Annotated in this window: 194 protein-coding genes (2 of these 194 cut by a window edge); 156 read left to right on the top strand and 38 right to left on the bottom strand. The window is 52.0% G+C overall.

Annotated elements, in window-relative coordinates:
- From DFP95_RS10470 to DFP95_RS10440, 7 genes are all read left to right on the top strand, one after another.
- A protein-coding gene (locus DFP95_RS10470) for an extracellular solute-binding protein (RefSeq protein WP_115992557.1) crosses the window boundary here: on the top strand, nt 1–185 show its 3' end. The gene continues 1,321 nt to the left of window position 1, outside the view; only the last 185 of its 1,506 coding nucleotides appear in the window; the start codon falls outside the window, past its left edge; its stop codon occupies nt 183–185.
- Nucleotides 178–1,881, top strand: coding sequence for a sensor histidine kinase (locus tag DFP95_RS10465; protein ID WP_115992556.1), 1,704 nt, complete (start codon nt 178–180; stop codon nt 1,879–1,881). Before DFP95_RS10470 ends, DFP95_RS10465 begins: the two co-directional genes overlap by 8 nt.
- A gap of 27 nt (nt 1,882–1,908) precedes the next feature.
- Nucleotides 1,909–3,534, top strand: a complete 1,626-nt coding sequence (locus tag DFP95_RS10460; protein WP_181907346.1) for a response regulator transcription factor — start codon at nt 1,909–1,911, stop codon at nt 3,532–3,534.
- Nucleotides 3,535–3,736: 202 nt separating this feature from the next.
- Nucleotides 3,737–4,312 (top strand): RNA polymerase sigma factor, encoded by a 576-nt coding sequence (locus DFP95_RS10455; RefSeq protein ID WP_245987523.1) that lies wholly within the window; start codon nt 3,737–3,739, stop codon nt 4,310–4,312.
- Nucleotides 4,273–5,244 (top strand): hypothetical protein, encoded by a 972-nt coding sequence (locus DFP95_RS10450; RefSeq protein WP_115992553.1) that lies wholly within the window; start codon nt 4,273–4,275, stop codon nt 5,242–5,244. The genes DFP95_RS10455 and DFP95_RS10450 overlap by 40 nt, the downstream gene beginning before the upstream one ends.
- 628 nt (nt 5,245–5,872) lie before the next feature.
- Nucleotides 5,873–7,180, top strand: coding sequence for a hemolysin family protein (locus tag DFP95_RS10445; protein WP_245987522.1), 1,308 nt, complete (start codon nt 5,873–5,875; stop codon nt 7,178–7,180).
- 198 nt (nt 7,181–7,378) lie between these two features.
- The gene (locus DFP95_RS10440) at nt 7,379–9,067 is read left to right on the top strand and encodes a methyl-accepting chemotaxis protein (RefSeq protein ID WP_115992552.1); all 1,689 of its coding nucleotides are present in this window, start codon (nt 7,379–7,381) and stop codon (nt 9,065–9,067) included.
- Nucleotides 9,068–9,177: 110 nt separating this feature from the next.
- On the opposite strand, the gene DFP95_RS10435 is transcribed toward DFP95_RS10440, so the two are convergent.
- Nucleotides 9,178–9,579 (bottom strand): VOC family protein, encoded by a 402-nt coding sequence (locus DFP95_RS10435; protein ID WP_115992551.1) that lies wholly within the window; start codon nt 9,577–9,579, stop codon nt 9,178–9,180.
- A gap of 109 nt (nt 9,580–9,688) precedes the next feature.
- The gene (locus tag DFP95_RS10430) at nt 9,689–11,716 is read right to left on the bottom strand and encodes a Na+/H+ antiporter (RefSeq protein ID WP_115992550.1); all 2,028 of its coding nucleotides are present in this window, start codon (nt 11,714–11,716) and stop codon (nt 9,689–9,691) included.
- A gap of 296 nt (nt 11,717–12,012) precedes the next feature.
- Here DFP95_RS10430 and nikB point away from each other — a divergent pair, with 296 nt between their 5' ends.
- From nikB to DFP95_RS10340, 18 genes are all read left to right on the top strand, one after another.
- Nucleotides 12,013–12,951, top strand: a complete 939-nt coding sequence (gene nikB / locus DFP95_RS10425) for a nickel ABC transporter permease (protein ID WP_115992549.1) — start codon at nt 12,013–12,015, stop codon at nt 12,949–12,951.
- A 13-nt stretch (nt 12,952–12,964) separates the two neighbouring features.
- Nucleotides 12,965–13,786 carry a nickel transporter permease gene (gene nikC, locus DFP95_RS10420; RefSeq protein ID WP_115992548.1) on the top strand — a complete coding sequence of 274 codons (822 nt, stop codon included), beginning with the start codon at nt 12,965–12,967 and terminating at the stop codon, nt 13,784–13,786.
- 22 nt (nt 13,787–13,808) lie between these two features.
- Nucleotides 13,809–14,714 carry an ABC transporter ATP-binding protein gene (locus DFP95_RS10415; RefSeq protein ID WP_115992547.1) on the top strand — a complete coding sequence of 302 codons (906 nt, stop codon included), beginning with the start codon at nt 13,809–13,811 and terminating at the stop codon, nt 14,712–14,714.
- Nucleotides 14,647–15,450, top strand: a complete 804-nt coding sequence (locus tag DFP95_RS10410; protein ID WP_115992546.1) for an ABC transporter ATP-binding protein — start codon at nt 14,647–14,649, stop codon at nt 15,448–15,450. Before DFP95_RS10415 ends, DFP95_RS10410 begins: the two co-directional genes overlap by 68 nt.
- Nucleotides 15,451–15,468: 18 nt before the next feature.
- Entirely contained in the window at nt 15,469–17,127 is a 1,659-nt protein-coding gene (locus DFP95_RS10405) for a nickel ABC transporter substrate-binding protein (RefSeq protein WP_245987520.1), read from the top strand.
- Between the two features lie 29 nt (nt 17,128–17,156).
- The gene (locus DFP95_RS10400; protein WP_115992545.1) at nt 17,157–17,930 is read left to right on the top strand and encodes a class I SAM-dependent methyltransferase; all 774 of its coding nucleotides are present in this window, start codon (nt 17,157–17,159) and stop codon (nt 17,928–17,930) included.
- A gap of 111 nt (nt 17,931–18,041) precedes the next feature.
- A complete protein-coding gene (locus DFP95_RS10395; protein ID WP_115992544.1) occupies nt 18,042–19,196 on the top strand; it encodes a substrate-binding domain-containing protein in 1,155 nt (384 codons plus the stop codon).
- Between the two features lie 699 nt (nt 19,197–19,895).
- Entirely contained in the window at nt 19,896–21,395 is a 1,500-nt protein-coding gene (locus tag DFP95_RS10390; protein ID WP_115992543.1) for a Vps62-related protein, read from the top strand.
- A gap of 35 nt (nt 21,396–21,430) precedes the next feature.
- Nucleotides 21,431–23,413: an ABC transporter substrate-binding protein gene (locus DFP95_RS10385; RefSeq protein ID WP_245987518.1), complete on the top strand. Its 1,983-nt coding sequence runs from the start codon at nt 21,431–21,433 to the stop codon at nt 23,411–23,413.
- Between the two features lie 68 nt (nt 23,414–23,481).
- Nucleotides 23,482–24,477, top strand: coding sequence for an ABC transporter permease (locus DFP95_RS10380; protein ID WP_115992542.1), 996 nt, complete (start codon nt 23,482–23,484; stop codon nt 24,475–24,477).
- A 3-nt stretch (nt 24,478–24,480) separates the two neighbouring features.
- On the top strand, nt 24,481–25,638 hold the full coding sequence (locus DFP95_RS10375) for an ABC transporter permease (protein WP_115992541.1): 1,158 nt from the start codon (nt 24,481–24,483) through the stop codon (nt 25,636–25,638).
- A 34-nt stretch (nt 25,639–25,672) separates the two neighbouring features.
- Entirely contained in the window at nt 25,673–26,701 is a 1,029-nt protein-coding gene (locus DFP95_RS10370) for an ABC transporter ATP-binding protein (protein WP_115992540.1), read from the top strand.
- On the top strand, nt 26,698–27,726 hold the full coding sequence (locus DFP95_RS10365) for an ABC transporter ATP-binding protein (RefSeq protein WP_115992539.1): 1,029 nt from the start codon (nt 26,698–26,700) through the stop codon (nt 27,724–27,726). Before DFP95_RS10370 ends, DFP95_RS10365 begins: the two co-directional genes overlap by 4 nt.
- Before the next feature lie 142 nt (nt 27,727–27,868).
- Entirely contained in the window at nt 27,869–29,656 is a 1,788-nt protein-coding gene (locus tag DFP95_RS10360) for a sensor histidine kinase (protein WP_115992538.1), read from the top strand.
- A complete protein-coding gene (locus DFP95_RS10355; RefSeq protein ID WP_115992537.1) occupies nt 29,649–31,064 on the top strand; it encodes a response regulator transcription factor in 1,416 nt (471 codons plus the stop codon). Before DFP95_RS10360 ends, DFP95_RS10355 begins: the two co-directional genes overlap by 8 nt.
- A 189-nt stretch (nt 31,065–31,253) precedes the next feature.
- A complete protein-coding gene (locus DFP95_RS10350) occupies nt 31,254–32,174 on the top strand; it encodes an ABC transporter permease (protein ID WP_115992536.1) in 921 nt (306 codons plus the stop codon).
- Nucleotides 32,174–33,103 (top strand): carbohydrate ABC transporter permease, encoded by a 930-nt coding sequence (locus DFP95_RS10345; RefSeq protein ID WP_115992535.1) that lies wholly within the window; start codon nt 32,174–32,176, stop codon nt 33,101–33,103. Before DFP95_RS10350 ends, DFP95_RS10345 begins: the two co-directional genes overlap by 1 nt.
- A 52-nt stretch (nt 33,104–33,155) precedes the next feature.
- Complete coding sequence (locus DFP95_RS10340; RefSeq protein WP_115992534.1) at nt 33,156–34,823, top strand: type 2 periplasmic-binding domain-containing protein; 1,668 nt, start codon at nt 33,156–33,158, stop codon at nt 34,821–34,823.
- A 1,084-nt stretch (nt 34,824–35,907) separates the two neighbouring features.
- Here the strand turns inward: DFP95_RS10340 and DFP95_RS10335 are convergent.
- Nucleotides 35,908–36,579, bottom strand: coding sequence for a hypothetical protein (locus DFP95_RS10335; protein ID WP_245987516.1), 672 nt, complete (start codon nt 36,577–36,579; stop codon nt 35,908–35,910).
- A 154-nt stretch (nt 36,580–36,733) separates the two neighbouring features.
- Here DFP95_RS10335 and iolD point away from each other — a divergent pair, with 154 nt between their 5' ends.
- The 21 genes from iolD to DFP95_RS10230 all read left to right on the top strand — a co-directional run bounded on the left by iolD (nt 36,734) and on the right by DFP95_RS10230 (nt 62,232).
- Complete coding sequence (gene iolD, locus DFP95_RS10330; RefSeq protein WP_115992533.1) at nt 36,734–38,599, top strand: 3D-(3,5/4)-trihydroxycyclohexane-1,2-dione acylhydrolase (decyclizing); 1,866 nt, start codon at nt 36,734–36,736, stop codon at nt 38,597–38,599.
- 12 nt (nt 38,600–38,611) lie between these two features.
- Nucleotides 38,612–39,529: a myo-inosose-2 dehydratase gene (gene iolE / locus DFP95_RS10325; protein WP_115992532.1), complete on the top strand. Its 918-nt coding sequence runs from the start codon at nt 38,612–38,614 to the stop codon at nt 39,527–39,529.
- Complete coding sequence (gene iolC / locus DFP95_RS10320) at nt 39,526–40,536, top strand: 5-dehydro-2-deoxygluconokinase (protein WP_115992531.1); 1,011 nt, start codon at nt 39,526–39,528, stop codon at nt 40,534–40,536. The genes iolE and iolC overlap by 4 nt, the downstream gene beginning before the upstream one ends.
- Nucleotides 40,537–40,557: 21 nt before the next feature.
- Nucleotides 40,558–42,003: a CoA-acylating methylmalonate-semialdehyde dehydrogenase gene (locus DFP95_RS10315; RefSeq protein WP_115992530.1), complete on the top strand. Its 1,446-nt coding sequence runs from the start codon at nt 40,558–40,560 to the stop codon at nt 42,001–42,003.
- Nucleotides 42,004–42,024: 21 nt separating this feature from the next.
- Nucleotides 42,025–43,059 carry an inositol 2-dehydrogenase gene (iolG, locus tag DFP95_RS10310; RefSeq protein WP_115992529.1) on the top strand — a complete coding sequence of 345 codons (1,035 nt, stop codon included), beginning with the start codon at nt 42,025–42,027 and terminating at the stop codon, nt 43,057–43,059.
- Between the two features lie 5 nt (nt 43,060–43,064).
- Complete coding sequence (iolB, locus tag DFP95_RS10305; RefSeq protein ID WP_115992528.1) at nt 43,065–43,883, top strand: 5-deoxy-glucuronate isomerase; 819 nt, start codon at nt 43,065–43,067, stop codon at nt 43,881–43,883.
- Nucleotides 43,884–43,993: 110 nt separating this feature from the next.
- On the top strand, nt 43,994–45,001 hold the full coding sequence (locus DFP95_RS10300; RefSeq protein ID WP_115992527.1) for a LacI family DNA-binding transcriptional regulator: 1,008 nt from the start codon (nt 43,994–43,996) through the stop codon (nt 44,999–45,001).
- A 65-nt stretch (nt 45,002–45,066) separates the two neighbouring features.
- The gene (locus DFP95_RS10295; RefSeq protein WP_115992526.1) at nt 45,067–45,606 is read left to right on the top strand and encodes an HAD family hydrolase; all 540 of its coding nucleotides are present in this window, start codon (nt 45,067–45,069) and stop codon (nt 45,604–45,606) included.
- Between the two features lie 215 nt (nt 45,607–45,821).
- Nucleotides 45,822–46,172, top strand: a complete 351-nt coding sequence (locus DFP95_RS10290) for a VOC family protein (RefSeq protein ID WP_115992525.1) — start codon at nt 45,822–45,824, stop codon at nt 46,170–46,172.
- A gap of 93 nt (nt 46,173–46,265) precedes the next feature.
- The gene (locus tag DFP95_RS10285) at nt 46,266–47,417 is read left to right on the top strand and encodes a DUF2264 domain-containing protein (RefSeq protein WP_115992524.1); all 1,152 of its coding nucleotides are present in this window, start codon (nt 46,266–46,268) and stop codon (nt 47,415–47,417) included.
- Between the two features lie 98 nt (nt 47,418–47,515).
- Nucleotides 47,516–48,217 (top strand): tyrosine-protein phosphatase, encoded by a 702-nt coding sequence (locus DFP95_RS10280; RefSeq protein ID WP_147304156.1) that lies wholly within the window; start codon nt 47,516–47,518, stop codon nt 48,215–48,217.
- Between the two features lie 230 nt (nt 48,218–48,447).
- Nucleotides 48,448–51,102 carry an NPCBM/NEW2 domain-containing protein gene (locus tag DFP95_RS10275; RefSeq protein ID WP_115992522.1) on the top strand — a complete coding sequence of 885 codons (2,655 nt, stop codon included), beginning with the start codon at nt 48,448–48,450 and terminating at the stop codon, nt 51,100–51,102.
- Between the two features lie 117 nt (nt 51,103–51,219).
- Nucleotides 51,220–51,774, top strand: a complete 555-nt coding sequence (locus DFP95_RS10270) for a QcrA and Rieske domain-containing protein (RefSeq protein ID WP_115992521.1) — start codon at nt 51,220–51,222, stop codon at nt 51,772–51,774.
- A 593-nt stretch (nt 51,775–52,367) separates the two neighbouring features.
- The gene (locus DFP95_RS10265) at nt 52,368–53,045 is read left to right on the top strand and encodes a response regulator transcription factor (protein ID WP_115992520.1); all 678 of its coding nucleotides are present in this window, start codon (nt 52,368–52,370) and stop codon (nt 53,043–53,045) included.
- A complete protein-coding gene (locus DFP95_RS10260; RefSeq protein WP_115992519.1) occupies nt 53,045–54,349 on the top strand; it encodes a sensor histidine kinase in 1,305 nt (434 codons plus the stop codon). Before DFP95_RS10265 ends, DFP95_RS10260 begins: the two co-directional genes overlap by 1 nt.
- A gap of 465 nt (nt 54,350–54,814) precedes the next feature.
- Nucleotides 54,815–56,290, top strand: coding sequence for an ABC transporter substrate-binding protein (locus tag DFP95_RS10255; protein WP_115992518.1), 1,476 nt, complete (start codon nt 54,815–54,817; stop codon nt 56,288–56,290).
- On the top strand, nt 56,290–56,982 hold the full coding sequence (locus DFP95_RS10250; RefSeq protein ID WP_115992517.1) for an ABC transporter ATP-binding protein: 693 nt from the start codon (nt 56,290–56,292) through the stop codon (nt 56,980–56,982). The genes DFP95_RS10255 and DFP95_RS10250 overlap by 1 nt, the downstream gene beginning before the upstream one ends.
- The gene (locus DFP95_RS10245; RefSeq protein WP_115992516.1) at nt 56,939–57,994 is read left to right on the top strand and encodes an efflux RND transporter periplasmic adaptor subunit; all 1,056 of its coding nucleotides are present in this window, start codon (nt 56,939–56,941) and stop codon (nt 57,992–57,994) included. Before DFP95_RS10250 ends, DFP95_RS10245 begins: the two co-directional genes overlap by 44 nt.
- On the top strand, nt 57,994–60,777 hold the full coding sequence (locus tag DFP95_RS10240; protein ID WP_115992515.1) for an ABC transporter permease: 2,784 nt from the start codon (nt 57,994–57,996) through the stop codon (nt 60,775–60,777). Before DFP95_RS10245 ends, DFP95_RS10240 begins: the two co-directional genes overlap by 1 nt.
- A 29-nt stretch (nt 60,778–60,806) precedes the next feature.
- Nucleotides 60,807–61,769 (top strand): ABC transporter ATP-binding protein, encoded by a 963-nt coding sequence (locus DFP95_RS10235; protein ID WP_115992514.1) that lies wholly within the window; start codon nt 60,807–60,809, stop codon nt 61,767–61,769.
- Nucleotides 61,741–62,232 (top strand): RNA polymerase sigma factor, encoded by a 492-nt coding sequence (locus DFP95_RS10230; protein WP_115992513.1) that lies wholly within the window; start codon nt 61,741–61,743, stop codon nt 62,230–62,232. The genes DFP95_RS10235 and DFP95_RS10230 overlap by 29 nt, the downstream gene beginning before the upstream one ends.
- A 44-nt stretch (nt 62,233–62,276) precedes the next feature.
- On the opposite strand, the gene DFP95_RS10225 is transcribed toward DFP95_RS10230, so the two are convergent.
- The 5 genes from DFP95_RS10225 to vanG all read right to left on the bottom strand — a co-directional run bounded on the left by DFP95_RS10225 (nt 62,277) and on the right by vanG (nt 66,950).
- The gene (locus tag DFP95_RS10225; RefSeq protein ID WP_181907345.1) at nt 62,277–62,858 is read right to left on the bottom strand and encodes an RNA polymerase sigma factor; all 582 of its coding nucleotides are present in this window, start codon (nt 62,856–62,858) and stop codon (nt 62,277–62,279) included.
- A gap of 33 nt (nt 62,859–62,891) precedes the next feature.
- On the bottom strand, nt 62,892–63,749 hold the full coding sequence (locus DFP95_RS10220; protein WP_115992511.1) for a polysaccharide deacetylase family protein: 858 nt from the start codon (nt 63,747–63,749) through the stop codon (nt 62,892–62,894).
- Nucleotides 63,750–63,851: 102 nt separating this feature from the next.
- On the bottom strand, nt 63,852–65,057 hold the full coding sequence (gene vanT / locus DFP95_RS10215; RefSeq protein WP_115992510.1) for a serine racemase VanT catalytic subunit: 1,206 nt from the start codon (nt 65,055–65,057) through the stop codon (nt 63,852–63,854).
- Nucleotides 65,050–65,898 carry a D-alanyl-D-alanine carboxypeptidase family protein gene (locus DFP95_RS10210; RefSeq protein WP_115992509.1) on the bottom strand — a complete coding sequence of 283 codons (849 nt, stop codon included), beginning with the start codon at nt 65,896–65,898 and terminating at the stop codon, nt 65,050–65,052. The genes vanT and DFP95_RS10210 overlap by 8 nt, the downstream gene beginning before the upstream one ends.
- On the bottom strand, nt 65,895–66,950 hold the full coding sequence (gene vanG, locus DFP95_RS10205; RefSeq protein ID WP_115992508.1) for a D-alanine--D-serine ligase VanG: 1,056 nt from the start codon (nt 66,948–66,950) through the stop codon (nt 65,895–65,897). The genes DFP95_RS10210 and vanG overlap by 4 nt, the downstream gene beginning before the upstream one ends.
- Nucleotides 66,951–67,077: 127 nt before the next feature.
- On the opposite strand from vanG, the gene DFP95_RS10200 reads away from it, so the two are divergent.
- Together DFP95_RS10200 and DFP95_RS10195 are read left to right on the top strand one after the other, a co-directional pair.
- Nucleotides 67,078–67,911, top strand: a complete 834-nt coding sequence (locus DFP95_RS10200) for a helix-turn-helix transcriptional regulator (RefSeq protein WP_115992507.1) — start codon at nt 67,078–67,080, stop codon at nt 67,909–67,911.
- A gap of 103 nt (nt 67,912–68,014) precedes the next feature.
- A complete protein-coding gene (locus DFP95_RS10195) occupies nt 68,015–68,437 on the top strand; it encodes a VOC family protein (RefSeq protein ID WP_115992614.1) in 423 nt (140 codons plus the stop codon).
- A gap of 459 nt (nt 68,438–68,896) precedes the next feature.
- Here DFP95_RS10195 and DFP95_RS10190 read toward each other — a convergent pair whose 3' ends face one another.
- A complete protein-coding gene (locus DFP95_RS10190; protein ID WP_115992506.1) occupies nt 68,897–69,910 on the bottom strand; it encodes a stalk domain-containing protein in 1,014 nt (337 codons plus the stop codon).
- A 221-nt stretch (nt 69,911–70,131) separates the two neighbouring features.
- On the opposite strand from DFP95_RS10190, the gene DFP95_RS10185 reads away from it, so the two are divergent.
- The 6 genes from DFP95_RS10185 to DFP95_RS10160 all read left to right on the top strand — a co-directional run bounded on the left by DFP95_RS10185 (nt 70,132) and on the right by DFP95_RS10160 (nt 78,941).
- Complete coding sequence (locus DFP95_RS10185) at nt 70,132–71,067, top strand: carbohydrate ABC transporter permease (protein WP_115992505.1); 936 nt, start codon at nt 70,132–70,134, stop codon at nt 71,065–71,067.
- A 22-nt stretch (nt 71,068–71,089) separates the two neighbouring features.
- The gene (locus DFP95_RS10180) at nt 71,090–71,932 is read left to right on the top strand and encodes a carbohydrate ABC transporter permease (RefSeq protein ID WP_115992504.1); all 843 of its coding nucleotides are present in this window, start codon (nt 71,090–71,092) and stop codon (nt 71,930–71,932) included.
- A 135-nt stretch (nt 71,933–72,067) separates the two neighbouring features.
- The gene (locus DFP95_RS10175) at nt 72,068–73,489 is read left to right on the top strand and encodes an ABC transporter substrate-binding protein (RefSeq protein WP_115992503.1); all 1,422 of its coding nucleotides are present in this window, start codon (nt 72,068–72,070) and stop codon (nt 73,487–73,489) included.
- 169 nt (nt 73,490–73,658) lie between these two features.
- Nucleotides 73,659–75,506 (top strand): sensor histidine kinase, encoded by a 1,848-nt coding sequence (locus DFP95_RS10170; protein WP_115992502.1) that lies wholly within the window; start codon nt 73,659–73,661, stop codon nt 75,504–75,506.
- Nucleotides 75,499–77,097, top strand: coding sequence for a response regulator transcription factor (locus DFP95_RS10165; protein ID WP_115992501.1), 1,599 nt, complete (start codon nt 75,499–75,501; stop codon nt 77,095–77,097). The genes DFP95_RS10170 and DFP95_RS10165 overlap by 8 nt, the downstream gene beginning before the upstream one ends.
- A 14-nt stretch (nt 77,098–77,111) precedes the next feature.
- The gene (locus DFP95_RS10160) at nt 77,112–78,941 is read left to right on the top strand and encodes a heparinase II/III family protein (protein ID WP_115992613.1); all 1,830 of its coding nucleotides are present in this window, start codon (nt 77,112–77,114) and stop codon (nt 78,939–78,941) included.
- A gap of 49 nt (nt 78,942–78,990) precedes the next feature.
- Here the strand turns inward: DFP95_RS10160 and DFP95_RS10155 are convergent, their stop codons facing one another.
- Complete coding sequence (locus tag DFP95_RS10155) at nt 78,991–79,797, bottom strand: AraC family transcriptional regulator (RefSeq protein ID WP_181907344.1); 807 nt, start codon at nt 79,795–79,797, stop codon at nt 78,991–78,993.
- Nucleotides 79,798–79,961: 164 nt separating this feature from the next.
- Here DFP95_RS10155 and DFP95_RS10150 point away from each other — a divergent pair, with 164 nt between their 5' ends.
- The 4 genes from DFP95_RS10150 to DFP95_RS10135 all read left to right on the top strand — a co-directional run bounded on the left by DFP95_RS10150 (nt 79,962) and on the right by DFP95_RS10135 (nt 84,141).
- On the top strand, nt 79,962–81,314 hold the full coding sequence (locus DFP95_RS10150; protein ID WP_115992499.1) for a glycoside hydrolase family 30 protein: 1,353 nt from the start codon (nt 79,962–79,964) through the stop codon (nt 81,312–81,314).
- A 534-nt stretch (nt 81,315–81,848) separates the two neighbouring features.
- The gene (locus DFP95_RS28870; RefSeq protein ID WP_181907343.1) at nt 81,849–82,124 is read left to right on the top strand and encodes a hypothetical protein; all 276 of its coding nucleotides are present in this window, start codon (nt 81,849–81,851) and stop codon (nt 82,122–82,124) included.
- 158 nt (nt 82,125–82,282) lie between these two features.
- Nucleotides 82,283–83,275, top strand: a complete 993-nt coding sequence (locus tag DFP95_RS10140; RefSeq protein WP_115992498.1) for a Gfo/Idh/MocA family protein — start codon at nt 82,283–82,285, stop codon at nt 83,273–83,275.
- Nucleotides 83,272–84,141 carry a sugar phosphate isomerase/epimerase family protein gene (locus DFP95_RS10135; protein WP_115992497.1) on the top strand — a complete coding sequence of 290 codons (870 nt, stop codon included), beginning with the start codon at nt 83,272–83,274 and terminating at the stop codon, nt 84,139–84,141. Before DFP95_RS10140 ends, DFP95_RS10135 begins: the two co-directional genes overlap by 4 nt.
- Before the next feature lie 123 nt (nt 84,142–84,264).
- On the opposite strand, the gene DFP95_RS10130 is transcribed toward DFP95_RS10135, so the two are convergent.
- From DFP95_RS10130 to DFP95_RS10110, 5 genes are all read right to left on the bottom strand, one after another.
- The gene (locus tag DFP95_RS10130; RefSeq protein ID WP_115992496.1) at nt 84,265–84,687 is read right to left on the bottom strand and encodes an OsmC family protein; all 423 of its coding nucleotides are present in this window, start codon (nt 84,685–84,687) and stop codon (nt 84,265–84,267) included.
- A gap of 42 nt (nt 84,688–84,729) precedes the next feature.
- The gene (locus DFP95_RS10125) at nt 84,730–85,476 is read right to left on the bottom strand and encodes an amino acid ABC transporter ATP-binding protein (RefSeq protein ID WP_115992495.1); all 747 of its coding nucleotides are present in this window, start codon (nt 85,474–85,476) and stop codon (nt 84,730–84,732) included.
- Nucleotides 85,477–85,497: 21 nt separating this feature from the next.
- The gene (locus DFP95_RS10120) at nt 85,498–86,142 is read right to left on the bottom strand and encodes an amino acid ABC transporter permease (RefSeq protein WP_115992494.1); all 645 of its coding nucleotides are present in this window, start codon (nt 86,140–86,142) and stop codon (nt 85,498–85,500) included.
- 2 nt (nt 86,143–86,144) lie between these two features.
- Nucleotides 86,145–87,038 carry a substrate-binding periplasmic protein gene (locus tag DFP95_RS10115; RefSeq protein WP_115992493.1) on the bottom strand — a complete coding sequence of 298 codons (894 nt, stop codon included), beginning with the start codon at nt 87,036–87,038 and terminating at the stop codon, nt 86,145–86,147.
- Between the two features lie 65 nt (nt 87,039–87,103).
- Nucleotides 87,104–87,685: a TetR/AcrR family transcriptional regulator gene (locus tag DFP95_RS10110; RefSeq protein ID WP_115992492.1), complete on the bottom strand. Its 582-nt coding sequence runs from the start codon at nt 87,683–87,685 to the stop codon at nt 87,104–87,106.
- 293 nt (nt 87,686–87,978) lie between these two features.
- Between DFP95_RS10110 and DFP95_RS10105 the strand changes: the two genes are divergently transcribed.
- The 16 genes from DFP95_RS10105 (at nt 87,979) to DFP95_RS10020 (ending at nt 117,607) form a co-directional block, all read left to right on the top strand.
- The gene (locus DFP95_RS10105; protein WP_245987514.1) at nt 87,979–88,632 is read left to right on the top strand and encodes a GntR family transcriptional regulator; all 654 of its coding nucleotides are present in this window, start codon (nt 87,979–87,981) and stop codon (nt 88,630–88,632) included.
- A gap of 482 nt (nt 88,633–89,114) precedes the next feature.
- Entirely contained in the window at nt 89,115–89,882 is a 768-nt protein-coding gene (locus DFP95_RS10095; RefSeq protein WP_115992490.1) for an SDR family NAD(P)-dependent oxidoreductase, read from the top strand.
- 38 nt (nt 89,883–89,920) lie between these two features.
- A complete protein-coding gene (locus DFP95_RS10090; RefSeq protein ID WP_115992489.1) occupies nt 89,921–91,018 on the top strand; it encodes a mandelate racemase/muconate lactonizing enzyme family protein in 1,098 nt (365 codons plus the stop codon).
- A 1,038-nt stretch (nt 91,019–92,056) separates the two neighbouring features.
- Complete coding sequence (locus DFP95_RS10080) at nt 92,057–94,363, top strand: glycoside hydrolase family 95 protein (RefSeq protein ID WP_115992487.1); 2,307 nt, start codon at nt 92,057–92,059, stop codon at nt 94,361–94,363.
- 155 nt (nt 94,364–94,518) lie between these two features.
- Entirely contained in the window at nt 94,519–96,819 is a 2,301-nt protein-coding gene (locus DFP95_RS10075) for a helix-turn-helix domain-containing protein (RefSeq protein WP_115992486.1), read from the top strand.
- Nucleotides 96,820–96,834: 15 nt separating this feature from the next.
- Entirely contained in the window at nt 96,835–98,472 is a 1,638-nt protein-coding gene (locus DFP95_RS10070; RefSeq protein WP_115992485.1) for an extracellular solute-binding protein, read from the top strand.
- A gap of 389 nt (nt 98,473–98,861) precedes the next feature.
- Entirely contained in the window at nt 98,862–99,770 is a 909-nt protein-coding gene (locus tag DFP95_RS10065; RefSeq protein WP_115992612.1) for an ABC transporter permease, read from the top strand.
- A gap of 14 nt (nt 99,771–99,784) precedes the next feature.
- Nucleotides 99,785–100,690, top strand: a complete 906-nt coding sequence (locus DFP95_RS10060; protein WP_115992484.1) for a carbohydrate ABC transporter permease — start codon at nt 99,785–99,787, stop codon at nt 100,688–100,690.
- A 113-nt stretch (nt 100,691–100,803) separates the two neighbouring features.
- Complete coding sequence (locus DFP95_RS10055) at nt 100,804–102,486, top strand: extracellular solute-binding protein (protein WP_115992483.1); 1,683 nt, start codon at nt 100,804–100,806, stop codon at nt 102,484–102,486.
- Nucleotides 102,487–102,751: 265 nt separating this feature from the next.
- On the top strand, nt 102,752–108,019 hold the full coding sequence (locus tag DFP95_RS10050) for a X2-like carbohydrate binding domain-containing protein (protein WP_245987513.1): 5,268 nt from the start codon (nt 102,752–102,754) through the stop codon (nt 108,017–108,019).
- A 105-nt stretch (nt 108,020–108,124) separates the two neighbouring features.
- Nucleotides 108,125–110,509, top strand: a complete 2,385-nt coding sequence (locus tag DFP95_RS10045) for a glycosyl hydrolase family 95 catalytic domain-containing protein (RefSeq protein WP_181907342.1) — start codon at nt 108,125–108,127, stop codon at nt 110,507–110,509.
- Nucleotides 110,510–110,521: 12 nt separating this feature from the next.
- The gene (locus DFP95_RS10040; RefSeq protein ID WP_245987511.1) at nt 110,522–112,972 is read left to right on the top strand and encodes a glycoside hydrolase family 27 protein; all 2,451 of its coding nucleotides are present in this window, start codon (nt 110,522–110,524) and stop codon (nt 112,970–112,972) included.
- Nucleotides 112,973–113,076: 104 nt separating this feature from the next.
- The gene (locus DFP95_RS10035) at nt 113,077–114,192 is read left to right on the top strand and encodes an SGNH/GDSL hydrolase family protein (RefSeq protein ID WP_115992480.1); all 1,116 of its coding nucleotides are present in this window, start codon (nt 113,077–113,079) and stop codon (nt 114,190–114,192) included.
- A gap of 141 nt (nt 114,193–114,333) precedes the next feature.
- Entirely contained in the window at nt 114,334–115,293 is a 960-nt protein-coding gene (locus DFP95_RS10030) for an acetylxylan esterase (RefSeq protein WP_115992479.1), read from the top strand.
- 49 nt (nt 115,294–115,342) lie between these two features.
- On the top strand, nt 115,343–115,822 hold the full coding sequence (locus DFP95_RS10025) for a DinB family protein (protein WP_115992478.1): 480 nt from the start codon (nt 115,343–115,345) through the stop codon (nt 115,820–115,822).
- A gap of 228 nt (nt 115,823–116,050) precedes the next feature.
- The gene (locus tag DFP95_RS10020; RefSeq protein ID WP_115992477.1) at nt 116,051–117,607 is read left to right on the top strand and encodes an SAM-dependent methyltransferase; all 1,557 of its coding nucleotides are present in this window, start codon (nt 116,051–116,053) and stop codon (nt 117,605–117,607) included.
- Nucleotides 117,608–117,695: 88 nt separating this feature from the next.
- Here the strand turns inward: DFP95_RS10020 and DFP95_RS10015 are convergent, their stop codons facing one another.
- On the bottom strand, nt 117,696–117,953 hold the full coding sequence (locus tag DFP95_RS10015; RefSeq protein ID WP_115992476.1) for a hypothetical protein: 258 nt from the start codon (nt 117,951–117,953) through the stop codon (nt 117,696–117,698).
- Between the two features lie 139 nt (nt 117,954–118,092).
- Between DFP95_RS10015 and DFP95_RS28865 the strand changes: the two genes are divergently transcribed.
- The 11 genes from DFP95_RS28865 (at nt 118,093) to DFP95_RS09960 (ending at nt 135,248) form a co-directional block, all read left to right on the top strand.
- Nucleotides 118,093–118,266 (top strand): hypothetical protein, encoded by a 174-nt coding sequence (locus DFP95_RS28865; protein WP_181907341.1) that lies wholly within the window; start codon nt 118,093–118,095, stop codon nt 118,264–118,266.
- A 66-nt stretch (nt 118,267–118,332) separates the two neighbouring features.
- The gene (locus DFP95_RS10010; RefSeq protein WP_115992475.1) at nt 118,333–119,604 is read left to right on the top strand and encodes an alpha-L-fucosidase; all 1,272 of its coding nucleotides are present in this window, start codon (nt 118,333–118,335) and stop codon (nt 119,602–119,604) included.
- Nucleotides 119,605–119,751: 147 nt separating this feature from the next.
- A complete protein-coding gene (locus tag DFP95_RS10005) occupies nt 119,752–121,575 on the top strand; it encodes a sensor histidine kinase (protein WP_115992474.1) in 1,824 nt (607 codons plus the stop codon).
- Complete coding sequence (locus DFP95_RS10000; RefSeq protein WP_115992473.1) at nt 121,538–122,308, top strand: response regulator transcription factor; 771 nt, start codon at nt 121,538–121,540, stop codon at nt 122,306–122,308. Before DFP95_RS10005 ends, DFP95_RS10000 begins: the two co-directional genes overlap by 38 nt.
- 119 nt (nt 122,309–122,427) lie before the next feature.
- Entirely contained in the window at nt 122,428–123,729 is a 1,302-nt protein-coding gene (locus tag DFP95_RS09995) for an ABC transporter substrate-binding protein (RefSeq protein WP_115992472.1), read from the top strand.
- 91 nt (nt 123,730–123,820) lie between these two features.
- On the top strand, nt 123,821–124,705 hold the full coding sequence (locus tag DFP95_RS09990; RefSeq protein WP_181907340.1) for a carbohydrate ABC transporter permease: 885 nt from the start codon (nt 123,821–123,823) through the stop codon (nt 124,703–124,705).
- Between the two features lie 16 nt (nt 124,706–124,721).
- Nucleotides 124,722–125,543 (top strand): carbohydrate ABC transporter permease, encoded by an 822-nt coding sequence (locus tag DFP95_RS09985; RefSeq protein ID WP_115992471.1) that lies wholly within the window; start codon nt 124,722–124,724, stop codon nt 125,541–125,543.
- 16 nt (nt 125,544–125,559) lie between these two features.
- Nucleotides 125,560–127,809: an FAD-dependent oxidoreductase gene (locus tag DFP95_RS09980; RefSeq protein WP_115992470.1), complete on the top strand. Its 2,250-nt coding sequence runs from the start codon at nt 125,560–125,562 to the stop codon at nt 127,807–127,809.
- A 579-nt stretch (nt 127,810–128,388) separates the two neighbouring features.
- Nucleotides 128,389–132,993: a glutamate synthase large subunit gene (gltB, locus tag DFP95_RS09970; RefSeq protein WP_115992468.1), complete on the top strand. Its 4,605-nt coding sequence runs from the start codon at nt 128,389–128,391 to the stop codon at nt 132,991–132,993.
- A gap of 27 nt (nt 132,994–133,020) precedes the next feature.
- Entirely contained in the window at nt 133,021–134,505 is a 1,485-nt protein-coding gene (locus DFP95_RS09965) for a glutamate synthase subunit beta (RefSeq protein ID WP_115992467.1), read from the top strand.
- A 236-nt stretch (nt 134,506–134,741) separates the two neighbouring features.
- Nucleotides 134,742–135,248 carry a C40 family peptidase gene (locus tag DFP95_RS09960; RefSeq protein ID WP_115992466.1) on the top strand — a complete coding sequence of 169 codons (507 nt, stop codon included), beginning with the start codon at nt 134,742–134,744 and terminating at the stop codon, nt 135,246–135,248.
- 75 nt (nt 135,249–135,323) lie between these two features.
- Here the strand turns inward: DFP95_RS09960 and DFP95_RS09955 are convergent, their stop codons facing one another.
- Nucleotides 135,324–135,845, bottom strand: coding sequence for an SRPBCC domain-containing protein (locus DFP95_RS09955; protein WP_115992465.1), 522 nt, complete (start codon nt 135,843–135,845; stop codon nt 135,324–135,326).
- Nucleotides 135,846–136,058: 213 nt separating this feature from the next.
- Entirely contained in the window at nt 136,059–136,571 is a 513-nt protein-coding gene (locus tag DFP95_RS09950; RefSeq protein WP_115992464.1) for a general stress protein, read from the bottom strand.
- A 190-nt stretch (nt 136,572–136,761) separates the two neighbouring features.
- On the opposite strand from DFP95_RS09950, the gene DFP95_RS09945 reads away from it, so the two are divergent.
- Entirely contained in the window at nt 136,762–137,562 is an 801-nt protein-coding gene (locus DFP95_RS09945; RefSeq protein ID WP_115992463.1) for a hypothetical protein, read from the top strand.
- Between the two features lie 28 nt (nt 137,563–137,590).
- Nucleotides 137,591–138,814, top strand: a complete 1,224-nt coding sequence (locus DFP95_RS09940; protein ID WP_115992462.1) for an MDR family MFS transporter — start codon at nt 137,591–137,593, stop codon at nt 138,812–138,814.
- Between the two features lie 363 nt (nt 138,815–139,177).
- Here DFP95_RS09940 and DFP95_RS09935 read toward each other — a convergent pair whose 3' ends face one another.
- Nucleotides 139,178–140,020, bottom strand: a complete 843-nt coding sequence (locus tag DFP95_RS09935; protein ID WP_115992461.1) for a sugar phosphate isomerase/epimerase family protein — start codon at nt 140,018–140,020, stop codon at nt 139,178–139,180.
- Nucleotides 140,021–140,022: 2 nt separating this feature from the next.
- Nucleotides 140,023–140,826, bottom strand: coding sequence for a PPK2 family polyphosphate kinase (locus DFP95_RS09930; RefSeq protein ID WP_115992460.1), 804 nt, complete (start codon nt 140,824–140,826; stop codon nt 140,023–140,025).
- Between the two features lie 170 nt (nt 140,827–140,996).
- On the opposite strand from DFP95_RS09930, the gene DFP95_RS09925 reads away from it, so the two are divergent.
- From DFP95_RS09925 to DFP95_RS09800, 26 genes are all read left to right on the top strand, one after another.
- Nucleotides 140,997–141,950, top strand: a complete 954-nt coding sequence (locus DFP95_RS09925; RefSeq protein ID WP_115992459.1) for a TRM11 family SAM-dependent methyltransferase — start codon at nt 140,997–140,999, stop codon at nt 141,948–141,950.
- Nucleotides 141,951–142,046: 96 nt separating this feature from the next.
- Complete coding sequence (gene thrC / locus DFP95_RS09920; protein ID WP_115992458.1) at nt 142,047–143,450, top strand: threonine synthase; 1,404 nt, start codon at nt 142,047–142,049, stop codon at nt 143,448–143,450.
- 47 nt (nt 143,451–143,497) lie between these two features.
- Nucleotides 143,498–144,400, top strand: a complete 903-nt coding sequence (locus tag DFP95_RS09915; RefSeq protein WP_181907339.1) for an ROK family protein — start codon at nt 143,498–143,500, stop codon at nt 144,398–144,400.
- An 887-nt stretch (nt 144,401–145,287) separates the two neighbouring features.
- Nucleotides 145,288–146,370, top strand: coding sequence for a cation diffusion facilitator family transporter (locus DFP95_RS09910; protein WP_115992456.1), 1,083 nt, complete (start codon nt 145,288–145,290; stop codon nt 146,368–146,370).
- A gap of 77 nt (nt 146,371–146,447) precedes the next feature.
- The gene (locus DFP95_RS09905; protein ID WP_115992455.1) at nt 146,448–147,248 is read left to right on the top strand and encodes an ABC transporter permease; all 801 of its coding nucleotides are present in this window, start codon (nt 146,448–146,450) and stop codon (nt 147,246–147,248) included.
- 6 nt (nt 147,249–147,254) lie between these two features.
- Nucleotides 147,255–148,055 carry an ABC transporter permease gene (locus DFP95_RS09900; protein WP_115992454.1) on the top strand — a complete coding sequence of 267 codons (801 nt, stop codon included), beginning with the start codon at nt 147,255–147,257 and terminating at the stop codon, nt 148,053–148,055.
- A 1-nt stretch (nt 148,056) separates the two neighbouring features.
- Nucleotides 148,057–149,037, top strand: a complete 981-nt coding sequence (locus DFP95_RS09895; protein WP_115992453.1) for an ABC transporter ATP-binding protein — start codon at nt 148,057–148,059, stop codon at nt 149,035–149,037.
- A gap of 200 nt (nt 149,038–149,237) precedes the next feature.
- Nucleotides 149,238–149,714: a C40 family peptidase gene (locus DFP95_RS09890; RefSeq protein ID WP_115992452.1), complete on the top strand. Its 477-nt coding sequence runs from the start codon at nt 149,238–149,240 to the stop codon at nt 149,712–149,714.
- A 337-nt stretch (nt 149,715–150,051) separates the two neighbouring features.
- Complete coding sequence (locus DFP95_RS09885; protein WP_115992609.1) at nt 150,052–150,639, top strand: TerD family protein; 588 nt, start codon at nt 150,052–150,054, stop codon at nt 150,637–150,639.
- 51 nt (nt 150,640–150,690) lie between these two features.
- Complete coding sequence (locus DFP95_RS09880; protein ID WP_115992451.1) at nt 150,691–151,266, top strand: TerD family protein; 576 nt, start codon at nt 150,691–150,693, stop codon at nt 151,264–151,266.
- An 80-nt stretch (nt 151,267–151,346) separates the two neighbouring features.
- Nucleotides 151,347–151,925, top strand: coding sequence for a TerD family protein (locus DFP95_RS09875; protein ID WP_115992450.1), 579 nt, complete (start codon nt 151,347–151,349; stop codon nt 151,923–151,925).
- A gap of 15 nt (nt 151,926–151,940) precedes the next feature.
- Nucleotides 151,941–152,522 (top strand): TerD family protein, encoded by a 582-nt coding sequence (locus DFP95_RS09870; RefSeq protein ID WP_115992449.1) that lies wholly within the window; start codon nt 151,941–151,943, stop codon nt 152,520–152,522.
- A gap of 23 nt (nt 152,523–152,545) precedes the next feature.
- A complete protein-coding gene (locus DFP95_RS09865; RefSeq protein ID WP_115992448.1) occupies nt 152,546–153,853 on the top strand; it encodes a TerD family protein in 1,308 nt (435 codons plus the stop codon).
- Between the two features lie 44 nt (nt 153,854–153,897).
- Nucleotides 153,898–154,710, top strand: coding sequence for a TerC family protein (locus tag DFP95_RS09860; protein ID WP_181907350.1), 813 nt, complete (start codon nt 153,898–153,900; stop codon nt 154,708–154,710).
- Nucleotides 154,711–154,794: 84 nt separating this feature from the next.
- Entirely contained in the window at nt 154,795–156,003 is a 1,209-nt protein-coding gene (locus tag DFP95_RS09855; protein WP_115992446.1) for an HpcH/HpaI aldolase/citrate lyase family protein, read from the top strand.
- On the top strand, nt 155,942–157,327 hold the full coding sequence (locus DFP95_RS09850) for a phosphoribosyltransferase family protein (protein ID WP_115992445.1): 1,386 nt from the start codon (nt 155,942–155,944) through the stop codon (nt 157,325–157,327). Before DFP95_RS09855 ends, DFP95_RS09850 begins: the two co-directional genes overlap by 62 nt.
- Nucleotides 157,328–157,351: 24 nt before the next feature.
- Nucleotides 157,352–158,491, top strand: a complete 1,140-nt coding sequence (locus tag DFP95_RS09845; RefSeq protein WP_115992444.1) for a cysteine protease StiP family protein — start codon at nt 157,352–157,354, stop codon at nt 158,489–158,491.
- Complete coding sequence (locus DFP95_RS09840) at nt 158,492–159,298, top strand: hydrolase (RefSeq protein ID WP_115992443.1); 807 nt, start codon at nt 158,492–158,494, stop codon at nt 159,296–159,298.
- Nucleotides 159,295–160,317: an ATP-grasp domain-containing protein gene (locus tag DFP95_RS09835; protein WP_115992442.1), complete on the top strand. Its 1,023-nt coding sequence runs from the start codon at nt 159,295–159,297 to the stop codon at nt 160,315–160,317. Before DFP95_RS09840 ends, DFP95_RS09835 begins: the two co-directional genes overlap by 4 nt.
- An 85-nt stretch (nt 160,318–160,402) precedes the next feature.
- Complete coding sequence (locus DFP95_RS09830; protein WP_115992441.1) at nt 160,403–161,125, top strand: hypothetical protein; 723 nt, start codon at nt 160,403–160,405, stop codon at nt 161,123–161,125.
- 21 nt (nt 161,126–161,146) lie between these two features.
- Nucleotides 161,147–162,247 carry a toxic anion resistance protein gene (locus DFP95_RS09825; protein ID WP_115992440.1) on the top strand — a complete coding sequence of 367 codons (1,101 nt, stop codon included), beginning with the start codon at nt 161,147–161,149 and terminating at the stop codon, nt 162,245–162,247.
- A gap of 141 nt (nt 162,248–162,388) precedes the next feature.
- Entirely contained in the window at nt 162,389–164,143 is a 1,755-nt protein-coding gene (locus DFP95_RS09820) for an ABC transporter ATP-binding protein (protein WP_115992439.1), read from the top strand.
- On the top strand, nt 164,127–165,971 hold the full coding sequence (locus DFP95_RS09815; protein ID WP_115992438.1) for an ABC transporter ATP-binding protein: 1,845 nt from the start codon (nt 164,127–164,129) through the stop codon (nt 165,969–165,971). The genes DFP95_RS09820 and DFP95_RS09815 overlap by 17 nt, the downstream gene beginning before the upstream one ends.
- Nucleotides 165,972–166,313: 342 nt before the next feature.
- Nucleotides 166,314–166,913 (top strand): hypothetical protein, encoded by a 600-nt coding sequence (locus DFP95_RS09810; protein WP_115992437.1) that lies wholly within the window; start codon nt 166,314–166,316, stop codon nt 166,911–166,913.
- Between the two features lie 71 nt (nt 166,914–166,984).
- A complete protein-coding gene (locus tag DFP95_RS09805; RefSeq protein ID WP_115992436.1) occupies nt 166,985–167,665 on the top strand; it encodes a TIGR00266 family protein in 681 nt (226 codons plus the stop codon).
- A 98-nt stretch (nt 167,666–167,763) separates the two neighbouring features.
- On the top strand, nt 167,764–168,306 hold the full coding sequence (locus tag DFP95_RS09800) for an RNA polymerase sigma factor (RefSeq protein ID WP_115992435.1): 543 nt from the start codon (nt 167,764–167,766) through the stop codon (nt 168,304–168,306).
- 52 nt (nt 168,307–168,358) lie between these two features.
- Here DFP95_RS09800 and chrA read toward each other — a convergent pair whose 3' ends face one another.
- The 6 genes from chrA to DFP95_RS09770 all read right to left on the bottom strand — a co-directional run bounded on the left by chrA (nt 168,359) and on the right by DFP95_RS09770 (nt 176,651).
- Nucleotides 168,359–168,904: a chromate efflux transporter ChrA gene (gene chrA, locus DFP95_RS09795; protein WP_115992434.1), complete on the bottom strand. Its 546-nt coding sequence runs from the start codon at nt 168,902–168,904 to the stop codon at nt 168,359–168,361.
- Nucleotides 168,904–169,509: a chromate efflux transporter ChrB gene (chrB, locus tag DFP95_RS09790; RefSeq protein ID WP_115992433.1), complete on the bottom strand. Its 606-nt coding sequence runs from the start codon at nt 169,507–169,509 to the stop codon at nt 168,904–168,906. The genes chrA and chrB overlap by 1 nt, the downstream gene beginning before the upstream one ends.
- A gap of 3 nt (nt 169,510–169,512) precedes the next feature.
- Nucleotides 169,513–169,965, bottom strand: a complete 453-nt coding sequence (gene chrS / locus DFP95_RS09785) for a chromate efflux transcriptional regulator ChrS (RefSeq protein ID WP_115992432.1) — start codon at nt 169,963–169,965, stop codon at nt 169,513–169,515.
- Nucleotides 169,966–170,792: 827 nt separating this feature from the next.
- On the bottom strand, nt 170,793–174,128 hold the full coding sequence (locus DFP95_RS09780) for a DEAD/DEAH box helicase (RefSeq protein WP_115992431.1): 3,336 nt from the start codon (nt 174,126–174,128) through the stop codon (nt 170,793–170,795).
- Nucleotides 174,129–174,443: 315 nt separating this feature from the next.
- Nucleotides 174,444–174,764, bottom strand: coding sequence for an ArsR/SmtB family transcription factor (locus tag DFP95_RS09775; RefSeq protein WP_115992430.1), 321 nt, complete (start codon nt 174,762–174,764; stop codon nt 174,444–174,446).
- A gap of 726 nt (nt 174,765–175,490) precedes the next feature.
- On the bottom strand, nt 175,491–176,651 hold the full coding sequence (locus DFP95_RS09770; protein WP_115992429.1) for an ROK family transcriptional regulator: 1,161 nt from the start codon (nt 176,649–176,651) through the stop codon (nt 175,491–175,493).
- A 153-nt stretch (nt 176,652–176,804) separates the two neighbouring features.
- Here DFP95_RS09770 and xylA point away from each other — a divergent pair, with 153 nt between their 5' ends.
- From xylA to DFP95_RS09755, 3 genes are all read left to right on the top strand, one after another.
- Entirely contained in the window at nt 176,805–178,121 is a 1,317-nt protein-coding gene (gene xylA / locus DFP95_RS09765) for a xylose isomerase (RefSeq protein WP_115992428.1), read from the top strand.
- 98 nt (nt 178,122–178,219) lie between these two features.
- Nucleotides 178,220–179,716 carry a xylulokinase gene (xylB, locus tag DFP95_RS09760; RefSeq protein ID WP_115992427.1) on the top strand — a complete coding sequence of 499 codons (1,497 nt, stop codon included), beginning with the start codon at nt 178,220–178,222 and terminating at the stop codon, nt 179,714–179,716.
- 191 nt (nt 179,717–179,907) lie between these two features.
- Nucleotides 179,908–180,282 carry a hypothetical protein gene (locus tag DFP95_RS09755; RefSeq protein WP_245987509.1) on the top strand — a complete coding sequence of 125 codons (375 nt, stop codon included), beginning with the start codon at nt 179,908–179,910 and terminating at the stop codon, nt 180,280–180,282.
- Between the two features lie 38 nt (nt 180,283–180,320).
- On the opposite strand, the gene DFP95_RS09750 is transcribed toward DFP95_RS09755, so the two are convergent.
- Nucleotides 180,321–181,580, bottom strand: a complete 1,260-nt coding sequence (locus DFP95_RS09750; protein WP_115992425.1) for a BaiN/RdsA family NAD(P)/FAD-dependent oxidoreductase — start codon at nt 181,578–181,580, stop codon at nt 180,321–180,323.
- Nucleotides 181,581–181,827: 247 nt separating this feature from the next.
- Here DFP95_RS09750 and DFP95_RS09745 point away from each other — a divergent pair, with 247 nt between their 5' ends.
- The 9 genes from DFP95_RS09745 (at nt 181,828) to DFP95_RS09710 (ending at nt 188,859) form a co-directional block, all read left to right on the top strand.
- Nucleotides 181,828–183,486, top strand: coding sequence for an ATP-binding protein (locus DFP95_RS09745; RefSeq protein WP_115992424.1), 1,659 nt, complete (start codon nt 181,828–181,830; stop codon nt 183,484–183,486).
- Between the two features lie 95 nt (nt 183,487–183,581).
- Complete coding sequence (locus tag DFP95_RS29300; RefSeq protein ID WP_245987542.1) at nt 183,582–183,707, top strand: spore protein; 126 nt, start codon at nt 183,582–183,584, stop codon at nt 183,705–183,707.
- A complete protein-coding gene (locus DFP95_RS29295; RefSeq protein ID WP_342768202.1) occupies nt 183,656–184,135 on the top strand; it encodes a DUF3905 domain-containing protein in 480 nt (159 codons plus the stop codon). The genes DFP95_RS29300 and DFP95_RS29295 overlap by 52 nt, the downstream gene beginning before the upstream one ends.
- Before the next feature lie 147 nt (nt 184,136–184,282).
- Nucleotides 184,283–184,717 (top strand): BrxA/BrxB family bacilliredoxin, encoded by a 435-nt coding sequence (locus DFP95_RS09735; protein WP_115992422.1) that lies wholly within the window; start codon nt 184,283–184,285, stop codon nt 184,715–184,717.
- A 76-nt stretch (nt 184,718–184,793) separates the two neighbouring features.
- The gene (gene nadE / locus DFP95_RS09730) at nt 184,794–185,603 is read left to right on the top strand and encodes an ammonia-dependent NAD(+) synthetase (protein WP_115992421.1); all 810 of its coding nucleotides are present in this window, start codon (nt 184,794–184,796) and stop codon (nt 185,601–185,603) included.
- An 8-nt stretch (nt 185,604–185,611) separates the two neighbouring features.
- Nucleotides 185,612–186,001: a holo-ACP synthase gene (gene acpS / locus DFP95_RS09725; RefSeq protein WP_115992420.1), complete on the top strand. Its 390-nt coding sequence runs from the start codon at nt 185,612–185,614 to the stop codon at nt 185,999–186,001.
- A gap of 154 nt (nt 186,002–186,155) precedes the next feature.
- Nucleotides 186,156–187,037, top strand: coding sequence for an AraC family transcriptional regulator (locus DFP95_RS09720; protein ID WP_115992419.1), 882 nt, complete (start codon nt 186,156–186,158; stop codon nt 187,035–187,037).
- 2 nt (nt 187,038–187,039) lie between these two features.
- Entirely contained in the window at nt 187,040–188,158 is a 1,119-nt protein-coding gene (mutY, locus tag DFP95_RS09715; protein ID WP_115992608.1) for an A/G-specific adenine glycosylase, read from the top strand.
- Between the two features lie 248 nt (nt 188,159–188,406).
- A complete protein-coding gene (locus DFP95_RS09710; protein WP_115992418.1) occupies nt 188,407–188,859 on the top strand; it encodes a hypothetical protein in 453 nt (150 codons plus the stop codon).
- Nucleotides 188,860–188,951: 92 nt separating this feature from the next.
- Here the strand turns inward: DFP95_RS09710 and DFP95_RS09705 are convergent, their stop codons facing one another.
- On the bottom strand, nt 188,952–189,563 hold the full coding sequence (locus DFP95_RS09705) for a superoxide dismutase (RefSeq protein WP_115992417.1): 612 nt from the start codon (nt 189,561–189,563) through the stop codon (nt 188,952–188,954).
- Between the two features lie 396 nt (nt 189,564–189,959).
- On the opposite strand from DFP95_RS09705, the gene DFP95_RS09700 reads away from it, so the two are divergent.
- From DFP95_RS09700 to DFP95_RS09665, 8 genes are all read left to right on the top strand, one after another.
- The gene (locus DFP95_RS09700) at nt 189,960–190,382 is read left to right on the top strand and encodes a GNAT family N-acetyltransferase (protein WP_115992416.1); all 423 of its coding nucleotides are present in this window, start codon (nt 189,960–189,962) and stop codon (nt 190,380–190,382) included.
- A gap of 142 nt (nt 190,383–190,524) precedes the next feature.
- Nucleotides 190,525–191,106, top strand: a complete 582-nt coding sequence (locus DFP95_RS09695; protein ID WP_115992415.1) for a DUF402 domain-containing protein — start codon at nt 190,525–190,527, stop codon at nt 191,104–191,106.
- Nucleotides 191,103–191,696, top strand: coding sequence for a signal peptidase I (lepB, locus tag DFP95_RS09690; protein WP_115992414.1), 594 nt, complete (start codon nt 191,103–191,105; stop codon nt 191,694–191,696). The genes DFP95_RS09695 and lepB overlap by 4 nt, the downstream gene beginning before the upstream one ends.
- Before the next feature lie 11 nt (nt 191,697–191,707).
- A complete protein-coding gene (gene queG / locus DFP95_RS09685; RefSeq protein ID WP_115992607.1) occupies nt 191,708–192,859 on the top strand; it encodes a tRNA epoxyqueuosine(34) reductase QueG in 1,152 nt (383 codons plus the stop codon).
- A 120-nt stretch (nt 192,860–192,979) separates the two neighbouring features.
- Complete coding sequence (locus DFP95_RS09680; RefSeq protein WP_115992413.1) at nt 192,980–194,005, top strand: HD-GYP domain-containing protein; 1,026 nt, start codon at nt 192,980–192,982, stop codon at nt 194,003–194,005.
- Between the two features lie 119 nt (nt 194,006–194,124).
- Complete coding sequence (locus tag DFP95_RS09675; RefSeq protein WP_115992412.1) at nt 194,125–194,397, top strand: YneF family protein; 273 nt, start codon at nt 194,125–194,127, stop codon at nt 194,395–194,397.
- 14 nt (nt 194,398–194,411) lie between these two features.
- Nucleotides 194,412–195,005: a GTP cyclohydrolase I FolE gene (folE, locus tag DFP95_RS09670; RefSeq protein ID WP_115992411.1), complete on the top strand. Its 594-nt coding sequence runs from the start codon at nt 194,412–194,414 to the stop codon at nt 195,003–195,005.
- Nucleotides 195,006–195,490: 485 nt separating this feature from the next.
- Entirely contained in the window at nt 195,491–196,567 is a 1,077-nt protein-coding gene (locus tag DFP95_RS09665) for a Gfo/Idh/MocA family protein (RefSeq protein WP_115992606.1), read from the top strand.
- 102 nt (nt 196,568–196,669) lie between these two features.
- Here the strand turns inward: DFP95_RS09665 and DFP95_RS09660 are convergent, their stop codons facing one another.
- Both DFP95_RS09660 and DFP95_RS09655 read right to left on the bottom strand, forming a co-directional pair.
- Nucleotides 196,670–197,908, bottom strand: coding sequence for a Fe-Mn family superoxide dismutase (locus tag DFP95_RS09660; RefSeq protein ID WP_115992410.1), 1,239 nt, complete (start codon nt 197,906–197,908; stop codon nt 196,670–196,672).
- An 82-nt stretch (nt 197,909–197,990) separates the two neighbouring features.
- Nucleotides 197,991–199,028, bottom strand: coding sequence for an alpha/beta hydrolase (locus DFP95_RS09655; RefSeq protein ID WP_245987507.1), 1,038 nt, complete (start codon nt 199,026–199,028; stop codon nt 197,991–197,993).
- Between the two features lie 218 nt (nt 199,029–199,246).
- Between DFP95_RS09655 and DFP95_RS09650 the strand changes: the two genes are divergently transcribed.
- Entirely contained in the window at nt 199,247–199,990 is a 744-nt protein-coding gene (locus tag DFP95_RS09650) for an IclR family transcriptional regulator (RefSeq protein WP_115992409.1), read from the top strand.
- A gap of 77 nt (nt 199,991–200,067) precedes the next feature.
- Here the strand turns inward: DFP95_RS09650 and DFP95_RS09645 are convergent, their stop codons facing one another.
- Nucleotides 200,068–200,934, bottom strand: coding sequence for a helix-turn-helix domain-containing protein (locus tag DFP95_RS09645; protein ID WP_115992408.1), 867 nt, complete (start codon nt 200,932–200,934; stop codon nt 200,068–200,070).
- A gap of 144 nt (nt 200,935–201,078) precedes the next feature.
- Between DFP95_RS09645 and DFP95_RS09640 the strand changes: the two genes are divergently transcribed.
- The gene (locus DFP95_RS09640; RefSeq protein ID WP_115992407.1) at nt 201,079–202,158 is read left to right on the top strand and encodes a glycoside hydrolase family 172 protein; all 1,080 of its coding nucleotides are present in this window, start codon (nt 201,079–201,081) and stop codon (nt 202,156–202,158) included.
- Between the two features lie 85 nt (nt 202,159–202,243).
- On the opposite strand, the gene DFP95_RS09635 is transcribed toward DFP95_RS09640, so the two are convergent.
- A complete protein-coding gene (locus DFP95_RS09635) occupies nt 202,244–203,308 on the bottom strand; it encodes a YlbL family protein (protein ID WP_115992406.1) in 1,065 nt (354 codons plus the stop codon).
- 178 nt (nt 203,309–203,486) lie between these two features.
- Entirely contained in the window at nt 203,487–206,195 is a 2,709-nt protein-coding gene (acnA, locus tag DFP95_RS09630; protein WP_115992405.1) for an aconitate hydratase AcnA, read from the bottom strand.
- A gap of 369 nt (nt 206,196–206,564) precedes the next feature.
- Between acnA and DFP95_RS09625 the strand changes: the two genes are divergently transcribed.
- Together DFP95_RS09625 and DFP95_RS09620 are read left to right on the top strand one after the other, a co-directional pair.
- Entirely contained in the window at nt 206,565–207,659 is a 1,095-nt protein-coding gene (locus tag DFP95_RS09625; protein ID WP_115992404.1) for an amidase domain-containing protein, read from the top strand.
- Nucleotides 207,660–207,789: 130 nt separating this feature from the next.
- Nucleotides 207,790–208,968, top strand: coding sequence for a D-alanine--D-alanine ligase (locus tag DFP95_RS09620; protein WP_115992403.1), 1,179 nt, complete (start codon nt 207,790–207,792; stop codon nt 208,966–208,968).
- A 499-nt stretch (nt 208,969–209,467) separates the two neighbouring features.
- Here DFP95_RS09620 and DFP95_RS09610 read toward each other — a convergent pair whose 3' ends face one another.
- Nucleotides 209,468–210,133, bottom strand: coding sequence for a DNA-binding response regulator (locus DFP95_RS09610; RefSeq protein WP_115992401.1), 666 nt, complete (start codon nt 210,131–210,133; stop codon nt 209,468–209,470).
- Nucleotides 210,134–210,532: 399 nt separating this feature from the next.
- Between DFP95_RS09610 and DFP95_RS09605 the strand changes: the two genes are divergently transcribed.
- The 5 genes from DFP95_RS09605 to DFP95_RS09585 all read left to right on the top strand — a co-directional run bounded on the left by DFP95_RS09605 (nt 210,533) and on the right by DFP95_RS09585 (nt 214,134).
- Entirely contained in the window at nt 210,533–210,850 is a 318-nt protein-coding gene (locus tag DFP95_RS09605; RefSeq protein WP_115992400.1) for a hypothetical protein, read from the top strand.
- Nucleotides 210,851–210,886: 36 nt separating this feature from the next.
- Nucleotides 210,887–211,897, top strand: a complete 1,011-nt coding sequence (gene uvsE, locus DFP95_RS09600) for a UV DNA damage repair endonuclease UvsE (protein WP_115992399.1) — start codon at nt 210,887–210,889, stop codon at nt 211,895–211,897.
- 144 nt (nt 211,898–212,041) lie between these two features.
- Nucleotides 212,042–212,812, top strand: a complete 771-nt coding sequence (fabI, locus tag DFP95_RS09595) for an enoyl-ACP reductase FabI (protein WP_115992398.1) — start codon at nt 212,042–212,044, stop codon at nt 212,810–212,812.
- A gap of 176 nt (nt 212,813–212,988) precedes the next feature.
- Nucleotides 212,989–213,840, top strand: a complete 852-nt coding sequence (locus DFP95_RS09590) for an inositol monophosphatase family protein (protein WP_115992397.1) — start codon at nt 212,989–212,991, stop codon at nt 213,838–213,840.
- A gap of 45 nt (nt 213,841–213,885) precedes the next feature.
- Nucleotides 213,886–214,134, top strand: coding sequence for a hypothetical protein (locus tag DFP95_RS09585; protein WP_115992396.1), 249 nt, complete (start codon nt 213,886–213,888; stop codon nt 214,132–214,134).
- A gap of 69 nt (nt 214,135–214,203) precedes the next feature.
- Here DFP95_RS09585 and DFP95_RS09580 read toward each other — a convergent pair whose 3' ends face one another.
- A complete protein-coding gene (locus DFP95_RS09580) occupies nt 214,204–215,283 on the bottom strand; it encodes a sulfate ABC transporter substrate-binding protein (protein ID WP_115992395.1) in 1,080 nt (359 codons plus the stop codon).
- Between the two features lie 291 nt (nt 215,284–215,574).
- Between DFP95_RS09580 and DFP95_RS09575 the strand changes: the two genes are divergently transcribed.
- From DFP95_RS09575 to DFP95_RS09540, 8 genes are all read left to right on the top strand, one after another.
- Nucleotides 215,575–216,597, top strand: a complete 1,023-nt coding sequence (locus tag DFP95_RS09575) for a sulfate ABC transporter substrate-binding protein (protein ID WP_115992394.1) — start codon at nt 215,575–215,577, stop codon at nt 216,595–216,597.
- A gap of 48 nt (nt 216,598–216,645) precedes the next feature.
- Nucleotides 216,646–218,025, top strand: a complete 1,380-nt coding sequence (locus DFP95_RS09570) for a WG repeat-containing protein (protein ID WP_115992393.1) — start codon at nt 216,646–216,648, stop codon at nt 218,023–218,025.
- A 730-nt stretch (nt 218,026–218,755) separates the two neighbouring features.
- Nucleotides 218,756–219,463 carry a metal ABC transporter ATP-binding protein gene (locus DFP95_RS09565; RefSeq protein ID WP_115992392.1) on the top strand — a complete coding sequence of 236 codons (708 nt, stop codon included), beginning with the start codon at nt 218,756–218,758 and terminating at the stop codon, nt 219,461–219,463.
- The gene (locus DFP95_RS09560; RefSeq protein WP_115992391.1) at nt 219,409–220,314 is read left to right on the top strand and encodes a metal ABC transporter permease; all 906 of its coding nucleotides are present in this window, start codon (nt 219,409–219,411) and stop codon (nt 220,312–220,314) included. The genes DFP95_RS09565 and DFP95_RS09560 overlap by 55 nt, the downstream gene beginning before the upstream one ends.
- A gap of 44 nt (nt 220,315–220,358) precedes the next feature.
- Nucleotides 220,359–221,306 carry a metal ABC transporter substrate-binding protein gene (locus DFP95_RS09555; RefSeq protein ID WP_115992390.1) on the top strand — a complete coding sequence of 316 codons (948 nt, stop codon included), beginning with the start codon at nt 220,359–220,361 and terminating at the stop codon, nt 221,304–221,306.
- A gap of 22 nt (nt 221,307–221,328) precedes the next feature.
- On the top strand, nt 221,329–222,552 hold the full coding sequence (locus DFP95_RS09550; RefSeq protein ID WP_115992389.1) for a GTP-binding protein: 1,224 nt from the start codon (nt 221,329–221,331) through the stop codon (nt 222,550–222,552).
- A gap of 37 nt (nt 222,553–222,589) precedes the next feature.
- A complete protein-coding gene (gene rpmG, locus DFP95_RS09545; RefSeq protein WP_115992388.1) occupies nt 222,590–222,739 on the top strand; it encodes a 50S ribosomal protein L33 in 150 nt (49 codons plus the stop codon).
- 7 nt (nt 222,740–222,746) lie between these two features.
- The gene (locus DFP95_RS09540) at nt 222,747–222,947 is read left to right on the top strand and encodes a hypothetical protein (protein ID WP_115992387.1); all 201 of its coding nucleotides are present in this window, start codon (nt 222,747–222,749) and stop codon (nt 222,945–222,947) included.
- Between the two features lie 8 nt (nt 222,948–222,955).
- Here DFP95_RS09540 and DFP95_RS09535 read toward each other — a convergent pair whose 3' ends face one another.
- The gene (locus DFP95_RS09535; RefSeq protein WP_115992386.1) at nt 222,956–224,269 is read right to left on the bottom strand and encodes a glutamate-1-semialdehyde 2,1-aminomutase; all 1,314 of its coding nucleotides are present in this window, start codon (nt 224,267–224,269) and stop codon (nt 222,956–222,958) included.
- A gap of 43 nt (nt 224,270–224,312) precedes the next feature.
- Nucleotides 224,313–225,326, bottom strand: coding sequence for an LCP family protein (locus DFP95_RS09530; protein ID WP_115992385.1), 1,014 nt, complete (start codon nt 225,324–225,326; stop codon nt 224,313–224,315).
- A 124-nt stretch (nt 225,327–225,450) separates the two neighbouring features.
- On the opposite strand from DFP95_RS09530, the gene DFP95_RS09525 reads away from it, so the two are divergent.
- From DFP95_RS09525 to DFP95_RS09515, 3 genes are read left to right on the top strand one after another with little or no spacing between them, the layout of a single operon-like run.
- Nucleotides 225,451–226,539, top strand: a complete 1,089-nt coding sequence (locus tag DFP95_RS09525) for an ABC transporter ATP-binding protein (RefSeq protein WP_115992384.1) — start codon at nt 225,451–225,453, stop codon at nt 226,537–226,539.
- Complete coding sequence (locus tag DFP95_RS09520; RefSeq protein WP_115992383.1) at nt 226,536–227,330, top strand: ABC transporter permease; 795 nt, start codon at nt 226,536–226,538, stop codon at nt 227,328–227,330. The genes DFP95_RS09525 and DFP95_RS09520 overlap by 4 nt, the downstream gene beginning before the upstream one ends.
- 4 nt (nt 227,331–227,334) lie before the next feature.
- Complete coding sequence (locus DFP95_RS09515; RefSeq protein ID WP_115992382.1) at nt 227,335–228,132, top strand: ABC transporter permease; 798 nt, start codon at nt 227,335–227,337, stop codon at nt 228,130–228,132.
- 199 nt (nt 228,133–228,331) lie between these two features.
- Here DFP95_RS09515 and DFP95_RS09510 read toward each other — a convergent pair whose 3' ends face one another.
- Nucleotides 228,332–229,009 (bottom strand): MarR family transcriptional regulator, encoded by a 678-nt coding sequence (locus tag DFP95_RS09510; RefSeq protein WP_115992381.1) that lies wholly within the window; start codon nt 229,007–229,009, stop codon nt 228,332–228,334.
- Nucleotides 229,010–229,182: 173 nt separating this feature from the next.
- Here DFP95_RS09510 and bcp point away from each other — a divergent pair, with 173 nt between their 5' ends.
- The 3 genes from bcp to DFP95_RS09495 all read left to right on the top strand — a co-directional run.
- Entirely contained in the window at nt 229,183–229,650 is a 468-nt protein-coding gene (gene bcp / locus DFP95_RS09505; protein ID WP_115992380.1) for a thioredoxin-dependent thiol peroxidase, read from the top strand.
- Nucleotides 229,651–229,777: 127 nt separating this feature from the next.
- Nucleotides 229,778–230,521 carry a FadR/GntR family transcriptional regulator gene (locus DFP95_RS09500; protein WP_115992379.1) on the top strand — a complete coding sequence of 248 codons (744 nt, stop codon included), beginning with the start codon at nt 229,778–229,780 and terminating at the stop codon, nt 230,519–230,521.
- Between the two features lie 80 nt (nt 230,522–230,601).
- A protein-coding gene (locus tag DFP95_RS09495) for an MFS transporter (protein ID WP_115992378.1) crosses the window boundary here: on the top strand, nt 230,602–230,686 show its 5' end (the start). The gene runs 1,127 nt beyond the window's last position; 85 of the gene's 1,212 nt are visible here — the first part of the coding sequence; it begins with the start codon at nt 230,602–230,604; the stop codon falls past the right edge of the window.

The following is a 230,686-nucleotide window of genomic DNA, read 5'->3' as shown; positions in this document are numbered from 1 at the left end:
TGGCAAAGGTATTAACCGTTTATAAAGAAAAGTTCGAACCTATCAATTTCGGACTCGTCGGCTATGACGAAGGGTACGCGGATGCTATTCATTCCTTAAAGAAAGCAGGTCTTGATCGGGTTTACGAAGAAGTACGGAGTCAGTACGAGGCTTTCCGCAAGAAAACGAGGGACGAGCATGAATAATTTCGGCATATTCGCGAAGGTGACATCGACGCTATTTATATTGCTAACTCCGATTCTGATTTTGTACGCGATATCCAACAGGACAAGCGTGGGCTTACTGAAGGATGAAATTATGAAGGTCAAGCAAAACCAGATCGAGACGTTCGCGAGCCAGCTGGATCATACGTTGTTTCAACTGGATACTTATCAGAAAATGCTTTACGAGAGTACGGACGTTCGTAATTTGGCGTATCCGGATCTACTCGGCGATGTTCTGCAGAAGTACAGAACCGTTCGAACGGTATCCGAGGAGATCAATCGCCTTGCCGGGTATGGGGATTGGAAAGCCGTCATTGCCGTCTCTTATCCGAAGGCGGGAAACGTGATTAAAAGCAATTCGAGCCTGAACGCTTTGCCGTCGCGCCTGCCCGGCGGGGATATGTTATGGCAATATTTCGAGGATCCGGCCGGGTCGTATTTTATGGAAGTATTATCCTATCCGCGAAGCTCCGGCTCGCAAGACGATTCCGATATGCGGGTAATCGTAAAAATGGACGTGGCGGAAATCAAAAGCGCCTTATCCGATTTCAAAACTAACGGCTCCGGCGATCCGTTTCTGTACCAGCCAGGCAGAGCTCCGATTTACAATTATTCTTCGGATCGAAAGTTAATAGACGAACTGCTAGCCGGATTCAAACCTGAATTACCTATGGATGATGGATATTTTCTAAGCAAGGCAGGCCATTTAAGTTATCAAATCCACTATGAAAAGGTAGACTCGCTCGGTTGGTACGTCGTTGATTATGTTCCGATCTCGCAAATCATGGCACCGATCGAACGCAATCGTACGATGTTTTACGCCATTAGTTCAATGATGCTGTTCATGGCTATGTTTCTCGCATTCGTTGTATATCGTAACGTAAAGATTCCATTCCGCAAACTCATGCAAAGCATGAACCTGATCGAGAAAGGCATCTACTCCATCCGGATGAAAGACAGGCCGAAAGGAGAATTTCGATTTTTGTACGATCGCTTTAACTCGATGGCATCGCGGATCGAAGCATTGATCGAAGACGTCTTCAAGGAGCAGTTGCGCTCCAAGGAAGCCACGCTCAAGCAGCTTCAGTCGCAAATTAATCCGCACTTCCTATACAACACGCTCGCCTATATTAAGAGCATGATCGAACTGGACGAGAAGGAAGCGGCGATCGCGATGACGATGAACTTGAGCAAGTATTACCGCTACACGACGAAGACCGGGAAGAAGCTGGCCACGCTCGAGGAAGAATTGGACATGGTGTCCCATTATTTAGAAATCAATTGTTCGCTAATGGACGGTTTCGAGTACGAGGTTGAAGTCGAGCCCGACATGCTGCTGATGAGAGTTCCGCGTTTGATCTTGCAGCCGATCGTGGAAAACGTGATTTTGCATGGCTTCAAAAATCAAAGCGGATTCGGAATGATCCGCATCAAGGGAACAATGAATGGTCTTCACGCGCGATTAACGGTCGAAGATAGCGGCGTCGGGATTGAACAGTCCGCCATGGAGGCGATGAACGTTCGCATTCGGTCGGCTAACAACGAGGAAATCGAATCCGGCATGCAAAACGTGCATCAACGGATGAAGCTGATGTACGGCGATGGTTCGGGGCTTGTTCTTCGGGAATCGTCGCTTGGCGGCGTAAGCGCGGAGTTATCTTGGAATTGTGAGGAATAGGAAAGCGGACGGAAGGAGGGGATGTCTATGTACGAAATCTTGCTTGTGGATGATCACACGCATTTGGTCGATAGTCTGGCGATAGCTCTTCCATGGGAGCAAATGGGGATTACCGCGGTGCACAAGGCGTACTCCGGGGAGGAAGCACTGGAACTGCTAGTCTATCATTCCATTGATATTATCGTAACCGACATCCAAATGAACGGAATGAGCGGACTTGAACTCATCTCCAGCATCAACGAAAAGCGCCGCAATTTAAAGACGGTCATCCTGACCGGTCACGACGAATTTCAATACGCGAAAGAGGCGCTTCAGAATCGCGTTTCCGACTATTTACTCAAGCCCGTGCCTAATGACGAGCTTGAACTAACGTTGCGAAGACTCATCTCCGAGATCGAACAGGAAGGCAAACAGCTCGTCGATCAACAGAAAAGCGCCAATATGTTTCGCGAGAGCTTGCCAAGACTTCGCGAATCGTTATTACTGGACTTGCTCGCAGGGAAAACCTTTCCCGCGCCTTCCTTAAAGGAGAAAATTCGCCTGTACGATCTGAACTTCGAATTGGACGAATCCGCCGCCTTGCTCTGCATCAGGGTCGAAGAAGATTATTCGAATACCGACTTGTATAGCGTCTCTCTTCTGGAATACGCCTTGTGCAACATTACGGAAGAGGTGTTTGCCGAACATTATCGCATTTGGCAATGCAAGGATCCCTACGATTACTTCATCATGCTTGTTCAACCTCTGGAAGGCGCAAAGGGGGGCGATCCGGAAAACGTCATGCCCCTCGAAGATCTTGCCAGACACGTGCAACATCAAATTAAGCTCTACTTGAAAATGAAAGTGTCGATCGTCGTAAGCCATCACGGAAAGATCGTTCGCGATTTGGTCGGGATGTACCGCGCGACGTTATCTACGTATTCGGACTTTATCGGGTATCAGACGGAAAGCTACCTGAACGTAATCGAAGACCAGACGATGATCGAGCTTCGGCCTTTGTCTTCTCTGTACGCAACGCCCACGCTTATGCAGTTGATCGATGTCGAGCGATGGAGCGCGTTCGAACAAAAGCTAACGGAGATCTTCGACGAACTCGACAATCAAGCAGGCAACGCGAACGAATACGGATTCGAAATCTATACGGCCTTGCTCCAAACCTTCACTTATTACGTTCATAAAAAAGGGAAACGGTTTTTCGAGGTGTTCGGAAGGGATATCGACATGCTGCTGAAAGCGGATGCCAGTTGGAGCGCGGTGCCGTTGCGCGAGTGGGCATTGGTCAGTTTTAACCTGCTTAAAGCCTATAGCAACAATCGTTCCGACAATCTGCGGTCGGAACTAATGGACCGGGTATATCGTTTCGTGGCGGAGCGCTTAAGCGAAGTGACGTTGCAGTCGGTGGCCGATTACGTGCATTTGCATCCCGTTTACGTATCCAACCTGTTCAAGCAGGAAAGCGGCGAAAACTTCTCTACTTTCGTTCTGAGGTTACGAATGGATAAAGCCGTGCAGCTCCTTAAGAGCAAGGATCTTAAAGTGAGTCAAATCGCATTAGAGGTAGGGTATCAGAAGCCCCAATATTTCATCAAGTTATTTAAGAACCACTTCGGAATGACGCCTCAGGATTTCAAGAACAAGAATAGCGAAATTTAGTCAAGTTCCCTAACTGGGAATGATAGTTTGATAAAGACGTGGCGGCCGATAATCGGCTGCCTTTTCCAATGTAATGGGCTGATTAATACTATAATCGGTTTTGACGATCATGGGGATGGGAACTTTTTTTAGGCACTGTGTGTTATAGAGTATAAAACAAGTTAAGGAGGTGGCAGCTACGTCACAGGAGCATGAAAACGAAATGAAACGCATAGAGACGCTAATCCTCAGCGTGCAGAATGGGGAGCGGGAGAAGTTTGCGCTAATCGTCCAGAACTTTCAGCAGCATATTTTCCGCTACTGCTACCGGTTGCTCGGGAATAAGCAGGATGCCGAGGATGCAGTGCAAGATATTTTGGTTAAAGCATACGAGTCCATTCACCGGTACAAGCCTGCCGCAAGCTTTTCGTCTTGGCTATATCGCATCGCGGGAAACCATTGTCTCAATATGTTGCGCAGACGCCGAATACATCGGTTGGCAATGCGTATTCTTAGGCCTGGGTCAGATGCTGCAGGAGCTGAGCAGGAATACGAAGAGCGGCTGTACAGCTACCCGTTGGCCGAAGCTCTGTCGAGACTGCCGCCGGAGGACCGCAATTTGCTAGTTCTGCGGGTATTCGAGCAGCGCACTTTTGTGGAAATGAGTAGCATTTTAGGCATCAGCCCCAATGCCCTGCATAAGCGCATGGAGAAAATCAAATCGAAAGTTCGGGAAACGATGACAAAGGAGGGGTTTTCGTGCAACGATCCGGAATCCGAAATGATTACGAAGATCTGATCAAGGCTGCCGCCAGCGATGAAAGGCTACCAGTTATCGACGTCAAAGACCGGGTGATGGAGCGGATCAGCATCGGAAGGCGAAGCAGAGGCGGTTCCGGGCTTGGGTTTAGGCTCATGAGCCGAGCGGGAGCACTGACGATGCTGCTTGCGGCGCTGCTTGTTTCCGCGTCGGCTTACGCCGCTTCGGAGTGGATCCAGATTCGCAATGCGGCAGGCGTGGTCAAAGTCCAATACGAGCCGGATAACACTGCTCCGAAACCGGTGGCTCAGTGGAATCCTTATCAATGGAAAGCACTCAATTCAGCGAAGCCGGGCGAGATGGTCGCTTATTATGTAAATGGCCTGAACGACGAAGACGCTTCAAACGTCAATGATCCGATGAATTACGCATATAAGCTACGGCGGTTTACGTCCTACTCGGATTTTGTAAAGGAGATGCGCCGGACCTCGGTGCCGATACTACCAGAGAAAACCGGAGGATATACATTAAAATACGGCGACGTGACTCCCCGATATCCCTTGGCAGGTTCGGCTGTTTACAGGCAAACGCTTGGCGAACTGATGAATCAGGCGAACAATGCGGAGTCAGGGCAACGTTTCTTCGCGAAGTCGCTTCCGTGGACGGAAGCTGGCACTGTAGGTGCTACATATGCCAATGGACGCGCTTACGTCAGCTTCCAGATGATACTACTGCAGGGAGGTAATATGAAGGTAGAGCAAGGACCGGAAAACCAAACAGATAAGTTTACAATTGCAGGCAGGGCCGCCGTCTACAACGATGTAAAGAAAGAAAAAGGTAGCTATCACTATCTCAACTGGTACGACGAGAAGAGGGATGCATACTATACGCTTACGACATACGGGGAACACATACTAAGCCGGGAAAATCTGATTCTGCTGGCGGAAGAGTTAATCGAAAATGGGGTATGACCCAGTTTAATCTGGTAGCTCTATACAAACGGTTATTACCGTCCAAGGACGCGGAGCCGTTTACTTGTAAACGAGCAGACCTAGATGCCGCTTACCGTCCCAATGCCGGCGAGACCATTAACTGCTGTGATCAGAAGTTAATACTTAGGTAGGTAGCAGGAGTGAGATGGGGACTGAGTCATCCCTATCAAATACGATGGTTTTCAGTGTATTTTTGAAGCTCGTTCAAAAATAAAGCTGGATAAAGATGCTTTTTATTCCTATTGGTCTCCGTTTGTTCTATTTCCTTCATAAATTCGATCTATAGCGATGTTCTTCATCCTACTTTGATTGAAAAAGCGCTTGATAACTCCAATAGTGATGATTACCATTCTACTTTTGATCAAGTCTTACTGGAAGTATGCTTTAATCTCGAAGTGATGGACGGCGAAGCCGTTTTACTTGCCGCTTGTTTGTTGTTTATCAAAAATGTAACTTCAGGTTAATTTGCTAAAATCCGTTTATCAATCGATTGGCGTGTTTATAGTTTAGATAGATGCATGAGTTCCAATTAGCCGGTGCATCGCATCGATTCCCAAAATAAATGAATACAATCGCATGTTTCATACGTATTAAGAGGTTACAAACAATGATGAAGGGAAAGACGGCAGCCTTGTTACTTAATTTGTTTTTAGTCGCTATTTTAATTGTATTGACTGCTTTCTTCGTAGCAACGGAGTTTGCCATTATCAAGCTGCGTTCCAGCCGAGTCGATCAGATGGTGAATGAAGGTAAGAAAAACGCCATTGCGGTGAAGACGGTAACCAGTAATTTGGACGGCTATTTGTCCGCATGTCAGCTCGGTATTACGATTACCGCTTTAGGACTTGGATGGTTGGGGGAACCCACGGTAGAGAAGATCCTATATCCCTTATTCGAACAATTCGGAGTAGGAGATAACGCCGGCCACATTCTTTCATTCGTTATTGCATTCGTGTCGATTACCTTCTTACATGTGGTGCTAGGCGAGTTGGCACCCAAAACGGTCGCGATTCACAAGGCGGAGCAAATATCGCTCGTTACGGCGCCGCTTATCATTATTTTCTATAAAGTCATGTATCCCTTTATATGGGTTCTGAACGGTTCGGCAAACGCTTTAGTAAAAGTATTCGGGATGAAGCCGGCAAGCGAGCATGAGAATGCGCACTCGGAAGAAGAAATTCAGATTATTTTATCGGAGAGTTACGAGAGCGGGAAAATCAATAAGACGGAATATGGTTACGTTAGCCGGATATTTAAGTTTGATGAACTGCTGGCCAGAGAAATCATGGTACCTCGTACGGATATCGTTTGTTTATATGAAGACATGACCCTCGAAGAAAATATAGCAATTATTAAAAAAGAGCAATACACCCGTTTCCTGGTCGCAAAGGAAAGCAAAGACCATATCGTAGGGTTTATGAATACGAAACAGTTCTTCTTGAACTACGATAATAATCCTAACTTCGATTTCAAGTCGCTTATACAGCCGGTAATGTCGGTCCCGGATGTACTACCAGTCAAATCTCTGTTACTTAACATGCAGCAGGAACATGTTCATATTGCATTATTGCTTGATGAATATGGCGGGACATCGGGGTTAATTACTATCGAAGATATTTTGGAAGAAATCGTCGGAGAGATTCGCGATGAATTCGATAACGACGAGAAGAAGCCTATCGAATCGCTAGGGAATAATCGTTATTTAGTGGAAGGGGTAACATCTATCGACGATATTAACTTACAACTAGGCACTAATCTCGAACACGACGGCGTTGATTCGATCGGAGGCTGGTTATATAACAGAAAGCCGGATCTCGAGACGGGGATCGAGTGGCGTCACGAATCGTTTTCTTTCATTATTCGAGAAAAAGATAAGTACCGCATACGCAAAATGGAAATTATTAAATATAATTAATCAAATTAACAAACCAGCCTCCCTTACCAACGATTCCGTTGGGGGAGGCTGGTTTTGTTTAGGAGAACGATTAGGATAATTCCCATCTCGCCTTATTGTTTATTCAATCGCTGTCGATATATATAAAGCTTAATCGAGATCACGTAGTTTAATTGATTGTTGCAAATCGTTTTTCACATCTGAGAGGAGTAAATAAGCATGAGGAATTGGAGTTTCGGGACCAAAATCAGTCTAATTGTGATTGGGATATTGCTGGCATTTTCGACGGTTATCGCGTACGTCGCGATCGGTCAAATGCAGAACGGGATTAAAGCTTTCGCCGTCGAGAAGGCCAGAAGCGACTTGGAACTGGTTAACGAGCTTCTAATTTACAAATATCCGGGTGATTGGGAGATCAAGGGTGGTTCCCTATTCAAAGGCGACACGAAGATGAATGGAAATTCTGATATCGTTGACGGGATCGGAAACATAACGGGAGATACGGTAACGATTTTCCAAGCGGATATACGAGTGGCTACGAATGTCATGAAGGAGGGTCAAAGAGCAGTCGGAACCGCGGTCTCCGAGCAGATCAACGATGCGGTGTTAAAGAAAGGCGAAAATTTCTACGGCGAGGCTAATGTCGTAGGGCAAATCTATCAGGCGGCCTATCAACCGATCAGAAACGCGGATGGCGAGATCATAGGCATTCTTTACATCGGTGCTCCGCAAAATGTGATTAATGGCATTATTTCTTCTTTCATCAAGAACTTTACCTATGTTATTGGAGCGGCAATCATCGTCTCTATTTTATTAATCTTATGGTACATAAGAAGGATGAAGAAGAGAATCGGACTGATCTCCAATGCGATGGAGAACGCGGGTTTAGGTAATTTTACAACAATCATTAAGGATAAAACCGGCGATGAGATCGGCAAGCTAGGCACGAGTTTTAATGCATTCAGCCCTTGCTGGATCAACTCCCGCAGACTTGTTCTCATATCATCGGAGAAGGTCGTTGCTTCATCTAAGCAGCTTAAGACGATCGGGGAGCAGACAACCAAAGAATCCAAACAAATTATCGCATCCATCGAGCAAGTAGCGGCAGGTGCAGAGATTCAGACCAGCAGTACGGAAGAAAACTTGAAAGCGATGGAAGAAGTTTCGATCGGCATACAGAGAATCGCCGAGAATGCCTCCAGCATTTCGGAGTCTGCGCTAATTTCTAAGGTCCAGGCGGAGACAGGCGGAGAATATGTTCATAAAACGGTCCAGCAGATGAACGCCATTAATCACTCCGTTCAAGAAACCGATAACTTAATCAAATTACTTGACGATAAATCGAGAGCGATTGCCGAAATCCTTCAAAACATTAGAGCCATCTCAGGGCAAACGAACATATTGGCCCTGAATGCCGCCATTGAAGCGGTCAGAGCGGGCGAGCAAGGCAGAGGATTCGCGATTGTCTCTCAAGAAGTTAGAAAGCTGGCGGAGCAATCCGGACTCTCGTCAGACCGTATTGCGGATTTAATCCAAGAAATGACAAGTGACATGAAGCGCTCTATCGACGCCATGGCCCAAGTGATCCGCGAAGTTCGGACCGGAATTGATTTTGCTCATGAACTTGATCGTAATTTCAACCAAATTGTGCATTCAAACGTTCGCATCTCATCTCAAATCGAAGAGATGGCAGGAACGGCTGAACAAATCTCGGCGGGCGTTCAAGAAATAACGGCTTCGGTCTCCGAAATTGCACGAATTGCCAATGTTACAAGTTCCAGCTCCCATCGGGTGGTTGCTTCATCGACAGAGCAGTTGGGAGCGATTGAACAGATTGGCTCTTCATCGGCATCATTGTCCGAGGTTTCGAACGAGCTGCAGAAGTCGCTTGCCAAGTTCAAGATATAGTTGATTTTACCGGTGAAAATCAATTTTCAGAGCAATTAAACCAAAACAACCTCCTTACCGACGATTTCGTCGGGGGAGGCTGTTTTAGTTTAGGAGTACAAATTAGGATTCTACCACTTCGGCGCGGCGGTAATCATCCAATGGATACCGAATTTATCGGTCAGTTCGCCGAAGAACAAGCCGAACGGCTGCAATCCTATCGGATATTTTACGTTGCCGCCAACCGCAAGCTTCGCGAACGCCTCGCTGGCTTCGGTTTCCGTCGGGAGTTCCAAGGCCAGCGAGATGCCTGTTCCCGGAGTAAACGGTTCGATCGCATCCGCCATGAAGATGGCATTCCCTCCGGCAACAAGCACGCACATATGCATGACTTTGTCCTTGAATTCATTTTGCGCTCCCATCAGATCGCCATGAGTACTAATGGACGCAATCTCGCCGCCAAGCGATTGAAGGTAGAACTCCGCTTGCGATCTAGCATCCTCCGAGGTAATGAAAGGCTTCAAATTCCCCATTTTCAAACATCCTTTCAATGAAAGTCGTTAGAATCGTATATGCATAATGTACCATAATGGCAATTGTCGCGTTTCTTATCGATTGCTATACGTTAGGCTTATGAAACAATTATTCCTGCTCCAGAATGAATGCCTCCCGGTCCCGGATCGTCCTTCGGAGTCCATTGGCGATGTCCCGGGTGATTTCTCCTACCTCGTATAGCCTTTGAACCGTATCTCTCTCCGCCTGGATAGCTATCCAATGCAAATCTCTTTTGACTTCATCGTTTCCTTCGTTATATCCTTGCAACGCCGGATAAGGCTTGGATAACTTATCTTTGATTAGCTTGTAATGCTTAAGAATATCCGTAGCCTCGTTCTTATCGGGGCCTCTGCATAATTCCTCGTAGGAATCCACGACCGCGCAGCTTGTCCGGAACTTAATCGTTCTAAGCGCTTCCCGATCGGCTCTCGACAGCTTGGCCGCGAGCCTCGAATCCTCCTTGTACAGCATTCCCTTGATCGCCCTGACCGTGGATCTTAGGATGACGTACCAGAGATGCGACGACCTGGACAAGGCCATCTCCAACTGCTCCAATCCTCTTAAGAACATAGCGGCGTGCTCCTTGCTTATTTCGCCGTTTGCGAGCAAGCTACGCGTTTCTTCGCGTTCTATGGCCAGAGCGCCGAGACGCAATCCTTCCTCTTTGCCGGGCATGAGACGATATCCGTAATTAGGCGCTCCGGGCTTAAACTCTCTGATCCACCGGCTATAATCGGTGAGGACGGCCGAAGATTCAGCTTCGTTCGTTTCGTCCCTAGCCTGCTTGACCGCCAGAATGGCGGCGCTCATCATCTTAATCTGCCCGTGGCGCTCCATTTGTTCGCGCTCGGCTTCATCGTTAATTCCGTCTTGCTTGGCTAACAGCGGGAGAGCGATACTCGCGGTAATCAACGAGAACAGAATGATGACCGCCGCCAGGAAAATGACCAAGCTCCGCTGCGGAAAAGGAGCGCCGGTTTCCACGATCAGGGGGATCGAGAAGGCGCCCGCCAGCGTTATGGCTCCCCTGACGCCGGATATTGAAGTCATGGCCAGGATTTTGAAGGAAAACTTCTCTTGGCCGATGGAGCCTCCGACGATTTTGCCGCCTTGCGAGAACGCCCATGTCCATAGAAACCGAAGCACGATCAGCATGGCGAAGATGATCAAGGCATAACCGACGACCTCGTAATTGTTGAAATCGGGACTCGAAAATATCGTATTGAATACGTCGGGAATTTGTAAGCCTAAAATAACGAATACGAGCCCGTTCAATAGGAACAGAATAACCGACCAAGTGTTGTCCGACAGCTCGTTCGCGCGCGGTTTGGCCTTGTTGGACCGGTCGCGTTCGACCGCATGCATGACGCCCCCGGCAACCGCGGCCAATATACCCGACAAGCCTAGTTCCTCGGCGGTTAAATACAGGGCGAACGGAGTTAATATATGAATGAGCATGTGCATCGTCTCGTCTTCAAGACCCGAACGGCGCAGCAAGTAGCGTATTCCGGTGATGGAGGAGGCTAATAGGGCACCGACGACTAAGCCTCCGATGGCGATTATGACAAAGCTTAAGCTAGCTTTGGGTAACGAGAACACGCCGGTTACCGCGGCCGCCGTCGCGAATTTGAAGGCGACGAGGCCGGAGGCGTCGTTCATCAGGGCTTCCCCTTCGAGCAAGTGCATCAGGCTCTTGGGCAAATGGATTCTGCCCGCCAACGCGTTAACGGATACAGCATCCGTCGGGGACAAAATGGCGGCAAGCCCGAATGCGACGGGGAGCGGAATAGAGGGAATCATCCAATGGATGCCGTATCCAATAACGAATACCGTCGTGAAGACAAGGCCAACTGCGAGTAGGAGAATGGGAGCGCGAAGACGCCAAAGCTCGCTGCGGGGCGTTTTCTTGCCGTCGTTATACAGAAGCGGAGCGATGAACAGCAGGAAGAAAAGCTCCGGTTCGAGCGGCATGTGAACGCCGGACGGGAGGAAGGTTACGGCGCTCCCGAGCGCGATCTGAATAAGGGGCACGGGCAGGTACGGAAGCTGACGATTAATGACGTTGGATATTCCGATGAGAGCAAGGAGAACCAGTATCGCTATGAAGAGTTCCATCTAGAGGTTGTTTCTCCTTTCAAGAAGGGGCGTGACGGATTTCAGTCCGGCAGACCCCTTATGTTACCCGTTAAAAGCGCATTCTCTCAAGGATCGAATAGTTTGCGGACTTTTGTATAATTGCCATGCGAGAATTAAACCATACAATATTCAGCGAACAAGTGTTGACACATTTAAACGTAATAATTACAATTAACAAACGAGGATTTACTGTAGCGGCAATCGTTCGGTCCATTCGATGACCTCACATGAATTATAATCGTAATTATTACATTTTAGTATAAGAGGGCTGATATATGCTTAAGTTTGTTTTGCGTCGATTGTTACATACCGTTCCGGTTTTGTTCGGCATTTCGATCCTTTCATTCGGATTATTGAGCATCGCGCCGGGCGACCCTGCGGAAATCTTGCTCCGCTCCGGCGGCATACAGCCTTCGGAGGAAGAGATCGTCGCGGTGCGGGCGGAGATGGGTCTCGATAAGCCTATCTACGTGCAATACGGACTATGGCTATGGCGATTGCTTCATTTGGATTTGGGGATCTCTTATAGCAGCGGCAGACCCGTGATAAGCGAATTGCTTGACAGATTCCCGGCTACGATTGCTCTTGCGGCTTCGGCCGTTACGATTTTGTTGATAATCGCTTTGCCGTTAGGTGTGGCATCGGCGAAATATCCGGGGAGCTGGATCGATATATTCGGGAGAATTCTAACGCTGATTAGCGCTTCGATGCCTGGCTTCTGGATAGGATTACTGTTTATTTATTACGGAGCCGTACGGTTGAAGCTGTTCCCGGTGACCGGAATGGACGGATTCTCAAGCGTTTGGTTGCCCGCGCTTACGCTTGGTTTCGGAATGTGCGGAACGTATATCCGGCTAATCCGGGCAGGAATGCTAGAAGCCCTGCGACAAAGCTATGTACGATCGGTGAGGGCAAGAGGTATAAAAGAGAGCGTTATCGTCGGATCCCATGCGTTACGTAATGCGTTTCTTCCGGTATTGACTCTGTTCGGCGTTCAGTGCGGTCATTTGCTTGGCGGATCGGTTGTCGTAGAGACGATCTTCGCTTGGCCGGGCATCGGCAAGTATGCCATAGACGCTATATTTATGAAAGATTACATCGTTATTCAAGGCTATGTTCTATTAATGGCGCTAATCGTCGTCGCCGTTAATTTCTTGGTGGATATCGGATATACGCTATTGGATCCGAGAATTCGTCTGGGCAAATCACTTTAAGGAGCATGGCAAAATGAAACGGAAAACCATTTCATGGAGAGCGGTATCCTTATGGACCGGTGGAAGCCTCGTTGCATTAGCCGTGTGCGTGGGCATCTTCGCGCCTTACCTTACGCCATCGGATCCGCTGCTTATTAATCTGGATATCAGATTAAGCCCGCCTTCTTTGCATTATCCGCTCGGTACCGATCAAATGGGACGTTGCGTTTTGTCCAGATTGATTATGGGCACGCGGACGTCGTTGTTTTATTCCATGCTCGCGTTGGGAGCCGCTCTATCCATCAGCGTGCCGTTAGGATTGCTTGCGGGGTTCGCCGGCGGCAGGACGGATCGTTTCATAATGAGAACGATCGATATGCTGCTCGCGTTCCCGAGCCTGATTTTGTCGATAGCGATTACCGGATTATTGGGGCCAAGCTTGGCTAACCTGCTTCTGGCTTTCGTTCTGGTGTGGTGGGCCGGCTATGCCAGAATCGTTCGCGGCATCGTCATGCAGATCAAAGAGAAGGATTTCATTATGGCCGCGCGGTCCTCCGGCGGTTCGCCGACACAGATCGTACTGCGCCATATTCTCCCGAACGCGGCCAGGCCGATGCTCGTGCTTGCTTCGCTCGAAATCGGTACGATCATGCTCTCGATTTCGGGATTATCTTTTCTGGGCTTAGGGTCTCAGCCTCCGACGCCGGAATGGGGAGTCATGCTGAACGACAGTCGACCTTACATGCAGACGATTCCTCGGCTGATGCTGTATCCGGGTCTCGCGATCATGACGGTGACGATCGGATTTAACTTGCTTGGCGAGGGACTGCGGAAGAGAGACCGGATCGAAACATAGAAAAAACGAAGGAGAGAAAAGAATGCACTCAGGGAATACATTGCTGAGCGTAAGGCAGCTAAGCATCGAGTTCGATCGGGGCGATCGTACCTTCGAAGCGGTACGAGGAATCAGTCTGGACGTAAAGGCCGGATCTATCGTCGCGTTGATCGGGGAGAGCGGCAGCGGGAAGTCCGTTACGGCGCAAGCCGTTTTCGGTTTGCTCGAGCGGTCCGGAAGAGTAACTGCCGGCGAGGCATGGCTTGGAGACGTAGATTTATTAACGCGAAAGCCGGGGGAGCTTCGCCGAATTCGAGGGAGAGACATGGCGATGATCTTCCAGAACCCGGCGAGTTGCCTGAATCCGGCGTTCACGATAGGTCATCAAATGATTGAAACGATTGTCCATCATCGACGAGTCTCCCGAAGGGAAGCGAGAGATATCGCTCTCGTTCAGCTCGAGCAAGTCGGGCTGGCGGAGCCGGAGCGGCTGTTGAGGCGTTATTCGTTCCAGATTAGCGGCGGTATGTGCCAGCGGGTGATGATTGCTCTGGCTCTAGTCTCCGGAGCGCGCCTGCTTATAGCGGATGAACCGACTACTGCGCTGGACGTCACCATACAAGCGCAAATATTGGATGAGCTGGACAGGCTTCGACGGGAGAGAGGGATCGGCATCCTTCTGATTACCCATGATCTGGGGGTCGTCGCGGAGTTGGCCGATTTCGTATACGTGATGAAAGAAGGCGAGATCGTCGAATCCGGCGACGTTTACGATATCTTTGAGCAGCCGAAGCATCCTTATACACGCGAATTGCTGGACAGTCGTTTCCTATATGAGAGATCGATGGAAGAGTCCCCGTCTTCGGATAGGAGGGGAAACCATGCTGCTCGAAACCGCAGATTTATCCAAGATTTACGAACATCGAAGGAGGTGGTTAACCAAAGCTGAGAAAGTAGTAGCCGTCGATCGCGTTTCGTTGCAGATCAAGCAAGGAATGACGCTTGGTCTTGTCGGGGAAAGCGGCTGCGGCAAAACCACCCTCTCCAAGCTCTTGCTCGGCTTGGAGCCGGCAACGTCCGGAAGGGTGACGTTCGACGGAATCGACATTACCGGTTGGAGCGCCGGGAGGATGAGACCTTTGCGATCGCGGATGCAGCTTGTGTTCCAGAATAGCGTCGCCACGTTCGACCCGCTATTTACGATTGAACGGATCGTGGCCGAACCTCTCGATAATAACGGAAGATTGTCCGTCCGGGAGAGAAGGAGGGCGGTGATCGAATGGCTTAGCCTGGTGGACTTGGACGGGCAAGTTCTGAACCGTTACCCTCATGAACTGAGCGGGGGACAGCAGCAGCGGGTCGGGATTGCCCGGGCTCTGGCGTCGCGGCCGGAATTGCTCGTCTGCGACGAGCCTTTCTCGAGCCAGGATTTCATGCATCGAAAGACGATGCTGCAGCTTCTTCTCAGGTTGAAACGGCAATTGAATCTTACGTATTTATTTATTACCCACGATTTGTCCCTCGTTCCGGAGCTGTGCGACGAAGTATCCGTCATGCATCGCGGCAAAGTGCTCGAAACCGTTAAGGGAGATCGGATCGCTGCGGATTGCAACCATCCTTACACCCGCGAATTATGGAATGCCGTACCGGCATTAAATCCTCGCGACAGAAAAATCAGGTTTTAGCAGAAGGAGATATTCCCATTGAAGAAGAGATCAAGAATGTTTCGAATACAAATCGGTTGGCTTACGGCAGCCTTGGCGACGATCGTGTTATTGTCGGGCTGCGGGTCGAATGAAACGGCCGCTAATGCACCCTCATCCTCGTTGCCGTCGCAGGATGCGAAAACGGATGTCGACAAGCAGGTAACGGTGGCGGTGGCTGCGGATCCGGCCTTAGATCAATTGGATGCCGGAGCCTATAAAGGAGCTATCGAGGTGCATCCGATGGTATACGATAGCTTGGTAGAGTACGGCGAGAAAGGAAGCATCGTTCCATCGCTCGCGGAGTCCTGGGACATTTCCGAAGACGGAAAAACGTATACGTTCCATTTGAGGCAGGGAGTCGTCTTCTCCGATGGTACGGCGTTTAACGCGGATGCGGTGAAGTTCTCCTTTGATCGCTGGATTGGCGATCCGGCCAATTCATCGTTAAACGTGTCCAAAGGGCTGAAGGAAATCAAAGTGATAGACGAGGCGACGATTCGATTCGAGTTCGGCGAAGCCTACTATCCCCTATTGACCGAATTGACGTTTGCCCGTCCGGTTCGAATCATTAGCCCTACCGCCGTCGAACCGGCAGGCGATCCGAAGGGGAAATTCGCGAAACCGATCGGAACGGGCGCCTGGGTCGTCGATAGCTACGAGAAGGATCAGGAAGCCGTGTTGGTCCGCAATCCGAATTACTGGGGCGAAGCGCCTCGTCTATCAAAGATTATTCTGAAGGTTATACCGGATGCGCAGGCTCGGGTTCTCGCGCTGCAGAGCGGCTCGGTCGATATTGCCGGCGGCCAATCGGGCAAGATTCCCGCCGAAAATCTCGAGCTCTTGAAATCGGACGACAAGCTGTCCATTCAACGGTCAGCGGGGACGAGCTCGCATTTTCTAATCTACAATTACGATCGTGCCTCTCTTCAGGACGTCAATGTGCGTCAAGCTATCAACCTAGCAATCGACAAGAAGGGCATTGTCGACAAGCTGCTCGAGGGAGCGGGTTCCGAAGCGCATGGCTTATTTCCGTTGACGGTTCCTTACGTGACGGAGAGCAATAACGAATGGTACGGATACGACGAAGATCGGGCGAGGCAACTTCTGCGGGAAGCAGGCTATGCGGATTCCGACGGGGACGGGATCATGGACAAGGACGGCAAACCGTTGGAGCTAAGCTTAGTGCTGCAACAAACCGAATATCCCGAATGGAAACCGATCGCGGAATACGTTCAAGCCCAACTGCTGAAGGCGGGCATTCGAATTCGGCTGCGCATGCTCGAATCGAATGCTTATTACGATGCGCTATGGACCAGCAGGGAGTATGATCTGATCATTTACCGAACGTATTCCGATGCGTACAATCCGCATGCTTTCCTCCTATCCTTGTTTCATTCGACGGGCGATACGCCGGCGGTTGCCTGGTCCGATTCGCTGTTGGAATCGCTTATAGATGAAGCGGTGGCCTCAACCGACATCCGACAAAGGCAGGCGAAGTACGATGCCTGGTTTAAGCGGGCAAGGGAACAAGCCATCTATGCGCCGTTATATTATCCCGACGACATCTACGCGGTGAATAAGCGAGTCAAGAATTTCAAGCTCGGCTACGCGTCTTTCTCCCCGATTGTTTGGAACGAGCTTGATGTTTCGAAATAAAACGACTATTCAAGAGGGTGGTGACGGAAATGCCGCTAAAGGACATATCCGATTATTGGACCTCCGGAGCCGCAAGTTACGATAAGGTCGTAAAATCGCAGCTACATAATCGACGATCGGTGCGGATTTGGAGAGAGCTTCTGCAGGAAGGGTTGGGATTGCATAAAGACCGGCGCGTGCTGGATGCGGGAACCGGACCCGGATTTTTCTCCTTGCTGCTGACTGAAATGGGGCACCGGCCTACGGCGGTCGATGCCTCGCCCGGCATGGTCGAGACGGCAGCCCGCAACTTTCGGGAAGCGGGAATCGACGTGCCGGTCTATGAAGGGGATACCTCGGATTTGTATCGCGAGAGCGACGATTCCTACGATGCCGTCGTTTGCCGGGACGTCGTATGGACTTTGCCGGACCCGGCTGGCGCCTATGCCGAATGGCATCGCATTCTGAAGCCGGGTGGAAGGTTGGTCGTGTTCGACGGCAATTATTTATTCGATGAGCGGAAAGATTTAAAATATAGGCTATGGTTTGCGTTGTCTTGGGTTCTCATCTTGTTGACGGAGCGAAGAATGGGTAGACGGACCAGAAAAGATCGGTCGTCGTTAGACCGACTGCCTTTCACGCAGGTGTTACGTCCCGAAGCGGACGAGACAGCGCTCGAGAAGCTGGGATTCATCCTCGAGACGAGCAGGCGCGATTATTTTCCGGGATACAGACGGTCCTTGCAATATCTGAAATACGGATATCAAACGGGCGTAAGATTTATGATCGTAGCAAGGAAAGCCGAGACCGGCCGGAAGCTTTAATTCCGAATCCCGCGGACTTATTAAGATTAAGTAGCAACCTCGCCTTATATTTGTTAGTATACAGTTGATATTTCAATGTTATTGACATTTAAGAGTCGAGGGGATAGCCGGATGAAGTCCCAAGCCCATAAATCGGAACGAAAACCATTGCTTTACGTGCAAACGGCCGAGAAGGTCAAAGAGGAAATTCGGCGCAGGAAGCTGCAACCTCACGATCCGGTTCCTTCGGAAGGCGAATTAGCCAAGCTCTATTCGGTCAGCCGAATGACGACGAAGCTTGCGTTGGAAATTTTGGCGAAGGAAGGAACCGTCTACCGACTGGCGAGAAGAGGCACCTTCGTGTCGGGTAATCAACCGCATGCGGACATGGACGAGCCTCCCGCGGTAGCGATCTCCGCCGCTACGCGAACCGCAAAGAAAAGAATCGCGATGGTATTTCCGAATATGGACGATTATACGGCGAGCATTATCGCTTCCGCGGAAGTGGAGGCAAGGAAAGCCAATTGCCATCTAATCATTCGAATTTCGATGGATAAGGAAGATGAAAGCGAATGCCTGCAGGAGCTGTACGATGACGGCATTGACGGCATTATTTTGTACCCGCGGGGCAGGAAGACTTGCAGCGAGAAGGTGCTCGGGATGATCCTGCTGCATTACCCCCTCGTCATCATCGACCGGATCTTCAGGGAAGTTCGCATCGATTGCGTATATCACGACCATTATCAAGGGACCTATAGCCTGACCGAGTACTTGATCGATAAAGGCCATAAGGAGATCGGCTATATTTCGATGGCGTTCGATGGAGTGACGAGCAGGGAAGATCGTTACAAAGGCTACGTACAGGCGATGCTTGACCGTAATCTATCGATTAACAGCCCTAATATTTTACTGCATTGCACGGAAGAGTACATGGATAACCTGAATGCTGCCAACCCGCAGCTGGAAGTTTATCTTAGGAGTAATCCTTCCTTGACCGCGGTGGTGTGCACGGACGATTATTTGGCGACTTCTTGTCAATACACGGCTTTCTCCTTGAACAAAACCGTTCCCGAACAGCTATCCATCGTCGGCTTTTCCGATATTCAACTCGCAAGCCTGCTGCCCGTTCCTTTGACGACCGCCAGGCAATCGACGGAGCAGCTGGGACAAGCTTCGGTCAAGCGACTTCTTAAGAGAATGGAGAACTCGAGAGAAGGCGCCATTACGATTAAATTAAATACATCGATTGTCGAACGCGGATCCGTCCGCGATTTAAAGGCGGAGTAGGAATTTTTGAAGAACGCCGATAGACGTCCGGACTGTTAACCGTTGCCTCATAAGCAACGGTAACAGCCGGGCGTTTTTTTGTTGTATTCGTTCTGCGTTACTAGGTAATGAATCAAGGTAAGTAGAATGGTAATCATCGCTATTCAACCAAATGAGCTATTTTTGAATTAAAGTACGATGAAGAACATCACTATGGATCGGTTTTTGGAAAGAAGTAGAACAAAGTTAGAACAATAGTAATGAAAAAGATCCTTATCTAACTTACAACTTGAACTTTATTTACAAGTACGATGAAAGACATCGTTATTGGAAAAGTATGGTCTTTACCCGAGATGACTCCTGATAGCTTACTAAGCAGGTAACTCAGTCTTCGCACGATCTTACATTTAATTACAGAAACGATTTACAAAATTAACAATTCTCTCAGTGAGTAAATATATCATTGACATATCTAAAGCAAGAGCGATCGGCGCAATCAAGCGGGGAGCTTTATCGGAGGCATAAACCTTATTGAATCAGCATATTTTACTAGTTTATATTGCGTTAACCCGTTTACAAAATTAATGAAATCGAGGTGGACATGTTAACAAAATTAATAGTTCGAAATCGTTGTATATGTCAATGGCATACCATATTCTGAAGCTATGCAACTGGTATCCGCTAACGTGAAATTAAACTTCATGCAGAGGAGATTGGTTAATGAGAATGCTGAAGAAAATGTTTTCCGTCGCGCTTGTTACGACAATCGTAGCCTCGACGATCGCGGTTGGTTCGGAGGAAACGAGCGCGGCTGGACAGTCCCCGGCAACGGTGTACAAGGACGTCGATTATATGGGAACCGCCATGGAATTATCCGTCGGCTTCTACAACGTGAACGAGCTCGCGGCCGTCATCGGAAACGACAAGATTTCTTCGATCAAGGTAACGCCGGGTTATAGGGTAACGCTCTATAAAAATTATAATTACGGCGGCGGATCCAAGATATTCACTGCGGACTCCGCGTGGGTGGAAGATTTCAACGACCAGACGTCCAGTCTCAAAGTCGAAGCGATCGGAACGACTCACTTGCCGGTTACGGCTTACTCGGATGCTACCTACACGGGGACCGAACAGCCATTCGATGTCGGTAATCATGATGTGAGCACCTTGCAGTCCGGCGTTGGCAACGATCAAATCTCTTCCCTGAGAATCGCGCCGGGCTATAAAGTAACCTTGTACCAGAACTACAATTTCTCCGGCGGCTCTAAAGTATTAACCGCCGACACGATGTACGTGGACGACTTCAATGACGACGTATCCAGCATCAAGGTTGAAGCCATTTCGCCGTTGGATGCGACAAGCGTTGCCGTTCCCGGCAATTCGTACAGCGAAGTCGCTAAACGCCAGTTATTACAGACCTTCGCTCCGAGGATTTGGTTTGCGCAAGGAGAAGATTACTTCCCGTCGTCCGTGGAATTTACCTTCCCTTACGTGGATCGTTACTTGAACGCCAACTCGGGTAAATACGAGTTCAAAACGAAAACGACGCTTGATCCGTTAACGCTTAAGCTGCCTTACTTCGCAGGCGATTTGGCCAATGCGCCTATCTATGCGTTCTGGGTAGAGAAGGAGTATAACAACGTCGATTTCGTATACTTCCAATTCACGCCTTACGACTTAGGCAAGAACGTGCTTGGCACGGAAGTCGGCGACCATGTCGGCGATTGGGAACGAATCACCGTCAGAATGGCTAAATTCGTAGATAACAACACGAGCTACTTGAAGCCCGTGCAAGTGTACTATGGATCGCATTCATTCGGAACGACCTACAGATGGGACGAAGTGAACAAGATCAACGGAACGCATCCGGTAGCTTATTCCGCGGAAGGGTCGCATGGGATGTGGAAGGACGCGGGAGTCCATGTATATCAGGAGTTGGTCATCGATCAACTGACCGACGTCGCGAATCAAGGAACGGCATGGGATACGTGGAACAACATTCAGGCGTTCCAGTATTACCCGAACCAAGCGACGGGCAACGGTCTCGGAAACGCTTGGCCGACTTGGTTGAACAAAGACTACACGAATCCGGCCGGCGGCGCGGTATGGCGCTTCGGTAATCCGCAAGTCGGCACCTTCTTCGGCCAACCGCTGTTTGCCGAAGGCCCGTCGGGACCGCAAGAGAAAACTTCATTAACCAGCGATATTCTGCTGGATTAATAGATAAATTTACGTAGAGAGAGTGGAGAGTTACTGTGAGCAAAAAGTTAGGGTTAGCAAGCGCTGTGTTGTTGCTTGCCATGACGGCCATTATGGGCTGCACGGCAAACAACAACGCGGCACCGACGAACAGCGAAAGCGCGTCGCCATCGGAATCCGTTTCACCCTCGGCTTCTCCATCCGCTTCAACGGCGGGCAGCGGAGACTACAAAGAAGCTCCTATGCTTCAAGAATTAGTTAAAGCGGGAACTCTTCCGGCCGTCGACCAACGTCTCCCGGTTAAAGCCGATGTCATGATCGAGCCGGTATTCGAGTCCATCGGTAAATACGGCGGAGAATGGCGCAATCCTTGGAACGGTCCGGACGACAAATGGGGCATCGAGATGATGACGGAAGAGCCTATGTTCCGCTTCAAGCAAGACGGCTCCGGCGTAGAGCCCAACGTGGCGAAAAGCGTTGACGTGAACGCCGATTCCACGGAATTCGTTATTCATTTGCGCCAAGGTATGAAATGGTCCGATGGTATGCCTTTTACCGCGGACGACGTCGTTTTCTACTGGGAGCACATGCTGATTCCGGAAACGTTCGGTAAAGCTTTATACGATTGCTACTATTCTATCGATCCCGCAACGGGAGAGAAAGAAAGAGCCGAAGTCACGAAAGTGGACGATTACTCGGTTAAAGTCGCTTTCAAGCATTCCAGCGTACAATTCCTGGAGCGTCTGACCATCGATAACAAATGGTTCTTCGCGCCGGCTCATTATTACAAAACGATTCTTCCCGAGTTTATCGGCGAAGACAAAGCGCTTGAAGTCGCTAAGGAATACGGCTTCGCGGATACGAAGACGCTTGGTCAATGGACAGGCTATTACTACTGGTTATACCCTCAACGTCCTACGCTTCGCCCATGGGTAGCCACGAATGACGCCACCGGCAACCGGTTCATCATGGAGCGTAACCCTTATTACTTCAAGACGGATGCGGAAGGTCAACAGCTTCCATACATGGATCGTATCGTATTGGATAAAATGCAAGACCCTAGCCACAAGCTGGTAGAAACGTTAGCGGGTAATGTGGATATTAGCCAGTTTAGTTTCGCCGATTACACCGTACTTAAGGAAAACGAGCAAAAAGGCGGGTATCGCGTTATCCCTTGGACAACGCCGAACTGGTCCAGCACGGGGGTTCAATTGAACCAAACGGCGGAAGATCCGAAGCTCCGCAAGCTATTCCAGGACATTCGTTTCAGAGAAGCGCTGTCCGTCGCCGTTGACCGCAACGAAGTGTCGGAAATTATTACGAGCGGAGTCGGCGTGCCGGCGCAAGCTGCCGTACCTGCAAGCCTTCCGGGTCACCAAGACGGATGGGACAAGCAGTGGACGGAATTCGACGCGGCGAAAGCCGAGAAGCTCTTCGACGAAATCGGCTTGAAATGGGACGGCAATCATAAATACAGAACGTTCGACGACGGCTCCAACCTGTCCTTGTTGATTTACGAGGAAAAGGGTTCGGATGACGAAAAATTCATCGAGTTGCTTAGAAAGTATTACGATCAAGCCGGTATCAAGACGGAATTGAAGATCGTCGACCAAGGCAGCTACTTCGACCTGAAGTATGCGAACAAAATCCCGGTTGCGGTTAAAACCGTATCGTTAGTGGACGTAGCTTTAAGACCGGATGAGCTTGTGCCTTTGCGCGTCATTACGCCTTGGTTCGGTCACTACGGCTTGTACACCTCTTCCGGAGGCAAAGAAGGCGTAAAGCCGGAAGGCGACGTCGCGCTGATTCTGGAATATTGGGATAAGGTGAAGTCCGCCAAATCCAAAGAGGAAATCACGAAGTGGAGCAACGAAATCATTAAGCTTCACCAGAAGAATCAATGGATGATCGGTTACACGGCCGCAACGCCTTACCTCACGGTCGTCAAGAACAACGTGAAGAACGTGCCTGCTCTCGTGAACGCCGACGAATTCAGAGGCATCGGAATTGCCCACCCGCAACAATTCTATTTCGAATAATTTTTATACGAAAATGATGGGGGAGCTTGTCCTCCCCCATTTTTTTGCGTAGTGAAGAGAGGAACTCCATGTCTAGTTACATCGTGCGCAGATTGATCATGATGATTCCGGTCGTTATCTTAATTTCCATTATCGTATTTTTTATCATTCAGCTACCACCCGGAGATTTCATCAGCGGTTATGCCGCTAAGATGACAACGAGCGGGGAAGTCATGGATGAAGCCGCTCTTAAATTGTTGCGAGAATCGTATGGTTTGGATCAAGCCTGGTATGTTCAATACGGGAAATGGATATGGGGAATGATCAGCAAGGGCGATTTCGGTTATTCCTTAAACTACAACCGACCTGTTTCCTCGATTATCGGTCAGTACATGTCCCTGACGCTTGTCGTTTCCATTATTTCCATGTTGTTTACCTATGCGGTATCGATTCCGATCGGAATATTCAGCGCGGTAAGGCAATACTCCATTGCCGACTACATTTTTACGGCATTCGGTTTTATCGGCATGGCTACGCCGAATTTTCTGATGGCTATCATTTTAATGTATTTATCTTACGTTTATGTCGGCGACCCCATGCTCGGACTTTTCTCGCCCGAGTTTATCGATGCGGCCTGGACTTATGCCAAATTCGTTGATTTTTTCAAGCATATGATTATTCCCGTCATTGTTATCGGCTTGGGAAGCACTGCCGAATTGATTCGGGTAATGAGAGCCCAAATGCTGGACGAGATGGATAAACCATATATGTTAACTGCACGGTCCAAAGGACTTTCGGAGAGAAGAATCATTATGAAATATCCGGTGCGAGCCGCTATCAATCCGATCGTGAGCACGCTCGGATGGTCGTTGACCGCCGTCTTTACCGGATCGACCATTACGGCAATCGTACTCAACTTGCCTTTGCAAGGACCGGTCATGTACAGAGCGCTGCTTAGTCAGGACATGTACTTGGCGGGCACTTGGCTGCTTTTCATGGCGGTGTGCATCGTGCTGGGAACGTTGATTTCGGACATATTGCTCGTTTGGCTCGATCCTCGAATACGCATGAGAAAAGGAATGTGACGGATGAAAACGCGGTTAAGCGGCACAACCTCATGGTCGAGGCTGTTTTTCAGGAGGCCTGCGACGAATAACGCCGAGGAATCGTACTACGCGGCCTCGCATTGGAAGCTCATGCTTCGCAAGCTAATGAAACACAAGCTGGCCAGGATCAGCTTGTATGTACTGGCTATGATGTATTTGATGGTGATTTTCGCGAATATTATCGCTCCTCAAGGGCTGGACAGCTACGACAGCGAGAACTTAAATAGTCGGCCTTCCAAATTGCATTGGGTGGACCCGCAGGGGAACTTTCATTTTATTCCTTTCGTATACGGTCTGAAGTCGAGCCGCGATCCGGTGACGCTTAGAAAAATATTCGTCGAGGACAAACAGAAGTGGTATCCGATCCAATTTTTCGTTAAGGGAACGGAGTATAAATTTTTAGGTTTGATTCCGGGCAATGTGCATCTGTTCGGAGTGGAAGATCCGGGGCGGATTTTCGTATTCGGAACGGATAGCTTGGGCAGGGATTTGTTTTCCAGAATCGTGTTAGGCAGTCAGGTTTCTCTCACGATACCGCTTGTCGGCGTCAGCATCAGCTTTTTCCTTGGTTTGCTGATCGGCGGCATATCGGGGTATTTCGGAGGATTCATCGACACGGTCATTCAGAGGGTTATCGAAATTATTAGATCTTTTCCAACGCTTCCGTTATGGATGGCGCTTTCTGCGGCGATTCCTCCCCGGGTGCCTATCGTCCATATGTTTTTCTACATTACGATTATTATGGCTTTTATCGAATGGACGGAACTGGCGCGGGTCGTACGCAGTAAATTCATGGCGTTAAGAAACGAGGACTACGTCATGTCCGCGAGGATATCCGGCGTCAGCAACGCGAGAATTATTAGGGTTCATTTGGTTCCCGGCTTCATGAGCTATCTGGTCGTCACGATGACGCTCGCCATTCCGGCGATGATTATCGGCGAAACCGCGATGAGCTTCCTCGGACTCGGCATCCGGTCCCCCGCCGCGAGCTGGGGGGTATTGCTCCAAGAAGCTCAGCAGATGGAGAATGTGGCCTTATACCCGTGGAAGTTGATTCCGCTAGGTTTCGTAATTATTACTGTATTGGCATTTAACTTTCTGGGAGACGGCTTGCGCGACGCGGCCGATCCTTACAAATAATGAAACGCAATCTACTTGAGCGAGGAAGATTCGGATGAAGGCTGAAACGGCAACAGCAAAGCAATCGCAAGATCTGCTCCAGGTGGAAGAGCTGAACATTCATTTTCCGACGGATCACGGGATGCTCAAAGCGGTGAATGGCGTCAGCTTTAACGTATACAGAGGGAAAACGCTGGGTATCGTCGGGGAATCCGGGTGCGGGAAGAGCATTACGGGGAAGGCCATCATTGGTATTCAACCGAAAACCTCCGCAATCTCGGGCTCGATTAAGCTTGGAGACGTGGATTTGGTCAAGCTGAAGCGAAACGGACGGGAAATTCGCGCGATCAGAGGCAGCAAAATCGCGATGATATTCCAAGAGCCGATGGCGGCCTTTTCCCCGCTGTACACGATTGGCAACCAAATCATGGAATCGATACTGCTGCACCGCACGAAGAATAAGAAGGAAGCCGCGATGCTGACGGTCGATATTTTGCAGCGCGTGGGAATATCCAATCCCGAGAAGAGGTTCCATCAATATCCCCATGAATTTTCCGGCGGGATGATGCAGAGGGCGATGATCGCCATGGCGCTCTCCTGCGAACCGGAGCTGCTCATAGCGGACGAGCCTACGACGGCGCTCGATGTGACGATCCAAGCCCAAGTGCTGGACCTCATGAAGCAGCTACAGCGGGAATTCGGCATGGCAATCGTCTTTATTACCCACGATCTGGGCATCGTCGCGGAGATGTGCGACGAGGTCGCGGTCATGTACTTGGGTAAAATCGTCGAACAAGCGACGGTTCGGGAAATCTACAAAAATCCGAAGCACCCCTATACAAGAGGTCTGCTGCGGTCTATTCCTACGATCGGAAGCCGCAAGGAGCGGTTGGAATCGATCGAAGGAACCGTTCCTATACCGATCAATATGCCGCCGATGTGCGGATTCTTCGATCGTTGCCAAGATCGCATTCCCGGCGTATGCGACAAGCGGGAAGTACCGGAGACGCAGCTGTCCGACAACCATAGAGTCAGTTGCTTTCTGTACGCCGATACCGATAACGAAACGGAGATCCTGTCATGAAGGAACAGCCTATCATGCAAGTGCGCAACCTGGTCAAGGAGTACCCGGTCCATGGCGGCATCGGCAGAAACCGTCAAGGAGCCGCCGTTAAAGCCGTTTCGGATATTTCGTTTACGATTCGCAAGGGGGAAACCTTTAGCCTGGTCGGAGAATCGGGCTGCGGCAAAACAACGCTGGGCAGATGCTTGGTCAGAGGAATCGAAGCGACTTCGGGACAGGTTCTCTATTATACGGACGAGGGCGTCGAAGTCGACTTCCTGCAAGCGAAGAAGCAAGAATACAAAGCCATACGCCAAAATATCCAAATGATTTTCCAGGATCCGTATTCTTCCTTGAACCCGAGGATGACCGTCTACGACATTATCAGCGAGCCTTTGCGAGCGCTGTCGACGTTGACCAAATCGGAAATCGACGAACGGGTCGTCGAGATGGCAAGAAGAACGGGTTTGAATATCAGTTATTTGCGAAGGTATCCTCATGCCTTCTCCGGAGGACAACGGCAACGGATCGGAATCGCGAGGGCTCTTATCACGAATCCGAAGGTCATCGTGTGCGACGAGGCGGTATCCGCGCTCGACGTGTCCATTCAGGCGCAAATCATTAACCTGCTTAAAGATTTACAGCAGCAATATCAAATGACTTATGTATTCATCTCGCATGACTTATCCGTCGTAAAGCATATTTCGGACCGGATTGCCGTCATGTACTTGGGGAGAATCGTCGAGCTGGCGCCAACCGAGGAGCTATTCGGACAACCGAAACATCCCTATTCGGAAGCTTTGCTCTTGTCGGTGCCTAATCCCGATCCTACCGTTCGAAGGGAGCGGGTAATTCTCCAGGGAGAGGTGCCTAATCCGGCTAACCCGCCTGAGGGCTGTCATTTTCACCCGAGATGCCCTTACAAGACAGCACTTTGCGAGACATCTGCTCCTGAATTGAGGGATGCGGGCGAGGGGCGTTTGGTTGCCTGTCACCATGCCGATCAATTGAAGCTCAAGGGGATCACGGAGGCTATTCCGGTCTAAAAGAGAGCAGGATCAAAGTACGAGCAGGACCTTCCGATTCGCGGAAGGTCCTGTTCGTTTCGAATCGAAACATTGACGCCGGCAATCGGCGGAAGCAATAATATAAGCCATAGCAGTCACCCTAGAAAGTGGGGATAAGCGCGTGGCCTTCCTAAGAAAGCTATCCATTCGATCGCAGCTGATCATTCTTGCGGCGTGTACGATTATCGTCATCTTGATCGTTATTTTCCATAGCTACTCTATGATGTCCGGCATGGTGACGCGGAACCACGAGGCATACGTCGAGCAAACCGTCTCCGAAATCCGGAAGAACGTGACCTCCAACAAGGACGTCATCAATAGACTCATGCAAAATATATCCTACAACGGGGAAGTGCAGCGATTCCTTGTAGAGGGCAACGATTTGCTCAAATACGAGCAGTTCAAAGATTTGAGCGAGCTGTTGACGAATCAGAAGGAGCTGAAGGAAGGCATTCTGGATATCGTCATTTCCGGGGCGAACGGGGCATGGATCGATCTTAACGGCGGCAACCAATATGTAGCTTCCTTACAGCAAGAAGTTCCTCCGAAAGTAAATGCTTATTACGTCGGGATGCAGAAGTTCGGAAGCCTCTACGGCTCCGGCGAAGGCTTGATCTTCGCGACCCCGATCTATTACAAGGAGCAGGGCGATATGTTCAATCGTCTTGTCGGCACTCTGTTCTTCATCATGAATCCGAAAGCGCTTGCGGGAGAACAGGAGTATGCCTCGAAGCAATACAGCTCGCATATTTACTTGCTGGACAAGGATCAAAAGGTGATTACGAGCAATTCGGAAGAACCGGTGGGAAGTCTCTTGCAGGATATTCCCGAAGGGGAACAGAGCGACCCGAACGCGATGATCGAATGGAATAATAAAAAATACGTGATGCAGACGGTGAGTGTACCGGACATCGATGGAAGCATACTGAGCATGGCTCCCAAGGATGAACTTCTGGCCGACCTGCTCGATATCCGCAAGCTGGAATTAACGATTTTAGGTATTTGCCTATTGGTATTGGTGATTCCGTTCACGTTTATCGTCAATAATATTTTGCGTCCGCTCAAGAGACTCATCTTCTTCATGACCACCGTGAAAAGAGGAGATCTGCTTAAATTCAAGAAAAGAATCTCCTTGCAGGGCTATATGGAGATCAGCATTATGGCTACCGAGTTAAACAGCATGCTGGACGAAATCGACCACCTTACGCAGCGATTGCTGGAGACGAACGCCGAGCTGTACGGCATAGAGCTGGAAAAAAAGAAATCGGAGCTGGCTTTTCTGCGCAGCCAGATTAATCCGCATTTTTTATACAATACGCTGGAAGCGATCACGGGGATCGCCGTCGTGGAAGGTCAAAGCAAGATCAAAACGATGACGAGATCGTTATCGAACATATTCCGCTATAGCATTAAGGGGGGCGACGTTGTCCCCCTTCGCGAGGAAGTCAGAATGATCGAATCGTACGTTCAAATCCAGCAAATCCGTTTCGCCGACCGGTTCTCCGTTCATTACGATATTTCGGAGGAGGCGCTTGCCTTCGCGATTCCGAAAATGATTTTGCAGCCGCTCGTGGAGAACGCGATCTATCATGGCTTCGAGCCTACCTTAAAAGCAGGCGAGCTGTGGATCAAAGGCTCCATCGACGGGCAGGGTAAGCTATTCTTAACGGTCGAGGACAACGGAACGGGCATGGAGCTAAGCCGGCTAGAGGAGCTTCGGAACAGAATGTCGGCTTCCTCCTCGGCTATGCCGGAAGCGGAGGACGGGGGTAGCATCGGCCTAGTCAACGTGAATAACCGGATCAAGCTGATGTTCGGCCCGGAATACGGAGTAAGCATGGATAGCGTTCTTGGCGGCGGAACCCAAATCCGGCTAACGATCGCGGAAAGAAGGGAATCGGATGCGTAAAGTACTGATCGTGGACGACGAAAGCTGGGTCGTGGAAAGCTTGAAGGATCTTGTAGATTGGAACCAGTACGGCTTCGAGGTCGTCGCGCAAGCCCATAACGGAGCCGAAGCGCTGGAGGTCATCAAGGAGCTTGATCCGGATGTCGTCTTTACGGATATCCGCATGCCCGAGATGAACGGATTGGAACTGATTCAACGGGGCAGGAGCGTATCTTCTCGCATCCAATTCGTCGTCGTTAGCGGTTATGCCGAGTTCGCTTATGCTCAGAAAGCGTTGACTTTCGGAGCCGTGGCTTATTGTTTAAAGCCTTTCGACGAAATCGAGATTTCCGGCGTGCTCATGAAAATCAAAAAAACGTTGGACGGAGCCCAGCCGGTCCAGGACTTTTCCCTTATGCATCTCTTGGACGAACTCAGCGCGGAGAACCAGTCTAAGCTGCGGGAGGAATTCAGGAAGTTCCATCTATCGGATTGGAGCACGACGGGATTCGTGGCGGTCGTATCCGTGGGTCCGAGGGAACTGCCGGATTTCTACGAGCCCGTGCTCAAGCTGAAGATCGGAACCTCCAAAACGGCTTATTTATTCGGGGCGGGCGAGGTCGAATCGAGGAGAAGGAAATGGATCGATCATTTTCCTCCCGGAACCAAGGGCATCGGGATCGGCGCGATAACGACCGATCTAAGCGCCATCAAGGATGCGATCGCCATAGCGGACGTACTCGCGCACCAGTTTTTCGTGAATGCCCGAGCCGGAGTATTCGACGCTCGGTCTTATAGGCAAGACGAGCTGAATAAACGGATGCTGGATATGAAGGAAGCGATTCGCGACAAGGATCTGAAGAAGGCGCAGGTAGTATTCGATGAGCTCGAGAGCTTATTCTTAACGCATGAATTATCGGTTCGACACGCCTTTCAGGTGTACAACATGACGGTGTCGTTTCTGTTCGGACTCGGGCAATCGGAGAACATTTTATACAGCTACGAGCAATTGATTCAATCGTATCCGGATGTCTCCGCTATGCTGGATGAGCTTAGAAAGCTTACGGCGAGATATATGAGAAGCTCCGATTCGCCTTCCGTCGAAACGAAAAACCAAACCTTCAACGCCATCCTCCAATTCGTGACGAGCCACTTCAACGAGGATATCTCGCTGCAGGATTTATCGGACCAATTTTTCATGAATCCAAGCTATATTAGCCAGTTGTTCAAGAAGGAAGTGGGCGAGACGTTCACGGCGTATATCGCGCGGATCCGCATTGCCAACGCTTGCGAATTGTTGAACGCGGACAACCTCTCCGTCCATGAGATCGCGGAAAGAATGGGGTATCACGATTATTTTTACTTTACTAGGATATTCAAGAAAATAACCGGGAAAACGCCGACGCAATATCGCGAAGAGCATAGATAAACCGCTTTCATATGCATTATTTTTAGAAGTCATATGGACTATTTTTAGAAAACCTTTACCGGAGGTTTTCTATTTTTTTGCGTTCGGAGGATTTCGACCGATTTGTATAAAATGCGTGCATGTACGCTGGAAACGCTTGCAGGGATAATAAGAACACGCAGAATGGCAACGTTTACAAGGAGGCGCGAGATGAACAAAATCGCAAACAGACAACTAGCGAAGGAAATCCTAAAAAATAGATATTTGTATATCTTGCTCCTTCCGACCGTGCTCTATTACGTCATGTTTCATTATTATCCGATGTACGGAGTGCTCCTTGCCTTCAAGGAATACCACATCAGGGACGGAATTCTTGGCAGCCCTTGGACGGGATTGTCCAACTTCGAGCAGGTCGTCCACCAACCCGATTTCTGGCGCGCGTTCTATAATACCCTGATCATCAGCGTCGGGAGAATCGTGTTCGAATTTCCCGCGGCGATCATCGTCGCGCTTCTGATCAACGAAGTCGCCAAGGCGAAGCTGAAGCGGTTCTACCAAACCGTGTATACGTTCCCGCATTTTATCTCGTGGGTCATCATCAGCGGCATCATGCTTAACTTCTTGGGAGAGTCGGGCGTGTTGAACCAGATCATTGCGGCGATGGGCTTCGATAAGGTTACGTTCTTAACCGATCCGAGCCTGTTCCGGCCGATCGTGTTCTTGTCCAACATGTGGAAGGAAGTCGGCTGGAGCGCCATCATCTACCTGGCCGCGATCGCTTCGATCAACCCGGAATTGTATGAGGCCGCTTATGTGGACGGAGCAAACCGGTACCAGCAGATGAGGGCAATTACATGGCCGTCCATCCGCGGTACGGCGGCGATTCTGCTCATCCTTGCGGTAGGAAACACGATGAGCGTCGGCTTCGAGCAAATTTACAATCTTTACAATGCGGGCGTATATGAAACCGGGGATATTCTGGATACTTATATTTATCGAACCGGATTTACGGACGGAGCAAGCTTCGGGGTTACGACGGCCGTCGGATTGTTTAAAGCGGTCATAAATTGCACGTTGCTGTTCACCGCGAACTACACCGTCAAAAAATTAGGCGGGGAGGGACTGGTGTAATGGAGAACACGGAAACGCAAATCCGAGCGGACTCGTCCGCGGAACCGATGGCCAAACGGCGGGGCAAGCGAATAGGAATCGCGGATGTTATCATCCATTCCATTCTGATGCTAATGACCCTGTTCATGATCTTCCCTTTTTACAACGTCGTTCTTATGTCGTTCAGCAACACGGTGGCGATCTCGAAGCAAGCCGTTTACCTGATTCCCACCGTGCTGGACTTAAGCGCATACGATTACATCTTTCACGATTCCCGATTCTGGAACGCCTTCTACGTCACGTTGTTCGTGACATCGGTCGGAACCTTGGTGAATATGTTCGCAACCGTAACGGGTGCTTACGTCTTGTCCAAGAAAGGGTATCCGGGTAGAAACATCATCATGTCGGGCATTTTGTTCACTATTTTCTTCAGTGGAGGTTTGATTCCTCTTTATCTCGCGATGAAGGATATCCATCTGATCAACAAGCTGCTGGTCATGGTTCTGCCGGTTGCCATCAACACTTTCTACTTGATCATTTGCATTGCCTTCTTCAGAACGTTGCCCGCGGCGCTGGAGGAATCGGCCAAGATCGACGGCGCCAACGATATTCAGATTTTGTATAAGGTTATCCTGCCGATCGCCAAGCCGATGGTCGCCACCATAGCCCTTTTCTATGCGGTGGACCGCTGGAACGAATGGTGGTACGGCGTGCTGTTCATGACGGATACCAAATTCCTTCCGTTGCAGGCGTTGTTGCGCGAAATCTTGACGAACTTCTCCATGCTCCAAACCAACATCAACGCCAGCGCGGTGCTGACCAAAGGAATGCATCCGGAGATGCTGAAGATGGCGATACTCGTCGTCAGCACGTTGCCGATCGCCTGCTTGTACCCCTTCCTGCAGAAGTATTTCACGAAGGGCGTCATGATCGGCTCGATTAAAGGGTAGTAGAAGCGTTATGCTTTTATTATAAAAATACAGGGTAAGGGGATAAAACAGAATGAATAAAACAAAACGGTTTGCCCTACTTTGCTTGGTTACCGCACTGTTCGTCTCGATCATTGCAGGCTGCAGCGGCAAAGGATCGGAAAGCGAACCATCGTCGTCCGGAGGCTCTTCGGAGCCGGCGGCGTCCGCGACTTCTTCGGACGCGGCTTCGGCTTCGGCCAATCCGTTCGAAGAGCACATGGACATATCCGTCTCCTGGTGGGGAATCGGCGCGGCTTTCGAAGGACAGGACGAAATCATCCAGAAGCTGGAGAAGGACTTCAACATCACCTTTAAGGCCATGGATATCGGATGGGACAACTATAAAGAGAAATCCCAAGTATGGGCGGTTGCGGGTCAGCTTCCCGATATTATCACCCACAGCATCACGAACGATCAACCGGCCACTTATAACGAATGGATCAGCCAAGAACTCATTAAACCTCTTCCCGACGATTTGAGCGCTTATCCGAACGTTCAGAACGTGGCCAAAGCCGAAGACGTTCAAGGGCTATACCGCGACGGCAAGCTTTTCGCGATTCCGCGGATGACTTACCCGAACACCGATCTTTGGGCGATCGACCGCGCGATCTACGTGCGCAAAGACTGGATGGAGAAGCTGGGCATTAAAGATCCGACGAGCTTCGACGAATTCAAAGCTATGCTGAAAGCGTTCACGGAGCAGGACCCGGACGGCAACAACAAGAAGGACACGACGGGAATTACGATGAACACGATGGGTTACTTGAAAAACCTCTTTATACCCGCGTTCCCGCAGTTCGAGAACGGCGGTTGGGTCAAGGAAGACGGGAAATGGATTCCGTACTTCTCTTCCAAGCAAATGGACGGCGTCGTAACTCAGGCTCGTCAATTGTATGCGGAAGGCTTGCTTGACCAGGATTTCGCCGTTCAGAAAGCCGGAGAAGGCAATCAGAAGTTCTATCAGAACAAAGCAGGCGCGTTCGCCATTGCCGCGAGTTCGGTCGGCGGAGCTACCGGAGTCAAGGCGGAATGGGAGAAAAACAATCCGGGCGAAAACTTCTTCGACCACGTGAAGCTGTTGCATCTATGGCCGGCCGCGGACGGTACAGTGTATCGCCATACAACGATTTCCTGGTGGTCCGAAACGATGATCAACGCGGAAGTAGACGACAAGAAGCTGGATCGGATTTTACGGGTGTACGATTGGCTGCTTTCGCCGGCCGGCAAGGAAATGTTCGATTATGGAATCGAAGGCAAGGATTATACGAAAGACGGCGATAAAATTACGGTTACTCGCGAGAAGGACGAGAACGGCAACTTTGTCGACCTGAAGAAAAAATATCCGTCGATGGACGTCATCTCGCAGCTGGCGCAATGGAGAAACGCGAGCTCGATCGAAGACAGCGAATCGAACAGAGCGGCTCTTGGAGACGACGTCGTACAGTTCATTCAAGACGAATTGAAATGGCAAATGGATAACGCCAAACCGATTCCGACCGAATTCGGAATCTACACGATGTCCACTCCGGGCAACGATAAGATCCAATCGATCGATTTCGACGACGATTTCACCCGCTTGATCTTGGGCAAAGAAGATCCGGTCAAGCAATGGAAAGATATCGTTAAAGGCTACGACAGCAAAGGCTTGCAAGAAGCGATTACAGAAGTGAACGCGGAAATGACGAAGCAAGGCAAATAAACGAAAAAAGAAATGCTCCGCGCGAAATGGGAGACCACTGAAAATATGCACGTACATGAAAGGTACAGCCTCTCCATTTGGGGGTGGCTGTACTTTGTCACATACGGTCGAAATAAGCGTTCTTGGCTGAGCTTCAGCAAACTAACAACCGCCAAACGAACCAACCACAAAACCCTCTAGTAAGCATAAAAAGAATGGCTTCGGCAAACTAACCAATTTCCAACCCACCGTGTAAGCATAGAAAGTATGGCTACAGCTCGGAGTGGGTGCGTGGGTGGAGCTCTAAGCATAAAAAGTATGTTTACACTCGGGAGTGGGTTCGTTGGCGGCGCTCTAGCATAAAAAGTATGGCTACAGCTCGGAGTGGGCTAGTTTACGGAGCTCTAAGCATAAAAAGTATGGCAACAGCTCGGAGTGGGTTAGTTTACGGAGCTGTAACCATAAAAAGTATGGCTACAGCTCGGAGTAGGTTCGTTGGCGGCGCTCTAAGCATAGAAAGTATGGTTACAGCTCGGAATTGGTTAGTTTTCGGAGCTCTAAGCATAAAAAATATGGCTACAGCTTGGAGTGGGTGCGTTGGCGGAGCTCTAAGCATAAAAAGTATGGCTACAGCTCGGGAGTGGGTGCGTTGGCGGCGGGAAAGAGGAAGTATCCTCGGGTTAGAGTCATTCTTATCCAATAGCGATGTTTTTCAATGTAATTTTGAAGCACGTTCAAAGTTTAGGCTGGATAAAGATGGTTTTCATTGCTATTGTTCTAAGTTTGTTCTATTCCTTTCAAAAAATCGATTAATAGTGATGTTCTTCATCCTACTTGGATTCCAAAATGGCTCATAGGCTTTAATAATGATGATTATCATCTTACTTTACAAATGCAATCTACGATTTGGCAGAGGAAGCTGAACATGGTTGAACGTTCCCGTTCTTAGGTCAACGCGAAGAACGGGAGCTCAAATAGACCCGGGTATGAAGTCGCATCATCATCATCATCATTCTCGGGCTATTTTACAAGCAAAGAAGACGGTTATTCCAATTTCGGGGAATAACCGTCTTCTTTTTGAAGTACCGAACCGCACGCCGAACGCTTAAGCCAAAGAGGCAACGACGGCCCTCATGCGAACGGGGATCTCGACGCGAAGCTCGTCCCAGGAGACGAAATCGTCCGAAGCCCATTTATGCGGCACGTAGTCGAAGGTGGGTTGGAAGGAGAAGGAGCGTAGAAGCGTCTCCGCGCGGTCGTCGATATCGTCTCCCGATTTGAACTGCCCCTTGAACATCGACGGCTCCAATACTCCGTCGACTCCGGCTTCCTCTTGGCAGCAGGATTCTACGTTCGGCAGCAGACGGAAGACTTCCTCGAGCGGTGACATGGCATGCTTGCCGGGCTGTACGAATAGACGGACTCTTTTGTCCGCGGATAGGTTGCTGCGATCGCGCAGAAGTCCGATAAGGTAACGTCCGTGAAAGCTGACTTCGCAGGAGGCGATCTCTCCATCGTGGTCGACGTAAATCCATACATGCTCCAAGTCGTATACATGCTGAATGTCGTAATCCCAATAGATCGCATATTCGATGACCATTCGAATAGTATCCCGTTGAACGATAATGTTTCTATCGAACGAGAGCGAAGGAGCGGAAGCTTCGAATACCGTCACTCCGACGCGAATCGGCTTAAATGGCTCAAGACGATCCATATACAACAGCGGAGCTACGCGGAGAACGGTATCCCAGTACGGGTTTGCTTCTGACATAGGCATTAAAGATAAACCTCCATAAATTTAGGATTGATTTGAGGAGAGCTTCATTGTATGCTTTATTAAGCGCTTTACTAAATATTATATATAAAGATTATTACTATTGAAACAGAAAAATTGAAAAAGCGCTTAACTTAGCTTAGAGGAGGATACGATGATGAGCACAATCCGGTTAACGATGGCGCAGGCGTTGTTGAAATTCCTTGATAACCAGTACGTTTCGCTCGACGGCACCGAGACGAAATTCGTCGCGGGAGTGATGGGCATATTCGGTCACGGCAACGTGACAGGTATCGGAGAGGCGCTCGAGCGTAGCGCGGGAAGCTTAGTTTATGTGCAAGGGAAAAGCGAGCAAGGCATGACCCATGCCGCTGCCGCCTATGCCAAGCAGAAGAACCGCAGGCAGATCTACGCTTGCACGACGTCGATCGGTCCCGGTGCCTTGAACATGATAACGGCGGCGGGCACGGCTAACGTAAACCGAATTCCGTTGCTTCTGCTCCCGGGAGACAACTTCGCGTCGAGGCAGCCGGATCCTGTACTGCAGCAGCTCGAAGTTGGTAGCGATTACACGGTATCCGCTACGGACTGCTTCAAGCCGGTCAGCAAATATTGGGACAGGATCGTTCGGCCCGAACAATTGATGAGCGCGGCGCTGAACGCGATGAGAGTGCTGACGGATCCGGCCGAGACGGGCACGGTTACCTTGGCGCTCCCCCAAGACGTTCAAGCTGAAGCTTACGATTATCCGGAATCCTTCTTCGCGAAGCGCGTTCACGATATCGAACGGCGTTCGCCGGCCGCGTCTTCCCTTCATCGGGCAGTCGAATTGATTCGATCCAAGAAAAGACCTTTGATCATCGCGGGCGGCGGCGTTCATTACTCAGAAGCAACGGAGCAATTGAAAGCCTTCGCGGAACGCTTCGGAATTCCGGTTGCCGAGACGCAAGCAGGCAAAGGCGCGTTAGCCTGGAACCATCCTCTGAACGTCGGAGGAATCGGGGTAACGGGCGGGCTGGCAGCCAATAGATTGGCGAAATCGGCGGATTTGATCATCGGCGTCGGCACGCGATATTCCGATTTCACGACGGCGTCCAAGTCGGCGTTCATGCATCCTGAAGCGCAATTTCTAAATATCAACGCGAATAGCATGGATTCCGCGAAGCTTGAAGGGACGGCGTTGGCTTCGGACGCGAAGGAAGCATTGCTGGCATTGATTAAGGAATTGTCGGCGACAGGCTACTCCGGCGAATATTCGGAAGGCGAAATAACGGGATTGAAGTCGGAATGGGATGGAGAAGTAGATCGGCTCTATGCGCTGGAATGGGATGGCGGACTGGCCCAAACCCGTGCTCTCGGCGTCATTAACGAGACGATAGACGCCAGATCTGTCATTGTAGCCGCGGCGGGAAGCCTGCCGGGCGATCTTCAGCGCTTGTGGAGGGTATCCGATACGAAGGGCTACCACATGGAATACGGATTTTCCTGCATGGGATATGAAGTCAGCGGAGCTTTCGGCGCAGCGCTGGCCGAGCCGGATCGCGACGTGTACGCCATCGTCGGCGACGGAAGCTATTTAATGCTTCATTCCGAGTTGGTCACGAGCCTGCAAGAAAGAACGAAATTCACGGTATTGCTGTTCGATAACCACGGCTTTCAATGCATTCATAATTTACAAAGAGGTAATGGAAGCGATGGTTTCGGCAACGAGTTCCGCTATCGCGAGGCGGATACGGGCACATATTCGGGCGACACCTTGCCGATCGACTTCGCGGCTCATGCCCGGAGCCTGGGCGCAGCCGCCTATAAGGTCGGCACGGCGGAAGAGCTTCGACTCGCGCTATTGAAGGCGAAAGAGGAAACCCGGACGACCTTGATCGAAATTTCCGTCGTTCCGGGCACGAATACGGACGGATACGAATCGTGGTGGAACGTAGGCGTTCCCGCCGTTTCCTCGAGCGAGAAGGTTACCCAGGCGCATGCGGAGATGCAAAAACAACTGAGCAAGGCCAAAGCTTATTAGGGGGTTATCGTATTGCTGAATTTTCCTTTCTTGCTGGGCGCGCATCCGATCAACTGGGTCGGGGAAGACGTGAAAGAACACGGAGACGATACGACTTACGCGCAAATTTTAGACGATATGCAGGCTTTGGGCTTAAAAGGTACGGAAATGGGACGTAAATATCCCCCGGACATCGGCTTGCTCAAGGCGGAGCTTTCCAAACGGGGAATCGAGCTCGTCTCCCAGTGGAAATCCGTATTGTTTTCCGATCCCGCCTACCGCGAAAGCGAGCTGGCCGCCTATCTGGAGCACGTCAAGTTTCTGAAGGAAATGGGCAGCAAGGTCATCAGCACCTGCGAGGTAGGCGGTTCCTTGCATTTCGATCCGAGACGAACGCCTCATGAGCGGGAAGTCATTAGGCTGGACGAAGCCGGCTGGAGCAGTCTGGCCGAAGGATTGAACGCGGCCGGTCTGATCGCGAAGGAGTATGGGTTGAAGCTGACGTACCATCACCATGGCGGAACCGTAGTCGAAAGCCCTGAGGAAATCGACAAGCTGATGGAAATGACCGACCCCGATCTCGTATTCCTGCTGTTCGATTCCGGTCATGCCTTGTATGGCGGAGCCGATCCTCTGGACGTTCTGAAGAAGCATTACGACCGCATCGCTTACGTACATTTGAAAGACGTACGACGCGAGGAGCTTGAACAGGCGAGAGCGGCAGGATCGGATTTCGTTACCTGCATTCGCAACGGGGTGTTTACAGTGCCTGGGGATGGCTGCATTGATTTCGCGCCAATTATCGGAGAGCTTATCGAAAGAGATTATCGGGGATGGGCTATGCTCGAAGGGGAACAAGACCCGGCGGCGCACCCGCCTCGCGAGTATGCCGAGGAAGCCATCTCTTACTTGCGGTCGCTGATCGCGGATGCAGCAGGTGACGGCAAATGACGTATATTTCGTTTCCGACGGACAGAAAATTCGATTTCGCGGCGATCGGAAGATTGTGCATCGATCTGAACGCGAACGAGATCAACCGGCCGATGGAGCAGACGATGACTTTTACGAAGTACGTCGGCGGCTCTCCGGCCAATATCGCGATCGGCATGAGCAGGCTTGGCCTCAAGACGGCATTCATCGGGAAGATCGCGGATGATCAGATGGGCCGGTTTATTGAAGGCTATTTGCAAGATAAAGGAATCGATACGGAGAACGTTATCACGGATAAGACCGGTGCGGTAACGGGGCTAGCTTTTACCGAGATCAAGAGCCCGACCGAATGCAGCATCCTGATGTACCGGGATAACGTGGCGGATCTGAAGCTTAGTCCTCTCGAAGTAAACGAGGAGCTGATCGCCGCGAGCAAAATGCTGCTGATCTCGGGTACGGCGCTTGCTGCGAGTCCTTCCCGCGAAGCCGTCTTCCTGGCGGTGGATTACGCCCGCAAGCACGGAACCGTAGTCGCTTTCGACATCGATTACCGCCCTTATACTTGGAAGTCCGCCGAGGAAACGGCCACGTATTACAATCTGGCCGCCGAGAAAAGCGATATTATCATAGGCACTCGGGAAGAGTTCGACAGCATGGAACGGTTCGAGAACAATCCGAAGCGAATCGATCGCTATACGGCCGATAAATGGTTGAATCATTCCGCTAGCATAGTCATTATCAAGCATGGCAAAGAGGGCTCCATCGCTTATACGAAGGATGGATCCGAGCACCGGGCGAAGTCGTATCCGGCTAAGGTCATAAAGACCTTCGGTGCCGGAGACTCCTATGCGGCAGGCTTCCTATATGGAGTATTCTCCGGGTGGACGATCGAGAAAAGCATGGAATACGGCAGCGCCGCGGCCTGCATCGTCATATCGAGCCATAGCTGCTCCGATGCGATGCCGACCGTCGCGCAAGTCGAGGGTTATATCGAACGCTGCGAACGCGGCGAAATCACGGCAGGCTAATTAGGGAAAAGAGGGAACAGGATGACAACGACATTGAAAAACTGGATCGGCGGACAATGGGTCGCCGCGGCTACCGAACAATTCGAGAACGTCTATAATCCCGCGACGGAGGAAATTCTGGCATCGGTTCCGCTATCCACGCAAGCGGACGTCGATCTGGCGGTGGAAACCGCCAAGAAAGCGTTCGAGGGCTGGAGTCGCACGCCGGTTCCGCGCAGGGCGCGCATCTTGTTCAAATACCAGCAGCTTCTGGTGGAAAATTGGGATGAGCTCGCGAAGCTCGTTACGCTCGAGAACGGCAAAAGCTTCGGAGAAGCCCACGGGGAAGTATTGCGGGGCATCGAATGCGTCGAGTTCGCCGCGGGGGCCCCTTCGCTCATGATGGGCAAGCAATTGCCCGACATCGCAACGAACATCGAATCGGGGATGTACCGGTATCCGATCGGCGTCATAGGGGGGATCACTCCTTTCAACTTCCCGATGATGGTGCCTTGCTGGATGTTCCCTCTTGCGATCGCTTGCGGAAACACGTTCGTGTTGAAGCCGTCGGAGCGTACGCCGCTTCTGGCTAACCGGCTCGCGGAGCTGTTTCACGAAGCGGGATTACCTGCGGGCGTGCTCAATCTCGTGCATGGCGCTCGCGATGTCGTGAACGGCATTCTTACTCATCCTAAGGTGCAGGCCGTGTCTTTCGTTGGTTCGCAGCCCGTCGCCGAGTACGTGTATAAGACGGCCACGGCGAACGGCAAGCGGGTTCAAGCGCTGGCAGGAGCCAAAAATCACTCCATTGTACTGCCCGACGCGGATCTCGATCTTACGGTCAAGGAAATCGTGAACGCGGCATTCGGTTCCGCTGGCGAGCGCTGCATGGCTTGCGCCGTCGTCATCGCCGTAGGCGAGGTGGGCGACGAGCTTGTGAAGAGATTGTCCGAAGCCGCGGATAGCCTGACGATCGGCAATGGCTTGGAGAAAGGAACTTTCCTCGGTCCGGTTATTCGAGCCTCGCATAAGGAACGGACCCTTGGTTATATCGAATCCGGGGAAGCGGAAGGCGGAGTGCTGGTACGCGACGGGCGGAAGGATCCTGCATCCTCGGCTGAAGGCTACTTCGTGGGACCTACCCTTTTCGACAAAGTAAGCAGCGAAATGAAAATTTGGAAGGACGAAATCTTCGCGCCGGTTCTCTCGGTGATGAGAGCCGATACGTTGGAGGAAGCCATCGCGATCGCGAACGGCTCGGATTTTGCCAACGGGGCTTGTCTCTTCACCAGCAACGGCAGCAGCGTTCGCCAATTCAGGGAAACGATCGATGCCGGCATGCTGGGCATTAATCTCGGGGTTCCCGCTCCGATGGCCTTCTTCCCGTTCTCGGGCTGGAAGAAATCGTTCTACGGCGATTTACATGCGAACGGCACGGACGGCGTCGAGTTCTATACCCGCAAAAAAATGGTGACAGCTCGCTGGTAATAAGCGGCGGAAAGAGGGACTATGAACAAGTTAATCAAAATCGGAATTATCGGCGCGGGACGAATCGGCAAAATTCACGCCGACAACATGCGAAGAATTCCCCATCTCGAAATCGTAGCCGTCAGCGATCTGTACGCCGGCGACGAATTGCGCGAATGGGCAAAGGCTAGAGGAATTGCGACCGTTACGCAGGATAGCGAAGACCTTCTAGCGAATCCGGACATCGACGCGGTTTTCATTTGCTCCTCCACGGATACGCACGTCCCTTTGATTAAACGGGCTGCTCAGCAAGGCAAGCACATCTTCTGCGAGAAGCCGATCAGCATGGACATACGGCAGACCGAAGAAGCGTTAGAGGCCGTCCGTAAAGCGGGCGTACAGCTTCAGGTCGGGTTCAATCGGCGGTTCGACCACAATTTCAAGCGTATACGCGAGCATGTCGCGGCAGGAGCGATCGGCGAGGCGCAAGTCGTCAAGATTACATCTCGCGACCCGTCGCCGCCGCCCGCCGACTACATCAAGGTTTCGGGCGGCATCTTCCTCGACATGATGATCCACGATTTCGATATGGCGAGATTCCTGTCCGGCTACGAAGTCGAAGAAGTGTACGCGCAAGGCAGCGTGTTGGTGGATCCGGTGTTCGCGGAGCATGGTGACGTGGATACGGCGGTCGTGACGCTTCGCTTCGAGAACGGAGCGATCGGGGTCATCGATTGCAGCCGCAAGGCGGTATACGGCTACGATCAACGCGCCGAGGTGTTCGGCTCCAAAGGCTCAGTAGCGGTCGTCAACGATTTCCCTAGCTCCGCCGTACTCAGCACCGAAAGCGGAGTATGGAGCGACAAGCCGCTGCATTTCTTTCTGGAACGGTATAACCAAGCCTACATCGAAGAGACCGAGTTGTTCATTGATTGCTTGTTGAACGGCAAGCCCGTGTCGGTGGACGGGCAGGACGGAAGGCAAGCGGAGCGAATCGCCTTGGCTGCGCAGCTGTCCCATAAGCTGAAACGTCCGGTTAAACTAGCCGAGATCGAGGAATTAAGGGAAAGGGTGTGAGACGGATGCCTCAATTCACCGTAAGCCCTCGGAACGAGCCTTCTCAGAATGGTCTGTTGATGTCGATTACGCCGGAATCCGCAGGCTGGAGCTACGTCGGTTTCGAGGTTTACCGTCTGGAAGCCGGTCAGAAGCTTAAGCAAGCGACCGGCGAGCAGGAGGTCTGCTTGGTTCTATTAAGCGGCAAGGCCGACGTAACGACCGAAGATCAATCGTGGTCGAACATCGGAAGCCGAATGAACGTATTCGAGCAGACGCCGCCTTATTCGGTATACGTCCCGAACGATAACAGCTTCGAGGTAGAAGCGACTACGGTGCTGGAGTTGGCGGTATGCAAAGCGCCAGGACGAGGCAATCATGCTTCGCGATTGATCGCTCCCGGAGAAGTCGGCGTCGAGGTTCGCGGCAGCGGAAATACGCAACGTTATATTCATAACATCTTGCCGGAGCAAGAGCCCGCGGACAGTCTGCTCGTCGTCGAGGTATTCACGCCGGAGGGCCACTGGTCCAGCTATCCTCCCCACAAGCATGACAGAGACGCGCTTCCCGACGAATCGTTGCTAGAAGAAACTTACTATTTTCGCGTTCAGCCCGACCAAGGGTTCGCTATTCAACGGGTGTATACCGACGACCGAACGCTGGACGAGACTTTTGCCGTTACGGACGGACAAGCCGTACTCGTGCCGAAGGGATACCATCCCGTTTCCGCGCCTCCCGGCTACCAGGTTTATTATTTGAACGTGATGGCGGGTCCGACTCGGAAGTGGAAATTCCATAACGATCCGGCCCATGAGTGGATAGCGGGAAAACCCCGGCCGGAGTAAGTTTTCGAGGGGTTCGGACGTATTGCAATGGAGTATGGAAAAACGGATAATGATCGGAGAAGGTTAATGTACGTTTTCCATTTTCTATCCGACTATTAATGGGGTTAACGATGAAAGCTACAACGATCTACGATGTCGCCAAGGAAGCGGGCGTTTCCATCGCATCCGTATCCAACGCGATCAACGGCAAAGGAAATATCGGCAAGAAAAAACGAGACGAAATATTCAAGGTCATGGAGCGTCTGCAGTATCAACCGAGCGTGATCGCTTCCGCTTTGATGGGCAAGAAGACGTTTACGCTGGGGCTGCTTATTCCCGATGTCTCCAATCCCTTCTTCGCGGAAATCGCGAGGTCCGTCGAGGATCTGGCGCATCATGCGGGATACAGCGTCATCGTATGCAGCACGGATAACCAAGACGAACGCGTCGAGAAATACATCCGGTTGCTGGAGCAGAAAAGCGTCGACGGAATCATGATCGGTACGGGCGTCGAGAATACGGAGATTTTGCTGCAGCTGGCGGAGAAGTCCGTTCCGATCATCATGATCGCCAGGGAGGTTTCCTCCATGCCGGTTCATAGCGTGCTGACGGACGATTTCAAGGGCGGAACCCTCGCGGCGGAGCACTTGCTTCAATTGGGCCATCGGCGGCTGGCGGTGTTGTCGGAAAATTTCAAGGTCAGCAGCAGCGTCGAGAGGGTCAGAGGCTTCAAATTCGCGTTGTTCGAAGCGGGCGTGGCGATCGAGCCGGAGGACGTCGTCTCTTGCGTATCCACGATCAGGGACGGCCGAAGAGCGGCGGAAGAGCTCATCCGGCGAGACGACGGACCGACCGCGCTGTTCTGCTGCAACGACTTGCTCGCTATCGGAGCGCTTCAAGCGGCCAAGGAAGCGGGAGTTCGGGTTCCGGAAGAGCTATCGGTCATCGGCTTCGATAATACGATCCTTTCTACCGTGACGAATCCGATGCTGACGACGATCGCGCAACCGATGGAGCAGATGGTGAAGCTGGCGTTCGATCTATTGGTCGGCCAGTCCGAGCGGGAAGACGCCATCAAGCAACGAATCGTCATGCAGCCCGAATTGATCGTTCGGGAATCGACGGGGAAGCCTCAGTAAATGAGAGCTAGAAGAACGATGAATACCATCCTACTTACCTTGATTCAATATATGGAGGCGACGTTATGAGCGAGAAGAAGCTGATCGTTTTCTTGGATAGCGGAGATACGATCGTTAACGAAGAGACGGAAATACGGGACGCGGAAGGCATCGTAATTAGCGCGGGGCTTATTCCAGGCTCCGATGTCATGGTAAAAACCCTCTACGAAAGAGGATATACGCTAGTGCTGGTCGCGGACGGCGACGCGCAATCGTTCAAGAACGTGTTCAACCAACACGGACTCTACGACTATTTCACGGCTATGATCTATTCGGAAAATATTAAAGCTACCAAGCCGAATCCGCGGATGTTCAAAGCGGCGGCAGGAGCTATCGAGCTGACCGAGCAGGATTACTCCCGGATCGTCATGGTCGGCAACAACTTGAGCCGCGATATTAAAGGCGCGAACGCGCTCGGTATCACAAGCGTGTTCCTAAGCTGGACTTCACGATATCCCCATACCCCTGCCGATGACAGCGAACGTCCCGTTCATACGATACGCGAACCGCTGGACTTGCTGGAATTGGTAGATCGGCTTAACGAAAGCTTGTTAGAGGTGTCTTGAAGCTAGGAAAGCCATGGTTATAAGAAAAGGCGGTTCAGGAGTTCGTTCCTGTGCCGCCTTTTTTATGATTATAGGAATGAAAGTTTTCAAAAGCTTAATGTAATGTGACGGATACCGGGAGGGAAAATAGCGCCAAACAACGAAAAGGTTACCAATTGCATTTATGTGCTACGATTTACTTAGAAAGAATTCTTAAGAAGAGGACGTGTTCTATCATGAAGCTGAACCATCTTAATCTTACGGTTACCGACGTGGCAGCGGCCCGGGATTTTCTGGCCAAATATTTCGGTTTAAGAAAGATAGAATCGGGTGGCGATAAGCGGGAAAACACGTTCGCGGCAATGTTCGACGACTCGGGGTTGGTCCTGACGTTAATGAAGGGAGCTCAAGCCGATTATCCCAAAACCTTTCATATCGGATTCGCGCAGGAAAACGAAGAGAAGGTTAACGAGATTAATCGACGCTTGAAGGAAGACGGCTTCGACGTCGCGTCGCCGGTCAGATCTCATGGATGGACATTTTACGTGAAAGCCCCGGGCGGCTTTACCGTCGAGGTGCTATGTTAGCGAATGCAGACTAACCGGCGACTCTTGGGAACCTATTGAAACTAAATTCTACGACGCAGTCATTCATGTTAAACACGTTAAGGGGGAGCAACGGTGAACTCGGAAAAGAACGATCGTCGTTATTGGCTGGATACGTTGGTGAAATTGGCAGCGCCGGTGTTGGAGCATGCGGCGAACCGCAGCTTAAAGGCGGTCATGCCGGTAGAAGCGGGCGACCCAGTTGAGCGCGCGAAGTACTCACATCTCGAAGCGCTGGGAAGGCTGCTTGCGGGGATCGCGCCTTGGCTGGAGCGCCGCGCGGAGGATCCCGAAGAGGAGCGGTTGCGACTGAAATTCGCAGCGTGGGCAGTAGAAGCGATCGATTCGGCGACGGACGAAACGTCGCCGGATTATATGAATTTCACGGAAGGGCATCAACCGATCGTGGATACGGCTTTCCTTGCGCACGCCATTCTTCGGGCACCCGGCGCTCTCTGGCACCCGCTGGACAAGCGAGTACGGAACAACGTGGCGGCGGCGCTTCGTTCTACCCGGGACCGCAAGCCTCCGTTAAGCAATTGGCTGCTGTTCTCGGCGATGATCGAAACCGCTTTGCGCTTCATGGGCTCCGACTGGGATCCGATGAGGGTCGACTTTGCCTTAAAGCAGCACGAGCAATGGTATAAAGGCGACGGCGCATACGGAGACGGTCCGGATTTCCATTGGGATTATTATAATAGCTTCGTCATTCAACCGATGTTGGTCGACATCCTTGATTCGCTGGAGGATCTCGACGACGGATGGAAAGAACAGCATCCTCATGTCTTGCGCAGGGCAACGAGATATTCGGCCGTATTGGAAAGAATGATTGCCCCGGATGGCTCGTTCCCCGTGCTTGGACGTTCCATCGCCTATCGTTGCGGTGCCTTCCAAATGTTGGCGCAATCGGCTCTCCAGCATCGGCTCCCGGATCGATTGCCTGCGGGTCAAGCCCGAAGCGCGTTAACGGCCGTCATCCGTCGATGCATGGATCCGGTAGGTACTTTCGACGAAAACGGTTGGTTGCGGATCGGACTTAGCGGCAGCCAGCCGGAGCTTGGGGAGAGGTATATTTCGACGGGAAGCCTCTACTTATGCGCAGTGGTGCTGCTGCCGCTCGGCTTGTCGGAATCGGATCCGTTCTGGTCGGACGATCCGCTGGATTGGACGTCTCGCCAAGTATGGGGCGGCGCGGGGGGATCGCCGGATCAAGCCATATACGGATGAATATTTTGGAAGATAGACGGCCGCGGATGTCGAATCCGCGGTTGTCGTGCGTTCCGGGCTTTGATAAGATAGGGGGAAAACGGAATGGGGAAACCGGAATGATCGATATTCATAGCCATATACTGCACGGGGTAGACGACGGGGCGAAAGACTTGGCGGAATCGGTCGCGATGGCCCGCATAGCTTATGAAGACGGAACCCGCGATATTGTCGTGACTCCGCATTTTAACGGAGTTTACTTAGTGGGAACCGATACGGTTCTTCGTAAAATGGAAGAGTTGCAGCGGGAGCTGGATCGCCAAGAAATCGCGATTAGGCTGCATCCGGGCAACGAGGTAAGAATAGAAAGCAAAACGTTCGTCGAAGAGCATATGCGCAGCCGCAGCTTCTCGTATCTCGGCGCGCCGGCCAAGTTCCTGCTCATCGAACAACGTTGGCAGGAATACGACGATCTTACGCCGGAAGTCTTCGAGCGATTGCTTCATGAGGGCATCACGCCGATTATTCCCCACCCGGAACGCCATTTCTTCTTCCGGGAAGAACCCGAGACGTTGCTGAAGTTAATCGAACTAGGCGCCTGGACGCAAGTCTCGGCGGATAGCCTGGTCGGGAATTTCGGAACGGAAGCCGCCCAGTTCGGGGAATGGCTATGCGAGACGGGGAACGCGCATACGTTGGCGACCGACGCGCATAACGTTACCCGCAAGCCTAACCTTAGCGACGGCATGGCGATCTTCGCCAAGCTGGCAGGCGAAGACGCCAAAGCCGCGCTTGAAGCAAGAACAAGGCGGATTCTGTAGACCCGTACCCTAAATGATAGACGGAAGGATAGGCGTATCGATTAGGTACGCTTATTCGTTATGTCCGGGAGACCGTATTTTCGTAAAATCCATAGCAATGATTAAAAGTAATAGCTTGCGCGCGAATGATTCGTGCTTTGAATAGTAACGGTCGAACAAACCTTCATGCACGATAGGAAGGTAGGCTCCCAAGAGCCTAACCAATCCAGCGTGAGGAGATGAATTAAAGAATGAAGGTCAAGCCATCCCGAAAGGCTACCATCAGCTTGTTCATGTCACTGATCATGGTCGCGACGGCAAGTCCTTTGGCGGGAGCCGCAGCAGGGCCGAGCATAACCGCCGCCAACATTTCCGTTGCCGATTACGGGGCGAACGGAACGGACGCGCTCGACGACAGAGCCGCCATTCAAGCGGCTATCGATGCCGCGTCGGCAGGGGATAAGGTACTTATTCCGAATGGAACGTATTACCTAGGCGGCACCGTAAAGGGCAAGACCGGCGTTACGATCCAAGGGGCATCGCGCGACAACACCATCGTTAAATACTCGGACAATCCGGAAACCTACATGTTTTATTTTCACGACGTAACGAACGCAACGATCAAGAATATGACTTTGGATGGCAATAACAGCCTGTTAGCCATGTCGGCTGTCGTCTCGGAAGGAGGCGGCCACAATTCGATGAGCGGACTTAAGGTCAAGGATTTCGCTGCCGTGGAAGGCTTCGGTCCTCATGCTCTATACGTTATCGGTTCGGAGAACGTAAAGATTTCGGATAATAACATCTCCAATATCGGGATAGGCTCGATCTGGGGGGCAGGGGTCCGCGCGGGATGGGATTCGAAAAACGTCACCGTCGAGCGGAACGTCATCTCCAATACCGGTCGCGGAGGCATTCTCGTTAACGACGGAAGCTCCGGCGCGATCGTGAGATCCAATAAAATCACGGGTACGGGCTTGAAGGAACACGGCTTGTCCATCGAGCTTCATACGAATACCGACAATTCCATCATCGAGGATAACGAAGTCGATTTCTGGATCAGCGCCGTTCGTTCGAAGAACATCGCGGTTCGCCGCAACGTCGTACACCCGACGGACGGCAGAGTCGGCTCGATCGGTCTCGAGATCATGGCGGACAATGCGGTGACTACGGATAACGTGGTCGACGGAGGTCAACAGGTCGGCATTCAACAATCGCCGGGCACTGGCCACCAATTATGGGGCTACAACGTCGTCAAAAACATGGTCATGTGGGGCATGCAGCTGCAAGGCGCGGGCTCCGGCGAGATCGAGCAGTTCCAGTATTTCTATAAAAACAGCTTTACGAACACTCAGCTCGGCAATCCGAAAGCGGCTTATCCGGGCTATGAAGGAAATGCCGTTCGTATTCATGGCGACTCCCAGAATCTTTCCTTCGATAGTAATCTCATCGTCAATAACGGAAGAAAGGCGATCGAGATTACGGGAGCTACGGGAGTCGACCGGCTGAGCTTTACGAACAATATCATTTACGGCAATAAGGACGTAACGATGGATCCTTATCCGACGGCCGCCCAGCATCTGGAGTGGTCGGGGAATCTCGTCTATCGCAACGGCAATAACGCTCAGCCGGTCTCGCGCGGTTTCTCGAATCCGAAGCCGAAGGCCGGGTTTACGAATCCTCTTCTCGTACGCGTAGGGGAGCCGGTTACGTTCGTCAGCACCTCTACCGATAACGGGACGATCGTCAATTATTTATGGGACTTCGGCGCCGGCCTTCCAAGCGCGTCTTCCAAACCGACGTACGTCTACGATAAGGCCGGTATCTACCGGGTGACGCTCGTCGTATGGGATAACGAAGGTCGTTCCGATCTGAAGGAGAAAATCATTCTGGTAAGTCCGGGACTTCCCGATACGAAGAAACCGAACGTGCCGACGAACCTTGCTTCTCCGTCGCAGACGGACGAGACGGTCGAGCTAGTATGGTCTCCCGCCTCCGATAACGTAGGAGTCGTTAGCTATGATGTTTACAAGGACGGAACGCTCGTAGGCTCTACGGCTCCCGGCGAAATTACGCTGACCGTCAAAGGATTGACGGCTAGCACGACTTACGTCTTTACGCTCCGCGCGCGAGATGCCGCGGGCAACGTTTCGGAGCCAAGCGCAGCTCTTAGCGTAACGACCGAATTACCGGATTCGTCGGCGCCTACGGCCCCTGCGAGCCTGACGGTCGCTTCCGTCACCGGAACTAGCGCAAGCTTGACGTGGACGGCATCCACGGACAACAAGGCGGTTGTCGGTTACGAAGTATTCCGTAATGGAGCCTTGGTCGGAACGACTTCAGGCGCGAACGCGACTTCGTACACGGCAGCGGGTCTCATTCCGGGTACGGCAAGCACCTTCACGGCGAAGGCGTACGACGCGGCGGGCAATCGCTCGGATGCAAGCAACGATGTCGTTGCCGTGCTGGCTCCTCCATCGTCGCCGACCGTATATCTAAGCGACTACTCGTGGGATATCGGCGTAGCAGGCTGGGGCAACGTGCAAAGAGACAAATCGACGGACGGAAAGCCGATCACGCTGAACGAGGTCGTGTACGCGAAAGGGTTGGGAACCCATGCCGCATCGACGATCGTATACACGTTAGGCGGCGAATATAGCCGATTCCAATCGGCCGTCGGCGTCGACGACGAGACTTACGGCAACGGAGAAGTAAGCTTCGAAGTATGGCTGGACGGCGCCAAAGCATTCGACAGCGGCGTTATGACCGCGACTTCGGAAACGCAGCTCGTCGATCTGGACATTAACGGAGTTAACGAGCTGAAGCTAATCGTCACCAATGGCATTGCAGGCGGAGATTGGGATCATGCCGATTGGGGAGATGCGCGTATTCTCTACGGGGAGTAGCCGGACGCCCGGAAGAGGAGGACCCGTCGGAATAATCCGACGGGTCTTTATATTTACCTATATAATAAACTAAGGAAGTGAACCGATTGACGACAATCCTCCGGGAGGCGTAGGCGAATGAACGAACGTTTGCCGAAAAAGATTACGAGAAGAGCGTTCTTGAGCTCGTCGGCCAAAGTGGCATTGGGAGTAGCGGGAGTATTGCTTAGCAGCGCGGGAATGATCTATTACGGCGCCTCGCGGGTGAAAGAACGACAACGGCATGCCCCTCCGAAGGTTGCGGGAATGCCGGGGAATATCGTTAAAGTCGGCGAATCCGTTACGCTGAACGCCATTCAAGGCTTCGAGAAAATTAAATATACGGCAACGATTCAGGACGCTTGGGTAGCGACCGCAAAACGAGGATTCGTATACGTAACGAGAAGCGCCCAGGGAGAGCTTCTTATTCTGTCGCCGTCATGTACCCATTTGGGCTGCAACGTCGAACCCCTGAAAGAGCCGCCGCCGGCCGGGAAAAAAGAACTGTACTTCCTATGCCCATGCCATGGCGCCGAATTCGACAAATCGGGTAACGCCATCGGAGTGGTCACTCAAGGCTTGGATACTTACGAACCCATCCTATCCGGCGGCTTCGTTTACATAGATATTGCATCTCCGTTGAAACGGGTGTAGAGCCCTATAATAAATCTTCTCGCCGAGGTGGGCAATCCGAGCGTAGTTACCCGTCCAAACCGGGTAATTCTCGCCGTGCGAGGCAATCCGAGCGTAGTTAGCCGTCCAAACCGGGTAATTCTCACCGTGGGATGCGATCCGAGCGTAGTTACTCGTCCAAACCGGGTAATTTTCGCCGTGGTGGGCAATCCGAGCGGAGTTACTCGTCCAAACCGGGTAATTTTCGCGGTGGGATGCGATCCGAGCGTAGTTAGCCGTCCAAACCGGGTAATTTTCGCGGTGGGATGCGATCCGAGCGTAGTTAGCCGTCCAACCCGGGTAACTCTCGCCTTGGTGGGCAAATTCCCAATAAATGAAGTAACGACCATGGTACAATAACGGGGCCTAAGTCCCTCGAGTTGTAGGAAGCTGTGCTTAGCCGACGAATAACGGACCTCATGTCAGTGAGGAATTTTTGGAAGATCGCCAATAGAGGGGTCTTCTTTTTTATTTTAAGGCCGCGCTTACCGTCTTCTAAGTATTCGTTAAGGTTCGTGATTTACAATGGGGTGCAGTCTACATAATGAACGAACCTGAACGAAGGGGCAAACCCATTGAGAATACTTGTGGTGGAGGACGATCGACCGTTGCTGGATGCCGTCTCGACGCTTCTTAAGGAAGAAGCTTATCAGGTAGACGAGGCCGATAACGGATTGGACGGCTTGTACTTGGCCCAACAATCGGTTCACGATCTGATCATTCTGGATATCATGCTTCCCGGAATGAACGGTTTATCGGTTCTATCCGAGCTGAGAGCGGAAGGGAACGCGAAACCGATCTTGTTGCTTACGGCACGCGATAGCGTGGAGGATCGGGTTAAGGGGCTGGATTTAGGCGCAGACGATTATTTGGTGAAGCCGTTCGCCTCGCCGGAGCTGTTGGCCCGCATTAGGGTATTATTGCGCCGGTTGTCCCAAGGCGCGCCGGACGGCGAGCTGAATTACGGGCAACTGTCCGTAAAATGCCAATCCATGGAAGGATACGCGAACGGAGAAGTATTGAAGCTCACGATGAAAGAATTCGAGCTGATGGAATTCCTGCTGCTTAACCGCGAGCAAATTCTGACCAAGGAGCAGCTGCTTGACCGGGTATGGGGAATCGATTCGGAGGCGGGCATAGGCGTGGTGGACGTATATGTCCATTACCTGCGCAAGAAGCTCGCCCCGTACGGGTGCGAGCGCTATATTCATACCGTTCGAGGAGTCGGCTATATGCTGAAGGAGAAGTGCTGATGTTCAACCGTATCCGTACCCAACTGACGATCCGCAACGCGGCCGTTCTTTCCGTTATTTTAATCTCGTTAAATTTATCCGCGTATTTGATCATGAAGCAGATGCTGTTTGCGCAGATCGATCTGTCGATTAACAACCAGAAGGAAATGACGATGATGACCGCCGTTCCCGCCGTCTCGGGCATTAGCTCGGGAGCAACGCTGACCATGCCCGCGCAGAAATCGCTCGTCTTCCGGATGGGACAGATGGATCGGCCGATCATCCAATTGTTCTGGACGAAGGATGACCAGCCGGTTCCGATGATAGGGAGCTCCGAGTTCAGCGAAAAGCATTATAAGCAGCTGGAGCCGCAACGGTTCGGCGATGAGCCGGAAACCGTCAAGGTCGGCAATCAGTATTACCGGGTTCTGAACGTGCGCAATCCGGACATTCCGGTGTTGACGGGAACGGACGGAACGTCTTACCAGATCACGACTCAACAGCTTCTAAGCAATGTTTCGGCCGAGATCGGCATGCTGAACAGGCTGCGCAACATTTTGCTATTCGGCGGTTTCGTTGGACTTCTCGTCGCCGTCGCCGCCGGTTATTACTTAGCTAACCGAGCTCTTATTCCGATCCGGGTTTCCCTCGACAAGCAGCAGCAGTTCGTATCCGACGCCTCGCACGAGCTGCGGACTCCATTATCGGTCATTCAAGCGCATACGGAGCTTCTGCTTCGCCACCCCGATCATACGGTCGAACAGGACAGCAAGCATATTTCCACCGTTTTGCAGGAAGCCCGGCGGATGAGCAAGCTGGTCGGCGGCTTGCTTACGCTAGCACGTTCAGATTCCAACCAACTGGAGCTCGAGCTGAAGCCTGTCCGATTCGATCGGATAGTCCAAGAGAGCGTGAACAAAATGCAGATGCTCGCGGAGGTTAAGGACGTGATTTTACACGCCGAAATAGACGACTCCGTCCCCATGAACGCGGATGAGGAACGTCTGCATCAGCTGTTGATAACCGTGCTCGACAATGCGATCAAATATACGCAGGAAGGCGGCGTTATCCGCGTCGTTTGCCGCAAGCTGGCCCATTCCGTGCATCTCGAAGTGGAGGATACCGGAATCGGCATCGCCCCCGAGAGCTTGCCGCACGTGTTCGACCGGTTCTACCGCGGCGACAAATCGCGGACGCGCCAAGAGGGCGGAACGGGATTGGGACTCGCCATCGCCAAATGGATCGTGGAGAGTCACGGAGGCAAAATCCGGGTGGAAAGCAAGCTGTCTATGGGCACTCAGGTATTGATTACTTTTCCGATATAGTGCGCATGCCGCGCGGAGTCTGCAACCCTTCGTCCTCTTCGAGAGGCGGAGGGTTTTTAAGTTTGGTTCCGCGAAGCGGCTACTGCTTAGGTAGATAACGTTCTTAAAGGCATTCCGGTCTCTACCGTCAAATCGAACCGAGATAGTAACGAAATCGGACTATCTCCGGTCTCTACCATCGAATCGAACCGAGATGGTAACGAAATCGGACTATCTCCGGTTTCTACCATCGAATCGAGCCGAGATAGTAACGAAATCGGACTATCTCCGGTTACTCGAATATTTCGTGCATTTCCGGTTATTACTCCACCAAACAAACTCCCCCACCAAAAAATCCGTAAACCCGCCTATTTTATGCTCCGCTAATCATCCTTTAAGCTTCCTTTCATCTTCTCTAACCCGTTTCTAAAGGTCCGTAGGCATACTTGTCTAGGAGTCAATCAATCGAAAAGGGTGGTAAAAGCGATGGGAAATTGGAAGAAAAAATCTGGCGCGTTCGCATGTACGCTAGCGCTGGCGATCACGCTGACGGCGTGTACGTCGGGCGATAAGAAGGAGTCCGGCTTAACGAGTCTGGATAGGGATGATTCGGGTACGCTGAAGGTCGCTTACTTTAACGAGCAGGCTTTCTACATGCAGTACGGCAATGCTTTTCAGGCGATGTTTCCCAACGTGGAGCTCGAGGTCGTATCGACGGAGTCGGTATTCAGCGCCGAGGATCCGGTTGCGGAGATGGAGAAGATTCTCGAGGAACAGCAGCCCGACGCTCTGTATTTGACCGAAGACCAATACGCTTCGTTGGCCGGCAAGGGATTGCTTTACGATCTGGACGCCGTCGTGAAGCAGGACGAGTTCGACATCGACGGCTTCCAACCGTCCGTCATCGAATTGCTCAAGGCTAAAGGGGCCGGAAAGCTATACGGGTTAAGCCCGGACTTCTCGAGCCAAGCGCTTTACTATAACAAGGCGATGTTCGACAAGCACGGCATCCCTTATCCGACGGACGGCATGAGCTGGGAAGAAGTCATGCAGCTCGCCGCTCGCTTCCCGGTCAAGAAGGACGGCGACGATGCCTTATACGGACTATTCCAGTCGTCCTCCGCAAGCAATCCGTTCGAATTGATCCGCACGATCGGGGAAGCGAAAGGATTGCTCTACGCGGATGCGGACGCGAAGACGGTATCGATAGATTCGCCGGAATGGAAAGAGATTTTCCAATCGGTCGTCGACGGATACAAGTCGGGCAGCATCTCGATGCCTTCCGATAACGGAGGCGGAGGAAACATGATGACCGGCATTGGCGGCAAAATGACGATACGGATCGGCGGAGACTCGATGAAGTTCATGTCCGGCCAAGCCGCGATGACGATCGACGGTCCTATGATGATGAACATGATGGGCATGGGAGTTAGAATGGGGGCCGCCGTCGGCACGACCGCTCCGATAAGCCCTGGAAGCTCGTCCACGGCGGCGACGGGACCGAAAAGTCCGTTCAAGGATATCGATTGGGACGTCGTCACCATCCCCGTCGATCCCTCCCAACCCGACGTAACCGGCAGCATGAGCTTGGAAAGCGTGTTCGCCATCAACGCATCGTCCGAGAACCTGTCCGCGGCATGGGAGTTCCTGAAGTATGCCAACGGCGAACAATTGGCCAAGACGAGCTCGATGTCGTCGCCGGCGCTATCCGCGCGAACCGCGTTCAAGAAAGAGGTCGACGGGAAGAACATCGACGCATTTTACGCGCTGGGAGCCAACTCGCAGCTGTTACTGCAAACCTTGCCGGACGACTTCAAGAACGCGTTCGCGCAGCTCGCATCCGAGCAGATTAAGAAAGCGGTGGAAGGAACCCAAACCGTCGACCAAATCGTAACCGCGATTCAATCGCAAGGCCAGGACCTGCTTACGAAAGCGATCGTGGATGCGGAAGGTAACTCATAATGACTGCGGAGCGGGAGGTTCGGTTCCTTGAAGTAAGGAACGCGCGCAAAAGCTTCGCGTCGGGAAACCGGCAGATCGAGGTGTTGAAGGGAATCGAGTTAACGGTCGATTCCGGTAAGCTTACGATGCTGAGGGGGAGATCGGGCTCGGGCAAGACGACGCTGCTCAATTTGATGGGAGGATTGGACCGTCCGACGGCGGGCGAAGTATGGTTCCGAAACCGTCCGCTCCATCAATGGGGCGACAAGCAGCTTACCGTCGTACGTCGCCGGGAGATCGGTTTTATTTTCCAATCGTTCGCTCTGTTGCCGCTGCTTACCGCATGGGAGAACGTCCAGCTTTCCTTGAGAATGGCGGGCATCCCGCGGACGGATTGGCAGGCCAGGACCGAGAAATGTCTGGATCTGGTCGGCTTAACGAAAAGAATGTTTCATCGTCCGCTCGAGCTATCCGGCGGAGAACAGCAACGGGTGGCGATCGCCAAGGCGATTGCCCACCGTCCGCTGCTCCTGCTGGCGGACGAACCGACGGCGGAGCTCGATTCCCGCATGGCGGCGCATATTATTTCGGTGTTCAAGGATGTCGTGGAGGCGGAAGGAATCGCGATCTGCATGACCACGCACGATACTGCATTATGGGGGGCGGCGGATGTTGTCTATCAGATGGTCGACGGCCGGATCGTTCCGGCATAAACGGAAGGCGGCTAGCATTCTGCTTCTGGCAGCGGTCAGCTTGTCGATTGTAGCCGGATGCTCCTTGCTCCCGCAAGAGGAAGACATGGAGAAGCTGCCGACGATCCGCGCTCCGAAAATCTCGCAGAAGCCGGAAAATCCGGTTAAGCGCGGGACGCTGGAAACCCGTCTGAGCGGTTCCGGGAAGCTGATGGCGGAGAAGGAAGAAAATCTATTCTTCACGGAGGAGAACGTCCGGATCGTCGACGTTAAAGTAAAAGCCGGAGACAAGGTGAAGAAGGGACAGGTGTTGGCGGAGCTGGATACGGGCGATACGGAAAACCAGATCTTAAGAAAGGAAATCGATCTGGAGAAGTCCGAGTTGGATATCAAGTCCGCCACGCAAAATCAAACCGAAGACGGCGATATTCAATTGCGCAAGCTGCAGCTCGACTACGAGCTGTTGAAGGAGGAGCTCGGGGAATTAAGAGAGAGGTTGTCAGAGTCGAAGTTGGTCGCTCCCTACGATGGGACGATTGTCAGCTTTACGGCGGAGAAGGGCGACATCGCGAAGGCTTACGAGAAAGTCGGCAGAATCGCCGATATGGACTCGCTCGTCGTTGCCGTTCAGTTCGACTCCGGGGATCTGGCTCATATCGCTCCCGGCATGGCGACGACGGTCGGTATTAATACGGCCGGAGATTACGAGGGCACGGTGCGAAGGCTGCCCGTCGACACCTCTCAGTCGGAGGAAGATTCCTTGGACTCCTATGCGCTGATAGACTTGAAAAAACCGCCGGGGAACGTTCAGCACGGCACGCCGCTGTCGGCTTCCGTCATCGTCGAAAAACGGGAGAACGCGTTATCCATACCCATTGCGGCGCTTAGGAAGCAGAATGGCAGGAACTACGTGCTCGTGTCCAATGCCGATGGGAGCAAGGGAGAGGTAGACGTAGAGATCGGTGTGCAAACGACGACCGAAGTAGAGATTATCAACGGGCTTAAGGAAGGCCAGAAGGTCGTGGGGAAATAATGCGGATCATCGGGCACCTTCTCCTGAAAATGTGGCAAAATCGCTGGTTCACGTTCAGCACGTTGCTAGGATTAACGGTAGCCGCGGCATTCGCGATGAGTATTCCGATGTATGCCGACGGCACCCTCAAGCGGCTCGTCGCGAAATCCTTGCAAGAAGAAACGAAAGGATTGCCTCCGGCGTCCCTCTATATCAAATATCAGTCCGGCGGCTCGACCGACACGGATTTGGAGGGACTCGCTGAGGCGGATCGTTGGGTGGGCGAGGAGCTTCCCGGACGTATCGGATTTCCCGTGGACGCCTATACAAGCCGGATAAGCCTGCCCGCCTCTACCGTTCGATCTACGAAATCCGGCGCCTCTAACCGATTGGTTCGTATGGAGCTGGCGGCGCAGAGCGGAATGAATGGTCAGATCGATATCGTCGAAGGTAAGCTGCCCGAAGACGGGATGGAGAAGGGCACCATCGAGGCGCTCGTCCTGCAGGAGACGTTAAGCCGTTACGGCTGGAAAATCGGCGATTCCTTCTACTATGACGCCAAGAACGAGGATGGGAAAACAAAACGTTTAACGGTACGAATAACGGGTTCTTACAAGCTGAAGGACGAAACCGCTCTGACCTGGGCGATCGACGGGAAAGAAAAATTGGCCGATACGTTGCTGGTAGGTCACGAGACGATGATGGAGAGCCTGCTCAAGGAAAGCCGCCTCGCGATGGATTCGGCAGGATGGTTCTATGCGTTCGATCTGCGGAATATCCGAATAAGCGATCTATCCTCTGTGATCGGCGAGCTGCAGCGGCTGGAGATTACGATGCACCGGATGCTGGAAAACACGAAGGTGAACTTGACGTTCATCGACATGCTGCGTGAATTCAACCGCCAGAGCGCAGTGCTGCAGGCGATGCTGTTCGCGCTTGCCGCGCCCGTGCTGGCGATGGTGTTATATTTCATTACGCTTAACGCGAAGCAATCCCTTGACCGGCAAAGAGGCGATATCTCCGTGCTTCATAGCCGCGGAGCCAGTCCTCGTCAGATCACGGCATTGTATGCGATCGAGGCGGCTTTGCTTGGAGGCTTGGCTTTGCTTCTCGGTCTTGCCCTGTCTTGGTTGATGGCGAAGACGATCGGCTCCTCCAGCGGCTTCCTCTCCTTCGTGGGACGCAAGTCCATCCCGGTCGGATGGAACGGCGCCGCGTGGTGGTTCGGTTCCTTGGCTACGTTGCTTGCCGTTATAGCGACCATCGCGCCGATCCGCTCTTATGCGAACGCTTCGATCGTAGAGCATACCCGGGAGCGATCTCGGGAGAGCAGGCCGCCGCTTTGGCAGCGTCTTTACCTGGACATCGCCCTGTTGGCCGCCTCGGCTGCCGGGTGGTACTTGCTGCATACGGGCCAGATCGTATCCGCCAAGCAGGACGGAGGCGCGGCGGAAATTCAGCCCGGCATCTTCGTCATTCCGGCGCTGTTCCTGTTCGCCGCGGGATTGCTGGGACTCCGCTTATTTCCGCTGTTGCTAAGGATAGGGAACAAGATCATGAACAAGCGAATGCCGGTCACGATGTACTTGACGATGACGCAGCTATCGCGTTCGGCGGCCTCGTTCTATCCCTTGATGATACTGCTGATCCTCACGATCGGTCTCGGCGTCTACAATGCATCCGCCGCCCGGACGATGGATACGAACGCGACGGATCGCACGAAATACCAATACGGAAGCGACGCCGTCTTGAAGGCGGCTTGGGAAGGCGTCCAGGACGAGGACGATCAGAACAAAATCTATTATAACGAGCCGTCCTTCGAGGCTTACTCGAAGCTCGAGGGAGTGGAATCGGCCGCCCGCGTCATGAAGGCGACCGGCAAAATAGAGATCGGCGGTAAGGCGGCCGGCTCCGGGCAAGTGATGGGCATCGACAACGCGGCTTTCGCGAAGACGGCTTGGTTCCGCGAGGATATGTACCCGATACACCCCTATTATTATCTTGACGCGCTCGGAACGACGGAGCAAGCGGTGCTTATATCGGAGAGCTTCGCCGGAAAGCACGGATTAAAGGAAGGGGATCCGCTGAGCATCGCGATCGGTTACGATAACGAGCCCGTGGAATTCGTCGTCGTCGGAATCGTGCCATACTGGCCAAGCCAATATCCGGACGAAGCGCCGTTCTTCGTGGCGAATCTCGATTACCTCTATCAGCAGATCGAAAAAATTCCGTACGAGGTTTGGCTGAACATGACAGACGGTGCGAATCTTGCGCCCGTGCTAGACATGCTTGCGGATAGAGGCATAGCGATCGCGCAAGCGGAAGACGCGAGAGGCGCGCTTGCCGAAGGGAGGAATCATCCCGCGCAAGGCGGGGTGTTCGGTATACTCAGCCTCGGTTTTCTTATTTCTTTGCTTGTTTCATTGCTCGGTTATTTGATTTTCTGGTTTTTTACTTTATCGCGAAGAGTCGTTCAGCTTGGCATCTTGCGAGCCACGGGACTTTCCCGAGGTCAGTTGACCGGCATGCTGCTGCTCGAGCAGCTGTTCACGACCGGCTTGTCGGTCGCGGCCGGAATCGGACTCGGCACGGCGGCAAGCCGGTTGTTTCTGCCGTTCCTGCAGAGCGGAAGCGTCGAAGGGGCAAGGCAGGTGCCGCCTTTCCGGATCGTGTTCGAGCAAGGCGATATGTTGAAGCTATACGTCGCGACGGGGATCATGCTCGCGGCCGGCGCCTGCCTGCTAATCGTTCAGCTTCGTCGCCTGCGAATATCTCAAGCCGTTAAGCTTGGAGAAGAAAGATAAGCGCCAATGGAGAAGGGGGATGTTCCGCGATGATCCATTGCGAAGGCCTGGTCAAAATATTCAAAACCGACGATATCGAGGTCGTTGCGCTTCAGGGCCTTAATATGACGGTCGAACAAGGAGAGATGATGGCGATCATCGGCAACAGCGGAAGCGGGAAGTCGAGCCTGCTCAATATTCTTGGAGGCCTGGATCGCCCCTCGGCCGGGCAAGCCGTCGTCGGCAAATGGAATCTGCTGAAAATGACGAAAGAGCAGCTCATCGAATACAAGCGCACGACGGTCGGATTTATATGGCAGAATAACGGGAGAAATCTTGTCCCTTACTTAACCGCGCTCCAGAACGTCGAGCTGCCGATGCTCATCCAAGGCAAAAGGGACCGCGCATATGCCAAGCAGCTGCTCGCCGCCGTCGGGTTGGAGCACCGGATGGGCAACCGCTTAACCCAACTGAGCGGCGGCGAGCAGCAAAGGGTCGCGATCGCGATCGCGCTGTCCAACCGTCCGCAGCTTGTTCTGGCGGACGAACCGACGGGTTCGGTCGACAGCGCTACGGGCGAGCAAATTCTCGATATTTTCCGTCGTCTCAATCGGGAGATGGGAGTCACGATCGTGATCGTTACTCACGATCTCTCCGTGGCGGACAAAGTCGATAGAGTCGTCGCCATTCGCGACGGGCTGACCAGCACGGAGTGGGTCAAGCGGAAGCTGGAAGACGCTGCCCTATCCGGAATCGGGGGGAATCCGACGGAGACCCTACCGGAATCGGATGCGAGGTTCGGGGAGCGGCACGAAGAATTCGTCGTCGTCGATCGCGTAGGCCGATTGCAAATTCCGAAAGCTTTCCTCGACGAAATGAATATCGCCGGCAAGGCGGTTCTCGAATTCGACGGGAAGAGAGTGTGGATCGGCTCGCCCGATCTGCCTTCCGAAGCCATCGGTGAGATTGGGGGCGAGCGGTCCAATGGAACGGGCGGCGACGAAGCTGGATGAGCTCTATACCGCTCATTCCTTGCACTTGAACCGATTTATGTACAAACTGACCGGCAACAGGGAAGACGCGAACGATCTTGTCCAGGATATTTTCTTGAAGCTATGCCAACAAGTCAGCCTGCCCGAGCATCCCAAAGAGTGGCTGTCGCTGACCGGATATCGCCTTTTCGTCGACCGTTGGCGACGCAAACGGCGAGTTTCCTGGCTGCCGCTCGACGATCAATGGCTGCCGGGTTCCATGAGTCCGGAGCAGGCGGTCATCGACAGGGAATTCGAAAGGCAAGTCCGCATGCTGTTACTGAGATTCACGCCCCGGATGCGTACGGCTATATATTTGCGTATTTACAAGAAAGAGAGCTACGGCGATATTGCCAGGCGGCTCGATTGCCCGGAGAATACCGTCAAATCCATCATCCGGCGAGGAAGAACGAAGCTATCGACTTGGCTGGACGCGACCAGATAACGCAGAAAGTCCCGATGACCTTCATCGGGACTTTCTATCGTTATCTAGCGACTCAATACGTATTGAGGCCGATCGTGCAGAATGGCCTGCGACCATCGTTCGACTTCGGGTCGAATCACGTTGCTCGCCTTGAACATCGCGTCGTCTTTCCATTTCTTTTGAAGAAGAATCAATCGCGTTCTATGCAGCACGGATTTGACCGTAAATACCGTAGAACCCGTCAGTTCGGCCGTTTCTTGCATCGAATATCCGAAATACCGGGTCAGAAGCCACATTTCGACGTTGCGTCGAGGTAATCGTCCCGCCAACCATTCGATCATGCCGCGAACCTCCGAATAGTTGCTGTCCTCGCCCGAAGTCGGCTTCTGTTCCAATTGCGCTTGGAGATTTTTCCTGCGGGCGAGCGATCTGCATTGGTCGATCCATAGATGGCGGGCTACGCGGAGCAGGAGCGGCTTGACGTTATCGTAAGGTTCTTTATTCCGGAAATAAACCATCGCTTTCAGCAAGGCATCTTGAAATAAATCTTCTCCGTCCCATTCGGATTTCGTTAAGTAGCGGCAGTATCTTCGAATGTCCTCTAAATGAGGGCCTATCATCGATTCGTAGGAATAACTCATGCCCATCGCCGGAATGCCTCCTTTCATGTTTAATCGAGTCTAGAGCTTGTCCGGTATGCCCAACAGCTCGGGTACGGAAACGAACGTATATCCTTGTTCTTGCAGCTCGGGGATCATTTGCTCTAGTGCTTCTATCGTATTGGATAGATGATCTTTGCCGCCGAAGCAATGCTGCAAGATAATGCCTCCGGGGTAAAGCTCTTCATGGACAAGCTCCATGATTTTCTTGGCCGACGCGCCGGACCAATCCATCGTATCGACGGACCAATTCACGATATCCAGTCCTTTTTCATGAATGGCCTTTTCTTCGTCTTTGGTCAGAGCTCCATAGGGAGGTCGGACCATGGAAGGGGAGTAACCTATGATAGATTTCAGTTGCTCTTGCACGTCGTCTATTTGTTGCAACGCTTCTTCCTTCGTCATTTTGTCGAAATGGGGATGCGACCAGGAATGATTACCGATCGCATGGCCTTCCTCCTCGATACGACGGACCATGTCCGGGTGAGCTTCCGCTTGGGTTCCGACGATGAAGAAGGTAGCCTTAATGCCGTTCTCTTTCAAAATGTCCAAAATTTTCGGAGTCGCTATCGTATCGGGACCGTCATCGAAGGTCAAAGCCACTTTCTTGCCTTCGGAAGTTCCGTTATAAAATATTTTATTATGGCTTGGCGTTACCGTTTGATCGGAGGACGGCGACGGTTCCGGGCCGATCGAGCTTTGAGTATTCTCGGATCCGACAGTTCTCGGAGAGATGGCCGAGCCTTCCCGATTGGAAAAGTTATCTCCGAACGCGACGATCGTTCCGCTGATGATTAGAATGAAGAGCAGCAAGACGACAAATCGGGCGAGTCTGATTCGCTTCCTATGCTTCCTGCGGACGGGAATGACCTCCTTCATATCAGATAGTTTAATAGCTTCGAGGCTACTCTTTAGTTATAAACTTCTGATATCTCGGGAACGTCACCAACTTGCAAACAATTTGTAACTTGAATGCTTACCTCAATGAAGAGATATCGTCTCCCTGGAAACCCTGGATCCGATGGAACACAGGACGTCGTTAGTGATCGTGCCGGCGAGCCTGCCGATCTCGCCTGCCGAGATGCTATTGTCGCCGTCTTGACCGATCAGCGTAACCGTGTCGCCCGGCTCGACGTCCGTTAAGCTCGTGATATCCACCGTGATTTGATCCATGCTGATTTTACCGATGATTTTCGCCCTCCGACCGCGTATGAGCACGCAGCCGCCGTTTTCCGACAGGACTCTTGGAACGCCGTCGGCATAGCCGATCGACACGGAGGCAATCTTGGTGTCGCGGGATGCGACGAAGCTTCTACCGTAACCGACCGATTCCCCGGCCCGGACCATCGCTACCCTAGTCACGCTTGCTTTCAACGATAGAACCGGTCGAAGCTCCACATCCGCGAGAACCCGGTCGCGATCGTTGGACAGCAGGCCATAAAGCGCGATACCGGGGCGCGCCAGATCGGCGGTCAATCCGGAATGATTAAGTATTCCGTAGCTGCTCTGCAGATGAAGCCGTCCGGTAGGCAGTCCGGCGTCCCGGATCCGCTCGACGAGATCGTTAAACCTCTTGGTCTGAGTTCTGGTAAAGGAGACGTCGTCGGGTTCGAGACTGTCGGCGACCGCGAGATGACTGTAGGTGCCGAGTACGATCAAATGGCTATGACGGTACATGGATAGAATTCTTTCCTCGTGACTCCACGGCTCGCCTAGCCTGTTCATTCCCGTATCGATCTTGATATGCACCTTGAGCTTCTTTCCGAAAGCTTGCAGCCGCTCCGCATCCTCGGCGTTCGTTACCGTCTGCGTAAGATTGAAGCGGATGAGGTCTTCAAGACGATCGGATGGCGTATAGCCGAGGATGAGGATATCTCCTTTGACGCCTTTCTTGCGCAGAGCCGCCGCTTCCTCGATCTCCGCTACCGCGAAAAAACGAACTCCCCCCGCGTACAAACGCTTCGCGACCCGAACCGCGCCATGGCCGTAGGCATCCGCCTTGACGACAGCCATGATGCTCGTGGCGGAAGGCAGCACGCGACGAAGCTCCGATAAATTATGGTCCAGATTGTCCAGGTTGATCTCTGCCCAAGCCCGGTGCTTGTCCGTTTTCCTGCTCGTCTTTATACCGATCGATGCGATGGCCGCGTTGAGCGCGTACAATCCGAATAAGGTCGATTTAGCCATGGCGCGAGCCTGCCTTCGGATAAGCGGCCGTTACGACGTAACCGTCGCCGTTGTTGCCGGAGAGCTGCCAGCTTTCCCCGCGGGCCGACGGTACGGGCACATAAACAGAGGGAGCCGAAGCTTCGGCGAAATAGATCTCGCTAAGCGTCTCGTTGGTCTCGATATACAGATGCTTGCCGCCATAGGCATATTGCCGAACGAAATCCGTATATTCCTCGAGACAGAGCCCTTCCCGTTCCATCAGTTCCGCATGAGGCGAGCCGACATAACGGAAGTGCCATAGCTCTGCGGCGATGCCCGTGAGATGGGTTTTATTATCCGAATAACGTTGGATGAAGCCGAATTTCGCGGCAAGGCGCTTGAAGATCGCCGCGGCGCCTTGATCGGGGAAGGAAGGCCGAATGTAATCCAATTCGCCGTCGTATATACCTACGTCTACCGCAAGTCCCGTTTGGTGCTCGCTGGCGCCGGGAAGCGCTACGTAGCTTTCCGTGAAGGCTTCTCCGTTGTCGCGCAGGGAATTCTCGTAAAGTCTCTTCTGGGATGCCAGCGATCGATACCCGCTGACGACCGCGATTTTCGTCGAGGCTCGGCACGCGCGAATTAATGAAGAGAGCTGGGCGAGGCAGGTCGCCTCCAGCGAAATAATCGGCTCCTCTTGGTTCGAAGCTTGGAGAATTCCCGATGGCAGGGCGACGATATTCCGCGCGAGCGTTCTCACGGGATGGTCGCGATTAACCAAAACGAGAGGGCCATCGTATAATTGATCTTTTTCAAGAGAAACGGATACGTAATCTTTGCCGGCGGGCGGCGCTTCTTCTCGTATCGACCATTGCGTCATGCCCGCACCTCCCTATCGGCGGATGCGATTAACCGATCCAACAGCTCGGGGAATTCGATTCCCGCCGCCCGCATCATGTTAGGATACCGGCTCTTGGCCGTGAAGCCGGGAATCGTGTTCACTTCGTTGAAGAGCAGCTTTCCGTCCGCCGACAAGAACAGATCGACTCTGGCGAATCCGGCGCAGCCTAGAGCCCGATAGATCTCTAGTGCCATTTCTTTGACCTCCTCGGCTTTCCTTGCGCTGATCCGGGCGGGCAGATGGATAGTCGCGGTGTTCAGGGAATATTTCTCGACGTTGTCGAAGAACTCCCCGGTAAGCTCGATTTCGTCTATCGCTCCGATTTCCGGGATAGCGTCGCCGAGCACGGCGCAACCTAACTCGACGCCTACGACATGCTGCTCGATCACGATTTTGGAATCATGTAGCAGGGCATTCCGGATTCCGTCCACCAGCTCCTGCCTGTCGTATGCTTTAGAGATGCCAATGGAGGAGCCTGATCTTGCCGGCTTGACGTAAAGCGGATAGCCGAGCTCTTCCGCGGCGAGCATGTCCTCGAGAGAGCTTTCGGCGTTTAGCGTGACGGAAGCGGGAATGGCAATGCCTGCAGCCGAGACTAACGTTTTGGCGACCGCCTTGTCCATGCACGCGGCGGATGATAGCGTATCGCAACCTACGAACGGTATGCCCGCAAGCTCGAGAAGTCCCTGCATCGTGCCGTCTTCCCCGTTCTTGCCGTGCAGTACGGGGAAAACCACGTCCAGCGGGGTGAATCGGAACTCCGTGCCGATCAGTTCGACAAGGCCTTTCATCGCCCGATTAGGCGAAAGAACGACGGGGACGCAGCTTGGATTCAAGCTCCACCGGTCGCGTTGAATGTCATCGGCTTCGCCGAAAAATCTATACCATCTGCCGTCTCTGGTGATTCCGATCATGACGATGTCGTATTTATCTCTATTCAAATGGTTAACAACTGCGGCCGCGGAAGAAAGGGATACCTCGTGCTCCGTCGAACAGCCGCCGAACAACACGCCTACCGTAAGCTTTTTCACAGAATACCATCTCCTTGAACTTCTTGATGTTTTCTATGATAGCGGGACGAGTTTAGGAAACCATAAAGAGAATCTTAAATAAATCATAAACTTGGAAGGCGTTCGTAGGTGGAGGCACGAATTAGTCATGATGAGAAAATATATTCCTTACCAAGCTCCCGCGTTGAGCGAAGAGGGGCAAAACGTTGATTATAAGTATCGGGAATTCGCTCCGGACAGGAGACTAGAGGATTATGTCGCTTGTTATTGGACCGTCGAATTTCGCGCTTCCCGAGGGGATAAGCTGCATCGGATTTTGCCTGATGGCTGCGTGGATATTATTTTTGACCTGGGCGCAGGTTTCGTCTTCGATAGAGCCTTCGCGGTTGGATTGATGACGGAATTCGCAACGCTTAACTTTACGACAGACCAATCCTTATTCGGCATTCGCTTGTATGCGGATACCGCGCGGTATTTCATAGGAATTCCCGTTTCCGAATTGACCGGCTATTCCGTTTCGCTCGATCGGATATGGGGTCGGGAAGGCGTAGAACTGGCGGAAGAAATGAGCTCGGTCCATGGCGGGATATCGCGAGTCATCGACAAAGTCGAACGCAGGTTATTGGAACGCTTGTCGCGGATCGATATCGGATCGGACGGAATACTGCTGACGGGAATGCGCTATTTGTACGAGGGTCGCGGAATGCTGCCCGCGCGATCTCTTGCCGAGAAGCTCGGATACAGCGAAAGGAACGTACGAAGAATTTTTTTGCGGGAGTTGGGGTTAAGTCCTAAGGAATTGTCGGGGATCATACGATTTCAAAATACGTTGAGGGAGCTTAAGGAAGGCAACAACCGAAGGGGATATGCTGCCGACGCTCTCCGATACGGGTACTCGGACCAACCTCATCTCATTCATGCTTTCAAGCGCTATTACGGTTTGACTCCGCTGCAAGTGTTCAAGAATGCTTCGATGGAATAGGCTAACTTGTCCGTTTTATACAATCCTTATAGACGGAAAAAGGCGATTCTATGGAGAGAGGAACGCGATCCGCGTTCCGGGATGGAGGAGGACGAGAGATATGATGAAGCCGAGGATTACGGTTCTTACGCTGGGAGTGGACGATCTGGAACGCTCCTTGAAATTTTACCGGGACGGATTGGGTTTGCCGACGGAAGGAATCATCGGAACGGAATTCGAGCATGGAGCCGTCGCTTTCTTTGATTTGCAAGCCGGGGTGAAGCTTGCGATCTGGAAGCGGGTAGATCTCGCTTATGAGACTAAGGTGTCGCTGACGGCTCCGAGCTCGACGGAGATCACGATCGGCCACAACGTAGAAAGCAAGGAAGAAGTCGACAGGGTTATGGAGATTGCCAAGAATGCCGGGGCAACGATCACGGATCCGGCGCATGACGCCTTCTGGGGCGGTTATTCCGGCCACTTCATGGATCCGGACGGACATCTGTGGGAAGTCGTGTGGAATCCGGCTTGGGAATTCGGGGAATAGCAGAAAAATAGAGATAGCTATTTAGGTCTGTAAAAGGAAGCTCACTTTGGTAGAATATCCAATAGCGATGTAAATCAATGTAATTTTAATGCATGATCAAGATATAAGCTGGATAAGGATGTTTATTATCGCTATTGATCTAAATTTAACGTATTTCTTCCGAATATTCGAGCAATAGCGATGTTCTTCAACCTACTTTGCCTCCAATATGGCTCATTAGCTTGAATAACGATGATTACCATCCTACTTACCTAGAATCACAACCTTTGCTACGACACTTAATAGCAGATTTTAAATGTTGGGCATATCGCACATCGTCGCGCGTTTTTCCTTTATAAGGCTTTGAGTCAAATGGCACTGCCAGACACGATTTTTATCTGGAAGTGTACGGAACAGTGGGCACCTACGTAATAACATAAATAGAGGTAAACCGCATCGCCGCGGTTTACCTCTATTTTCTTACCAGAAGGTATCTTCGTATATGGAGCCGTCCTTGCCGTAAAGCCTGACAGTACCCGTCACTTGACTGTCCGGAATTTTGACCAGGAAGCCCGAATTCCCTTCGAAATAAATTTTCTCCGTCTTGGACTCTCCCTTTCCGTAGAAAAAGGTAACTACGCCATATTCAACCTCTTGTTTCAAGGTTTCGTCATAAACCGCGACGCTGACGAATCCGTTCGTACGGTGCACAGAAAAGCCTTCTTCGTTCGCTCCGGTTTTAATGGAGATATCCCAACCGAGTTGACCGTTCTTCCGTCTTTCGACCGTAAAAACCGATGATTCGGATTCATCGATTTCCAGGGCGACGGCCGCATACCTGGATACGATCTCATAATCGGAGATCGCTAGGTCATTGTCTTCGAAATATGCGGACAATTCAGGCTCGGTAATGGCTTCCCCGGATACATCGTCTTCCTCTATCGGTTGTTCCCCCAGTAAATCTTCCCATTCCTCTACGGTATCCAATTGTTCGCGATATTCGGCGTCCGTGGTTAATGAGGCAACGCTCGTTTTATTATTCCATTTCACTTGAATGCCTAGCTTCTCCGCGATTGCTCTGAGCGGGACCATAAGCTCCTTTTCGTGAACGAAGGGAGTCGCGCCGTTCCAGCTCGCGATCGTAGTCTTATGGTTATCGGTTTCATTATCGGAGTAGGAAAAGGAGGTTCGCGTCGTGTCGAAGGTCAACTGGACCTTATGATTGATTAAGCTGCCCGTGTATTCTTCTTCGTTCGGGTGCACCCAGACGTTGGCTTGTATGGACGGGTGTTCGAAGACGCCGATCGGGACATACACCCGATTATTGCGTACAATGGCCTGATGATTCTTCATGAACGGAACGGGTTGATCGTCGATCAATAAGTTAGGAATGCCGGTAGAATGCTCGGGTGCTGCCGAAACGACATTATCCGAGCGTGAGAATACGGCTACCATTAAGCCGGCCGCCAAGACAAATGTCCATTTTCTATTCATACGCGCTTCCCCGTTTCTATGTCGTATACTTCTAACCCTATTACAACGTATCGACGGTGAAAGGGCAATGGTTTTGTCGTAGAAAGCGGGCAGGAATAGAAGGGGAGAGTTCAGAAAGTAAAATTAATGGCGTACGAGATCAAAATACCGTCAAATCGAGGAGGTATTTTTTTCTATAATGAAAACAGCTATCGATTACCTAGTAGATTGAGGTGTCCGTGATGGAACAACCGGCCGCAACGCCGCTAATCGCCGAGCCGAAGCGAGGCAAACGACTTACGATCCGGAATAACGAGACGATGGCCGGCTGGCTGTTCGTGAGCCCGATGCTGATCGGAGTGACGATACTCGTGCTGCTTCCGATCCTGGCCACGCTCGCGCTTAGCTTCGCGGATTGGAACTTCGTGCAAGGCTGGAACGGGATACATTGGATCGGCTTCGATAATTTCTCCAAGCTGTTGGACGATCCCGCGTTCACCCGTTCGGTCAGGAACAACTTGGTGTTCCTGTTGGCCGTCCCCGCCTATATGATCGTATCGATGGTGCTGGCGATTCTGATCGACCGGTACGTGTATTGGAAGGGATTTTTCAAAGTCGCATACTTCATGCCGTATATCTCCAGCATCGTGGCGGTCGCGATCGTGTGGCAGGTGCTGTTCCAACCTTCGTACGGACCGATCAACGAAATGCTGAAGGCGATCGGAATAGACAATCCTCCCATGTGGATCGCCGATCCGAAATTCGCCCTTACCTCCATTATCATGATCACGGTATGGGTATCGATCGGCTTTAACCTGATTATTTATATCGCCGGCCTCCAATCCATCCCCCGCGATTTGTACGAGGCCGCGGATATCGACGGGGCTAACGCGTGGGTCAAGTTCGCCCGAATAACGTTTCCCTTGCTATCGCCGACTTCTTTTTTCCTGCTCGTCACGGGCATTATCTCTTCGTTCAAAGTATTCGACATCATCGCGGTCATGACCCAGGGCGGGCCTATCGGTTCGACAAGCCTGATGGTCTGGTATCTATACGATCAAGCGTTCAACAACCTGAAGATCGGTTACTCGTCGTCGGTGGCGGTCGTTCTGTTCCTGTTCGTTCTGCTCATCACGGCAGGCCAATGGATCGCGCAGAAAAAATGGGTTAATTATTAATGGGACGGATGGAGAGATGAACATGCCCGAACAATTGTCTAGACTGGACTGGCGCAAGCTCGTCGTTACGGCCGTCCTATTCGCCCTAAGTATTCTGTTCCTGCTTCCGTTCTTCTGGATGCTCGTGACCTCCTTCAAAATAGAGAACGACGTGTTCGTCTATCCGATTCAATGGATTCCCAAGCAATGGAACGCGATCGCCAACTACAAAGAGGTCTGGTTCGGCGATTATCCGTTCTACGTCTATTACTTGAATTCGATCAAAGTCGGCGTCATTACGACCTTGATCTCCTGCGCGACGGCCAGCTTGGCCGCTTACGGCTTCTCCAAAGTACGCTTCAAAGCAAGCGGCTACCTGTTCGTCATCGTTCTCGCTACTTACATGGTGCCGAATCAGGCGATACTCGTTCCCCAATTCATCCTCTATCGAAACATCGGTTTGTTCGACAGCCTTTTCGGGCTTATCATTATCGGGAGCTTCAGCGTACTGGGGACGTTCATGCTGCGGCAATTCTTCATGGGAATCCATCAGGAATACATCGAGTCGGCGAAAATCGACGGGGCGGGACATTTCCGCGCGTTCTGGTCCATCGCGATGCCGCTTGTGAAGCCGGCCGTGGCCACCTATGCGATTCTGAGGTTCATCTGGACATGGAACGATTATCAGAATCCCCTTATTTTCCTGCGCACGGATAAGCTGTATACGATTCCGCTTGCGATGCAGAAGTTCACGTCCATGAGCGGCGAATTCTACTCGTTGATCATGGCCGCCGCGGTGTCCGCTATCGTGCCGTTGCTCGTCGTGTTCATCATAGGGCAGAGAAGCGTTATAGACGGAATCGCGTTAGGCGGCGTAAAAGGGTGAATCGTGTTCCATATTAGTGTAAATAAGTAAAAATATTTCATAAAAAGTAAATATAATTTCATGGAGAGTCCCAGCGTCGCCTATATAATTTGGATTGTCTTTATTAGAATGCGTATCCCATAGGAGGGTGTCACGATGAACGGAAAAAAGTGGTTGAACGGTATGGCGGCAGGAGTCATGTTGGTCGGATTACTTGCCGGCTGCGGAGGAAACAACAAAAACGAGAATGCTTCCCCGAGCCCGAGTTCCGGCACCGGCGCTAGCCCGAGCGCTCCGGCGGAGTCTTCTTCCGAGTCGGGTAAGGACGTCCATCTAAGAGTATATACGTTCGGTCCGGAGCTGACTTATAACTGGTCGACGACGCTGAAGGCTTACGAAGAAGCCAACCCGGGCGTTACGGTCGAAGCGGTCGTGCTAAGCGATAAGGGCGATACGCAGGAAGCGATGAAGAAGCTGGATCTCGCTTTCGCCTCCAAGGAAAACATAGACGTTCTCATGTTCAGCGACCCCGCGAATTACGCGCAACGCGTATCGCTAGGCATGACCGAGCCGTTGGACGATTTCATCGCCAAGGACGGGGGCTACAAGGTAGCCGAGGAATATAAAGTCGATACTACGTTAAACGGAAAAGTGCATGCGCTTCCAGGAAAGTTCAATCCATGGTACGTTCTGCTCAATAAAGACCATTTGGACGAAGCCGGCCTTCCCGTCCCTACCGATTGGACATGGGACGAGTACGCGGATTACGCGAAGAAGCTAACGAAAGGCGAAGGAACGTCGAAGCGTTACGGAACCTACTTCCACGGACCGCAGGGCGGAGGCTGGATGGAATTCCTGAAGCTTATGATGCTGAACCAACCGATCAACTCCGATTTCCTGAAAGCGGACGGCTCCTCCAACCTGAGCGATCCGAACTTCAAGAAGACGCTCGAGTTAAGGGTGAAGATGGAGAAGGAAGACAAATCGTCCGTGCCTTACTCCGACATCATTTCTCAGAAGCTAGCTTACCGCAATCAGTTCTTCAACCAATCGGCTAGCATGTTGACGATCGGAAGCTGGATGAATACCGAGATCGGAGGAACCGACAAGCTACCGCTTTCGTTCCATGTTGCCGTAGCTCCGTTCCCGAAGAACAACAAGGGCGACACGATCGGTTACGCTCCCGTGACGACGGACTACACGGCGGTTTCCTCCATCTCGAAGAACAAGGAAGCAGCTTATAAATTCGTTCGTTGGTACACGACGGAAGGCCAATTGATCCAGGCGAAGAACGTACCTTCTTGGAGCAAGGTCACCGACGGCCAACTTAATCCGATCATCGATTCGATTCTGGCGGGAACGATGAATCCGGAGCTCGTGGACAAAGATTCCCTGATCAAGACGCTGCTGATGTCCAAGGCGTCGGAGATGTTGCCAGGCGCTTCTTACCAAGGAGAAGTATATAAAGCGGTCAACGAGGAATACGAGAAGCTGATTCTAGGACAGCAGGATATCGATGCGATGGTCAAGAACAGCCAAGACAGAACGCAGCAAATCATCGAGGCGAACAAAAAATAAGTGCTATACTGGCAATGCGGGGACAGCTTAGCGCTGTCTCCCTTTGTTAACGATTCAGAAAGTATAAAATTCTATACTCGTCCTGAATCGTCTACGATAAAAACGACATTCTCTGTCCTCAAAGGACGACGAAGTCGTTTTTACTTGTTTGCCGGGGAGGAACGAAGAGATGCTGCGGATTAAAAATTGGTTGGGATTGCAGTCCATACGGCATAAGCTGATGATTGCCGCAATCGCCTGCATTCTTATTCCGGCTGCATTGACGCAGCTCATTTACACATCGTTAACGCAAGATGCCGTGCAACGGCAAGCCATCTCCAACGCCCAAGATTCCATGTTGCTGGTAGATGCATCCGTCACGAACCTGTTGAAGAGCATGCTTAATATCGCTAACTATATCCAGGTAAACTCGGACATGAACACTTATTTCAAGCTTGTCGCTTCCGGCAATACCGAGAAGGACGATGCGTACCGCAAGTTTACCGACAAGAATCGCATCATCCAGCAATTGGATAGCTTGACCGTCAGCGAGAAGAGCTACGTCACGATATTGCTGACGGACGGGACGGCTTTCACGAACTATTCCACGAGCGATTACAACCCGCTGTCCTTGTTGGATGAGCCATGGTTTAAGGAGCTCGGGTCATACAACGGGCTAAGCTCCTATTGGGTCGGGACGAGTCCGACCGTGTTCCCGTATATGTCGCAGGATAACCCCTATCAGTTATCCTTGGCCCGAACTCTTCGGCGCGACGACCAAAGAATCTACGGTTATGTCGTCGTTACGGTCATGGAGAACCGGGTGAACCAATTGTTTAAGTCTCTCCCGTCTAATCAGGAAGTCATGCTGTTGGACGCCGATAATCGCATTTTATCCAGCGGGGATGCGAAGAAAATCGGTACGGTTTTCACGGATTCGGGAACGAAGACGGGGCGATTAAATACATCGATAGAGAAGGCGGGCAATACGAAATATCTCGTTACCGAGAAGCCGTTTTCTTTCAACGAGTGGAGGCTCGTCTCCAAGCAGCGGTATAGCGAAGCGATCGTGGATATCAGTTCGATTTTCAACCGGGTATTCGTCGTGCAATTCTCGTCTCTAGTCATCTTCCTGTTACTCCTGCTGGCGTTGCTTCGCGCGTTCACGAAACCGTTCGTGCTGCTCGGCAGAACGACTAGCGCGGTGCAAAGAGGAAATTTGAGCGTCAGGTCGGGCATACGCGGAAGGGACGAGATCGGCCGGCTCGGATTTCTATTCGATCAGATGCTGGACCGGATTCAGGAAATGATCGCCGAAGTGTCCGACACGCAGGCGCGCAAGCGCAAGGCGGAGCTGAAGATGCTGCAAGCACAGATCCATCCGCACTTTCTGTTTAACGTTCTGAATTCGATCCGCATGAAGGTGATGCGGCGAGGCGATCCGGAAAGCGCGAAAATGATCGGTTCCTTGTCGACGCTGCTCCGGATGACGATTAATCGGGAAGAGGACGAAATTTATTTGCACGAGGAATTGGAGCTTCTTACGCATTACGTGGAATTGATGAACTTGAGGCAGAAGGAAGAAGTACGCGTATCGATGGAAATCGCCTCGGAAGCGATGCTTGTCCGCGTGCCTCGCTTCTTCCTGCAACCGATCGTCGAGAACGCGCTTATTCACGGCTTCAGCCAGAAAGCGGGGCTTATTCGAATTCAGGCGGATATGAAGGAGCGGTTGCTGACGCTGACGGTCGAGGATAACGGGATCGGCATGGATCGGCAGGCTCTAGAGGCTCTGAATCGGAAGCTGATCGCGCCGGGAAACTATTCGGGAACGCTAGCCGAAGCGGGAGCCGGTTCGGCGACGAGCGCGAACGCCGGCGCTGCGGCTGCATTCTCGGGATTGGGCTTGGTCAACGTCGCCGAGAGGATGAGGCTGCTCCGAGGGGAGCGGTTCACGATGAAAGTGGAAAGCGCGCCGGGCGAAGGAACGTTAATCCGGTTGATCATAGCTTACGAGAGGGCGGATGGCGATGTATAACGTCATGCTGGTGGACGACGATTATCCCGTGCTTGAGCTGCTATCGGAGACGATAGACTGGGAAGGAAAAGGGCTTCGGCTGATCGGCACGTTCGAGAACGGGGCGATGGCTTGGGAGCAAGCGCAAATCGTCATGCCCGATATCCTCATTACCGACATCGGGATGCCGCGAATGAACGGACTCGAGCTCTGCGCGCGAATCAAAGAACGGAAGCCGGACACTCGCATTATCATCCTGTCCTGTCATAATGAATTCGTATATGCGCAACAAGCGATGCATCTTAACGTACAGGAGTATTTGCTGAAGGAGTCGTTGCAGCCGGAGGATCTTGCACGCATGCTGGACCGGTTCAAGCTCGGGCTGGACGAAGAGCGTCATATTAGCGGCGAGCGGCTCCGGCTTCATGCGCTGGTGAACGATTCCCAGGAATTGCTGAAGGAGCAGGCGTTCAAAAATTTCATTCACCAGCCGCTGCTATCCGCGGATAGATGGATGAAGGAGGCTAACGGCTTCGGTTTGTTCCTCGGAGAAGAGGCATGCTTGCCCGTCATCGGGTACGTGGACGATTACCAGCAGGTCAAGCATAGGTTCGCGTCGGAGCAGACTCTTAGATTCGCCGTCGCGAACGTTATGGAAGAGATGCTCTGCGAGGTCGGCGCGAGGATGCTACACGTCGCATACGGCGAGCGTAAGCAATTGCTGTTATTCACTTATAAGAAAAGTCTGAAGACGAATATTTTCGATCTGGCTTCCGGTCATATCCGAACTTTCCAATCGGCTCTGCGCAAGGTTCTGAAGATTCGGATGACCTACTTAGTAGGGACGGAATGCGATACGCCGGAATCCTTGAAGAGATGCCTGCAGACTATGCTGACCGAAGAGAATCAAAGGTTCTACCTGAAAGCGGGTTCGGTTGCCAAGCTCCAAGCGGAGCCCGTCGCGGACGAGGATCTGTTCCTCCATTACGATGCGGCGAGCTCGGAGCTGAGGGAAACGATGGTCGGCAAGCGCCACGAAGACGCCCGCATGCTGGCCGATTCCTGGATCGAGCGTATGGCGAGGGATCGGTATCCGCCCGCCGCCGTTAAGGATTGGGTGCTTAAGCTGCTGCTGGATATCAAGCTTAAGCTGCGAACGCTGCAATATGTCCGCTCGGGGTATTCGGCGGATACTTTGCATAGGGAAATCTCGGAGATCGACTCGATCGGCGAGCTGCGGGAATGGCTGAACGGACAGCTTCTGTCCGCCGCCGATGACGACGGAGCGGCGTTCGTCAGCAAACGTCCAGAGCTTAAGGAAGCCTATAAATACGTGAATTTGCATTTGAATCGCAGGATCAGCCTGGATGAAGTGGCGGACGTGCTGCATCTGAACGCCAGCTACTTCAGCCGGATGTTCAAGAAGGAGACGGGAGAGACGTTTATCGAATACGTAACCCGGATGAAGATGGAGCGCGCCAAGGAGATGCTGGATCGGACTTCCCATACGGTCGGCGAAATTTGCGAGCTGCTGGGCTACGATAACCAAAGCTATTTCATCAAGACTTTCAAGACTCATTCGGGCGTAACGCCTATGGAATATCGAGGATAAGGACGGTGTTCGCGATGCGGGATCGGCATGAGGTCAAGACGGCTGCGAAACGGATCGTTCCGCTATCGGCCGAAGACTATTATGCTAGGGGAGAGCTCCCCGCGGAATTCTGGCGGCGCGTTGGGAACGCGCCGGAATATAAGCGTTATATCGATGAAATTCGGAGCGAAGCTGCGAGGCTGATCGTCGAGCCGCCACCGGAGCTGACGGCCGAATTGTTCTCGATCTATGAAAGAACGGGCTCCCGGCTTGAGTACGAAAGAGCTTATTTCGCGCGGCGGCGAAGGTTAAACGCGTTTGCGATCGTTTCTTTGCTGGAACCCGACGAGGAAAATTACCGCGTGAAGCTGCACGAGATGCTCCGGCTCATTCTGGACGAGCCGACTTGGTGCTTGCCCGCGCACGTGAAGGGAAGAGAGATCGACAAGACGATCGATCTGTTCTCCGCGGAGACGGGATTCGCGCTAAGCGAGATCGCTTGTCTGCTCGGAAGCGGGCTTCCTTCCTCCTTCGCGGAGGAAATCGATCGAGCCGTTACTAAACGTCTGATCGTACCGTTCCTGCAACGCGGGCCGCATCACTGGGAGACGGCTAGGCACAATTGGTCCGCCGTATGCGCCGGCTCCATCGGATCCGCGGCCTTGCTTCGGATAAGGGATAATGAAGTCTTGTCCGAAGTGTTGGAAAAGTCGCTCGCGAGCCTTGAGTATTATTTGGAAGGGTTCGGGGAGGACGGCGCTTGTCCGGAGGGACTGGGCTATTGGAACTACGGCTTCGGCTATTACGTCTATTTCGCGGAGCTGTTGAGGAAGTCGACGGCCGGTAAAATAGATTTATTGAAGCATCCGAAGGCGAAGAACATCGCGTTGTTCCAGCAATGCGCCTATTTGCACGGCGACCATGGTGTGTGCTTCTCGGATTCGTTGCCGCGAATCCCTTTCCATATCGGCCTGACGCATGGCTTGGCCGGGGAATTTCCGGAAATGGAGGTGCCGGCATCGAAATATGCCGCGGGAATGTCCGACGATCATTGCAGCCGGTGGGCACCGGCGATTCGAGACCTTATCTGGTATGACCCTTCCCTCTCGGGCACCGAATGGAGCTCGGCATCCCGTTATTTGCCCGATGCCCAGTGGCTGACTTCCAGGCATGTCGCGGCATCGGGCGGCCGATTCGGCTTCGCCGTCAAAGGGGGACGCAACGACGAGTCGCACAATCATAACGATATCGGCCATTTTATGTTGATCGCCGACGGAATAACCGTCTTAGCGGACCTCGGAAGCGGCGAATATACGGCGGATTATTTCGGCGCAGGGCGGTATGGCTACGATTGCAACGGATCCCAAGGGCATTCGGTGCCGATAGTTGGCGGTTTCAATCAAGCCGAGGGAGCGGGCAGCTTCGCGACCGTGCTGGAAGCGACGGCAGGCGATCTCGAAGACTTGCTGCGGATCGAGATGTCGCGCGCCTATCCCTTGTCCGGATTAGCCTCGTTGACTCGCGAGCTTAGATGGAGCAAGACGGAATCGCCGACGCTCGCGCTCAAGGACGATTTCGCCTTCGCGGACGGTCCGCAAGACATTACGGAGAGATTGGCGACATTCCATCTTCCGGTTCCCGAAGGGAACGGAATCGTTCGCATTCGCTGCGGCGAGGGCGGAGCCGTCGAAGGCAAGCTAGACGCCTTGATACGCTATAACTTCGAGCGCCTTGATGTTGCTGTCGCGGAAAGGTCTTACCGGGATCATTTCGGCGAGCCGAAGACTTGGTACGCGATCGATTTTGCCTTGAAGAATCCGGAACGCCATAACCGGATCGAGCTTCTGATCGAATGGGAGAAATGATAGGAGCTGTGCGCGGAAAGCAGGGAGGGACGGTGATTTAAGCCTAAGCTCAGACCTGGTGCCCCGAATATTTTTTCTTGCGATAGGCACCCGGAGCCATTCCGTATTGCGCCCGAAATACGCGATGAAAATAAGCATAGCTGCCGAGACCCGTCTCGGCGGCTATTTGCTCTAGAGATAGAGGACTATGGTGGAGCAAGTCCACGGCATGGGCCATGCGGATTTGCTGCAGGTATCCGATAATCGTCGTACCGTAATAATCCTTGAATAGATGAACAGTTCTGGAGACGCTTAACCCCGCATCGCGCGCGACGTCCTCGAGTCTTATCTCTTGGGAGGCATGCGCTTCTACGAAATTCCGCATACGAATGGCATGGTAAGCGGAGGCGGATTGGATGGTCGGGGCTTCCTCGATCGCGCGATCGAGCATCGTCAGCAAGGAAAGGATGAGCAAGGTTACGAGTTCGGACTGCCCGCCGTCCAACCTTCTTTTCTCCATGATGATTTGATGCCATAACGTCTTGATTCGGCCGTCTTCCGCGATCTTCGTCTTCGTCGGTCTTTTTTTTCGGAGCCACCATTCATCCATTCCTTCTCCGGTGGTCATAATAAAGTAATCTCCGTTCGGCTTGACGGGTTCGCCCGCTTCTCCGACTCGAAGTTCGTATAGATCGCCCGGTTTGAACAGAAGCAGGTCTCCCGGAGTGATGTCGATCAGAGTCCCGTCTACGAGCGCTCTGCTGATTCCTTCGGATTGCAGTCGGATAATATAGGTATCGAGTCCGTTCGGGAAGTCGTGGTGGAAAGGTTCCGGATGCGTCGAATATCCGCTAAGCGCTAAGTTGATCGGCTTCATGTTCAGCATCCCTCCCAGAAGTGGTAAATATAAAAAAGCCAGATCGTTGATGTTATTAATCATATTGTTTCTACTATTGTCTGTCCATTTTCTTTTATAATTCAGGTATGGCAATCAAGTTTACTCACCCTCAATCTAATCCGGAAGGGGATTAACGAATAATCATGGCAGATCGCAAAATCAGAGTCATCCAAACCTCGCAAGGCTCCTCCGACCGCTTGACGGAGAAGGCGCCTCTTTACTTCCGCAAAGACGAGAAAGGCGTGGAAAATCAGCTCATCAACGTGTACGACGACGTAGAATATCAGGAAATTCTCGGCTTCGGCGGAGCGATCACGGAAGCATCGGCCGTTACGGCCGCTAAGCTCGGAGAAGCTAACCGCAACAAGATCCTCGATGCTTATTTCGATACGGAGGAAGGAATCGGGTATACGGTAGTCCGCACGCACATTAACAGCTGCGACTTCTCGCTCGGAAACTATGCCTACGTCGAGGAAGAAGATCCGACGTTGTCTAACTTCGATATCGGCAGAGACAAGGAGCATCTGATTCCTTATATCCAACAAGCGAAGAAACGCGCCGGAGATAACTTCGTGCTGTACGCTTCCCCGTGGAGCCCTCCGAAATGGATGAAGACGAACGGCCAAATGAACAACGGCGGTTCCCTGAAGCCCGAATACCGGGAAACTTGGGCGCGTTATTACGCCAAGTTCATCGAAGCGTACACGGCGGAAGGATTGCCGATCTGGGGACTGACGGTGCAGAACGAAGCCAAAGCCGCGCAAAAGTGGGATTCCTGCATTTACACGGCCGAGGAAGAGCGCGACTTCGTTCGCGATTACTTGGGGCCTGTTCTCGAGAAATCCGGAATGTCCGACGTTCGCCTCATGATATGGGATCATAACAAGGAACGGGTCTACGATCGTGCGAAAACCGCGTTCGAGGACGCACTGGCGTCGAAATATATATGGGGTATCGGATTCCACTGGTATTCCGGCGATCACTTCGAAGCGTTGTCGGTCGTTCACGACCGGTTCCCCGACAAGAAGCTGATCTTCACGGAAGGCTGCCACGAAGGCGGCGTACAGCTTGGATCGTGGAAAAGCGGAGAGAGATACGCGCACGACATCATGGGCAACCTGAACAACTGGATGTCCGGCTGGACCGACTGGAACATCGTGCTCGACGAGCAAGGCGGTCCTAACCACGTGGAAAACTTCTGCGACGCGCCGATTATCGCCGATACGACGACGGATTCGCTGACCTTCCAGAGCTCGTATTATTATATCGGGCATTTCAGCAAATACATCCGTCCGGGCGCAGTCCGCGTAGGCTCTTCCAAATATACGGAGCATCTCCAAACGACCGCGTTTAAGAATACTGACGGAACGATTGCGGTAGTCGTACTCAACCGCAGCGACGAAGCTATTCCCTATATCGTGCGCAATCGCGAAGAGATCGCGGAAACGGTCGTAGAGGCTCATTCCATTCAAACTTTATTGTTCCCGGCTTTGTAATGCGATAAGTGTTTAGCTTGGTTAAGGAAGGGTTAATATACAAGTAAGATAACCCTTCCTAATCAGGTTATCCGGCAACAAACATCCTAGCCGAAAGGGGATAGTCCATTGGAGCACGCTAGCGAAGCATGCTAGAATCGGATTGCGTCCCATATCGAGCAAGCAATCCAGGGCATGCGGGAACTCACCCGACAAGCAAGGAAAGCTATGCAAAGGTAACAGGTAAAGAGTAGCACGAAGGAAACGGCATGTAAGAGATAAACCATTACGAATTCGAAGACGCTTTGCGCGCTTGTCGATCGAGAGGATAGGGAATACCATAAATGAATAGTCGTAGCCAGGGATAGCCTCCGTTTATCAAGCATATAAACGGGGGCTATTTGCTATTCCGCCCGAGTATGGCGATAGGAGCTCGGGGTCATCCCGGTTAATCAACCGAAAATAGATAGATGAATAGAAGACTGAAGACTTGTCGATAAAATGTTAATCATAGTTAACCAAAACATATTACATATGAAAAGGGGCACTGAGACGATGGATTATCCGCGATTGACCGAACAATTCCGCTTGGACCGATTGACCCCGCCGGCGGGTCCGGTAGACATGGTGCTCGATACGGACACGTATAACGAAATCGACGATCAATTCGCTTTGGCGTATGCCATTCTTTCTCCGGAGAAAATCAGATTGAAAGCCGTATACGCGGCTCCGTTCCATAATGATTTGTCCGCCGGCCGTCCCGGCACTTCATTCGATGCGCCTGAAGCGTGGACAGGGATGCCATATTCGGGGATCTGTTCCGGAAGCTGAACGCGAGGGTGGGGAGCGAAAAGAGTTAATGGGGAACGGATGAATGAAAGCGGTTCCGATATTGTATAGTCATGTCGCGTTTTTGGAGTTACAGCCGCTACGCGATTTGATACCCTGTTCTTGTCTTAACCGATATGATTATCGCGGGAGGGTATTCAATGAGCAGATTGCGCATCGGAATGATCGGCACGGGAGGAATCGCGTCGTTGCACGGCTGTCAGCTGCTAGAGCTGCCGGAAGCGGAGATCGTCGCCATCGCGGACACGAGCGGGAAGAGCAGGGAAACGTTCATAGACAAGTTCAGTCTTCATGGAGTGCCGGAATTCGAGGATTACGCGGAAATGCTTGATCAAGTCGTCGATTTGGATGCGGTCGTTATCTGTTCTCCCCATACGCTTCACTTCAAGCAAGCGACCGATGTTCTGAATCGGGGCCTTCATGTTCTGATCGAGAAACCGATGACCTGCTCCTCCTCCGAAGCCGAGGCATTAATCGAAACGGCGAAACGTTCGGGGAAAATATTGCAGGTGTCTTACCAGCGTCATTTTCAGCCCGAGTTCCTATATATCAAGGAAGCAATCGCCCGGGGGGATATCGGCAAGCTGACTTCGATCACCGCCTCCCTCTACCAGGAATGGAGACAGGGAACCCCGGGCTCTTGGCGACAAGATCCCTCTCTGTCGGGCGGAGGATTCCTCATGGACTCAGGTAGCCATATCATCGACGTCCTTTTGTGGACGACCGGACTTACTCCGGTCGAGGTTAAGCCGCAGTTGCATCAGCATGGCTCGCCCGTGGAGATCGACACGTTCACTTCGATCCGTTTTGCCGAAGGGGCGGTTGCCGGCTTGAATCTGGTCGGTTACGCGCCTTGTTGGCACGAAACCTACGTGTTCTGCGGTGAAGAAGGCGGAATTTTCTACGATAAGGGGAAAATCACGCTTCGCCGCTACAAGGAAGAGCCGGTCGTGCCGGAGCTTCCGCCGCAAACAACCAATCAGGATAAGAGCTTCGTCGATGCGATATTAGGGCGTCAAGAAGTGGCCGTAAGCGGACAGTTCGCCTACAAGGTCGTTAAATTCTCGGAAATGGTATATCAAGCGGCGGGATATTCGCCTAATTCGCGGGAAACGGGAGGCGTTCAAGCATGAATTTCAACATAGGGATGAGAATTCCACCGAAAATCGGCGAGACCGGGATTCAAGCGGTTGCCGAATGGGCGGTAAAGACGGGGCTGGACGTACTGGACGTTCCTGCTCTCACGCCGGAAGTAAAAGCCGCATGCGAACTTGCCGGCATCGGCATCGGATCGGTCGATGCGCAAAAAGTCGGTCAACTGCTAAGCCGGGACGAGACGAGGAGGATCGAAGCTTCCGAGGCGTTGAAGAAACAGATGAACGAGATCGCCTCCTTGGGAGGACGCGTTCTGTTCGCATGTCTCGTCCCCGAGGACTTGACGCTTCCGCGTGCCGCGGGCTTCGAGATTTGGAAGGAGACGTTTCCCGAGATCGTCAAGCATGCGGAGCGAACCGGCATATTCATCGCCATCGAAGGATGGCCGGGTCCTGCGCCTCATTACCCGACTCTCGGATGTACGCCGGAGATGCTGCGGGCAATGTTCGAAGCGATCCCTTCCAAGCATTTCGGTCTCAACTACGATCCGTCCCATCTGGTGCGGCTGGGCATAGATTATATTCGGGCGTTATCCGAATTCGGAGAACGGATCAATCATTGCCATGGGAAAGATACGGAGATCCTGACCGACGAATTATACGAATGCGGAATTCTTCCGGCGACGTTCGGAGCCAAGTACGGATTTTCCGAAGGCTCGTGGCGCTATACGATTCCCGGCCACGGCGACGTGGATTGGGGAAAGGTAGCCGTTCGGCTCGAGCAGCTCGGATATCGCGGCGCGGTGAGCATCGAGCTGGAGGATCACCGTTATTGGGGCTCGCTCGAAGCGGAACGGCAGGGCATCGAGAAGGCCACCGCTCACTTAAAGCAATTTTTTAAGTAACCTACAAAAGCACCCCCTAGAATTTCATCGGACAACCTCGAGGGTTATCCAATGTCTATTCTAAGGGGTGCATTCATTTCATCGTGCGAAGGCGCCATTCTTGCGTAGGGGATGGATCTCCCCTTAGGTCTTAGACACATCGATCCCGTTCAATACGAGCTTATATTGGATATCGGCCTTCAACGAATCGGAAACCGCGCAATACTTCTTGCTTCCCATCTCAATCGCTTTCCAAACCCTATAGTCCGGTATATCCCCGTCCACTTTGAAAATCAAATCAATCGACGTGAATCCCGTCGGCGCTTGCTCCTTCCGGGCTCCGTCGGCCTCGATCTCGATACTCCGGACCGAGCCGAGAAATTGATCCAAGATCATGGTTACGTCTATTCCGATACAACCGGCTAAGCCGGCCAGCACAAGCTCCATCGGAGTAGCTCCCTTTCCGTCGCCGCCGTAGGCGGGCGTAGCATCCATTCCGATCGAATAACCGGAATCCCCAACGGATGTAAACAGACGTTTGCCTTGCCATGTCGTCATTACCTTCATTCTGTATACCTCCTTCTCACGTGAGATTAGTGATCATACAGTCTAATGCTCGCCAAGCTGATTCAAGAATTTTCTGGCTCTTTCGGTTTGGGGCTCGGTGAAAAAGCGTTCCGGCGACCCTTCCTCGACAATGACTCCGCCGTCCATGAATACGATTCTGTTCGCCGCCTGGCGCGCAAACTTCATCTCGTGGGTAACGACGACCATGGTCATCCCTTCCTTCGCCAGCTGCCGCATTACGTCCAGCACTTCCCCGACCAGCTCCGGATCGAGCGCGGAAGTCGGCTCGTCGAAGAGCATAACGGCCGGCTTCATCGCCAGGGCGCGGGCGATAGCCACCCGTTGCTGCTGGCCGCCGGACAATCTGGACGGATAAGCGTCCCTTTTATCGGCTAAGCCGACCCGCTCCAGAAGCTGTTCGCCGGTTTTCACGGCTTCGGCTTTCGCCATTTTTTTAACGACGAGCAGGGATTCGATGACATTGCCGAGAGCAGTTTTATGAGGATATAGATTAAATTGCTGAAAGACCATTCCGGTTTGTCGCCGGATTTCACGGAAATTCGAGAGTTTTTGCTTCTTTGTCATGGCAGGTTCGATACGGATGCCATTTAATTCAACGGAGCCTGCGCTGGGCTCCTCCAATCCGTTCAAGCAACGCAGCAACGTACTTTTGCCGGAGCCGCTAGGTCCGAGCAAGATTACGATTTCGTTTGCCGCAACTTGGAGGTCGATGTTCTTCAACACTTCCACGCTCTGAAAGGCTTTCGATAGTCCATTCGTTCGGATCATCCTACGGTTCACGCCCCAACTTCAATATGCTTTGGACAGCCGATTTTCGATCATTCCGAGAATAGCCGAAAAGACTGTGCTCATCACCCAGTACATCACCGCCACGCCCAAATAAAACGGCATGTACACATAATACTGCGCAACCAACAATTGAGCGGATCGGAGCAATTCCGTCACGGTAATGACGGAGACAAGCGACGTCTCCTTGAGCATGCCGATAAAAGTGTTTCCCATCGGCGCGATGGCTACGCGGGCGGCCTGAGGAAATACGATTCTTCTTAGCGCCTGCCAGGAGGTCATGCCCGTCGCATAGGCTGCTTCGGTCTGCCCTTTCGGAACGGCAAGAATCGCTCCGCGGAACGTCTCGGATAAATAAGCGCCGACATTGATGCTCAACGCAACGCAAGCCGCCGTTAACGGACCAAGAGTGATCCCGTAATCCACAAGTCCGTAGTATACGATCAAAATCTGCACGAAGGCTGGCGTGCCTCGAATGACGGATACGTAAGCGCGTGCCAGCCATCTTAGCGGAAGATTCCCTTTTAATCTGGCCAGGGCGACCGCCATGCCGATAAGTAGTCCGAAGAACATGGAGACGACGGTAACCAGCAGCGTGTAATAGGCTCCCTTAAGCAAGAAGAGCCCGTTATCCCACACGAGATCCATATTTATTTAGCGGCCGGTGCTTCGCCGAACCATTTTTTGAAGATCGTGTCGTAAGTTTTGTCCGCCTTCATATCGGTTAACGCCTGATCAAGCGCGGCTAGGAATTCAGGATTGTTTTTGCGCACGGCGACGCCCGCTTGATCCGACTTAATGGCTTCCCCGACGGCCTTGATTTTGAATCCGTTCTTATCCACGATGGGCTTCAACGCGTAGAGGTTGTTAATGGTGGCATCGATTCTTCCCGCGTCTAGATCCTGAAGGGATGTGATGACGTCGTCGTAGGTTTTGATCGTAAATTTTCCTACTTTAGGCAATACTTCATTGCGTAAATAGGTTTCGTCGTTCGTACCTAAGCCTACTCCGATATTTTTCCCTTTGAAATCTTCAAGCTTCGTGATGGAGTCGTTGTCTTGGGCAACGATGACTTTCACTTCATTAGTGATGTAAGGCTGGGTAAAATCGATCTGTTGCTTTCGTTCGTCCGTGATCGTCACTTGGCTGATGATGGTATCGATCTTGCTCGCCTGCAGGCTAGGAATCAATCCCGAGAAATCCTGCGCGGCGAATTCGGCTTTAACGCCGAGACGTTTGGCGATTTCTTTGGCGATATCCGCATCGAAGCCGTCGATTTCCTTGTTATCGTTCAGGAAGTTGTACGGTGCGTACGTGCCCATTAACCCTACCTTCAGCACGCCGGAGCTCTTCACTTGGGCGAGCAAATTGTCGGCCCCGCTTTCCGTTGCGGGAGCCGAGCTTGCAGGGGCTGAGCTTGCGGCATCCGAGCTTGGAGCACCTTGGTCGTTATTGTTTTTGTTTCCGCATCCGACTAGTGCGACGGTGAGCAACAAAATGACGGAAAGGGAAAGGATCAGCGAACTCTTCGTTTTTTTCAGCATGGTTTTCTCTCCTAGTCTCTTCTTTTGATTAAGGTGTCCGACTTTTGCCGAATCATTCCACCTTGTTATATACCGAGCAATCCGAAAAATTCGAATCTGGCTGTTTCGGAAGCCAGCTGTTGCGCTGTTTTTGTCTTGATTCCGTTATCCGGAACGGTAGAGCCGAATAACCACCGCGATATGATGCCCTCGATTAAGCTCATCAAGAGGGCTGCCCGTAACCGGGAATCGATCGAGTCGGGAAGCATTCCCAGCTCGACCGCTCGCTGAATGTTAAGAAGAAACGCGTTTTCCAGGGCGCTTCGGGTTTCCGCGATCGCCTGCCGAACCGGATCGCTGGAGGAGACTCCTCCGAGCAACAGCTCCATTAAATGTCGGTTGGATTCGGCGAATACAAACAGCTTGCCGAGCAGAGCTTCCGATGCTTGAACCATATCCTGCACCGTCCCCGCATCTCGACGATATCCGTGCCCGATCACTTCAAGAAGCTGTTGCCTTCCGTCTTCTACGATTTCAAGAGCGATCGCTTCCTTGCTTTTGAAATACCAGTAAAAAGTTCCTTGCGCCACGCCCGCCTCCGAGACGATATCGGAGATTTTGGTTGCATGGTAACCTTCCTTCGCAAAGCGCCTTAGGGCAATTTGCATGAAGTGTCTCCTGCGTTCATTGCTTTGCTGGGTATCGCGATCCCCGTTCAAGATAATCCCACCTCTTGATTGACTCGTCAGTCAGTATAATTTTATATCCTATTGGAATACTCGATTATTGTCAAGGAGCGTAGTTGAATCTCGATAGGGGTACTAAAGAAACCCAGTCGGATCAAGGTGCGACCCCACTGTTCGGAGTGATGGTTTTGGCATTGAATTGACAGGTTCTCCGCGATTCGATACCCTATGATCAGTTACAAGAGAGGCATGTTCACGCCGTAGGGGGAGCCATTTTGACCAAGAAACCGTTAAGCCGTTACGTCCTTACCGACCAGCTGTATTCGCTCATCAAAAATCAAATTCTGTCGCACGCCATGCCCGCGGGGGATAAAATCAACATCGACAAATTGGCGAGGGACCTTGGAGTTAGCAACATTCCGATTCGGGAATCGCTGTTTCGGCTTGCATCCGAAGGCTTGGTTACGATCGTTCCGTTTAAGGGGATGTTCGTCGCGGAGATGAATCTGCGGGACATTGACGAGATATTCGAGATTCGCCAGTCCTTGGAGGAGTTATCCGTTCGCAAAGCGGCTTCCCGCATTCCGAAAGAGCTGCTCGTTCGGATGCTTCAACAGCTATCCTTGGAAAGCGTCGCTAATGAAGGAACGGACATGGAGGACGCGGTGTCGAAGCTGAACGAAGATCTCCACGGTACGATTCTGAAATACGCCAAGAACGAGAATCTAAAGCAAATAGTTGCTTCTCTAATAGAGCGTATTTATCGCTATCTTAGCTTGCATAGCTTCCGAATCGATCTAAACGCGGAGAGGCTCGAGCACGAGACGATCGTCAGGGCGCTATTGGACAACGATATCGAACAAGCCGTATCGGCTATGAGAGCGCACCTATCTAATTCTCATCAGAGACTAAGGGATAACTTCGACTAATCGATTATTTACACTATAAATCGTGTATGATATTATCTAAATCATACACGATTTATGATTTTGGTTTGGGAGTAGATCCGAGATAACGAAGGAGCTTCGTTAATTCCGCAAGCCAAGCGTGAATCGAGCCGAGATAGCGAAGGAGCTTCGTTAATTCCGCTAGACAAACGTGATTCGAGCCGAGATAACGAAGGAGCTTCGTTAATTCCACCGAGCAAGCGTGATAAGAGCCGAGATAACGAAGGAGCTTCGTTAATTCCACCGATCAAGCGCGAAACGAGCTGAGATAACGAAGCAACTTCGTTAATTCCGCAAGCCAAGCGTGAATCGAGCTGAGATAACGAAGGAACTTCGTTAATTCCGCCAGACAAGCGTGAAACGAGCCGAGATAACGAAGCAACTTCGTTAATTCCGCCGATCAAGCGCGAAACGAGCTGAGATAACGAAGGAGCTTCGTTAATGGAAAGGAGAGGAGATCGGAAATGGTCCTGTCGGATAAAGTTTGCGTAATCACGGGTAGCGGCTCGGGCATCGGCGAGGTGACGGCCAAACGTTTCGCGGAAGAAGGAGCAACCGTTATCGTCGTCGATATCGACGACAAGCAAGCCAATCGAGTCGCTGAAGAGATCAACCGAATGCATGGCCCGGAATCGGCTTACGCGATAATAACAGATGTTTCTTCGGATCAAGAGGTTCGCAAGCTGATCGAAGCCATCGTAGAGCGGGTAGGGAAAATCGATGTGTTATTCAATAACGCCGCGAAGATTTTACCGAAGCCGCTGGAAGAAGTGGAAGAGGACGAGTGGAATAGTCTGTTGGACGTGAACCTGAAGAGCGTTTACTTGATGATCAAGTACGCCATTCCTCTCCTGCGCCGCACCGGCGGTAACATCATCAACATGTCCTCATTGAACGGTTTGGTGGGTCAGAAGAAGAACGCGGCTTACGCGGCAACCAAGGGCGCGATCATCGCCATGACGAAAGCGCTTGCGCTGGATTACGCGGAAGACGGCGTCCGAGTCAATTGCATATGCCCGGCAGGCGTTATAACGCCGCTCTTGGAGCAGTGGATCAAGGAACAGGAAGATCCGGAGTCGACGCGCCGAATCCTTAACGACATGCATGCCCTCGGAAGGCCGGCGAACGCGGAAGAAATAGCCGACGCGGCGTTGTTCTTGGCGAGCGGGCAGTCGAGGTTCATGACGGGAGTCGCGCTGCCGGTGGACGGCGGGGCATCGTTAGGCTACTAAGCTCTAATTCGTACCCATACATTCGAGGAGGAATCATAATGAAAATCATATCCGCGGAAAGCTTTATTTTACATGTACCGATTACTCCCCCTATTACGGACGCTATCAACGTCGCGACGCATTGGGGAGTTACCGGCATTCGCATTGTTACGGACGAGGGCATTACTGGATACGGTTATACGGGGACTTGCGCGAATGGAGACGAGATGATCGCCCAAACGATAGATCGCTATTACGCGCCGGCATTGATCGGCAAAGATCCGTTCATGGTCAAGCAAATCTGGGATGAACTGCGCTTCGGGCCGATGCACTGGATCGGGAGGGCAGGCATTACCCACATGGCGCTGGCCGCGGTCGATATCGCGCTATGGGACATCATGTCCAAGTCGGTAAACAAACCGCTGTGGCAGTATCTTGGCGGGCACAAGCCGGATAAGATCAAAGCGTACAACACGAACGGCGGCTGGTTGAACTGGAGCAAGGAAAGATTGATCTCCGACATGAGCGCCATTCTCGAGGAAGGCTTCACGGCCGTGAAGATGAAGGTCGGCTTGCCGGATTCGCGCGAGGACTTCGACCGAGTTAAAGCGGTGCGCAAAGCGATCGGCGACGATATCGGGCTGATGATCGACGTGAACCAGCAATGGAATATCACGACGGCGATGACCTGGGGCAAGAAACTGGAGCAATTCGACCTCATCTGGCTGGAAGAGCCGCTTAACCCGGACGATATCGGAAATCATCGCAAGCTGGCGGACGAATTGAACGTACCGATCGCGCTAGGCGAGCACGTGTATAACAAGTACGCCTTCCGGGACTATATCGAGAGAGGCGCGGTCGAATACGTTCAAGTGGACGTAACCCGGGTCGCGGGGGTGACGGAATGGCTGCAGGTCGCCGGTCTTGCCGCCGCGTACGACTTGCCCGTATGTCCGCATGTCGGCGACATGGGCCAGATTCACCAGCATCTCGTCGCTGCCACTCCGAACGCGATCATGCTGGAGTACATTCCGTGGATTCGCCACATTTTCGAAGAACCGGCTACCGTGAAGGACGGGTTCTACGTGCTTCCTCAGCAGCCGGGGGCATCCACGACGATTATACCTCGTTACTTCGAGGAGTACCGCGTTAAATAGAGGGCGGAATAAGATATAGCCCTACTCAAATAAATAATCGAAACAGCGGCAGCCGTGGACGGGAAAAGAAGTCCTAGACTGCCGCTATTTTATCAACTCCTGGACTTATAGGAATAGATTAGATTTCTTTTTCCAAAACAGACGAGGTTTGCCAACTTAGGTTGATATACTTGCGTTGTGCAAGGAAAAAACTTCTCGGGGGAGGAGTCGCTGTGACTAGAGCCGCTCTCAAGACGGGTATGAAAGATTGACGCAATTCACGAAATTTATCAATCAAATTACATTGATTCACTACCTTGGCCCCCCCATTGGGTAGCAAATTTTAACTTAAGTAGCAAAACCGAGCTAACGCTTCCTTTCGCAGCTACTAGGAACCGAGATAGTAACGATATCGGACCATCTCCGGTCTCCACCGTCGAATCGAACCGAGATAGTAACGAAATCGGACTATCTCCGACCTCCACCGTCGAATCGAACCGAGATAGTAACGATATCGGACCATCTCCGGTCTCCACCGTCGAATCGAACCGAAATAGTAACGATATCGGACCATCTCCGGTCTCCACCGTCGAATCGAACCGAAATAGTAACGATATCGGACCATCTCCGGTCTCCACCGTCGAATCGAATCGAGATAGTAACGAAATCGGACTATCTCCGACCTCTATCGTCAAATCGATCCGCATCAGTAAGAGCTACGGAATATCCACTTTCTAGACAGAAAGATCATATATCGCGGCTTATTTCCCTCCGAGTTTGGGGAATAGAACCGCCGAGCATGCCTGTTTCTCCAAGTGAAATATTGAACAACGGAGACCAAAGCAGTACCAGATATACAAGCTTTTCGAACATCGAACTGAAAATCAAAGGATGTTCGCAGATGCCGGGTCTCATCCAATTTTCCATGCAGACTACGCCGAGACGAAGGAATATCGTACGCTTGTAACCGCAAATGTACCTTACGGGAGCGGACGAAATCAGGTAACATCAAGTCATGGTAAGCGCTAACATAGATTATGAATCACGGGATGGTGCAACATGGGTCAAATGAAGCTTCGGTATTCTCGTCCTGCGACCGGTTGGTCGGACGGACTTCCAATAGGTAACGGGAGTTTGGGCGCGGTCATTCAAGGCGGAATGGAATCGGAGAAATGGAGTATCACTGAAGTTACGTATTGGTCTGGTCAAGCGGAGGCAGTCGAAAGCGAATCCCGGGGGAAACCGGATCTTGAGCGGATGAGAGAGCATCTCTTCGCGGGCGAATATCGCGAGGGAGAACGTCTTGCCCAACGGGCGCTACAGCCCGCGAAGAAAAATTTCGGGACGAACCTGACGTTATGCGATTTAACGATTCGCTTCGATGACGCGCAAGGCGAGCAGTTCGGGCGGGAGCTCGATCTGGAAGAAGCCATCGCTCATCATACATATAGGGTTAACGGGAAGAGTTATTCGCGCGAAGCGTTCGCTTCCCATCCGGACGGTATTCTGGTTTCCCGTCTGCGCAGCGAACAATCCGGGGGTCTGAACTTCGTCGTTACGTTGGAAGGAAGAACTCCGGAATTCAGGACGGACGTATTAGACGAAGCTACGATCGAATTCGCGGGGAAAGCGACCGAGAGCATGCATAGCGACGGGAACTGCGGCGTCTTGTGCAGGGGCAGGGCCAAAGTCGTTGCCAAAGGCGGAACGATCGTTAGCGGAGCGGAAGGCATTACGGTCAAGAACGCGGATGAAGCAATTATCTATTTCGCCGTTGCGACCGACTACGAAGCAAACGGAGAAGATTGGACCCGGGAAAGCGGCAAGAAGCTGGAGCAAGCGATCTCCAAAGGCTACTATAGGCTTAAGGAAGATCATTCCGCCGATTACCGCAAGCTATATTCGCGGGTGAGCTTGGAGCTTGGCGAATCCGGGCGATCCGGGCTTCCGACGGACGAGAGAATACGGCTGCTCGCGGACGGCCGCGATGGAGATCCGCAGCTATTCGCTTTATTTTATCAATACGGACGTTATCTCACGATATCAGGCTCCAGGGAGGACTCCCCTCTTCCGATGAACTTGCAGGGGATATGGAACGACGGAGAAGCGAATCGCATGCAATGGAGCTGCGACTACCATCTGGACGTAAATACCCAAATGAATTATTTTCCGACGGAGACGACCAATCTAGCAGAATGCCACGTTCCGTTGATGAACTTCGTAGAGAAATTGTCCGTTGCGGGCCAAACGTCCGCGCAAGCTTTCTACGGCTGCGAAGGCTGGGTTGCGCACGTATTCACCAACGCGTGGGGATTCGCTTCTCCCGGATGGGAAACCTCATGGGGGTTAAACGTCACGGGAGGATTATGGATCGCGACCCATCTGATGGAGCATTACGAATTCGGATTGGATAGGGAATTTTTGAAAAATACGGCGTATCCCGTGCTTAAGGGAGCCGCGGCTTTTTTTCTGGATTATATGACCGTACACCCGAAATACGGCTGGTTGGTTACCGGGCCGTCCAATTCCCCGGAGAATAGCTTCTATCTCGACAACGAGAACGATACTTACCATTTATCAATGGGAACGACGATGGACCAGATGCTCGTAAGGGATTTATTCGAATTTTCCCTGTCCGCCGCGGAAACCCTGAATACGGATTCCGAATTTCGCGCGAAGCTTAAGCAAGCGATTGCTTTGTTGCCTCCCCTGCAGATCGGAGTTAGAGGGCAGCTACAGGAGTGGTTGGAAGACTATGGGGAAGCTCAACCCGACCATAGGCATCTCTCTCACTTATTCGGGCTATACCCCGGCAGTCAAGTCACGCCGCAAGGTACGCCCGATTTAAGCGCGGCAGCGAGAACGACGCTGGAGAATAGGATGGGACGCGCGGATCTGGAGGACGTTGAATTCACTCTCGCGATGATCGCGGCGAGCTTCGCCAGATTGCGGGACGGCGAGAACGCGCATAAGCAGTTGACGTATTTAATCGGACGACTATGCTTCGATAACCTCTTTACGTATTCCAAGGCGGGAATCGCCGGAGCGGAAACAAGTATCTTCGTCGTTGACGGTAATTTCGGAGGAACGGCAGCTATCGGAGAGATGTTGTTGCAGAGCCACGCGGGGGAGATAGACCTTTTGCCGGCGCTGCCGGAACAATGGCCCGCAGGCAAAGTAACCGGATTACGCGCTAAAGGTAATATGGAAGCCGATATCGTTTGGGAGAACGGCAGCTTGTCCGAAGCCTCGATTAAAGCTTTCGCCGACGGAGAGACAACGCTGCGCTACGGGGAGCTAACGGCTCGACTCCGCCTAGAGGCAGGGCGCGTATACAGAATCGATGGCCGATTGAATCTTATTTAGCGATAGCTGAAAGGACACTCCATATTCCTATATGTAAAAGCAACTTCGGTGATTCTATATCGGTAGTTGCTTTTCATTTTCCAATGCTTAGTCTTGCGGAATCGTGTCCAATCGGGTATGATAGCGCTCTCAATCGTGTAAAGGAGGCTCCTTTAGTGCCTAGGTATTCCAGGGTTTTCAGGAATTTTCTGTTCTCCTACATCGTTATTCTGATCATACCGAGCATCGCGGGATATATGTCTTACCGTACTTCGATCACGGTTACCCAATCGGTTTCCATCGAGAATAGCGTGACCCAGCTCCAGAAGAGCAAAGAAATATTGGAGCGAAGAATGGCGGAAGTAGAGGGCTTTACGAGACAGTTGGCGATTAATCAAGACTTAAGCGTACTCATGAACGAGAAGAGTTCCACCGACGAGTCCAACGTATTCGGCATTTGGAAAATGATGAGGGACGTATTGACCTTCGGGCAGACGAACGATTTTCTTCAGCATTTTTTCATTTATCTTAACAACTATAACGTTGTGCTAACGCCGGGCTCGGCTTATTTCCGGCCGGAGCATTATTACGAGAATTATCATTATAACGACATCTCTTTCTCTGAGTGGAAGAGCACGATACTCGGGAAAACGCATAGAAGCGAAATCATGCCGCTTACGCCTTTCGTCAATAAAGCGACGGAAACTTCCGTCGTGACGTATATGCAATCGCTCCCGCTAGATAGCTTCAACGGTTCCTCTCCCGCCATCGTAGTCGTCATTATCGACAAGAAAACGATAACGGGTCTGCTTTCGGGCATTACGGATCGTTATGGAGGTTGGGCTCATATTACCGATGCCCAAGGAAATACGATAGGGCTGCAGGGAATAGAGGAGACGGAGGTAGATAAGCTTGCTTCGGATAAGAGCTTCGACAAGGAGAAGGTAAGCCAATTTTACGAGGACGATCTGGTCATCACGATTCGTTCCAGCACGAACGATTGGATCTATCAGGCCGGCATTCCGCGGAAGGTATTATTGGAGAACGCGAATAAGATCAAAAATATTACCTGGACGGTAACCGGTATCGCCTTGCTCGTCGGTTTATTGGTGGGTTTTCTGCTTTCCCATAGGAACAGCGCTCCTATTAACCGTCTATTAGGCGTCATGAAGGAGCAATTCGGGCAGGACGTGCAGGCCGAGCGCAATGAATACGACTTCCTGCACGGTAATATTTCCGAGATGATCACGAATAACAAACGACTGGAGTCGGAGCTGCACCGGCAGGCTCCGCTCGTTCGCGACGCGTTTCTCAAACGCTTGATCGCCGGGGAATTCCAGTCCAGGGAAGAGATCATCGCCGCGGCCGTCCAGTCGAACGCGGGTTTAAACGGGAACGCGGGATACGTGGGAATTCTGCAGGTGAACGGCTATTCGCTAATGGACAGCGTGGAAGTTCTGAACGAGTTAAACGCGGCGCGACTGATTCTGAAGCAAACGTTGACCGATTCCGGAAGCTCCGTCCGAATGACCGATATCGGCTCCGACAAGATCGTATTCCTGTTCGCATTCGCGGATATGTCGACGACCGTTCAAATCGGCAAGGAAGAAATCTCGAAGACGTTGACTTGGGTAACCCAGCAAGTATTCGACGAGTACCGGATATCCGTAACCTCCGCTTTGGGGGACCCGTTCGACGCGGTCACCGAAGTCAGCCATTCCTTCGAGCAGGCGAAGCAAGCGTTGGAGCATGCCGTGCATACGAGCAAGAAGGGAATCACGTGGTTCGAGGATACGAGGACCGAGAGCGCTACTTACTATTACCCTCTCGATACAGAACTGCGATTGATCAGCACGATCCGCGCGGGAGAAATAGACGAAGCCAAGCGGATATTGCAATCTATTATTTCGCAGAACACGGAGCATCGGGGGCTTTCCTTCGAGATGAAGCACCAATTGGTCGGGGAAGTGAAAGGAACTTTCCTGAAGCTGCTCGATCAGAAAACGTTCATGGAATCGGAATTGTTTGAGAGCATCAAAAACAGGATTATCGAGATTCAGGCAACCGAGTCTTTCGAATATATTCAAACCGAAATTCATGATATTATGGAAGCACTATGCGGTTTGATCATGAGCAAGAAAAACGATAGCCATACGAAGACCGTCGAACAAATCAAAGAATATATCAAGGCGACGTACGCGGATTCCGATCTTACTCTTTACCGGGTAGCGGAGCAGGTGGAACGGCCGGAGAAGTATATCTCGCAATTGTTCAAAGAAGTCACTGGCGTTAATTTATCCGACCACCTGGAGAAGGTTAGAATGGATCATGCTTCGGTTATGCTGAAGGGAAACGATTACACGGTGGACGAAATCGCGAACCGCGTAGGTTATAATAGCTCGCACTCGTTCCGGAGGGCGTTCAAACGGGTAACCGGCATTTCCCCCAGCGCCTTCAGGCAATCCGTCGAAGATTAAAGAGGGGGGAGAAAGTTGAAGAGAAGATGGAGCATAGCAATTACAGTCATCGTATTTAACTTGATCCTAGCGGCTTGCACGTCGTCCCCGGAATCGGATGCGAAGAAGGAGAATGCGGTAACGATCAAGGTATTCGCCCAACAGGAATCTTCGCTCGACTTGGCCACGAACGATTTTACGAAAGAGCTCGAGAGGCGGTTCAACGTCGAATTCGATTGGACAACCGTACCTTACGAGGGAGCGAAAGAAAAGCGCCAAATTTCGCTTGCCAGCGGCAAATATGCGGACGCCTACATCCTTACTGCCTATATCGATCAATTTTCGCAGGAAGACCTTCTTCGCTATGGTAAACAAGGAGTTATCGTTCCTCTGAATGACTTGATCGACCAATATGCACCCCATATTAAGAAGGCGATGGACGAGAACGAGACCTTAAGAGCATATAGTACGGCCCCTGACGGGAAAATTTACGGTTTAGTCTCTTACAGTGAGTGTTACCATTGCTCCTATTCCAATAAAATGTGGCTGAATACCAAGTGGCTGGAGAAATTGGACTTGAAAATGCCCGCGACGACGGATGAGTTCAAGAAAGTTTTGGAGGCCTTCAAGACCCGCGATCCGAACGGAAATGGCATTGCGGACGAAATTCCGTTAAGCGGCTCGATCGAGGATTTCGGAGTGCGCATCATTCCGTTCCTCATGAACGGCTTCATCTATGACGACGATAGAAAATATCTTAGCCTGAAGAACGGTAAAGTGGATACGGTAGCGGACAAGCCGGAATGGAGAGAAGGCTTAACGTATATTAAATCGCTGTACGACGAAGGTTTGATCGATCCCGGCGCTTTTACGCAAAATGCGGATGCTTACTGGAAAATAGGGGAGAACGCCGACGCGCAAATATTAGGAGCCGGCGCCGCCTTGCATCCTGCGATTTTCGTGGATACGGGACCGGGTAACACGAGAGGAAGAGATTATAATCCGGTGCCGCCGCTAGCCGGACCTCATGCTTCCTTCGCCGTGCTGAACAACATCGGCATCGATCCGGGAGCCAAATTCGTTATCACCGACAAAGCAAGCGAAGAAGCACGGATCGCGTTGATCAAAATCGCGGATTACATGTTCACGCCCGAAGGACAAGCTCATGCGGAAGTCGGCAAAGAGGGCGTGGATTGGAGAAAGCCCACGGACGGCGAGCAAGCACTGAACCCGGACGTTGCTCCGGCGTTTACCAGGATACCGCAAAAAAAGTGGGCTATATCGAGCAATACGGGATGGAGCGGAATGGGACATCTCTATATGCCGAAGGAATACAGAGATAGCTGGACGCAAGTAACCGATATTTACTCGCCGGAAGGTTACGAACGAAGGCTTCAAGAGGCGACGTTGCTCTATGAGGGAAAAGAACCCGAGGAGTTGTTCCCGATTTGGTCCGTCTGGATCGATTCGAAGGATGCGGACGAAGCGAGCTTCCTGCAGAACTATATCAAAAATTACATCGAAGAGAACGCCCTTGAATTCGTTACCGGCAACAAAAGCTTGAGCGAAGATTGGGAGGAATACGTGAAGGGCTTGAAGGATATGAAAATAAGCCGGTATCTCGAAATCCTGCAAAAAGCATACGATAGATCGCTAAAGACGAATAAGAACTGAAAGGACGAATCCCGGCGCCGAGGCGTACGGGATTTTTTTGTGTTTAGCGCCTACAAGAAGGAAGAAATGGACCAGAACACACTTCGACTAAAATCGGGGAACCGCGATCTTCCAGGTCCCGGTTCCCCATGGGACAAGCATTTGGCTCCAGGCTTAATAACGGACGGAAAAATGTACGCGAAAGCGGAGATTTGCACCCCCTCAAATCGGGGGAACTGTACGTAAAAACACTCAAATGTACCTATCCGAATCTGGCGGAAAGCCTATAAAATCGGTTGTAGAAAGCGCTATCATACACCGAGGCAAGTTAACGAAGGAGGGGGATCGTCTTGAAGAATGAAATTGCAATAAGCATTAAACCATCTATATCTCATTCGAATAAACTCAGCATGCGGCAAGAGGCGGTCAAGAGCTTGAAGAAGCATTGGCAGCTTTATTTGATCGTCATTCCGCCGGTGCTGTTTTTCTTGATTTTCAAGTACTACCCGATGATGAACGCCGTACTGGCGTTCAAGGATTTCAACGTGATTAAAGGAATTTGGGGAAGCCCATGGGTAGGGTTCAAGCATTTCGAGCTGTTCTTCAACAATCCTATGTTCTTGACGCTCGTTAAGAACACGTTCGGAATAAGCGGAATGCTGTTGCTCGTCGGATTTCCTGTTCCGATTCTGCTCGCCCTTATGTTGAACGAAGCGAAGAACGGACGGTTTAAGAAGTTCGTCCAGTTGGTGTCCTTCGCGCCTTATTTCATTTCCACCGTCGTCATGGTATCCATTATCATGCTTTTCCTGGCGCCGCGTCTCGGGTTCGTTAACATCGCCTTGAACTACTTCGGCTTTGAATCGATTAATTTTCTCGGAGAGCCAGGGATGTTCAGATCGATCTACATCTCTTCGGATATATGGCAGACGGCAGGTTATACGGCAGTTATTTATTTAGCGGCGTTGGCTGGAATCGATCCTACGTTGTACGAGGCTGCCAGGGTCGACGGCGCTTCCCGGTTTCAGAAGATCATCCACGTAGACTTGCCGGGCATTCTCCCGACGATCATGATCGTCTTGATCCTAAACGTGGGAAGCGTAATGGCTATCGGTTTCGAGAAGGTCTATTTGTTGCAAAACCCTTTGAACCTCGTAAACTCGGAAATCATCGCGACTTACGTTTATAGCGTGGGTTTGCTGAACGCCAATTACAGCTTCGCTACGGCGGTCGGCTTGTTCAACTCCGTTATCAACCTGATTCTGTTGGTTTCGGTTAATACCTTGGCGAAGAGATTCTCGAACAACAGCATTTGGTAAAGGAGGGTGCTCGAATGGCATCGCTAACGATGAAAAAAAAGATAAAAGACTCGACGGGCGACAAAATCTTCATGTTTATTATTTATACGATACTGTGCCTTGTGCTTCTCGTCGTGCTCTATCCCTTAATTTATATTTTCAGCAGCTCGATCAGCAGTCCGGGGGCCGTCACGTCCGGCAAAGTATGGCTATGGCCGGTCGATCTTTCGTTCAAAGGCTACGAGGTGCTATTCAACAATCCTCAAGTCATGAAGGGTTATGGGAATTCCATCTTCTATACGGCGGCAGGAACCTTAATCAGCGTCGCTTTGACGATCATGATAGCTTATCCGTTATCGCGCAAAACCTTTTTCGGAAGAAAAGGTTTAATGATGCTTATCACCTTTACGCTTCTATTCAGCGGCGGATTGATTCCTACTTACATGGTTGTTAAGGAAGTAGGCATGATCGACACCAGATGGGCGCTTCTGATTCCGAACGCGATCTGGGTATGGCAAGTCATTATCGCCCGCTCCTTCTTCCAATCTTCGATTCCGGACGAATTGTTCGAAGCAAGCGAGATAGACGGCTGCACCGATCTCAAATTTCTGTGGAGCATCGTTATCCCGTTATCGATGCCGATTATCGCGGTATTGTTTCTGATGTATGCCGTCGGACAATGGAATGCGTACTTCGATGCGCTTATCTACCTCAAGTCGGACGATTTGTTTCCGCTGCAGCTCATTCTCCGAAGCATTATTATCCAGAACAACACCTCGGGAGCCATCAACGACGCGCTGAAGCTGGTCGAAAGACAGCAGCTATCCGAGCTTCTCAAGTACTCGCTGATCGTCGTCGCGACGTTGCCGGTACTCGTTATCTATCCGTTCGTCCAACGTTATTTCGTGCAGGGGATGATGGTCGGTTCCGTAAAAGGCTGATTATCGGTCCGCCGTCGATAGACGCGAAAACGAGAGGGGTGATCGGGATGTAGCGGGCCAAGGAAGCGAAACGATTTGCCATGCTTATTAAACGAAAAGGGAGCGATTAGAAAATGAAAAAGAGAATCGTAAGCTTATTGGCATTCATGCTGATGGCTAGCGTCGTGTTAGCCGCTTGCTCTAAAAATAACGATAGCGCGGGATCATCCTCCAGCGCGCCTGCTGCCGAATCGTCGGCACCTGCATCCGAACCCGCAAGCGACGCACCGCCCGTGGAAATTAAAGCATTCGCTCAACAGGAAGCTACGCAAGATTTGAGCACGAGCGAATTCTCTAAAGCCATGGAAGAAAAGTTTAACTTCAAATTTAAGTGGCAAGTTATCCCGGGCGATGGCGCCAAAGAAAAACGTCAAATCTCTTTAGCCAGCGGAGACTACCCGGACACCTATTTATTGACGAATTACGTCGACCAATTCTCGCAAGCCGACGTTATTAAATACGGACAGCAAGGCGTTATTATCCCGCTTAACGAATTGATCGATCAATACGCCCCGAATATTAAAGCGGCATTGGAAAAAGACGCGAGCTTTAAGTCGTTCGTTACGGCTCCGGACGGAAATATTTACGGACTTGTTGCTTACAGCCAATGTTACCACTGCTCTTACCCTAATAAAATGTGGATTAACACCAAGTGGTTGGATGCATTGAAACTAGAAATGCCGAAAACGACCGAAGAGTTCAAAAAAGTACTTCAAGCTTTCAAAAACGACGATCCGAATGGCAACAACAAAAAAGACGAAGTTCCGCTCAGCGGATCGAAAGAGGATTTCGGCGTACGGATTATTCCATACCTTATGAACGGGTTCGTCTATGACGATGACCGGAATTATCTCAACCTGACTAACGGAAAAGTCGAGACGGCAGCTACGAAGCAGGAATGGAAAGAAGGCTTAACTTACATTAAATCTTTATATGACGAAGGTCTTATCGATCCGGGCGCATTTACTCAAAACGCAGAAGCATTCAAGAAAATCGGCGAGAACGCGGATACGCAGATCCTTGGTGCCGGCGCGGGCATGCATCCGGCAATCTTCGTCAATATCGATCCGGGCAATACGCGGTCGGCCGATTACAACCCGGTACCGCCGCTCCAGGGTCCTCATGCCGCTTATGCAACGCACGATAGCGGAGGCATAAATCCTGGCGCTAAATTCGTTATTACGAATAAGGCCAGCAAAGAAGCCCAGATCGCCCTCATTAGAATGATTGATTATATCTTTACGCCCGATGGTCAAGTCCATGCGACTAACGGAACGGAAGGCGTAGGTTGGAGAAAACCGGAAGCCGGGGAAGAAGCGCTTGGTCAAGGAGTTACTCCGCTGTGGACAACGATTCCGAACAAAGAAGGCGTTGCTCCTAACAACACCGGCTGGGGTGGCATGGGACATTATTACGAGCCTCGGGAATGGAGAGACGCTTGGGTTGCTTCGACGGATATTTACGACGCGGTAGGTTACGAACGCAGGCTGTACAATGCAACTCTGTTGTACGATGGCAAAGAACCCGAGGAATTGTTCCCGGCATGGGCGGTTTGGGTCGATCCTGCGGAAGCGGACGAGGCGAGCATCCTGCAAACGAACATCAAAAACTACATTGATCAATTCTCGCTTCAATTCGTAACCGGAAATAAGGATTTGAATAGGGATTGGGATTCTTACGTCAAAGGGTTGAAAGACTTGAACGTTGACCGTTATCTCGAAATCATGCAGAAGGCTTACGACGCGACTGCAAAATAATAAGTAAAAATCAGGTGCTTTATTGCGAAATAAAGCACCTGATTTTTGTAAATTTTCGGATAGAAGAACCCCGATCATCGCTTGGAGGTTTAAGGCGAATCGGTTTACCGGCATTGAATAAAGAACATGAGAGGTGATCCGGCAGAACTCTTAAGATACGAATGCCAAGCAGGGAGATAAAGATAACGTAGGCTTAATTCCTCACAAGCGCTCGATCTGGTAACTAGCTTTCTTAAACTCTTAATCATTAAAGGGGATGAATCATGTGGTAACGTCATTAAAAAAATTCAGGATCTTGTTACTAGCTATTATTATGATCGCCACGCAATTAGGAATCGTACTTCCGAATACGCCCGTTGCTCGGGCAGCGGATAACGGATTAGGGCAGAAGCCGTATATGGGCTGGAGCAGTTATAGCTTGCAGGTCTATGATTCCTTGAATGGCGGCAGCGGAAGCACGCGGATAACGGCCGACCAAATTAAGGCGCAATCGGATGCCATGCACGAGAAATTGCAAGCGCATGGATATGAATATATTAACATCGACGCCGGATGGAACGGAGGCATGGACGGATATGGTCGTCCCATACCGAGTACGACGCTATATCCTAACGGCTTTCAGGAAGTGATCGACTATGTTCATAACAATGGACAAAAAATCGGCATTTATGGCATTCCGGGTTTGTCGCCGCAAGCTTACGAAGACGATTTGCCGATTTACGGAACCTCCTATTCGATGAAGGACATTGCTTACCAACCGTTAACGAAGATCGACGCTTGGAACTTCGGGTATAAAATCGATTTCTCGAAACCCGGAGCTCAAGAGTACATCAATTCTATTGCAGACCTGTACGGCGAATGGGGAATTGATTTCCTCAAATACGACAGCGTAATGCCCGGCTCGGGCGTAAACGATCTTTCCCGCGATTCCCGCGACGACGTCAAGGCCTGGTCAAAGGCGCTTGCGCCGCATAACATCTGGTTTGAACTATCCTGGGCATTGGACATCAAGTATGCCGACTACTGGAAACAATACGCGAACGGCTGGCGCGTGGATTGGGATGTAGAATGTTATTGCGCGGAGTCTTTAACGAACTGGGGCAGCATTGCCCGACTGTTCCCGTTAGCGGAACAATGGTGGCGACATGCCGGTCCCGGAGGCTGGAACGACTTCGATTCTTTGAATGTCGGTAACGGAGCAATGGATGGCTTAACGAAAGACGAGCGTCAGACGGCCATGACTTTATGGTCTATTTCGTCGGCGCAATTGTACACGGGCAATGATCTGACTAACCTGGATAGCTATGGAATCGAGCTATTAACGAACGACGAGGTCATCGCCGTCAATCAAGCGGGGCGCCCGGCGCATCCCGTCTCGACCGAGTCCGATCAGCAGGTTTGGTATGCCAACAACGGGGACGGATCCTATACGGTAGCATTATTCAACCTTGGAAGCTCCGCCGCGACGGTTAACGTCAATTGGAGCGACATCGGCTTGAATGGTCCCGCGAGTGTTCGGGATCTGTACAGCCATACCAATCTTGGAACCTACGATTCCGGCTACAGTTCTATTAACTTAGCCTCGCATGGATCGCGATTATTCAAAGTAACGTCCCAGGGAGGCGAGGTCTCTCTTAATGATGACGATACCGGCATGAAGTATACGGGCTCCTGGAAAAGAAACGATGGAAAGGAGCTTTCGGAAGCGCAGCAAAATTTATTAATCTCGATTAAGGATGCTTCGGCGGAGAACAGCACGATCAGCCCGACAACCGGAAGCTTTAATAAAGAAGTTTCCGCCCAAGCCGATGTGACGACAACGATGACGCTTAACGGTAATGAATTAACGAGTATCGCGAACGGCGGAGCGATATTGGCTCTAGGTACCGACTACACGGTCTCGGGCAACGAGGTTACGATCAAGAAAGAATACCTCGCGAAACGATCCGTCGGAATCGCCTACCTAACCTTCTCGTTCAGTTCGGGGGCAACGCAAACCTTAGGCATAACGATAAGCGATACTACCCTGAAGGACAGCAAAGTTACTCCGTCCGCGATAAGCTTCGATCGGAAGGATGCGGCGCAGGCCGACGTAACGACGACATTGACATTGAACGGGAATGAATTGAGCGGCATAGCGCACGGAGAAACAACGTTGGTAGCGGGCACGGACTATACGGCGTCGGGTAATACGGTAACCGTAAAAAAAGAATACCTAGCCTCCTTGCCGCTAGGAACAACGAACCTGATCTTCTCCTTCGATGCGGGAGCCGCACAGAACGTAGCCTTGATCGTTAAAGATTCGTCCGTCGGCGGGTTCATTACCCTAAACGATGACGACGACTCCATCGTATACAACGGCACATGGAACCAAAGCACGAATAGGGGATACGGGGATTACAAGGACGATGTCCACTGGACGGAAACCAAGGATAATTACTTTGAATACACGTTTACGGGAACGGGAATCGAATTGATTACGGAAATGGATCCCTCCCAAGGCGCTATGGATATTTACGTAGACAACGAGTTCAAGCAGACCGTAAGCACTTATAATTTAGGACGATTGGGCCAGCAAACCGTGTATAACATTACCGGATTGCCGAACGGAGCTCATACTTTGAAGGCCGTTATGAAATCGGGTTACTTTATGCTACTCGACAAATTGACGGTCACCCTGCCGGATCGGATCGCTCCGGCTACGGCGAGCTTCGATAAGTCGGTACAAGCGGCGGTTTACACGACGATCAATGACGGAAGCAGCTTGGACAGCATCGCGAATGGCGGGTCATTGCTTACGGAGGGAACCGACTATACGGTTTCGGGCAACGTGGTAACCATCAAGAAGGAATATCTCGCAGCCGCTCCGATAGGAACGACTAATCTTACGTTCACCTTTGATGGAGGAGCTGCGCAGATTTTTGCCATCGCGGTGAGTAGCTCCGGAGCAGAGTACAGCAAGGTATCGATTAACGATAACGATCCTAGCATTTCGTACTCGGGCAATTGGGGATATAGTACGGGCAGGGGACTTGGGGATTATCAGGATGACGTCCATTACACCGAGACCAACGACGCTTACTTCGAATATGCCTTTACGGGAACGGGAATCGATCTGATCACGGAAAAGGACTCCTCGCAGGGCGACATTGATATCTATGTGGACAACGAATTCAAACAGACGGTAAGTACTTATAACGACAACAGATTGGTGCAGCAAGCCGTGTATAGCATTTCGGGGCTTTCCAACGGTCCGCACACGATCAAAGCCGTGAAAAAATCGGGATCTTATATGCTGCTTGATAATTTCAGCGTCAGCGTGCCTGTCGTGGTTAACCCTGGACCTAAGGCATCCATCAATGATAGCGATCCCGGCATTACGTACTCGGGTTCGTGGGGACATAGTACGGGCAGGGGACTCGGGGATTATCAGGATGACGTTCATTACACCGAGGCGAACGACGCTTACTTCGAATATTCCTTCAAGGGAACCGGGATCGACTACATTACGGAAAAGCATTCCTCGCAGGGCGACGTCGATATCTATTTGGATAACGAGTTCAGACAAACGGTGAGTACTTATAGCGACGGCAGATCCGTCCAACAAACCGTATACAGCATTACTGGATTGTCCGATGAAGTGCATACGTTCAAAGCCGTGAAGAAATCGGGATCTTATATGCTGTTAGATAAATTGAGCGTGAGCGTAACGGTTGGAATCAGCCCATCGACGGGAAGCTTTGATAAGTATGCATCCGCACAGGCCGATGTCGGTACAACCATGACGCTTAATGGAGACGCTCTAAGCGGTATATCGCTAAGCGGAACTCCATTGACGTTAGATACCGACTATACCGTTTCCGGCAATGAAGTAACCATCAAGAAAGAATATCTAGCTACCAGGCCGGTTGGTGTAACCAGCCTGACATTCTCCTTCGGTTCGGGAGCCGTACAGACCTTCATCGTCACTATTAGCGATTCGTCGCCGCAGAACAGCGCGATCAGCCCATCCGCGGTCAGCTTCGACCAGAAAGCATCGGCTCAGGCAGACGTATCGACGACAATATCGTTCAACGGAAACGAACTGAACGGCATCGCGAACGGCGCAACCGCATTGGCGCAAGGTATCGATTATACGGTATCAGGCAACCAAGTATCCATTAAGAAGGATTATCTTGCGGCTCTTCCGACGGGAATAACCAACTTGACGTTGACGTTCAGCGAAGGAGCGACGCAGAATCTTGCCGTTATCGTTAGCGACACATCCAGAGGCAGGTATGTATGGGTCAACGACGACGATACCCGAATTACTTATCAAGGCGCCTGGTCGCATAATAGAAATAGGGGAGTCGGGGATTACAAGGATGACGTGCACTACACGGAGACCGACAACGCCTCTTTCGAGTTTAAATTCAAGGGAACGGGAATTGAGGTCGTCACCGAAAAAGATCCTTCCCATGGAGATATGGACATCTACGTGGATAACGAGTTCAAACAAACCATCAGTACGTACAACGTCAGCAAACAGGCACTGCAAACGGTATACAACATTACCGGATTGCCTTATGGCGAGCATACCCTCAAGGCCGTGAAGAAATCGGGCTATTACATGCTGCTGGATCAACTGAAATTTAAGGTAGAGGATTTGATTGGCCCGGATACGGCGAGCTTTGACAAGAACGCGAAGACTGACGTAAAAACAACGCTGAATATCGACGGTAGCAACTTACTAGGCATAACCAACGGTGAAACCGCGTTGGAATTAGGCAAGGATTACAAGCTGAAGGGCAATCAGGTCACGATCAAGAAGCAATATCTTGCGACCCGGCCGGTAGGAACATCTACGCTGACTTTCTCCTTCCGAGGGGATTACCGGAACGACGTGCATTACACGGAAACGAACAACGATTATTTCGAATACACGTTTAAGGGCACCGGGATCAAATTTATATCGGCAAAAGGTCCTTTACAAGGCAAAGTGGATGTCTACGTGGATAACAAGTATAAGAAAACGGTAAATACCCATCATTCCTCTAGATTGGTCGAACAAACCTTATATGGTATTTCCGGGCTGGAGAATGGCACTCATACGATCAAGGTCGTGAAAAAATCGGGAGACTACATGATTGCGGATAAGTTGAGTTTTACCGTGCCGTCTCAGACGATCGTGAACGATTCGAATGCTGCCATCAAATATTCCAGCGGCTGGACGCACAGCACGAACCGGGGGCTGGGGGATTACCAGGACGACGTCCATTCCCATAACGCCGCTCCGTTTAATCCGCCGTACTTCCAGTATAAATTCACCGGAACGGGTATCGAGATCATCACGGAGAAAAACGCTTTGCAAGGCGAATTCAATGTTTACGTGGACGGCGTCTTTAAGTCCACCGTAAATACGTATAGTCCGACGCTGCAAGTCCAGCAGACGGTGTATAGCATCCAAGGGCTCTCGCCGGGGACGCATACGATCAAAGTGCTTAAAAAATCCGGACTAAAGATGACGTTGGATTCGCTCAGGGTCACTCACTAAATCATATTGAACGCGATGGAGCCCTTCCCGTTTAAGGGAGGGCTCTTCATCGGACTTACGGGTTTTAAAGGCAAGACCATCATAGAGAAAAGAGGAATTGCAGCCATGACCATGACGACAGAAAGCATTCTCGGGCAAGCTCGCAAACACGCGATCCGATATGACCGTCCGGCAGCTACCTTTTTCGAAGGAGCACTATTGGGCAATGGGGGAATGGGGGCGGTCGTGACGACCCGGCCCGACGCCGTCGTCATTCATTTCGGACATAACAACGTGTGGGATATTCGAATCGCCGAGTTGCATCAGGATAAGATCGGAACCTTCGAGGACTTATTCGCAAGGTTAAGAGAAATTCCCTCTAGTTATTCCTCGCTAAGCGAAGAGCCTTGGTACAAGGAATACGTGGCCATGACCAGCGAAAATTACGCCTTCCCGTATCCCCGTCCGATGCCATGCGGCTCTTTGCTGCTCGGTTTCGATCGGCGGACGACGGAGGTGCTCGGACATAGATTGGGGTTGGATAACGGGCTCTGCGAGATCGATTTCAAGTCGGGGGAACGCTCCGTTACTTTGCTCGTGTTCGCGGATCAGGAGCATGACCGACTGTGGGCGACTCTTCGCCATACCGAAGGGGGGGCGTCCGCGGATAATATTTTCAACAGGGCGAGAATCATCCCCGATCCGCAAACGCCGCATGAGCTACCCAAATACGCTTCGTCGACCAACGTTGGCGCTCGGCAGCTTTCATTTCGCCAATCGCTTCCTTTCGATCTTAAGGTAGAAGGAGAGACGGGGGATCGGACCAAGGACAAGGCTTTCGGTTTAACGGTCTCTCTTTCCGTGGATGTATCCTTTCAAGAAAGCCCTAACGATTTGGAAGCCAAGCTAGCCGGAGGAAAAGATTTTACGCTTCTCGTTGAACTGGAGGAGGGCTTGGATGCGGAAGTTCCGCTTGTGGGGCGGAGCATCGGCGAGCCGGACCGGAAGACTTTCGATGCCGCTTTCGCTTCATCCAGTAAAGTCTGGGAAAGCTATTGGTCCCGCTCGGGCGTTTCCCTAGAGGATGAATTTCTGGAGCGGGTATGGTACCGCAATCTCTATTTCTTTCAATGCTCCGTGAAGCCCGACGCGACGTGTCCGGGTATATTCGCCAATTGGAGCTACGGCAAGATCGGTTCGGAATGGCATGGGGACTACCATATGAACTACAATACGCAGCAGCCTTTCTGGCTTGCGTTCTCAAGCAACCACGTAGAGAAACATCTGGCATACGTGAACATGGTCGATCACGTTCTTCCCGTCAGCCGTAAGTGGGCGCGGGAGTATTATGGCTTGCGCGGTGCTTATTACCCGCATTCCGCCTACCCCGTGGAGATGAACATGATGCCTTATCCCGTTCCGCATTGGGGCTGGGAAGTTTGCGAGACGCCGTGGACGGTGCAAAGCCTATGGTGGCATTATATCTACACGATGGACAGGACGTTCCTGGAGACTCGCGCCTTTACGCCGATTAAGGAAGCGGTGCTGTTCATGGTCGATTACATGAAGAGGCCGGATGCGAGCGGGGAGGCTTGGGGAGACGATCGCTATCATATCTATCCGACGGTCGTTCCGGAGCTATACGAGCTTACTCCCGGTTTCAAGAAGAATAGCGATTGCATCGTAGACCTGACTTTGACGAAATTTCTGTTCCGCGCCTTCGCGCAAGCTTGCGAAGATCTCGGACGTAGCGGCGAGGAAGCGGAGCTTCTCGCGGAAGCGGAGGAGATTCTCGGGAAATTCCCGGAATATCCGACGGCCGAGTCGCAACGGGGGACCGTATTCGTGTCCGTCCCGGGCGAAGACCCTGAAGTGATCTATAACGTGCCGAATGGCATTTCAACCGTATTCCCGGGGGAAGACCACGGCCTGCACTCCTCGCCGGAGGAATATCGCATCGCGGTTAATTCTTATCTTAATCATCGCAACGAGGGCGGGAACGAGCTCGTATTCCTGAATCTGGCGGGAGCTCGGCTCGGCAAGCTGGATTTGGAACGGTTCAAGCGCCAGATCGAGTATTGCATGCTTCCCAACGGAACTTGCACCGATAAATTGCTGGAATCCGGGGGGCGTTATTCGGATACGACCTCGTTCGATTATATGGCTCCGATGGGCATATGGTTCGAGAATTTCGCCCTGCCCGCCGTCGTCAACGAATGCCTCATGCAAAGCTATAACGGAATCATTCGCCTCTTCCCTAACTGGCCGCTCGACAAGCGCGCCGAATTCAGCACGCTTCGGGCGGTCGGCGGGTTCCTGGTCAGCGCCGCAGCCGACGAAGGATCCGTGCAAGGGATTGAAATCTATAGCGAAGCCGGCTCGCGGCTCCGGGTGTATAACCCATGGGGCAAAGCGAGATGCATCCGGAGCCGAGGGGAGGAGACGCTGAAAGGGGACGTATTGGTGTTGGATACGGATAGAGGAGAGAGAATCCAGCTGATACCTTATTAGGAGTTGAATGATGTGAAGTCGAGATTAAGCAAGCTACGCATCGGTCTGTTATTGTTCGTTATGGTCGCCGCGCAATTAGGAATCGTAGCTCCGAATACGCCCGTCGCGCAAGCGGCGGATAACGGATTGGCGCTTAAGCCGTTAATGGGTTGGAGCAGCTTCAGCATGCAAGTGTATACCGGCGTTAATACTATTATTTCCGCTGCTTCTATTAAAGCGCAGTCCGACGCGATGGAAGCGACGCTGCAACCCTACGGTTACGAGTATATTAATATCGATGCCGGATGGAACGGAAGCATGGATGGATACGGACGACCTATCCCAAGCACGACGTTATACCCTAACGGGTTTCAAGAAGTGATTGATTACGTGCACAACAATGGTCAGAAAATCGGAATTTACGGCATTCCCGGAATGTCGAAGGAAGCGTACGATAATGACTTGCCGATCTATGGAGCCCCTGGTTGTTCCATGCAGGATATAGCGGCTCTACCGTTGCGGACGGGCGATTATTGGGACATCGGTTACAAGATCGATTTCAATCAGCCTTGCGCGCAAAGCTATATTGACTCTATCGCGGATTTGTATGGGAGTTGGGGAATCGATTTTCTGAAGTTCGACAGCGTGACGCCGGGTTCGGGACATAACGATACTTCCATCGACGCGAGGGGTGACGTCAAAGCTTGGGCGGAAGCATTGGCACCGTACGGAATATGGCTAGAGCTTTCTTGGGCGCTGGACATGAACTACATCGACTACTGGAAGCAATACTCGAACGGTTGGCGCGTCGATTGGGACATAGAGTGTTATTGCGGAAGCGGGGGCCTTACGACGTGGGCGAACATCGCCCGTACCTTTCCTAAAGCGGAGCAATGGTGGAGGCACGGAAGTCCGGGAGGCTGGAACGACTTCGATTCCTTGAATGTCGGCAATGGCGCCATGGACGGACTGACGCAAGACGAGCGCCGGACGGCCATGACCCTGTGGGCGATGTCGTCGGCACAGTTTTACATTGGAAACGATATGACGAACCTGGATGCCTTCGGAATCGGCTTGCTAACGAACAAAGAGGTCATCGCGGTGAATCAGGCGGGTCGTCCGGCTCATCCGGTATCCACGGCAACCAATCAGCAGGCATGGTACGCCAACAATGGCGACGGAAGCTATACGGTGGCGCTCGTCAATCTCGGAAACTCGGCGGCGACGGTATCCGTCAACTGGAGCGATATCGGACTTAGCGGGTCGGCAACCGTTCGCGATTTATGGACGCATACGGATCTTGGAAGCTTCAACACGGGATATAGCTCGGTCAATTTGGCGCCGCATGCATCGAGATTGTTTAAAGTAGTTTCCCAGGGTGGATCGAATGCGGTGAATAACGACGATACGGGCATCAAGTACGTCGGAGCATGGCAACGCAGCTATAATCGGGGCTTTGGGGATTTCCAGAACGACGTTCATTTCACTCAAACGAATAACGATTATTTCGAGTATACTTTTAACGGCACGGGTATCGATTTGATAACGGAAAAGGACTCTTCGCAGGGCAACATCGACGTTTACGTCGACGGCGTTTTCAAGCAAACGGTGAGTACGTATAACGCTACGCGACAGGTACAGCAGAAGGTTTACGGAATTACCGGCTTGTCTAACGGTCCGCATACGATTAAAGCCGTTAAGAAAACGGGTACGTATATGCTGCTCGACAAGCTAAGCTTCAACGTGGCTTCTCCGATTCAAATCAACGACGCCGACGCCGGATTCACGTATAACGGCAGTTGGACGCATAGCACCGCAAGAGGTTTCGGCGATTACAAGGACGACGTGCATTATACTTCTACTAATAACGACTATGTCCAATATACCTTCACCGGAACGGGAGTCGAATTGATCACGGAGAAGGAAGCCGGCCAAGGAAATATCGATATCTACGTGGACAACGTGTTCAAGGAAACAGTCAACACGTACAACGCCACTCGGCTGGCCCAGCAGACAGTGTACAAGATTTCGGGATTAACGCCTGGATCCCACACGATCAAAGCCGTCAAGAAAACGGGCACGTATATGCTACTCGACAAGCTGAACGTCTCGAGCACGAAGAAACAGTATAATAACACCGATCCGGGGATCACGTACAGCGGAACCTGGTCGCTTAACGGTAACCGCGGCTTCGGGGACTACAACAACGACGTTCATTTCAGCCAGACGAACAACGATTACTTCCAATTCGCTTTCAGCGGCACGGGAGTCGAAGTTATTACGGAGAAGGAAGCCGGACAGGGCGATATCGACATTTACATCGACAACGTGTTCCAGCAGACGGTCAGCACTTATAACGCGACTAGATTAACGAATCAAGTGGTCTTCGCCATTACCGGGTTAACCAATGGAAACCATACGGTTAAAGGCGTTAAAAAGACGGGAACGTTTATGCTGCTGGATTCGTTGCGGGTTACTCCATAACGCCTGATAGCCCATATTGAAATTCGGACCCTCCCGATAATTCGGGAGGGTTTGTTCGTCCGATTGCGAATAAGTTAAACAGAGAAGCAGAAAGGGTGGTTTGGATGTCTAGAGATAGCTTTCGTTACCGTAGAAGTTTACCCCGTTGCGTTCAGAAGCTTAACGGGAAAGAACCGGTCGTCATCGCTTTTCTGGGAGGCTCCATTACGGAAGGCGCGGGAGCGTCCGATGCGGATCTTACAAGCTGGCGGGCTCTGACCGGCCGATATCTGATGGAGAAATACGGAGAGAAAAGAGTGACTTGCATCAACGCGGGAGTCGGCGGCACGACCTCGACCTTCGGGGCGCACAGACTGCGGGAGCATGTTCTCTCTTACGGCGAGATAGACTTGCTGTTCGTGGAATTCAGCGTGAACGACGGAGAAGATCGCGAAGAATCCATCAGAGGGATGGAGGGGATCGTCAGGCAATGCTTGAGGGAGTCACCGCGAACGGATATCGTGTTCGTCTATACCGCCGCCGATAAGAATTTGACGGACGGGTTGCCGTTTAATATCGCGGTGCACGAGGAAGTAGCTACCCGATACGATATTCCGTCGGTAAACCTCGCCGCGGAAATCCGATCTCTGATCCAATCGGGTCAAACGAAGTGGGAGGACCTCGCGAACGATCGGGTTCACCCGAACGACGACGGTTACGCCGTCTATGCTTCGTTCGTCAGGGATTTTCTCGAGTCGGCCTTAAGCTCGCCGTCCAGGCAAGCGGACGGTCAAACGTCCGAGGAATTACCGCCCGCGCTCATCGAGGGGAACTACGAAGACGCGACGATGCTCGATTTCCGCGCTGCGGAGCATTCGGACGGATTCGTACTTAAATTAGCGGAGCCGGGACCGATGATGAATTGGCGTTACGGAATCGAGCATCTGCACGCGGAAGATCCCGGCGCAACGTTGACCTTCCCCGTTACCGGGAAAGGCGCTGGATTGTTGCTGCTGCATGGACCGGATAGCGGGATATTCGAGTACTCCCTGGACGGGACGGAATTTCATGAGGTTAACTTGTTCGACGAGTGGTGCTTGATCGCGTATCGTCCGATTATCGCTACGTTTCCGAGCTTACTCGAACGGAATGACGCGCGGATTACAATTCGCCATACGGGACGCAAGGATGCTCGAAGCAAAGGAGCGGACATCCGCATTCTAAGATTCTTGAATCACTAGTCCCTGCCGCGAGAATTTGCACTTGACTATGTTAAGCGGGTCATTTATACCATAAAGTGTAGGGAAAGCGTTTTCGTTTGCGTCATGCTTCAAGTTTCTTATCGTGCCTTAATCATCTTGAATCGAAAGGAATGTTATGAAATGCCTTTAGTCGATATGCCGTTAGAGAAATTGAAAGAGTATCAAGGGATTAATCCGCGCCCAGCCGATTTCGATGCATACTGGGATCGGGCGATCGCCGAATTGCGCGCGGTGGACGCTCAAGTCGAGCTCGTGCCGAGCGCGTTCCAGACTCCCCAAGCCGAATGCTTCGACCTTTATTTCACCGGCGTTCGCGGAGCTCGCATTCATGCGAAATATTTGCGTCCCAAGAACGTGCCTGGCCCTCATCCGGCCGTCGTTCAATTCCACGGCTATTCGAGCAACGCAGGAGATTGGACGGATAAGCTCGCTTACGTTTCATTAGGTTTTTCCGTGCTTTCCATGGATGCTCGCGGACAAGGTGGTAAATCCGAGGACGTCGGAGGAGTGAAAGGGACAACGCTCAACGGACATATTATCCGAGGGCTGGACGATCATCCCGATAATCTGCTTTTCCGTCATATTTACCTTGATACCGCGCAATTGGCGGGAATTGCTCTCGGCTTGCCGGAGGTCGACCCGGAACGCGTCTATGCGCTGGGCGGCTCTCAAGGGGGCGCGCTTACGATCGCATGCGCCGCTCTCGAGCCTAGAGTGAAGAAGCTTGCGCCGGTTTTCCCGTTTCTTTGCGATTATAAGCGAGTGTGGGAGATGGATTTGGCCAAGGACGCTTATCAGGAGCTTCGTAATTATTTCCGTCATTTCGACCCGCTGCACGAGCGCGAGGACGAGATTTTCGAGAAGCTCGGGTATATCGATTTGCAATATTTAGCTAACCGTATTCGCGGCGAAGTCTTGATGTTCGTCGGCCTCATGGATACGATCTGTCCTCCTTCCACCCAATTCGCGGCCTATAACAAGATTACCGCTCCGAAGCAACTCGCCGTCTATCCGGATTTCGGACACGAAGGCTTGCCGGGAAGCAGCGACCGGACGGTTCAATTTTTCCTGAAGGAATAACAAGTCTATTCATTAATCGGGAAAAGAACGAGGCAGGAGGCTGTATCCCATGTTGAAACTATTCGAATATAATTGGCAAGTACGCCAAGATTGGTTCGATTGGTGCGAATCCGCGACAGAGAAGGAGTTGCTGGAGAGACGCACGGGAGGTCCGGGCAGCATTCTCTATACGCTGTTTCACATCATCGATGTCGAGTACAGTTGGATAAGCGGATTGCAAGGAAAGCCGGAGCCGCAAGAGCCTCCTTTCGAGGACTATGCCAGCGTGCAGAAGCTAAGAGAATATTCCGCGCGTTGCCATGAGGAAATCGCTCCGTTTATCTACGCTTGGAATAGCAGCATGGAAAATCTTCTTTTAGAGGAAGAAAACGCAACGGAACAAGCGGAGAGCTTTAAATACGGGGAGATTATGCGACATGTTCTCGCCCACGAGATCCACCACATCGGCCAGATGTCCGTATGGTCGCGAGAAATCGGAAAACAGCCGATTACCGCGAACTTGATTCGTAGGGGATTGTTCGATAGTTAAGAAAAATGTTAGCGCACTTAAAACAGCGGTTGTCTAAGACTATTAAAGTCCTAGTCCACCGCTGTTTCATTTTAGTACAGTCTAATATAGCTTTCCGATGTGAATTTACCGTTCTCCCTGTCAGGTATTTAATCGCGATAAATGATAACATTAGAGTTATTAATCCTTGCGAGAAAGCTTGAGCTTAATCAAGGGTTATCATCCTTCATGCAAAGTAGGCTTACTTAGATGGCGCAATCGGAACAGACGCTTTACAAATTCGGCGAATCTCCTCTGTGGGAGCTTCAACGGACTTACTACGAAGAGCAAGGCATAAAAGCATGGCAGAGCGGAGAGGTTCCTCAATACATTACAAGCAACCCGATTATGGCCGTCGCCTATGCGGAAATCGTCTTCGGTATGCTTCAGGATAGGGCACGGGCCGGATTCAAGGCAGAGCCGGTAACGATCGTCGAGCTTGGGGCGGGATCTGGCAGACTGGCATTTCAGATCGTGAAGGAATTGCGCGAGCTTATGGAGTTCTCGGGATTGTCGCTGCCTCCGTTTCGTTACGTCATGACGGACCTAGCGGTTAGCAATATCGAATATTGGCAACGGAATTCCAGCTTGCGGCCATACGTGGAGCAGGGTGTGCTGGATTTCGGCGTGTTCGACGCCGTTAAGGATTCGGAGCTGCGATTGACGCAATCCGGTGACATCGTAAGAACGGGCGAATTAGGTCAGCCGGTGCTCGTTATCGCCAATTACGTATTCGATAGTCTCCCCCAGGAGCTGGTTTACGTGGAAGATAACAAGCTTTACGAGTGTTTGGTCGATCTGCAATTTCCGGAAGGAACGGGCGCCGGCCTAAGCGTTTCCGAAACGTTGGGGACCGTGACGTTGGACTATCACTATCGCCGGGCAACGGAACTCGAAAGCGAATCGTATCCTTATCGCGATGTAATGGAGCTCTATCAACGGCAACTGGAGGATTCCCATGTTCTCTTTCCCGAGAAGGGGATCGATTGCTTAGAGCGTCTCGGACGGTTGTCGCGGGAAGGATTCGTGCTGCTAACGGCCGATAAAGGCGATCATCGATTGGAAAATTGGGAATTCGCCGAGCCGCCGAAAATCATTCATCACGGAAGCTTTTCTTTGAACGCGAATTACCATGCCATGATCGTCTTCTTCGAGAGGAAAGGCGCGATTGCCTCCTTTGCCTCGCATCATCATAACAACTTAAACGTGGGCAGCATTCTTATGCTTCCTGATCCGGCAAGTTATGCCCATACGCGTATGGCGTACCGTCGGTTCGTGGAGCGATTCGGACCGGATGATTTTTTCAATCTGAAGCAATGGTTCGACGGACAGCTGCCGACGATGGATCTGCGGCAAATCTTGTCCATTTGGCGGTTGGGCGGCTACGATGCGGAGTGGTTCCTTCAAGCCGGCAATCGCATGTCGGAGCTATTCGGAAACGGCACCGAGGCCGAGATGTTGGATATTCGCAGCGGGATTAACCTCGTTTGGGATACCCATTACGCTATGGAAGACAGATACGAATTGGCTTTGGAATGCGGAAGGATATTGTACCAAATGGAGTGGTACGCGGATGCGTTGCTGTTCTTGGAGCGGTACGCGGTCGGGCAAACGTCCGAGATCAACGTCGATATCCTCTACACGATGGCCATATGTTCCTATGAAGTCGGAAGCGACGAAACGGGATATGCGCGAAAGGTATTAGCTAGGGAGCCCGAGCACGAAGGGGCTTTATCGCTCCTTGTGCTTCTCGAAGGGGAATCGTAAATGTAAGAGGTGGTTTGGCTGTCTCGCGGGTCGAATCGGCTTGCGAGACAGCCCTTCTTGAATTCGTCGCACCCGAATCCACACCCGATCACGGTACAGAAACGGATTTAGCGCACCTTTTCGAATATCGGCCGACGAGCGCCAGGTTACTTAAAGACGAAGCGGCTATTCCAGCGATTATGCCTCCGACCAACCAAATACCCGCGTCAGAAACGACTATTTCGCCGGTTATGCCTCCGACCAACCAAATACCCGCGCCATAAGCTGCTATTTCGCCGATTATGCCTCCGACCAACCAAATACCCGCGCCATAAGCTGCTATTTCGCCGAATGTGCCTCCGACCAATCAAATACCCGCGCCAGAAACGGCTATTCCGCCGATTGTGCCTCCGACCAACCAAATACCCGCGCCAGAAAAGACTATTCCGCCGATTATGCCTCCGGCCAACCAAATAACCGCGCCAGAAAAGGCTATTCCAGCGATTATGCCTCCGACCAATCAAATAACCGCGCCAGAAACGGCTATTCCGCCGATTGTGCCTCCGACCAACCAAATAACCGCGCCAGAAACGGCTATTCCGCCGATCGTGCCTCCAACCAACCAAATACCCGCGCCAGAAACGGCTATTCCGCAGAAAGCACTAGCCCATCCCGATTAAAGGAATGCGGCCGAAAATGTCGAATGTAGCTACTTTGAAACGCGATTATTCGATGGAGGTCAAATCATGCCTGCGAATATGAAAGTAGTGCCTACGGCGAAACAGCTCGCCTTTCAAGAATGGGAGTTCGGATTGTTCCTGCATTTCGGCTTAAGGACTTTCTACGAAGGTTATAAGGATTTCGATGAACGTCCGATGACGCCGTCCGCGTTCAACCCGACGAAGTTGGATTGCGAGCAGTGGATCCGGACGGCCAAGGAAGCGGGAATGAATTATGCGGTGCTGACGGCCAAGCATCACGACGGGTTCTCCAATTGGCCGTCCAAGTACAGTCGATTCTCGGTTGAAGCTTCTCCGTGGAAGGACGGCAAAGGAGACGTCGTGCGGGAATACGTCGACGCATGCCGTAAGTACGGCGTGAAGCCCGGGTTATACTACTCGCCTTACGATGGTTCGGCCGACTTCTATACGCAAGATGCCCAGGCTTACGACGACTATTTCGTTAATCAGATCACCGAGCTGTTGACCGATTACGGGGATATCGACGTTCTGTGGTTCGACGGCTGCGGCTCCGAAAATCATTCCTACGACTGGGACCGGATTATCGGGGAAATCCGTCGGCTTCAACCGGGAATCTTGATCTTTAATATGGGAGACCCCGATTTCCGCTGGGTCGGCAACGAAGACGGTATCGCGACTCTTCCGTGCTGGAATACGGTCGATTCCGCGGAATATTCGCTGTTGGCCGGCATGAAGGAATCGTTGAGCGGCGGATTATTGTGGCTGCCGGCGGAATGCGACGTACAAATGCGCACCAATGACGCTAGCTGGTTCTATACCGATTCGGACGAGCATCTCGTCAAGAGCCCGGACGAATTGATGGGACTTTACTACCTTTCCGTCGGGCGCGGAACGAACTTGCTGCTGAATATCGGACCGAATCGCGACGGGGTATTCCCCCCCAAGGATTCGGACAACCTCGAACGCTTCGGCAGGGAAATTCGCAGAAGGTTCTCGAATCCGATCGCGACGATTGCCGACTGCACAGCCGAAGATATGAAATGGCAGTATTCTCCGAAAGAAGCGCATTTGCTCGACCACGTCGTCATCCAGGAGGATCTGTACGAAGGCGAGAGCGTTCGTCGGTACGCCATTTCGATCATTACGGGGAAAACCCACCGCAAGATTCTCGTCCACGAGGGCTACAATATCGGCCATAAGGCAATCGTCCGGATTCCTGCGGTTAACGTCACCGGAGTCGTTCTCGAAATCCTGGAGAGCGACGGCGAGCCCCGCATCCGGGAGCTGACGTTCCACTATGCGGGCGGGGATATCTGAGGCCGCGTCTTACAATCAAAATCGAAGCAGCCCGGTCGCATTCGGATCAGGGCTGTTTTTCCTGCGTCATTCTCCGCTTGTTGAGAACTCCCATATGAATTAAGATAACGAACAAAGATAGAAATTACCGGAAGGTGGCAGGGACGGATGTGGAAGCGGTTGTTCCGAAGGATTACGCCCGAGACGTTCAAGAACCGGATTCTGCTTGCGTTCCTGCTGTTCTTGCTGGCTCCGATCGCCTTGCTCGTCGTCTACAACTTCAAGGAGACGGAGCGGGTGCTTCAAGATAACGCGTCCGCCAAAAACATCGAGCAGCTCGAAGGCATCAAGGACGGCTTCGTGGATCTAATGAGCCTCGTCATGAAGACGGGATTGCTCCTCGAGCAGGATTCGACCTTGCTATCGACAATGACGAAGCCGGAGCAATTCGACCCGATCGAGCGGAAGAAAAAGGTCGAGAACAAATTCGCGAGCATCGAGAACAGCTTTTTCCTGACCGGCGCGACGGTGTATTATACGCTTCTCGATTTTCATGGAAACGTATACACCTCCTACATCCCCAAGAGCGCTCTCATATACGACGAGCTCAAGAACGAAGCTTGGGTACAAGCCCTGCAAAGCAAAGGCGGGGAGCGGTACAAGTGGAATCCGAACGACGATAACGTCGTCATCCGGGAACGGACGGTCAGCAACAAGATGCTGAGCTTGTACGAGCTGTTGCGCGACGATGCGCTTAAGCCGTTTGCCTATGCCCGGTTCAGCATCGATTACGAGGAGTGGTTCGACCGCGCGACGAAGGGGCGCCAGGACGAAGGAACTTATTTCCTGCTGGACTCTTCGGGCAGAACGATGTTCGAATCGGCGCCGGGAGAGACGGTCGACGAGACCATCGTCGCCGGCTTAATGGGTTCGACCGCGGAGGAGCCGTCCTCCTCCATCGTCGACGGCAGGGATCGCACGCTTTACACGTTCAGCCGCGTCGACGAGCTCGACGGCTATCTGGTGAAAAAGGTGCCGCTATCTCTCCTGTTCATGGAAGTACATAAGCAGAAGCAACGTTTCTTCGTCGGTTTCGGAGCTATTTTGCTGCTATTCGTGCTGCTGACCTATTTTATCTCGTCGACGATTACCGTTCCGCTTAAGCTTTTCCAGAGGAAGATGGAGAGCTCGGTCAAAGCGAATTTAAAGGTGAAGCTCCCCGAACAAGGACGAGGAGAAATCCTTGCCCTCACTCGCAGCTTTAACTCCATGATCGACGATATCAACCTTTTGCTGGAGCGCCTCCAACTCGAGGAAAGGCAGAAGCAGTTCGTGCGGTTCCAAGTGCTGCTGGCGCAGATGAATCCCCACTTTCTGCTAAACACGTTGAATACGATCAAGAGCATCGCGCTCGACAAGGACGAGGACGAGATTTACGAGATTTGCGTTTCGTTGGGTAAAATATTAGAGACGACTCTCAATACGGAGGTCGACCTCATTCTGCTCAAGGACGAGATCGTATTAATAGATTCCTATATGAATATTCAGAAGGCTAGGTTCGGCCATGGAATACAGATTCATTACGACGTGAACGAGGAACTGCAATACGCGCTTATTCCGAAGTTCTGCTTGCAGCCGCTCGTCGAAAATTCCTTGCTGCATGGATTCGGGCAATCGCTCAAGGACGGGAGAATAGAAATCGCCGCCTCAAGCCGGAATTCCTTGCTGTACCTGGATGTGACCGATAACGGCATCGGCGTGGAGAGAGCCAAGGAGAAGAAGATTACCCGCAAGCGCAAAAGCATCGGCATTCAAAATATTAAAGAGAGCCTGGAACTCATTTTCAAAAATCAAAGCACGGGGCTGACGTTGGAGTCGACGGACGACGGGACGCGGGTATCGATGCATTTGCCCCTGCTCTTATCCAAGCCCTATCGAAAGGAGGATGATATCGATGGCAACCCTATGGCGCGCTTTGATCGTCGAGGATGAACAACCGGCCAGGGCAAGCATGAGGAAGCTGTTCCTGAAAGCGGCTATTCCGTTCGAGATCGTCGGCGAAGCGGGCGACGGACGGGAAGCGCTGGCGATGATCCGCGAGCTCCGGCCGGACGTCGTCATCTCCGATATCGATATGCCCGTCATGGACGGGGTGAAGCTGTTGAAAGCGGCCCGGGAAGAAGGCTTCGACTGCCGCTTCGTCATGCTGACGGCCATGAGCGAGTTCGAATATGCCCGTCAGGCTCTCGAACACGGGGCGACGGGTTACTTGCTTAAGCTCTCTCTCGATCTGCAAGGTTTGAGAGAAACGATGGATAAAGTAGCGCGCGAGCTGGAGCAAAGGGAGAAGCTGAGAAAGGTAGACAAATGGTTTCCGGACGAAAGCCGCGCGGAACCGACGGATCACCCCGAGATGAATCGGATTATCGGGTACATAGAAGAGCATTATGCGCAAGAAATCACGTTGAAGGGGCTGGCGGAGTTCATCCGCATGGATGCCAGCTACGTGAGCGATCTTTTCAAGAAGAAGACGGGCTCAACGCTTACTCATTATATCCAGAACCGGAGAATCCGCGCAGCCAAGATGCTGCTGGCCGAAACCGACCGTACGATCGGCGATATCGGGCATCAGGTCGGTTTCGAGAACGACAACTATTTCATTAAGGTTTTTAAGCGGTGGTGCGAGATGACCCCGAACGAATATCGGAAACAGGCAGAGAAATGACGGTTCAAGATCAAAAATCCGTTCTATGAATGTCCAAACGCCGTTCATCCCCCGACAGCGCTCCCGATGCTAAAGTGAAAGACGTAGAGAACAACATTATTCTGAGGGGGATAAAACGAATGAATAAGAAGAAGTGGTTCACGACCGCGCTTAGCTTCGTTATCGCGACCGTGCTGTTAGCCGGATGCGGGGACAATAAAGATGCTCAAGGCAACGATCCGCAAGCTTCGGCAGGCAAAGCCGTTAAGCTGAAGCTGTGGGGCGCCGTTCCGGTTGAAGCCGGTCCGCAAGCCGTCGTGGACGCATGGAACGAGGCGAACCCGGATATCGAAGTGGAATATATTCGATACGTTAACGACGACGCCGGCAACCTGAAGCTGGATACGGCGCTGATGACGGGACAGGATGCCGACCTCTATATCAACTACACGCTGACCCGCTTGCAAAAGCGCGTGGATGCCGGAGTGGCGCTAGACTTGGCCTCCACGGGTTACGACATCGATGCCCAGATGGGACCGGATGCCGCGCAGTGGAAAATCAACGACAAGTACTACGGATTGCCGACCAAGAAGAACATGGCGTTCATTTGGCTGAACAAGAAGATGCTCGACGAGGCGGGCTTGCCCGTTCCGGCGCTGGACTGGACTTGGTCCGACCTGAAGGAATACGCGGCCAAGCTGAAAAAAGACAACGTATACGGCCTGCTCCAGCACGAGGCCAGCTTCACGGCCACGATCGACGGAACGATCGCTGGACTCGGCGTGACGAAAGCCGACGGAACGTCCAATTTCGATAACGACCTGTGGAAGCAGCAATTCACGATGCTGCACGACATGATGTTCGTGGACAAATCGACGCCGGAATACGGCGAGCAGCTGACGAGCAAGATGCCGGTCGACACGATGTTCCTGAAGGGCGAAGCGGCCATGCTAAGCGCCGGAGAATTCATTTTCCGCAACGCGAACAACCTGACGGAATTCCCGCACGACTTCCAGATCGCTTTCGCGACGATCCCTCAGGTAACCGCGGATCAGAAGGACTACAAGTATTCCGGAGGCTTAGGCGACGTATTGTCCGTGAACGCGAAGTCCAAAAACCAAGAAGCGGCATGGAAATTCGCGCAATGGTACGCCGACGGAGGCATGCTGCCGATGGCGAGCGGCGGACGCATCCCGTCCTCGAAGAGCGTGGACAACAAACAAGCGATGGATCTGTTGCTTAAGGGCGTAGAGGACAAATACGACGTCGATTCCATGAACAAGGTCGTGTTCGGCCAATTCGAATCGTTCCAGCTGAGCGTTCCCCAGCAGGTGCTCGATGCCCGCAAAGAAGAGTACGAGAAATATTTCCTGAACAAGCAGGATATCGATGCGACCCTTGCAAGCATGGCAAAGCGTCATAACGACCTGATCAAAAATTAAATAGCGATTACCCGCGGAGAGAAGAAGGAACGACCGCTTCCTTCTTCTCTTTGCTGCTTTAATCAAGCGACATACGAAAGGCGGCGATCCCGTGAAACGGCGAAGCTGGATTCAAAAGCAAGGCTGGATCGGATACGCGTTCATCATGCCGAACATGCTGGGCATTCTGCTGTTCTTCATTATTCCCGCGCTATTCTCATTCGGCCTTATGTTTACCGACTACCAATTCGCCAACCCGAACGTATCGTTCACCGGGTTGGATAATATCGAGCGTTTATTCCAAGACGAGCAGTTTTATAGCGCGGTTAGGCATACGGGGATATTCTTGTTATCCGTTCCGATATCCCTGGTCATTGCTTTCATAGTGGCTCTAGTGTTAAACCGTAGCGTCTATCTAAAAGGCTTGCTGCGAGGAATGTTTTTTTTGCCTTATATCTCTAGCGGAGTGGCTGTCGCATTCGTATGGATGCTGTTGTTCCAGCCTTCGCACGGTCCCATCAACGAGGTGCTGAGATGGATCGGTATCGCCACGCCCCCGGGATGGTTCGCGGATTCCGACACGGCGATGTATGCCATCGACGTCGTACAAATCTGGTTCATGCTCGGCTATAACATGATCATCTATTTGGCTGCCCTGCAGGAAATATCGGCCGAGCAGCTGGAAGCGGCCCGTATCGACGGCGCGAGCGCGAGAACGGTTACGTGGAAAATCGTATGGCCGCTCGTCAGCCCGACAACGTTCCTGCTGCTCATCACGGGTTTGATCATGACGATGAAATCCTTCTCCTTGATCCAAGCGATCACGCAAGGCGGACCGAGCGGCAGTACGACGATTTTATCGTTATTCGTCTACAAGACGGCCTTCAGCTATTACGAGATGGGTTACGCTTCCGCGATTTCCTGGTTTCTGTTCGCCGTCATTCTAATCATTACCATCATCCAGTGGATCGGCCAGAAGCGCTGGGTCCATTACTAGAAAGGGGGTGCTTCGCATGAACGATTCGGCCGGGAAAATAAAGCTGCCCACGACGATCCTCATGATCGTGGCAGGCGTGTTCATGATCCTTCCTTTTCTATGGATGATCAGCACGTCGTTCCAATCTCCGAGCGAAGTATTCTCGAAGTGGCTTCCTTCCAAGCTCGATTGGAGCAGTCACGAGCGAATATGGACGGGCAGCTATAATTTCGTCCCTTATTATTTGAACTCGGTCAAAATTTCGGTCATTAGCACGATCGGGGCCGTATTCCTGTCCGCATTGGCGGCATACGGCTTCGCGCGCATCGAATTCAAAGGCCGCGACGCGATGTTCCTCGTCTATCTGTCGATGATGATGATTCCGCCGCAGGTTATTTTCGTGCCGAAATTCATCATGTTCAACTGGATGCACATTTACAACACGCATTGGGCTTTAATATTGCCGGGCATGTTCTCGATCTTCGGGGTATTCATGCTGAGACAGTTCTTCATGAGCGTACCGAAGGAAATTACCGAATCCGCGTTCTTGGACGGAGCGGGACATTTCAAGATTTTCTTCCGGTTGGTGCTTCCGTTGGCCAAGCCCGCGCTCGCCACGTTCGCGATCATCGATTTTTCCTGGCATTGGAACGATTACGAGAACGCGCTCGTATTCCTAACGAGTCCGGAATTGTACACGATACCGCTCGGCTTGCAAAATTTCATCCTTGAAAACAACGTCGATTACAACGGAATGATGGCGGCGTCTTCCGCGGCGATCATTCCGATGATTCTCATTTTCCTAATCGGCCAGAAATATATTATACAAGGCATTTCCAGCTCCGCTGTGAAAGGCTAATTCGGAGGGATTCAGCGTGAAAAACGAAGTGGTAATATCGGACGTTACGGTCGTCGGCGGAGGGTTAGCGGGCATTAGCGCGGCGATTGCCGCCGCAAGGCTTGGCCGGAAGGTGGCGCTTGTCCACAATCGCCCGGTGCTCGGCGGCAATTCCAGCTCGGAGGTTCGGGTATGGGTATGCGGCGCGACGGGTCATGGCGTTAACCGATATGCGCGCGAGACCGGCATCATGGGCGAGCTGTTCATCGAGAATCAGTACCGCAATCCGGAAGGCAATCCTTATCTGTGGGATTTGACGTTGCTCGAAGCGGTTCGCGCCGAACCGAACTTGGAGTTGTTCTTGAACACGGACGTCCGGGAAGCGGAAGCGGACGGAGAGATGGACGCGCGGGTTATCCGCAGCGTTACCGGTTGGATGATGGGCTCGGAGAGGCTAATCCGTTTCGAGAGCGAGGTTTTCTTGGACTGCACGGGCGATGGGTTGGTCGGATTTCTGGCCGGTGCGGCTTACCGCTTGGGACGAGAAGCGCGGCATGAATACGACGAGGATTGGGCTCCGGAAGTCGCGGACGACATTACGCTGGGCAGCACGTTGCTGTTCTATACGAAGGATGTCGGTAAACCCGTCCGATTCGTGGCTCCATCGTTCGCGAAGGACATCACGACGACTTCGATTCCGTTAAAAAGGGTCATCCGAAGCGGGGATTCCGGTTGCCACTATTGGTGGATCGAGTGGGGCGGAGAGCTGGACACGGTCCTCGAGAACGAGCGCATTCGCGACGAGCTGTGGTCGGTCATTTACGGCATATGGGATTATATTAAAAATTCCGGCCAATTCGACGCCGAGACAATGACTTTGGAGTGGGTAGGCTCGCTTCCGGGCAAACGGGAATATCGCCGCTTTCTCGGCGACACGGTGCTGACGCAGAACGATATCCTCGCTCAGCGTCCGTTCGAAGACCGGGTCGCCTTCGGCGGCTGGTCGATCGATTTGCATCCGCCTCAAGGAATGTACGCGTCTGAGAGCGGGTCGAAGCATCTGCACGCGGACGGCATCTATCACATTCCGTTCGGGTCGTTGTACTCCCGGAACGTGAATAACCTGCTGTTCGCCGGACGGAACGTCAGCGCGACCCATGTCGCGTTCGGAACGACGCGGGTCATGGCGACCTGCGCGGTCATGGGGGAAGCGGCCGGAGTCGGCGCCGCGCTGGCGGTTATCAAAGGCGTGACTCCTCGACAACTTCGCGAGAGGCATCTGGCGGATATACAGCAAGCGATGCTGAAGAGCGACGCTTCGATCATCGGGCTTAGGAACGAAGACGAGGCGGACTTGGCGCGGCTTGGTTCGGTAAGCGCGTCGAGCACGATGGCGAAGATTCGCTTGGATCAAGTAGTAGGGGAATATCCGCTTACGGCGGACTTTGGAGTGCTGTTGCCTTTGGAAGGCAAGTCTGCGGGGAAGCTGGAGCTGTTGGTTTCGGCCAGCGAGCGCGCGGAGCTGGTCGTCGAGGTATGGGATACCGGGCGCGCGGAGAATTATGTCCCGGCAACGCTCAAGTCGAGCGCTAAGGCTATTGTGGAAGCGGGGACCCGGCAGTGGGTCGCGATTCCGGTGGAGCGGGATGGCGTAGGAGAGAGCGGGAGTAATATCTTCATTATCGTTCGGGCGAACGAGAAGATCAGCTTGTTTAAGTCAGCCGTTCCTTTGACCGGCGTGCTCGCCTTCGAACGCGGCGTGTTGTCGAAGGTGTCCTCGGATTTGGAGGATCATCAGCCGGATCAACCGATTGTGGAATGGAGCATGAAGCGGCTCGTTCGCCAGCCGTTCTGCGTTGCCTTCGAAACGGAGGCTTATGCCGCCGAGAAGGTAATAGACGGGTACGCGCGTCCTTATGGCGGACCGCATTCGTGGGCTTCCGAGCCGATGGCGAAGGAAAGAAGCGAGTGGGTGGAGGTTCGGTTGGCCGCGCTTGCGGAAGTTTCGGAGATTCATCTCACGTTTAACGACGACGTCAACGAGGATTTGATCAACCTTCACCACCACGAGACGCCTTTCGCGGTCATTCCGGAATTGGCGAAGGATTACGATCTGGAAGCTTGGGTCGGCGGAGAATGGCGTAAGCTCGCTCAAGAGCAAGGCAATCGCAAGCGCAAAAAGGTTCACCGTCTGACGGAGAGCGTCGCAACCGATCGGGTTCGCCTCGTCGTCCATGCGACGAACGGCAGCGATCGCGCCGAATTAATCGAGCTTCGCGTTTATTAGAATGGAGCAGTTCCATTGGAGTCAGTCGACTCCTTTGGAACTGCTTTTTTTGTTTACTTTCCCGCGTCGTGCCTTTCCGTCAAACCTAACTACAGCTATCCTATGTCGCCTAACTTGCCATCCGATTAGATTCGATGCGATCCGCTCCAAGCATAAAAAGTATAGCTACAGCTCCGAAATCCGGCAGAAGACAAGCTCCAAGCATAAAAAATATAGCTACAGCTCCGAAATCCAGCAGAAGACAAGCTCCAAGCATAAAAAGTATAGCTACACCGTTTAGCACCCCGTCCCGCACCCCCGCACCGTACGCACCGTACGCCACGCCACCCGCCCACCCCATCCCGCTCCCGAAGTCCCGCCAGCAATCCCGCGTAAGGCACCCCCTTTTCCAAAACGGCTATTTAGTCGAATGACAGCGAAACATGCGAAATTATGTTGCGAAACGTGGATCGGAGGGGGGACGAAAGTCTCGACTTTTTGCTAAAAAAAGGGATTAAAGCGGAGAAATTGAATTATCCATACATAGTCAGACAACTTGCATATATACATAAAAATTATGGTATAGAAAGGTTGCGAACTATGAAGCGTAACGGGTTGCCCGCCAAACAGGGATTATACGATCCGCAATTCGAGCACGATGCTTGCGGAATGGGGTTCGTGGCTAATATCAAAGGACGCAAATCCCATGAGATCGTCCGTCAGGCGTTAACGGTTCTAGGGAACCTCGATCATCGCGGCGGTCAGGGATGCGAGACGAATACGGGGGACGGAGCGGGCATCCTGCTGCAGATTCCCCATGCTTTTTTCAGGCGGGAGCTCGGCAAGGAGCTAGTTCAGCTTCCCCAAGACGGAGAGTACGGAGTCGGCATGCTGTTCTTGCCGCAGGATGAGGAGCTCAGGCTTTCTTTCGAGAAAAGATTGGAAGCGATCGTGCGCGAGGAAGGCCAAACGCTGATCGGCTGGAGAACGGTACCCACCGATGACGGGAAGCTTGGCCAGACCGCGAAATCCGTTCAGCCGTTCGTCCGCCAAATCTTCATCGGACAACAAGGAAGCTTCCAAGACGAGTTGGGTTTCGAACGGAAGCTATACGTCATTCGCAAGCGTTCGGAGCAAGCGATTCGGTATTCCGGCGTAGAGGGCGGGGAGTCGTTTTATTTTTCGAGCCTGTCGAGCCGAACGATCGTGTACAAAGGGATGCTGATTCCCGAGCAAGTGGATTCCTATTATACGGAGCTTCGGGATCCCGCGGTCGAGACGGCGCTGGCGCTCGTTCATTCCCGGTTTAGCACGAATACTTTTCCGAGCTGGGAACGCGCCCACCCCTACCGCTTCGTCATCCATAACGGCGAGATCAATACGTTGCGAGGCAACGTGAATTGGATGCACGCGCGACAAGCCTTAGCGGAAACGCAGCTATTCGGAGACGACATGGGCAAGGTGAAGCCGGTCATCGACAACGACGGAAGCGATACCGCCATGTTCGATAATTCGCTGGAATTCCTCTATTTATCGGGCCGCAGTCTTCCTCATGCCGCCATGATGATGGTGCCGGAACCATGGGCGAACCACGAAAGCATGATGGATAAAATGAAAGCGTTTTATGAATATCACGGCACGTTGATGGAGCCTTGGGACGGACCGGCCGCGATGGCATTCACGGACGGAACCCAAATCGGGGCATTCCTCGATCGGAACGGACTTCGTCCTGCCCGATATTACGTCACGACGGACGATCTGATCATTTTGTCCTCCGAGGTAGGGGTATTGGACGTTCCTCCCGAGAACGTCATATATAAGGAACGACTTCATCCCGGGCGGATGCTGCTCGTAGATACGAAGGAAGGCCGGATCATTTCCGACGAAGAATTGAAGAACGCCATAGCCGAAGAGCATCCTTACGAAGAGTGGCTGAAGGAGCATTTGATCAGCTTGGAGGAGCTGCCGGACGCGCCAGAGGTTCCGGAGCCCGACCATTCCACGGTATTCCAACGCCAGCGCGCTTTCGGCTATACGTTCGAGGAGCTGAGGAAGGTATTCGAGCCGATGGCGCAAAGCGGCGTAGAGCCGATCGGTTCTATGGGCTACGATGCGCCGCTTGCCGTGCTCTCGAAACGGCCCCAAAGGTTATACAGTTATTTCAAGCAGCTATTCGCGCAGGTAACCAATCCGCCGATCGACGCGATACGCGAAGAGATCATAACGGCTACCGGCACCACGATCGGTCCGGAGCGCAACCTTCTGAATCCCGAGCCGGAGAGCTGTCGCCAGATCAAGGTGAAATCCCCGATTTTATCGAACGAACAATTCGCCAAGCTCCGCCATATTCGCAGGCCGGGCTTCAAGTCGATCACGCTGCCCATTTTCTTCGTTGCGGCTAGGGGGGCGGAGGGATTGGAAGCCGCCCTGAACGAGCTTTGCGAGGCTGCGGACCGGGTCATCTCGCACGGACATAATATCCTCATCCTGTCCGACCGGGGCATCGACCGCGATAACGCAGCCATTCCGGCGTTGCTAGCCGTATCTTGCCTCCATCATCATTTGATCCGCGAGGGCACCCGAACGAAGGTTAGCTTGCTGCTGGAGTCCGGAGATCCGCGAGAGGTTCATCATTTTGCGTTGCTGCTCGGTTACGGGGTCAGCGCGATCAATCCTTACTTGGCGCTGGAGTCGCTGGACGACATGATCCGTCAAGGCTTGCTGGTGGGCATTACTCATGAGAAAGCCGTGTACAACTATATGAAGGCTGCGACTAAAGGCGTCGTCAAGGTGTTGTCCAAAATGGGTATATCCACGATCCAGAGCTATCGCGGTGCGCAGATTTTCGAGGCTTTGGGGCTAGAGAAGGGGTTAATCGATAAGTACTTTACGTGGACGCCGTCGCGGATCGGCGGAGTCGGGTTGGACGTCATCGCGCGGGAAGCGTTGATTCCCCACGAGAAAGCTTACGCGGAGCAGGATCGCGGCGAGCTCGTGCTGCCTTCCGGCGGAGAATACCAATGGCGCAGAGACGGCGAGGAGCACATCTACCAATCGCAGACGATCCATGCGCTTCAGCAAGCGTGCCGCACGAACGATTACGGGCTATTCAAGAAATTTTCCGATGCGGTAAACGGCCAGCAGGAAAAATTGTTCACGCTACGCGGCTTGCTGGAATTGGATTTCGATTCTTCGGATGGCGGCATTCCCCTCGAAGAGGTGGAGTCCGTGGATGCCATCGTCAAACGTTTCAAGTCCGGCGCGATGTCCTATGGTTCAATCAGCAAGGAAGCGCACGAGAGCATGGCGATCGCGATGAATCGCCTTGGCGGCAAAAGCAACACCGGAGAAGGCGGGGAGGATCCGTACCGCTTTCTTCCCGACGCGAACGGCGATTCTCGCCGGAGCGCGATCAAGCAAGTCGCGTCGGGACGGTTCGGCGTGACGAGCAATTATTTGGTGAACGCCGACGAGATCCAAATCAAGATGGCGCAAGGGGCCAAGCCGGGCGAAGGCGGTCAACTGCCGGGGCGCAAAGTATACCCTTGGATCGCGGACGTGCGCGGTTCGACGCCCGGGGTCGGCTTGATTTCGCCGCCGCCGCATCATGACATCTATTCGATCGAGGATCTGGCAGAGCTGATCCACGACTTGAAAAACGCGAACCCCCGCGCGAGGATCAACGTCAAGCTCGTGTCCGAAGTGGGAGTCGGCACGATCGCCGCGGGGGTAGCCAAGGGACGCGCGGACGTCGTGCTGATCAGCGGCTACGACGGCGGAACGGGCGCGTCGCCGCAGACGAGCATTCGTCATGCGGGATTGCCTTGGGAGCTTGGGCTCGCCGAGACGCATCAGACGCTCGTGCTGAATAAGCTTCGCGATCGCATCGTCGTCGAGACGGACGGGAAGCTCATGACGGGTCGGGATCTCGCCATCGCCGCATTGCTGGGGGCGGAAGAGTTCGGCTTCGCGACATCGCCGCTCGTCGTGCTCGGTTGCGTGATGATGCGCGTCTGCCATCTGGATACGTGTCCGGTCGGCGTCGCGACGCAAAATCCGGAGCTTCGCCGGAAGTTCAACGGCGATCCGCAGCATGTCGTGCACTTCATGCGCTTCGTCGCCAGCGAGCTTCGCGAGATTATGGCGCGGCTAGGCTTCCGAACGGTCAACGAGATGGTCGGGCGAACGGATAAGCTCAACGGTCGCAAAGCGATCGATCACTGGAAAGCCAAAGGCGTCGACCTCTCGCCGTTGCTGCACCAGCCCGAAGTCGGCTCGGAGGTCGGGAGATACTGCAAGACTTCGCAAGATCATGGGCTGGACAATTCGCTGGATAGGAAGCAGCTTCTTCGCATCGCCGAGCCAGCGTTGGTATCCGGGGAACCTGTGGCGGCCGTGCTTCCGATTTATAACACGAATCGGGTCGTCGGGACGATTCTCGGCAGCGAGGTAACCCGGCGATACGGATCGGCCGGCCTCCCTGCGGACACGATCCGTTTCCACTTCATCGGGTCCGCGGGACAGAGCTTCGGAGCTTTTATTCCTCGCGGAATGACCTTGAAGCTGGAGGGGGACTCCAACGATTACGTCGGCAAAGGGTTATCCGGCGGCAAAATCATCGTTGCCCCGTCCGACAAAGCGACGTTCAGAACGGAGCAAAACATTATTATAGGCAACGTCGCCTTCTACGGCGCAACGTCGGGAGAGGCGTATATCCGCGGTATTGCGGGCGAGCGATTCTGCGTGAGGAACAGCGGAGTTAACGCGGTAGTCGAAGGCGTCGGCGATCACGGCTGCGAATACATGACCGGGGGTCGCGTCGTCATCCTCGGCAAGACCGGCCGCAATTTCGCGGCGGGGATGTCGGGCGGCATCGCATACGTATTCGATTCGGCCGGCGATTTCATAAACCGCTGCAATCTCGAGATGGTGCACCTTGACCGCGTGGAGGACCTTGTCGAAGCGCGGGGCTTGAGAGATATGATCGAGCGGCACGTGACCTATACGAAAAGCTCATGGGCGCAATCGATCGTCGATGATTGGGACGAAAGCTTATCCCGGTTCGTCAAGGTTATTCCGAAGGATTACAAACGAATGCTGGACGCGATGGACCGGCTTTCGGCAACCGGGTTAACCGGTGAACAGGTCGCGATGGCGGCTTTCGAAGCGAACATGAAGGACTTGTCCCGCGTGGGCGGCAATTGATGATCTCGAGTTAATGGAGGCGAAGGAATGGGGAAATCCACGGGTTTCATGGAATTTAGAAGGGAGCTGCCTCCGGAGGCCGATCCTGCGGACCGGATTCGGCATTGGCAGGAATTCCAAAGCAAAGCATCCGAAGAACAGCTGAGAGATCAGGGTGCCCGCTGTATGGATTGCGGGATTCCGTTCTGCCATACCGGGCAGATCATTAACGGGATGGCTGCCGGATGTCCGGTCAATAACCTGATCCCGGAATGGAACGATCTCGTGTATCGGGGATTGTGGAGGCAAGCGCTGGATCGGCTGCATCAGACGAATAATTTTCCGGAGTTTACCGGTCGCGTTTGTCCGGCGCCATGCGAAGGCTCTTGCACGGTCGGGCTATACGACCCGCCGGTTACGATCAAGAACATCGAGAAAGCGATCGTCGACAAAGGATTCGCCGAAGGCTGGATCGTTCCCGAGCCTCCGACGGTTCGAACGGGGAAGAGGGTCGCCGTCATCGGCTCGGGGCCATCCGGACTCGCTTGCGCGGCCCAATTGAACAAAGCCGGACACCTCGTAACCGTGTACGAGCGGGCCGATCGCGTTGGCGGGTTGCTCATGTACGGGATTCCGAACATGAAGTTGGATAAGAAAACCGTCGAGCGCAGGGTGGAATTGCTCCGGCGGGAAGGGGTTACGTTCGTTACGGGAACGGAAATCGGCAAAGACATTCCGGCTTCGCGATTGTTAGAGGAGTTCGACGCCATCGTGATGTGCGGCGGCGCGACGAAAGGGCGGGACCTGCCGATCGAAGGGCGCGAATTAAAAGGGATCCATCTGGCCATGGAGTTCCTGCACAAGAATACGAAAAGCCTGCTCGATTCGGAGCATGCCGACGGTCAATATTTATTCGCGGAAGGCAAGGACGTCATCGTGATCGGAGGCGGCGATACCGGTACGGACTGCGTGGGAACTTCCTTGCGGCACGGCTGCGGAAGCGTTACGCAGTTCGAGATTATGGCTAAGCCGCCCGAAACGCGGGCGGCGAGCAATCCGTGGCCGCAATTCCCGCGCGTATACAAGCTGGATTACGGGCAGGAAGAAGCGAAGGCCTTGTACGGGAGCGATCCTCGTCAGTACATGATCTCGACGAAACGATTCGTCGGGGACGAGGAGGGCAACCTGAAGGAGCTGCACACGGTCGGCATGGAGTGGAAGGCGGACGCGAACGGCCGATTCGGTCCGGTAGAGGTACCGGGTACGGAGCAGGTGTGGCCGGCGCAATTGGTACTGCTCGCGATGGGTTTCTTAGGTCCGGAGAGCACCGTGCTCGATCAGCTTGGCGTCGAGAAAGACGAACGGTCCAACGCGAAGGCGGAGTACGGCAAGTACGCGACGAACGTAAAGGGAGTATTCGCGGCGGGCGATATGCGTCGGGGACAAAGCTTGGTCGTATGGGCGATCAACGAAGGCCGCGAAGCCGCACGCGAGTGCGACCGGTACTTGACGGGAGACACCTTGCTTCCTTAAAGTTCGCAACGGTTGCAGGGGGATAGACAATGATGGGAGACTCGCGCCTTTATGGAGCGGGTCTTTTTTGCGCCTCGCATAAATAATGAACGATTTCTCATTTGTTTCTAATAAAGGGGTCTAAAGCCCTATTTAGCCAAGATTATTTCTCTTCGTGGGATAATTTAGGATGTTAACGAACTGTTATATTGGATAAAGGCAACCTAGACCATCCTGAAATTGGAGGAATACACACTATGCAAAAGAAATACTCGTTCGTCCGTAAGATCATGACCGTTACTTTAGGCGCAGCTATCTGCTTAACGACGCTTGGCGTTGGACAAGCTTCTCTTATACCGACGGCCTCTGCCGCAACCAGCTCCGCCGATAAAGTAATCAGCTTGGCTAAGAGCTACAAGGGAAGAGTTACATATGACTTCGGTACCCGCAACCCTTCCCGATTGATCTTCGATTGTTCATCATTCACGGAATTCATTTTCGCCAAAGTAGGCGTGGATTTGAAGTGGGGAACGAAATACCAGAAAAAACAAGGCTCCGCCGTTAGCAAGAGCAACCTTCGCAAAGGCGATCTCGTTTTCTTCGACACGATCGGCACCAATAATAAAGTCATTAACCATGTCGGCATTTATATGGGTAGCGGACAATTCATCCACGATACGCCTTCCGTTAACGGAATCGCGATTACCAGCTTGAGCTCCGGCTTCTACTCGACTCATTACGTATCTGCACGTCGGGTCCTATAATCAAAATTTCGAAAAAAAAGGCAGAGCCGGTTTTTCCTCGGCACTGCCTTTTTACTAATATACATAGAAGGTAACTTACAGGAGTTGCTCCAAAAGAACGTCCAAGTTGTTCCAAGTCTCGGTGATTCCTTGCAGCATGCCCATGTCCAGAACGGTTTTGAGAGCTTCGGCCGATTCGTAGCGAGATTGGCTGATCAGCTTCGTCTTGCCGTCTTCCTCCACGAACGTCATCGTTACGGTCGTTTGCGGCATTCCCTCCGTGATGTTGCCTTCCGGATCGGAGAAGGAGTCCACGTAGACGATTCGTTCGGGCTCGACGATTTCCAGATATTCTCCAAGTCCCCAAGACTCGTAGCCGAAATACTCTTGACTTTCGTCCGTGCACTTCATGCAGAAGTGCCACAAGCCGCCCGGACGGAAATCGATGTTGCATACGGGTAAAGTCCAGCCCTTCGGACCCCACCAGCGTTTCAGATGTTCGGCTTCGGAGAAAGCCTTGAATACGAGTGCGCGAGGGGCGTTGAACGTACGCTCCAGATAAAGCTCCTTGTCATCGACTCTCGAGTAAAGCTGGTTTGCTGCGTTAGGGATGGTCATTCGGATGAAACCTCCTTATTAGTCATTATTGCGCTTGCTTGATGAAAATAATATACCTAAAAAGGAATATTCCTGTCAAGGAATATTTATATAAACGCCGCGAAAACCATACGAAACCAAAAAACCGTCCCATTCGCAATGCATATCGCATGGAATGGGACAGTCTCTATTCAAGTTTCCCCGGGTCCGCAACTCTAACCGGCTAAACTCGCATTAGATCGGATCGTAGTATTCGGAGTTCAAGGAGTTATTTTTGCGGAAGGTGTTATAGACCGAACCTTTGCGCTCCGAATCGGAATCGACTAGGACGAGAATGCGTCCGTCGTTGATATAGCTGTCGTATTGCTTTGCTTCGATCTCCGGGATGCCGAGTCCGATAAGCGCTCCGACGAGTCCTCCGGCACCGGCTCCGACGGCCGCTCCGGTTAGGGCCGCCACGATCGGGCCAGCCGCCAACACGGGGCCGATGCCCGGAATGGCCAACAAGCCGATTCCCGCCAACAATCCGGTCACGCCGCCGAGTACTCCGCCCGTGGCCGCGCCGGAAACGGCGCCTTCGGATGCTTTCGTCCCCGTCTCGCTGGTGACGGCGGCGAGCTCTTCTTTATTTTTGCTCAGCACGGAAATCTCGCTCGAGTCATATCCCTGCTCTTTCAAGCTCTCGATCGCGTTAACGGCTTCGACCTCCGAATAGAATACGCCTACGATTTTCTGTTCCCTAGCCATAATGATTACCTCCTAAGTTAAATTGTTGTTCCTTGTTACTCCTATTTACCCGCTGATGGGCAATTTTAAGCAATTAATCCGAAGACAGTTATTAACTTGAACGAAAGGGGGGTTCTCTAGATCATTCAGTTCGTTATAATAGAGTGACGTATAGGCCGGAGCAGTTAGGCAACGATGAGGTAGTCGAGAGATGACTAGATGGACGAAAAAGACGCTGTGGATCAGTGGAGCGTTATTGGTTCTGTTAACGGCGTTAATTGTTGCGGCTATCGCATTCTCGGGCGGCGGAGATCCCAGGGAGAAGGATTTGGAGCTGGAAATGCCGCGCGAATATTTATATGGAACCGAGACGGCAACCAACGGAATGGAGCTGCATTATTTGCGAACCCGTCCGTCCAACGTACAACCGGTAACCGTGAACACCAACGTAACGATAGCGCCTTACTACGGCGTTAATGGCGGATTTTTCTACGAGAAGTCTTTGCTTAGCATCGCGTTGGCAAACGGGATACCCGCTAACGAAGTGGAGGGACAGTACGGCTCCGGCGCGTTTAACGCGAAGTTTCCCCGAGGAACCCTCGTTTGGGACGGGAGCTTGGATCAATTGAGCGTACAGGTAGCGCGGCAGGCTAGCGAGCTGATCGTGACGGATCGTTCGAAATCTTGGGCGCAGGGCGGCATAAGCATGAGTCTGGATAGGGACGATCTGTGGCTGGAACGGATAGAGTCCGAGCATGCCCCGTTGCCGATCGACTTGTGCCTGCGTTCGGCCGCCGCGTACGACATCGAAGGAAACTTGTTTTTGATCGTCAGCACGACGAGAGGCACCCTTGCCGATTTCCGCGCAGCCATTATCGAGCGCATCGGCGAGGGGCGGTTGGTTAACGGAATTTTCCTCGACGGGGACGGATCGTCCCAGCTTCGCAGCAGGGAAGTAAAGCTGAGCGGCGACGGGAGACCGGTCGTTCAGATGCTTCGTTTAATTAAATAGAAAAAACCTCATGAAGGGCAGACATCTTATGATTAATACTATTTATGGCAAGGCTGCATTGTTCGCAAGATCCTATCACCCGATTGTTCACTCATTATTATTAGGTACGATACTGGCTCGGCTCGCATCGTCAATGAGCTTGCCTTTCCTCGCGATCTATCTGTTAAAGCATACGGATGTTAGCACGGTTATGATCGGATTGATCATCGGGGCCGGCTCCTTGGCCGGTACGGCAGGAGGATTCATCGGCGGAGCGTTGTCCGATCTATTCGGCAGAAGGAAAATTCTTCTCGGTGCCTTGTTCGGTTGGGGCATCGTCTTTCTCGGCTTTGCCTTGGCGGACAACGCGCTTATTTTCTTCTTGTTAAGCCTATTGAACGGGTTATGCCGCTCCTTCTACGAGCCGGTTTCCCAAGCTCTGATGGCCGACTTGACCGAGAAGGAAAAGAGATTCAAAGTGTTCTCCCTGAGATACTTGGCGATCAATATCGGCGTGGCCGTCGGACCTCTGCTGGGAGCCTTGTTCGCGGCGATGGACAGTACGCTGCCTTTTTTCATCACGGGATTCATTTACTTCGTGTATGCCGTTTCCCTGTACTTGCTATTAAACAAATTCGGGATTAAGAAAATAGAGGGAGAGAAGAAGGCGAATCAAACCTTCTTATCCGTCTGGAACGTAGTAAGAGGCGATTTGGTGCTTCGTTATTATTTGTTGGGCGGTATCGTGACCGCGATCGGATACTCTCAAATGACGGTAACCTTATCCCAATACGTAGGCGGCAAATTTGCTGAAGGAGTCGGGTTGTTCGCCGTCATGATGAGCGTGAACGCGATTACGGTCGTCTCCTTGCAAGTCCCTTTCACGAAGTGGGCGGACAAATATTCTGCGTTAACGGTATTATCCGTCGGGGTCGCTTTCTTCGCGTTAGGGAATGTGGGCTTCGGATTATCCGGCAACTGGCTCATGTTTATCCTATCCATGATCGTGTTTACATTCGGGGAGATGCTCACTTACCCGGCCGGAAACCTGCTTACGGACGCAATCGCTCCGGAGGGCATGAGGGGAGCCTATTACGGAGCCCAATCCTTCAGCAACCTCGGCCATTTCCTTGGTCCGTGGGTAGGAGGAATTCTGCTTAGCCACTATAACGGCAGAGTGCTGTTCTTGGTCATGGCCGTCGTGGCCGTGTGCGCAATCGTGTTCTATAAAGCGGGCGAAACCGCCCGGTTGTCGTCTTCGAAGGCGGGTTGAACTGTGAACATAGTTTGACGGCAGAATGATGGTGGCATGGCTTCAGCCGTACAAAGTATTTTCGATTTAGCAACTCGTCGTTGATCGGCAAAGGAAGCGAGAATATGGACGACCGGCATGGTCGATCAATCTTATCCAGCCCAAGTTGCAGCCATAAAGGTCGTCGTGGAATTTCTCGATGATTGAATGGTTTTCAAAGCACCGAATTAACGAAGAAAGCTAGCTAACTCCGCCCATCAGTGCCCCCATGCACCGAATTAACGAAGAAAGCTAGCTAACTCCGCCCATCTGTGCCACCACGCACCGAGTTAACGAAGAAAGCTAGCTAACTTCGCCCACAAGCGACATCACACGCTGAATCCCCTATCCCGCCGAGACATACGGGGTAACGATTCGCTTGATCCGCTCCAGTCCATCCCACATGTCTCCCGGTCCGTCATAGATGAGAACGTAAGCACCGTCGAAACCGACGGATTTGACGGCATCTAGACATTTCAAGAACTCGACTTCGTCCGGATAACCGGATTCGTCGTAAGCGGCTTTCGCGTGGACCGATACGCTTAACGGAGCGATCATGGCCAGCTCCTCGTACTTGGCCGGTCCGCGGAAATTACCGAAATCGGTAATCATTGGAATCGATTCGCCCGCGATATCCAGCAGCTTCAAGCAGCTTTCTCCCGTCGAGGTCAAATCTTTGAAATTCTCGGTAATGACCCGCACTCCCTTGGAATCGGCGTATCGAGCCAGATCCGAGAGGGCGGCCGCGGATTGCTTGATCGCGGATTCGTCAGAAGGGGACGCTTCCCCGGCGACGACGCGAATTTGTTTGGCTCCGCTGAGGGATGCGACGTCGATCCATTCCCGAATCAGCTTCGCATCCGCGACTTTACGAGACTCGTCCGTCGCAGTCAGGTCGCCGTAATCCAGAAGCAGGGTGTCGAAAGATACTCCCGCATCCGAGAACGCCCCTCTCAACTGTCCCAAATAGGCAGCTTCCGTCGATGGAAAGTGGAAGTGGCACACCTCGATCGCCTGGTAACCTCGTTTAGCCGCTTCGGCAGGCAAGTCGAGCAGGGCGTGAGTTAGCGGTTGGTCTTGAACCACCGTGCGATGCTCGCCTTGCCCTTCCTCGGCATTCCAAACCGTCCAGCGCAACGGACCGAGTAACCGATGCAAGCTCCAAGTGCTCACGGATAAATAGGACATCGTTATTCCTCCTGCATCTTATAATGATTCATGTCGACTTTCGGATATTCCAGCTTAAGTTTGCTTAACGCGGAAACGATAATCTTAAGGACGAGATAGTCGCGGAACCAGCGATTGTTGGCCGGCACGACGTGCCAAGGATTCGTCTTCGTCGCGGTCGCTTTGAATGCGTCGGCGTAGGCTTTCATGTATTCGTCCCAGTAGCGTCGTTCTTCGAGATCGCTGGGATCGAATTTCCATAGCTTCTCCGGATTCTCCATGCGTTCGTTGATTTTATTCAGTTGGAATTCCGGCGAGATATGAAGGAAAATCTTAATCAAAGCGGTTCCGTTGTCCGCGAGCATTCTCTCGAATTGCTGGATATACTTAAGGCGCGAGTTCGCCGTTTTCTTATCGATAAGGCTATGGACGCGCGTGATCAGAACCTCTTCGTAATACGATCGATTAAAAGAACTAATATAACCCCTCGCCGGAGCAACTTTATGGGCGCGCCACAGGAAATCGTGCGCCGCTTCGTCGCTTGTCGGCTGCTTGAAGCTTTCCGCCCGGAATCCTTGAGGGTTAAGGCCGGCGAGCACCTTTTTGACGACGCCGTCTTTTCCGCTGCAATCCATTCCTTGAAACAGGATCAGAACGCCGTTCGTCTTGGATGCGAATAACCGTTCCTGAATGTCCTGAAGCTGCTCCTTTAACGCCTCGAAGCTTTCCGCGACTTCTTCCTTGCTTGCGAAGCCGGCCGTATCGTCCGGATCGTAATCTTTAAGGGACACCTTACGCTTCTCGTCCAAGCGATACTTTTCCAGCATGCGTATCCTCTCCGTCCGTTAGGATGTTTTCCTTAATCTCTCTTCCATTCTAATCTTTATACCCATATTTTTCTAATCCCTATTGTGCCAACAATGTCGTGTTATTTGTCTTATTCGATGTTATCGTACAATTAGGCGACACGAGTTACCGATAAAGGACGGGTATTCAGATGAAAGATGGCCGCGAGCGCCTTTACTTATATGTTATAGCCTCTAATGAAGAGGAAAAATCGCTGCGAATGCTTGAGATGCGTTCGTTGCTCGGACAAGCGGGTAATTCCAACTTGGTGCAAAGCGCCGTCAGAATTGATCCGAGCCGAAGTCCGTTTATTAAACAGAGACTAGAGATTCTGTTCGAAGGCGGCGGGTTAGACGAACTGGCGGAGCACGCGGCAAGTATCGAGTTGGAGGGGGCAACCTTCAAGGTACTGGCTATCGATAATGATAACCCGGTCGGAGGATTAAAGCTCGATTATGATCGGAAAAGAGAGCTGGAGAGGGCGATCGGTTTACGCATTAGAGGAAAAGCGGAGATGCGCGCGCCTGATCGGGTATTCGGCTTCGCGCGCGTAGGCGGCACTTGGAAATTCGGCGAGCTTGTCGCCGGAGAAGCCTTGTGGCTGAAGCACAACGAGAAGCCGAGGAAATATTCCACGGCTCTAAGCACGCGGGTTGCCAGGGCGATCGTAAACGTTGCCGCGCCTCGTACCGAAGATACTAGGGTTATCGATCCTTGCTGCGGAATCGGAACCGTATTGGTGGAGGCGATGTCGATGGGAATCGATATCGAAGGCCGGGAGATCAATCCTTTGGCCGCCGTCGGGGCGCGGGAGAACCTGGCTTACTTCGGTTACGGCTCGGCGAAAGTCGCTTTGGGCGATATGAGGGAAATCTCGGAGAAATATGACGTAGCGATTATCGATATGCCTTATAATTTGTGTTCCGTTTTGCCATACGAAGAGAAGCTGCACATGCTTCGAAGCGCCCGCGGCTTCGCGGATAGGATGGTTTTGGTTACGATCGAATCCTTAGACTCTCTCTTAGAAGAAGCCGGATTTACGATCGTCGACCGCTGTACCGTGAATAAAGGGAAGTTCAGTCGGCAAGTTCTCGTATGCGAGTAGAAAAATAGTGAAACGCCATGACGGAATTGTTGAAATATCGGCCGCTTTCGTACACAATGGTTGAAGAACAATACATGAAGAGGAGAGAACTCGACGATGAAATATATAAGCACGAGAGGAAACGTGGCTCCGATCGGCTTTATCGATATGTTCTTGATGGGGCTAGGCGAAGATGGCGGCTTGATCGTACCCGAGTCGATCCCGACCGTTTCCGGGAAGCAGCTTGATCAATGGGCGAAGCTTTCGTACCAAGAACTCATGTTCGAAATCTTCTCCCTTTACACGAACGACGAGATTCCGGCGGATGATTTGAAGCGTCTTATACAAGAGAGCTATGCCGGATTCACGAGTCCTGACGTACTCCCATTAACAACCTTAAACGATTCGCTGCACGTTTTGGAGCTTTTCCACGGACCGACCTTTGCTTTCAAAGACGTGGCATTGTCCTTCATGGGTAATCTATACGCGTATGTGGCGAAGAAGCAGAATCAAGTCATTAATATCCTCGGCGCGACATCCGGAGACACGGGAGCATCCGCGATCAGCAGCGTTCGGGGCAAAGAAGGCATACAAATCTGCATTCTCCATCCGAACGGCAAAGTCAGCCGCGTGCAAGAGCTGCAAATGACGACCGTTCAGGACGACAACGTGCTTAATCTCGCGGTTAACGGCAATTTCGACGATTGCCAGCAAGTAATCAAAGAATTGTTCGCGGATATTCCGTTTAAGTCGAAGTATCACTTGCGCGCGATTAATTCCATTAACTTCGTGCGCATATTGGCCCAATCCGTGTACTATTTCTATGCTTACTTGAAGCTGTCGGAAAAAGCGCGAGAGAACGGCGTAAACTTTAGTATCCCAACCGGTAACTTCGGCAATATTTTCTCCGGGTACTTGGCCAAGAAAATGGGCGTGCCGATCAAGCAACTCGTATTGGCGACGAACGAGAACAATATCCTTGAGCGGTTTATCCGCGAAGGAGTATACAAACCCGAAGGCTTCCGAAGCACCCACAGCCCGTCGATGGATATTCAAATCGCGAGCAACTTCGAGCGTTACTTGTACTACTTCGTAGGCGAAGACGCAGTCGCGGTAACGGCTCGGATGGAGAAGTTCAAGCAGGAAGGCCAACTTACGTTCACCGAAGCGGAAGTCGCCCGCATCCAGCAGGATATAACGGCTTACAGCGTCGGCAACGAAGAATGCTTGAACACGATCCGGACGTATCAAGAGCGTTACGGATATTTGCTCGATCCGCATTCCGCTTGCGGGATCGCGGCTTACGAAGGCGCGGGACGCAAGGATGACGGAGCGTTCGTTTCCTTGGCGACGGCGCATCCGGCCAAGTTCGACGAGGCAATCCGCTTGATCGGCATCGAGCAGCAATTCCCCGAGAGAATTCAGGAGCTATTCGACAAGCCGCAGCAGCAAGTCATCGTCGATAACGTCAAAGCGGACATCGTTGCCCGTTTGGAAGGTTTTTACCGGGTTTACCAATAGAAAACGTCCCTAATGACCAATGAAGACTACTACATGAGAAAACATACATGGCAGGAGGAATTACTTTGTTAATCGGCGCGGTTGAAGCGGGCGGAACGAAGTTCGTATGCGGAATAGGGAACGAGAAGGGCGAAGTGCTCGATCGGATCAGTTTTCCGACGGAGCAGCCGGAGAAAACGCTGGCGCAGGTTGTCGCTTATTTCCGGGACAAGCAAGTAGAAGCGATCGGAATCGGATCGTTCGGTCCGATCGATATTGACCGAGCTAGCTCTCAATATGGTTACGTGACAACGACTCCCAAGCCGGGTTGGGCTAACTATCCCGTGTTGCCCGAGCTCAAAAAGGCGTTCAATGTTCCCTTCGGTTGGGACACGGACGTAAACGCGGCGGCTTTGGGAGAAGCGACGTGGGGTGCGGCTGCGGACTTGGAGAGCTGCCTTTATTATACGTTCGGTACGGGCGTAGGCGTTGGCGTTTTCGCCGAAGGCCAAATGGTGCACGGACTTGTCCATCCCGAAGGCGGACACGTCCTTACGCGGCGTCATCCGGACGATACTTACGGCGGCAAATGTCCTTACCACGGAGATTGCTTGGAAGGAATGGCAGCGGGGCCGGGGATCGAGGAACGCTGGGGCGTCAAAGCGAGCGAGCTCCCAGTGGATCATCCGGCTTGGGAGATGGAAGCCTTCTACATCGGGCAAGCTTTGGCTACGTCGATTCTGCTCCTCTCGCCGAAGAAAATCATTCTTGGCGGCGGCGTTATGCATCAACTGCAGCTATTTCCGCTTATCCGCAAGCAGGTTCAGGATAACTTGAAGGGCTACGTCGTCTCTGCTGCGTTAGAAGCTGGCATCGACGATTACATCGTTCCGCCGGGCCTCGGAGATAACGCCGGACTAACGGGCTCTATCGCGCTCGGACTTCGGGCTTACGAAGAAGCGAATTCATAAGAATCAATGAGAGAGACCTTCGGTTGAAGGTCTCTTTTTTATTTTCGGCGCTCAAAATGGACTCTTGGCGAGAGTTAGGATTAGTTAGGTTAAACCGTTACTACCTAAGCCTCGACTGGTCAATACTTCACCTTCACTTAGAGAAAAAGGCGTGCTCGTTGGTAAATATACCTTAAAGTAGCTCCGCGGAGGGAAAGAAGCGCGCGAAGCGGCACTAGTTGCCAAAGTAGAATGGTAATCATCGCTATTCAAGCGAATGAGCCATTTTGGAATCAAGTAAGGATGAAAAACATCACTATAGATCGCATTTTTGAAAGGAGTAGAACAAATTTAGAACAGTAGCAATGAAAAGCATCCTTATCCAGCTTACAACTTGAATTTGAATCACAAATACATTGAAATTAATCGCTAATGGAGGGCATGGACCTCACCAGAGATGACTTATGATAGACACATAAGTAGTAACAAACGAATCTGTGACATATCGGCTCGATTCGACTGTTGAGATCGGAGATAGTTCGATTTTGTTACTAACTCGGCTCTATTCGGAGATAGAGGGTGGAGATAGTCCAGTTTGGTTACTAACTCGGTTCGATTGAGCGGAATAGCGGGGAGATGCACGAAATATTCGAGTAACGGGAGCGATTTCTATTGACGTAGTGGGCGGAGATAGTCGATTTCGTTACTATCTCGGCCTCGATTCGACTGTTGAGACCGAGGTATGTAATGAATCATGGTGAGTAGTTAGGGTGGTAAGGGCGATCGGCCTGTTCGAATCACTCGAAATGTTTATAAGCATAAAATGGGAATGTTATTGACAACATCGCGTATTTATAACAATATAATATATGAGCACTTATTCATATGTAAGGAGCGAGGGATAGAAGATGGCGGAAAAAGATAACGATGGCGAGCAAACGGACATCCACCTTAAAACCGAGCATTCCTGCAGCGGAGAACACGATCACAGCGATACTGCAAGCGATCTTTCCGCTAGCGTCCACGATCACGCCGATAACCACGTCCATTCCCACCATGGCCATTCCCATCACGGCCACTCTCACCTTGGCCACCATCATGGCCATAGTCACGACGGCAACCGCGAAGGGAATAAACGGGGACTGAAAATCGCGCTGCTAATCACGGCAGGTATAATGATCCTCGAATTCGCCGGCGGACTCTTCACGAACAGCCTTGCCTTGCTCTCCGATTCGGGGCATATGCTGAGCGACGCCAGCTCGTTGGCGCTAAGCCTGGTTGCAATGTGGTTTGCCGCGAAGCCGGCTTCGCCAAGCAGAACCTACGGCTTCTATCGCTTCGAAATATTGGCTGCTTTATTCAATGGCGTGACTCTCTTCGTCATAGCCGGATTCATCATCTGGGAAGCCTTCCAGCGATTCGGCTCCCCGCCGGAAGTGTCCAGCCTGACGATGATCCTTATCGCCTCCGTCGGGCTAATCGCCAATCTTCTAAGCGCTCTCGCCCTATTAAAGCAAGGCGACGTCAAGAACAATCTAAATCTGAGAAGCGCATATCTCCACGTGCTCGGCGATGCGCTAGGTTCCGTAGGCGCGGTTGTCGCCGGTCTGGTCATGCTGGCGTTCGGCTGGTACGTCGCGGATCCGATCATAAGCATCCTCGTATCGATCCTTATTCTGAGAAGCGCATGGGGAGTTATCAAGAATACCGTCCATATTCTCATGGAAGGAACGCCGGCAAACGTTAACCAGCAAGAGGTGAAAGCGACGCTGAGGGAAATCGCCGGAGTCAAAGGCGTTCACGATCTGCACATCTGGACGATTACCTCGGGCATGGATTCCCTTAGCTGTCATTTGTTGGTTGACGATGATGCGGACGGCCAAGAGATTTTGCAGCAAGCGATCCGGATGCTCGAGGAACGGTTCAAGATTGGGCATACGACGATACAGGTCGAGACCTCGGCCATTCAACATTCGGAATGTAAGCTATAACTTCCGTAGAATTACACCTACTATTTGCCAAATGTTTCTCCTATAATACGTATCATTACCGCTTATGGGGGAAACATATGTTCTTCTTGAAGGCCGTTCAGACGAACATCAAGCTCTTTTTCCAATATCGCAAAAGCTTCCTGATCTCCATCGCCATCCATCCGTTTATCCTGCTCGTTAACATTTTCCTGTACCGAAGCATTTTCGCTCATAACGGCTCCGACCAGATTAAAGGTTACACGTTGACGGAGATGATTTGGTATACGGCCGGTATTACCTTCGTCTGGATTTTCATCTGGAATTTCGCGGAAAGAAGAATATCGGACTATATCATAACGGGCGACCTCAGCATCCATCTTCTTAAGCCCATTAATATTTTCTGGTTTGAATTATCTTCCGCCGCGGCTTTGCGGATAACCGGGATAGCGCTTGAATTTATTCCGGACCTTATCATATACAGCCTCATTTATCCGCCTGACTTCCTAACCGTTCTTTCCTTGCTCAAGTTCGTATCGGTATGCCTCCTCTCTTTTTTCCTCTTCTTTCTCATCAATTATTTGATCGGAATGACGGCGTTCGTGTTCAAAAGCAATTCCGGTCTGAACGAGTTCGTGTACATCTGCATGAACCTCCTCGGGGGAGGCCTCATTCCTCTTGATTTCTATCCGGCGTGGTTGCAAAGAATTTGCGACTTCCTGCCGTTCAAGTATATTTTTTACTATCCGATTCAGATTTTCCTCAATAAAGACAGCGTCAGCTCTATCCAAGAATGGGGCTATATCGTGTTAGGTCAGCTTGGCTGGATAGCAGGAGGTTATACGCTATGTTACGTGTTATGGAAGCTGGCGATCCGCAAGTTCTGCGCGGCCGGGGGGTGAGAGGGCATGACGGCTGAGAACGTTACGGGACTGCTGAAGTTGTACATATGGAACGTAAGGCTGGGAATATCCCGATCGATGGCTTACAGGTTCGATTTCGTGATCGGCCTGATCACCTCGGTTCTATTCTCCGGGACGGCTCCGTTCCTGCAATACATCTTCTTCACGCAAACGAAGGGCTACCCCGGATGGAACCTGGAACAGATTCTCTTATTTCAAGGTTTACTATTGCTGTGGCTCGGCTTGCGTCAGATGTTATTCGGCAACGTGCTCGACGTCGCTTACGGATTGGTCCGCAAGGGAGACTTCGACCGCCTGCTCGTTAAGCCTTATCCGCCGCTTGGCGTATTATTATGCAGCGGTTTTAATCTAAAGGGAATCGGAGCGACGTTGTCCGGTTGCGCTCTTACCGCTTATGCCCTCTACGGACTCGAGCTCGTTCCTAGCGTCGGTCAGGTCGCGTTATTTCTATTTTCCCTCTTGTGCAGCATCTTCTTCTATATGGGAGTCACGACTTTGCTCTGCACGATCGTCATCATGCTCGTTCAGATCGGAAGAGTAGAAGAGCTTGTGGAGCGGGTATTGGGCTTCGGAGATTATCCGATCAACATTTATCCGAGGATGCTGAAGCAGTTATTCCTTACCGTATTCCCCTTCGCGATTTGGGCTTACGTTCCCTCCCAGGCACTCTTGGACCGGATGGACTCCGGTATCGTGACTGCGGCCATCGGCTGCTTTGCCGTTTTCGGTTTCAGCGTATGGATCTGGAATCGCAGTTTGAATAAATATACGAGCGCGGGTGGTTGAGATGAGCGAATACATAATCGACGTTGCCGGGTTGAAGAAGGCATTTAAAGTATCCAAGCGTGACGAAGGCTTCGGAGCCGCCGTGAAGTCGCTTTGGAACCGAAAATACGAGATGGTATACGGCGTGGACGGTATCGACCTGCAAGTCCGCAAGGGAGAGATACGAGGTTTGATCGGTCCCAACGGCGCGGGCAAATCGACGACGATCAAGATCCTGTCGGGCATTCTGCATCCGGAAGAAGGCCGAGTAAACGTAATGGGTTTCGTTCCATGGCTGGAAAGGCAGAAGTACGTGAAGCATCTCGGCGTCGTGTTCGGACAGAAGTCCCAGCTCTGGTGGGACCTGCCTCCGATCGATACGTATTCTCTCAACCGCGAGATGTATAAGGTGCCGACGAAGCGCTACAAGGAGCTCGTCGACTACTTCAAGGAGTTATTGCAGATCGAGGACGTCGTGTATAAACCGGTCAGACAGCTATCGCTCGGCGAAAGAATGAAATGCGAGTTCGTCTGCGCGATGCTTCACGAGCCGTCTCTCGTATTTCTCGACGAACCGACGATCGGGCTGGATATTATCTCGAAGGAAAGCATCCGCAAATTCATTAAGCAGGTTAATCGGGATCTGCGAACGACGTTCATACTGACGACGCACGATTTGTCCGACCTGGAGAACCTATGCGAGAACGTCACCATCATCAACAAAGGGCGAGTCGTCTATAATGACGCCATGAGCCAACTGAACAAATATTTTTCGCAGAAGAAGCTTATCGATATTCAATTTCACGAGCCGATGGGCAAACACTTGTTGAAGGAATACACCTTGCTTCACTCGGATGAATTAACGGCGACGATAGAGTTGGATTTAACCGAACAAGATCTGAGGCAATTCGTATACGATCTATTGGGGAGACTTCCGGTCCAGGACATCAACATCCGGAATATTCCGATCGAGGACGTAATTAAAAGCATTTATTCGGCATGATTTAACAGGGTATTTACCCTATTCGCGAACGGTTGTAACAAAATGAACGTTTTCTAACCTTTTTCTAAGAAAGGCTCGAAAGCGCCATAGGTACGGGGAATGTTCTCTCCTTGGTAAATTCTTGTCGAATTTGGTTGTGTTATATTAATTTCCGACAACACGGTTCGTTAGCAACCAGGCGCTTCGGGAGGAAATATAACATGTCTAAAAGAATTACGATGAAGATAGTATTAGCTTGCAGCTTGCTCATGACGGGCTTGCTTGGCACGGTGATCGGATCGTCCTCTAAGGCGAGCGCGGCAACGCCGGAATCGTTGGATTTGCTTTCATACGGGAAAGATTATATCGGCACGCCATATAGTTACGGAGCAGCGGAGGGAGCTACAACCGCGTTCGATTGCTCGTCGTTCGTACAGTATGTATTCGATAAGTTCGGAGTGGAGCTGCCTCGGACTTCGATCTCTCAAGCGTACACCGGACAGAAGGTAGACAAAGGATTTTTAAGCGTCGGAGATCTCATGTTCTTTAGCACCTTAGGCGGCGGCATTAGCCACGTCGGCATTTACGCCGGAGACGGTATGATGCTTCACGCAAGCAGCAGCAAGGGAGTTACGGTGACGAGCATGGAAACGAACTACTGGAGAGACGCATACGTGTCGGCTAGACGCGTTCTATAATTCGAATAATCTACGGCTATTCATATAGCATCATTGCGAGATCCTTACGGGGATCTCGTTTTTTTACGATTCGTTAGATTTCTTAAGAGATTATCGTTCTGCTTACATGTATAGAAACGAAACGGGTTCTTATAATGTTGCAACTAAAAAGAATAGAAGTCAGGCAATTTCTGTTAACGGATATCGAAACATGCCCGCAATTAGTTTATAATTTACTTGTCGCGCCGATTTGAAACCTTTTTGTCGTTTGGACGTAAAATAGGTTAGTCGACGGATACGAGAGTTTTCATCCGTTAAGTGAAATGAGAGCTTTATAGACTTGAAGGGAGACTCTATTATTATGACGATTTCTCTAGTAAAAGGTCAGAAAATCGATTTAACGAAGGGGAATGCCGGACTAAGCAAGATCGTCGTCGGTCTCGGATGGAATCCGGTAGAGAAGAAAAGCTTCTTCGGTTCCAAGAAAGTAGACATCGATTGCGATGCATCCGCTCTTCTGCTCGACGAGAACGGCAAGCTGCAGGGCAAGAATCTCGTTTGCTTTCACAACCTGAAGAGTCCTGACGGCTCGGTCGTACATTCCGGCGATAACCGCACGGGAGAAGGCGACGGCGACGACGAACAAATTCACGTAGATCTTGGCCGCATTCCGGCGAACGTTCACAAAATTTTGATGGTCGTCAATATTTACGATTGCGTCAACCGCAAACAAGATTTCGGAATGATATCCTCCGCTTATATTCGCGTGCTTAACCAGGATAACCAACAAGAACTAATCCGTTTTAACTTAACGGACAACTATTCGGGCAAAACGGCGCTTGTCGTAGGCGAAATCTATCGTCACGGCTCGGAATGGAAGTTCAATGCGATCGGCGAAGGCTTAAATGCGCCGCACGTTGATATATTGGCTCGCAATTACCAATAATAAATAACCGCAATCCCTAATAAAATAAAATAACGAAAAGAGGCTACTTAAATGTCAATCAGCTTATCTAAAGGTCAGAAAATCGATCTTACGAAATCGAATCCGGGACTTACGAAGGTGCTTGTCGGTTTAGGATGGGATACGAACAAGTACGACGGAGGTAAAGCTTTCGACTTGGATTCTTCGATCTTCTGTCTGAACGCATCGGGCAAGGCGCCTACGGAGAAGGATTTCGTATTCTACAACAATCCTCAGAACGTGAGCGGTTCCGTTGTTCACACGGGAGACAATACGACGGGCGAAGGCGACGGAGACGACGAGCAAGTTAAGGTGAACCTGTCTACGGTTCCTCCCGAAATCGAGAAAATCGCATTCTGCATCACGATCCATGAAGCTGTGGAAAGAGCGCAAAACTTCGGTCAAGTCACGAACGCTTTCGTTCGGATCGTTAACGAAGATACCGGAGCGGAGTTAATCCGTTACGATCTTGGCGAAGATTTCTCAGTCGAAACGGCAGTCGTCGTCGGGGAATTGTATCGCCATAGCGGCGAATGGAAATTCAACGCGGTCGGCGCCGGCTACAAAGAAGGATTGGCCGGCTTGTGCAAAGATTACGGCTTGATGTAAGCCGACGTTATCGTTGATTACCCGGGACCGCTTTTCATTGGGATGGCGGTCCTTTTTTTTAATTAAAGGAGGCTCTCTCTATGGCTGTCAATTTATCCAAAGGCCAGAAAGTGGATTTAACGAAGTCTAATCCGGGACTTGTCAAAGTTAAGGTTGGCTTAGGATGGGACACGAATAAATACGACGGAGGAAGCGCGTTCGACCTCGACGCCTCGGCTTTCTGCTTGAATGCCTCAGGCAAGGTCAATAGCGAGCGCGACTTTATTTTCTATAACAACAAATCGATCCCCAACGGAGCGATTCAGCTGTCGGGAGACAATCAGACGGGCGAGGGCACGGGAGACGACGAGACGCTAACGATCGATCTGACCCAGGTTCCCGCTGAAATCCAGAAGGTTGCTTTCTGTATCACCATCCATGACGCCGCCGGCCGTAACCAGAACTTCGGTCAAGTGGCTAACGCTTTCGCCCGTATCGTCAAGGACGGAACGAACGAAGAGCTCATCCGGTACGATCTCGGAGAAGATTTCTCCGTCGAGACCGCCGTCGTAGTAGCGGAATTGTACCGCCATAACGCGGAATGGAAATTCAGCGCGGTCGGCGGCGGATATCGCGACGGGTTGTCGGGTTTGTGCCGCGATTTCGGAGTACAAGTATAGTTAGGAGGCGTTCCTATGACGATTAGCTTGTCTAAAGGACAAAGAATCGATCTGACTAAAACCAATCCCGGATTAAAGCAAGCGATTATCGGACTTGGATGGGACACGAATAAATATACGGGGAGCCAGGCGTTCGATTTAGATGCGTCGGCTTTCCTGCTTAACGAGAATGGCAAAGCGAGCGGAATCGAAGACTTCGTCTTCTACAATAATCTCTCCGTGCATTCCGGCGCGGTCGTCCATTCCGGCGATAACCGCGACGGTATGGGGGACGGCGACGACGAGAGGATCAAGATCGATTTCTCCAAAATCCCGCCATCCATTCATAGAATCGGAATAACGGTAACGATTCACGAAGCGCAGTCGCGGAACCAGAATTTCGGACAGGTGTCGAACGCGTTCGTCCGCGTCGTGGACGAGCTGTCGGGCAACGTTATTCTCCGCTTCGACTTGGGAGAGGATTTCTCGGTGGAGACCGCGGTAGTCGTATGCGAGCTTTATCGTCACGGCGCGGATTGGAAGTTCCAGGCCGTGGGATCCGGTTACGCTAACGGATTATCCGCGTTGGCGCACCAATATGGCTTAGACGCCAAGTAAAACCAAACGGAGGATTCGACCCGATGTCTTTGTCCATCATTAAAGGCCAGAAAACGGATTTAACCAAGAGCAACCCTTCCTTATCCCGAATTATCGTCGGCATGGGCTGGAACTCAACCTCGGGAGTCGACTTGGACTTGTCGGTTTTCGTGCTTCAAGCGAACGGGAAAGTAAAGACGGACCAGGATTTGATCTATTATTCGAATCCCTCCGGCGCCAACGGATCGATAAGCATCGCGGGAAAAGGCGCAACCAAGCCTTACGGCAGCCATACGGACAAGGAGCAAGTCGAGATCCGCTTGGGAGACGTGCCGAAGGACATCGAACGGATTCCCTTTACGTTAACGATCTATGAGGGGGAGAAGCGCAGGCAAAATTTTTCTCTCGTCGACGATGCCTATATTCGGGTCGTGGACGAGACTTCGGGCAATGAATTGCTTCGATACGAACTCGGAAAAAACTTTCCCGTCGAGACGGCGATCGTCGTTGGGGAATTATATAGATATCACGCCGATTGGAAGTTTAACGCGATAGGATCCGGCTATTCGGGCGGATTATTCTCCTTGTGCAGAAGCTTCGGCGTCGATGTCGAAGAAGATTCCGCTCCCGCGCAGTCGACTCCGCCCGCGCAAGCATCTCCGCCGCAGGCAACGCCTGCCAAGGAGGCCGAGAAGGCTCCGTTGCCTTCTCCTTCCGCGGGACAAGCCCCGTCAGCACCTCCATCTTCGATACGCTTGGACAAGATCGAGCTACGCAAGAAGGGCGAGGTCATCAACCTTCAGAAAAACTCAGGTTCGCTGGGCGAGATCCTGGTCAACCTGAACTGGAATCGCAAGAAAAGCGGCGGGGGGCTGTTCAAGGCGGCTTCCAGCGTCGATCTGGATCTTGGATGCCTTTACGAGCTTAAAGACGGGACTAAGGGCGGCGTACAAGCTCTCGGCAACGCATTCGGAGATTTGAACCGTCCGCCTTTCATGGCATTGGACGGGGACGACCGAACCGGAGCGCTTGCCGGCGGAGAGAATCTCAGAATTAACGGAGCTAGAGTTGCGGATATCGAGAGAATCGTCATTTTCGCCTTCATATACGAAGGCGTAGCGAATTGGTCCCAAGCGGACGGCGTTGTGACGATCAAGCAATCCGGCGGTCCCGACATCGAGGTTCGCATGGACGAGTATAACAACAGCAAAGGCTTGTGCGCCATCGCGATGATCAAGAACGTGAACGACCAAACTTTCAGCATCGAAAGACTGGTTCAATTTTTCGGCGACCAGCAGGAACTGGATGTCGCCTATCATTGGGGCTTGCGGTGGGCCAAGGGGAGAAAATGATAGAGTTTCAACAATAAGCAAGATTCGGCAGGAGGATTATTGTCATCATGATAGAATTTTTCAACAACTTCGCGGACAGCTTCGCTAGTTTCTTCGATTGGGATCATATCGGACAAATTTTGTCGGAACCCGCAACCTGGGGCATTATCGGAACGTTAGTTATTTTAGAGGGCTTGCTCTCCGCCGACAATGCGTTGGTGCTAGCCGTCATGGTTCGGCATCTTCCGAAAGAACAGCAGAAAAAGGCATTGTTCTACGGGTTAATAGGCGCATATATATTCCGCTTCGTAGCGATCGGCGTCGGTACGTTCCTGGTTAAGATTACCTGGATTAAAGTAGCCGGAGGACTTTACCTTCTCTGGATCGCGCTCAGCAATTTGTTCCACCTGCAGTTCGCGTTCGCGCGGGTAGGAGGAATACCGCTCGTTCCTTACATTCGTCGCAAGCCGTCGGAGGACGACGCGGACGGAGAAGTCAAAACCCAAGGCCTTAGCTTCTGGCGTACGGTCCTCGCGGTCGAGATCATGGATATCGCGTTCAGTATCGATAGCGTGCTCGCTGCGTTCGGCGTAAGCGAAGAAGTATGGGTATTGTTCTTGGGCGGTATTCTGGGAGTGTTGATGATGCGAGGAGTTGCACAAGTATTCCTTAAGCTCATCGAGAAGTTCCCGGAGCTCGAGAAAGCGGCGTTCATTCTCATTATCGTCATTGCGGCGAAGATGATCGCAGGCGCGTTCGGTTTCCACGTTTCACATCTTATTTTTTTCTCGCTCCTCATTGCGATTTTCCTAGGCACGATGCTCATCAGCTCCATGCGTAAAAAGAAAGAACAGAATTCCACATCCCATTCCGCATAATTAACATTATTTACATCTTTGTGCTTGCCGGAATATCCCTCATGATTAGATGAGGGATATTTTTAACTAAGGAGGATGGTGTCAGTGCGATACTTTGATTATCTGACCCCGGATCAGGAAAGTGATATCTTTCATTACCTCCCGTCGGAGTTCAGCAACCGCGACGATAAAGAGTTACTGTCTTACGCGGTAGGAGCCGCGTTATACATGCCCGCGATTAGAAAAACGATAGCCGAGGACATTCTCAGCAAGAAGATCAGGGGTCTCGTTTCCATTGTAATCGACCTTGAAGATGCCGTCGGAGATAACCAGCTTCAGATGGCCGAGGAGACCCTTCGGGAGACGATGGACAAGCTGCAATCCTTTTTGGATAACGGCTTGCTGCTGCATAAGTCTCTCCCCTTGATCTTCATCCGGGTCAGGTCCGCCGAACAGTTCAGGAAGCTGCTCGCGATCCTGTTCGATCGACTCCCGTTGATTACGGGTTTCGCTTTCCCTAAATTTACGGCATCGTCGGGAGAAGAGTACTTTCGGATCTTAGAGGACTACAATTTAAGCAAGGATTCCGATGCTCCTATTCTCTACGGAATGCCGATCCTGGAAACGTCGGACGTCATCTATCGCGAAAGCAGGCCAACGGCGTTGATGGATATTCAGGCTTTGTTGACGAGATATAGGAAATACGTGCTGAACGTCCGCATCGGAGCGACCGATTTTTCCAGTATATTCGGCTTGCGACGGAATCCGGACATGACCATTTACGATATCGGAGTCATCCGGGATTGCGTCACGGACATTATTAATATTTTCGGCAGGGAAGGCAATAGCTTCGTCATCTCCGGTCCGGTATGGGAGTATTTCAAGAGCGACAGGGTCCTAAAGCCTCAGCTGCGGGAAACTCCGTTCGAGGAAATGATGGGTCAAGACGGGTTAAGACTGCGGATGTCCTATATCGACAGATATGTGGATGGTCTGATTCGGGAAGTCGCGTACGACAAGGAGAACGGCATCATCGGCAAGACGATCATCCATCCTACCCACCTCCAGCCGGTTCAGTCGATGTACGTCGTCACCCACGAGGAATACATCGACGCTGTGAGCATCATCTCGAATAGCCAAGGCGATCGCGGCGTGATGAAAAGCCAATACGAGAACAAAATGAACGAAATCAAACCGCATCTGAATTGGTCCAATCGGATCATGAGCAGATCCAAAATATTCGGGGTGTTACATGAAAAACACAACTTCACCTGCCTCCTCGCCGATACTCAGCGAGCGGGAGCGCTTGTATAACATCCTGGACGAATTGCAAGTCGAGGTGAAAGTATCCTCGAATCCGTATCGACTAGAGCTCGACGATCTCTTCCGGATGGCGGCCAGAATCAACAAGAAACGCGGGTTTCTGTTCGTCAGCAAGCTACTCGGCAAACATCTTCCGGTCCATCCCTCGCTGTCTCTAGTATCGGGGGCTATGCTAGGTTGTCTTTACGAATCTTGCATCCTCGGGCGCACTCCCGAGGTATCCGTCGAACAATTGCGGGAGGTCTTCCTGGATAAGGGGCAGGCCGACGGCATTTACCGGCGCATGATGGAATCGAAGATCGTCGTGGAGGAACCGACCTTGTTCATCGGTTTCGCCGAAACCGCGACAGCGCTCGGTCATAGCATGTTCGACGCTTTCGGTGGTAACGTAACGTTCCTGCATACGACCCGCGAGAATATCGGAGATATTCGCTCTCTTATCAACTTCGAAGAAGAGCATTCCCACGCGGTTTCCCACCGTTGTTATGCCGAAGATTCCGATTTGTTCAGCCGCGCTTCCAGAATCGTGCTCGTCGACGACGAGATCACGACGGGCAACACTTCGTTGAATATTATCAAAGAGCTGTTCGAAACGTTCGGACATCGGGATTTCGTCGTAGCAAGCTTGCTGGATTGGCGCTCGAGCGCGGATCGGCAGCGGTTCGCCGAGCTGGAGCGCGAGCATGGCATAACCATTCGCTGCTTGTCGCTCGTAGAAGGATCGATTACCGTTAAGGGAAGTCCGGTGGAAGAGCAACGTCGATTGCCGGTTGAGCCTTCTAAGGAGCCGATAACGATGAAGAAGCACCGTATCGGCATGTTCTTCGAGCATCGAAGCACGGCGGCCGACAAGGGTGACTATAGGGATTCGATCGCGCCTTACTTGCTGCATTCGGGAAGGTTCGGGATGAACGCGGAGCAGGGGGAAGCGCTTGACCTGGAAGTCGGCCGAGCGGCCGACTATATGATCGCGCTTAGAACGGGCAAGCGGATCCTTTGCATGGGCACCGGGGAATTCATGTATATTCCCATGAGAATAGCGAATCTCATGGGCGATGAGGTCTATTATCAATCCACGACCAGAAGTCCGATTCATCCGATGCAAAGAGAGGGTTATGCCATTACCTCCGCATATCGGTTCGATTCCGTCGATGATGCTTCTACAGCTAACTATATGTACAACCTGTCGTCCGGGCAATATGATGAAGCCTTTGTTTTCGTGGAGAGGGAATACGACGAGACAAGAGGCGAATCCTTCGAACGGGCGCTTTCCCTTATCGGCATCCCTATCGTTCATATCGTATTTTGCGGTTAGCATAAGGTTCGGAGGAAATCGACCATGAGTGACTCAGTGTTTGACGGGAAGTTGGCTCCTCCGTCCTTCATGGGCAGCTATAAGCCCGAGGATGCGGTTTTTCTGTTAAAGGATTTAAGCCATTTGGACTTGGAGCGGGGAACGGAAGACCGGGAAGAGGCGATTCAGACCGGAACCCACTACTCGGAGATGCTGCCGGTGGAATATCGGCCTTCGGAAGCCTATATCTCCTTATTCCGGGACACGCTCCGGGATACCGCAAGGCGCGTGGCGGAGGCCGTGGCCGTCGTGTCCGAGCAGATCGTGAGCAATAGAGGCACTTCCATCGTACTCGCCTCGTTAGCTAGAGCCGGAACGCCGATCGGAGTGCTGATCAAGCGGTACATTCTGGCGAATTACGGCGTGGATCTTCCTCATTACAGCATCTCGATTATCAGGGGCAAAGGAATCGACGAGAATGCCCTTAAATATATGCTGCGAGCTCATCCGGACGTCGCAATCCAATTTATCGACGGCTGGACGGGCAAAGGCGCGATCCGGAAAGTTCTGGTGCAAGCGCTCGACGGCTTCGGGAAGAAGTACGGCGCAAAGCTGAACGACGATCTTGCCGTCCTTGCGGACCCTGGACATTGCTCCGCGACGTTCGGTACCCGCGAGGATTTTCTCATTCCTAGCGCATGTCTGAACGCAACGGTATCGGGCTTGCTCAGCCGGACCGTGCTCCGGGATGATCTCATCGGCCCCGATGACTATCATGGGGCGAAGTATTACCGGGAGTGGGAGAAGGAAGACATGTCGAACGTCTTCGTCGATGCGATCGAGCCTTACTTCGATTCCGTAAAGGCCGCAGCGAAAGAGAAGGCTGAGCAACTGCTGACGTTGGATTCGGAAGCGTTGGTAACCTGGAAGGGCGAGCGGGATATTCGCCGGATTCAAAGCGATCTCGGCATCGCCGATATTAATCTAATTAAGCCGGGCGTGGGAGAAACGACAAGGGTGCTGCTGCGAAGGGTTCCTTGGAAAATTCTCGTCGACGATTTGAATAATCCGAATCTCTCCTCGATAATGCTGCTCGCAAGCGACCGCGGCGTTCCCGTCGAGGTGTATCCGAATTTGACTTATTCATGCTGCGGTATCATCAAGCCGCTAAGGGAGGAACAATAGTTGATCTTCGCCTGCGATTTGGATCAAACGCTCATCTACTCCCGGAACTCGATGGGACCTGTCGACGCTGAGCAATTGGTACCCGTCGAGAGAATAGACGGCCAGTATCATTCGTTCATGACCCGGACGGCTTACGAGAACTTGCAAGAACTAAGCGAACGGCTGCTATTCGTACCGGCGACTACGAGAATTACGGAACAGTATCGGAGGATATTCGGCTTGACCGAAGGAGTCCGATACCGATACGCGATCGTAAGCAACGGGGGGCAAGTCTTTATCGACGGAAAGCCGGATTTGGACTGGGAAAGCTCGGTTCGCCGGACCGTAAGGACGAATTGCGCCGAGAGCCTCGAAATCAAGCAGGCGTTCGATCGGCTGGTCTCGGAGGAGTGCGTCGTTAAATCGAGCTATTGCGACGATCTATTCTATTCGATCGTCGTGAATCGGGATTTGCTTCCCCCGAATCTCATGGCGGAATTGGCGACTATGCTGACCGGACTCGGATGGAGCTGCTCGTTGCAAGGCCGCAAAATTTACCTCGTGCCCGATCATGTCACCAAGGGAGCCGCGGTCCAATACGTGAAGGAGCTCTCCGGCGCGCTCAGCGTATTCGCCGCGGGAGACAGCTTGCTGGACGAAAGCATGTTAACCATCGCGGACGAAGCCATGGCGCCGAAACACGGAGAGCTATTCCGGAAATACGGGAACCATGACCGCATTCGATTTACGGAGCGCTCGGGAATCAGGGCATCCGAGGAAATACTGGAGTACCTGACGAATCGGATGGAGGTAAGAAGCGCGTTATGACGAACATTTATTTAAACCGCTGGTTTTCCGTTTCGTACCACTACATGAACATGATCCGGGACAATCCCGACGGGAAGCGGTTCACCTTCTACGGCACTCATCCGGATATTAATCATTTATCGCTGCAGGCTTGCGATTATTGGGAACAGGAGCCGGTTCTGCACGGTACGGAATACGTCGACTACGCGGTCGATTTCTGCCGTCGCAACAAGATCGATATTTTTATCCCGCGGCTTAAAATGCTTGAAATCGCCAAGGAAGCGCACCGGTTCGACGCGATCGGTACGAAGGTTATGGTATGCCGCGACGTGGAGTTACTCGAGAGTTTATTGGAGAAGGATAAATTTTACGAGTCGTTGCAAGGCACGGGAGTCGTTCCGATTCCCGAATATTTCGTCGTGGAGAACGCTCGGCAATTCAAGGACGCTTACGAGACTCTTGTCGCGGGCGGACATAAGGTATGCTTCAAGCCGACGGATTCGGAAGGCGGCATGGGCTTCCGCATTATCGACAACGAGATGGACGCATTGGCAAATCTATATAGCTGGGTAAGCTTGTCCGTGCCGTTCGAACAGGCCTACCGCACGTTGTCGTCGGTCGAGAATTTTCCCAAGCTCATGGTGATGGAGTTGCTGGAAGAGGACGAGTTCAGCATCGATTGCTTGTCCGATTCCGATGGGAAGCTGCTCGTCGCCGTGCCGAGAAGGAAATCCACGGGCCGCATCTATGTTATGGACGACATTCCGGAGCTTACCGATATCGCGAGGAAAGTGGCGGACAGATGCCGGATACCGTTCGTGTTCAACATTCAGGTGAAGTATAACAAAGGCGTTCCGAAGCTGCTAGAGATTAACCCGAGAATGTCGGGAGGATTGTTCATCACCTGCCTGACCGGAGTAAACATGCCCTACCTTGCGGTAAAGACGATCCAAGGGCAAGCTTTCGAGCCGCCGATCCCGGAATTCGGAGTTAAAGCGAGCTACCTCGAGCTGCCGATCGTAATGAAGGATAGGGAATAATTAGGATATAAATTGACGAGAGCTATCGAAAACCATAAACTTAAACCTATAGATCGTAGATCGCATGACAGGAGGTACGCATAACTTGCTTCGTTCAAAATGGGGGCTTGCCTCCGTAATCATCGGTTATGTCGCCGGTTTAATTGCTGAAAAATGGTTTCTTCCCGTGTCCGTCGCGTTGATTTTCCCTATACTGGGCACGATGCTGGCATCGGTGATCCGTCAGGCCGAGCTCAAAGTAGCCAAGCTAGCCGCAGAGCGTGAGGCTGCCAACGCCGGTCAGAACAGCGTACCGCCGCAGTCGCCGAACACCCGGACGATCGACGCGCCGGTGGCGTCTTCCGGTTCTTCTGCACCCGTTTCTCCCTCGTCGCAGGAACGGGCGACCGGCCAGAAGACGACCAATCTGGGCTCCGAATGGGATCAGATCATCGAATATATCGGAACGATCGAGGATATGGTGCTGCTCGAAGGAGAGAAGAACAATCTCGATAACGAGATTGTCCAGCGCACGCTTTCATTGCTCGTCAGGCTGAACCGGATCATCCCGCAGCTCGTCGCTTTCAACAACGGGGATATCAACCATAAGATTCAGCGACTGGTCTTGAAGGATTTGAATGGGGCGATTAATCCGTTTATTCACTTGAGCGGGGAAGCCAAGCGGCAAAATCGCAGAATTCTATTGAACAGCATCAGGGATATCGACAATCAGATTTCCACCTACACGAGCTTTATCGAGCAGAAGGACCTCATGGAGCTGAAAAACAAGGCCGAGCTCATCCATCAAAGATACGGCGCAAGAAACTAAACCTACGAGGAGGATTTAAGCATGAGTACGCAAGCCATACTGCTCAAGGATTCAGACACGGCTAAGGTTCAACAGGAAGCGCAAGCTACGATTCAACGCATTTCGTCTACGGACTCCGCGCAATTGGATTCCCTGATGGACGAAATCGGCAGAATGGGCCAGAAAACGATGGAGAAGGCGGGACACAATCTCACCTTGCTGGAGCGTCCGCTGAACGATTTGCTAGGCGGCAAACGCTCGGAGATCGCGGGCAACATCATGAAGCTCCGCAACGAAGTCGACGACCTGAATCGCAGCAAGGACTTATCGCTCATGCAGAAGATTCTTCGCAAGACGCCGATCAAGAACTATATCATGAAATACCAGTCGGTAAGGACGAACGTGCAGGCGATCATATCCTCCTTGCGTAACGGTAAAGATACGTTGGAAGAGAACATCGTGCACATGCGCAATCTGAAGCAGATGTGTCTCCAGGAAATGTACAACGTCCAACAAAGAATCGAGCTTGGCAACCAGCTTAGGGTTCTGTTCGAACAGGAAATCGCCAAGCCGGAGAACGAGCATCGGAAGACGCAGCTGGAGCGCGGTTTGCGCAAAGTCGTAACCCGGATTCAATCTCTTACCGAGATGATCATGCTTTATCAGCAAGCGATTGCCGGCTCCGATATCATCAACGACAACAACGACAAGCTCATCGATTCGGTCGACGCTACGATCGACAAGACGCAGCACTTGATCACCGTATCCGCGATGATCGCGACCGCGTTGGACGATCAAGTGAAAGTCATCGACGCGGTTAACGCCACGAACGAGATGCTCGGCAAGCAATTCGCGGAGAACGCGCGCTTGTTGAACGAGACGACGCAGAAGACGACGGAAGCGATGACGAAGTCCTCCATGTCGATGGAGCAAATCAATCAAGCGATGAACGATTTGACCTCGGCCATCACGCGTTGCGAGGAGTCTAATCGTTCGATTATCACGGCCGCGACGGAGCAAACGACCCGCATGCAGGAGATTAACAAGCAGATGGGCCAGCGTCTAGGCCTGCAGACCGGATCGAGCGCTTCGTCTGCTCCGGCCGCTATCCAAGAGCCTGCTATTTCAAGTCTTTTGGACTAATTCATAAACGACAGGTAGAAGTATTGTACAGAAGTGAGGTACAGTATCCTTCTACCGGTCAATCGGAGGCATTTCTTCCTAACCGGAGGCATGTCTCCTTTTTTAGTCTAAATTACAGGATGAGAGGATGGGATCCGACCGTTGAAGAAAAAACGGTTATTGCTTGAGTTTATCCGTTCCACTTGGTATATCTATTTGTCGTCGGTAATGTTGCATATGGTTGCAAGCGTTATTTACGTGTTTTTCCCGCATGTGCTCGGAGAGTTCACGGATTTGTTGAAGGGCGGGCAGATGACAGGAGCGGATATCGTTCATTACAGTTGGCTGCTACTGGCTATCGGCGCGGGACATGCGATTCTGGGAGGCGTCGGCCAGTATCTGGTCATGTACGTGGGGCGGCTGTTCGAGTTCATGACCAGAAGGAGACTGTTCACCCATTTTACCGGATTAAGCGAGCACTTTCATTCCCGCAACGGCGTCGGCAAGCTACTCAGTTACTTTATGAATGATGTGACGAGCGTTAGGGAATCCATCTCGATGGGCGTTAATCAGACAGCAATGGCTACGATGCTTTTCGTTTCCAGTATTGTAGCGATGGTTGTCAGCGGCATTCCGACCTACCTGATTATGGCCTCCGTCGGGCCGCTTATTCTTATTCCATGGATCGTTACGAAATTCGGCCCGGCCATTCGCAAACGATCTATGCGCGTTCAGGAAGCGCTCGGAACGATGACCGAGTCGGCGGAGGAGCAATTCGGCGGCATTCGCGTAACGAAGAAATTCGCGGTCGAGCCCATCATGATCGGACGATTCGAAGCGACGGTAGACCGGATTCGCGACAATCAACTGAAGCTGGTTCGTCTATCCTCCTTGTTTCAGGCCCTTGTTCCGTTCCTTGGCTCGATTTCGTTGGTCGTGGCCATTGCTTACGGAGGATACCTGACGATCGAAGGTAAGATTACGCTAGGAAATTTCGTCGCTTTAACGCTTTACGTTCGCATGCTCATGAATCCGCTCCAACAAATAGGCAACGTCATTAACACGATGCAACGCTCGAGAGCCTCGTTGGAGAGGTTAAACGAATTATTGGCCAAGATGCCCGATATCGTAGAGAGTAAAGACGCTGTGCACGCCGACTTGTCGACTGCCGAAATCCGTATTCGCGGACTCACGTTCACGTACCCGGAGGAGCAGAAAGAAGCTCTAAGCAACATTGACTTAGACATTAAGCCAGGTACGACCTTAGGTATCGTGGGACGAACCGGCAGCGGCAAGACAACGCTCGTGAAGCTCTTGCTTCGCGTATACGATCCGCCAGCCGGAACGATCTTTGCCGACGAGCGCGACATCCGGGAGCTTACGCTGGATAGCTTGCGAACTCAGATCGCTTACGTACCGCAGGATGGATTTCTATTCAGCACGACGATTCGCGAGAATATCGCTTTTTCCCGAAGGGACTCGGGGCTTGAAGAGGTCGAGAACGCGGCTAAACAAGCCCAAATCTACGGCAACATCGTCGAATTTCCGGAACGGTTCGAGACGAAGCTCGGCGAGCGAGGCGTCACTTTGTCCGGAGGACAAAGACAACGCACCAGCTTGGCGAGGGGGATGCTTAAGAATGCACCGGTCATGATTCTGGACGATAGCGTGAGCGCCGTCGACGCGGTGACGGAAACGGACATCATCCATACGATTCGCGAGGAACGGGCCGGCAAGACGACGATTCTGATCGCTCATCGGATAAGTGCCCTGAAACACGCGGACGAGATCGTCGTGTTGGACAGGGGAGCGATCGTGCAAAGAGGTACGCACGAGGAGTTGTTGTCTCAACCGGGCATATACGCGACGATTCATGCCATTCAAGAGGAGGGAAGCCAACATGCCTCAAGCCATTAATAACTGGCAGATGGACCAGAAGGCCGACCTTGGCAAGGCTCCGAAACCGGAATACCGCTCTGCCTTCCGAACGCTTGCCTCCTACTCGAAGCCGCATCGGTTTACTTTTTTCCTTGTGTTCATCTGTACGATTATCGCCATCTCCGCGGAACTATTTCAACCTTATCTAGTTAAGATCGCGATCGACGATAATTTGATGGTCGGGAAGAACGACTTCGGTAGTCTAATCGCCATCTGCGCGATTTACTTAGGCTTGTCCTTATCGGGCTTATTGTTCACTTACCTGCAAAATAATCTGCTGCAGTTTGCCGGGCAGAGCATAGTAGCGCGAATTCGGAAGCAACTGTTCGAGCATATCACGAAGCAATCGATGTCGTATTTCGATAAGACGCCGAACGGCAGCTTGATTACGCACGTGTCAAGCGATACCGAAGCTCTCAATCAATTTTTCAACCAAGTTCTGCTTAGCTTGCTGCGCGACGGTCTTACGCTGGTCCTCATTCTGGCGATGATGTTCCAGCTCGATGCAACGCTAGCTACCTATTGCTTGATCTTGTTGCCGATTATCGCTATTATCGCTATTTCGTTCCGTACCTTCATGCGCAAAACGTATCAGATGGCCAGAACCCGGCTTTCCCGTCTGATCGCGTTCGTTGCGGAGAATCTATCGGGAATGAACCTTATACAGGCGTTCCATCAGGAGAAGGAGCAGGAAAAGCAATTCAAAGAAAGAAACGAATCGTATTTCCAAGCCAATATTCGCGAAATCCGGACGAACGTTCTGTTCAACAGGTCGTTCGATATTCTGAGCAACCTGTCGATTGCTTTCGTTACTTGGGTCGGAGGGAAGGCCGTTCTGGGCGAAGGGTTGGAATTCGGCATTCTCTATGCTTTCATAACGTATATTCGCCAGTTTTTCCAACCGATAAATACGATCACCCAGCAGTGGAACACGCTTCAATCCGCGACTGTGGCCGTTAGCCGAATTTGGGGGATCTTCGATGTCAGTCCCGAAGTGGCTGATAAGCCGGAAACATTAAGCCTCCGCAAGGAAGACGTAAAGGGCAAACTCGATTTCAACCGGGTTTCCTTCGCGTACGAGAGCGGGACGCCGGTCATTCGCGAGCTCGAACTGCATGTGCGTCCGGGTGAAATGCTCGGAATCGTCGGCACGACGGGTGCGGGAAAAAGCTCCTTGATCAGCTTGTTATGCCGCTTCTACGACGTGCAGGAAGGCGATATTCTCATCGATGGCATCGATATCCGCGAGCTCCCGCAGTCGGAGCTGCATCGGATCGTGGGCCTCGTTCAACAGGAGCCTTATCTATACGCGGGGAGCATCGTGGACAACGTGCGCATGTTCGATGGGACGATCTCGAAGGAAACCGTCGTGCGCGCATGCGAGTTCGTCAGGGCCGACCCGCTTATTCGCCGTATGAAGGACGGCTACGAGACGACCTTATCTGAACGGGGGAGCGGGTTGTCGGCCGGTGAACGGCAGCTGATTTCTTTTGCTCGCATCATCGTTTTCCAGCCGCGGATCCTTATTCTCGACGAGGCGACCGCGAATCTGGATTCCCATACGGAGCAATTGATTCAACAGGCTCTCCACGCCGTTTCCAAAGGCAGAACTACTCTTGTCATTGCGCATCGTCTGTCGACGATCATGCAAGCGGACCGTATTCTCGTCATGAAGCAAGGGGAGATCGCGGAGCAAGGAACGCATGAAGAACTGATTCGCTTACAGGGAGTATACGAGGAGCTGTACCGGCATTCCCAGGGTGAACAAAATGATGAGGGGAAGATAGCAAACTCATCGTTGCGTTGATTAAAGCCGGTTAACTCAAACAAATCCAACACATACGCCACCGCGGCAAATCCCTTCCCATCATCGCGAGCAATCGTCATATTTTCTCTATCAGACGGATAGACTAAGACTATGAATATCGATAGATATCCGATCTCATAGGAGATGATTGACCGTGGTTATGAGCTGGGTCATAGGATTGGGCATCCTCGTACTGATCGTCGTGGCAAGCAGCGAGAAGGCGGAGTCGATTATGCAGCTATCGGAGGAGTAAGGAAATCCTCCCAAGATGTTCAAAACCCTCCCGATTTGGTACTATATTTACTAATAGTAGACATCGCTCTTCGGGAGGAGAAGCAAGCTTTGGAATTTACCTTTGAAATCTTGGATTCCTCGACGATAAACGTTCGTTTTAATTACGGGGGAGAATGGTTCGAATTTAATTTGTTCCATAAGGAAAATCAATGGATTCTGCACCCTTTCGACGCAAGCTTGTTGGGCAATCCGGAGATGTGCAGGCTCGTTATCGCGGATTTGTTGGCGAACAAGCCCTTCCAGGTGATGTTGGCGAAGGAACGGATCATGCTCGGGCAACTGAGAACGTCCGTCGATGTATCCGGGACTCGGGAGCGGGAACGGGAACGGAATCAGGATCGTATCGGCGGGGGAAGATTCGACGATTACGAAGAGTCGCAAGCTACGGATTCACTGGACGAATGGATCAGAAGCCATACTTTCGAGGAGATATTGACTCAGGAGCTGCAAGGAATCGAACAAAGGCTCCAAGTTTTCAATACTTTGCTTCAGAAGATGTTCTATGAAAATTTAGGTCCCGGAAACGTAGAATTCGATAAAATACAAGAGATTACCCGAATCTACAAGGAAGCCTCGGGCAGGGTAAGCGGGTTGTTAGACCCGGACGACCCGATAAGGGACGGGAAAACGGATCGCAGAAGATTCTAGCAGTCATGGAAATCATGGAAGAATTAAATGACATAAAAGATATATGATGCTAATGATATGGAGGACCGACGATGAAACACGAAGTTCTGTACCAAGGTGCATTTGCTTTGTTAAAAGTTCACATGAATCCCGGTGATACCATTAAAGCCGAATCCGGCGCTATGGTATCGATGTCCCCGAACGTCGACGTCAAAGGAACGATGGATGGCGGTATTATGGCGGGACTAGGAAGAATGCTAAGCGGCGAGACGTTCTTCTTCCAGGAATTATCCGCGAATAGGGGCGGCGGCGAGGTGCTGCTGGCACCGGCTTCGATAGGGGACATCCAATCGGTCGAGCTTGACGGTTCCTATCGTTTGTTCGTGCAGAAGGACGGTTTCCTGGCAGCGACCAGCGGAATCCAGGTCAACACGAAAATGCAAAATCTAAGCCGCGGTCTTCTATCCGGCGAAGGCTTCTTCATCATCGAGATAAGCGGGACAGGCACGGTTTTCCTTTCCTCATACGGCGCTATACACGCGATCAATCTCGAGCCCGGCGAAGAGAGAATTATCGATAACGGACATTTGGTGGCATGGCCGGATTATGTCCATTATACGATCGAGAAAGCTTCCAAAGGTTGGTTCTCGAGCATTACGAGCGGCGAAGCTTTGGTATGTCGATTCCGCGGCGAAGGAATCGTGCTCGTGCAGACCCGCAATCCTGCCGGATTCGGCAGTTGGATCAAGAAATTCATCCCCGGATCCCGTTAATTGCGTAGGTTCTGCGAATTTTCTGTGAATTGCAAACAGACAAGCTCTGTTTTGTTATAATAGGGATATTGAGGTTCACAGGGAAGAGGTGCAAACCTATGGATATGCAGAACACGGTCGGCAGGGGCATCCCCATTGTCTCCTATGAGCAAATGTTCGAGCATTACAAGGATAAAATATTCAGCTTCGCTTGGAAGATCCTGCGGAGCAAGATGGATAGCGAAGAGGCGGTCCAGGAGACGTTTCTTAAGCTATACGTTAACTTCGAGAGACTGGATCCCGCGGGATCGGTTTCCTCGTTGATTTTTACGACGACCAAGAACATTTGCATAGATATTCTGCGCAAAAGAAAAACGAAGCTTACGCTCTCCCATCCGATGATGAAGCATGAAGGCTGGGAGGATCAAGCGACCGAGTCGCAGAGACCCGAAGATCTGCTCATTATGAAGGAAGCTTCGGAAAGCATGATCGAGGCGATCGAGAAGCTTCCTAAAGCTTATAGGCTGATGGTTTACCAGCGTTATATGCTGGACATGTCCATGGAGGAAATCGTGGAGATGAACCATGTCAAGATGAACACGGTGAAGTCCCGCCTGAAGCGGGGCAGGGATTTGCTCAAGAAGCATATGGAGAAAAGATAAGAGAAAGCCGAGAATGTCCGGTGTATGCGACCGGAACTTCTCGGCTTTTCCTTTATACGGGAATATGAGGGACGACCAGTCCTCCATAGATGAACGCGCAGAGGATGACGAACGCGGGATGGATCTTCTTCTTCTCCATAGCCCATAACGCGACCGCTGCTATGATTAGCGCTTGCCAAATGCCAAGAGAATCGATGGAGGTTTGGCCCATCTTCCATGTTAGCAGCAGCATGAGGATCGCGATGACCGGCTGCACGAGAAGGGTCATGCCCTTGACGACCGAGGACTGCCGGAATCGTTGCATGATCTTAAGCAATACGATGAGCGCGACGGCCGACGGAACGACGGTAGCGATTAATGCGATCGCAATGCCGGCAATGCCCGCGACATCGTAACCTACGAAGGCTGCGATCTTGGTGGTGATCGGGCCGGGTAACGTGTTGCCGAGCGCCAGAATATTGGAGAATTCATGGTCGGAGGTCCACCGGTAATGAGTCACGATTTCTTGGTACAAGAGAGGGATGGAAGCGGGACCGCCACCGTAGCCAAGAGCGTTCGACAGGAAGAACCCGAGAAACAAATCGATCAAGTCTTTCATTAGGCATCACCTTCGACTTTCTTGACCTTCGGCTTGAAGCGGCCGATGACCCGAAAGTGTACGGCACCGTAAGCCAGGAACAGAACGATGACGATCGCCGGATGAACGGGGACGAGCTGCAGGAGAACGAAAGAGACGGCGCAAAAGACGACGACCATGATCTTGCCGAGTCCTTTGTAAGCTCTTTTGGCGAATTCGTAGGCCATGACGCCGAGCATAACGGAGATAACGGGCATGACCGCGACGATCATCCCTTGCACGACTGCGGAATTGCTTAAGTATTCGACGAAGGAGAGCAAGCAAATCATGGCGACGGCGGATGGCAGGATATGCGTTAGTAACGCGACGATGGAGCCAAGAATTCCTTTGCGCCTGTAACCCAAATAAGCGGCCATCTTGGTCGCGATCGGACCGGGGAGCGCGTTGGCTATGGCGAGAATTTCGCCGAACTCGTCGTCGTCCATCCATCGATACTTGGTGACGGCTTCGTATCGAATGAGCGGGATGACGGAAGGGCCGCCTCCGTAGCCGAGGATACCCGTTTTTCCCATTGCCCACGCAAGCTCGGAGTACGGTTTATCGATCGTTTTCGTTTTATCGGCCATCTTCTACAACCTCATTCCCATTCGGCTCTTATACCGGGTAATCAGAACCTGACAATCGACGCTTACGACGCCGGTTAGCTTGTAGAGCTTGTCGTTCAAGAAAGTCTCCATCTCTTTATTGTCCGTAAATAAACCATGCATATGCAGCTTGCTCGGGCCTGTCATATGGTAGAGGCTCGTGACGGCCGGTTCGTCGGCAAGAGTGTCCGCGACGTCCTTCAGCGACTTCGGTTCGACTTCAACGTTGAAAAAGGCGGATACTGTGATGCCGATCTTCGCCGGATTGATGACCGCCGTGAATCGCTCGATGACGCCCTCCTCGGTAAGCGCGTTGATTCGAGCTTGGATCGCGACTCGGGAGAGACCGATGTCTTTGGCCAGATCGGTATAGGATATTCGTCCGTTGGCGTTCAATGCTTTAATGATCCGGCGATCGATATCGTCGATGGGGGGCATAGTCGAAATCTCCTTAAAGATGCATATTAATTACTATTGGAAAGTAATTTGTTACTTTTAATTTCTATATGTAATAATATAGTTCGAAGTAACTGCGATTTCAATGTTAGTATATTTATTTGACTGGAGATGACCGCAAGTATAACGGGGGAGATTGCCGACGCCGAAGGGAATTACTCGGTTTGGACGGGGTTTCACGAGTAACTCGCACGGATGGCCAGCTGTGGGGGGACTTACCTGGTATGGACGGTAACTTGGCACGTGAGCACCCCACTTACTCGAAAAATTCGAGCATCGCCCTCCAAAACGACCTCCAGGCTCCCCAGTTACCCGAAAAATTCGAGCATCTCTCTACAAAACAGCCTCCAGGCACTGGCCGAAAGCGGGAATTAGACGGTTTGGAAGGTTAACTCGGTGGGAAACGTCGTCGGCAGCGAGAATTAGACGGTTTGGAAGGTTAACTCGGTGGGAAACGTCGTCGGCAGCGGGAATTAGACGGTTTGGAAGGTTAATTCGGTGTGAAACGTCGTCGGCAGCGAGAATTAGACGGTTTGGAAGGTTAACTCGGTGGGAAACGTCGTCGGCGGCGGGAATTAGACGGTTTGGAAGGTTAACTCGGTGGGAAACGTCGTCGGCGGCGGGAATTAGACGGTTTGGAAGGTTAACTCGGTGGGAAACGTCGTCAGCGGGTAGAATTCGCAGGTTTGGACAATTAACTCCGCAACTCCGCACGAATGCCCACTACTAGATATTGAACAAGCTGCACAAAAACGCCAGAATGATTACTGGCGCTGTTTGCGAATTGATGGTGTCTATGCCTCATGCCTTTAACCAAGCATCAGAATTTCCCTGACTTCCTGTTCCGTCATCGTAGAGAGAGCTTCTTGTCCGGGCTGGATGACCTCGTCGATCAGATTCTTTTTCCTCTGCTGGAGCGCGTACATCTTGTCTTCCACGGTGCCTTGGGTGATGAGCCGCAGCACCTGCACGACGTTCTTCTGGCCCATGCGATGGGCGCGGTCGGCCGCTTGCTGCTCGACGGCCGGGTTCCACCAAAGATCGTACAAAATGACGGTATCGGCGCCGGTTAGATTAAGTCCGGTACCCCCGGCTTTGAGCGAGATCAGGAACAAGTCGCGCTCTCCATCGTTGAACTTGTCGCAGAGTTCGACGCGTTCGGATGACGGCGTACTGCCGTCCAAGTAGAAAAACGGAATACCTTGATAACCCAGTTCGCGCCCTATGATGCCTAGCATCTCCGTGAACTGCGAGAAGACGAGCAACCGTTTGCCGGCGCTGCGGCATTCCTCGATAATTTCCAACAGCTGCTCGAATTTGGCGGAGCTTCCTTCGTAACCTTCCACGAACAGCGCGGGATGGCAGCAGAGCTGCCGCAGCCTGGTCAAACCCGCCAGTATTTTAATCCGGTGCTTATTGAAGCCGTCCTCGTTCAAATGCTTCAAGGTTTCCTTCTGCAGCTGAGCGAGATAGGCCAAGTAGAGCTTCTTTTGCTCTGGCAGCAACTCGGAGGCTTGAAGGGACTCGATTTTGTCGGGCAATTCCTTCAGCACGTCCTTTTTCAGCCTGCGCAAGAGAAAAGGACGGATACGCTTGGCCACGGTCTCTCTCGTCAATTCGTTAAACGATCTTCTGTCCTGGAACAGCTCCGGGAAGACGGCATCGTAGATCGACCACAGTTCCTCGATGGCATTCTCGATCGGCGTCCCGGTAAGGGCGAAGCGGTAACGGGCTTGTATGCTCTTGACCGCGTGAGCCGTCTGGGTAGCATGATTCTTGAATGCCTGCGCTTCATCCAGGAAAAGCGTATGGAACGACGGATTCGCGTACGATTCGACGTCCCTGCGCAATAACGGATAAGACGTTATGAGCACATCCGTTTCGGAAAGCCGGCTAAGGATGAGCTCTCGCTCGCTTTTGCTCCCGTCTGCGATGACCGCTCGGACTTCGGGAGCGAATTTCTTCAATTCGTTACGCCAATTGTACATTAGGGAAGCGGGACATACGATGATGGCCGGCACCTTTTGAGCTCTGATTTCCGGCAACACGGAGACTAGGTAGGCGATGCTTTGCAGCGTTTTCCCCAATCCCATATCGTCCGCAAGAATGCCTCCGAAACGATAGTGGGCAAGCGTCTTAAGCCACTGATACCCGAACTTCTGATAATCTCTCAGCACGGAAGAGAGGCTGTCCGGCACGGAGAAGTCCAGATTATCGGGGTTCCTCATATTGTCTAGCAGCTTGCGAAAAGACTTGCCGAACTTGACCGCTTGTCCGTGCCTGTCGGCATCCATGACGTGGAGCCCTCGAACGATGGGGACTCGGAATTCGCTCCCCGTTAACGCGTCTTTGGGAACGCCGATTTCATTCATAAGGCGATTGATCTCTTCGTAATCGGTGTTCTCCAGAGGCAACAAGGCTCCGTTGGGCAGCTTGTAGTATCTGCGTTTCTCGTCCAGCGACTTTAAGATATGGCGAATGGCGTTCTCGGGTATACCCTCGAATTCGAATTTGATTTCTAACCAATCGGTACGTTCGTCCACGTCGATTTGTACTTTCGGAGGAGCGTTCGGAACAAACAATCTCGATTTTACCGCGGTAGTGGCGTAAACCTGAAGCAGCTTCTCGAGCTGCGGAATGATGTGGTACAGAAAATCATATTGTTCCTCTTCATCGTCCATGAAGTATCCGCTCTCGGTTTTCGCGAAATCGCTTTGCTCCATCAACTCGAGTATTCGCGCTTCCTGATCTACGTCCCGCATGAGTATGCGATCCGATCCGCGACTCTTGTTGGTTCCTTCCAGAGGGTTGAAAATGATATCGCCGTATTGGAACTCCAGTCCCGCAAGCAACCTATCCCTCAATCTGTCCAAGTAAAGCTTCGCTTTCAGCGGATGGCGTTCGATTCGTTGAGATACGGCTTCGGCGATATGGACGCTGCCTAACTTCATGAGACCCGGAATAACCTGTTCCATGAACGGTTCCATTTGCGTCGGGGCTATGATGACCTGGTTGCGGTTCGAAGCTTCGAACATTTGTTTGAGATCGGAAAGGCGTTTGCACTGATCCGTCTTCCGCTTGAGCAGCTTACCTCCGGCAAGGATGATTCCGTACGGCTCCATGACGGTTATCCGATCTAACCCTTGAACGGCTAGTCGATAGCCTTGTCCTTCTTCCGGAAGAACTCGATCGAAGTCGAACGTTAACGGGATCGATTCGTCGGAGATGCGAATGCCCACGTAGTTTTGTCCATCATGATCAAGCTGAATATTCGGAGCATCGGCAAGCAACGGATAGATGGCGTTCCAGGAGGCGGGTGGTACGAGCAGCATTCTATCCCCGCTCAGGTGATTGGCGTGAGCGGAGTAAATGCTCGACGTTTCGCGATACAGCTTCTCGTTTCGATAGATCTCGACGAGTTGCCGAATGACGGCGTCGTTGTCCTGGCTGAAGCTGTGAAGTCTAGGGTCGTAAGTAAAATGCTTGGAAAAAACATAGCTTTCCCCGCGGTTCACGCGATCGAGAAACTCCCTGATTTTCTGCACGATGTACAAACGTTTGGAACCGACCTTAAGCTCGACGCCGAACATATACTTCCGATAGCCATAAGGGAAAGGACTGATCGTGAGCTCCACGTCAAGAGTCTCCCTGTTATCGAATAATTGCCTTCGTCCGCTGCCGGGCCGGGAGGGCTTGGCAACGAATAATTCGAGCATTTCGTTGGTGATTCCTTCGTCGCTTGGAGACGATATCCCCGTCGAGGCTCTAATGGGCAAAGTTGCGTACGAACGCGGGGTTAACAAGCCTGAATTCCCGTCCAGCAGGGAGGGATAGGCGCGAACCGGCGTTTTGCCGGAGTTCTGGACATCGTGTATATTCAGCAAGGCAGCCGCGATGTGCTTGCAATATTTCGGCGACGATTCGGACGCGGGGCAGACGCACTTGGCATCTACGTCTCCGTTGACATCGATTTCGATCAAGACGCGATAGCTAACGTTTCCTTTGACGGTGGCGCGGTACACGGACGACTCTTGATCGTAATCCGTGATCGTAACATTGCCGGCCCTGTAATAGGTTTCTCCTCGTTCATAAGCAAAAGGGCCGCAGAGCAGCTTGATCACCCGTTTGGTCAGTTGGAAGCTCATGGCCTTGATCCTGCCTTTATGTGAATGAATTTACTTGCTGTAGCATCGATCTCTATATGATACCAGAAATCAGGGAGCACGGTCAGAAGGAGGATGCGGCGAAAAGGTAGAGCGAGCCGTGCGGTACGATTGACGTGGGGAAGTGAGGCGCGAGGTTAAGGGGGGGGTTCCAAAAGAAAAGAGCAATCTATGCCAAGGTGACATGAATGCTCTAGTATGGTTAGACTATGATTGCGTTTATCTAATAGAGACTAGCTTCTGTGATGATCAATGTAGCATTTAGGCTATTCCGGCGAAGTAATCTGCGGCGGTAAATTAATTCCGTCCCGGAAGTCCGGAAAGAGAAAGAAGGCGTTCCTTGCGGCCGGGCAACTGGGATAAGAAGATGCGGAGATCGGGAAAGTCGTCCAAATTCAAGGAATAGAACACCCATTGTCCGCGTTTGTCCTCTCTTACCAGACCCGCGCTCTTCAACCGGCGAAGATGCTGGCTGGCGTTAGGCTGGCTCGTGCCAAGCAACTCCACGATATCTCCGACGCACAAATCCCGTTCCTGCAGCAACCCCAGTATCGCCAATCTGGTCTTATCGCCTAGCAACTTCAACAACTCCGCCATTTCCGCCAGCTTATCGTTCATCTTCCCGACCTCTTTTCCTTAAACATTTTATGATATGGAATCATTAAATCCGTATATAACCATATATGAATTTATACCATAAAATACAAACGAGATAAAGGATGTTGCACCGATCGCGGGAAGGGATCTCTAATACCATTAACAACTAACCAATTAACCGCGTCGGAAACGTCTATTCCGCCGAAAGAGCCTCGAACCGACTAAATAGCCGTGCCTGAAACGGCTAATCCGCCGAAAGAGCCTCGAACCGACTAAATAGCCGTGCCTGAAACGGCTAATCCGCCGAAAGAGCCTCGAACCGACTAAATAGCCGTGCCTGAAACGGCTATTCCGCCGAAAGAGCCTCCAACCGACTAAATAGCCGCGCGAGGAACGGTTATTCCGCCGAAAGAGGCTCGTACCGACCAAATAGCCGCGCGAGAAACGGCTAATCCGCCGAAAGAGCCTCGAACCGACTAAATAGCCGCGCGAGGAACGGTTATTCCGCCGAAAGAGGCTCGTACCGACCAAATAGCCGCGCGAGAAACGGCTAATCCGCCGAAAGAGCCTCGAACCGACTAAATAGCCGCGCGAGGAACGGTTATTCCGCCGAAAGAGGCTCGTACCGACCAAATAGCCGCGCGAGAAACGGCTAATCCGCCGAAAGAGCCTCGAACCGACCAAATAGCCGCGCGAGGAACGGTTATTCCGCCGAAAGGATCTCTGCGCGGAAGCCGCCCGCACGCCCTACGTAGCCTTCACCCTCGAGAAGAAGCCGGCGATCGCCATCTCGGCGGCGCCCATCATGGAAGAGCGCTCGCCGAGCTCGGCGAATAGGAGCTGAACCTTGCGGAGGTGGAAACCGAGCGCCCGTTGGGTTACGGTCTGGCGAAGCACGCCTTCTAGCCAAGGACGAGCCTGGCTCATACGATTGCCGATAATGACGGCGTCGGGGTTAAAGACGTTTACGATATTGGCAATTCCGATTCCGAGGTATTCGCCGATCCCGGAGAATAGCTCCAGCACGTCTTGCCGACCTTCCCCCGCAGCCACAAGCAGACTTTCCAAGTCTTCGAATCCGAGCTCCGCGGACTGCTCCAACAAAGCCTGCTCGGAAGCGTACAGCTCCCAACAGCCGCGATTGCCGCACGCGCAGCTTCGGCCGTGCGCTTCGACGGACAGATGCCCCATTTCTCCAGAGAAACCAGAGGCTCCTTTATAGAGCGACTTATGAAGGATCAAACCCGTACCGATCCCGATTCCTACGCTGACGTAGATCAAGTTGCTGATGCTTCGGCCGGCTCCGTACTTTTGCTCGCCGAGCGCGCCCATATTCGCTTCGTTGTCGATCGTAACCGGCAGGGAAAAACGCTCCGTCAAAATCTGTTGGAGTGGAACGTCGCGCCACTTCAGATTCGGAGCGAACAAGATGGAGCCAAGGTCGTCTACGAGACCCGGCACTCCGACTCCGATGCCGACGATGCCGTAAGGGCTGGCGGGAGCTTCGGCCATCAGCGAATCAATGCATTCGCACAGTTGTTCCGCAGCTGCCCCCGGGTCGGGATGACGGAGGGAGGAGGTGCGCTCCGCGATGATATTGCCCCTTAAGTCAGCCAATACCCCCCGTATATAATTAACGCCGAGATCTATGCCGACGGCATAGCCCGACGTTGCGATAAATTCAAGCATGACGGGCTTTCGTCCCCCGCTGGATTGACCGGTTCCCGTTTCCCGTACGAGCGAACCGTCGATCAAATCCTGCACGAGACTCGATACCGTTGCTTTATTCAGTCCGGATTGCTCGGAGATTTGCGCGCGCGACAGAGGAGCTCCCCGCAAAATATACTCCAATACGATGGCCGTATTGATTCTCTTGATTAATGCTTGATCGCCCGTAGGTGTCGTCATATCGGTAAAGCGACTCCTTATTGTTAAAGTTACGATAATCATACCACATTAAGGTTTTATAAACTTAGTTTATTGGATAGACAAACTAAGTCCGGGCATGATATGCTGATCTCAGTCAAGAAAATGATATCGCTTACAGGGAGGCAACAATCAATGAGCAATTTCACTAATGTACCTAAGATTCAGTATGAAGGCCGTTCATCGAAAAACCCGTTCGCATTCAAACATTATAATCCGCAAGAAATCGTATTCGGCAAGACGATGGAAGAGCACCTGCGTTTCGCGGTGGCTTACTGGCATACATTCAACGCAAACGGCGCCGATCCGTTCGGAGCGGGCACTGCCGTGCGCGCTTGGGACTCCTTGTCCCCGCTCGATAAAGCGAAAGCTCGCGTAGAAGCGAACTTCGAGCTGCTCGAGAAACTGAACGTACCGTTCTACGCGTTCCACGATGCGGATATCGCTCCGGAAGGCGCAACTCTTACCGAAACGAACAAGAACCTTGATGTTATTGTTGCCATGCTTAAGGACTATCAGAAGTCTACGGGCAAGAAGCTGCTGTGGAACACGGTGAACCTGTTCACTAATCCTCGTTACGTTCACGGAGCAAGCACGACCAGCAACGCGGAAGTGTTCGCGTATGCCGCGGCTACGTTGAAGAAAGGTCTCGAGGTCGGCAAAGAGCTCGGCGCCGAGAATTATGTATTCTGGGGCGGCCGCGAAGGCTATGAATCCCTATTGAACACGGATCTGAAGCTAGAGTTGGACAACCTGGGCCGTTTCCTTCACATGGCGGTCGATTACGCGAAGGAAATCGGCTTCGATGCCCAATTCCTAATCGAGCCTAAGCCGATGGAGCCTTCCAAGCATCAATACGATTTCGATTCCGCTACGGCGATTTCGTTCCTGCAAACTTACGGCTTGAAAGACCATTTCAAGCTTAATATCGAAGCCAACCATGCGACGCTGGCGGGCCATACGTTCGAGCATGAACTGCGCGTTGCGCGCATTAACGGCATGTTGGGCTCTATCGACGCGAACCAAGGCGACATGCTTCTCGGATGGGATACGGACGAGTTCCCGACCGACCTCGTGTCCACGACGCTGGCCATGTTCGAGATTCTCAAGAACGAAGGCGGAATCGGCCGCGGCGGAGTGAATTTCGACGCGAAAGTACGCCGCTCGTCGTTCGAGGACGAGGATCTCTTCTTCGCCCATATCGCAGGTATGGACACGTACGCTCGCGGATTGAAAGCGGCGGCGAAGCTGATCGAAGACCGCGTGCTCGACGATATCGTAAGCAACCGTTACCGCAGCTTCAACGAGGGCATCGGCGCGGAGATCGTATCCGGTAAAGCGACGTTGAAATCTTTGGAAGCTTACGTACTGCAAGCTAAACCGATTCGCAACGAGTCGGCGCGTTTGGAGCAAATCAAAGCGACGTTGAATGACGTCATCTTCAGCGTATAAGCTAAAATTTCGAACAAGGCAGCCGATCGGCACAGCCATTCCGTCCCCCGGAAGGAACCGGCGGGACGGATTTTCATATACCGAGGAGGAAGTTTGCGATGAAATACGTCATCGGCGTTGATTTGGGCACGAGCGCGGTCAAGACTCTTCTGATCGCTCAAGACGGTACGTTGAAAGCCGAGGCTACGCGCGAATATCCGTTATATCACGAGAAGGCCGGCTGGAGCGAGCAGGATCCGGAGGATTGGGTAACGGGAACGATAGGCGCGCTAAAAGAGCTTATCGATCTTAACGGCATAACAGGCGAAGATATCGAAGGGCTGAGCTTCTCCGGGCAAATGCACGGACTCGTTCTCCTGAACGATGCCGATCGACCCGTGCGAAGAGCGATATTGTGGAACGATACGCGCACGACGGAGCAGTGCCGGGAAATCTCGCATACTTTGGGAGACAAGCTTCTCTCTGTTACCCGTAACCCCGCACTTGAAGGCTTTACCTTGCCGAAGATTCTATGGGTTAAGCAGAACGAGCCGGATATTTTCGCTCAGGCAACTCATTTTCTGTTGCCGAAAGACTACGTGCGTCTTCGCCTGACGGGAACTAAGCACATGGATCTGTCCGATGCAGCAGGGACGTTGATGTTGGATATAGCAGGCAGAAGCTGGAGCCAAGAAGTTATAGCCGCGTTCGAGATTCCGCAATCTTACTGTCCTCCGTTAGTGGAAGCGGGAGCATACGTAGGTACGCTTACGCCCGAAGTCTCTCAAGCGACCGGCTTATCGACGTCGACGCGAATATTCGCGGGAGGCGCGGACAATGCATGCGGAGCAATTGGAGCAGGCATATTAACTCCGGGATTAACCTTATGCAGCATCGGAACTTCGGGCGTCATTCTTACTTACGAAGAGGATGCCTCCGCGGATTACGCGGGGAAAGTTCACTTCTTCAACCACGGCCAAGAAAACGCGTTTTACGCGATGGGAGTCACTCTGGCGGCGGGCTATTCCCTCAGTTGGTTCCGCAATGCGTTCGCGAAAGGCGAAACGTTCGATGCTGTGCTGGACGGCGTCGGCGACATTCCCGCGGGATCTAACGGGCTGTTGTTCACGCCGTACATCGTTGGGGAACGGACTCCCCATGCGGACGCGAAAATCCGCGGCAGCTTCATCGGAATAGACGGCAGCCATACTCGGGCTCATTTTGCCCGGGCGGTTATGGAAGGCATCACTTTCTCCCTGAACGAGTCCATCGATATTTTCCGCAACGCGGGCAAGACGATCGACACGATCATATCTATCGGGGGCGGTGCCAAGAATCCGCTGTGGCTGCAGATGCAGGCGGATATTTTCCGGGCAAACGTCGTAGCGCTTACGAACGAACAGGGACCGGGCCTCGGAGCTGCCATGTTAGCCGCCGTCGGCAGCGGATGGTTCCCTACATTGGAAGCATGCGGAAAGGTATTCGTGAAGCACGATCGGGTCTATCATCCTAACGAAGCGGTCAGCGGTCAATACGAGCAACTTTTCCGGATATACCAACAAGCCTACTCGCAAACCGCGGGTCTGAACCATTCTTTGTACGCTTTCCGAAACTAGGATTATGGGATAAAATAAAAACAGGATAAAGGGTGCCTCCCTTTCCCCAGAAAACCTCCGCAATTCCCGGCCGGTAACCGGGAGGAGGTTTTTTCTTGCGGTCAAATCAAACCGATGTATCTGAGCGAGGAAGCTGGGAACCCTAAATGGGATGAATGCAGATCACCTGGCGATTGGAGAGGAGCGATTCGATGAATCATGCCGCCCTGATGTTTCAATTCTCGGATGAGTCTCAGGCGAAATTGGCCGGCGAGACGCTGATGGATTTGGGGTACGAACCGCAATTGCACGGAGGAGGACGCCTTCACATTCACGTGCAAGACGAAGATTTGACCTCTGCGCTGGAGATCGTGCAATGTTACGCGGGCCAACTACTGGAGCATGCTCCGGCAGAGGTCATATCGGTTACGGACGTTGCATACGGAATGGACGAGATTACGATTCCGGCGCATACGGTGAACGAGGATTGGTCGGAAGCCTATCAAGCGTCGAATTCCGAGCACGAGGATCAAGAGGAAACTTTCTCTCCGGACGACGGCTCTTACGACCACTTCAGCGCGACCTGAAATTTTCCGTGGGAGAGGAGAATTCAGGTTATTAAGGCTTATATTCGAGAAGCGGCATCAAGGCCAGCCGAATAACCCGTGGAGAAAGCGGCCGTTATGTTATATCCGCCGGTGTAACCATGAATGTCTAGAATTTCCCCGCAGAAATACAAGCCCCTCACCAGCTTCGACTCCATCGTTCGGGGATCGACTTCCTTCAGATTTATGCCGCCGCCGGTCACGAAAGCATCCTCGATGGACAAAGTTCCGTAAACCCTGATCGGAAATCGTTTAATCAGCTTGGCTAACAGCATCCATTCTTGTCTTGGAACGTTATCGAAGGTCAACGTGTCGGTTAACCCCGTTTTCGCCAGCAGTAGCGGTATCATTTTCTCGGGCAACGCGGATTTAAGCACGTTCTTGATCGATTTCTTAGGCTCAAGCTCCGCGAGTCTCAGCGTGTCGGCATACGTTTCGTCAAGGCTTCTCTCGGGCATTAGATCCACGGATACCTCGACGTTGCCGACTTGGAATTGCTTAAGCGCCTTCACTACGAATTGACTGCAACGCAAAGCGATCGGACCGGACACGCCGAAATGGGTGAAGATCATATCCCCTTGATGCTCGATGATTTTCTTTCCTTTCGGGCTCCATACGGAAAGGGAGACGTCGCGCAACGAAAGACCTTGAAGCTCTTTGCTAGTAATGAAGGGCTCGTTCGAAGTTAGAGGTACTTCCGTCGGGAACAGCTCCGTTATCGAATGTCCCGCTTTTTCCGCCCATGCGTATCCATCGCCCGTCGAGCCGGTCTGAGGCACGGATTTGCCTCCCGAGGCTACGATGACGGCTTGTCCATCGAGTCTCTCCCCCGATTTGAGACGTACTCCCGCAACGCTTTCCCCGTCGAATAAAATCGTATCCACCGGTGCGTTAAGCTTGATCTCCACGCCTTGCTTCCGAATTTGGCCGACCAGCGTGTCCACGACGGTTTTGGCTTTGTCCGTCACGGGAAACATTCGTCCGTTATCTTCTTCTTTCAGACGAATGCCAAGGTTCTCGAAAAAAGCGACGATATCTCTATTATCGAAATTAGCGAACGAGCTATATAGAAAACGTCCATTACCCGGAATGTGTTTAATAAGATCTTCGGTTTCTTTGTTGTTCGTTACGTTACATCTGCCCCCGCCGGATATGCCGAGCTTCCTACCTAACTTCTCGCCTTTGTCCACCAGAACGACTTTAGCGCCTTGCTTGCTTGCGGCAATGCTGGCCATTAAACCGGCGGAGCCCCCGCCTATTACGATGACATCGTATTTCATCACATAACTCCCGATCGTTTAGTTAAATAAGATTCTAACATGGGGGCTCGCAATCGCCAAATGAGATTCGGTTAACCGGCGTTGTTAATTGAAACTATATTATTCTGTTATATCTACAAATTATGACAATATCAATTAAATATTAAATGCCTATTATTGTAACCACTGGTGAGATGTGTTTTAATCAAATTAATTATATAGGACAATGTGGTTAACGCCGATCGGTCGACGCGGGGGGATTCGCAGGATGTGGAAAGATTCGCTGCTACAAGTCCTAATTGCTTTTCTACCTGTGTTTACGTTTATGGTTTGGTATTCGAAGCCGGAACGTACCCGCTATACTCACGTTTTTCTAGGCCTCGCTTGCGGAGTCGCCATGATGTTGAATATGCGTTTTGCGATGGTAACCGATCATGGCATCTATCTCGATTTTCGTCATATTCCGTTTGTTGTCGGCACGATATACGGCGGAATTCCCATGGCGGCGCTTCTCCTGGTCGTCTACGTCATTACGAGGCTGGGGGAGATGGCCCACCGATGGGAATACATGTTATTCGCCGCGTTCCTTGTCGTATATGTTCCTATTCTTTTTTCCCGGATATCCTTAATTCACCTCCATTCCCGGCGGGTGAGGCTTAAGGTCGCGACGATCGCTTGCGTGATGTTGATTCTGTTTCAGAACGCTTCTTATTTCACTAGCTTTACCGACTTCAAATTGGCTAATCTCCCCTTACATATTGGAATCGCTTGCGTTTTCGGGGTGCTGTTCCTAACGATAACTTTAATTTGCATCCATTTTACTGAGCTTGGCTTCGAGCGGATTCAATTGCAAGTTCAGCTTCGCGACGTATCTAACAAATATCGCAAGGAAATGAGAAGGCTGCAGCAATTTATCGATAATACTCCGCTGATGGTCGTGTTTTGCGACAATAAGGGGATTATTACCCATGTGAACGATATGGCTCTTAAATTAATAGGTTCGGTCGGGCGCGGGAGGATACTCGGTCAGCCTTTCTCGCAATTCCTCAGAATAATAGATTCGCAATCCGAGACGGATCAGGTAGAACGCGTCCTGCGAGGGGAAGACAAACTAACCGAAATTCTCCGGCTGAACGGACGGACGTTCTATACGGTATATTGCCCGATTAGCGATATCCCTTCGCAAGGGACGGATGGCGTATTGTTCATCGGACATGACGTTACGGAGCTCCAGAGGCTCAAGGACGAAGTCGACCGCATGGAACGGCTAAGCCTCGTCGGTCAGATGGCCGCAAGCATAACGCACGAAATACGCAACCCGATGGCCGTAATCAGGGGTTTCATACAATTGCTTAATGAACGAAGCCAGGCGGATCAGCAATCCTATTTTCGCATAGTTCTGGATGAACTCGATCGCGCCAATGCTATCATTAACGATTTTCTGTCGTTGGCACAGAATCGCATCATAGAGAAGGAGCCCGCCAATCTAAATGTATTATTGAACGATTTGGTTCCGTTGATTTGGGCGGATGCCAATATGAGGGGACAAATCGTCGACCTGCGTTTATGCGAAGACATGGACGTACTTCAAGTGAATAGTAAGGAAATGAAGCAGCTTATACTCAATTTGTCCCGCAACGGAATGGAAGCTATGAACGATAAAGGCGTCTTGAGAATCGAAACGCTGAATTTCAAAGATACCGTTCAACTCCGCGTAATCGATAACGGCGTCGGCATATCTCAGGAGAAGCTGGAGAGATTATTCGAACCGTTCTATACGACCAAGATGAATGGAACGGGTCTCGGATTGGCTTTATGCTTAAGCATCGTGGAGCGCCACAACGGTAAAATCCACGTGGAGTCCACGGTCGGGGAAGGAACGACGTTCGTCGTGTCCTTCTGCAAGCCAGGACGGCATTGCTGGTGAAAAAAAAGGCTATGCAACGAACGCGGCCAGAGAGGATAACGAACTATAATTCGGTTACACTATGGGGGACACATCCAGACAAGGAGGATGCTTCCATGACCAAAACTCAAGGGCCGTCCAGTACGGAGCGGAATGCCGCCAAACGCGAGAAGAAAGACCGTTCGCCGTTATCCCCGGGATTCGACAAAAAATTAGACGGACCCAATCGTCCGTCGACCTAAGCGTTATTTGCGCTGATAAGTCAGATCGGTCCTACACGGGAGTAGAACCCGCGAAGGGGCATGACGATTCGGAATTAGATCCGTTCGAAATCGAATTTCGGCCGGAATTCCTCGACAACCGGGGGCCGAGGGAGCCGTTCGTGAATGCCCACGGAGTCGTGATCGGCGATCACGATTACGTGTCCGAGAATTCTCCGCTCGAGCAGTGGAGCGAAGAAACCGAGCCATCTCTTATGTCCGGAGAACAGTGGGTACACCCTTATAAGGACATCGGGTTCCGTACGGAAGAGAACAGGGATATATTCGAGCGGGGGATCGTTCCGTCCTCCGCACCGTTCATGCATCCGACTCACCAAACAGCTTCAGACTCGATCCATCCGGATGACGATGAGTATTATCCGGTACCGGAAGTGCTGGACGAGCCGTGAGACATGCGGCATGGACGGGTGGTATGGGCGGATATCCTCCTCTATAGTACGTCTTGTTTTGACGGAGCTTATGGCGGCGCGTTATAATGAAGCATAGCGGAATAACAAGCCGCCAAATCATAAGATCCGGAAAGCGAGGCGCCTCCCATGTCGATGTCTTTCGAAAGATATATGCTGGATATGGTCCAACCGATGCGCGACGATTTAACTCGGCTCGGTATACAAGAATTAAGAACTCCCGAAGAAGTAGAAGCTACGCTTCCTACCGTTTCAGGCACCGCTTTAGTAGTCATTAACTCGGTCTGCGGTTGCGCTGCAGGTCAAGCCCGTCCAGGCGTTGCGGATGCTTTGCATCACGACGTGCTTCCAGACCACTTATTTACCGTGTTCGCGGGTCAAGACAAGGAAGCAACGGCGAAAGCTCGCGAATTTTTCTTGCCTTATCCGCCATCTTCCCCGTCTATCGCTCTTATGAAGGATGGAGAGCTCGTTCATTTCATCGAGAGACACCAAATCGAGAATCGCAGCGCGGATGATATCTCTGCCGATCTGACGGCTGCCTTCGACCGTTACTGCAGGTAAATTACCACATCCCGGAGGCTACGCCATTTTGGCCGAGCCACCGGGATATTTTTGTTTCCCAGGGAGGAACGTAGAAATGACGATTCAACAGGAAATCATTGCGAAGCTAGGCGTAAAACCGACGATCGACGTGGATCGGGAAATCGAGTTGCGGGTCAACTTTCTCAAAGACTATGTCAAGAGCGCTGGCGCGACAGGCTTGCTTATCGCGATCAGCGGCGGGGTAGATAGCGCCGTAGCCGTCGGACTCTGCAAACGCGCGACGGACGAGCTCTCCCAAGAGACGGGCAAGGAATACATGACGCTAGGAGTATTCCAGCCATATGGAGAGCAAGAGGATATTCATCATAGCTACGAAGTCGCGGAGGCGTTTAAGCTTAAACATAAAGCGGAGACGAACATCGCGGAAGCCGTGGACGAGATCGCCCTGGAAACCGAATATGCTTTCAAAGCTCTGGATATTCACCGTCATGTAAGCCGCGGCGGCAAAGGTAACGTGAAGGCGCGGACCCGGATGGTCGTACAGTACGCGTTGGCGTTCGATCTTAACCTGCTCGTCGTTGGGACCGATCACGCTTCGGAAGCCTTGACCGGTTTCTTCACGAAATGGGGAGACGGCGCAGTCGATATCACTCCGCTCAGTTCGTTGAACAAACGCCAGGTCCGCCAGTTGGCGAAGCGTCTCGGAGTCCCCGCTAGCGTCATCGAGAAAGCTCCAACCGCCGGATTATGGCAGGGGCAGACGGACGAGGAAGAGCTTGGCGTAACGTATGAAGATAACAGCTCTTACTTGGAAGGCAAGGAAATCGATCCTAAAGCCCGCGAGATCCTCGAAAAGCATTATTTGCGCACGCAACACAAGCGCCAGCACATTCCCGGGATTTAAGCGACAGCATGATCGTCGGGATAGGTCTGGACGTCGTCGAACTAGCACGAATGGAAAAAGTGCTCGCGGGTTCGGGCAGACTCAAGTTCGTCGGCAGGATATTAACGGAACGGGAAAGCCTGGCATGTGCAACATTACAGCCTCGTCGCGCGTTAGAGTATATAAGCGGAAGATTCGCGGCCAAGGAAGCGGTCGTGAAGGCGCTAGGTTGTGGAATCGGTACCTTAGTGGGATTCCGCGATATCGAATTGCTTCCGGATGCCATGGGGAAGCCGGTATGCACGTTATCGGCGGAGTCAGTCAAGCGGCTAGGCTGGGAAGATCGTACTTTCAGAATACATATCGCGATTACGCATGAGCGTACTTTGGCTGCCGCGACGGCCATAATCGAAGAATAAACGGCAGCAGTCCGGTTGTTAATTACAGCCGGACTGTTATTTATTGGGTATAACTGAATGAACTGGAATTTACGCATATCGTTACCTAACGTATAATGGAATATATGTTAAGGATACGAAAAAGCTTTTTATATTCGGATAGTGGGGCGCAGAGATGACAACGACGAATTATTTAACTATCATGATGAAGCATTTCGAGCACATGAATATCGAAGTCGCCGCAGCGGCGGAAACGGTGCTGGATACGGCATCTTTGAAGGACCGCGAGGATGTTTACGATTGCAATCGGTTCCTGTTCGTAAAGGAAGGCGAAGGCAAATTGTTCATGCAGGACAAGGAAGTTCCGCTCGTAATGGGAAAGTTCTGCATTCTATTGTCCGGAACCCCGCACCGGATTACAATAGAGCCGAATGCCACGCTAACGTTGCAATGGTGCCATTTCCGAAGCAGTTATGAAGATCGCGATTTGTACCGTACGTTGCAAATTCCATTTTATATCGAATTATCGAACGAATATGCGGGAATTTCCGCTATGTTCGAGCGGCTATTCGAGCTGCTGTCGCGAGATCAATTGACTTCGAGGCTTAAGATTAAGGCTACGATGCTGGAGCTGATCAGCGTGTATCTGGACAATATCTCGATTAATGACAAAGGAGCGCCATCCGAGGATTTACAAAAAATCGATTTGGTGCTGCAATATATAGATGAACACTTGGCGGAGAACATAACGGTGGAGAGTTTGGCCAGGCAGGTTTTTTTGCATCCGAACTATTTTATCGTGTTTTTCAAAGGAATCTTAGGTTCTTCTCCTATCCAGTACGTCAATCTAAGACGAATGGAGACGGCTAAAGCCTTGCTCCTGCAGCCGGATTGCAACGTGTCGGCGGTGGCCAGCAAGGTAGGTATGCAAATTTATTATTTCTCGAGGATGTTTAAGGCCCATACGGGCTTGACTCCAAGCCGGTTTCGCAAGCAATCCGCGGCCTTCGTAGCCGCCGGGGCGCACTCTCAGGAAGTAGAGGTCGGAAAGACATGAGCATGAGCGACGAAGCACGCAAAAATCTATTCAGCGCCGAATTGCTGAAATGGTACAAGAGAGAGCGCAGAGACCTTCCCTGGCGAAGAAGCCGCGATCCTTATCATATATGGGTATCGGAAATTATGTTGCAGCAGACTCGCGTAGATACGGTTATTCCTTATTTCAATCGCTTCGTCGACAGATTTCCGAATCCCAAGCATCTGGCCGACGCGCCCGAAGAAGATGTTCTGAAGCATTGGGAAGGACTAGGCTATTATTCCAGAGCTCGCAATCTTCAGACCGCCGTACGCGAGGTCGTGGAACGCTACGGGGGACAAGTTCCGGATAATAAGAAGGACATATCTTCCTTGAAGGGCGTCGGACCGTATACGGCGGGAGCCATTCTCAGCATTGCTTATAACCAACCCGAGCCTGCCGTAGACGGGAACGTGATGCGAGTGTTATCGCGGTATTATTGCCTCGATGATGATATCGCCAAACCCTCTACGAGGATCGGCATGGAAAGTCTTGCGCAAGGGCTTATCCCGTCCGGAGAAGCGGCGGATTTCAACCAAGCGCTTATGGAGCTTGGGGCTATGGTATGCACGCCTAAATCGCCTTCGTGTCCGGAATGCCCGGTTAGGAGCGGGTGCGTCGCATTGGCGGAGGGACGGGAGCGGGAGCTTCCGATAAAAACCAAAGCCAAGAAAGCAAGGCCGGTTTTCCGAGTCGCAGCGCTCGTGGAAGGGACTGGCCCGCGTGCCGGGAAGGTGTTAGTTAGGCAAAGGCCCGACACGGGACTGCTTGCCCGCATGTGGGAGCTGCCTCATGTCGAGGTGCGGGATGAGATCGAGTGGGACTCCCTGTCAGTGGGTAAACGTCTGCTTCAGGAAGCTTCCGCGGTGGATGGGGTCGGAATTCAAGCAACAGAACGAATCGTCGGGGAAGCTCAGCATATTTTCACGCATCTCGTGTGGAATATCAGAGTGCTGCCGGCCGTGGCCGTGGATGAAGAGTTCGTTGCGGATCGAACCGGATACAGGTGGGTCGGTCCCGATGAATTCGAGAATTACTCTTGGCCTAACGTATTTCGCAAATTGTTAACGGAATATTATATTAGCCATATTAACATTAACTGAACTCATCATTCTTTCGGCAAGCCGGCGACTACAAGGTTTTTCATGATCTTGTAGCTTCGGCTTTTTTTGTTGTCGTCGAACAATTCGATCCGTCGTGCTTCGTATTACCTCCAAACATTTTGCTAACATTTCCTTGAATATCCCATTTTAGGTTAGCAAAAAACATATCATTCAAATATTCACCAAGTAGAAGGCCTAATAGTTGGGACTTAAAGTAAGTCTGACGGATACAAGCGAGGGGAAATGAATTGAAACTAACCGAATTCTACAAACGAATGTTTCTTGAAGCGATAGATGCGTTCGAGCCTGTCTGGGAGGAAGAGGATGCGGTATTATACGGATACCGCTGGCACAAGAGGAATTACCCGTTAACCGAGCAATTTCAGATTAGGGAAATGTTTCCGGTCGATCCTGTTCTGATGTATTCCTTAGTACTGCCGGAATCTTACCTCGAGACGACGATATACGAGGAAGTCAAACGATACCGCTCGCATTACGATCTGTCGATCGTGATTTTGAATCGCAAGCTTTGGCTGAATGCGGCTACTCCTACGGATAAGCTGCAGGATTCCATCATGGGTTTCTTAAATAAAGCCCGGGGCGAGCTCATGAATATTCTCGACTGCATCATCGCGTTGCCGACGGATCCGGAACCGTCGATGGACGATAAGCTATTCTTATCGGCGGGAAGGTTCAGATAATACTAACGCTTTTGTTACGTGCGCAACATAGAAATCCCAGCCCGGGAATCGTATCAGGGCTGGGATTTTTTTGTTCAAGCTATTATGGGCGATTACTTAGCGGAATCGTAGATCGCGCCGACAGCGTTCCAGTCGACCACGTTCCAGAAAGCAGCGATGTAATCCGGACGTTTGTTCTGATATTTCAGGTAGTAAGCATGCTCCCATACGTCAAGACCAAGAATCGGAGTTTCGCCTTCCATGATCGGGCTGTCTTGGTTCGGCAAGCTGTATACTTTTAATGCCCCGTCTTTCGTAAGAGCAAGCCATGCCCAGCCGGAACCGAAGCGAGTTGCGCCAGCGGCCGCGAAGGTTTCCTTGAATTTGTCGAAACCGCCAAGCTCGCTATCGATTGCCGCCGCTAACGCGCCGGATGGTTGTCCACCGCCGCTAGGGCTGATCGTTTTCCAGAAGAAGGAGTGGTTCGCATGTCCGCCGCCGTTGTTGCGTACCGCGGTACGGATGCTTTCCGGAACTGCGTTCAAATCGGCGATAAGGTCTTCGACGCTTTTGCTTTCTAATTCAGGTGCGGATTTCAAAGCATTGTTGAGGTTCGTAACATAAGCGTTGTGGTGACGGCCGTGATGGATTTCCATCGTAGCTGTGTCGATGTTCGGTTCTAGTGCGTCCGTTGCGTAAGGCAATGCCGGTAATTCGTGTGCCATGATTGAAAAACCTCCTATTAATGGTAATCGAAAATGTAGCCTTTGGTGCTCACGCCTATTATTATCCCTTATCTTTTAGAGTAAAGCAACATTTATGTATAAAAAGTCAAAACTCGCTTACTTTAGACATCTTCCACTAGTCGACAACTTCTATATCGTACCCAATCCAGGGACGATTAAATCCCGAATTGATTCGAATTTGGCTAATTATTCCCGTTATGGGTGATAAAACTGCGGCAACCGCCTCGTTTAAAGCGTTTTCATCCCGTTTTCTAGCGTTTTTACGAAAATATTTATGTTTTTTTTATAAAAGAACTAGAAATTTCGCTAAATTGTCGTAAAATTAAGAGACCGTTAACTGGATGTAAAACTTTATGCCCGGGGGAATTCTACAGCATGCAGATTCGTTCTTTCCAATTGTCAGACTACAGGTCGGTTGCCGAACTTCTGGAAGAGGTTTTGTCGGAAGAATGCTGCGAAGAGACGATGGGCGCGTTTGCCCGTCAATTGTCTTGGGACAGCGAGTTGGTACTAGTCGCGGAAACGGCAGGCAATATCGCTGGGGTTTTGATTGGAACGATAGATCAACAAAAGGGTTATGTATACCGGGTTGCCGTTCGGAAGGATTTTAGGCGCCAAGGCGTCGGACGAGAACTGGTGTCCACCATGAACAATCGGTTTCGTCAGCGTAACGTGCTGAAGGTGCTGATTGCGGGGGACAAGCATAACGAACTTTTGAGACCATTTTACGATTCGCTTGGGTTAAGGCCCGTCGATTTCGTTCGGTTAACGCAACCGCTGTCGATTGTTGCAGGTTAAATCGATGACGTAGCGCTTATTGGAAGCATATCTTTCGCGCCATTGCTTTTGGCGAGAAGATATGCTTTTCTTATAGTATCTCGCTTTACCGATCATGCCCTAACGGTTATTACCTTGAAGGAGCAACAGGGAGCGTGCCATCATGGACGGAGCAGACGCGCCATATCAGAAGTTCGTGATCAAGAGCTTTAAACACGACGGTTCCCTTCATCGGGTATGGCTGGAGAATTGGCGCGTGCCGGAAGAAAAGCTGAAACCGCGTCATGCCGGCCGATCGGTCTGGGTTATGTTGAACGATCATACGACGATCGTGGAAGCGGATGGCAAGGAATGGGTGAGCAGGGTGCCTGCAGTATCTTTCTTTTTACCGGAGCTATGGTTTAACGTGGTTGCTCTTATGGAAGAAAAGGGAATCCGTTATTATTGCAATTTGGCATCTCCTCCTTATCGGTACGGGAACGTTCTAACCTATATCGATTACGATTTGGATGTCGTGGTTTTGCCCGACGGATCCGTTCACGAGCTGGACCGGGATGATTTTACTCGGCATAAAGAGGAATACAGGTACGGCGATGCCGTAGAATCCCATGTAGAAAACGGTCTGCGAACGCTGCTAACTACGATCGAGAATAAAGCTTTTCCCTTCGGAGATTCCGAAGTTTACGAATATTACGAACAATGGAAACAGCTGATGAATACCAAGGGCGAGGAGACAGGCCAATGACACGACGATCGGAGCCCGCGCTTTCCGGGGGTAGAAGACGTAACGCGCCGAAGCCGGGGTTAAGCGGATGGCGCAAGGAGCTATGGGATTGGTCAAAAGCGCTTATCGTGGCCGTAGTCATCGTGCTGCTTCTTAGAGCGTTCGTCTTCCAACTATCCACCGTAAAGAAAATCTCGATGGAACCGACGTTGCATGAGAACGAATGGTTGTTCGTTAACAAAATCGTACTGGAATTCGGCAGTCTGGACCGGGGGGACGTCGTCATCCTGAAGGATCCTAGCGAAGGGCCGGACCGTAAGGAATATCTTGTCAAAAGAATCGTCGGAATGCCCGGAGATACTCTGGAGATTAGGAGCGGCGAGCTCTACATTAACGGCGAGCTGAAGGTGGAGCCGTACACGGACGTGAAAATCGAGGATGGGGAATTCGGACCGGTAACGGTCAGTCCCGGACATTACTTCGTAATGGGCGACAATCGTCATCTGAGAGCTAGCAAGGACAGCCGGGACTTCAAGGAAGTGCCGGCTGATATGATAAAAGGCAGGGCGGACATGATACTTTGGCCGATTAGCCGGTGGGCTAAGCTGTGAGCAAGTTGAACATGCAAACGGATAACCTTTTCTGGATACGATTGAAGGACGAAATGATTGCCGCGGCTCCAAGCCTTGGCATAGATAAGTTGAGGATTACGACCGCGGATACTTTCGCGGAACTTAAAGAAAGACTCGTTCGCCATCGCGAGCTTGGGCATGAATCCGGCTTCGAAGAACCCGACTTGGACTTGAGAACGGAGCCGAAGCTGTCGATGCCGGAAGCCCGTTCGATTATCGCCATCGCCGTTGCGTATCCGTCGAAGCTGAAGAACGCTCCCGTGTCCGAACCCGGCAAGCGCCGCGGTATTTTGTCCCGGTCCGCTTGGGGCGAGGATTATCATCAAGCGCTTCGCCGCAGGCTGGCCAAGCTGACCGAATGGATTCACGAACGGGTGCCGGAGGCTAAGCTGATGTCGATGGTCGACACGGGCTCGCTTTCCGACCGGGCCGTCGCCGAGCGGGCGGGGATTGGCTGGAGCGGCAAAAATTGTTCCATTTTGACGCCGGAATATGGTTCTTGGGTCTATTTGGGCGAGATGATTACCGACTTGCCCCTGCCGCCGGATCGTTCGTTGGTCGAAGGCTGCGGGGATTGCACGCTGTGCATCGATGCATGCCCTACGGGAGCGCTTGTCGGACCAGGCCAACTAAACGCTCAGAAGTGCATTTCCTTCGTCACGCAAACGAAGGGAATCGTGGAAGACGAGATGATGGTCAAGATCGGCAACCGATTATACGGTTGCGATACTTGTCAGATCGTCTGTCCCGTCAATCGGAAGATTGACATGAGGCATCATGCCGAGCTTTTGCCCGATCCGGAGGTAGCCAAGCCGTTGCTGAGACCGCTGCTTAAGATGGGCAATCGCGAGTTCCGGGAGACGTTCGGAGCAGGCTCCGCTTCTTGGCGCGGAAGAAAACCGATTCAGCGGAACGCGCTGATCGGCCTTGGCAACTTCAAGGACTCCGAGTCCGTTCCGGATATCGCGGAGGTTATGCGGGACGATCCTCGCCCGGTGCTTCGGGCGACGGCCGCATGGGCTCTAGGACGAATCGGTACCTCCGAGGCGATCGATCATCTGTTGAAGGCGCGCGAGACCGAAAAGGATGACGAAACGTTATCCGCTATTGATAAGGCTCTGGCCGCGCATGCGGCAATCTGATTATTTCCGAGGAAATAAGATGGGATTCAACTCTCTTGCCTTCACTTCGGCTTTGATTATGCCGAAATATAGGTCAAGGCATCACTGACGAACACCTAGCAAAGGTAGGAGAGATACGGAATGAAATTGGTAGATATCGAGACGGTCGAACCGGGACAAATATTGGGAAAAACGATATTCTCCTCTAACGGTACTGTTCTCCTTTCCACGGGAGTGCAATTAACCGTATATATGATAAGCACTTTGAGAAGAATCGGCGTAACGACTATCTATATCGATAATCCGATGTACCGCGACATATCCGTGGACGAACTGTTGTCGGATGATACGAAGCAAGCCGTTATTCATCAGATGTCCGAAATGTTCGAATCTCTCAAGTCCGGTAAGGAGTTCAGTTCGAAAGCGGTCGGGAAGACGGTAGACGACCTCTTGGACGATGTACTCAAAAACCAAAATATACTCATCCATCTTTCGGATATCCGAACGGCCGACAACGCGATGTTTTTGCATGCGATGAACGTGTGTATGATGTCATCCTTGCTGGGTTTGAATATGGGATTAAACATGATTCAGCTTAAGGAATTGGCGATCGGAGCATTGCTGCACGATATCGGCAAGCTTGGCGCCCCGGAAGTTCAGGAAGGCCGGATGCATCATGCCTGGAGGGGGTTCGACCTGCTTAAGAATAAGCGGGAGTACAGCTTATTAATCGCGCATGTCGCATTCCAGCATCACGAAGCGGTGGATGGAAGCGGAGTTCCCCGCGGACTGACGGGCGAGGACATCCACATCTACGCTAAGATCGCCTCGGTTGCGAATGCTTATGACAATCTTATTTTTCCGGCTGACAAAGAGGAAACTAAATTATTGCCTCACGAAGCTTGCGAGCAATTAAACGCGATGTCCGGTACGAAGCTCGACCATGAGGTATTGGTTCACTTCATGAGAATCATCTCGATATACCCTAACGGAATATCCGTGAAGCTATCGAACCGTAAGACCGGCGTCGTCGTCGGCCAGCATCGAGGCTTGCCGGGAAGGCCGATCGTACGCGTGATCGATAAGGAAGGCGACGAGGCGGTAGGCTATGATGAAATCGATCTAGCCCAGCATCCTACGCTGTTCATAGAGTCTGTTCTAGCATAAAGTTTCGACATATATTCCGTTTGCGCCCTGTAGTTCGGCCATGCTATCATAGTACGACGACCCTGCTTCGACGCATTGGCGTAGGCGGGGTTTTATTATGAAATTTTGGAGGCGTTATTATGATCTGGGTCTATATCGCACTGGCGTTGATCGTCGGTTTAGTCGTAGGATTCATTGTTGGGGTATACTACTTACGCTCCCAAATGACGAAGATGCAGAACAATCCGGAAATGCTGCAAAAGATGGCCAAGCAAATGGGTTACAACATGAACAGCCAGCAGCTCGCGAAAGCTCAGCAAATGATGAAAAACCAGAATTCCGGCGGCGGAGCACCGAGCGCCAAGCCGACCCAGGGCGGCAATAACAGAAATAATCCGAAGTTTCGCAGATAGTAGGAGGAATGGCCATGGCTGGAGCCAAAGATTACTCCAATTCGCAGGTTAGCCATAATCGCGAGCAGATGGAGTTTCATATCCGTGAGATCTTGAAGCTCATCGGCGAGGATGTCGAACGGGAAGGGCTTCTGGAAACTCCTGCCCGCGTCACGCGTATGTACGAAGAGATTTTCGCGGGATACGCGGTCGATCCGAGGGATGTTCTAGGCGTTACTTTCGATGAACAGCATGAAGAGCTGGTAATCGTAAAGGATATCGTTTACTACAGCCAGTGCGAGCATCATATGGCGCCGTTTTTCGGCAAGGCTCATATCGGCTATATTCCGAGCGGGAAGATTGCGGGCCTAAGCAAGCTTGCCCGGCTCGTCGAAGCGGTGTCCCGTCGCTTGCAGGTTCAAGAGCGTATCACTTCACAGATCGCGAACATTCTCGAAGAGGTTCTCATGCCTCATGGCGTAATGGTCGTCGTGGAAGGTGAACACCTCTGCATGTGCGCCCGCGGCGTCAAGAAGCCGGGAAGCAAAACGGTCACGTCAGCGGTGAGGGGACAGTTCCGCCAAAGCTCGGCGCTTCGCTCGGAGTTCCTGGAGCTGCTTAAACGTTAAGGACGCTCGGAAGGCAATTTGCTTGTCGTATGCGATCGTTAATAAGCTTAAACGTCGGCGTCCGCGATTATTCGCGGGCGTTTTTTGTTATGTCGGTTGTCGTAACCCCGTAACCCGGGCAACCCCGAAACTCTCCAAACCACTCAAAGTTTTGATCAAAGTCATAGCGGCACGGCGTGCCGTTAGGGGTGAGGTTGGTTGCCGAAAAAGGCAAGTTAATGGCACGGTATACCGTTAAGGGCGAGAATGGTTGACGAAATGGGAATGCTAACGGCACGGGGTACCGTTAAAGGCGAGGTTGGCGAGCAAAGTGAGTATAAACGTGGCACAGAGTGCCGTTAGCAGCACAACCTTATTAACGATCGAAGCAAATGACCATATAAAGTAAGCCAAAATGGGCATGTCCCGGTAATGGGAAGTGGATTAAGATGAGTGTAGGACAGAGTAAGCGCTTAAATTATGCGAAACTAATGGAGGAATCGTTAATCATGAGCAACAAGAAAATACGCATCGGATTGATCGGCGCAGGAAATATCGGTAATGTTCATCTTCAAGAATTCGGCAAGCTGACGGACGAATGCGAATTCGTCGCGGTCACGGATACTTTTCTTCCGCTTGCCGAGCAGCGCGCTACACAGTACGGCATTCCGTTCGTTTCTCCATCTCCGGAAGAGATTATTAAACGCGACGATATCGATGCGGTCATCGTTGCCGTTCCGAACATGGCGCATGCGCCATTAACGATCCTTGCCCTCGAGCACGGCAAGCACGTCCTGGTCGAGAAGCCTATGGGATTGGATTCCGAAGCGGCCAAAGAAATCGTGCGCGCTCAGAAGCGTACCGGCAAGACGGTGATGGTCGCCCACCAAATGCGCTGGGAGCCTCTCTCCCTGCAAGTGAAGGAGCAAGTCGATCGCGGCGAGCTAGGCAACATCTACACGGCCAAAACAGGCTGGTACCGCCGCAAGGGCATTCCGGGCTGGGGAACGTGGTTTACGCAGCACGGTCAATCCGGCGGCGGTCCACTCATCGATATCGGCGTTCATATGCTTGATCTGGCATTCTTCCTGATGGGCGAGCCGAAGCCGGTATCGGTATACGGATCGACTTACGCGGAGTTCGGTCCTCGCAAAAAGGGAATCGGTTCTTGGGGCAAGCCGGATTGGAACGGCGTGTACGACGTGGAAGATTTGGCTACAGCGATAATCAAGATGGACAATGGCACTTCGCTTACTCTTGAAGTAAGCTGGGCGGTCCACATGGATACGGATAGCGCTCCGTTCTTGCATCTGATGGGTTCCGACGGAGGAGCTGTGCTTCGCGGTGGGGAAGGCAAGTTCCTGACCGAGCGCTTCGACCAGACGGTAGAGGTTCCATTGGTCGCTCCGGCGGAAGACGAAGGCGCACGCGTTCGCTTGAGCCGTCATTTCCTTGATTGCGTCCGGACGGGCAAGACGCCTTGGACGTCGGCCGAAACAGGATTGCGCAGCAATCTGATCATCGACGCGATCTACGAATCTTCCCGCAACGGCGGCGAAGTAAAGCTCGATTGGAGCCTTTGATCTACCGCAAATTTAACCTCTAAACCGCGCTTCAACGTATTTACCCGTTAAAGAGAGCTAGAAGAAAGGTCTATGAGACCCTTCTTGTAGCTCTCTTTTTTTTCAATAAGGAACCCACCGAAGCGTTTGCGCCTTCAAATACCTATCCTCCACATATGGCCAATTCACTACGTTCCACCAGTCCTTGATGTAGGCGGCGCGTTCGTTCTGATGCTTAAGGTAATAGGCGTGTTCCCAGACGTCCAGAGGCAGCAGCGGGACCGCATCCCACTGGGATAGGTTCTGGTGCTTCTCCGCCGTCAGGATCTCCAGTCGGTGGCTGCGAGGGCTCCATACGAGGATTGCCCAGCCTCCGCCCTCCACCTTGTTGGCCGCTTCGGAGAATTGCTTCTTGAAGGCGTCGTAGTTTCCGAAGCTCCGATTGATTTCTTCCAGCAGAGGCCCCTTGGGTTTGCCTCCTCCCTTAGGAGACATGACGTCCCAGAACAAGGTATGCAAGTAATGCCCGGCACCGTTGAAGGCAAGCTCCCTCTCCCAGGTTTTCACCAGGTCGAAGTCGCCGGTCGTGCGGGCTTCCGCGAGCTTGCTCTCCGCTTTATTTAATCCGTCCACGTAGCTTTGATGATGCTTATCGTGATGAATGCGCATCGTTCTCTCGTCGATATATGGCTCCAGGGCTTTATAAGAATAAGGGAGCGGCGGAAGAGTATGTCCGCCGATGGGAACCGGATTTCCAAGCGATAGCTGCTCATCCCCTATATCTTCCATCGGTACGGACGACCATGTGACTTCCGGACGTTCTTGACCGTCTCCGCCGCTCGGACGAGAGTTCAAAGATTCATCCGCAGGCTCCGGCCCGCCGTAACCCTCTGGACTATCGTCTTCCCCTCCTTGAGGTTGAGACCAAGCGATAGCGCCAGATCTCTCCAACTGGGCCAATACGTCTTCGAAATATTCCGATTGGCGACTTATATAGGTTAACGCAAGGGAGGAGTCCGGCATTTGGGAGAGGGCAAGGCTATGTTCCGGCAAGAGCTGCAGCTGTCGACTGAACTCTCTGGATTGGCTCAGGGAATCCTCGAGCAGTTGGGGCAATAGGGCTTCCCACTCCGAAGAAACGGAGCGCGAAGGATTCGCTTCCGCGATGAAATGCGACTGCAGGGCATATTCACGAGTTTTCGCGAAAACATTTTCCCAATCGATCAATAATTTGGCATAAGGGGGTTCCAGGCCGGGTACGAGGGAACGAATAACGACCGCGTGCTCCTGCTCTTGCGTTTTCCAGTGCACGATTTCTTCCAGCAACCGAACGGGCGCGATAGTGCCGTAAACCGAATGCATAAAAAACCTCCCCAATATCGTTTGAGTCGAAGTAAACTTCGTACCAACGTATGCTCGGAGAGGCTCGGTTCAGAACCTCGAATCAAGCGACCGACGGCTCTGCGGTAGACGCTTTCGCTAATACTTCCGTATGAACCCGTTCTAGAAAAGAAGTCGTGCGCCGTACGTATTCGTCGGTATGAGTGCGGTAGATCATTTCATGAATGGCATCCGGAACGATCCATATTTGGGAAAGGGAATTCGTTTGCGCTTTGGCGACATTTTCGGAAAGGTAGGCGGGTGCTTTGTCGTCGGCTGTTCCGTGAATGAGAAAAATAGGGAAGTCGTAAGCCGTCTCCTGAATTTCCTGTGCGGGGATTTGCTCGAGCCGGTTACCGCTCATTAACGGAAAAAACCAGCGGATGGCGGCAATAGAGGGATATCTGGGTATGTCCAAATAATTACGGACGTTTTGGTATAGAGTATCCGAATCGGGAATAAACGTGCTGTCCAGAATCATCGCGTCGACTGGCGCGGAGTGAAGGCCGGCTTGCAACGCCGTGCCGGCTCCCATGGAGAAGCCCCAAACGATCAGTTCGTCGCTTCCTTGCTTGCGCGCGAATTGGAGTGCTCCAAGAAGTTGCTCGGATTCGATGATTCCGCCGGTTGCCGGAGTTTTATGGGCGGTGCTGGCGAATCCATAGTCGAACATGAGAACATTGTAGCTCAAACGATGCAAGAGGTCGGCCAGGTCGTACATCGGAACCCAGGATTCCTCTCGGTTGGCGCCATAGCCATGGCTCAGCACGACGGTTTGACGGCTATCGACCGACGGTATCCACCATCCGTCGACAAGCGTTTTATCATCGGCGCTGGGGAACGTAACCTCCGAATAGGCCAAGTTCTTCGCTAGCATTGGATTGGAAACGATAGAAGCGACCGGCGGATGGGAGAGAGCCCAAGCGACGTAGGCATGGAGAACCAGAAACAAGACGACGAGCAGGCAGGAGAAGACGAAAAGCGAGTTAAGGGCAATCCGGCCTAGCTTCCTGATCGCTGCGCGATCGGAAATTCGGTCGGGAGTCGGAACGGAGGGGGCTCCGGATCCGGCTAAAGGAAGGGGCGTCGACATTGTCGTCATCGGGGATCGCCTCGCTTTGGGTAAGGGCTCTGAAATACTAGTAATATTATCGTAGAGCGCAGGACCTATAGCGTCAATGAGTCCGGGCAAGTTGTAAATCGTACGTAACGAAACTGTAATAAAGCGCTTCCAATATTTACGTAATGTTTATTTTGAGTTATACTACGTGTAACAGGGTTTCATAGGGTGAAACAATGGAGCAAGGGAGGAAAACGCAAATGGAAGAGGAAAAACGAACGGTTCGCGCGGTGGAAAGAGCTTTGGACGTGCTCTTATGCTTCACTTCGGGTCATGAGTGGGGGTTAACCGAAATCGCGGGTCGCATCGGATTACATAAAAGCACGGTGCATAGGCTTCTGGCAACGTTGGAGGATCGGGGTTTCGTTACCCGGAACATGGATACGGACAAATATCGCCTCGGGCTTAGCGTACTGGAGTTGTCCGCGAATCTGTCGAGATCCGACGATCCTTCCGTCGTGCTTCTTCCGGAGATGGAGCGGCTAAGGGATCAACTGAGCGAGACGGTTAGCCTGTACGTGAGAGATCGCTCCGAGCGGGTTAGAATCCAGGCCGTGCAGAGTACGCAAGCCATTCGGCGAGTAGCCACGGTCGGAGCCCGCTTGCCCTTATCCGTCGGCGCTTCCAGCAAGGTGCTGTTGGCTTTCGCGGAATCGGGCGTTCGGGGATTTATTATGGCAGATCCCGCATGGCCGTCTCAATTGGATCGGATAGCTTTCGTCAAGCAGCTAGACGAGATTAGCGCCGCGGGATACGCGACCAGCTTCGAAGAAAGAGAGCCCGGCGCGGCGGCCGTATCGGCGCCGATATTCAACCGATCGGGCAAGCTTGTAGCCGCCTTGTCGGTCTCCGGTCCGTCCAACCGCCTAACGCCCGATAGGATGCATGAGCATGCCCCCGCGATTATCGAAGCGGCGCATCGGATGGGCACTATTTTAGGATGAATCGGATTAATGCAGGTCTAAAGCGAAAGGGACTATCCATCTTGCCAATTGTTGGCCGGAGATAGTTCCTTTTTCGTTTATTTCGATTCGGTTGTCCGATGAACCGACGGAGCCGATCCCGTCTTGTTCTTGAACGCCCGGCTGAAGGAATGAATATCGGGAAAACCGAGCGCGGCGGCAATTTCCCGGATCGACATCGCGGTATACTTCAATAAATTTCTCGCTCGCAAAATACGCTGCTGCTGATGATACTGTTTCGGGGTTATCCGAAAAGCGTCCTTGAACGCGCTTATGAGATAAGGCTTGCTGAGATGGAACCTGCCGGAAAGCTCGTCGAGGGTAACTTCCCGATCGGCGTGATGGCTCAGGTATCGCTGGACGTCCGTTAATATTCGACCAATTACGGGTCCTTGGAAATTCGGGCTCCAATGCGTCTGGCGCAACAACTGGGTTAGAAGCTCCAAGACGCACGATTTCATTTTCAACTCGTAAAAAGGCATCTTAAGCTCGAACTCGGCTATGGCCCGAAATAGGGTCTCTTCGAACGCAGCCGGATCCTCCAACCGAAAAAAACTAGGCAGCGAGTAGGGATGGGCGGATAATTCGTCTTCCCGAAACTGGAGCTTTTCCTTCTCGTTCATCTGCTCGACCGTCACGAAGGATACCGAAACGTCGAGGCTATCCGGCTTGTCGGACAGATCGAAATGAATATGCGGCTGCCTAGTCGGCTGATCGCCCGGAACCCTCAAGGAATGACGCTGGCCCGGCTTGAGCAGAAGCACGTCCCCCGAAACGGCCCGGTAGACTTGGCCTTCGATCTCGGCCTCCATTTCGCCGGTATGGACATAGAGAAGCTCGTAGTCCCAGAGCATGCGCTCCCAGACAACGTTACCGGCACTCATCGTATGATCCAAGGCTATCCGCACATATGGAGAAAATAACATCAAGGCGCTCACCCTCCGGCAAGGAATCCGATTCCTTTATGCATAATTGACAAATTGTCGCGAATTTCTGCTAAAGCCAGGTTCGTCTACCAAAGCTATAATAGCGCTGAATGTTAAATATGGCTATAGGGCGGAGGAGAACGGATGAACTCGTTCAACGGATTGGATATGGGGCTTGGGAATATCGCGCGATTGTCCGACGCCGTATCGCGTTCGATTAGCGCGGAGAACTTCAATGGCGAGAAGGGCAAAGGGGGCATGGCAACGGAAGGAACGGGACAAGATCAGGCAAGCAACTTAGGCCAAGGATGGAAGGTATCGCCATCCGTATGGGTCGAAGGCGAAACGACTTTGACGCTGGCGGAGATCGACGGACCGGGAATCATCCAGCATATCTGGCTCACATGCCCGGTAGAAAACTGGCGAAGCCTGATCTTGCGTTTCTACTGGGACGACGAAGCGGAGCCGTCCGTAGAAGCTCCGTTCGGAGATTTCTTCTGCAACGGCTGGTGCGAGAGAAGCCTCGTCAATTCGCAGCCGATTTCTGTCAACCCGGCTAACGGCTTCAATTCCTATTGGCCGATGCCATTCCGCAAGAAAGCCAAAATCACGATCGAGAACCTCAATGCGGACAAAACGGTTTTATTTTACCAAGTCGACTACGCCTTGCAGCAAATTCCGGATGATATGGCTTATTTCCACGCTCAGTACCGCAGAAGCAATCCGGTGGAATATAAGGACGTCCACACCATCGCGGACGGGATACGGGGGCAAGGTCATTTCGTAGGAATGTACTTGGCTTGGCAGGTGAACAACAACGGCTGGTGGGGCGAAGGCGAAGTCAAATTTTATATGGACGGGGATAAGGAATTTCCAACCATATGCGGCACGGGGACGGAGGATTATTTCGGGGGAGCCTGGAACTGGGATATGAACGGACAGTACGTTACTTATTCGACGCCGTACCTGGGAATGCATCAGCATATTAAACCGGACGGCTTGTATAAAGCCAACCATAGATTCGGTATGTATCGGTGGCACATCATGGATCCGATTCGATTCAAGGATGATCTGCGAATTACGATACAGGCGCTAGGCTGGAGATCTAAATGGAAATATTTGCCTTTGCAGGACGATATTTCTTCGGTTGCGTTTTGGTATCAATCCGAGCCTCACTCGACTTATCCGCAGCTTCCGGACAGGGAGCGATTGGAAGTAATCTAATGGCGGTTGCATCTTAAAAAAGCCCTTGTGACAAGCGAACGAGTTTTCGTTCGCATCGTCCCAAGGGCTTTCTCGTTCCGATCGTTTACGCTTTGAATTCCAGCTTCTTCAGAAAATCTAACGCTTCCTGTAAAGTGGATACCTTCACGAGCTTGGGCGAAAGCTTCAGATCCTTGACCGTTTTTTCCGCCAATGTCCAGTTGGACGGATTTTTGGGGTCGTAGGGGACGAGGAAGTAATCGGCCTTCTCCTTGTCGGCGGCCATCAGCTTATAATTGATGCCGCCGATCTGACCGACGGTCCCGTCCGCGCTGATCGTGCCCGTTCCCGCGATCCGGAAGCCTCTCGTGAGGTCGTCATTGGTTAGCTGGGCAATGATCTCCAAGGTCATCATCAATCCGGCCGAAGGCCCGCCGGTGTCCGCGAAATCGAACTTGACGGGATCCGGAGCCGTGACCTTCAGAACGGTATCGTTCTGAAATCCGATTCCCGTGCGGCTGCTCGTGCCGGTCCCCATGTTAATGAGCGGAACGGTCGCTTCGAATTTATTGTCGCCTCTCGTGCCAGATACCTTCACCTTGTCCCCGGGTTTCTTCGTCGTTAAGTAATCGGTAAGCACTTTAACGGTTCTAGCTTCTTTTCCGTCGATATTCGTGATGATGTCGCCTTCCTGCAGGCCGTTGTCGCGCGCCTTGGACTCGGGAAGCAGCGCGTATACGATGACGCCTTGCTCCTTCACGTCGATCGGTTTCTTCATGGCCGTATAAGCGGCTAGAAGAGCATTAGCTTCTGAACTATCGCGCATCCAGGCAAGCAAATTCCGGTAAGCATTAATATTCGTCGCGCCGCTTGTCGCTTCTTCCTGCGATTTGACTTCCATGCGGGGATTTATCCTGGCGTAGATGATCGAGAAAATATTCGGGTTCGAATAGGTCGATACGGTCGTGAACAATAGAGCTCCTTTTTCTTCGAGCTTGTGCCCCGTTTCCACGCGTGAGTGAACGGGCTCGGCGGAACCGGCTCCGTAAAGCATGTAGGGCCAAGGCTTGATGTATGCGATAAAGAAAATAAGGAGGAAGAATCCGATTATGAGGGTCGTCCGGTAACGGCGAATCCAATGTTCTTTCCTTTGTTCATTCGTGGTAACCATCCGGGCTCGCCTCCAATTATGCTGTGAAACGCAGAACGCTGTGGGACTATTATAACTTATGTAGCCTCCCGGAAACAAAATCACGAGGAAGCCGGATAGCTTGGAAATAATGTTTCCGTCCGGGGTTAAAGAAAACCCCCTTCATCCGGAGATGAAGGGGGTTAGCCGAACGCGATTGTTATTGCGCGGCGATCATCTGACGAAGAACCGTCTGCAGGATACCGCTGTTCCGGTAGTAATCGACGTCCACTGTCGAATCGAGGCGAGCGATCGCTTGGAATTCGAAGGTCGTTCCGTCTTCGCGTTTCGCGGTTACGGTAACCGTCTGGCCAGGCGTTACGTCATTGGACATACCGCTGATTTCGAATGTTTCGCGGCCGGTGATTCCGAGAGTCTTCCAGCCTTGACCGGTCGGGAATTGCAGTGGGAGCACGCCCATGCCGACGAGGTTGGAACGGTGAATCCGCTCGAAGCTCTCCGCTATAACGGCTTTTACGCCAAGCAGGAAAGTACCTTTCGCAGCCCAGTCGCGCGAGCTTCCCGTGCCGTACTCTTTACCTGCGATAACGATAAGGTTCGTATTGTTCTTCTGGTATTTCATCGAAGCGTCGTAGATGGACATCACTTCGTCCGTCGGAAGGTAAGTCGTTACGCCGCCTTCCGTGCCCGGAGCGACTTGGTTCCGAATCCGGATGTTGGCGAACGTGCCTCTCATCATGACTTCGTGATGGCCGCGGCGGGAACCGTAGGAGTTGAAATCCTCTTTGGCTACGCCATGCTCCAGCAAGTATTTACCCGCAGGGCTATCGGCTTTAATGTTACCGGCCGGGGAGATATGATCCGTCGTAACGGAATCGCCCATCAAAGCTAAGACGCGAGCATTCTTAACGTCCGTGATATCGCCCGGTTGCGGATCGAGATCCTTGAAGAACGGCGGATTGGCGATATAAGTGGATTTATCGTCCCACTCGTAAAGCTCGCCTTTCGGTACTGGGATTTGGTTCCATTGTTCGTTCTGGGTAAATACGTTTTTGTATTTGGCGCGGAACATGTCGGGCGTCAAAGAAGCGCTGACGGCTTGTTGGATTTCTTCGTTCGTTGGCCAAATATCCTTCAGGTAAACCGGTTGATTCTTATCGTCGAAGCCGATCGGATCGTTCACGAGATCGATGTTAACCGTACCTGCCAGCGCGTAAGCGACGACGAGCGGCGGAGAAGCCAGATAGTTGGCTTTAACCTGCGCATGAACGCGGCCTTCGAAGTTGCGGTTACCGGAAAGAACGGCGGCAACGGACAGATCGTTCTCGGCGATCGCAAGGCTGACTTCATCCGGCAACGGACCGGAGTTACCGATACAAGTCGCGCAACCATAACCCGCGACGTAGAAGCCGAGCTTCTCGAGGTATGGCAGAAGTCCCGCGTTGGTCAAGTAGTCGGTTACGACGAGGGAACCCGGAGTCAGGGAGCTCTTCACGTAAGCCGGTTTCTTCAGGCCGCGTTCTACGGCTTTCTTGGCGACGAGACCCGCGCCGATCATAACGCTCGGGTTGGATGTGTTCGTACAGCTAGTGATGGCGGCAATAACGACCGCGCCCGTGCCGAAACGGCTGTTCGCGCCGTTCGGGTGTTTAACGTCGACCGTTTGCTCGATTTGAGCATCGGACAAGCCGAATCCGCCTTTGTCGATCGGCGTGCGGATGATGTCGTTGAAGGATTGCTTCATCGCCGTCAGCTCCACGCGGTCTTGCGGACGTTTCGGACCTGCCAAGCTTGGAACGATCGTGGACAAGTCAAGCTCCATGACTTCAGTGAACACCGGATCCGGCGTTTCGTCGGTACGGAACATATCTTGCGCTTTGTAGTAAGCTTCGACAAGATCGATCTGGCTGTCTTCGCGGCCAGTCAATCTCAAGTAGTTCAACGTTTCGTTATCGACCGGGAAGAAGCCGATCGTAGCGCCGTATTCCGGCGCCATGTTGGCGACCGTCGCGCGGTCGGCCAGGCTGATATTGGAAAGACCGGAGCCGAAAAATTCGACGAATTTGCCGACAACGCCTTTTTTACGAAGAATCTGGGTAACGGTCAACGCAAGGTCGGTAGCCGTTGCGCCTTCGGAGAGCTTGCCCGTCAGCTTAAAGCCGACGACTTCTGGCATAACGAAGTATAAAGGTTGTCCGAGCATGCCGGCTTCCGCTTCGATTCCGCCGACGCCCCAGCCGACGATACCCAAACCGTTGATCATCGTCGTATGGGAATCCGTACCTACTAGGGAGTCCGGATAAACTTCGGTTACGCCGTCTTTATCTTTCGTAGCCGCGACGGAAGCGAGGTACTCTAAGTTGACTTGGTGAACGATACCCGTTGCCGGCGGTACCGCGCGGAAGTTGTTGAACGCCGTTTGCGCCCAACGGAGGAAACGGTAACGCTCTTCGTTGCGCTCGAATTCGACGTCCATATTGTATTGCAAAGCGTCCGGAGTGCCGAACGCGTCAACCATGACGGAGTGGTCGATAACGAGATCCACGGGAACGAGAGGGTTGATTTGTTTCGGGTCGCCGCCGGCTTGTTTAACCGTTTCGCGCATAGCGGCCAAGTCGACGACGACTGGAACGCCGGTGAAATCTTGAAGAACGATACGAGCCGGTATGAAAGGGATTTCCTTGTCTTCGCGGCCTTCCGTCCAAGTCGCCAGTTGCTTGACATGCTCTTCGGTGATGCCGCGTCCGTCGAATTGGCGAATGGCAGCCTCGAGCAATACTTTAATGGAGAAGGGGAGCTTAGAAACAGGGCCTAAGCCTTGCTCTTCCAGTGCTTTCAGACGGTAGTAACGGTACGATTGACCCGATGACTGCAGTTGCTCTTGTACTTGATAGGGAAATGTGGACAAGTGTGTAGCCTCCTAGATTCGTATCTATGATCCAACCGTATTTTTGCGTATCGCGGTTCAGAGGAAGAGAGTAACCCGCACGTGCAGGAGTTTCACTCTGTGAAACACGATTTCAAAAATACTCTATGGACTTAGTATACTCCGTTGTCGCTTCTCCGTAAAGACGTTTGAGGGATACGGAAGTCCATTCCATGACGAATTCCGCAAATATCATTACAATAGAATGCCGCAATCCACCGTGTTTTCATCCGCATTGAAATCAACATCGCCAAGAAAGACCCGGTGGAATGGAAAGAATAATTCAATCATAGGATGAAGGGGCGCAATCTGGAGTCGGCTGAAAGAGAAACCGTTCGGGGAGGGAAGCTCATGCCCAGCGAAGAGACGGGTTGGAAGCAAGCTTTATTCGGCTATGTGAGCACGATCAACGAAGCCGCTCTGCATACGGATTTACGCAAGCTACGCGATATTCCGGACAACGAACATCGCGAAAGGCTTGCTCAGCGATTGAGATTGGCGAAGCAGAGGGAGGCGAGATGGGCCATTCGGCCGGTTCGCAGCGAAATGCGAGCTCGGATCGAGCGGTTCAATACGGTTCGAAGCGAGGTTGTCGCGGATATCTCGATTCACTTAGTCCGCTCCATGGAGCAGCGCAGCCAGCCTTGGATGGAAGAGAGAGTGGAGCGGGAAAGAATTAGGTTCGTCAGAATCGGGAAAAGTTGGCGTCTGGATTCGGTGAAGCCGCTCGTGGCCGAATGGCCGGCCGAAGCTTACCCGATCGAAGAGGACGACTTGCGCGACGTTTGGGACGGGGAGCGCAAAGCAGCGCTGCCGTCTGCACCCTACATAAACCCGCAAGCTCTCTACGGGTTTAAGTCGAGGGTATACGCCGGTGCCTCCGCGTCGGATAACGAATACGGATTCAGCAACGGATACGGAGGATCGACTCCCCGCGGAATACCTTATCTGCGCGAAGCGGCCGTAACCTATGCCGAAAGATGGTGGAACGAGCCGAATCCCGCATACGAGAATTTCGAGGTCAATTGCACGAATTACGTATCCCAATGTCTCTTTGCAGGGGGAGCGCCTATGAATTATACTGGTAGAAGGCCTTCGGGCTGGTGGTATAAAGGCTTCTCCAACAAAGACGAACAGTGGAGTTTCAGCTGGGCGGTAGCGAATAGCTTGCAGCATTATTTAAGCAATCCGCGAGCATTCGGGCTTCGCGCGGAGGCGGTCTCCAAGCCGGAGTCGCTGAAGCTGGGAGACGTGATTTGTTATGACTGGGAAGGTAACGGCAGGGTCGGCCATAATACGATCGTAACCGCGTTTACGCCGGATGGCATGCCGCTCGTTAACGCAAATACGGTTAGCAGTCGCCACAGGTATTGGGATTACAAGGATTCGTATGCCTGGACGGAGAAAACCAAGTACCATTTTTATCGAATTGCCGATGAGTTTTGATCAAAAGGGAATTTGCGCGGCGGTTGTTTGTATTGGAAGGTTCGTTGGTTGGCTTTAATGCCGATTCTGGAATAACCGCCAATGGGAATCCGCGAGCGGAAATGTCGACTAGCCGGAGGTAATCTACTTTATGGGGAAAAAAATTCGCGTCGGACTCGTGTACGGCGGACGTTCGGGCGAGCATCAGGTATCGCTGCAGACGGCGATGGCCGTCTTGAAGGCTTTTGACTACGATAAATACGAACTTATTCCTTTCTATATTACGCCCAAGGGACAATGGAGATCGGGAGCTTTACTTAACGCGCCTCCTTCCGCGGTAGCGGAGCTGCAGTTCAATCCGGCGGAATCGGAGGGAATGGCTGCCGCGTTCGCGGATGCGGTCGGGGCAGAGGCGTCATCCGCGAGCTCCGTTTCGGAATTTGCGCTATTGCCCGTATTGCAAGGAATGTCGGAAAATGGCTTGGAAGTAGACGCATACGCCGGCGATAGCAGGGGAATCGACGTTATGGTACCGTTGCTGCATGGAACGTTCGGCGAAGACGGTACGATACAAGGGCTGTTCGAGATGGCTGGACTGCCTTACGTCGGCGCGGGAGTTCTCGCTTCCTCCGTCGGGATGGACAAGGTAGCGATGAAAACGATGTTCGCCCACGTAGGATTGCCGCAAGTCGGGTACCGCTACTTCATCCGTTACCAATGGAAGCAAGATCGCGAACGATGCTTGCGCGACGTAGAGGAGCTCGGCTATCCTTGCTTCGTCAAACCGGCGAACCTTGGCTCGAGCGTCGGCGTGTCCAAAGCGCGCAACCGCGAGGAATTGATCGGTGCGATCGAGGAAGCTTTACGTTATGACCGCAAGGTCATCGTTGAGGAATTCGTCGATGCGCGCGAGATCGAAGTGAGCGTGCTTGGCAATGACGATCCGCGCGCTTCGGTGCCGGGCGAGATTCGCAGCTCGAACGAATTCTACGATTACAACGCTAAGTACATCGACGGTAAGTCCGTCATGGTAATACCGGCGGACGTGTCGCCGGAAGTTTCGGAATCGGTGCGAGCGATGGCCATTCAAGCCTTCCGCTCGATCGACGGCTCGGGCCTTTGCCGCGCGGATTTCTTCCTTCGCCGTAGCGACGGGGCGTTGTTCATCAACGAGGTGAACACGATGCCCGGCTTTACGCCTTTCAGCATGTACCCGCTAATGTGGAAGGAAACCGGCGTCTCCTATCGAGAGCTGCTGGACACTTTAATCCAACTGGCCATCGAGCGCCATGATGAACGCCAATCCATCGACTATGGCGGCGGGGAATAGATGATATGGCGGCCATCCGGCGTTGAGCTGGGTGGCCGATTTTAATTCTCCCGCGCGAGAAACGGCTATATCGCCGAAAGAGCCACAGACGAGCCAAATACCCGCGCGAGAAGCGGCTATTTCGCCGAAAGTGCGACAGACGAGCCAAATACCCGCGCGAGAAACGGCTATTTCGTCGAAAGTGCCACAGACGAGCCAAATACCCGCGCGAGAAACGGCTAATTCGCCGAAAGAGCCACAGACGAGCCAAATACCCGCGCGAAAAGCGGCTATTTCGCCGAAAGTGCGACAGACGAGCCAAATACCCGCGCCAGGAACGGCTATTTTACCGAAGGTGACTCAGACCAACCAAATACCCGCGCGAGAAGCGGCTAATTCGCCGAAAGAGCCACAGACCAGCCAAATACCCGCGGCAGAAGCGGCTATTTCGCCGAAAGAGCCACAGACGAGCCAAATACCCGCGCGAGAAAGGGCTATTTTGACAAGCTGGGGAAAATGGTTAATTGTCCTGCCGTGATTTTAAGCGATAGCTTCTTTTACGCTGCGTACCGGAAGCAACTTCTAGCCAACCTTCCTCCACCAACTCATGAAGCTGTTTCAGCACGAAGGTTTCCTTTTTACCCAAACATTCTTCGACTGAATGTGGAGTGATCGGCACACCCGAGCGAGTGGCAAGACGGATGATTTCCCGCTGATAAATAGATAAATGACTTACGGCTGCGCAGTCCTCCCCGTACAATTCCTCGAGCATCCGGCGGACATGTCTCTGGCAGCTGAGCGGGTTTTCCTTTAATTTGTCAACCGAGAATCTAAGGATGTGCCACTTGGATAGAACGATTTCGTTCTGACGATCTAATCCGTCGGAGAATGAATCCCGATCCGCATCCCGAGCATGCGTGCTAAATCCGTCGGCCTCCAAGCATGTGAATATCGGTGAACGAAGGTAAAACAGATCGATGTAGTAGAATTTGCCGTCCGGAGCCACGAATTCATACTCGGGATGTAGTTGGTTTAAGTTCCCGACGACAGGCCACCAAGCGTGCTCCAATAAGTGTTTTTCCCCGAATCCGTGACGTGTCTGCAGCCTTCTGCGCCGTTCCCCTGAACTTTGAGCCACATGATTGTCCAACCAAATCCGATACGCCGACTCGAACTCCTTATTCATCCGCTATCTCTCCCCGAACAAAAATAACCGCCCCGATCCCTTAAGGGACCAGCGCGGTGTGCTTCACTCGCCTAGCTATGTGCATAGCTTAAATCACTTCCACGTGAATGTCACTAGTTTCCGATGAAGTTATACCCTGCAATACCGGCTCATCCACAAACATGTGTGGAAAACAGGCTATTTGAAGGTAGATCGGGTGTTGTCCACATGTGGAAAACTTTTCAACACGATTATCCCCACATCCATTTGTGCACAACAAAGTGAGGTGTGCAATCGATGGAGTTCCCTGGGGAGCATGATAGCAACAACCCCGCCGAGCACCATACCGTTTTCACAAGCGCCGCAAGAGGTTATAATAAACGGATACTGGGGTTTAACAGGAATACGGGAGGAATCGCCATGGGTTTTCAAACGGAGTTTAATTCGGTGTGCAAATTCAAATCGGATCAAGAATTGTACGAGCTGCTCGAGTACGGCAGAGGAAAAATGGTCAAGAAGCAATTTCGCGTTTTTCCGACGGGGCAGAAAGTCATAGCGTATAATCCTACGAACCAAGCCGTGGCTATCGTGCGCATCGTCGCGTCCATCGCGGAAATTAATTTTCAAGGAGAAGAAGTCACGCAAGTGGAGATGGAGCTCGTCCGACGGTTAACGGAGGAAGAAGCGAGGGTTCAAACGGCGCTCGCACATGAAATGTTCTTCGGTGAGCAATCCTAGTACCCGTAGATCAACAGTGCGGGAGGTTAGGCGAAAATGATCGTAAGGTTCGGATATGTCGCAATGTCGGTCGAGCTGGAAAATGCCTCCCCGTCCAAGACGATGACGATGGCGAGCTTCGTCAAGCTGGCCGACCGCGAAGCCGCGATCCGGCGGCTTGAACGCATCGCGGAGGAGAACTTACAGAATACGCTGAGGCTGCTGAAGCATAATCGATACCTTGGCGTGCACGTTTATCGGCTGACATCGAAGCTGATCCCTCTTGCCACGCATGAGGACTTGCAGGATTGGGACCCATACCCCACGCTGGCGCCTGCGTTCGCCGAGGTCGGGGAATTCGTTAGGGAACATGACATGCGGGTATCGTTCCATCCGGATCATTTTACGGTGCTGAGCACTCCCCGTTCGGAAGTCTTCCGTAAGTCCGTAATCGATCTAAACCACCATGTGCGCATGCTTGAAGCCATGGGATTGGACGGTCGGGCAACGAACAATATTCACGTAGGCGGAAGTTACGGCGACAAGGAAACGTCGGGTCGAAGATTTATCGAGCAGTTTCGTACGATCGAACCGAGAATAACGCGGCGCATTACCCTGGAGAACGACGACAAAACCTTCACGGCTTCCGAAACGCTTAACATCGCGGAAGAAGCGGGAGTGCCGATGGTGCTGGATATTCACCACGATGCCGTAAATCCAAGCGAAGAAGAAGCGACGGCTTTATGGGCTAGAATCCGGGCAACGTGGGATCGTTTCCCCTGGAACGTCGAGCATGCGAACTCGCCGCTATCCTTGCCTCCTAAGTTACATATGTCCAGCCCGAAGAGCGAATCGGATCCTCGCGGACACGCCGACCATATCGATTTAGAGCCGTTGATTAAGTTTCTCTATGCCATCGCGAACACTACGCCGGCGATAGACGTCATGATAGAGGCTAAGCGCAAAGACGAAGCTTTATTGAAGCTGATGGACGATTTTCGCGAAATCGAAGCAAATGGCGGACCGATTCGAATCGTTGACGGCGGTACCATCGAAGTGCGTGGTTGAAAACGCCTACATTTTATGCGCGAGCGGACCGATTTGATCATTGCAATCCCTTGGAAAATGCGGTACGTTGGACAAAGAAGGGTGTCATGCCGACAAATGGAAGTTTCGGGCATCCTTACTTGCGGCGAGGAGGATTTCCAACGTATGGGTGGATTGCTTCAAGGTAAGAACATCGTGGTCATGGGCGTCGCCAACGAGCGCAGCATTGCTTGGGCCATCGCGCAATCGCTTGCCTCGCAAGGGGCGAGATTGGTATTTACATACGAGAACGAACGCGTAGAAGAGCGGGTCAAGAAGCTAGCGGATACGATAGAGGGATCGATAACCTTACAATGCAACGTATCGTCCGACGAAGATATCGACATTCTAGCCTCGCGTCTGAAAGAAGAAGTCGGCGTGCTGCATGGACTGGCCCATTGCATCGCTTTCGCTAAGGCGGAGGAACTGGACGGCCTGTACGTAGACACTTCCCGCGCGGGGTTCGCGCTTGCGCACGACGTTAGCGTATACTCGCTGACGGCCGTCGCCCAAAGATTGCACCCGCTTATGAGCGAGGGCGGCAGCATCGTAACTCTGACTTATCTGGGAGCGGAACGCACTCTTCGCAATTATAACGTCATGGGCGTTGCCAAAGCGGCGCTTGAAGCTTCGGTTCGTTATCTTGCAAGCGACCTTGGTCCGCAGGATATTCGCGTCAACGCGATATCCGCCGGCCCGATTCGTACGCTTGCCGCCAAAGGAATCGCGGGCTTCAACTCGATTCTGAAGCAGGTAGAAGAGAAAGCTCCGCTTCGTCGCAATACGGAAGCTTCCGATGTCGGAGATACCGCGTTATTCCTCATGAGCCCATGGGCGCGGGGGATTACCGGCGAAGTTCTGCACGTGGATAACGGCTATAATATCGTCGGAATTTAAACTTTGCGAATATCTCAGCATAAGAAGCCGCACCTTTGTCTATAAGATAGAGGGCGTCTTCTTTATTTTCTGCGTTACCCTGGCATTCGACGCAACCGCTTTGAAGCATTTTCGTATATGATAAGAACAGGACAACTAGTCCTTGTAAACGATTTCGAAGATTTGAGGGATGGATAATGGACGCGAACCAGCCGGAAAGCATTATCGGCGGAAAAAGCTTTACGGCGGTAGCCGTCAATTGCGCGGCTAAAGCCGGCGAGTGGATTAAAAGCAAAATGGGTAACTTTACCCAATTGGATACGAAATACTCCATGCACGATCTCGTCACGGAAGTAGACAAAGGCGCGGAACGGATGATCAGGAATCTGATCGCCACGCACTTTCCGACGCACTCCTTTCTGGGAGAAGAGGGAGTGGAGCCCGGGCCGGAAGCATCGGCGAAAGCTTTGCAAGACGTGAGCGAAGCGGAGTACCTATGGATCGTCGATCCGGTCGACGGGACTACCAACTACGTTCACGGCTTTCCGTTCTATTCGGTATCGATAGCGCTGGCTTATCGTGGACAAGTTATCGTCGGCGTCGTGTACGACCCGTCGCGGGATGAGCTATTCGTTGCCGAGAGAGGCAAGGGAGCATACGTTCATGGACGGAGGATGCAGGTATCGAAGGAAGCCGGACTGAACAAGAGTCTGATCGCCACGGGTTTTCCCGCGGAACAACATGTGGCCTTGCCGGCGAATATGAAAGGCATTCAAGCGTTGGCGCCCAAAGTGCGTAATTTGCGTGTTGCAGGCTCCGCCGCGCTTCATCTGGCTTACGTCGCCGCAGGTCGACTTAGCGGGTTCTGGGAATACAATTTAAGCTCATGGGATATCGCTGCCGGTTCCTTGCTGGTGGAAGAAGCGGGCGGACGCCTGTCTGACTTGTCTGGCCGGCCTTATGATATCGCGGTGCGCAACGTGTCGGCAAGCAACGGACTTATTCATGAAGAATTACTAGAAGAGCTTCAAGCGGCTGCACGTACATGAGATTCGAGGCTTTCGACCATTCTAAACGAGAAGGGGGCGAAGGAATTGGAGCGCAACGAGGCGGAAGAATTACTCGCTCGAAGATTGACCGAAGAGCAAGCGGAAGAAACGGAAGAGAACGCCGAGGCCAAGGCGGCGAAAAAGCTGTCGCCCCGATGGGAAATTCGCATACAAGCGAAGCATGACCCCGTGGTCGAGGAGACCAAAGCCTATCGCGCCATCGCTAGTGAGGTCGATCACAGGTACGATAACGTAAAAACGGAACCGAACGACAACGAAGGGCAGCCCCGATAAGGGTTGCCCTTCGTTTTTTCGTTCTATGATTGGTTGGACGGTAATCTCGCGTATTGGATCCTGCGGCGCTTACTTGGCGGGAAGTTGGCCGAACAAGCCTCCATCGGCGAATAGCGCCTGCTGCAAGTCTTCCCAGCCCGTCAAGTTATCGTCGACGGTTAGAAGAGCCACATCGGCGAATACGCCGGCGAATTGTTCGGTTATGGAGGCGAAACGAGGTCTGAAGAAATGGTTAGCCGCGATCGTCTGCGCCTCCTCCGTAAACAAATAGTCCGCATAGGCGTTGGCGATCTCCCGAACGTCGTTACCGTCGGCGTTGCCGTCGACGACGGATACGATGGGTTCGACGGTTAACGTCACGGAAGGAACGATCACCTCGATCTTGTCTTTTCCCGTGGAATTCGCGATTCTCAGCGCGTTGCTCTCGGTCGTTACCCATACGTCCCCTTCGCCGTTAACGACGAACGCGTTCTCGGCTGCTTTCTCATCGGGAGCGAGAACGGCCACGTGCTGGTGGAAATCGGTGACGAAGGCCGTAGCGGCATCGGTGTCGTCGATGTCCTTATCCAACGAATAAGCCCAAGGCGCGGCATAATACCAACGGGCATCCGAATAAGTCGCCGGATTGGTCATAACGATCTTGACGTCTCCGCTTAGTAAATCCTCCCACTCGGCGATCCCCTTCGGATTGTCCGAGCGAACGACGAAGGCTACGGCCGTAGAGAACGGAGAGCTATTATAGTCGTACCGTTGCTGCCATCCTTCCTCGATCAAGCCCTTCGCTTGAATGGCGTCGATGTCGATTCCCACGCTTAGCGTGGCGATGTCCGCTTTGAGCTGCCCTCCGTTGATCGCTTCTTCTTGGACATTCGAGCTGCCTGCGCTTTGTTCGATCGTTACGGACTGACCCGTGCGTTCCAGCCAACTGGCGACGAAGGCATCGTTTATTTCATCGTACAATTCGGCAGTTCCGTCCGATACCGCGTTTAACAAGGAAGCGGCTTTACTATAATCGGATTGCGGCGTTTCGGATTCGGCGACGGATTCCGCGTTATCCGAATTGCCCGAGCATGCGGTAACCAATAAAAGAAGCGATGCAATGATTCCGATGAAAATAGCGCGTTTGCGCGTGCTGTTGCGCCTGTGCATGGAAGTTCCCCTTTTCGGTATTTAATGAATTATTCCAATAGAAATAATTGGATTTATTGAAGCGATTGTAGCAACTGATGGAAGCCGTTGTCAACGATTAATTCATAGTTGACAACTCGGAATAGTTTGGAATAAGATGGGATTAATCAAATGGATCGTGCCATCGCGCCGACCGGTAAACCGGAGGCCTCGAATTCACATCCGCATGCTGTTAAGGAACAGCTATGCGTATGGCGGAATCGGGGCCGTTTGCGTTTGCTACATTTTATAACCAAGAGGAGAGTCATTCGAATGAACAAATCGTTTCGCGTAATCCTGTTAGCCGCATTGGCATTCGTATTATCCACGACGACCGTATTCGGTGCCGTCACGAAGAAATCGTCAAAGAAAAGCGTTACCCTGCTTAACGTATCTTACGATCCGACTCGCGAATTGTACGTGGAGTACAACGCGGCATTCGCCAAGTATTGGGAGAAGAAGACCGGACAGAAGGTTACGATCAAGCAATCCCATGGCGGATCCGGCGCGCAAGCCCGTTCCGTTATCGACGGACTGGAAGCGGACGTCGTTACTTTGGCACTCGAGTACGATGTAACGGCAGTCGAGAACAAGGGGCTTATCGCCAAAGGCTGGCAGAAGCGTCTGGCGAATAACAGCGCGCCGTATAAATCCACGATCGTGTTCCTCGTACGCAAAGGAAACCCGAAGAAAATAAAAGATTGGGACGATCTGATCAGAACCGACGTCAAATCGATTACCCCGAACCCGAAAACGTCCGGCGGAGCGCGCTGGAACTACTTGGCGGCTTGGGGATACGCTTTGGAACACAACAACGACAGCCAAGACAAAGCTAAGGAGTTCGTGAAGAAGCTATTCCAAAACGTACCCGTTCTGGATACCGGAGCACGCGGCTCCACGAATACTTTCGTTGAAAAAGGCATCGGAGACGTCCTGATTACATGGGAGAACGAAGCTTACTTGGCTAAGAAGGAATACGGAGACAAATACGAGATCGTAACGCCTTCCTTGAGCATTCTCGCCGAACCGACGGTCGCGGTCGTGACCAAAAACGTAAGCAAGCACGATACTCGCCAAGTCGCCACCGCTTACTTGGATTACTTGTACACGGAAGAAGGCCAAAGGATCGCGGCGAAAAATTTCTACCGTCCGATCAACGCCAAAGTAGCCAAGGAATTCGCGAAAAATTTCCCGACGTTGAACCTGCTCACGATCGATGATTTCGGCGGATGGAATAAAGCGCAAGCGGAGCATTTCGCGGACAAAGGGACTTTCGACCAAATTTACTTGAAATAATAAAAAATCGTAAGCACTTATTCCCTATTATGTGAGGAGCCAATCTCTATGTCCCATATTCGTCCATCCATCCGCAAAGGCATACTAATCGCGGCAGCCGCCCTCGTTGCCGTACAAATCGCAAGCTTCGGCCATGCTTCATCCGCTTCAGCGGCCACATCGAACGCCGTAATCTCCGTGGACGGAGTCGTTCAATCGGGTTGGACGATATCGACGATCGCCGGGGTAACTTTACTGCCCGTCAAACCGTTCGCCGCATCCATCGGAGCTTCGGTAAAGTGGGATCAAGCGAAGAAAACGACAACCGTTACGCAAGGAAGTCGCTCGGTGCAACTTAACATAAATTCCAAGACCGCCGTGCTGAACGGCCAGAGCATCACGCTCTCTAGCGCGACGGTATGGAAGGATGGAGTGCTTTGGGTACCCGCCAAAGCGATCGGAGCGGCATTCGGCGCGCAAGTCGCCTGGAACGCCGCAAGCAAAACCCTGAGCATCTCGCCTAGATTTCATCCGTTCGCAAGCAATGGAAAACAAGGTTACGTGAACGTATTCGGCGATACCGTCATCGCGGCTAAATACGACGAAGCGAACGAATTCAGCAATGGATTGGCAATCGTCGGCAAGGGCGGCAAGTACGGCTACATCGACGCTAAAGGCAAATCTATTATCGGGGCGGTATACTCGCAAGCGTACGATTTCTCGGACGGCGTTGCATTGGTCGAGCAAGACGGCACATCCTACTATGTCGATGCCCAAGGTAAAACGGTACTTAGCCCGGAATACGACGAATTGTTCGACTTCTCGGGAGGTTTGGCTCTAGTTCGTAAAGACGATTTATTCGGTTATATCGACCATACGGGCAAAGAAGCCATTCCGTTGCAATTCGAGGATGCCTTCTACTTCTCCGGCGGATTGGCCGCCGTACAGATCGACGGCAAATACGGTTATATCGACGTAACGGGCAAGGTAGTCATTCCTGCGATCTATCAGCATGCATTCGATTTCAAAGAAGGATTCGGGCTCGTTCAAGCGGAGGGCGCGGATGGAGAAGGATCGTTCGGTTACGTGAACGCCAAGGGACAATTGGCGATAGCCGCCGAATATGCCCAAGGTTTCTCGTTCAGCGAAGGTTTAGCGGCGGTCTCCAACGACGGAGTGTTCAGCTATTTGAACCGTAAAGGCGAGGTAGCGTTAACGACGGAATTCGCGGACGCGGGGGATTTCCACGACGGATTGGCATACTTCGAGAAGGACGGCAAGTACGGCTTTATCGATAAGAAAGGAAAGATCGTTATCGAGCCGGTCTACGATTCGGTCGAGTCCTTCGATAAAGGCTTAGCGCTTGCGATTACCGGCACGGAAGCAAAACTTATCGATACGAACGGTACGGTAGTAGCGGAAGCGGCGGCGCCTGAAGTCGACGATTAATGGAGTGAGTGTTACTTGGAAGCCGACGGATTCTATTGAATCCGTCGGTTTTTTTGTTGGGCAACCGGTGAGAAAACCGCCCATGTCCGAAATAACCGTGCCAGGAACGGCTATTTTGGGGAAATAGCTGCCCACGTCGAAATAACCGTGCCAGGAACGGCTAATTTGAGGAAATAGCCGCCCACCGCCGAAATAACCGTGCCACGCACGGCTATTTTGAGTAAATAGCTACCCACGTCGAAATAACCGTGCTACGCACGGCTAATTTGAGTAAATAGCCGCCCACCGCCGAAATAACCGTGCTACGCATGGCTATTTTGAGTAAATAGCCGCCCACGTCGAAATAACCTTGTCCCGCACGGCTATTTTGAGGAAATAGCCGCCGACGTCGAAATAACCGTGCTACGCACGGCTAATTTGAGGAAATAGCCGCCCACCGCCGAAATAACCGTGCTACGCATGGCTATTTTGAGTAAATAGCCGCCCACGTCGAAATAACCTTGCCCCGCACGGCTATTTTGAGGAAATAGCCGCCGAAGTCGAAATAACCTTGCCCCGCACGGCTATTTTGAGTAAATAGCTACCCATGTCGAAATAACCTTGCCCCGCACGGCTATTTTGCGCGCGTCAAGCAAGTAGGAAGGAAACATTATTCTCTTGACTGTTCTAATCGTAAAGTTTACTATATGTAAATGTAATGATTACGATTAAGTGGCACGGAGGGCACAACATGCTAATCGCATCGATGAAAAACGTCGTCTTCGGCTATGGGGACAGCCCTAGCCTGGAGAACGTGGATATCGAAATCCATAGCGGCGAGTTCGTTGCCGTATCCGGACCCAATGGGGCATCCAAGACAACCTTGCTCAAGCTGGCGCTCGGTTTGTTGCAGCCATGGAGCGGAACGGTGGACAGGGCGAGCAGGCGCGGAGACGGGAAGAAGCTAGTCGTTGGGTACGTGCCTCAACAAATCGCCGCGTTTAATAGCGGTTTTCCGAGCCAAGTGCTTGAATTCGTTCGTTCCGGCACGTATACGAGCGGATCTTGGTTCAGGTCCGTTAGCCGCCAAGACCGCGAGCTTGCCGAGCAAGCCTTGAAGCAAGTCGGACTGTGGGAGCTGCGCAACCGCAAGATCGGCGAGCTCTCCGGCGGGCAGAAGCAGAGGATATGCCTTGCGAGGGCGTTGGCGCAGCAGCCGGATCTTCTCGTGCTAGACGAGCCGACGAACGGAATGGATGCGGCTAGCCGGGAAAGATTGTACTCGCTGCTTGGAGAAATGGTCAAGGAGCGCCAACTAACCGTCGTCATGGTTACGCATGGCTTATCCGAGGCAAGTCCCTACCTGGACCGAATCATCGAACTTGAGAAGAAGGAGACCGGAGGATGGAAATGCTGCACTACGACTTCATGCAACGGGCATTTTTCGCCGGTGGTCTGATCGCGCTGGTCGCCTCGGTTCTCGGAGTGTATCTGATGCTGAGAAGGCAGGCGTTAATGGCCGATATGCTTTCCCACGTATCGTTGGCCGGAGTTGCCGCAGGAGCGCTGTTAAAGTTTAATCCGTCGTTGTCCGGCTTCGGGGTAGCGCTGCTAGGCGCCGTCGTTGTCGAATATGTAAGGAGATCTTACAAGACGTACTCCGAGGTCTCTATAGCGATCATCATGATCGGCGGCTTATCTACGGCAGTCGTGCTTATGTCGATGAATTCCGGTATTAGCCGCAGTTTTTCCTCGTACTTATTCGGCTCCGTCGTCGCCGTCCAGAATACCGAGATTTATTTGGTCGCCGCCGTTGCGTGCATTGGCGCTTTATTTTTCTATGTACTGAGAAAACCGCTCTATTTAATCACGTTTGATGAAGAGACGGCGAGAACCAACGGAGTTCCCGTCAATTTGATATCCTTGCTGTTCAGCCTAGTTACGGGGATGATTGTCGCCGCAGCCATGCCGATCGTCGGCGTTCTGCTGGTATCCTCGTTAATCGTGCTGCCAGCCGCTCTTGCGATACGTTTGGCGCCAGGATTTACTGCCGCATTATGGCTTGCGATGCTAATCGGATTAACGGGCGTTTTCTCCGGATTGACGGCTTCTTATGAATTTAGCACTCCGCCAGGGGGAACGATCGCGCTAACCTTACTGCTTTTCCTGGTTGCCGGCATCGGAGTGAAGAAGCTCGTAATTAAGTGGAGAAAACAACATAGCAAGCTCAGACGGAAGGTTGGCGCCAGCGGGCAGAACAAGCTGCTTGAGCATGCGGGTATCAGTCAGGAACCGCCGGTAATTCATTAATGCATTCTTTCAGCAACGATATTTAATTAGGAGGAAACTTTAAGATGAAATGGGCAAAAGGTTTAGTGGGGGCCGCTGTCGCGGCTATGGTGTTAACGGGATGCGGGAACGGAAACGGGAGCGACGAGGGTGGAGACAAATTAAAGATAGTGGCTTCTTTTTATCCGATGGTAGAGTTTACGAAACAAGTAGCGGGAGATCATGCGGATGTCGTGGGATTGATTCCGTCCGGTGCCGAGCCGCATGATTGGGAGCCTACGCCTACCGATGTGGCGTCCATTCAGAATGCGGACGTATTCGTGTACAACGGATTAGTCGAGAGCTGGGCGGAGAAAACGCTGGAGAGCGCGAAAAACGACAATCGTGTAGACGTTATGGCGACGGATGGCATCGAGTTAATCGAAGGGTCGGAGGAGCACGAGGAGGAAGGTCACGAAGCAGAGGAGGGACATCAAGAGGGAGAGCATTCTCTTGATCCGCACGTGTGGCTCTCTCCTGCATTGGCACAGCAGGAAGTTCGTCATATTGAAGCCGCGCTTGCGAAAGCCGATCCTGACAACGAAGACGATTACAAGAAAAACGCGGATGCGTATATCGAGAAGCTCCAAGCGCTGGACGAGAAGTTCAAGAGCGACCTGGCAGGCGTCAAGCATAAGGACTTCATAACTCAGCACGCCGCATTCGGATATTTGGCAAGAGATTACGGTTTAACGCAAGTTCCGATCGCGGGTCTGTCTCCCGAGCAGGAGCCGTCTCCTGAAGAGATGGCGGATGTCGTCGCGTTCGCGAAAGAGCACGATGTAAAGACCATTTTCTTCGAAACGCTGGTAGATCCTAAGATCGCCCAGACGATCGCGGATGAAATCGGTGCGAAGACGGACGTGCTTAATCCTATCGAGGGCTTAACGGACGAAGATATCAGCAAAGAGTTGGATTATATCGGAATTATGAAGAACAATCTCGCAGGTTTGGTCAAAGCTCTGAATGAATAGAAGGAAATGAGGAATCCCGATCATGACAAACAATTATAATTTGCTGCCGGTTACCGTGTTGAGCGGGTATTTGGGAGCAGGCAAGACGACGATACTTAACCATGTGCTGAACAATCGCGAAGGCATGCGGGTCGCGGTAATCGTGAATGACCTGAGCGAAGTGAATATCGATGCAGACCTGATCAAAGACGGCGGGGGACTTTCCCGTACGGACGAAAAGCTCGTGGAAATGTCGAACGGGTGTATTTGCTGCACGCTTAGGGAAGATTTACTGCGCGAAGTGGAGAGACTGGCCAAGGAGCAAAGGTTCGACTACGTGCTTATCGAATCAACGGGCGTGGGAGAACCGATTCCGGTCGCTCAGACGTTTACGTACATCGACGAGGAGCATGGAATCGATCTGACCGCGTTCTGCAGATTGGATTGCATGGTGACGGTAGTGGACGCTTATCGATTCTGGAGCGATTACGCTTCGGGCGAGACGCTGATGGACCGCAAACAGGAAGTCGGAGAAGGCGATACACGCGAGGTAGTCGATCTGTTGATCGATCAGATCGAGTTCTGCGACGTGCTCATTCTCAATAAATGCGACAGAGTTGAGGAAAAGGAGCTTGGAGAGCTGGAAACGGTACTTCGGAGTCTGCAGCCTCGCGCCAAGATTATTCGGTCAAGTTATGGGCAAATTAATCCATTCGACATTCTGAATACCGGGTTGTTCGATTTCGATGAAGCTAGCCAATCCGCCGGTTGGATGCTGGAGATGGAGAAGGAGCACCACGTTCCGGAAACGGAGGAATACGGCATATCTTCGTTTGTCTACGAACGTGTTCGTCCGTTCCATCCGGATAGGCTGCTGCGCTGGATGGGGGAATGGCCTGCGGAAATCGTTCGCGCGAAAGGCTTGATATGGCTGGCGTCTCGCAACGACATGGCGCAGAACTTCAGCCAAGCGGGTCCGTCGATTCAATTCGGACCGGCGGGATACTGGGTAGCTAGCTTGCCTCCAGACGAGCGGGAGGAAATCCTGCGAGACGACGCCAAGGTCGCCGAATACTGGCACTCCGAGCATGGAGACCGTATCAATAAGGTCGTATTCATCGGTTTAGAGATGAATCGCCGGGAGATTTCGGAGGAGCTGGACGGTTGTTTATTGACCGACGAGGAAATGACGTCGGATTGGAGCGTTCTGCCGGATGGTTTTCCTAACCGGATGGATACGCAGATGGAAGAGCAATTTCAACAATAGCGAGCGGTTCACCTGAACCTTAAGGAGGAGTGAAGGCATGAGGGTCATCATCACTTTAGCATGCACGGAAAGCGGCGATCGCAACTATACGACCACGAAGAACAAGCGCACGCATCCATCGCGGCTGGAATTAAGAAAATACAGCCCGCGGCTTAAGAAATACACGATTCATCGGGAGACTCGGTAGCAAACGATTGAAAGTAAAACAGGGCAGCCCCGATGGAGGGCTGCCCTGTTTCGGATCTTCGCAAATAGGCGTTTCTGGCGCGGTTATTCGGCTGCTCGAAGGCAAGAACAGAGAAATAGCCGCTTCTGGCACGGTTATTCGGCTGCTCGAAGGCAAGAACAGAGAAATAGCCGCTTCTGGCGCGGTTATTTGGCTGCTCGATATCTAGAAGAACCATCAGTCCTTCGACATCTCGCGGAACGATAGCTCGGCTGCATCCAGCGTTTCTTCGATATCCGCGTCGGAGTGCGCCGTGGTGAGGAACCAGGCTTCGTATTTGGACGGGGCCAAGTAGATGCCGCGATCGAGCATCAAGCGGAAAAAACGCGCGAAACGCTCGCCGTCCGAGCCTTGGGCTTCCTCGTAATTCGTGACGGGATGCCCGCAGAAGTGGGTCGAGAAGGCGCCGGCTATCCGATTGATCGTCAGCGGAACGCCGTAACGGTCGGCCGACGCTTGCAGGCCGTTAACCAGTCGAATGGCTTGCGTCTCCATTCGTTCGTAAACGCCGGGCTCCCGCAGAACATCCAAGCAAGCTAGCCCCGCCAATACGGAAGCCGGATTGCCGGCCATCGTCCCGGCTTGGTATGCCGGTCCGAGCGGAGCGATCATCGCCATCAAGTCGGCCCGCCCGCCGTATGCGCCGATCGGCAAGCCGCCTCCGATGATCTTGCCGAGCGCGGTCAGATCCGGGCGAATCGCATCCTGATCCGGGAATGCGGAGAACGTCTGCGCGGAGCCATGGTGGAACCGGAACGCGCTGATGACCTCGTCGTAGATGACGAGCGCTCCGGCATCCCGGGTCATTTGGCACAAGCCTTCGAGAAAACCGGGCTTCGGCATGACCATGCCGAAATTGCCGACGATCGGTTCGACCATGACGGCGGCGATTTCGTCGCCCCACCGTTCGAGAGCGAGGCGCAAGCCGTCGAGCTCGTTGAACGGAACGGTAATGACTTCGCTCGCGATGCTCGGAGGAATGCCGGCGCTGTCGGGAATGCCGAGGGTCGACGGCCCGGAACCGGCGGCGACCAATACCAGGTCGGCATGTCCGTGATAACAGCCGGCGAATTTAATGATTTTGTTGCGCCCGGTGAAAGCGCGGGCGACCCGGATCGTCGTCATGACCGCTTCCGTGCCGGAATTGACGAATCTTACCTTGTCCATCGAAGGAATCGCGTCCTTGAGTACTTTAGCAAGCCTGATCTCATGTTCCGTCGCTGTTCCATACAACGTGCCGTTCTGAGCCGCTTGAACGATTGCTTCCGTTACTTTCGGGTGGGCATGGCCGGTAATGATGGGACCGAACGCGGCCAAATAATCGATGTACCGATTTCCGTCGACGTCCCAGAAATAAGCGCCCTGGCCTTTTTCCATGAATACGGGAGCGCCGCCGCCCACCGCCTTGAACGAGCGGGAAGGACTGTTCACCCCGCCGACGATGTGTTTCTGGGCTTCTTCGTATAATTCTGACGATCGTGATCTTTGCATGTATGAATGAGCCTCCGCCGTAACTAACATAATCTGAACTATCTTATTCCTTGGCTCCGGTCGCTTCTCCGCTTGCCGATGGCGAGGACGTTGGCGGAACGATGCTATCGTCGTGGTTCAAAGTTTCCTGAACGAAGCCTTTGAGAGCATCGAGACTCCGCACGCCAAGCACCGAGGATCCGTCGACGTTCTCGTCCGTAACGAGCTCCATCGGAGGGATCTGCGCCGTGCCCGCTTGGTGCGACTTGTAACCCAAGGTGCCTAACTTAAGCATATCGTTGGAGGACATATTGGACTCCATATAAGGAGTAACCTTGCCCAGAATTTCGGGAAGCTTGATAAGGTTCCAACCCGACTTTAACTTGGAGGCGATGGCTTTCAAGAAATCGCGCTGACGTCCGGTGCGCGTAAAGTCGGACATCTTATCGTGTCTGAACCTCACGTATTGCAGCGCTTTATCTCCGTCCAGATGCTGCTGGCCCTTTTTCAAATCGATATCGTATACGTGGTCGTCCGCCGAATCGGAATACTTCATGTCCTTCTCGACATAGAAATCGACGCCGCCGATCGCATCCACCAACTTAATGAATCCTTGGAAATCAACATAAACATAATACTGAATGTCCAGACCGGTTAAATTGCCTAACGTCTTCATTGCCAATTCGGGACCGCCCAGGGTGATGGCCGCATTGGCGCGGTTGGACTTAAAGCCGGGGATCTCCACGTAAGTATCTCGAAGAATGGAGAAGAGATGGATCTTTTTACTGGTCGGATCGAAGGAAGCGACGAGCATGGAATCGGATCGGGCGACTTCGCCTTTTCGCAACCCTCTTTCGTCTCCGCCCATTAACAACACGTTTACGCGCTCCGACCCCTCCCATTCCGGAGGTTTGTACTCGGGCTTTTCCTCGAAATGTCCGAACCGGGATTCTTCTCTCGGTTTCTGAATACTGTCAAGTTGGTTTTTGACGCCGTAGACCTTCCAGCCGACGAAAAATAGTACGATTACCATTAAGCTTAAGATGCTGAAGAGCGTGTATTTCCACTTTTTACGCATGAATAGATGTCCTCTCCCGGTGCTGTATGATAAAATTATAAAGTTTCAGCGCAGGAATAAGCAAGTTTGACGAACTTCGTCGAACTCGCGAACCGTGAACGCGACTTGAATACAGGAGGTTCATATGTTAGCTATAGACGTACATCAACTGCGCAAAGAGTTCAAGGTGCAGAAGAATAGGGAAGGTATCAAGGGTGCCTTGAAGGATCTATTCAAGCGGGAGCACACCGAGGTCGCAGCCGTTAAAGATATCAGCTTTCAAATTCCGCAGGGCGAAATTTGCGGATACATCGGGGAGAACGGAGCGGGCAAATCGACGACGATCAAGATGCTGACCGGCATCCTCGTTCCGACTTCCGGGAAGCTTGTCGTTAACGGTTATATTCCCTTCAAGGATCGAGAAAAATTCGTGCAGGGAATCGGGGTCGTTTTCGGACAACGAAGCCAGCTTTGGTGGGACATCGGCGTCATCGAATCGTTCCGCTTGCTTCGCAAAGTGTACCGGGTAAGCGAAGAAGACTTTCGCCGCAGGCTGGACGAGCTGGTCGAGACGCTGCAGCTTCAAGATCTGCTGAATCGGCCGGTCCGCAAGCTAAGCTTGGGTCAACGGATGCGCTGCGAATTGGTCGCGGCCCTATTGCATAATCCGTCCATTCTTTTCTTGGACGAGCCGACGATCGGTCTCGATATCGTGGTCAAGACGGAAATCCGCGAGTTCTTAAAAAGGTTGAACCGGGAGCAAGGAACGACGATTCTGTTGACGACGCACGATTTGCAGGATATTGAAGCGCTATGCTCTCGCGTTATTATGTTGGATGACGGACGCATTATATACGACGGCGGACTTGAGGAGCTTAAGACGCGTTGGGGCAAAGGCCGCGAGGTTCAATTCCAATTTTCCGATCCGGTTACGTTACACGAGGTTAGCTTGATGACGAGCGGGTTGGACGTACGTTGGTCGCTTGAGAACGACTTGACGGCCAAGGTCTGGATTCCGCGCGAGATGAACGTGTCGGAAGTACTCTCCAAGGTAGTCGGCTTGAAGGACATTAGCGATATCAAGATATTCGAGACGAACACGGACGAGATCGTCCGCGAAATCTACCAATCGGGCAGCGCGGAAGCCCCCCGGGACCTATCCGCGTTAACCGCGCCGAACGTCGAGGATGCGGCCGAGAAAGAGCCGGTCAAGGCGGGAGCCGGTGAATCATGACAAGCATGTATTTGGATTTCGTACGGATTAGGTTCCTCATGATGCTTGCTTACCGGGTTAATTATTATAGCGGCATCATTATTTACGCCATTAATATCGGTGCTTATTATTTCTTGTGGAAGGCTATCTACGGAGACGCCGAGACGCTGCAAGGCTTTACGGTCATCCAGATGTCGACTTACGTGGCAGTTTCGTGGATGGCGAGAGCCTTTTACTTTAATAACTTAGATCGCGAAATTTCCACGGAAATCGTGGACGGGAGCGTTGCGATCCAGATCATTCGTCCCTATTCGTACCTATTCGTGAAAATGATGCAGGGTTTCGGAGAAGGTTTGTTCCGCTTAGGGCTTTTTATGGTGCCGGGGATGATCATCGTTTCGTTTATTTTTCCGATCGAGCTGCCGACCGACCCTACGCAATGGATCGTCTTCTTCATCATGATTTGGTTCAGCTTCCTGATTAACTCGCAGCTCAACATATTGACGGGCTTGAGCGCGTTTTTCTTCGAGAACAACCAAGGCGTCATGATGATGAAAAGAATCATGGTAGATTTGCTATCCGGTGTCGTATTGCCGATCGCCTTCTTCCCGGGGTGGGCGATATCTATTATGAATTGGCTACCGTTCCAAGCGATCACTTATTTGCCTGGTTCCGTGTTCACTGGCCGTATTCAAGGCGGGGACATCTGGGATGCCTTGCTTATTCAAGTGATATGGACGGCCGTTCTGATCGTGCCGATCGCGCTCGTATGGCGAGCAGCGAGACGTCGGTTGTTCGTGCAGGGGGGTTGAGAAGATGACCAAATTTGCGTTTATGCTCGGTTTGTATCGGGATTATTTCGCCAACTACTTGAAAACCAAATTATCGTACCGCGCCGATTTCTGGGTCGAGGTACTGTCGGACTTGATGTTTAACGGACTTAATCTCGTGTTCATATTCGTCGTCTTTCTGCACACCCCGACTCTCGGGGATTGGAGCGAGTCCGAGGTAGTATTCGTATACGGGTACTTTATGATCGCCTCGGGATTGTTCTCGACGTTCTTCAGCGCATGGAATTTCAGCGAACGTTATATCGTCAAAGGGGAAATGGACCGCGTTCTTACCCGTCCGGCCCACTCTTTGTCGCAGGTTATGCTGGAAAATATGGATCCACCCGCGTTCGTGGGCTCTATTGTGGGACTTGTTATCATGATCACCGCGTGGTCGACCCTCGGCTTGCCGTTCCATTGGTACGATCCGTTCGTGCTGATCATTATGGTATTGGGCTCGTGTTTTATCTATATGGGCATATATACGGCACTATCCGCGATATCTTTCTACTCGGACGCGCCAACCGGAATCGGCCCGCTTATCTATAACATTCAGAACTACGGTCGATATCCGGTCGAAATTTACAACAAAACGATCAAGTTCCTGCTGACGTGGCTGCTGCCGTTCGCCTTCGTGGGCGTGTACCCGGCATCGTTCTTCCTTGGCCGATTGGACGATTGGTGGATGGCTTGGCTGACCCCTGTCGTCGGAATCGTCGTGCTGTCGCTAGGCCTCTGGTTCTGGAACTACGGCGTAAGGCGTTACCGCGGCGCGGGGAGCTGAGCTTCTCGGCGGCCCGGCGGCGAGTTAGCGGCACGCGGTGCCGTTAATGGAGCACGATCGGCTGTCCGGTGGCGAGTTAGCGGCACGCGGTGCCGTTAAGGGAGCGCGGTGAGCGGACCGGCGGCGAGTTAGCGGCATGCGGTGCCGTTAAGGGAGCGCGGTGAGCGGCCCGGTGGCAAGTTAGCGGCACGCGGTGCCGTTATTCCAAAAATCGCGATCTTCCATTCAGGGTAACTCGATAGGAACGAGTTCGTTGCGCACCCGAACCCGCATTTTCCATGTAGCCCAGTTCGACGAGTTCGTGGAGCAAGTTACGCGCATGACGATTTCCGATACCGAGTTGTATGCACACTTCAGCTGGCGTTAAAGTTCGTTCAAGTCTAATGGCTATTCGAAGGATTTCGCGTTGCTTAAGTGGTAAAGGAGAGTTCGATTGATCTACGCCGTTTACGCCGTATAATTTCCCGAGAGTCCTAAGGATCGATTGCTGACAATGTCGAGGTTTTTCTTTGACCGTGTCCAGCGTGAAGCGGTAGACTTTCCAATCTTCATCGGTTAATTGATTTTGCCGTTCCTTCTCATAATCGAAGCCTCGACGCGTAATGTTCTTGGCATGTGTGGAGAAGTCGTCGATTTCCAAATCCAGTTTGTAAGGGGGACGGATATAAGAGAGATCGAGGTAATAGGAGCTATTGCGGTAATTGGGTACTTCGTGTTCGGCAAACAAATATTGAAAGTTGCCGACCGCGGGCCACCACACCTCCTGAAGGAAAAGCTTCTCAGAGTGGCCATGATCCTCCATCAGCTTGCGTAGCGATTCTCCTTTTCTTGTCTTGCTTTGTTTCGTTATCCATTGTTCGTAAGCTTCTTGGAACATGCCATCCACCTCTACTTGTCGGTATAAAAAAACGCGATCTCCCGGTAGGGAAATCGCGACGTGCTTCGTTCGCTAATTTGCATGAATTAAGTTAAATATAGAATACTGGATTCAAGTCCAAATGTCACGTTATTCGGGATCTTCGCAACATGATTTCGGAAGGAGAACTACCCATGACGATTTTGAAAATCGGACAACCGGCCCCGGATTTCGAGCTTCCCGCCACGAACGGAAAATCGGTTCGATTAAGCGATTATTGCGGCCGGAAGGTCGTGATTTATTTTTACCCGAAGGATATGACCCCGGCGTGCACCCAGCAGTCGTGCGATTTCCGAGACGCGAACGCGACGTTCGGAGAATCGAATGCCATCATCCTTGGAATAAGCACGAACGATCTTAAGTCTCATCATAAATTCATCGCGAAGTACGAGCTTCCTTTTCTGCTATTGGCGGATCCCGAGCATGAGGTATGCGAACTTTACGGCGTGTGGCAGGAGAAAAAGCTGTACGGCAAAACCTACATGGGAATCGTGCGCTCCACCTTCCTGATCGACGAGGCGGGCATGCTCATCCAAGAGTGGCGTAATATTAAAGTCAAGGGGCATGTCGAGAACGTGAAACAAGCGCTGCTCGCGAAATGACTTGCGAATGACGCGTTAATAACTCCACCAATACTCTTGCGCTTTCCTTAAGGAGAGCGCAGGAGATTTTTTATGTTGTCCGAGCAAAAAAGAATATGGTATTCTACATTAAACAGGAGATGATCTGATGAATCCGAATTCTCAAACTCATTCGTCCTCCAAAGTCTCGTTTCAAACGCTTAACCGCACGAAGCTCGTCGACGACGTGGTCATCCAGCTTCAGAAAACGATCTCGAGCGGCGAACTGAAGCACGGAGACAAGATCCCGACGGAGCCCGAGCTTATGGAGCAGTTCGGAGTTGGCCGTTCCACGATACGGGAAGCGGTGCGCGTATTGGTCCATGCGGGACTTTTGGAGAAGAAACAAGGCTTTGGTACTTACCTATCGGCAACTCCCGTCATTCAGGAGCCTCTTGCGCATAGGCTTAGAAGAGCCGAGATCGTCGAGGTCTACGAAGCGCGGAAAATGCTCGAGCTCGAGATTTCGAAGCTGGCGGCCGAGCGCCGGGACGATCTAGATTTAGAACTCATGCGTCACCACCTTGACGCGCGTTCGGAAGCGCTCGCCAAAGGGGATACATCCGGGTATTTGAATGCGGATATCGAATTTCACAATGCGATCGCCGTTGCCAGCAAAAACCACGTGATCATCGACCTTTTTCGAACTTTTTCTTCCGTTCTGAGGGAGTCGCTTTTCAAGTTGGCCAAGGTGCAAGAGAGTCACGATCCCCACAGCTATATCCACGAGCGGATTTACGAATCGATCAAGATGAGGGACGTAACGGCCGCGGCGGATTGGACGTTGCGGAATTTGGACGGAACCGTGCGGGAGCTCAAAGGAAGCATGAACATAGATGAAAATAAGGAATAGCCGCCCCTGCCAGAGCGGTGGCCGGCCATTCCCCGCCATCAAACATCAGATGATATGACGAAGAGAAAGGATGTTCCTCCATGAGCACGCAAGACTCAGCCTCAACCAACGTACAAATGAACACGGTCTATTCCATTTTGTTTTCCATCAGTCTCGTCCATTTAC

The organism is Cohnella lupini (assembly GCF_003386205.1).
Lineage (GTDB): Bacteria > Bacillota > Bacilli > Paenibacillales > Paenibacillaceae > Cohnella > Cohnella lupini.
The sequence above is the reverse complement of the archived record's forward strand: the minus strand, read 5'-3'. Positions and strand labels throughout refer to the sequence as shown.

What these genes read in the sequence shown, in the direction of transcription:
- DFP95_RS10440 (WP_115992552.1), top strand. Translation starts at nt 7,379, where the DNA reads ATGAGGAATTGGAGTTTCGGGACCAAAATCAGTCTAATTGTGATTGGG.
- DFP95_RS09995 (WP_115992472.1), top strand. Translation starts at nt 122,428, where the DNA reads ATGAATAAGAAGAAGTGGTTCACGACCGCGCTTAGCTTCGTTATCGCG.
- DFP95_RS10045 (WP_181907342.1), top strand. Translation starts at nt 108,125, where the DNA reads ATGACCATGACGACAGAAAGCATTCTCGGGCAAGCTCGCAAACACGCG.
- DFP95_RS10095 (WP_115992490.1), top strand. Translation starts at nt 89,115, where the DNA reads ATGGTCCTGTCGGATAAAGTTTGCGTAATCACGGGTAGCGGCTCGGGC.
- DFP95_RS10220 (WP_115992511.1), bottom strand. Translation starts at nt 63,749, where the DNA reads ATGAAGGAGGTCATTCCCGTCCGCAGGAAGCATAGGAAGCGAATCAGA.
- iolB (WP_115992528.1), top strand. Translation starts at nt 43,065, where the DNA reads ATGCCTCAATTCACCGTAAGCCCTCGGAACGAGCCTTCTCAGAATGGT.
- DFP95_RS10010 (WP_115992475.1), top strand. Translation starts at nt 118,333, where the DNA reads ATGCCTGCGAATATGAAAGTAGTGCCTACGGCGAAACAGCTCGCCTTT.
- DFP95_RS10435 (WP_115992551.1), bottom strand. Translation starts at nt 9,579, where the DNA reads ATGGGGAATTTGAAGCCTTTCATTACCTCGGAGGATGCTAGATCGCAA.
- xylA (WP_115992428.1), top strand. Translation starts at nt 176,805, where the DNA reads ATGAGCAATTTCACTAATGTACCTAAGATTCAGTATGAAGGCCGTTCA.
- DFP95_RS09915 (WP_181907339.1), top strand. Translation starts at nt 143,498, where the DNA reads ATGGCAGGAGGAATTACTTTGTTAATCGGCGCGGTTGAAGCGGGCGGA.
- DFP95_RS09720 (WP_115992419.1), top strand. Translation starts at nt 186,156, where the DNA reads ATGACAACGACGAATTATTTAACTATCATGATGAAGCATTTCGAGCAC.
- DFP95_RS10185 (WP_115992505.1), top strand. Translation starts at nt 70,132, where the DNA reads ATGGAACAACCGGCCGCAACGCCGCTAATCGCCGAGCCGAAGCGAGGC.
- DFP95_RS09680 (WP_115992413.1), top strand. Translation starts at nt 192,980, where the DNA reads ATGAAATTGGTAGATATCGAGACGGTCGAACCGGGACAAATATTGGGA.
- chrS (WP_115992432.1), bottom strand. Translation starts at nt 169,965, where the DNA reads ATGCCCCCCATCGACGATATCGATCGCCGGATCATTAAAGCATTGAAC.
- DFP95_RS09950 (WP_115992464.1), bottom strand. Translation starts at nt 136,571, where the DNA reads ATGGCTAGGGAACAGAAAATCGTAGGCGTATTCTATTCGGAGGTCGAA.
- rpmG (WP_115992388.1), top strand. Translation starts at nt 222,590, where the DNA reads ATGAGGGTCATCATCACTTTAGCATGCACGGAAAGCGGCGATCGCAAC.
- DFP95_RS09675 (WP_115992412.1), top strand. Translation starts at nt 194,125, where the DNA reads ATGATCTGGGTCTATATCGCACTGGCGTTGATCGTCGGTTTAGTCGTA.
- DFP95_RS09735 (WP_115992422.1), top strand. Translation starts at nt 184,283, where the DNA reads ATGTCGATGTCTTTCGAAAGATATATGCTGGATATGGTCCAACCGATG.
- DFP95_RS09565 (WP_115992392.1), top strand. Translation starts at nt 218,756, where the DNA reads ATGCTAATCGCATCGATGAAAAACGTCGTCTTCGGCTATGGGGACAGC.
- DFP95_RS10090 (WP_115992489.1), top strand. Translation starts at nt 89,921, where the DNA reads ATGAAAATCATATCCGCGGAAAGCTTTATTTTACATGTACCGATTACT.
- DFP95_RS10190 (WP_115992506.1), bottom strand. Translation starts at nt 69,910, where the DNA reads ATGAATAGAAAATGGACATTTGTCTTGGCGGCCGGCTTAATGGTAGCC.
- DFP95_RS09940 (WP_115992462.1), top strand. Translation starts at nt 137,591, where the DNA reads ATGATTAATACTATTTATGGCAAGGCTGCATTGTTCGCAAGATCCTAT.
- DFP95_RS09510 (WP_115992381.1), bottom strand. Translation starts at nt 229,009, where the DNA reads ATGTTCCAAGAAGCTTACGAACAATGGATAACGAAACAAAGCAAGACA.
- DFP95_RS09875 (WP_115992450.1), top strand. Translation starts at nt 151,347, where the DNA reads ATGGCTGTCAATTTATCCAAAGGCCAGAAAGTGGATTTAACGAAGTCT.
- DFP95_RS09815 (WP_115992438.1), top strand. Translation starts at nt 164,127, where the DNA reads ATGCCTCAAGCCATTAATAACTGGCAGATGGACCAGAAGGCCGACCTT.
- DFP95_RS10445 (WP_245987522.1), top strand. Translation starts at nt 5,873, where the DNA reads ATGATGAAGGGAAAGACGGCAGCCTTGTTACTTAATTTGTTTTTAGTC.
- DFP95_RS09900 (WP_115992454.1), top strand. Translation starts at nt 147,255, where the DNA reads ATGACGGCTGAGAACGTTACGGGACTGCTGAAGTTGTACATATGGAAC.
- DFP95_RS09850 (WP_115992445.1), top strand. Translation starts at nt 155,942, where the DNA reads ATGAAAAACACAACTTCACCTGCCTCCTCGCCGATACTCAGCGAGCGG.
- DFP95_RS28870 (WP_181907343.1), top strand. Translation starts at nt 81,849, where the DNA reads ATGGATTATCCGCGATTGACCGAACAATTCCGCTTGGACCGATTGACC.
- DFP95_RS10240 (WP_115992515.1), top strand. Translation starts at nt 57,994, where the DNA reads ATGCGGATCATCGGGCACCTTCTCCTGAAAATGTGGCAAAATCGCTGG.
- DFP95_RS09525 (WP_115992384.1), top strand. Translation starts at nt 225,451, where the DNA reads ATGTTAGCTATAGACGTACATCAACTGCGCAAAGAGTTCAAGGTGCAG.
- DFP95_RS09555 (WP_115992390.1), top strand. Translation starts at nt 220,359, where the DNA reads ATGAAATGGGCAAAAGGTTTAGTGGGGGCCGCTGTCGCGGCTATGGTG.
- DFP95_RS10455 (WP_245987523.1), top strand. Translation starts at nt 3,737, where the DNA reads ATGAAACGCATAGAGACGCTAATCCTCAGCGTGCAGAATGGGGAGCGG.
- DFP95_RS10120 (WP_115992494.1), bottom strand. Translation starts at nt 86,142, where the DNA reads ATGGATCTCGTGTGGGATAACGGGCTCTTCTTGCTTAAGGGAGCCTAT.
- DFP95_RS10195 (WP_115992614.1), top strand. Translation starts at nt 68,015, where the DNA reads ATGAAGCCGAGGATTACGGTTCTTACGCTGGGAGTGGACGATCTGGAA.
- DFP95_RS09660 (WP_115992410.1), bottom strand. Translation starts at nt 197,908, where the DNA reads ATGCATTCGGTTTACGGCACTATCGCGCCCGTTCGGTTGCTGGAAGAA.
- DFP95_RS09560 (WP_115992391.1), top strand. Translation starts at nt 219,409, where the DNA reads ATGGAAATGCTGCACTACGACTTCATGCAACGGGCATTTTTCGCCGGT.
- vanT (WP_115992510.1), bottom strand. Translation starts at nt 65,057, where the DNA reads ATGGCTAAATCGACCTTATTCGGATTGTACGCGCTCAACGCGGCCATC.
- DFP95_RS09625 (WP_115992404.1), top strand. Translation starts at nt 206,565, where the DNA reads ATGCCCAGCGAAGAGACGGGTTGGAAGCAAGCTTTATTCGGCTATGTG.
- DFP95_RS09775 (WP_115992430.1), bottom strand. Translation starts at nt 174,764, where the DNA reads ATGAACGATAAGCTGGCGGAAATGGCGGAGTTGTTGAAGTTGCTAGGC.
- DFP95_RS10020 (WP_115992477.1), top strand. Translation starts at nt 116,051, where the DNA reads ATGGCGCAATCGGAACAGACGCTTTACAAATTCGGCGAATCTCCTCTG.
- DFP95_RS09985 (WP_115992471.1), top strand. Translation starts at nt 124,722, where the DNA reads ATGAACGATTCGGCCGGGAAAATAAAGCTGCCCACGACGATCCTCATG.
- nadE (WP_115992421.1), top strand. Translation starts at nt 184,794, where the DNA reads ATGACGATTCAACAGGAAATCATTGCGAAGCTAGGCGTAAAACCGACG.
- DFP95_RS09700 (WP_115992416.1), top strand. Translation starts at nt 189,960, where the DNA reads ATGCAGATTCGTTCTTTCCAATTGTCAGACTACAGGTCGGTTGCCGAA.
- DFP95_RS10345 (WP_115992535.1), top strand. Translation starts at nt 32,174, where the DNA reads ATGGAGAACACGGAAACGCAAATCCGAGCGGACTCGTCCGCGGAACCG.
- DFP95_RS10030 (WP_115992479.1), top strand. Translation starts at nt 114,334, where the DNA reads ATGCCTTTAGTCGATATGCCGTTAGAGAAATTGAAAGAGTATCAAGGG.
- DFP95_RS10135 (WP_115992497.1), top strand. Translation starts at nt 83,272, where the DNA reads ATGAATTTCAACATAGGGATGAGAATTCCACCGAAAATCGGCGAGACC.
- DFP95_RS09895 (WP_115992453.1), top strand. Translation starts at nt 148,057, where the DNA reads ATGAGCGAATACATAATCGACGTTGCCGGGTTGAAGAAGGCATTTAAA.
- DFP95_RS09905 (WP_115992455.1), top strand. Translation starts at nt 146,448, where the DNA reads ATGTTCTTCTTGAAGGCCGTTCAGACGAACATCAAGCTCTTTTTCCAA.
- DFP95_RS10365 (WP_115992539.1), top strand. Translation starts at nt 26,698, where the DNA reads ATGAAGGAACAGCCTATCATGCAAGTGCGCAACCTGGTCAAGGAGTAC.
- DFP95_RS10250 (WP_115992517.1), top strand. Translation starts at nt 56,290, where the DNA reads ATGACTGCGGAGCGGGAGGTTCGGTTCCTTGAAGTAAGGAACGCGCGC.
- DFP95_RS10125 (WP_115992495.1), bottom strand. Translation starts at nt 85,476, where the DNA reads ATGATCCGAACGAATGGACTATCGAAAGCCTTTCAGAGCGTGGAAGTG.
- DFP95_RS09650 (WP_115992409.1), top strand. Translation starts at nt 199,247, where the DNA reads ATGGAAGAGGAAAAACGAACGGTTCGCGCGGTGGAAAGAGCTTTGGAC.
- DFP95_RS10150 (WP_115992499.1), top strand. Translation starts at nt 79,962, where the DNA reads ATGGCAGATCGCAAAATCAGAGTCATCCAAACCTCGCAAGGCTCCTCC.
- DFP95_RS09755 (WP_245987509.1), top strand. Translation starts at nt 179,908, where the DNA reads ATGAATCATGCCGCCCTGATGTTTCAATTCTCGGATGAGTCTCAGGCG.
- DFP95_RS09925 (WP_115992459.1), top strand. Translation starts at nt 140,997, where the DNA reads ATGAAAGATGGCCGCGAGCGCCTTTACTTATATGTTATAGCCTCTAAT.
- DFP95_RS10410 (WP_115992546.1), top strand. Translation starts at nt 14,647, where the DNA reads ATGCTGCTCGAAACCGCAGATTTATCCAAGATTTACGAACATCGAAGG.
- iolC (WP_115992531.1), top strand. Translation starts at nt 39,526, where the DNA reads ATGACGTATATTTCGTTTCCGACGGACAGAAAATTCGATTTCGCGGCG.
- DFP95_RS09605 (WP_115992400.1), top strand. Translation starts at nt 210,533, where the DNA reads ATGGGTTTTCAAACGGAGTTTAATTCGGTGTGCAAATTCAAATCGGAT.
- DFP95_RS10175 (WP_115992503.1), top strand. Translation starts at nt 72,068, where the DNA reads ATGAACGGAAAAAAGTGGTTGAACGGTATGGCGGCAGGAGTCATGTTG.
- fabI (WP_115992398.1), top strand. Translation starts at nt 212,042, where the DNA reads ATGGGTGGATTGCTTCAAGGTAAGAACATCGTGGTCATGGGCGTCGCC.
- DFP95_RS09870 (WP_115992449.1), top strand. Translation starts at nt 151,941, where the DNA reads ATGACGATTAGCTTGTCTAAAGGACAAAGAATCGATCTGACTAAAACC.
- DFP95_RS09640 (WP_115992407.1), top strand. Translation starts at nt 201,079, where the DNA reads ATGAACTCGTTCAACGGATTGGATATGGGGCTTGGGAATATCGCGCGA.
- DFP95_RS10460 (WP_181907346.1), top strand. Translation starts at nt 1,909, where the DNA reads ATGTACGAAATCTTGCTTGTGGATGATCACACGCATTTGGTCGATAGT.
- DFP95_RS10000 (WP_115992473.1), top strand. Translation starts at nt 121,538, where the DNA reads ATGGCAACCCTATGGCGCGCTTTGATCGTCGAGGATGAACAACCGGCC.
- DFP95_RS09695 (WP_115992415.1), top strand. Translation starts at nt 190,525, where the DNA reads ATGGACGGAGCAGACGCGCCATATCAGAAGTTCGTGATCAAGAGCTTT.
- DFP95_RS10315 (WP_115992530.1), top strand. Translation starts at nt 40,558, where the DNA reads ATGACAACGACATTGAAAAACTGGATCGGCGGACAATGGGTCGCCGCG.
- DFP95_RS09955 (WP_115992465.1), bottom strand. Translation starts at nt 135,845, where the DNA reads ATGACCATCCCTAACGCAGCAAACCAGCTTTACTCGAGAGTCGATGAC.
- DFP95_RS09910 (WP_115992456.1), top strand. Translation starts at nt 145,288, where the DNA reads ATGGCGGAAAAAGATAACGATGGCGAGCAAACGGACATCCACCTTAAA.
- DFP95_RS10415 (WP_115992547.1), top strand. Translation starts at nt 13,809, where the DNA reads ATGCACTCAGGGAATACATTGCTGAGCGTAAGGCAGCTAAGCATCGAG.
- DFP95_RS10170 (WP_115992502.1), top strand. Translation starts at nt 73,659, where the DNA reads ATGCTGCGGATTAAAAATTGGTTGGGATTGCAGTCCATACGGCATAAG.
- DFP95_RS10340 (WP_115992534.1), top strand. Translation starts at nt 33,156, where the DNA reads ATGAATAAAACAAAACGGTTTGCCCTACTTTGCTTGGTTACCGCACTG.
- DFP95_RS29300 (WP_245987542.1), top strand. Translation starts at nt 183,582, where the DNA reads ATGACCAAAACTCAAGGGCCGTCCAGTACGGAGCGGAATGCCGCCAAA.
- DFP95_RS09705 (WP_115992417.1), bottom strand. Translation starts at nt 189,563, where the DNA reads ATGGCACACGAATTACCGGCATTGCCTTACGCAACGGACGCACTAGAA.
- DFP95_RS10080 (WP_115992487.1), top strand. Translation starts at nt 92,057, where the DNA reads ATGGGTCAAATGAAGCTTCGGTATTCTCGTCCTGCGACCGGTTGGTCG.
- DFP95_RS10335 (WP_245987516.1), bottom strand. Translation starts at nt 36,579, where the DNA reads ATGCCTATGTCAGAAGCAAACCCGTACTGGGATACCGTTCTCCGCGTA.
- DFP95_RS10465 (WP_115992556.1), top strand. Translation starts at nt 178, where the DNA reads ATGAATAATTTCGGCATATTCGCGAAGGTGACATCGACGCTATTTATA.
- DFP95_RS10270 (WP_115992521.1), top strand. Translation starts at nt 51,220, where the DNA reads ATGAACGAACGTTTGCCGAAAAAGATTACGAGAAGAGCGTTCTTGAGC.
- chrB (WP_115992433.1), bottom strand. Translation starts at nt 169,509, where the DNA reads ATGGCCGATAAAACGAAAACGATCGATAAACCGTACTCCGAGCTTGCG.
- iolG (WP_115992529.1), top strand. Translation starts at nt 42,025, where the DNA reads ATGAACAAGTTAATCAAAATCGGAATTATCGGCGCGGGACGAATCGGC.
- DFP95_RS10390 (WP_115992543.1), top strand. Translation starts at nt 19,896, where the DNA reads ATGAGAATGCTGAAGAAAATGTTTTCCGTCGCGCTTGTTACGACAATC.
- DFP95_RS09960 (WP_115992466.1), top strand. Translation starts at nt 134,742, where the DNA reads ATGCAAAAGAAATACTCGTTCGTCCGTAAGATCATGACCGTTACTTTA.
- DFP95_RS10395 (WP_115992544.1), top strand. Translation starts at nt 18,042, where the DNA reads ATGAAGTCCCAAGCCCATAAATCGGAACGAAAACCATTGCTTTACGTG.
- DFP95_RS09800 (WP_115992435.1), top strand. Translation starts at nt 167,764, where the DNA reads ATGGATATGCAGAACACGGTCGGCAGGGGCATCCCCATTGTCTCCTAT.
- DFP95_RS10370 (WP_115992540.1), top strand. Translation starts at nt 25,673, where the DNA reads ATGAAGGCTGAAACGGCAACAGCAAAGCAATCGCAAGATCTGCTCCAG.
- DFP95_RS09945 (WP_115992463.1), top strand. Translation starts at nt 136,762, where the DNA reads ATGACTAGATGGACGAAAAAGACGCTGTGGATCAGTGGAGCGTTATTG.
- DFP95_RS09570 (WP_115992393.1), top strand. Translation starts at nt 216,646, where the DNA reads ATGTCCCATATTCGTCCATCCATCCGCAAAGGCATACTAATCGCGGCA.
- DFP95_RS09930 (WP_115992460.1), bottom strand. Translation starts at nt 140,826, where the DNA reads ATGCTGGAAAAGTATCGCTTGGACGAGAAGCGTAAGGTGTCCCTTAAA.
- queG (WP_115992607.1), top strand. Translation starts at nt 191,708, where the DNA reads ATGCAAACGGATAACCTTTTCTGGATACGATTGAAGGACGAAATGATT.
- DFP95_RS10245 (WP_115992516.1), top strand. Translation starts at nt 56,939, where the DNA reads ATGTTGTCTATCAGATGGTCGACGGCCGGATCGTTCCGGCATAAACGG.
- DFP95_RS09770 (WP_115992429.1), bottom strand. Translation starts at nt 176,651, where the DNA reads ATGACGACACCTACGGGCGATCAAGCATTAATCAAGAGAATCAATACG.
- DFP95_RS09610 (WP_115992401.1), bottom strand. Translation starts at nt 210,133, where the DNA reads ATGAATAAGGAGTTCGAGTCGGCGTATCGGATTTGGTTGGACAATCAT.
- DFP95_RS09825 (WP_115992440.1), top strand. Translation starts at nt 161,147, where the DNA reads ATGAGTACGCAAGCCATACTGCTCAAGGATTCAGACACGGCTAAGGTT.
- DFP95_RS10430 (WP_115992550.1), bottom strand. Translation starts at nt 11,716, where the DNA reads ATGGAACTCTTCATAGCGATACTGGTTCTCCTTGCTCTCATCGGAATA.
- DFP95_RS10230 (WP_115992513.1), top strand. Translation starts at nt 61,741, where the DNA reads ATGGAACGGGCGGCGACGAAGCTGGATGAGCTCTATACCGCTCATTCC.
- DFP95_RS10025 (WP_115992478.1), top strand. Translation starts at nt 115,343, where the DNA reads ATGTTGAAACTATTCGAATATAATTGGCAAGTACGCCAAGATTGGTTC.
- DFP95_RS10235 (WP_115992514.1), top strand. Translation starts at nt 60,807, where the DNA reads ATGATCCATTGCGAAGGCCTGGTCAAAATATTCAAAACCGACGATATC.
- DFP95_RS10065 (WP_115992612.1), top strand. Translation starts at nt 98,862, where the DNA reads ATGCGGCAAGAGGCGGTCAAGAGCTTGAAGAAGCATTGGCAGCTTTAT.
- DFP95_RS09590 (WP_115992397.1), top strand. Translation starts at nt 212,989, where the DNA reads ATGGACGCGAACCAGCCGGAAAGCATTATCGGCGGAAAAAGCTTTACG.
- DFP95_RS09635 (WP_115992406.1), bottom strand. Translation starts at nt 203,308, where the DNA reads ATGGTTACCACGAATGAACAAAGGAAAGAACATTGGATTCGCCGTTAC.
- DFP95_RS10200 (WP_115992507.1), top strand. Translation starts at nt 67,078, where the DNA reads ATGATGAGAAAATATATTCCTTACCAAGCTCCCGCGTTGAGCGAAGAG.
- DFP95_RS10140 (WP_115992498.1), top strand. Translation starts at nt 82,283, where the DNA reads ATGAGCAGATTGCGCATCGGAATGATCGGCACGGGAGGAATCGCGTCG.
- DFP95_RS10355 (WP_115992537.1), top strand. Translation starts at nt 29,649, where the DNA reads ATGCGTAAAGTACTGATCGTGGACGACGAAAGCTGGGTCGTGGAAAGC.
- DFP95_RS10115 (WP_115992493.1), bottom strand. Translation starts at nt 87,038, where the DNA reads ATGCTGAAAAAAACGAAGAGTTCGCTGATCCTTTCCCTTTCCGTCATT.
- DFP95_RS09580 (WP_115992395.1), bottom strand. Translation starts at nt 215,283, where the DNA reads ATGCACAGGCGCAACAGCACGCGCAAACGCGCTATTTTCATCGGAATC.
- DFP95_RS09965 (WP_115992467.1), top strand. Translation starts at nt 133,021, where the DNA reads ATGGGGAAATCCACGGGTTTCATGGAATTTAGAAGGGAGCTGCCTCCG.
- mutY (WP_115992608.1), top strand. Translation starts at nt 187,040, where the DNA reads ATGAGCGACGAAGCACGCAAAAATCTATTCAGCGCCGAATTGCTGAAA.
- DFP95_RS09575 (WP_115992394.1), top strand. Translation starts at nt 215,575, where the DNA reads ATGAACAAATCGTTTCGCGTAATCCTGTTAGCCGCATTGGCATTCGTA.
- xylB (WP_115992427.1), top strand. Translation starts at nt 178,220, where the DNA reads ATGAAATACGTCATCGGCGTTGATTTGGGCACGAGCGCGGTCAAGACT.
- DFP95_RS10375 (WP_115992541.1), top strand. Translation starts at nt 24,481, where the DNA reads ATGAAAACGCGGTTAAGCGGCACAACCTCATGGTCGAGGCTGTTTTTC.
- lepB (WP_115992414.1), top strand. Translation starts at nt 191,103, where the DNA reads ATGACACGACGATCGGAGCCCGCGCTTTCCGGGGGTAGAAGACGTAAC.
- DFP95_RS10275 (WP_115992522.1), top strand. Translation starts at nt 48,448, where the DNA reads ATGAAGGTCAAGCCATCCCGAAAGGCTACCATCAGCTTGTTCATGTCA.
- DFP95_RS10005 (WP_115992474.1), top strand. Translation starts at nt 119,752, where the DNA reads ATGTGGAAGCGGTTGTTCCGAAGGATTACGCCCGAGACGTTCAAGAAC.
- DFP95_RS10380 (WP_115992542.1), top strand. Translation starts at nt 23,482, where the DNA reads ATGTCTAGTTACATCGTGCGCAGATTGATCATGATGATTCCGGTCGTT.
- DFP95_RS09500 (WP_115992379.1), top strand. Translation starts at nt 229,778, where the DNA reads ATGAATCCGAATTCTCAAACTCATTCGTCCTCCAAAGTCTCGTTTCAA.
- DFP95_RS09845 (WP_115992444.1), top strand. Translation starts at nt 157,352, where the DNA reads ATGAGTGACTCAGTGTTTGACGGGAAGTTGGCTCCTCCGTCCTTCATG.
- DFP95_RS09805 (WP_115992436.1), top strand. Translation starts at nt 166,985, where the DNA reads ATGAAACACGAAGTTCTGTACCAAGGTGCATTTGCTTTGTTAAAAGTT.
- acpS (WP_115992420.1), top strand. Translation starts at nt 185,612, where the DNA reads ATGATCGTCGGGATAGGTCTGGACGTCGTCGAACTAGCACGAATGGAA.
- DFP95_RS10165 (WP_115992501.1), top strand. Translation starts at nt 75,499, where the DNA reads ATGTATAACGTCATGCTGGTGGACGACGATTATCCCGTGCTTGAGCTG.
- DFP95_RS09535 (WP_115992386.1), bottom strand. Translation starts at nt 224,269, where the DNA reads ATGCAAAGATCACGATCGTCAGAATTATACGAAGAAGCCCAGAAACAC.
- DFP95_RS28865 (WP_181907341.1), top strand. Translation starts at nt 118,093, where the DNA reads ATGCCTCCGACCAATCAAATAACCGCGCCAGAAACGGCTATTCCGCCG.
- DFP95_RS10280 (WP_147304156.1), top strand. Translation starts at nt 47,516, where the DNA reads ATGATCGATATTCATAGCCATATACTGCACGGGGTAGACGACGGGGCG.
- DFP95_RS10155 (WP_181907344.1), bottom strand. Translation starts at nt 79,797, where the DNA reads ATGAAGCCGATCAACTTAGCGCTTAGCGGATATTCGACGCATCCGGAA.
- DFP95_RS09745 (WP_115992424.1), top strand. Translation starts at nt 181,828, where the DNA reads ATGTGGAAAGATTCGCTGCTACAAGTCCTAATTGCTTTTCTACCTGTG.
- nikB (WP_115992549.1), top strand. Translation starts at nt 12,013, where the DNA reads ATGCTTAAGTTTGTTTTGCGTCGATTGTTACATACCGTTCCGGTTTTG.
- DFP95_RS09880 (WP_115992451.1), top strand. Translation starts at nt 150,691, where the DNA reads ATGTCAATCAGCTTATCTAAAGGTCAGAAAATCGATCTTACGAAATCG.
- iolD (WP_115992533.1), top strand. Translation starts at nt 36,734, where the DNA reads ATGAGCACAATCCGGTTAACGATGGCGCAGGCGTTGTTGAAATTCCTT.
- thrC (WP_115992458.1), top strand. Translation starts at nt 142,047, where the DNA reads ATGAAATATATAAGCACGAGAGGAAACGTGGCTCCGATCGGCTTTATC.
- DFP95_RS10130 (WP_115992496.1), bottom strand. Translation starts at nt 84,687, where the DNA reads ATGAAGGTAATGACGACATGGCAAGGCAAACGTCTGTTTACATCCGTT.
- DFP95_RS10295 (WP_115992526.1), top strand. Translation starts at nt 45,067, where the DNA reads ATGAGCGAGAAGAAGCTGATCGTTTTCTTGGATAGCGGAGATACGATC.
- DFP95_RS09530 (WP_115992385.1), bottom strand. Translation starts at nt 225,326, where the DNA reads ATGCGTAAAAAGTGGAAATACACGCTCTTCAGCATCTTAAGCTTAATG.
- DFP95_RS10210 (WP_115992509.1), bottom strand. Translation starts at nt 65,898, where the DNA reads ATGACGCAATGGTCGATACGAGAAGAAGCGCCGCCCGCCGGCAAAGAT.
- DFP95_RS10290 (WP_115992525.1), top strand. Translation starts at nt 45,822, where the DNA reads ATGAAGCTGAACCATCTTAATCTTACGGTTACCGACGTGGCAGCGGCC.
- DFP95_RS10350 (WP_115992536.1), top strand. Translation starts at nt 31,254, where the DNA reads ATGAACAAAATCGCAAACAGACAACTAGCGAAGGAAATCCTAAAAAAT.
- gltB (WP_115992468.1), top strand. Translation starts at nt 128,389, where the DNA reads ATGAAGCGTAACGGGTTGCCCGCCAAACAGGGATTATACGATCCGCAA.
- DFP95_RS09935 (WP_115992461.1), bottom strand. Translation starts at nt 140,020, where the DNA reads ATGTCCTATTTATCCGTGAGCACTTGGAGCTTGCATCGGTTACTCGGT.
- bcp (WP_115992380.1), top strand. Translation starts at nt 229,183, where the DNA reads ATGACGATTTTGAAAATCGGACAACCGGCCCCGGATTTCGAGCTTCCC.
- DFP95_RS09780 (WP_115992431.1), bottom strand. Translation starts at nt 174,128, where the DNA reads ATGAGCTTCCAACTGACCAAACGGGTGATCAAGCTGCTCTGCGGCCCT.
- DFP95_RS09750 (WP_115992425.1), bottom strand. Translation starts at nt 181,580, where the DNA reads ATGAAATACGATGTCATCGTAATAGGCGGGGGCTCCGCCGGTTTAATG.
- DFP95_RS10255 (WP_115992518.1), top strand. Translation starts at nt 54,815, where the DNA reads ATGGGAAATTGGAAGAAAAAATCTGGCGCGTTCGCATGTACGCTAGCG.
- DFP95_RS09515 (WP_115992382.1), top strand. Translation starts at nt 227,335, where the DNA reads ATGACCAAATTTGCGTTTATGCTCGGTTTGTATCGGGATTATTTCGCC.
- DFP95_RS09890 (WP_115992452.1), top strand. Translation starts at nt 149,238, where the DNA reads ATGTCTAAAAGAATTACGATGAAGATAGTATTAGCTTGCAGCTTGCTC.
- DFP95_RS10110 (WP_115992492.1), bottom strand. Translation starts at nt 87,685, where the DNA reads ATGCAAATTGCCCTAAGGCGCTTTGCGAAGGAAGGTTACCATGCAACC.
- DFP95_RS10055 (WP_115992483.1), top strand. Translation starts at nt 100,804, where the DNA reads ATGAAAAAGAGAATCGTAAGCTTATTGGCATTCATGCTGATGGCTAGC.
- DFP95_RS09520 (WP_115992383.1), top strand. Translation starts at nt 226,536, where the DNA reads ATGACAAGCATGTATTTGGATTTCGTACGGATTAGGTTCCTCATGATG.
- DFP95_RS09550 (WP_115992389.1), top strand. Translation starts at nt 221,329, where the DNA reads ATGACAAACAATTATAATTTGCTGCCGGTTACCGTGTTGAGCGGGTAT.
- DFP95_RS09835 (WP_115992442.1), top strand. Translation starts at nt 159,295, where the DNA reads ATGACGAACATTTATTTAAACCGCTGGTTTTCCGTTTCGTACCACTAC.
- DFP95_RS10180 (WP_115992504.1), top strand. Translation starts at nt 71,090, where the DNA reads ATGCCCGAACAATTGTCTAGACTGGACTGGCGCAAGCTCGTCGTTACG.
- DFP95_RS10400 (WP_115992545.1), top strand. Translation starts at nt 17,157, where the DNA reads ATGCCGCTAAAGGACATATCCGATTATTGGACCTCCGGAGCCGCAAGT.
- DFP95_RS10160 (WP_115992613.1), top strand. Translation starts at nt 77,112, where the DNA reads ATGCGGGATCGGCATGAGGTCAAGACGGCTGCGAAACGGATCGTTCCG.
- nikC (WP_115992548.1), top strand. Translation starts at nt 12,965, where the DNA reads ATGAAACGGAAAACCATTTCATGGAGAGCGGTATCCTTATGGACCGGT.
- DFP95_RS09865 (WP_115992448.1), top strand. Translation starts at nt 152,546, where the DNA reads ATGTCTTTGTCCATCATTAAAGGCCAGAAAACGGATTTAACCAAGAGC.
- DFP95_RS09620 (WP_115992403.1), top strand. Translation starts at nt 207,790, where the DNA reads ATGGGGAAAAAAATTCGCGTCGGACTCGTGTACGGCGGACGTTCGGGC.
- chrA (WP_115992434.1), bottom strand. Translation starts at nt 168,904, where the DNA reads ATGAAAGACTTGATCGATTTGTTTCTCGGGTTCTTCCTGTCGAACGCT.
- DFP95_RS09645 (WP_115992408.1), bottom strand. Translation starts at nt 200,934, where the DNA reads ATGTTATTTTCTCCATATGTGCGGATAGCCTTGGATCATACGATGAGT.
- uvsE (WP_115992399.1), top strand. Translation starts at nt 210,887, where the DNA reads ATGATCGTAAGGTTCGGATATGTCGCAATGTCGGTCGAGCTGGAAAAT.
- DFP95_RS10225 (WP_181907345.1), bottom strand. Translation starts at nt 62,858, where the DNA reads ATGGGCATGAGTTATTCCTACGAATCGATGATAGGCCCTCATTTAGAG.
- folE (WP_115992411.1), top strand. Translation starts at nt 194,412, where the DNA reads ATGGCTGGAGCCAAAGATTACTCCAATTCGCAGGTTAGCCATAATCGC.
- DFP95_RS10035 (WP_115992480.1), top strand. Translation starts at nt 113,077, where the DNA reads ATGTCTAGAGATAGCTTTCGTTACCGTAGAAGTTTACCCCGTTGCGTT.
- DFP95_RS10260 (WP_115992519.1), top strand. Translation starts at nt 53,045, where the DNA reads ATGTTCAACCGTATCCGTACCCAACTGACGATCCGCAACGCGGCCGTT.
- DFP95_RS10300 (WP_115992527.1), top strand. Translation starts at nt 43,994, where the DNA reads ATGAAAGCTACAACGATCTACGATGTCGCCAAGGAAGCGGGCGTTTCC.
- DFP95_RS09655 (WP_245987507.1), bottom strand. Translation starts at nt 199,028, where the DNA reads ATGACGACAATGTCGACGCCCCTTCCTTTAGCCGGATCCGGAGCCCCC.
- DFP95_RS10060 (WP_115992484.1), top strand. Translation starts at nt 99,785, where the DNA reads ATGGCATCGCTAACGATGAAAAAAAAGATAAAAGACTCGACGGGCGAC.